Source organism: Burkholderia sp. AU44665 (assembly GCF_030504405.1).
GTDB classification, from domain to species: Bacteria; Pseudomonadota; Gammaproteobacteria; order Burkholderiales; family Burkholderiaceae; genus Burkholderia; species Burkholderia semiarida.
The window spans coordinates 57,672-284,717 of the sequence record NZ_JAUJRI010000008.1 but is presented as its reverse complement, the minus strand read 5'-3'; the positions used below and the strand labels follow the sequence as shown (position 1 = coordinate 284,717).

Below are 227,046 nucleotides of genomic sequence, written 5' to 3'. Positions count from 1 at the left end.
TCTGCCGCACGTGTGTATGTTGCGCTCGCGCGCCGATTGCGATGCGCTGATCCGCACGCTGAAAACGGCGCGCCGCTGCGTGGTGGTCGGCGCGAGCTTCATCGGGCTCGAAGCGGCCGCCGCGTTGCGCACGCGCGGGCTCGACGTGCATGTGGTCGCGCCCGATCCGCATCCGATGGGCCGCGTGCTCGGCGATGCGCTCGGCGACACGATCAAGGCGCTGCACGAAGCGCACGGCGTCGTATTCCATCTCGGCGCGACGCCCGCGCGGATCGGGCCGGACAGCGTGACGCTGTCGAACGGCGACGTGCTGCCGGCCGACGTCGTACTGGTCGGCATCGGCGTGCATCCGAACGTCGAACTCGCGCAGGACGCGGGGCTCGCCGTCGAACGCGGCGTCACGGTCGACCGCTTCCTGCAGACGAGCGCGCCGGGCATCCATGCGGCCGGCGATATCGCGCGCTGGCCCGATCCGCTGACGGGCGAGCGGATTCGCGTCGAGCACTGGGTCGTCGCCGAGCGGCAAGGCATCGTCGCCGCGCGCAACATGCTCGGCCAGCAGCGGCCGTTCGACGCGGTGCCGTTTTTCTGGAGCCAGCATTACGACGTGACGATCCGCTATGTCGGGCATGCGGCGCAATGGGATCGCGTCGAGATCGACGGCGACCTCGGCGCGCACGACTGCTCGATCGCGTACTGGCGCGGCAACACGCGGCTCGCGGTCGCGACGATAGCCCGCGATCTCGACAACCTGAAGGCCGAAGCAGCGCTCGAGCGGCAGATGGCTTCCGCATGAAAGCAGCATGACGATGCACGCCGAACCTTGAATGGAGGCGAAATGAACCCCGACGTTCGTGCCCGTTTCGAAACCGAGTTTGCGCCGCGTATCGCAACGCGCCTGCGTGGCCTGTATCAACCCGGCGAAGTGAAGGTCGACGTTCGTGCCGCACGACGGGCAGGGCAGCCCGACCTGTGTCGACGTGATCGGCCTCACGTCGACGGTCGGCCTGCCGAACCGGCTGAACGCGCGGCTCGCGTGGCGCGACGACGCGATCGCCGGTCTGCTGGCCGAGCCCGATCACAGCCGCTTCGATCGCTATCTCGCGGCGCTGCCGGTCACGATCGAGCGCTGGCAGATGGAGTTGCCGGTCGATTTCAGCACCCGGACGCAGCGCGATCGCGAGATCCTGATCGGCGACCTCGATTTCGATGCGTGACCTGCATCGTGCGATGCCGGCCGACGCTGCGCGGATGAGCCGAGTGCGGTTACCGGTCGCGCGTCCTGATTATCACGCGCCCCTGGTCGATACCGCCGCGCAGCGCTTCGTCGCATGTCAGCCATTCGGGCGTGACGAGTTCGGGCGCGGGCAGATCGACGGGCGCGCCGTCGCGGAAGATCCGCACCTGCGCGACCCACGCGCCGTTCGCGTTGCGCGTCGCGTCGACGCGAATCTCGTGACCCATGAAAGTGTCGGTGGCTTGCATCGATCGGGGCCCTCCGTCGTGATCGAACGTCGTGCGTGGATCGTATCAGCATGGCGTGCGCCGCGCATCGAAAACGAACCGGCGTGGGCGTTTCACTTGCCGCGCGAGACGGGAGCGACCCTGTGGCCTTCGACCTGACCTTTTCCGTCAAGGTGTTCGCGGCGCTGTTCGCGATCATGAACCCGATCGCGAACATCCCGGTGTTCCTGTCGCTGACCGAAGGCGCGGCGGACGGCGTGCGCCGCAAGGTCGCGCTCACGGCCGCGATCGGCGTGACGGTCGGCTGCATCGTGTCGGCCGTCGCGGGCGGCGCGATCCTGCGCGTGTTCGGTTTGACGATCGACGATTTCCGCCTCGCGGGCGGGCTGCTGGTGCTGCTGATCGCGCTGTCGATGCTGCATGGTGCGCCGAGCCGCCAGCATGCGACGGGCAGCGACGAAGGCGCCGATCCGACGGCCGCCGAAAGCGTCGCGATCTACCCGTTGACGATCCCGTTGCTGGTGGGCCCCGGCACGATCGCGACGATGATCGTGCTCGGGCACGGTGCCGTCGCGACCGGGCAGGAACTCGCGTTCGCGCTCGGGCTCGGCGCGTTTCTCGTGCTGCTGGCCGTGTCGCTGCTGTCGGCGCCGGTGATCGGCCATTACCTGTCGCCGCGCGTGACGGCCCTCACGCAGCGCCTGATGGGGATGATTCTCGCGGCCATCGCGATGCAGATGATCGTCGCGAGCCTGAAGGCTGCGTTCGGGCTGCCGCACTGAGCACGCCCATCCGATTGCATGGAGTCGCCGATGAACACGCTGATCGTGTTGTCCTATCCCGATCTCGACGCGGCCCGTCGCGCGCTGGCCGAACTCGGCACGTTGCGCGACCGGCACGTCGTCGCGCTGTCGGGTGTCGTGATCGTCGAGTGCTCGAACGACGGACAGTTGCGCACGCATGCAATCGACGCGGGCCGCGTGTCGCCCGGATCGCTGCTCGACAGCGTGGTCGCGCACATCGAATCGTCGCTCGACGCGTGGCGCGAGCGGCCGGTGGACGATGCGCTGACCGATCGGGTCGCGCGCAAGGCGCGCCCCGGCACCGTGTCGCTCGGGCTGGCCGCGACGCAGCTCGACATCGACGCGCTGAGCGCGGCGCTCGCGCCGCTGGGCGGCGACGTGACCGACACGACGCTGTCGATCGACGACGAACTGAAGCTCGTCGAAGCGATCTCGAACGCGCGTGACGTCAACAGCGGCAACAGCGGCAACAGCGGCAACAGCGGCAACAGCGGCAACAGCGGCAACAGCGGCAACAGCGGCAACAGCCCACCGACGGACTGACGCGCAGGCGCGATCCCTCCCCGAAACCGAAGCGCTTCCGCTCCGCGCATCACGGCGCCGCACGCGCTGCACAGGCGCACCCCTTGCTCGATCGGCTCGACGGTCACATTCACCGTTACCGCTTTCGACAAGGAGGGCCTGACATGAAAGCAGTCGTATTTCACGGCATCGGCGACATTCGCATCGACACGGTGCCCGATCCGGAAGTCTCCGAGGCGACCGACGCGGTCGTGCGCCTGACGGCCAGCGCGATCTGCGGCACCGATCTGCACATGGTGCGCGGCACGCTCGGCGGAATGAAGCCGGGCACGATTCTCGGCCATGAAGGTGTCGGCATCGTCGAGGCGGTCGGGCGAGACGTGCGCAACCTGCGGCGCGGCGATCGCGTGCTGATTCCGTCGACGATCGCGTGCGGCAGTTGCGCGTACTGCCGCGCGGGCTACACCGCGCAGTGCGACGTCGCGAACCCGGGCGGGCCGCGTGCGGGCACCGCGTTCTTCGGCGGGCCGGCCGATACGGGCCCGTTCGACGGGCTGCAGGCCGAATATGCGCGCACGCCGCTTGCGCACGCCAGCCTGATCCGGCTGCCCGATGCGATCGACGACGATCGCGCGATCCTGATGTCGGACATTTTCCCGACCGGCTATTTCGGCGCGCAGCTCGCGGAAGTGAAGCCGGGCGATACGGTCGCCGTGTTCGGCGCGGGGCCGGTCGGCCAGTTCGCGATCGCGAGCGCGAAGCTGATGGGCGCGGGGCGCGTGATCGCGGTCGACCGCATCGCGTCGCGGCTCGAGATGGCATGCGCGCAGGGCGCCGAGATCGTCGATTTTTCCGAGGACGATCCGGTGGACACGATATTACGGCTGACGGGCGGGATCGGCGTCGATCGCGTGATCGACGCGGTGGGCGTCGACGCGATGCGCGCGACGCACGGGCCGGCCGCGGCCGATCGCGACGCCGCGCGCGCGTTCGATGCGGAAGTCGACGCCATCGCGCCGCACCGCAAGCCGGACGGCCGCAACTGGGTGCCGGGCGACGGGCCGTCGCAGGTGCTGCAATGGGCGGTGCGCGCGGTCGCGAAGGCCGGCACGGTCTCGGTGATCGGCGTGTATCCGCCGGCCGCACGCGTGTTTCCGATCGGCGAGGCGATGAACCGCAACCTCACGATCAAGATGGGCAACTGCAATCACCGGACGGTCACGCCGCCGCTCGTCGAACTCGTGCGCAGCGGTGCGTTCGACCCGCTGTCGGTGCTCACGCGCAGCGAGCCGCTGACGAACGCGATCGATGCGTATCGCGCGTTCGACGTGCGCGAGCCGGGCTGGATGAAGGTGAAGCTGACGCCGTGACGACAGGAACCGAAACGATGCAAACCGAAACCGGGAGCACTGCTATGAACGATCAGTACGACAACTGCATGGCCGCGTGCGACGCCTGCGCGCACGCATGCGACACCTGTGCGGCCGCCTGCCTCGCGGAGCGCGACGTGCACGCGTTGGCCACGTGCATCGCGCTCGACATCGAATGCGCGCAGCTGTGCCGCTTCGCGTCGGGCGCGATGGCGCGCCGCAGCGGGCTCGCCCCGCGCATTTGCGCGCTGTGCGCGCACGCGTGCGATCTGTGTGCGGCCGAGTGTTCGCGGCATGCGCACGAGCATTGCCGCCGCTGTGCGCTCGCATGCGAGGCGTGCGCGGCGATGTGCCGCGCGATGGCCTGAGCGTGAACAGGCGCTACGGCGTGCCCTGAACCTCGCGCGCGACGCGCTGCAGCAGCGCGTCGAGGACGGCCATCTCGACGGGCTTCACGAGATGGTCGTCGAAGCCCGCGCTTTCGGTACGCTCGAGATCGGATGCGCGCGCATGGCCGGACAGCGCGACGCAGGTCGTGTCGCGCAGCGCGTCGATCGCGCGCAGTTCGCGCAGCAGCGTGAAGCCGTCGACGTCCGGCATCGTCAGGTCGAGAATCATCAGGTGCGGTGCATAGTCGCGGGCGAGCGCGAGCGCTTCGTTCCCGTTGTATGCGACGCGCGGCGCGTGCCCTTTCAGTTGCAGCAGCACCGCGAGCGTATCGGCCGAGTCGCGGTTGTCGTCGACGACGACGATGCGCAGCGGCTCGACGGCCGGCTGCGCGGGCGCGGCAGGCCCGGGCGCGGCGGCGTGCCCGCCGCGGGCCACCTGCGCGATCGGCAGCCATACCGTGAACGTCGCGCCGTGGCCGGGACCGTCGCTCTCCGCGACGATCCGCCCGCCGTGCAGTTCGACGAACGACCGGCAGATCGCGAGACCGAGCCCGAAACCGCCGGACGGGGAGCGGCCCGTCGCGCCTTCCTGTTCGAATAGATCGAAAATCGTTTCGAGCGCGCCGGGGGCGATGCCCACGCCGTGATCGACGACGCGGATCGCGACCGACGGCCCTTCGATACGCGCGACGACGTCGATCCGGCCGCCGTGCGGCGAGAATTTCGACGCGTTGTCGAGCAGGTTGTGCAACACCTGGACGAGCCGTGCGTCGTCGCCGTGCAGCACCACGGAATCGTCCGGCAGGTCGACGCGAATCCACTGTCCGCGCGCGGCCAGTTTCGGCTGGACGCTCTCGACGCCGCGGCACACGATGTCCCGCACGGTGGTGGGGCGATCGTCGAGTTCGACCTTGCCGGCCGTGATGCGCCCGACGTCGAGCAGATCGTCGACGAGCCGCGTCAGTTGCCCGACCTGGCGGTGTACGGCATCGCGGCACTGCGCGAGCATGGGCGGCGGATCGGGCAGGCTCTGCAGCACGCCGACCGAATTGCGCAGCGGCGCGAGATGATTGCGCAGCTCGTGCGCGAGCATCGCGATGAACACGCTGAGCCGGTGGGTCGACGCTTCGAGCTCCTCGAGCCGCTTGCGCTCGGTCATGTCGCGCGTGATCTTGATGAAGCCGCACAGCGCATGCGTCGCGTCGTACACCGGCGTGATCGTCACGCTCGCCCAGAACTGCGTGCCGTCCTTGCGCACGCGCCAGCCTTCGTCCTCGAAGTGGCCCTGCGCGGCGGCCCGCGCTAGCCCGTGCGCCGGCCGGCCCGCCGCGACCGCGTCGGCCGGGTAGAAACGCGAGAAATGGTGGCCGACGATCTCGGCGGCACGGTAGCCCTTGATGCGCTCAGCACCGGCGTTCCAGGTCGCGACGTTGCCGTGCGGGTCGAGCATGAACACCGCGTAGTCGGTGATCGACTCCACCACGGTCTGGAACCGGAATTCGGCGAAGCGATGCAGCAGGTCCCGCGCGCCGGGCGAGCTGGCGGGCGGTGGATGCGGGTGAAGATCGGCGTCGTCTTTCTTCATCGGGGCAGCAGGTCGGAAACGCGGTGGGCCGCACGCCGCCTGACCGCCGCCGGGCAAGCCCGTGGCGGCCATACGGTCGATTGGCACGTCCGAAAGAATAAAGGAACTCGATTCAGCTGATCAATGGGTGCGCATCGGCCGTGCCGTGCAGCGTGCCGGCGACGGCGGGGCGCCAGCGGCCGGCGCGGCATGCCGATTGCACGACCGGGGCAGTACGCCTGCCGGGCGGCGGCCATCCGGCCGGTCGCCCGGCGGCAAGCCAGGCAAGGAGGCCGACATGAACAGCACGCTGAATCCCGACAACGAACCGGCCGGCCCGGATGACGACAACGCCAGCCGCGGCCGCGACGGCCGCGCGCTCGGCCCGAGCGACTCGTCCGACAGCGGCAGCGACACGGCGGGCGCGCGGCGCCATCCGTTCGACGTCGATTCGCCGCTGGACGACCACGCGCTCGAACGCGGCGACGCGTCGCTCGACACCGACACGGACCGCGCGGGCACCGGCGAGCGTGCGTCGGCGGACGGCGACTCGACGCTCGAGGAAGGCGCCGACATCGAGCCGGACCGCACCGAGCGGTTGAGCGAGCCCGGCCGCATCGACGAATCGGACGACCCGGACGACGTGCCGTGACGCCCGGCGCGCAAAAACTGCAATCGCGTTGCAGATTGGGGCGCATGACGGTGTCCCCGCGCTGCGACGCGCAACGATCGCGGTCCGGCAACCACGCCGGCACGCGATTTGCGTCGCCCCGACCGACGCGCGCGGCGACGCGGCTTGGCGCCGTGCGCGGCGCAGGCGATCAAGGAGAGACACGATGCAACGACGATATCCCGGACGGTACGGCGAGCGTGGCGGCCCGCCCGACTGGCACGCGCGCGACGAGCGCGCGTACCGGGGCGCTGGCGAGCGCGGCATCCCGGACGATCCGGCACGATGGCCGGAAGAGGACGACGAATCGGCTTACCGCCGCTTCGCGAGCGAGGACGTGGGCCCGGAAGACTGGGGCAGCGAATGGACCGAGCGCGCGGCGCGGCCGGCCGAGCAGCGGCGCGGCGCGGCCGACGCGGACCGGCAGGGCGGCGCGCGCCCGCTGGCGCGGGACGCCGAGCGCGGCTACGGCGAACCGGGCCGCCGCGTGGAGGGCCGTGAAGGCCGCTATGGCGGCGAGCGCCCGGAATGGCGCGACCAGCACCGGATGAGCGGGTACGGCGGCGAGCGCGATGGCGGCGACCCGCGCTACGGCGGCGCCCCCGATCTGTCGCGTTTCGGCGGGGATGCCGAACGCGATGCGCTGCGCCGTCGCCGCGGGCCGAAAGGCTACACGCGCTCGGACGAGCGGATTCGCGAGGACGTATGCGAGCGGCTCGCGCATGCACTGGAGATCGACGTGAGCGACGTCACCGTGCAGGTAACCGACGGTCGCGTCGAGCTGGACGGCACGGTGCCGGTACGCTGGATGAAGCACGGCATCGAGGATCTGGCCGACGGCTGCCTCGGCGTGCGCGACGTCGAGAATCGCGTGCGCGTGCGCCGCGAAGGCGAACACGATACGGGCATGGTGCTGCATCCGCACCAGCGGACCGTCACGCCCACGCAGCCCGCCGCGCGTGATCCCGAGCCCGGCACCGTCGTCGGCGGCCGGGAGCGCGAACCGCGCCACTGACTGCCCGTGCGTGAAACGGCGCGCCCCCCGACCGCGAGCAATGCCTGCATGACGACCGGAATCGACGAGACGCCAATCAAGGACCGTGATGCGGCCGCGGGCCGCGAGCGCCGGCAGCGCCGGGACGAGCGTGGCCTGAGGCTCAGGATCGCCGTCGAACTCTGGCGCGCGATCTGGCGTTACCGTGCGCGCGTGGTGGCGGCGGTCGTCCTGCTGGTGCTCGCGAAAGCGGCGGCCGTCTCGGTGCCGCTGCTGCTCAAGGACATCGTGGACGGTTTCGGCCGCGCGGCCGCCCAGCCCGTCGCGTGGCCGGTGCTGCTGCTGTTCGCCTACGCGGTGGTGCGCTTCGCGTCGAACGCGCTGAACGAAGTGCGCGACATGACGTTCGTGCAGGTCACGCAGCATACGGTCGCGTCGTTTACCGTGCGCACGTTCGGCCACCTGCACCGGCTCGGCGCGCGCTTTCATGCGCGGCGCGAGACGGGCGCGGTCGTGCGCGATCTCGAGAAAGGCACGGCCGGCATCGGTTATCTGCTCGGCGTCGCGGTGTTTACGGTCGTGCCGACGGCCATCGAGATCGGCTCGGTGCTCGTGATCGTGATCAGCAAGTACGGCGGCGGCTTTACCGCGATCATTTTCGTCACGTTCGCCGTCTATGCCGCGTATACGGTCGTATTCACGCGCCGCCGCATGCGTTACCAGCGGCGCGTGAATGCGCTGGAAGCCGAGTCGAATTCCCGCGTGGTCGACAGCCTGCTGAACGTCGACACGGTCAAGTACTTCGCGCGCGAGGACGTCGAGCGCGACCGGCTCGACCGCGTGCTCGACGCGTGGCGCGAAGCCGGCGTGGACAACCAGTACGCGCTGTCGACGCTGCATATCGGGCAGAGCGCGTGCATCGGCGCGGGGATCGCGGCCGTGATGCTGCTCGCGGGCCAGCAGGTCGCGCGCGGTGCGCTGACGGTCGGCGATCTGGTGCTGATCAACGCGTACATCATCCAGATCAGCCTGCCGCTGAATGCGCTCGGCTTCGTGTTCCGGGAGGCGAACGACGCGATGACGAACATCGAGCGGCTGTTCGGGCTGCTCGACGCGCGCGGCAAGCCGGGCGAGGACGGCGATGCGCCCGGCGCGCAGCCGCTCGTGGTGCGCGGCGGCGCGATCGAGTTCGAGCACGTCGATTTCGGCTACGAGCCGAGCCGGCAGATCCTGTCCGACGTGTCGTTCCGCATCGAGCCCGGGCAGACGGTCGCCGTGGTCGGCGGCAGCGGCTCGGGCAAGTCGACGCTCGCGCGGCTGCTGTTCCGGCTGTATCAGCCCGATGCGGGCACGATCCGCATCGACGGCCAGGACTTGCGGCTCGTCACCGAGCGCAGCCTGCGCGATGCGCTCGGCATCGTCCCGCAGGACACCATCCTGTTCAACGACACGCTCGCGTACAACATCGCGTACGGCAAGCGCGACGCGACCCGTGGCGAAGTGATCGCGGCCGCGCGCGGCGCGCAGCTCGACGCGTTCATCGAGCGGCTGCCCGATGCGTACGACACGCGCGTTGGCGAGCGCGGCGTGCGGCTGTCGGGCGGCGAGCGGCAGCGGGTCGCGATCGCGCGCGCGTTGCTGAAGGCGCCGCCGATCGTCGTGTTCGACGAGGCGACGTCGGCGCTCGACACGCGCTCGGAGCGCGCGATCCAGCAGGAGCTGATGCGCGTCGCGCGGCATCGCACGAGCCTCATCATCGCGCACCGGCTGTCGACGATCGTCGATGCCGATCGCATCCTCGTGATGGAGCACGGCCGGCTCGTCGAGCACGGCACCCACGACGAACTGCTCGAAAGCGGCGGCGTGTATGCGCAGATGTGGTCGCTGCAGGCGAAGCAGCGCGAGCTCGAACGCACGGAGGCGAAGTTCGCGCGGCAGCCGGTGCGCATCAATCCGCTCGTGTCGCAGGTGCTCGATTCGCTGGCGGAGGCGGCCGCGCAGCGCGGCGTGCCGGTGTTCCGCCATCTGTCGGACGAGGATCTCGTCGTCGAGGCCGATCCGGCCGCGCTGCGGCGCTTCGTGTGGGAACTGTGCCGCGGTGCGGTCGACGCGAGCCGCGGCGGGCAACTCGAGGTGCGCACGGGGCGCCACGATCCGGAAGCGCGGATCACGATCGCATGCGCGGGCGTCGACGCAACCGAGCTGTCGCTGATCGATCTCGAACGATTGCAGGACGCGATCGAGGACGCCGGCGGCTACGTCGTGCGCGAACGCGACGACGTCGGCGTGAAGCTGCACCTGTCGCTGCCGATCTGCGCGGTGGCGCCGGCGTCGATACAACCCGGCGACGCCGTGCCGCGTGCGGGCGCCGGTGCGCCGGGCTCGGCGAAGCCGCTCGACGGCCTGCGCATCGCGTGCGTGGACGACCACGACGAGGCGCGCGACGCGCTCGGCGCGCTGCTGAAGGTGGCCGGCGCCGACGTGCGCGCGTATGCGTCGGGCCAGGCGTTGCTGGACGACCTGTGGCGCGCGCGCCGCGCCGACTGGCCGGCGCTGCTCGTCTGCGACATCGACCTCGGCGACGACGAGGAGGACGGCTACACGGTGATGTCGCGCGTGCGCCAGCTCGACGCCGCACGCGATCGCGACGGCCGCGCGCCGCTGGAGGCGCTGGCCCTGTCCGGCCATGCGCGCGATCACGACCGCGCGCGCGCGGTCGAAGCCGGTTTCCACGCGTACCTGACCAAGCCCGCGGTAGCGGCCGACCTGATCGCGGCGTTGCGTGCGCTCGCGTTTTCCTCCGGAGAAATCCATGCCGAACCTTCTGAATCCGACGACACCCGAAGCCCCGAACGCGGCGCGTCGCGGCGGTAGTGCGTTCGCCGACCGCCAGGCCGCGGTGGCGGCCGTCGAGCTGCTGTTGCCGACCTTGTCCGCCGCGCTGCAAAGCGATTTCGTCGGCGACAGCGGCTGCCTGCACATCGTGATCATGGACCCGGCGCTCGGGCCGCGCGACGCGGCGTTCGAGGACGCGATCCTGTATGAGTTTTCGCTGCCCGACCCGAAGGACTGGGACGCCGATTACCGCGCCTACGCGCGCGCCAAGGCGCGGCTGTCCTGGGAAACGGGCCGCGACGGGCATGTCGTGCAGGCGCTGGAGCCGTACCGGCTGCGCGCGGGCGACACGAACCTGTGGGGCGGCGTCGCGCTCGGCGGCATCGTGGTGGGTGTGTCGGGCGCGCAGCCGTGGTTCGACGAGGCGTTCGCGGGCTGCATCGCGCACTGCCTGCGCGCGCTCGCGAAGCACCGCGCGCAGGCGACGCCCGACGCGCTCGCGATCTGAGGGGGCCGCCTAGGTGGGGCCGCCGAGGTGGGGACGCCGAGATCGGGCCGCCCACGCGCGGGCGCCCGGACCCGTTTTTACAGCCGGTTATAAAAAAGCCAGCGCGCGCATGCAGTAGCCCGATGTGGCGCATGCGTGCGCAGGCCGGCACGGTTTTCGCTGTACCTCATGCACGGACGGTTGTCGCGACAAGTGTCGCCGTCAGCCGGATTGTTTTCCGACATCGACAGGAGGTGCAGGTGAACGCGACTCACGATCCAGCCAGACCGCCGCTCGCCGGCCGGACCGCACTCGTGACCGGGGGCGGCCGCGGCCTCGGCGAAGCCATTTGCGAGGAGTTGGCGCGGCACGGCGCGCATGTGGTCGTCGCCGATCTCGACGGCGACCGCGCGGCGGCCGTCGCGCAGCGGCTCGAACGGCACGGCGGGCAGGCGGTAGGCCGGCCGCTCGACGTGCGCGACGAGGCATCGGTGCTGCAGGTGATGCACGATGCGCGCGAGTCGCTCGGCGATCTCGACGTGATCGTGAACAACGCGGCGATCGACGTGACCGCGCCGATCGACGACGTGAGCGCCGACGCATGGCAGCAGGTGCTGATGACGAACCTGTTCGGCCCGTACCTGATGTGCCATGCGGCCGTGCCGATGATGAAGGCGCGCGGCAACGGGCACATCGTCAACATCGCGTCGACCGCGTCGAAGCGGGCGTGGCCGAACGCGTCCGCGTATCACGCGACGAAGTGGGGGCTGCTCGGGCTCTCGCACGCGCTGCATGCGGAACTGCGGCCGAGCGGCGTGTGCGTGTCGGCGATCGTCGCGGGCGGGATGCGCACGCCGTTCCTGCTCGACCGCTTTCCGGACATCGACGAGGACACGCTGCAGCCGCCCGAGCACGTCGCGGCCGCCGTGCGCTTCGTGCTGACGCAGCCGCCGGGCACCGTGGTGCCGGAGCTGATGGTGCTGCCGATGAAGGAGACGTCATGGCCCTGAAGCGCGAACGGCGGCTGCCCGGCGCGGTGCTGCTCGACAAGGACGGCACGCTGCTCGACGACGTGCCGTACAACGTCGATCCCGCGCGCATGCGTCTCGCGCCGGGCGCGGCGCGCGCGCTGCGCACGCTCGGCGCGACCGGCATGCCGCTGGCGGTCGTGTCGAACCAGTCGGGCGTCGCGCTCGGCCGCTTTACCGAAAACGAGCTTGGCGCGGTCCGCCAGCGTCTCGCCGAACTGTTCGAAGCGAACGGCGCGACGCTGGCGGATTTTTTTTACTGCCCGCATCACCCGCAGGGCAGCGTGCCGCGCTATAGCGTCGAGTGCATCTGCCGCAAGCCGCGCCCGGGCATGCTGCGCCGCGCGCTGGCCGCGCTCGACGCCGTGCCGGAATGGAGCTGGATGATCGGCGACATTCTCGACGACGTCGAAGCCGGCCGCACCGCGCGCTGCGGTACGATCCTCGTCGACCGCGGCCACGAGACGGAATGGCGTGTCGACGCGGCGCGCACGCCGCACCACGTCGTCGATCGCGTCGACCTGGCCGCCGACATCGTCGTGCGCGAAGCCGTGCGCCGGCACGGCGCGTGGGTGCGGCAATGAACACGGCCTGGAGCCGCGCCCGCCGCATCCTGTGCGTGCGGCTCGACAGCATCGGCGACGTACTGATGACCACGCCCGCGTTGCGTGCGCTGAAGGAGAGCGGCAGCGACCGCCGGCTGACGCTGCTGACGTCGCGCACGGGCGCCGCGCTCGCCAGGCATCTGCCGATGGTCGACGACGTGTGGAGCTACGACGCGCCGTGGGTCAAGCATCCCGACGTGCGCGGCGATCCGGTGGCCGATCTCGACATGATCGACCGGCTGCTGGCCGGCCGCTTCGACGCCGCCGTGATCTTCACCGTGTACAGCCAGAACCCGTTGCCCGCCGCGATGATGTGCTGGCTCGCCGGTATTCCGCTGCGGCTCGCGCATTGCCGCGAAAACCCCTACGAATTGCTGACCGATCGCGTGCCGGAAACCGAGCCGGAATCGCACGTGCGCCACGAGGTCGCGCGCCAGCTCGCGCTGGTGCGCGCCGTCGGCGCGAAGACGTCGGACTGGCGGATGGCGTTCGCGCCCGGCGACGCGGCGCGGCATGCGGTGCACGCGCGCTTGCAGGCCGCGTTGCAGCGCGTCGGCGGCGCGCGCGAGCCGGATGCCGGGCGCGCGCGCTGGCTGGTCGTCCATCCGGGCGCGAGCGCGGCGTCGCGGCGCTGGCCGGCCGAGCGGTTCGGTGAAGCGGCGGCCGCCGTCGCGCCGCTGTTCGACGGCATCGCGGTGACGGGCAGCGCGGACGAACGCGCGCTGGTCGACACGGTGTGCGAACGGGCGGGGCCGCGCGCCGTGCCGCTCGCCGGCGCGCTGCCGCTCGGCGAACTGGGCGCGCTGATCGAGACGGCCGACCTGCTGCTGTCGAACAACAGCGGCCCCGTGCATCTCGCGGCCGCGCTCGGCACGCCGGTGGTCGACCTGTACGCGCTGACCAACCCGCAGCACACGCCGTGGCGTGTGCCGCACCGTGTGCTGAACGTCGATGTGCCGTGCCGCAACTGCTACCGCAGCGTGTGCGACCAGCCCGGCCATCCGTGCCTGCGCGGCGTGAGCGTCGACGACGTGGTCGCGGCCGTGCATGCGCTGCTGCGCGGCAGCGCGCGCCATGCGCAACGCGCGGCCGCGCGGGCTGCCGTGCACGGCGAAGAGCCGGCCGCGGCGCACGCATCGAACGTGATTCCGTTCGCGCACGTCATCACGAGGAACTGACGCATGCCAGACCCGATCCATACGCTCGGCATCAACGCCGCCTTCCACGACAGCGCCGCGTGCATCGTGCGCGACGGCGTCGTGATCGCGGCGGCCGAGGACGAACGCTTCACGCACGTGAAGCACGCGAAGCGCCCGGTGCCGTTCTCGACCTGGGAGCTGCCTTTCCACGCGATCGACTATTGCCTCGCGGAAGCCGGCATCACGCTCGCGGATGTCGACCACGTCGCGTATTCGTACGACCCGTGGTTCGAACTCGATCGCGAAGGCACGGCGCCGGCGCTGACCCTGCCGCTGTCGCCGTCCGCGCATGCGCCGCGCGAGGACGGCGCGTCGCCGTGGCATCCGCTGTTCCTGTCGTCGATCGTCAACGCGCCGCGCCAGCTCGCGGGCGGCGCGCCGCATCATCTGCAGCGGCGTTTTCGCGGCGTCACGCACGACGGGCCGTTCCGCTGGCATTTCATCGAGCACCATCTCGCGCACGAGGCGAGCGCGTTTCTCGCGGCGCCGTTCGAGCGCTGCGCGGTGATGACGATGGACGGGCGCGGCGAGCGCGCGACGACGAGCTACGGCGTGTTCGACGGCCGCTCGTACCGGCGGCTCGGGCAGGTGAACCTGCCGCATTCGCTCGGGCTGCTGTACGAGCGCGTGACGCGCTATCTCGGCTTCCTGCACTCGTCCGACGAATACAAGGTGATGGCGCTCGCGTCGTACGGCAAGCCGGTGTTCGCCGACGAGATGCGCAAGCTCGTGCAGTATCGCGGCGAAGGGCGCTATGAAGTGGTCGACGCGGACCTGGCCGCGCTGTTCGGTGCGCCGCGCGAGCGCGGCGGCCCGATCGAGCCGCATCACTGCGACATCGCGCATGCGCTGCAACTGGTGCTCGAGGAGACGACGCTGCGGGCGGTCGACTGGCTGGCCGCCGAGACCGGCGAGCGGCAGCTCGCGATGGCGGGCGGCGTCGCGCTGAACTGCGTGATGAACGCGCGGATCCGCGATCGCGGCCCGTTCGACGACGTGTGGGTGCAGCCGGCCGCCGGCGACGCGGGCACGGCGCTCGGCGCCGCGCTGTGGACCGACTTCCGGATGCGCGGCGCGCGCGGCGACTGGCGCATGGATCACGCGTATCTCGGCCCGGCCTACGACGACGACGCGATCGAGGCGTTCCTGAAGGAGGCGCAGTTGCCGTACCGCCGGCTCGCCGACGTCGCCGCGCAGACGGCCGCGCTGCTCGCGGCGAACCGCGTGATCGGCTGGTTCCAGGGGCGCATGGAGTTCGGCCCGCGCGCGCTCGGCGCACGGTCGATCCTCGCGTCGCCGATCGACCCGGACATGCAGCGCAAGCTGAATCGGATCAAGGATCGCGAGGATTTCCGGCCGGTCGCGCCGGTCGTGCTCGAGGACCGCGCGCATCACTGGTTCAGCGGCGGCCGGCGCACGCCGCTGCGCGCGCCGTTCATGCTGTTCGTGTACGACGTCCTGCCCGAGCGCGCCGACAAGATTCCGGCGGTGCGCCACATCGACGGCACCGCGCGCGTGCAGACCGTCGATGAAACCCAGCATCCGCTGCTGCATGCACTGCTGACCGAGTTCGACGCGCTCACCGGCGTGCCGGTGCTCGTCAACACGTCGTTCAACACGCGCGGCGAACCGATCGTGTGCTCGCCGCGCGACGCGATCGAGTGCTTCTGGACCTCGCCGCTCGATGCGCTCGTGATCGGCCCGTTCCTGCTGGAGAAGCCGAGATGAACATGCGCGACACGCACGTGGCGCCGGTCGTGTCGGTCGTCGTGCCGACCTACCGGCGGCCCGATCTGCTCGAACGCTGCCTCGATGCGCTGTGCGTGCAGGCGTTCGATCCGGCCACCTACGAGATCGTCGTGGTGGACGACGATCCGGCCGGCAGCGCGCGCGCCGTCGTCGATGCGTGCCGCGCGCGCGTGACCGACGTGCCGGCGATCCGCTACATGACGGCGCCCGACACGCAGGGGCCGGCCGGCGCGCGCAACGTCGGGTGGCGCAGCGCGGACGGCGCGCTGATCGCGTTCACCGACGACGACACGATTCCCGATCCAGCCTGGCTGCGCAACGGCGCGGCCGCGCTGCTGGCCGCGCCGTCGGCGGCGGCCGCGGCCGGCCGGATCGACGTGCCGTTGCGGCCGTGCCCGACCGACTACGAACGTGACGCGGCGGGGCTCGCCCATGCGGAATTCGCGACCGCGAACTGCTTCGTGCGGCGCGCGGCGCTCGAACGCGTCGGCGGCTTCGACGAACGCTTCACGCGCGCGTGGCGCGAGGACGCCGACCTGATGTTCGCGTTGCGCGAGCACGCGGGGCCGATCGTCGAGGCCGATGCCGCGCGCATCGTGCATCCGGTGCGTCCCGCCCGCTGGGGATCGAGCATCGGCGCGCAGTCGAAGGTGTATTTCGATGCGCTGCTGTACAAGAAGCATCGCGCGACCTACCGGCGCCATATCCGGCCCGTGCCGCCGTGGCATTACTACGCGGCCGTGCTCGCCGCGCTCGGCGCGCTCGGCTGTTTCGCGGCCGGCTGGCCGGCGCCGGCCATCGTGTGCGCGGCGGTGTGGGCCGCGATTACCGCCGGGTTCTGCGCGAAGCGATTGCGCGGCACGCAGCTCACGCCGTCGCATGTGGCCGAGATGATCGTCACCTCCATCGCGATTCCGCCCGTGTCGCTGTACTGGCGCATGCGCGGCGCGCTTCACTTCCGTGTGCTTTTCCTTTGACGTCCCCCTACCTTTCCTTCCCGCCATCCATGGCGGGGTTTCCCGGAGCAGATCGTGATGAAGCTCGATCCAGACCTCGATTCCGACGGCCCGCGCGGCCCGAAACGGATCGCGGTGTTCCGCGCGCTGCAGCTCGGCGACATGCTGTGCGCGGTGCCCGCGCTGCGGGCGTTGCGGCGCGGCGAACCCGATGCGCGCATCACGCTGATCGGCCTGCCGTGGGCGCGTGAATTCGCGTCGCGCTTTTCGGACTACATCGACAGCTTCATCGCGTTCCCCGGCGCACCGGGGCTCGGCGAGCAGCCCGAACCCGACGCGGCCACGCGCGAGGCATTCATCGCCGAATGCCGCGCGCGCGACTTCGATCTCGCGATCCAGTTGCACGGCAGCGGCGCGCACACGAACGCGATCGTCGCGTCGCTCGGCGCGGCGCGCACGGCCGGCTTCGTGCCGGCCGACGGCGGCACGGCCGCGCTCGACTGCGCGCTCGTGTGGCGCGACGACGAGCCGGAGGTGACGCGCTACCTGGCGCTCACGCGCAAGCTCGGCTACGCGGACTGGGGCGACTTCCTCGAATTCCCGCTCGGCGGGCTGGACTACGCGCTGTGGCACGTGCTCTGCGACGAACATGGGCTGGATCCCGGCCGCTACGTGATCGTCCATCCCGGCGCGCGGATGGCGTCGCGCCGCTGGCCGGTCGAGCGCTTCGCGCTGGCAGCGCGGCAGCTCGCCGACGACGGCTGGCAGATCGTGCTGACCGGCACGCGCGCGGAACTGGCGCTGGCCGCCGCATTCGCCGAGCATCTCGGGCGGCCGTGCGTGAACCTGTGCGGCCGCACGCCGCTCGGCGCGCTCGCCGCGCTGATCGCCCGTGCGCGGCTGCTGTTGTGCAACGACACGGGCGTGTCGCACGTGGCGGCGGCGCTCGGCACGCCGAGCATCGTCGTCGCGTGCGGCAGCGATACGGCCCGCTGGGCGCCGCTCGACGTCGAACGCCATCGCGTACTCGCGAACTACCCGGCATGCCGGCCGTGCATGTTCGATACCTGTCCGTACGGGCACGAGTGCGCGACGGCGATCGGCGTCGGCGACGTGATCGAGCGGGCGGGCGAACTGCTCGCGGAGGAGAAGCGTCATGTCTGTTAAGCGGTTGCGCGTGCTGACCTGGCACGTGCATGGCAACTATCTGTATTACCTGTCGCAGGCGCCGCACGATTTCTACATCGTGACGAAGCCGCAGCATCCGCCCGGCTATGCGGGCCGCGTCGGGCACCTGCCGTGGGGCGACAACGTGCACGAGGTGCCGGCCGAGTGCGTGCGCGACACCGAATTCGACTGCGTGCTGTACCAGCACGTGAAGCATTACCAGCACGACCGCCTGCGGCTGCTGAGCGAAGCGCAACGTGCGCTGCCGACGCTGTTCGTCGAGCACGATCCGCCGCGCGAGCATCCGACCGACACGCTGCATCCGGTGCAGGACCCGAACGTGTTGCTGGTGCACGTGACGCCGTTCAACGCGCTGATGTGGGACAACGGCGTGACGCCGACACGCGTGATCGAGCATGGCGTGCTGGTGCCCGACGGCATCGAGTATCGCGGCACGCTGCCGAAGGGCGTGGCCGTCGTGAACAATCTCGCGCGCCGCGGCCGGCGCCTCGGCGCGGATCTGTTCGAGGTCGTGCGGCACAGCGTGCCGATCGATCTCGTCGGGATGGGGTCGGCCGAACTCGGCGGGATCGGCGAGGTGCCGAACCCCGCGCTCCCGCAGTTCCTGTCGCACTACCGGTTCTTCTTCAATCCGATCCGCTACACGAGCCTCGGGCTCGCGGTGATCGAGGCGATGATGATCGGGCTGCCGATCGTCGCGCTCGCGACGACGGAGATGGCGCAACTCGTGAGGACCGGCAGCAACGGCGTGGCCGATACGCGGCCGGGCGTGCTGATCGACGCGATGCGCATGCTGATCCGCGATCCGGACCTGGCGCGCGAGTGGGGCGCGGCGGCCAGGCGCGACGCGTGCGAGCGATTCGGCATCGAACGCTTCGCACGCGACTGGGACGCCGTGCTGCGCGACATGACGGCGTGACCCGCCGACGCGACGGCGGCGGCGTGCCCCGCCGCGCTCACGGCGTCGTCGCGGACGGCGACGCAGGAGGCCCAGCGGCGCCGCCGCCGCCGTTCGATGCATTCCCGGCCGGCGGCGCGTTGCCGCTTGCCGCGTTGCGCTCGCTTTCGGACAGCAGCGCGAGCCGGTTGTACAGCGTTTTCAGGCTGATGCCGAGCGCCTTCGCGGTGCGCGGCTTGTCGCCGTTGAAATGCCGCAGCGACGCGACGATGAAGCGCTGCTGCGTGTGCGCGAGCGTCGTGCCGATATGCAGCGTCATCGCGTTGTGGCGCACTTCCTCGCGCGGCGGCGGACGGCGCGGCAACTGCAGTTCGATCTGTTCGTCGGCGAGGATGAACGCGCGCTCGAGTGCGTTGCGCAGTTCGCGCACGTTGCCGGGCCACGTGTAGGTGCGCAGCGCCTTCATCGCCTGGGTGGAGAGCCGCTTTCTCGTGCGGTGCCGCGCGTTCAGCCGTTCGACGATCTGCACCGCGATGTCGCCGACGTCGTCCTCGCGCTGCCGGAGCGCGGGCACGTGCAACGCGATCGGCGCGATCCGGTAGAACAGGTCCTCGCGCAGCCTGCCGCTGCGCATCGCCTCGACCGGATCGTGATGCGTGGCCGCGACGATCCGCACGTCGAGCGGGATCGGCTCGTGACCGCCCACGCGCACGATCGTATTGGTTTCGAGCGTGCGCAGCAGCTTGACCTGCAATTCGAGCGGCATCTCGGCGATCTCGTCGAGAAACAGCGTGCCGCCGCGCGCGGCTTCGAACATGCCCACGTGCTGTGCGACGGCGCCCGTGAAGCTGCCTTTCTCGTGACCGAACAACTGCGACTCCGCGATGTCCTTCGGAATCGCGCCGCAATTGACGGGCACGAACGGGCCGCGACGGCGCGGGCTCATGTCGTGAATGAGCCGGGCGACGATATCCTTGCCCGCGCCGCTTTCGCCGACCACCAGCACACTCACGCGGGTGGCGGCGACGCGCGACACTTTCAGCAGCAGATCCTGAATTGTTCGCGAACGACCGAACAGTCGCGTGCCGTCATCGTCGGATTTCGACATGGAGTAGTAACCGGATTGGGAAGTTTTGACCGAATGTGTCGTGGCCAGGTAGAAACGACGTGGCACACGTCGTCTTTCAGGTACTCAGAATACCTTTTATGCCGATTCGCCGACATTGAATCTGGCAATGCGGCTTGCGTCGGCGGATAGATTTATTCGATGGGCGACGAATGCGAGACACCGTTCTTCTATACTGCTAAGCACGCGTTTTCATTGCAGGACAGCTTGTCTGCGATTCGTGTGCAGCGTGGAGGATGCCGTCGTGGGCTCTGTGACGCGCATTGCGCTGCACGTGTCGCGGCGCCGGCCGATGTACGCGCCGGCCCGCATTACAAGGAGCCTCGATGCCTTACGTCCTGATCGTCGAAGACGACGCCGATACGCGAACGATGCTCGCCACGCTCGCACGCACGCAGCAGCTCTCGTGCGATACGGCCGCGACGCTTGAAGAAGCGCGCACGCTCGTCTCGACGCATACCCCCGATCTCGTGCTGTGCGACCTCGTGCTGCCCGATGGCAACGGGATGGATCTGTTCGACGCATTGCCCAAGCGCGGGCATTGCGAAATGGTGCTGACCACCGGCCACGCGAGCCTCGAAACCGCGATCGACGCATTGCGGCGCGGCGCGAGCGACTATCTGGTGAAGCCGCTCAACATGCAGCGGCTGAACAGCATCTTCGCGCGCGTGCCGCGCACGACCGCGCTGCACGAGGAAATCGCGGAGCTGCGCTCGGAGCTGCAGCGCCTCGGCCGCTTCGGCCGCATGCTCGGCAGCTCGCCCGCGATGCAGGCCGTCTACGATGCGATCGGCCGCGTCGCGCGCACGGAAGCGTCGGTGCTGCTCACCGGCGAATCGGGCACCGGCAAGGAACTCGCCGCGCAGACGGTGCACGACCTGAGCCTGCGCCGCCGCGGGCCGTTCCTCGCGGTGAATTGCGGCGCGATCGCCGCGAACCTCGTCGAGAGCGAGATGTTCGGCCACGACCGCGGCAGCTTCACCGGCGCCGAACGCCAGCACAAGGGCTTCTTCGAACGCGCCGACGGCGGCACGCTGTTTCTCGACGAAATCACCGAGATGCCGCTCGAATCGCAGGTCAAGCTGCTGCGCGTGCTGGAAACCGGGCGCGTCACGCGGCTCGGCTCGACGCGCGAGATCGACGTCGACGTGCGCATCGTCGCCGCGACGAACCGCGACCCGGAAGCCGCGATGGCGGACGGCAAGCTGCGGCCCGACCTGTTTCACCGGATCAACGTGTTCCCGATCCCGCTGCCGTCGCTGCGCGAACGCGGCGACGACATCCCGATGCTCGCCGATGCGTTCCTGCAGCGCTACAACGAGGAGAGCGGCCGCAACCTGCGCTTCTCGCCGGCCGCGCGCGAAGCGCTGAAGACCTACGAATGGCCGGGCAACGTGCGCGAGCTGCGCAACTTCGTACAGCGCGCGAGCATCTTCACCGATGCCGACGTGATCGACACGCTGCCGCCGCCGATCATGGACGAGCTGTCGAGCATGGTCGATTCGCACGAGGATCGCGTGACGGTGCCGTTCGGCACGCCGCTCGAGGAAGTCGACCGCAAGCTGATCCTCGGCACGATCGCCCAATGCGGCGGCGTGAAGGCGCAGGCGGCCGAGGTGCTCGACGTCAGCCTGAAGACGATCTACAACCGGCTCGCGCAACTGGAAGACGAAGCGGAAAAACCCGATTCCTGATGCCGCTACGATCGCGTTCATGTTCCCGCTCATGTGCCCGTTCCGGTCTCGCGGCGCGTATCGCGCTCGAGCAGACGGCGCATGTGTTCGATCCGCGGCGGGATCGCGCGTCGTTCGCGCAGGATCCACGGCAGCCCGGCGAACGTGCGCACGATCGCACGTTCGCGGCGCAGGAGCGGCAGCATGTGCACCGTATGCAGCCACGCGGCGGCGGCCGGCCATCTGAGCCACGCGGTCCACACCGCGTTGCGGGCGGCGGTGTGCGCGCGCATCGTCCGGTCGCGCCGCGTCGACGGATGGTGATGGACGGTCAGGCCCGGCGCATACACGAGCCAGTGGCCGGCGCGATACAGATCGAGCGCGAGCAGCGCTTCCTCGCCGCCGAGGAAGTAGCGCGGATGGTAGCCGCCGGCGCGCACGAACGCGTCGCGCCGGAATGCGGTCGCACCGGCCAGCAGCCCGAGGATCGGGCGGCCGGGCAGCGCGACCGGCGCGTCGAGCGGGCTGTCGGCCATCAGCCGGCAGGTCGGGTCCTCGCGCTCGTCGGGGCCGACCAGCACGCGCGCGGTGACGGCCGCGACGTGCGGATACGCGTCGAGCAGATTCGCGGCTTCGGCGATCGAGCCGGGCGCCCACCACGTGTCGTCGTCGCAGAACGCGACGTGGCGCGTGCGGGCCGCGGCGACGCCGAGATTGCGGCCGGCGGCGCCGAGATTGCCGGGCGCGTGCACGAGCGCGACATGCGGGTAGCGCTCGCGGATCAGCGTGGCCGTCTCGGCGTCCGCCGCGTTGTCGACGACCACGATCGCCGGCCGGTCGGGCAGCGCGGAAAGGTGGTCGAGCGTGCGCGCGAGTTCGGCCGCGCGCCGGCAGGTCAGCACGATCGCGGTCACGCGCGGCTCGCGCGGCGGCAGCGCGACGCGCGCGGGCGTTACGCGGACGTGACGTCGCATTCGAGCCGCCAGATCGTTTCGGGTTCGCGGAGAGCGGCACGCATATGAGGCTCGAGCAGCGTGACCTGGCTGGCATAGGCGTCGACGGCGGCGGCTTTCGCGGCGGCGCCGTCCGTCCCGCTGCCGGCCGGCGCGGCGACCGGATGCGCGAGCCAGCCGTGCTCGCGCCAGCCGGCCACGCGGTGGGCCATCAGCCCGTCGATGCGGCGGTAGGGCGCGTCCTCGTAGAAGCGCCAGACGCGCGACGCATCGTCGTCGCGCAGCAGGCGCAGCATGGCTTCGTGCACCTGCAGATGATCGCGGTGGAACAGGCCGGCCGGCGCGAGCACGCCGAAGCCCGGGTGGGCGTCGATCGCCGCGGCCACGCGTGTCGCGATCGCGGTCGACGTAGTCGGTATGCCGTACTGATCGTCGAGGAAGTCGAGCCACACGGGGCGGGCGTCGAGCAGCGCGAGCGCGCGGCGGTCTTCGTCGCGGCGCGCGCGCATCGCTTCGTCGGCGTGGCGAAACCCCGCGCGGCGGTCCCACGGCGGCGCGGGCGTGCCGGGTGGCGGCATCCCCGCGAAGACGGTCACGACGATCGAGCCGGGCGCGTGCGCGAGCAGTTGCCCGCAACTGAAGACGGCATCGTCGAGATGCGGCGAGACGACGAGCCAGCGTGTCGGGTCGGGCATGGCGTGAAGATCTCCATCGTGAGCGGCCGGGCCGCCGGTGCGAATCGGCCAGCATGCGGGCCAGCACGCGCCGTGCCTGCCGGCGGCATCCGCGCCGGCCGCCGCCGACTGTCCCAGCGGGAGCGTGTCCGATGACCGAAATTGCACGGCCGCAGGCCGGAAATTACGCGACGGCCGTGATGCTGGTCGCGATCGCGACCGTGCTGCAGACGCTCGCGATCCGCTTCGGCGGCGTGAATCTGCCGTTCGTGTTGTATTACCCGCTGCTCGCCGGCGCCGCGTGGGTGACGTCGTTCCTGTTCGGCATCGTGTCGACGGTGGTCAGCGGGCTGCTCGTGTGGACGCTGTTCCTGTCCGATCCGGCTGCCTATACGGCGCCGCTGCCCGACCGGCTCGTGCAGCTCGGCACGTTCATGCTGATCGGGGCGCTGGTATGCGCGGTCGCGTCGATGCTGCATCGCACGCGCGTCACGAGCGATCGCGCGCGCCGCCGCGAGGCCGCCGCGCGCCGGCGGCTCGAAGCCGTGCTTCGCGCGCTGCCGCACGGCGTGATCGCGACCGATCCGACGGGGCGGCTCACCTATCTGAACGCGGCCGCGGCCGAACTCGTCGGCTGCGAGCCGGACGAGGCGATCGGGCGGCCGGTGCGCGATGTATTGCGGATCGTCGATCACGAAGGGCGCCGCGTGCAAACCACGCCGCTCGATCGCGCGCTCGGCGGGGCCGAGGCGACGTCCGACCGGCATTGGCTGCGGGCCGGCGACCACGATCCGGTGCCGATCGTCGCGGTCGCGTCGCCGATCGGCGACGCGGACGGCAACCTCGACGGCGCGGTGCTGCTGTTGCGCGATGCTGGCGCGGAGCGCGCGCGCGTGGACGCATCGCGGCTCCAGCAGGCGGTCGTCGAGGCGTCGCCGGACGCGATCGTCGGGATCGACGCCGACGGCCGCATCGCGAGCTGGAACCCGGCCGCGCGGCGGATCTTCGGCTACGACGAGGCCGACGCGCGCGGCCGCCGGCTCGACACGCTGATCGCACGGCGCTGGCTGCGGCTCAATCCGCTCGCCGAGACGTTCGACGCGATGCGCGAGCCGGTCGGGCCGGTCGAACTGCTGTGCGTGCGGCGCGACGGGCGGCGGTTTCGGGCGACGGTATCGGCGTGCCCGGTGCAGGGCGACGCGCGGGCCTGCGTCGCGCTGTCGCTGATACTGCGCGAAACCGGTGCGCAGCGCCGCCGCGACCTGCGGGCGCAGCGCTCGCTGCAAGGCGCCCGCGATGCGCTCGACCAGGCCGACACGTCGAATCGTCTGAAGGACGAACTGCTGGCCACGGTGTCGCACGAATTGCGTACGCCGCTGAACGTGATCTACGGGTGGATCGAGGTGCTGCGCAACACCGACGACCACGCGTTGCAGCATCAGGCGATCGACGCGATCGACCGCAGCGCGCGTTCGCTCACGCGGATGGTGGGCGACATCCTCGACGCGTCGTCGCTCGCGACCGGCAAACTGCGGCTCGATGCGACGCCGGTCGACGTCGTGCGGCTGTTCTCCGATCAGGTCGGCACGTTCCAGACCGCGGCGTCGTCGGCCGGCATCATGCTCGAATTCGACTGCGACGCCTCCGCGTGCATCGTGTCGGGCGACGCCGAGCGGTTGCGGCAGATGCTGTCGAATCTCATCTCGAATGCGATGAAATTCACGCCGGCCGGCGGCAGCGTGACGGTCCGGCTCGCGCGCGACGATGCGCATGCGGTTCTGACCGTCACCGATACCGGGCAGGGCATCGCGACGGAGTTCGTGCCATACGTGTTCGACATGTTCCGCCGCGCGGACGATTCGCCCGCGTCGCCGCGGCGGGGGCTCGGTCTCGGCCTGTCGATCGTGCGGCACATCGCGGAGCTGCACGGCGGCCGCGTGACCGTCGCGAGCGCGGGCCGCGATCGCGGCACGACGTTTACGGTGACGCTGCCGGCCGGGTGGCAGCCGGCCGGCGCGATGGCGTGGGGCATCGTGCAGGCGAGCGGCCGCCGCGACGCGCTCACGCTCGATACGCAGCGCATCCTGATCGTCGACGACGACGCGACCACGCGCGCGAGCCTCACGGCCGCGCTGACCACGCTCGGCGCGGCCGTCGCGATCGCGTCGTCGGGACGCGAGGCGCTCGCGATGGCGGCCGACATGCGCCCGACCGTCGTGCTGTCCGATCTCGCGATGCCCGACGGCGACGGCTTCTGGCTGCTGGAAGCGTTGCGGCGCGGCGCGCTGAACGGCGACGGCGGGCCGCCCGACGTGCGCGTGCTGGCCGTCACCGCTCACGCGGGCCTCGCCGACGAGCGCCGCGCGCTGGAGGCCGGCTTCGACGGCTACCTGTGCAAGCCGGTCGACGTGCGCGAACTGGCGCGCAAGATCGCGCACGTGACGAAGCGCGACGGCTGACGCGTTTCGTCCATCGGCGGCCGGCCGCCCGTCAGGTGGTCGGCGCCGGCCGGTTCTGCGTATGGACCTGCGCGAGCAGATGCGACGCGATTCGCGTGCTCCGCACGAGATCGCCGGGCGTATGGTGCGTGACCTGGCGTTGAATGAAGTACCGCGCGGTGTGCGCGAGCCCGTTCGCGAGGGTGGTCGTCGCGCGCCAGCCAAGCCGCTTCTGCGCGGCGGCGAGATTCGGCCGCCGCTGGCGCGGATCGTCGGCCGGCAGCGGTCGGAACTCGATCGGCACGGTCGCGCCGACGATCCGCACGACTTCCCGCGCGACGTCGATCATCGCGATCTCGACGTCGCTGCCGAGGTTGACCGGCTCGCTCGCGTCGCCCGCTTCGTCCATCAGCCGGATCAACGCGTCGACCATGTCGTCCACGTAGCAGAACGAGCGCGTCTGCTTGCCGTCGCCGTAGACGGTCAATGGCTGTTCCGCGAGCGCCTGCGTGACGAAGTTCGACACGACGCGCCCGTCGGCCGGATGCATGCGCGGGCCATACGTATTGAAGATCCGCGCGATCCGCACGTCGACGCCGTACTGGCGGTGATAGTCCGCGAACAGCGTCTCCGCGCAGCGCTTGCCTTCGTCGTAGCACGCGCGGATGCCGGTCGGATTGACGCGGCCGCAATAGTGCTCGTCCTGCGGATGCACGTCGGGGTCGCCGTACACCTCGCTCGTCGATGCCTGCAGGATGCGCGCCTTCACGCGTTTGGCGAGGCCGAGCAGGTTGATCGCGCCGTGCACGCTGGTCTTCGTCGTCTGCACCGGGTCCCGCTGGTAGTGAACGGGCGACGCCGGGCATGCGAGGTTGTAGATCTCGTCCACTTCGACGTAGAGCGGAAACGTCACGTCGTGCCGCATCAGCTCGAAGTTCGGCGCATCGAGCAGGTGCGCGATGTTGTCCTTCGTGCCCGTGTAGAAATTGTCGACGCACAGCACGTCGTGGCCCTCCGTCACGAGGCGCTCGCACAGATGCGAACCGAGAAAGCCGGCGCCGCCGGTGACGAGGACGCGTTTTCGATCGTAGCCCTTCATTACGTATTCTCCTTGCGGTGTGCGAGCACGCCTTGCGTGGTGCCGACCGGCGTGCGCCGGCCGGTGGCCGCCGACGTGCCGGCGCGCTGCGCGCGGGCGACGTCGCGGTAGATGTCGACGAGCCGGTCGGCGACGCCTTGCCAGGTGTAGAAGCGGTGTGCGCGCAGGTAGCCGGCGCGGCCGAGCGCCGCGCACAGGTCCGGTTGCGCGCGCAGTTGCACGAGGCGCGCGGCCAGCGCGGCCGGGTCGCGAGGCGGCACGAGATAGCCGGTGGCGCCGTCGTCGACGGTCGTGCGGATGCCGCCGACGTCGCTGCCGATCACCGGCGTCGCGCATGCCATCGCCTCGACCGGCGTGATGCCGAACGGCTCGTACCACGGCGTCGTCACGAACACGTCGGCCGCGCTGTAGTACAGGTGCAGCGCGTCGCGATCGCGCCGGCCGACGAAGGTCACGCGGTTCGCGATGCCGAGTGCGTGCGCGAGGGCGGCGAGCCGCGCGAGTTCCGGGTCGCGCGCGGGGTCGGGCGTGGGCTGGCTGCCGCCGACCACGTACAGGTGCGTCGGCCGTTGCGGATCGCGCGGCATGCGCGCGAGCGCGTCGATCACGGTATCGATGCCCTTGCGCGGCACGAGGCGGCCCAGTTGCAGTATGACGAATGCGTCCTGCGGCCAACCCAGGCGTGCGCGCGCATCGACGCGCGGCACCGGCCGGAATTCCCGCGCGTCGAAGCCGCACGGCACGATCTCGATACGTGCGGTGTCGGCGCGATAGTGCGTCGTCAGGTCGAGCGCGTCCTGCGGGCATTCGGCGATCAGGCGGTCCGAGCGGCGCGCGAGCGTGTCCTCGATCGCGAAGCGCGCGTCGGGGAAGCCGTCGGCCGTGCCCTGGTGCAGCCGCCGCACGCGGCCGAGCGCATGGAACGTCATGACGAGCGGGATGCCGAGCGCTTTTTTCACGCGCAGCGCGGCGTCGCCGGACATGAAGAAGTTCGCGTGCATCACGTCGACGGGGTCGGGCTCGCGCCGCATGCGCGCGATCATGTACTGCGCGAACTCGCCCATGTACGGCAGCAGCCGCTCCTTGGGCACGTCGGTCGGCGGCCCGGCCGGCACGTGGATCACGCGCATGCGCGGGCCGATCGGCACGACTTCCGGCAAGTGCGGATTGTCGCAGCGCGTGTAGACGTCGACGTCGAGGCCGCGCTCCGCGAGCTGCTTCGCGACGTTCGCGACATAGATGTTCTGGCCGCCGGCATCGACGCCGCCGATCACCCCCAGCGGCGATGCATGTTCACTGATCAACGCGATTCTTTGCATGGTCTTGCTCCCGATATCGGGGCCGCGCACACGGGCCGCCGTTACCCGTCGCTCGGCAATCGGCATGCCCGCTGCATTGCGGGGAAAACCGCTTCCCCGTGTGCCGAAAAAATTACAACGCGTTGGATGAAAGGGCGTCTGATCGCGCTGGCGTGCATGCATGCGGCGCACGCGGCGCGGCACGCGACTTGCGCGGCTCCCGTTCACCTGCCGGCGCGTCCGGCTTGACGAAAAGGAGGTCACGATGAAGGTATCCCCGCTACCAGCCCGCTCTCCGCGAATCCGCCGTCAACGCGCGCTGCGCACCGGCATGGCGGTCGCGATCGCCGCGGCCACCGCGTGCATGGTCGTCGCGCCGAACGCGGTCGCCGCCGGCGACGACGGCGCCGCATCGTCGTCGACGTCGTCGTCGCGTTCGAGCACCGGCACGAAAATCCGCGACGCGACGATCACGACCAAGGCGAAGGCCGAGCTCGTCGGCACGAGCGGCCTGTCGGCCGGCGACATCCACGTGAAGACCCGGCACGGCACCGTGACGCTCACCGGCAGCGTGCCCGACGAGCAGCAGCGCACGCAGGCCGTCGGCGTCGTGAAGCAGGTCGACGGCGTGCAGGACGTGCGCGACCAGTTGACCATCCGGCCCAAATAACCGCGCGTCGACCGTCACAGGAGTCCAGCGATGAACTGCATGCTCAAACCGGTCGGCGAACAGACGATCGTGATTACCGGCGCGACGAGCGGCATCGGTCTCGTCACCGCGCGCAAGGCGGCGCGGCGGGGCGCGAAGCTCGTGCTGTTCGCACGCAACGAGGACGCGCTGAACACGCTGTGCGAGGAAATCCGCCAGCACGGCGGCCTCGCGGTGCCGGTCGCCGGCGACGTCGGCAACATCGAGGATCTGCAGCGCGCGGCCGCGACGGCGGCCGATACGTACGGCGGCTTCGACACCTGGGTCAACAATGCCGGTGTGTCGATCTTCGGGACGGCGGCCCAGGTGCCGCTCGAGGATCAGCGCCGGCTGTTCGACACCAACTACTGGGGTGTCGTGCACGGCTCGCTCGTCGCGGCCGACCATTTCCGGCGCAAGAGCGATTTCCACGGCGGCGCGGTCATCAACATGGGCAGCGAGGCATCCGACGCGCCGGTGCCGCTGCAAAGCGCGTACGTCGCATCGAAGCACGCGGTGAAGGGCTTCACCGATTCGCTGCGACTCGAGATGGAGGCCGACCACCTGCCGGTTTCCGTCACGCTGATCAAGCCGGCCGCGATCGACACGATGTTCGTGATGCACGCGAAGAACTACATGAACGTCGAGGCGAAGCTGCCGCCGCCGATCTACGACCCCGACCTGGTGGCCGACGCGATCCTGTTCGCGGCCGCGCATCCGCGCCGCACGCTGTTCGTCGGCGGCGCCGCGAAGTTCACGTCGGCGAGCGCGTACCACGCGCCGCGCCTGTTCGATCGCGTCGCGGCCACGCTGTTCTCGCGCGGCCAGCGCACGGTGCGGCCCGCGCGGCCGCGCGACGACAACGCGCTGTACGACTCGCGCCATGCGCTGCACGAGCGCGAAGGCATGGAAGGCCCCGTGCTGCGCAGCTGTGCGTACAACACGGTGGTGCAGCGGCCGAAGGTTGCCGGCGCGGTCGCGCTCGGCGCGGCGGCGCTGATGTTTGCCGCGTTCGCGCGCGCACGCCGTCCGTCCGCGTGATTTTCGTTCATTTTCCAAGGAGGCTTTCATGACATCCCGACAACATACGGGCCACGAATACAGCCACTCGCGTGCGCACGAAGGCGAGCGCACGCAGCAGGACCACGACAAGGGCGGCCATCAGACGGGCCACGGCAAGCCGCCGAGCCCGGTCGACGTGCAGAAGGCGCTCAAGGGCATGGACTACCCGGCGAGCAAGTCGGACGTCGTGCAGTGCGCGGAACGCGCGCATGCGGACCGCGAGGTGCTCGACATGCTGCGCAAGATCCCGGAGCGCGAGTACGACACGCCCGCATCGGTATCGAAGGAACTCGGGCGGCTGATGTAAGTGCCGTCCCGTCGCGCCGCGTGCGCGAGCGCGCGGCGCACCCATCACGAGGAGCACGACCATGGCGATGATCGTCGCAGGCCGTTTCACGACGTTCGATGAAGCGGAAGGTGGGGCGCGTCACCTCTACGAGCGCGCGTTCGGGCCCGACGACGTGTCGATCTTCTTCCTGAACCCCGGCGGCCAGCACGCGCGCTTCCCGATCGGCGGCGACGTGTATGCCGACACGGCGGCGAAACCGGGCGGGCGCGGCGCGATGATCGGCGCGATTCGCGGGCTGCTGATCGGCGTCGTCGCCGGATTGATCGTGTATGCGGTCGGCCTGCGCTACTGGTTCGTGCCGGCTGCCGGCGCGCTGGCCGGCGCCTATCTCGGCGCATTCGGCGGCGCGCTCGGCCGGATGCGCGGCGAGCAGGCCGAAGGCAAGGGCACGCTCGCGCAGAGCGAAACCGGCGTGATCCTCGCCGCGCGCGTGACGCCCGACACTGCGACGGCCGCCGAAGACGTGCTGCGCGCGACCGGCGCGAAGTCGATCGAGCGCGTCGAGGGCGACTGGCAGAACGGCGAATGGCGCGATTTCGATCCGGTCCGCCGGCCCGACGAAGCGCCATCCGACGTGCCGCGCTGAATACGCCCTTTTTTCCAAGCGCTTGCAAAGCACACCGTCGAAACCCGGCCGGCGCGCGCGGGCCGGCGTGCGCCGCGCGTGGCACGCCGCTTGCGCAGCATCGACGGCATTCGTTCAAGGAGGAACACATGACCACCGCACAGACTCCACCGCCGCAGAAGCAGTCGCATCAGCCGGGCACCGAGCGCGGCATGCACCCGAAGCCGCGCGACGAGGCGGCCGAATACGTCGGCAGCGGCAAGCTCGCGGGCAAGGTCGCGCTGGTGACGGGCGGCGACAGCGGGATCGGCCGCGCCGTGGCGATCGGTTTCGCGAAGGAGGGCGCGGACGTCGCGATCGTCTACCTGAAGGAATCCGACGATGCCGCGCACACGAAGAAGCTGATCGAGCAGGCCGGCCGGCGTTGCGAGGCGATCGCATGCGACGTCGGCGATCGCCGGCAGGCGCGCGACGCGGTGGCGCGCACGGTCGAGCGGCTCGGCCGGCTCGACGTGCTCGTCAACAACGCAGGCGAGCAGCATCCGCAGCCCGGCATCGAGGACGTGTCCGAGGAACAGCTCGAACGCACGTTCCGCACGAACGTGTACGGCATGTTCTTCTGCACGCAGGCGGCGCTGCCGCACATGAAGCAGGGCGGCCGCATCGTCAACACGGCGTCGGTCACCGCGTATCACGGCAGTCCGAAGCTGCCCGACTACTCGGCGACCAAGGGCGCGATCGTCGCGTTCACGCGCTCGCTGTCGATCGAGCTGGCCGAGCGCGACATCCGCGTGAACGCGGTCGCGCCGGGGCCGATCTGGACGCCGCTGATTCCGTCGACGTTCACGCCCGAGCAGGTCGAGAAATTCGGCTCGAACGTGCCGCTCAAGCGGCCGGGCCAGCCGGACGAACTGATCGGCTGCTACGTGCTGCTCGCGTCGGAAGGCGCGAGCTACATGACCGGGCAGACGCTGCACCCGAACGGCGGCTCGATCGTCGGCGGCTGATGGCCGTTTCCACGCAAGTACCAGGAGAAAGCAGATGAGACAACCCAACTGGACGATCGCGGCGCTCGCCGCCGGCGTGCTCGCGGTGTCGGCGCTCGCCCGCGCGCAGATGCCGAGCGAGCCGCCCGCGTCGAATTCGCATGTGCCGGGCGGTGTGATCAATCCGTCGTCGGGCGCGGGCGCCGCGGGCGACCCCGGCATCGCGAAAGCGCCGAAGGGCGCCGACGCGGAATTCGTCGACAAGGCCGCGATGGCCGGCAAGGCGGAAGTGCAGGCCAGCCAGCTCGCGCTGAAGCAGGCGCAGTCGGCCGACGTGCGGGCATTCGCGAAACGGATGGTCGCGGACCACGGCAAGGCGAACGCGAAGCTCAGTGAGATCGCCGCGCGCAAGGGCATGAAGCCGCAGGTCGACACGATCTCGGACCCCGACGTGGAGGCGCTGCGCGGCAAGCGCGGGCACGACTTCGACACCGCCTATCTCGCGGCGGCCGGCCCCGATGCGCACAAGAAGGCGGTCGCGTTGTTCGAAGACGAAGCGCGCGACGGCAAGGACGCGCAACTGCGCGCGTTCGCGAAATCCACGCTGCCGACGCTCAAGCATCACCTGAGCATGGCGGAGACGGTCGCACGCAAGGTGGGCGCGCAATAACGCGCGCCCGGTTCCACCCCTGGGCCGCACGTGCGGCCCGCTTTTTCGGAGAAGCAGTCATGGCCCAACGGCAATCGAAGCACGAAGGTATCCTCGAACTGCTCTGCCAGGCATACGAGACCGAGCTTGGTGGCGCGCAGATCTACGAGGCCGCGCTCCAGTGCGCGACCGACGAGGACCTGCACAAGGAATGGGAGAAGTACCATCGGGAGACGCTGCATCACCAGGAGGTGCTGCGCAAGGTATTCGAAACGCTCGGCCTCGACCCGGATACGCAGTCGCCGGGGCGCGCCGCGGTGGCGGCGACCGGCAAGTCGCTGGTGCAGGTGATCGAGCAGGCGAAGAAGCAGGCCGACCCGGCGGTTGCGCAAGTCGTCGCGGCCGAATGCGTGGTGCTGGCCGAAACCAAGGACCACCTGAACTGGGAGCTGATCGGCTACGCGGCAGATCAACTGCCCGACAGTAACGCTGCGAAGGTGTTGAAGGCCGCGCACGATGAAGTCGAGGCCGACGAGGATCATCACCTGTATCACACGCGTGGCTGGGCGCGCGAGATGTGGATCGAGTCGATGGGCTTCAAGGCGGTGCTCCCGCCGCCGGAGGAAGTGAAGAAGGTGGAGTCCGCCGCCGATGCGGCGCGTGCCGAGCGCTCGCGCGGCAAGATGATGTAATGTCGCGGGCCAAGCGGGCGGCGCGGCCGCCCGCTTGCCGGTTCAAGCGGTTGCGCACGCAACCTCGTTCATCTCCGTTCCATCGATCACGTCAGCAGATCGACGATCATCGTCGCCACCGCCGCCGCCATCAGCACGACCGCCAGCCAGCCGAACAGTTTCGACACCGGCCCGCTGCCGGGCTGGCCGGCCGCATCGCGCTTGCGCGACAGCAGCATCACCAGCACGAGCATCGGCACCGCTGCGATGCCGTTGAGCACCGCGCTCCAGTACAACGCGCGGATCGGGTCGATCGGGCCGAAGCAGATCGCGATGCCGACGATCACGCACAGCGCCAGCACCGTGTAGAACGCGGGCGCGCGCTTCACGGGCTCGTTCAGCCCTTCGCGGAACCGCCACGCTTCCGCGCACCCGTAGGCGGCGCTGCCTGCGAACGCGGGAATCGCGAGCAGCCCGCAGCCGACGATGCCGAACGCGAATACGAGAAACGCGGCTTCGCCGGCGATCGGCCGCAATGCCTCCGCGGCCTGCGCGGTGCTGCCGATGTCGTGCCGGCCGCGCGCGAAGAAGACGGCCGAGCCGATCACCATGATGCAGAACGACACCGCGTTGGTGACGATCATGCCGGTCCACGTGTCGAACGTAATGCGCCGCTCGGTCTCGCGGCGCGTGCTGCGCTCGCCGTCCTGTTGCTCGGCCGTGGTTTCCTCGACTTCGAGCGCGGCTTGCCACACGAACAGGTACGGGCTCAGCGTCGTGCCGAGCACGGCGACCGCGGTGGTCGCATACGCATGCGTGAATGCGATCTGCGGCAGCACGATCGCATGCAGCAGGCCGGCCCAGTCGATATGCACGAAGCCGAGTTCGAGCACGTACGCGATCAGGCCGAGCGTCATCCATTTCAGCCAGCGCGCATAGCGTTCGTACGACAGCAGCACCTGCAACGCGAGCGACGCGATCCCGTAGAGCGGCGCATACCAGTAGCTGCGGCCGCCGACGACGAGCGCCGTCGCATCGCCCATCGCCGCGAGATCCGCGCCGACGTTCACGACGTTGACGATCACGACCATCACGATCAGCGTCTTCGCGACGCGATCGGAAAAATGCTCGCGGATGCCGGCCACGAGCCCTTCGCGATTGCGCCGGCCGATGAATGCCGACGCGAGCTGCACCGCGACCATCATCGGCAGCGTGACAACGATCATCCACAGCATGTTGAAACCGAACTGGCTGCCGGCCTGCGCGTAGACGGCGACGTTGCTCGGATCGGCGTCCGACGCGCCCGCGAGCAGGCCGGGGCCGAGCCGCCGGTACCACGGCTTCGCGGCGGGCGGCGGCGCTTCGGCCGCCGGCCGCGCGCCTTCGTCGAGTCCGCTCATCCGGCGTCCCCGTGCGACGGACGGCCGCCGCCGTGGCGCCGCTCGCGCGCGAGGCGCGACGCCGTGCGCAATGCGTCCACCAGTGTGCGGTAGGCGTGTTCGCGGGAATCGGCGCCGCGCGTGCGCAGCACGTACGACGGATGATAGGTGGCGACGACGAGCCGGCCGTCCTCGGTGCGCACCGGCGCGCGCGTGCGCTCGAGCGTCGCGTCGTTGTCCTGCAGCACCGCGCGCAGCGCCGTCGCGCCGAGCGCGACCACCACGCGCGGCTGTACGGCTTCGAGCTCGCGCTCGAGCCAGTAGTGGCACGCGGCCACTTCGCGCTGCGCGGGCGTCTTGTGCAGCCGCCGCTTGCCGCGCGGCTCCCATTTGAAGTGCTTGACCGCATTCGTCAGGTAGACGTGCGAGCGTTCGATCCCGGCTTCGTCGAGTGCGCGATCGAGCATGCGGCCGGCCGCGCCGACGAACGGCAGGCCCGCGCGGTCCTCCTGGTCGCCCGGCTGCTCGCCGACCAGCATGATCGGCGCGTCGACGGGCCCGGCGCCCGGCACGGGCTGCGTCGCGTGTTCCCACAGCGTGCAGCGGCGGCACGCGCCGAGCGTGGCCGGCGTATCGTCGTCGGTCGGCGGCGGCGTGGATGCCGGGCGCGCGGGCGGTTTGCGCGTCATGCGGCGCCCCTGGCCCGGGCCGGGCAAGCGGCGCGCCGCGGTTGCTTGGAACATGCCGGCACGCGAGCTGTCGCACGGGCGGAGGGAAGCAGAGCGGGCGCGGGAAGCCGCATCGTGCGCATGAAAGACTCCTGTGTCGGCGATGCGAAAGAGACAGCAACCGGCATGCCGCACTCGGTCGATATGGGCGCGCGCCTTGCTTGGCAAACCGGTCCAACGACAGGAGAAGCACGATGCAACCCGACCCCGGCGACGATCCGGCCGCCGACGACGTGCTGCTGTGGCGCGCGCCCGACAGCGTGCCGCGCCGCCCGCGCCGCGTGCTGGTCGTCGACGACTATCGCGAAGCGGCCGATGCGCTGCGCCTGCTGCTGGAGGCGCGCGGCTTCGAGTGCCGGGTCGCCGACGATCCGTTCGCGGTGTGCGACGTCGCGCGCGACTGGCAGCCGTTCGCGGTCGTGCTCGACATCGCGATGCCGGGCCTCGACGGGCTGCAACTCGCGGCGCGACTGCGCGGCGATCCGCAAACGGCCGACATGCTGCTGGTGGCGTGCAGCGGGCTCGCGTCGCGGCGGGATCAGGAACAGGCGAAGGAAGCCGGCTTCGACGCGCATTGCGCGAAGCCGCTGACGCCGCACCGGCTGCTGGGCTACCTCGAATCGGCGAGCGGCGGCGCCGCGAAGCCGGACGGGGACGTTACACGCCCCTTGTAAAAAGGCTGGCGGCGCGTGGGGTGCGGCACCTGCCGGCACGGCGCGGCGGACAAAAAACGCCCCGCGCGGAGCGGGGCGTGTTGCATCAAAGGCGCCGGCGCTGCGGCGCCACGTCGTGGCGCGCTCAGTGGCGGCCGCGCGGATCGTTCAGGTCCTCGGTCGGGTCGGTGAGCCCGAGCTCGTCGCCGGCACTCCAGTACGGTGTGCTGCCGTAGAACTCGTGCAGCGGCTCGGCCCATTGCGGATCGGCCATCGCCGGCCAATGGTCCTTGTCGAACCCCGGCGCGTTGCGGATCCGCTCGGACGACACCGACAGCAGGAAGCACTTGCGCTCGGTGTCGAGCGTCAGCGCGCTCCACGGAATGGCGTGCAGCTTGTCGCCGATGCCGAGGATGCCGCCGCTCGACAGCACCGCATACGCGATGCGGCCGGAGCGCACGTCGAGCATGATGTCCTTGATCTTGCCGACGTCGTCGCCGTCGGTCGTATAGACCTTGTCGCCTTCCAGCGTATCGGCCGCCATCACGTCGGGGCCGGGGCCGGCCGCCGTCGCGGCGCCCTTGCCGATGATGTGGGTCTGACCTTGATTGGAAGTCTGCATGGTTTCCTCCAGGCTGCGTGGGGCGCGACCGTGCCCGGGGCGGGCCCTGCGGGTCGCGCGGGGTGGGCAGGGCGAAGCGGGAATCGCTTCGTCACGTCTGCTTCGGTTGCGACACGCCTTCGAGCGTGTTCGCCACGTCGTCGCGCTCGGGGCTCGCCGTGCGCGTCGCGATGTCGGCGAGCGACAGCATGCCGACCAGTCGCTTGTCGTGATCGACGACGGGCAGCCGGCGCAGTTGCGCGTCGGCCATGTAGTGCTGGATCTCGTCCAGCGAATCGTCGTCGAAGCACCATTCGATCGGGCCGGACGCGACCTCGTGGATTCGCGTCTCCGGCGGCTTGCCAGCCGAGATCGCGCGCACCGCGAGATCGCGGTCCGTCACCATCCCGACCAGCCGGTTGTTGTCGCACACGGGCAGCGCGCCGATGTCGTAGCGCTCCATCAGTTGGGCGGCGTGACGGATCGAGTCGGTCGGCGAGATCCGCACGACGTCCTGCGACATGATTTCGTTGACGCGATGCATGCAATTCTCCTTGCGGGTAGGTGTAGCAGTGTGTAGCAATGGGCCGATGCGGCCGCCGGATTCGGCAAAGCACATGCCGTGCGCGCGGCCGCCGCGTCACGCGTCATCGCGATCGCGTTTGTCCTGCCACGGCCCGTCGTCGTGCGTGCCGGGCGGCGTGTCGGGTTCGATGCGCGTCACGCCGCCCGTCGCGGGCGCATCGCTCGCCGGAAACGTGTCCTCGAGCTGCTTGTCGATATGCCGTTCGGAATGGCGCGTGCGCGTGCGGTCCTGATCCTTCAGCGGCGGTTGCGGGTCGGGGTGCCGCTCGTGCGCCGGTGCGTTCTGGCCGGGCCGGGTCGAATCCTTCATGGCGGTGCTCCGTATCGGTGACGATGATGCGCCTGTGCCGCAACCGGCGTTCCCGGTTCGCCCCCCGGCACGCGACTTGCCGCAGCGAGGCAGACGACCATGACGACGCAGGCGCGACGGCGTGTCTGCTGCGCACACATCAAGCGGAGGCACGACGATGATTCCGAAACGACGACCAGGCGTGCGCTATGAGATCAACGTATGCGGGGGCGGATTCGATTCGGTGAAAAGCCATTTCGATACGTGGAAGCGCGAGCCGCTGATCTACCGGCCCGAGCGCCGAATGTTCGAAGGCAAGGCCGACGTGCGGCCGCTCGGCGACGAGACGTTCGGCGCGACCGAGCCCGCACGCTTCGCGCTGCAGCGGGCGTGCGAGCCGTCGGATCCGTACGCGCTCGCCGCGCGCGTGCGCGACGACGGCCGCGAGCTGTGGCTGGTGATGGCGGCCTATGACGCGTAGCGGCGCGCTTGCAAGATTTTCAGCGAACGGTGTAGCGAAGGCATGGCGCTTCGCGCCGCACCGCGCGGCTGTGTATCCGCCCGCGTATCGATTCCCGCGCGGTCCCCGTGCGATCTCCGTGTGCGGGCGGCCCGGCCGCACGGCATGCGGCTTGCGAATCCTCGCCATGCGGCTGTCGCGCCGATCCCGACCGAATCCCGCAACGATGGAATTGCCGATGAAACACGAACCCGCGCAGTGGCTGCAACGGCCCGAACCGCCGCTTCCCGACATCGAGCCGGACCCCGAGCCGCCCGACCCCGACGACGTGCCGCCGGACATGCCGGAGCCGTACCGGCAGCCGGAGGGCGATCCGCCCGGGCATGCGCCGCCGGAACGCGATCCGCCGTCGCGCGAGCCGCCGGTGCGGGCGCCGTCGGTGAGCGCGGCGTCGCGAACGACACCGGCAAGGGAGGGCCTGCGATGAGCATCCGCGTGAAACCCGGCCTGCTGCGCGACATCGCCGAAACGCTGGGCCGCCATTTCGAGGCGCGCGCGATCCCGTTCCATGTCGAGGAGCAACCGGCCGGCGCATTGCATATCGGCTTTCGCGTCGACGGCCATCCGGCGTCGCTGACCGTGACGTTCGACGGCGATGCATTCGCCGCGCTCGAACGGGCCGACGTCGAGCGGCAACGCGGCACGCTCACGCGCGTCGCGGCCGAATTCGACACGATGATGGCGCGCCGCGCACCGACCGCGTACGCGGGCGATTTCCATTTCAACCGGCTCTGAGCCGCGCCGCCACGGCGCGGCCCGCAGCCATGGGAGGAGCATTCGATGAACACGATCCAGACGATCCGCGTGGGCGCGTGTGCGTTGGCCGCCGCGTGCGCGCTGGGCGCATGCACGCAACCGGCCGGCGGCCCGTACGGCACGCGCGCGGCGCCGCCCGCGCCGCCCGACGGCCGCGGCGCGCAATCGACCACGACGATGCCGGACGCGAATACGCGCTACGACACGCGTCCGTCGCCGGGCAACACGATGCCGCCGGGCGCAACCGTCGGCGAACCGGTCGACGCACCGCCGCCCGGCCCGAACGGCACGCAGGGCGATCGGCCGCTGCCGGGCACGCCGCCGCCGATGCAGTACTGACAGGACGTTGCGGTGTGGCGCCGCGCCACGGCATGCGGCACCGCGATGCGGCCGGGGCAACGCGATGGCGAATCCGCACGAGCATCCGGCGCCATCGGCCCGGATCGTCGAGCGCTTTACTCGACCGGTCGGAGGCCGACCGCATCGATGCGAATGAGGACGGGCAGTCAGCCTAGGGCGGGGCCGCGTTTGCCCGAGCGAAATACGTGCCCCCAAACTTGCCCCGGCCTTGTAAAAAAGCAGGCTCCGGCGCGGGGCGACACGGGGTGCGAACCCCCGAGAGCCGCGCCCTGCCGCGCTTCGCGCGGCTGGCACGGATGCTGCATGACGTTCGGTAGAAGACACACCCGAACCGAACCGTCAGGAGGCTTTTGATGCCCGTCTCGCTTGCGCTGCAGATGCGACAGCATCTCGCACTCACGCCGAGGCTTCAGCAGTCGCTGCGGCTGCTGCAGTTGTCCTCGCTCGAATTTCAACAGGAATTGCGTCAGGCGCTCGACATGAACCCGTTTCTCGAAGATGGCCCGGGCGACGACGAAACCGCTGCCGCGACCCCCGAGCAACCGACCGAAGCGGCCGTGCCTGAAACGGCGCCCGAGCGCGACGAAATCCGCCCGCCGGACGGCGAGGTGCCGTTTACCGCCGCGCCCGCGCCGCGCGGTACGAGCCGCCAGGGCGACGACACCGACGGGTTGTCGCCCGGCGAATGGATGGCCGCCGAGCCGTCGCTGCATCAGCAACTGCACGATGCGCTGCGGCTCTATCCGCTCAACAAACGTGATCGCGAGGCCGCGCGCCTCGTGATCGATGCGCTCGACGACGACGGCTACCTGCGGCAGGAACTCCCTGAACTGCTGGTCGCCGCCGATCCCGCGTGGCTGCTGTCGGAGCAGGATCTGGCGGTCGCGCTGCGGCTCGTGCAGATGCTCGACCGGCCGGGTATCGCCGCGCGTTCGTTATCCGAATGCCTGGTGCTGCAACTGGACGCGATTCCGGCCGGCACGCCGGCGCTCGCGGAAGCGAAAGCGATCGCGCGCGAGCATCTGGAGCGGCTCGCGCGCCGCGAGACGGCCGAAATCCAGCGGCGCCTCGGCTGCAATCAGCAGACGCTGCAGGCCGCCTGCGCGCTGGTGCGCGGGCTCGACCCGCGCCCCGGCAATCACTACGGCAGCACGCGCGGCGACTACGTGGTGCCCGACGTGATCGTGCGTCAGGTGCGCGACGAGTGGATCGTCACGATCAATCCGGCCGTGCTGCCGCGTGCGCGGTTGCACGAGCGCTATGCGACGCTGTTCGCGCAGTCGAGCGGCGAGCGCGATTCGCCGCTCGGCCAGCAATTGCAGGAAGCGCGCTGGCTGATCCGCAACGTGCAGAAGCGCTTCGACACGATCCAGCGCGTGGGCGAATGCATCGTCGCGCGGCAGCGCGATTTCTTCCGCTACGGCGAGATCGCGATGAAGCCGCTCGTGCTGCGCGACATCGCGGAGGAACTCGACCTGCACGAATCGACCGTCTCGCGCGCGACCGGCAACAAGTACATGGCCACGCCGCACGGCACGTTCGAGTTCAAGCATTTCTTCCCGCGCAAGCTCGAGGCGGCTGGCAAGGGCGTGTGCTCGGCCTCCGCCGCGAAGGTGCTGATCCGCGACATGATCGCGGCCGAGCGGCATACCGATCCGCTATCCGACGTCGCGCTCGCCGAAAATCTCGCGGGCCGCGGCATTCTTCTTGCGCGTCGGACGGTGACCAAGTATCGCCAGGCGATGAAGATTCCGCCGGCCGACCTGCGGCGCCGCGACGCCGCGTGACGGCCTCATTGTTCCAACCATGCGCGCGCCGTCCGTCGCGTCGGCTCGCGCCAACGAGAGGAGCGCAATCATGCCAGCCAAATCCCAGGCGCAGCAGCGCGCCGCAGGGGCCGCGCTGTCGGCCAAGCGCGGTGACACGAAAATGAAGGATCTGAAGCCGCCGTCGAAATCGATGGCCAAGTCGATGAGCGAGAAAGAGCTCGAGAAAATGGCTTCCACGCCCACGCACGGCAAACCGAAACACAAGCACGATGCGTGAGCGCCGCCGACGTTTAGTGACGACCGCTGTCATCCAGGAGGGTTCCATGCTTCGATACGCCATCATCTTCTTCGTCATCGCGATCATCGCGGCGGTGTTCGGGTTCGGCGGCATTGCCGCCGGCGCGGCCGAGATCGCGAAGATCCTGTTCTACATCTTCGTCGTGATCTTCCTGGTCACGCTGTTGCTGGGGGTCGTGCGCCGATGACGGTCACGCCCGACCGGTCGCGGCGCGTCGCGGAACTCGAGCACGCGTTCGCGATCGGCTTTCCGTCGCAGTCGACCGTCGTCGTTCACGAGGACGACGCGTCGGGCCGGCTGACGATCCACGTATCGTGGGTGCGCGTGCCCTCCGACGAGGATGCGCGCGAATGGCGCTGCACGGTCGACATGCGGTTCGATGCGGACGTGATCGAGCGCTACGCGCAGCTCGACACGGCCGACCGGCTGCGCGTGCGCACGCAACTGTGCGACCGCGCGCGGCGCGCGGTGGACGAGCACAAGCCGCGCGTCGAGGATGCCGTGATCGAATGCAACGTGGCGCTCGACGTGACGGCCGTCGAATTCGACGCGGCGCTGCGCGCGCCCTGACGCCGCCGGCCCGCGGGCGCCCATCGGGCGCCGGGCCGGCTTTCCCCGCCGTTCGCACGCGCGCGCCGCGGCGCGCCGGCGTGCATGGCGGCTCCCCATTCGAATACCAAGAGGACACCTGACGATGACGAATCCCCCATCCGCCGGCAAGACGCCCCCGACGCAGCCGCACGACAGCGCGAAGTCGCGCCAGCTCGAAGCGAACCGTGCGCGGCCCGACGGCGAGGCGTTGCGCACCAACCAGGGCGTGCGGATCGCCGACAACCAGAATACGCTGCGAGGCGGCGCGCGCGGCCCGTCGCTGCTCGAAGACTTCATCATGCGTGAGAAGATCACGCATTTCGATCATGAGCGCATTCCGGAGCGCGTGGTGCACGCGCGCGGCTCGGGCGCGCACGGCGTGTTCCGCGTCTACGAGCCGATGGCCGACTACACGAAGGCCGCGTTCCTGCAGGACCCGGCCGCCGAAACGCCGGTGTACGTGCGCTTCTCGACCGTGCAGGGGCCGCGCGGGTCGGCCGACACCGTGCGCGACGTGCGCGGCTTCGCGGTGAAGTTCTATACCGAGGAAGGCAACTACGACCTCGTCGGCAACAACATGCCGGTGTTCTTCATCCAGGATGCGATCAAGTTTCCCGACTTCGTGCATGCGGTGAAGCCCGAGGCGCCGAACGAGATGCCGACCGGCGCGTCCGCGCACGACACGTTCTGGGATTTCGTGTCGCTGGTGCCGGAAACCACGCACATGGTGCTGTGGCTGATGTCGGATCGCGCGCTGCCGGCGAGCTATCGCGCGATGGACGGCTTCGGCGTGCACACGTTCCGCTTCGTGAACGCGGCCGGCGTCGAGCGTTTCGTGAAATTCCACTGGCGGCCCGTGAGCGGCGCGTATTCGCTGCTGTGGGACGAGGCGCAGCGCATCGCCGGCCACGACCCGGATTTCAACCGGCGCGACCTGTGGATGGCGATCGAGCGCGGCGACTATCCGGAGTTCGAGCTCGGCGTGCAGATGATCGATCCGGCCGATGCCGACAAATTCGACTTCGACCTGCTGGATCCGACCAAGCTCGTGCCGGAAGAACGCGTGCCCGTGCGGCCAATCGGCCGGATGACGCTGAACCGCAACCCCGACAACTTCTTCGCGGAGACCGAGCAGGTTGCGTTTCACCCGGGCCACGTGGTGCCGGGCATCGATTTCACGAACGATCCGCTGTTGCAGGGGCGGCTGTTCTCGTACACCGATACGCAACTGAGCCGGCTCGGCGGCCCGAATTTCCACGAGATTCCGATCAACCGGCCGGTGTGCCCGTTCGCGAACAACCAGCGCGACGCGATGCACCGGCAGACGATCAACGTCGGGCAGGCGTCGTACGAGCCGAACTCGACGAGCGGCGGCTGGCCGCGCGAGACGCCGCCCGCGCCGTCCGGCGGCGGGTTCGAAACCGTGCCCGAGCCGCTCGAAGGCCACAAGGTGCGCGTGCGCAGCGAATCGTTCGCCGATCATTTCTCGCAAGCCGCGCTGTTCTACCAAAGCATGACCGAGATCGAGCAGCGGCATATTCGCGACGCGTACTGCTTCGAGCTCGGCAAGGTGACGCAGCCGCACATTCGCGAGCGGGTGGTCAACGAAATCATCGCGCGCTTCGACGCGGGGCTCGCCGCGCAGGTCGCCGAACGGCTCGGGCTGCCCGCGCCGCAGGCGGCCGCGACGCCGGCCGTCCCGCGGCCCTCGCCGGCGCTGAGCCTGATCGGCCGCGCGAAGCCCGGCATCCGCTCGCGCAAGATCGCGCTGATCGCGACGCCGGGCGTGAACCCGGTGCTCGTCGAGCAGGTGCGCGACGCGTTGCAGGCCGCGCACGCGGTGCCGACGATCGTCGCGCCGACGCTCGCGCCGATCGGCGGCATCGTGCCGGAGGCGACGCTCGCCGGCATGCCGTCGGTGATGTTCGACGCGGTGTTCGTGTGCGGCGGCGACGGCGATGGCCGCGATCTCGCGCACAGCGCCGACGCCCGCCATTTCGTGCGCGAGGCGTTCAAGCACCTGAAGCCGATCGCGGCCGTCGGCTCGGGGCGGCAATTGCTCAGCGCCGCGCACTTGCCGGATCCGGCTGAAGGCGTGTGCGTCGGGCAGGCCGTCGATCTCGACAAGGTGCTGAACACGCTGTCGGATCACCTCGGCCAGCATCGCGTGTGGGCGCGCGAACAGCAGGCGGCGGAACTGCCGGCATAGGGCCGGCGGCGGTTCGTGCCGGACGGCGCGCCTGCCCTCGGGCGGGCGCGCATCGGGCAAGGAGGAACAGCATGGCACCGCGGATGATATGGAAAGGCGCGATCAGCTTCGGGCTCGTGCACGTGCCCGTGCAATTGTTTCCGGCGACGCGCACCGTGAAGCCGTCGTTCCGGATGCTCGACAAGCGCTCGATGGACCCGATCGGCTATCGGCAGATCAACAAGCGCACCGGCAAGGAGGTCACGCGCGAGGACATCGTGCGCGGCTACGAGTACGAGAAGGAGCGCTACGTCGTGCTGACCGACGACGAAATCCGCGCGGCGAACCCGGAATCGACGCAGACCGTCGACATCCTGACCTTCGTCGACGAGGACGCCGTGTCGTTCCTCTATCTCGACACGCCGTACTACCTGGTGCCGGACCGCAAGGGCGAGAAGGTCTATGCACTGCTGCGCGACGCGCTGAAGGACAGCGGCAAGATCGGCATCGCGCTCGTCGTGATGCGCGACCGCCAGCACCTGGGCGCGCTGATCCCGGTCGGGCCGATGCTCGCGCTCGATACGCTGCGCTGGCAGGAGGAACTGCGGCCGCTCGACGAGCTGTCGGTGCCGGCCGACGACGCGAAGGGCGCGGGCGTCACCGCGCGCGAACTCGCGATGGCGAAGAAGCTGATCGACGACATGTCCGGCAAATGGACGCCCGACGAATATCACGACACGTTTCGCGACGACATCCTCGAACTGGTCGAGCGCAAGGTGCGCGCGGGCAAGGTCGAGGAGATCGAGGACCGGCCCGCGCAGACGGGCCGCGCGGCGACCAACGTGGTCGATCTCACCGAGCTGCTGAAGCGCAGCCTCAAGGGCGGCGCCGGCGCGCGCGCGGCGGATCTGCGTGACGAGCGCGACGAAGCGGAAGAGGAGGCGTCATCGTCGTCATCGTCGCGCCGCAAGTCGCCCTCGAAATCCGCGTCGAAAGGCGCGGCGACGAAAACCGCGGCGAAGCGCGGCACCGCGAAACGCGCGGCGAGCGAGCCTGCGGCGAAGAAGACCGCCGCGCGACGCAAGCACGCGGCGTGATGCCGATGACGCCGACTCCGATTTCGACGAGGTGACGCGATGGCCGGCAAGCTCGATCCGTATCGCCGCAAGCGCCATTTCGGCGCGACGCCAGAGCCCGAAGGCGCGCACGGGAAGCGTCGCGCGAAGGCGGAGGTGAAAGCGGGCACGAAGGCGAAGCCCGCCGCGCGCGCCCGCCACCCGCTGCGCTTCGTGATCCAGGAGCACCACGCGCGCCGGCTGCACTACGATTTCCGGCTCGAGCTCGACGGCACGCTGAAATCGTGGGCCGTGCCGAAGGGGCCGAGCTTCGATCCGCAGGTGAAGCGGCTCGCCGTGCATGTCGAGGACCATCCGCTCGAATACGCGTCGTTCGAAGGCGAGATTCCGGCCGGGCATTACGGCGCGGGGTCGGTCGTCGTCTGGGACGAGGGCACGTGGACGCCCGACGGCGGCGTCGCGCAGGCACGCGAAGGCTATCGGGCCGGCAAGCTGACGTTCCGGCTCGACGGCGAGAAGCTGCACGGCGGCTGGGCGCTCGTACGCAGCGGGCGCCAGGAAGGGCGCCAGGAGCAGTGGCTGCTGATCAAGGAGCGCGACGACGACGCGCGCAGCGCCGATGAATTCGACGTGGTCGGCGAGCGGCCGGGCAGCGTGCATGACGGCGCGTCCGACGGCGCGGCGCACAAGCGAGCGGCGCGACGCGGCGGCTCGACCGGCGCGAACGGCGATTCACGGGCAACGCGACCTGCAAGCCGCGAAGGCAACGAAAACCTTCGCCCCACCGATCCGTCGCAAGTCGAGGGCGCGGTGCGCGCGCCTCTGCCCGAGCGCGTCGCGCCGCAACTCGCGACGCTGGTCGACGCACCGCCGACCCACGGCGGCTGGTGCTACGAACTGAAGTTCGACGGTTACCGGATCCTCGCGCGCATTGCAGGCAAGGGCGCGCGCCGGCGCGTCACGCTGATGACGCGCGAAGGCCGCGACTGGACCGCGAAGCTGCGCGCGCAGCGCGACGCGCTCGCGGCGCTCGACGTCGACGACGCGTGGCTGGACGGCGAGGCCGTCGTGCTCGGCGAAAACGGCCTGCCCGATTTCCAGGCGTTGCAGAACGCGTTCGGCACGGGCCGCTCGGATGCAATCACGTTCTTCGCGTTCGATCTGCCCTATCTCGACGGATACGACCTGCGCGACGCACCGCTCACGGCCCGTCGCGCGCTGCTCGAACCGCTGCTCGCGAACAGCGACCCGACGCGCGTGCGTTTTTCGCCCGATCTCGGCGAGGACGTCGCGTCGCTGATCGCGAGCGCCTGCGACACGGGCCTCGAAGGGCTGATCGGCAAGCGCGCGGAGTCGCGCTATCGCGCCGGCCGTTCGCCGGCGTGGATCAAGCTCAAATGCCGGCGCCGGCAGGAATTCGTGATCGGCGGCTTTACGGAACCATCGGGCAGCCGGCACGGCTTCGGCGCGCTGCTGCTCGGCGTGCACGAACCGCCGCCGGCCGGCAAGCGGCGGCGCGGGCCGGGGCCGCTGCGGTACGTCGGCCGCGTCGGCACGGGATTCGACGCGCGCATGCTCGACCGTCTCGCCGCGATCCTGCGCAAGCACGAGCGCGACACGATGCCGTTCGACGCACCGCCGCGCGAACGCACGCGCACGCGCGTGCACTGGGTCGAGCCGACGCTCGTCGCCGAATGCGAATTCGCGGAATGGACCGGCGACGGCATCGTGCGGCAGGCCGCGTTCATCGCGCTGCGCGACGACAAGCCGGCGGAGCAGATCGTCCGCGAAATGCCGAAACACACGGATACGGAGGTGACGATGGATCGACGCGAAACCACGCACGACGACAAACGCAAGCGCGCATCGCCTGCCGCTCACGAAACGGCCGCTCGCAAGCGCCCCGCACGTTCCGGCGCGGCCGCGCGCGCCGAAGGCGACGCGGCTGCGCCAGACTCGCTCGGCGGCGTGCGCATCACGCATCCCGAGCGCGTGCTCGACCCGCAAAGCGGCACGCGCAAGCTCGATCTCGCGCGGTACTGGCAATGGGTCGCGCCGTGGCTGCTGCCCGACCTGAAAGGCCGGCCCGTCTCGCTCGTGCGCGCCCCGGGCGACATCGCCGGCGAGCTGTTTTTCCAGAAACACGCGGAGCGCCGCGAGATTCCGTTCGTCACGCAGCACGAAGGGCTCGATCCCGGCCACGGGCCGCTGCTGTCGATCGACAGCGTCGACGCGCTGCTCGGCGCCGCGCAAATGGGCACGGTCGAACTGCACACGTGGAACGCGCATGCGTCGAACATCGAGCGGCCCGACCGCATCGTGTTCGACCTCGATCCCGATCCGGCGCTGCCGTGGCGCACGATGATCGACGCCGCGCAACTGGTGCGCGGCCTGCTCGACGAGCTGGGGCTCGTGTCGTTCTGCAAGACGAGCGGCGGCAAGGGGCTGCACGTCGTCGTGCCGCTCACGCGGCACGCGGGCTGGGACGACGTGAAGGATTTTTCGCGCGCGGTCGCGCAGCACGTCGCCGGCACGCTGCCCGAGCGTTTCACCGCGACGATGGGGCCGCGCCACCGGCGCGGCAAGATCTTCGTCGACTACCTGCGCAACGGGCGCGGCGCGAGCACGATCGCCGCGTATTCGGTGCGCGCGCGGCCCGGCATGGGCGTGTCGGTGCCGCTCGAGTGGGACGAGGTGCCGCAGACGACGGGCGGCGCACAATGGACGATCGACACGTTGCACGTGCGGCTGGACGCGCTGAAGCGTGACCCGTGGGAAGGCTATGCGAAGGCGCGCCAGCGCATCACCGCGGCGATGCGGGCGCGGCTCGGCGCGGACACGTGAACCGTCAGCGACGGCGCTGCTGCAACCGGTAATACCAGTTCATCAGCGGCGTCGCGGAGACCCCGTGCGCCACCACCGACGCGGACACGACGGCCAGCACGGGCGCCGCCAGCGGGCGCACGGCCTCGGACGGCCCGTGCTCGAGCGCGAACAGCAGATAGTAGAACGAGCCGATCCCGCGGATGCCGAACCACGCCATCAGCCGCCGCTGCGCATGCGTCGCCCGCGACCCGACGAGCGTGACCAGCACCGCGAGCGGGCGCACGGCGACGAACAGCACGGTGGCCAGTGCGGCGGCGCCCCACGTGAACAGCGGGCCGGGCAGCGTCGACAGCACGCTGCCGATCATCGTCATCACGATCGCCTCCGCGATCCGTTCGAGCTCGATCGTGAAGCCGAGCACCGATTCGGCCATGAACGCATGCGCCTTGTCCGGATGCTTTTCGGTCGCGACGACGTCTTCCGAATCGATCTGGCCGATCACTTCGCGCGGCGGACGGTCGCCGCTCGCACGATGCTCGACGCGCCGCATCGCGACGCCGGCCGCGAACGTCGCGATGAAGCCGAACGTGTGCGCGAGCTGTGCGGCGCCGAACGACAGCACGATCAGCGCGAGCGCGAAGAAGCCTTCGAGGCCGAGCGCCTGCGCGTGGCGCGTGCGCAGCCAGCCGATCGTCTTCGTCATGGCCCAGCCGAGCCCGCCGCCGATCGCCGTCGCACCGGCGATGCCCCACAGCGCGACCAGCGCGAACGTGCCGGACAGCGGCGGGATGCCGTGCGTCGCGCCCGGTGCGCCGCACAGCGCGAGCCCCGCGAGCGCGAACGGCAGCGCGATGCCGTCGTTCATCCCGCCTTCGCCGGACAACGCGAAGCGCACCAGATCGCGGTCGCCCGGGTCGTGCACCTGCACGTCGTGCGCGAGCACCGGATCGGTCGGTGCGAGGATCGCCGCGAGCAGCAGCGCGGGGCCCCAGCCGACGCCAAGCGCGAGCACCGTGCACGCGGCGAGCAGCGGCACGGTGACGACCATCGCGAGCAGCCCGAGGCGGCACGGCACGAGCCACAGCTTGTCGGACAGTGGCACGCGCAGCCGCAGCCCGATCGCGAACAGCGATACGAGCAGCGCGACTTCGACGATCGCGCGCAGCAGGGGGCCGTCGCGTTCGAGGTCGAGATGCAGCAGGCCGGCGCCGCTCGGGCCGAGCGCGACGCCGAGCACCAGGTAAATCATGGCCGAGCTGCAGGGCAGGTGGCGCAACGCGGACGTCACGACGCCCATGCCCAGCAGCACCGCGCCGATGATCAGGTACCAGAGGGTTTCGTGCATGTGTGATCGCAGCGGAGGGAAGACGGGCGACGCGCCAGCCGTCAGGGCTTGCGGCCGAACGCTTCGCGCAGCTTGCGCTTCGCGCGTTCGAGCGTTGCACGGCGCGTTTTCGGCAGGTTGCGGCCCGCGCGGTTCACGTAGAAGTTCAGCATCGACATCGCCGACTGGAACGGCGACGCCTTGCGGCGGCGGCTGTGTTCGGCCGAGTGCTTCAGCGACGCGGCGATCGCCGCCGGATCGTCGGACTTGAAGATGTCCGGCTCGATGTCGAGCGCATCGCTTTTTTGCGTGACTTCGCCGGACCAGCGCTTGCGGTGGTTCGGGTCGGCGCCGCGCGCGCGGCCGGGGCGGCGCGTGTGGCGCTTGCCGTGCGCGTGGGAAGCGGAAGCAGAAGCGGAAGGCATAAGGCAGAGGCTCCGTATGGGTCACGGACAAGTCGTGCGCAGCAGGGGAGCAAACCGCGTGCCGCATCGCGAACGTCGCCGGTGGCGGCATGGGCCTTGCTGAAAGACCGGAGCAGGAATTTCCATCACGCGATCGTCCATAGGGAGAAAACGCCATGAAGTCAGTATTCGAATCGAAGTTCGTCGCGCGGCACGTGCTGGGCTGCGCGGCCGTCGCGATCGCCGCGGCCGCGCCGGCCGCGTGGGCGCAGAACTCGCAGCGCTCCGACGAGGGCACCGGCGCGCCAAACCCGTCGATGGACATGTCGACGCCGGGCACCAACGGCAATACGGCCGCGCCGCCGCCGCCGGCGGGCACCCAGCGGCATGGCGCGAAGCACGGAATGCGGTCGCACAGCGGGTCGGCCGGCCATGTGAAGCCGGGCGGCGGCCCGAACGGTGCCGGCCAGGGCGGCAGCGGCTCCCCCGGCGGCGGCGTCGGCGGCGGGTCCGGTGGGGCCGGCGGCACGGGCGGCTCGGGTGGCACGAGCGGGACGGGCGCCGGCAACGGCGGGTCGGCGGGCTCGACGGGCACGGGCGGCGGCGGGGCCGGCGGGACGGGCGGCGGTTCCAGCGGTTATTGACGGTGTCGTGCCGGCGCGGCCGGCACGGCGCGATGGCGGCGCGGTTACCCGGGACGGGCGCGCCGTCACCACGCAGGAGGACATCATGCAATCGAATTCCCGGATTTTTCTGGAGCACGACGAGATCGACGACGATGCAGGCGACATGGACGATCTCGACACGACGGTGCACGTGGACGTCGAAACGGGCAGGGTCATGTTTCATGCGGCGTGGGCGAACGCGGTCGAGGCGCCACCCGAGGCGGCGCGGCATTCGGTCGTGCTCGCGCTCGAATGCTCGACGATGGAACGCTATGCGGACCTCGACGACGGGGCGCGGATGCGCGTGCATGCGATGTTGCATGACGCCGTGCAACAGACGCTCGAACAGTTGCCCGATACCGACGAGAATCTGACGCTGACGGTCGAGCTGACCGACGCGATGCTCGACGCCGCGCGTCATTTGCAGTGATCGCGGCGCATCGAACGGGCGCACGGCGTCGGCTTACATCCCGTTGAAAAGTTTGCACCGCCGACCGTGACGAACGGGGCAGGCGAGACGACGAGAGGCATACGCACGCCGGCGCGCGGGTCGTTCCCCGATTGCAGGGCAATACAAGCGCGCATGGTTGCCGCGGCGTGCCGCCTGCGGCGCCTTGAGCACGCGGCACGCCGATTGCTGCGCGACGAACACGGCACGACGTGTGCCACACCTTCCACGGAGGCATTCATGAGCGGCAGGCTGGATCATTGCAAGGTAGCGATTCTCGCGGTCGACGGCTTCGAGGAAGCCGAGCTCGTCGAACCGCAGCGCGCGCTCGCGGCAGAAGGCGCGCAGGTGGACGTGATTTCGCAGAAGGGTGGCGAGATCCAGGGCTTCAGGCATGTCGACAAGGGCGAGCGCGTGAAGGTCGATCGCACGTTCGACGAGGCGCGCGAAGGCGACTACGACGCGGTCGTGTTGCCGGGCGGCGTCATCAACGGCGACGCGATCCGGATGGTGCCCGCCGCGCGCGAATTCGTGACGGCGGCGGTGGGCGCCGGCAAGCCGGTCGCGGCGATCTGTCACGGCGGCTGGCTGCTGGTATCGGCCGGGCTGGTCGACGGCAAGACGATGACGAGCTGGCCGAGCCTGCAGGACGACATCCGCCACGCGGGCGGCAAGTGGGTGGACGAGGAAGTCGTGCGCGACGGCAACCTGATCACGAGCCGCAAGCCGGCCGACCTGCCCGCGTTCAACGGCGCGCTGGTCGAGCGCCTCGCGGCGCGGGGGGGCGTGAGCCGATGACGACAGGTTCCCCGCGCGCCGTCACGCTGACCGACGAACCGCCTGCGTTCGACGGCGCGGCGCTGCAAATGCGCTTCGTCGTCGAGGTCGGTGGCGTGCCGCATGACTGCGCGATCACCGTCGAGGCGCTCGAAGACCATTTCGGCGCGCGCTCCGCGCTGGAAGCCGACTTGCGCGATGCGTTCGAGCGCGGCCGTGCGCGGATCGAAGCCGCATGCGCGGACGTGCTGGCGAGCGGCAACCATGACGTGGTGCTGCACAGCGGGTATTTCCGTGCGCCGGCAGGCGCAGCGAGGGCCGGGCTGTTTCGCTCGCGGCGGCCCTGAATCGGGCGGGCGTCCGCTCGGCGCCTTCAGCTTGAAACTCGACAGCCGGCTGACGCTGTTTCAGCGCGGCATGAGCGAAGTTGGGCTGCTCGCCTCTCGCTACGATCATGGTGCAAAGCACGTCAATCAGACCGGTCCGATTTTGCCTGTTCCGTAGCATTTGAGAAACGTTCTCCGTTTCTCAAAAATTATTCCGAATACGGTTCATCGATCTAACAAGTACCAGCGTCAGAGCGATGAACAAAGAGACCTACCGTCTGGTGCATTCCAGGCGCCGAGGGATGGCGGTCGCAGTCGCGGAAACCGCGACCACCACGGGGAAATCAGCGAGCGGCGACGCGCGTGCGCGCCGCACATCCCGCAGGGCGTCCATCGCGACGCTGGCCGCCGCGCTCGGTGCCATGCCCGCGATCCCCTGGGCGCAAATCGCACCGACGCCAGGCACCCCGACCCACGTCATCCAGACGCCGAACGGCTTGCCGCAGGTCAACATCGCCGCGCCGAGCGGTGCCGGCGTATCGGTCAACAACTACGATCGGTTCGATGTGCACCGCAACGGCGCGCTGCTGAACAACTCGCCCGCGATGGTGCACACGCAGCAGGCGGGGATGATCAACGGCAACCCGAACTTCGGCCCCGGGCAATCGGCACGCATCATCGTCAATCAGGTCAACAGCACGGCCGCCAGCCAGATTCGAGGCTATGTGGAGGTCGCGGGCAACCGCGCGGAAGTGGTGCTCGCGAATCCGGCCGGCATCGTGGTGGACGGCGGCGGTTTCATCAATACCAGCCGCGCCACCTTGACGACCGGGCGGCCGTACTATGGTGCCGACGGCTCGCTCGCCGGCTACCACGTGAATCGCGGGTTGATCACGGTCCAAGGCGCGGGTCTGGACGCATCGAGCGTCGATCAGGTCGATCTGATCGCGCGCGCCGTGCAGGCCAATGCAGCGATCCACGCGAAAAAACTGAACGTGATCGCAGGCGCCAGTCAGGTCGATCGCGATACGCTCGCCGCGACGCCAATCGAGGGCGATGGCGCCGCGCCGGGCGTCGCCATCGACGTCAGCCAATTGGGCGGCATGTACGCCGAGCGGATCCTGCTCGTCTCGAACGAACGCGGCGTAGGGGTGGCGAACGCCGGGACGATCGCCGCGCAGTCGGGCGATCTGACGCTGCAGTCGAACGGCCAGCTCGTGCTCGGTGGCAAGACGAACGCGACCGGCAATCTCGCAATCACCGCGCAAGGCGGTATCCGGAACGACGGCACGACGTACGGGCAGCGCAACGTGTCGGTATCGACGACCGGCACGCTGTCGAATAACGGTGCCCTGGCCGCACGGCACGCACTCAACGTCTCGGCCGACAGCGTCGCGTCGACGGGCTCGTTGGGCGCGGGCGTCAATGCGGACGGCGCGGTAACCCATGACGGCGACCTGATCGTCACCGCGACCGGTCAGCTGACGGCGAACGGCCGGAACGTCGCGGGCGGCAACGTCGCATTCACGGGCAGCGGCATCGACCTGTCGGGCTCGAAGACGGCTGCGAACGCAAACGTTTCGCTGCTTGCTCACGCTGGCGGCCTGAACCTGACGAACGCGACGACCAGCGCGCAACGTGCGATCGATGCACGTGCCGCAGGCGTACTCGTCAACGACCACGGTACGCTGTCGAGCCAGGCTGGCACGACGCTCGCGGCCCGCGCGCTGTCGAATCGTGGCGGACAGCTTTCGGCAGTCGGCCCGCTTGCAATCGATACATCGGGACGGCTCGAGAACCAGGGCGGCACGCTCGTCACGGACGGGGCGTTGACGCTCAGTGCCGGCGATATCGCAAACCGTGCCGGCACGATGCAAAGCGGCGGCGCGCTGTCGGTGAAGGGCGCGTCGCTCGACAACTCGGCGGGCCGGATCGTGTCGCTCAATGGCGACGGCCTGACACTGTCGGCGACCGGCCGGCTGACGAATGCCGGCGGCACGACGGCGACCGGTGTGCAAGGTGGCGTGATCGGCGGCAACGGAGACGTGACCGTGCAGGCGGGTAGTGTCGTGAATCACGGCAGCCTGACGGCACAGCACGCACTGCAAGTCACGGCGGCCCTGGTCGACAACCGCGACGGCGCGATGGCGGCGGATCGGCTGAACGTGAAGACCACGGATCTGCACAACGCGCGCGGCACGCTCACGCAGTACGGCAGTCAGGAAACGACGGTCGACGTCAGCGGCACGCTCGACAACGCGAGCGGTACGATCCAGACCAACGGCACGAACCTCACACTGGCACCGGCGGCGCTCGACAACGCGAGCGGGATGATCGTGCACGCCGGTACCGGCACGCTGGCGCTGATGCCGGGCCTCGGTTCGGGGCTGCTGACGAACGCCGGTGGCACGATCCTGAGCCGTGGCACCATCGGGTTGTCGGCAGGCGCCTTCGACAACATCGGCGGCACGTTGGCCGCGCTCGGTTCGATCTCGGCCCACATCGGCGGCGAACTGAACAACACGGGCGGCGCGCTTGCCGCGAACGGTGACGTGACGCTCGATGCCGGTTCCATGACCAACGGACGGGGCGGCCAATTGAACGGCGCGAATGTACTGCTTCGCGCAAATAGCCTGAACAACGACGGCGGCGGAATCACCGGCGCCGGCGGCGACGTCGGCATCACGACTGCCGGCGCAGTCTCCAACGCGGGTGGCCAGATCGGCGCGATGCGCGATCTGTCGATCCGCGCGAGCACGCTCTACGGCGGTGGAGCGTATAGCGCGGCGAACGATCTGGCGTTGTACTTGCGCGGCGATTTTACGAACACGTCGGACTACCAGTTCAATGCAGGCCGCAATCTGGCGTTCACACTGCCGGGGACGTTCAACAACGACGCCGGTCTGATGAGCGTGAACGACCTGAGCGTCGATGCGGGCGACGTCGTCAACAGTGGCGCAATGGCAGCGGGCGGCCGGCTGCGCACGCAGTCGAACACGCTGATCAACACCGGCACGCTGGTGGGCGCAAGCGTGTCGCTCTCGGCTGCGTCTGCGCTGGCGAACGTCGGGCCGACCGCGCTGATCGGGGCGTCTGCCAGCGATGGGCTGCTCGAACTGCTCGCGCAAAACATCGAGAACCGCGACGACACGACGACAACCGATACCCCGGCGCTGACCGCGATCTACGGTCTTGGCCGTGTGGTGCTGGCGGGTGGCAAGGATGCAGCCGGCCAATACACGAAGGCTGCGCATATCCTGAATCAGTCAGGCCTGATCCAGTCGGACGGCGACATGGCGCTGCATGCCGATCTCGTGACGAACACGCGTCGAGACATGCAAACGGCATGGACCTCGCAAGTCGATGCCACGCTGCTCGAGCGGCTCGGGATCAGTCTGTCCGGCCGCACCGGCCAGGTCGGCGTCAAGGATCCGGACAGCATCGGCGGCGTCTACGTCGAGCCGCCGCATGGTGGCGAGTACAACAGCACGTACCAATACACGACCTATACCGGCACGCCGCTGGCGAACCTTGTCTCGAAGATCAGTCCGGCCGCGCAGATCGTGGTGGGCGGGAGTCTGAACGCGTCGTCCGTCGACACGTTCCAGAACTACTGGAGCCAGGTGACGGCGGCTGGCGATATCGAGATACCGCGCACGCTCGATCAGGATAGCTGGAGGGGACAGCTCGCGCCGCAGGTCAAGGTGACCTACACGGGCAAATATTGGTACCGAAACTACGACGGCACCAAGTTCTGGAGCTATTCGTTCTGCGACACGCCGGGCTGCAATGCGCCATCGGACATTCGCGAGTACGCGCTGCCGAGCTACGAATCGAGCTTCGTCACGAACGGCACGCTCTCCGGCACGGGCGTGAGTATCGACAACCCGGCCGGCAATGCGGGGCGCCCACCGATCGGCCTGCCGCCGGGTGTCGACGTTGGCGCGGTCGGCGGCGGCATCGACCGCGTGATCGCGAGCGCGACGGCGGTCGACGTGCTGAAGAACCTGACGATTCCGCAGGGCGGCCTGTTCCATCCGAACCCGGCGCCGAACGCGAACTACCTGATCGAGACGAACCCGGCGTTCACGAGCCGACGCGCGTTCATGTCGAGCGACTACTATCTGCAGCAGCTCGGGCTGAACCCGGAGCAGACGGCGAAGCGCGTTGGAGACGGGTTCTACGAGCAATGGCTGGTGCGCAATCAACTCACCTCCCTGACCGGCAAGGCGGTGCTCGGGCCGTACACGGACATCGAATCGATGTATCAGGCGCTGTTGTCGTCGGGTGCCGCGCTGTCGAAATCCCTCGATCTGCCGCTCGGCGCGAGCCTGTCGGCCGAACAGGTCGCGCAGCTCACGAGCAACGTGGTGCTGCTGGAGACGCGTGTCGTCGACGGGCAATCGGTGCTGGTGCCAGTCGTGTATCTCGCACAGGCGAGCCGGCAGGACATGAACGGCCCGCTGATCGCAGGCGGAAACGTCGATCTGAAGGATGTGCAGTCGTTCTCGAACAGCGGCACGCTCCGCGCCGCGGACAGCCTTTCGATCGGCGGCCGGAGCCTCGACAACCGCTTCGGTGCGCTGCAAAGCGGCGGCCGGATGACGCTGGCGACGACCGGGACAGTCGATCTGACCTCGGCAAGCGTGAAGGCCGGCGGTCTGGCGCTGGCAGCAGGCGGCGACCTGATCCTCGATACCGCGACGCACACGCGCAGCCAGGCGAGCGCAGACGGCGCGACGCGCGTGTCGACGACGCTCGGGCCGCAAGCGGGCATCGACGTGGCCGGCGACGCGGCGATCGCGACGGGCGGCAACTTCCGGCAGAACGCGGGCAATCTGAGTGTCGGCGGCGATCTCGGGATGCAGGTCGGCGGCGACTGGACGCTCGGCGCGCAGCAGGTCGGCGAGCACAAGGTAGTCGAGCGCGCGAACGGCGTGTCGGACACGGAAGTCAATCGATCCACCGGCAGTGCGGTCAAGGTCGGCGGGAAGTCGGCGATCGTCGTAGGGAGGGATCTCACCGCAAAGGGGGCGCAGATCGAACTGGGCGGTGGCGGTGCGGTCGTGGCCGGCGGCACCGTGACACTGGGCGCAGCGAGCGCGACGTCAACCGTGAACAGTACCAGCTCGGGTAGCGAGGGCAGCCGCGGCTATGCCGAGTCGCTGCACACGTCAGATCAGGCCCTGAGCGGCACGACGCTGACCGGTGGCGACAGCGTGGCGATCGTGGCGGGTAAAGACCTGAACGTGATCGGCAGCGCGATCGGTCTGGACAAGGGCAATGCGACGCTGGCGGCCGGGGGCGACGTGAACATCGGCGCGGCGACCGGCACGCACGAACTGAATGCGCACGAAACGCACAGCCGCAGCGGCGTGGTGAGCGGCACGAAGGTCGCGAGCGGGATCGACCAGACGATGACGCTGAACCAGGGCAGCCTGGTATCGGCCGATGGCGTGACGATCGCTGCTGGCCGCGATCTGATTATCCAGGGCAGCACCGTCGTCGGTACGAACGACGTCGCGCTGAGCGCGGCGCGCAACGTGACCGTCACGACGACGCAGGATGCGCTCGCGTCGTCGAGCTACTACCAGAAGAAGGAAACGGGGCTGATGTCTGGCGGCGGCCTGTCGGTGTCGGTGGGCAGCAGTTCGCTGAAGACGACGAGCCAGACGAGCGAGGTGTCGAATAATGGCAGCACGATCGGCTCGCTCAACGGCAATCTGAGCATCGTCGCCGGGAACGACCTGCGTGTGACGGGCAGCGACCTGATTGCCGCGCGGAACATCAGCGGCACGGGCGCGAACGTGACGATCGATGCGGCACAGGCCACTGGTCATCGCGCGCAGACGCAGGAAGTATCGAAGAGCGGGTTGACGCTCGCGCTGAAGGCGCCGGTGATCGACGCCGTGTCGAAGGTGGTGGGCCAGTCGCGCGCAGCCGGCAAGAGTCAGGATGGTCGTGCGGCCGCACTGCACGGGATGGCAGCCGCGAGCGGGGCAATCGATGCGGTGGGCGCAGGCGCGGCGGCATTGGCCGGAGGCGCGACACCCGAGTTCAAGGTCGAACTCAGCGTCGGCAGCAGCCACAGCAAGAGCGCGTTCAGCGAGGACAGCGTGACGAATCGCGGCTCGAATGTGAACGCCGGCGGAACGGTGGCGTTTGCGGCAACCGGCAACGGTCAGGCGGGCAGCGGCAATGTGACGATTGCCGGATCGAACGTGAACGCGAGCGACGTGATTCTGGCCGCGAAGAACGACGTCAACATCGTCAATACGACGGATACCGATTCGACGCGCAGCACGAACGAGTCGAAGAGCGCGAGCGTGGGTGTGTCGGTCGGCACGGGCGGGTTCGGTATCTCGGCGGCGATGTCGAAAGCCAACGGCGACGGTAACAGCGATCTGGCCACGCAGAACAACAGCCACGTGAATGCTGCAAACGGTGTGACGATCATGTCGGGCGGTGATACGAACATCATCGGCTCGAACGTGAAAGGCAATCAGGTGAATGCCGACGTAGGCGGAAACCTGAACATCGCCAGCGTGCAGGATACGCTGGCGAGCGCGGCGCATCAGTCGAGTTCGGGTGGCGGTTTCAGCATCAGTCAGGGTGGCGCCAGCGCGAGCTTCAGCCAGAGCAAAGGGAATGCGACGGGCAGCTATGCGGGTGTCGATGAGCAGGCCGGCATTCAGGCGGGCGATGAGGGCTTCAATATCAACGTCACCGGCAATACGGACCTGAAGGGTGGGTTGATCGCGAGTAGCGCGGATGCGTCGAAGAATTCGTTGACGACAGGTTCCCTCACCTTCTCGGACATCCAGAACCAGTCGCACTACGACGCGAGCTCGAGTGGCTTCAGCGCGGGCGCGACGACAGGCGACGGCGGGATGAACTACAGCACGCATGGAAGCGCGTCGGGCAAGAACGCGGGTGGTGCCGCGCCCATGCTTGGCCAGAACGACAGCGGAAGTGATAGCGCGACGACGAAGAGCGGTGTCAGCGCCGGAACGGTCACGATCACGGATTCGGTGAACCAGAAGCAGGATGCGGCGAGCTTGAGCCGCGATACGACGAACACGAACGGGACGGTCGCCAAACTGCCCGACGTGCAGAACCTGCTGGCCAATCAGTCGGACATGATGGCTGCAGCCAGCGCGGCCGGCGAAGCGGTGTCGCGCCGGATCGGAGACTACGCGGACAAGATGATGAAGGATGCGGCTGCCAACGGTGACCAGGCAGGTGTCGATGCGTGGAAGGAAGGCGGAGCGAATCGCGCGCTGATGCAAGGTGCTGGTGCGGCGCTGGTGACGGGCCTGGCCGGCGGCAACGCGGTTGGCGGTGCTGCCGGCGCGGCGGTCGCGTCGATTGCCGCAGGCAAGCTGAACGAACTGAGCAGCGCGATCGCAGGCAGTGATCCGACCGGCAATGCCAATATGAATCAGGCGCTGGGCAATATCGTGGCGAACGTGATCGCGACGGGGGCTGGCGCCGCTGTGGGCGGCGACGCGGGAGCGTTCTCGGGGTACAACGTCGATCGGTTTAATCGGCAGTTGCATGTTGAAGACAAGACGCTCGCGAAGCAGCTTGCCGATAAAAGCAAGGGGAAATACTCGCAAGCCCAGATCGAAGACCAGATGCGTATCATGGACGCCAATGTGAACGGGACGAACGCGTCCGGGGCGCCCACGACGCTGATTGGTCAGTTGCCCGCCGATTCGGGAGCGCGATGGGTGTCGGGCGGCACGACCAGTGATGGGAAAACGATCCTCACGCAGCTTACAGCACAGCCTAATCCAGAATTGCAGGCGTACATCGCGACGAATGCGGGATCGGTGCCGGCCGGTGACGTGCCGCGCGTTACTTACACTCCCAACGGAAACGGTGGAAGCTGGAACATAACGGGGCCGTTTACGAAGTTTGACAAATCGGATGCGAATTACGTCAAGGCGACGACGGGCGACCTGGCGTCGGCTACGTCGACAACGGCTGGATGGCTCGGAGCCGTCACTGGTGCACTAGCATCGGCACCTACGCCACTCGCCCCGACATTTGCAGGAATATCGTATGCGACCACTGTGGTTGGAGTGGGTGCCGATGCGGTGGGCCAGGCACTAAGTCCCAATGTCGGGCAATATTGGGTCACTGGTGGCGTCAATGTTCTATCCAATTACGTTTCTGGAAGATATCCGATTCTTGCGCCCGTGATTAACGCAATTGGAAACACATTTAACAACGATCAAAGCGTCGGGAAAGTTCAGGGTTGGATGAACTCATATTGGCAAGCCGTGGCAAATGGCATCTCGACCAATGGAGGAGAAGGTGCGAAAAATTAAAATCATTGAAAATGGAAATTTCACTGATTGGATTAGGTTGATTTTCATTGTTGCGGGTTTTGCGTTGATGTTCTGTGCATTTAAGTTAATTGCCCCGACCATCTTCGGTGGAATGGTGGCACTCATTGGATTCGCTCTCGCTCTGATCGGAGGATTTGCAAGTCGAGCACATATGCTGAATATTAAACCATTCGGCGGTTCGGCATGGCGTAAAGCAAAGAAGACATACCAGGAAGATAACCGTAAATGAGGCTTGTATAAATGGCTATCTTCATAGTAGCCAGTCGCAAGAATCGAATGCAACGTTTAGCCAATCCGGCGGCATCCAATTCCATCGCCATGGACTCTTCAGGGGTTTTCCAGTTGCGGGTCTGGTGAGGGCGGCCGTTCATCAGTTTGGCAATATCGTTCAGTTACGTCTGCGTGGCGCCTGATACATTCATGAGTAGGTGTGGGTTTTGGCGGACTTACACGTGCGCCAAATCTGGGTGGAGGTGGTTCCACCAGTGTTAGTTTTCCAGTTTTTACAATTCCTGGCATGCAACCTAAACGGAGATGATTGCTCGCATGACGAAGATGAAATTCGATAAACGAGCTTGGATGGTTGTTCGAGAAAAGTGGGCCAAGATGATGCATAGGCAAGAAATTGCTTACTGGGTTGCTGTAACCGCTGCCGGTGTATTTATTGGTGCACTGCTGATAAGGAAATGGTTTTTTAGGCGTTATACCTACTGACTAGATTAATAGGCGGTCGGTAAGCTAAACGAACTGAGGAGCGCGATCGCCGGCAGTGATTCGACCGGTAGTCATATCAGCAGCGCGGAACCCAACGGCGGCGACGTTACACGCCGTTGAAAACTTTGCAGCGGTTCACGATCGCCCCCAAGTGCCCTATCACGTGGCATCGGCGCGGCACGGATACCGGCCGAAGTATGCCACTTGGCACGGTCCCTGCATGCCCCTGACGTCGCCGGCGCACGATACGCGCCGCATGCCGATGCGACGCCGTCGTCGCATCGAGCGCAACCGTCAACCGGGGAAACGAGCATGCTGACCGCCCACGAATTCGCCGCACTGTTCCTCGCGCATCACGCGCCGGAGCAGATCCAGATCGATCGCGACGACGTCGTCGCGCTCGTCGAACGACGCCTGATCGTGATGGAGCACGACGACGCGTCGGGCGCGCACCGACCCGCGCTGACGGCCGACGGCCTGTCGGTGCTGCGGGGCGTGCAGCGTCATGACGACGCGGCTGCCCACGCAATCGGCCTGAACGAGGCGACCGACGGGTGATGCGCAGGGCCTCGCGCCGCGCTCACCGCGCGACCGCGACCGGCGCATTGACCTGCACGACGGGCGGCTTGCCTTCGAATGGCGGCGCGTACAGGAAGCGGTCGATCACGCCGGGCTCGAACAGCAGGCAGTAGGTCGAGCCGCCGAACTGGAAGTAACCAATCTCGTCGCCCTTGTCGACGCGCTGCCCCGGCACGACCTCGACCACGCACGACGATACGTCGCCCATCCCGACGAACACGGCCGCCACGGTGCCGATGCCCGGATCGTCGCTCGCGATCGCAATGACCGCGCGTGCGGCCACGGCCGTCATGTAGCCCTGCGAGTCGTTGAGCCCGGCCGGGTCCGGGCCTTCCGCTTCGGCGACCGAATAATAGGTGCCGTCGACTCGATACGCGTGGGTGACGACGCCGCGCACCGGCGCATGCCAGCGGTGATAGTTGTACGCGCTGAGGTAGGCCTGATAGACGTCGCCGCCGACGAAGCGCTCGGCGAGCGGCAGCCACGCGGGCGTGAAGAGGTCGCGCAGCGAATACGGCTGCGACTTGATCCAGAACGTGTCGCGCAGCTTCACGTTGGTTTCGGCGTGATAGGGCGCGGCTTCGCACGCGCTGACGATCACGTGCGGATCGTCCGGGGCCGCGACGGGCCGCGCGTCATCGCGAAAGCGCCGCGTGAAGAAGTCGTTCCACGAATCGAAGCCCCAGTGCGGCTGATCTTCACGATACTGGAACTGCGACAGCCCCAGACGCTTGCGTGCTGCGTCGCAGAACCATCCGTCGGGCGCGGACGTGTCGAGATGCACGCGCGAGTGCGGGCCGCCGAGGAAGTCGCACCAGACGTTCAGCACGCGCTTCAACTGCGCGTTCACGGCCGCGTCGCGAAACACCGCGTGGCCCGACGGCATGCACATCGGCCAGTCGAAGAACGCGTTCAGCGGGCACACGATCAGGCTTTCCTCGCTGAACGGCGGCGTGTAGGTCATCAGATGGTCGAGCACGGTCATCAGCTCGCCGATCGACGTGTAGCCGAGCCGGTATCCCGATTCGCACGCCTCGTCGATCGCGCGGGTCAGGCTCATGCGCAGCACCGCGTTGTCGTCGAACAGCCGCGCGAGGTCCTGCACGGCCGGCGTGCGCAGCCGCTCGCCGGCATGCGCGCGGGCTTCGTTCGCGATTTTTTCGCGGAACGCGGCCATGCGGGATTCCTCGGTGGCCATCCATCCGCCGAGGCGGCGGCGCGTGGCGGGCGGCGTGTTGCGATTCGTCGGCATCGTCACCTCCGGAACGGTTTCGGTCGAATCACCGGAGCAAGATGCTTGCCCGGCCGGCGGCACCGAAATTGCTGCGTTCGGGCGACCGGTTTCTTTCGATGACTCAGGAGAACGGAATGGCTACAGCTTCGAACGCACGACAGACAGACGATGCAGGCTCGACGGACGAGCGTCGCCGCGACGGGCAGCGGACCGTGACGCCGACACGTACGCGGGCTCGAGTGCGAGCGCAGGCGGCGCCGCGCGACGGCGCGCGGCGGGCCGAGCGCGGTGACCGCGGCACAAGCGGAAACGGGCCGGTGACGCCGAGCCGCGGAGAAGAGGCGGCGAAACCGCTGTGGGAAGACGACCGCGGCGAGATGCCGCCGGAGGAGTGGTCGTAAGGTCGCTGACGCAGATCGTCGGCCGAACAAACTGGCTAGCGATCGGACGTTTCGGGTGAAAGCCGATCACGCGTTTGAAAGATCGATTATTCGCGGCACGTTTTTGCACAAAATCGATCGCGGGCTGCTCCCGGGCTACCGTCAATCGGACATCGCCTTCAGTTTTCATGCCGCGCCGCGACGAGCACCGCCACAGGCAACTCGGCCAGACAGCGATCGAGCGCCAGCACGCCATCCGGCGCATCGATCGCGTCCCCGGCATTCAACGCGTCTGTCCAGGGCCCTTCGACGCCGCGCGGCAGCACGACGGCCGTATCACCCCATCGCGCCGGTTCCACGCGCGGCAATCCGGGCGCTTCGCCCAGCAACCGGCAAGCGAGCCGCGTCGCGACCACCACCACGGTCGCCGCATCGTCGCACCGCGCGAACGCCACCGCATGCCGCGCCAACTTGCCGCGCACGCGCAGCGGAACGTACACGCCATCCGCGAACGTCGTCGGCCATCGCGCCCGCAGCGCCAGCATCCGCTCGATCAGCGCGCGCTTCACGCGCGCGTCGGGCCACGTCGGCAGATACGACGTAACGGGCGCGTCGACCGCTTCGGCCGCCAGCGTCGCGAACGGCACGTCGCGCCGGTTGTCCGGATCGACGAGCGAGTGATCCCATGACTCGGTACCTTGATACAGATCGGGCACGCCGGGCGACGCGATCCGCAGCGCCGTCTGCGCGAGGCTGTTGACGACGCCGGCCGGCGCGATCCGCGCGACGAACGCATGCAGCCGATGCGGAAAATCCCCGGCGCCGCGCGGCGTCAGGATCGCGCGAACGAATGCCTCGCAGCCGCGCTCGTAGTCGGGCTCGGGCGCGAGCCAGTCGGTGTGCTGCTTCGCTTCGCGCAGCGCCTTCGTCTGCCATTGCACGACGCGCGTCGCGAGCGCGTCGAGGCCGGCCGCATCGTCGGGTGCGAGCGCGGGCGGCCAGCAGCCGACGAGCGTCTGGTACAGCATCGCCTCGGCGGCCGGCCCGGGCGTCCACGCGAGGTCGCGGTGCGCGCCGCCGCGATGCGGCAGGTTCAGCGCCGACCAGTCGAGCGATGCCGCGCGCCACGCATCGGGCGCCTCGCTGAGCACCGCGAGCCGCGCACGCGCGTCCTCGCCGCGCTTGTGGTCGTGCGTGGCCGTCGCGACGAGCCCGTGCGGCACGGTGCGCGCGCGACGCCGGTTGCGCGCATGGAACGCGCCGCGCGACAGGCTGAAGTCGCCGGCGTCGGCGCCGACCTCGTTGCGCGACAGCAGCCGGCCGTAGCGATAGTTGGCCGTATCCTCGACACCCTTCGCGGCCAGCGGCGCGGTGAGCTGCGCGAACGCGACGCGCGCCGCGACCAGCGCGTCCGCGTTCGCGCGCGGCACGCGCACGTCCGGCAAGCCGAGCCACGCGGCCACGCGCTCGAGCGCGAACCGGTCGGTCGGATCGACAGCCGCATACGCACCGTCATACGCGTGGGCGAGCACGCGCCGGTCGGTGTCGGCGAGTTCGTCGCCCGGCGCCGGATACATCCGGTACACGGGCAGCCGCACCGCGAGTTCGCCGAGCACGCGCTGGATCGCGAGCCGGCTCACGTCGCGCGTCGCGGGCGACGCCCGCGCGATCCCGTGCAGCAACCGCGCGACGCGCGCATGCTCGACGGCGAGCTGGCGCATCAGCACGCGCCGCTTGCCGTCGAGCGCTTCCTGCGCGAACGTGCGCGCCGAACCCGACACGGCCGCCCAGTGCGCGGCGAGCGGTGCGGCGCCGGCCGGGTCGTGCAGCAGCGCGCCGACGTCGTTCATGAAGTCGTAGCCGGTCGTGCCGTCGACGGCCCAGTCGCTGCGCAGCGCCTCGCCGGGCGCGAGGATCTTCTCGACCACGATGTAGGGCCGCGCGTCGCGCTGCGCGGCGAGCCGCGCGTGCAGCCGCCGGCAGTACGCGCGCGGATCGGCAAGGCCGTCGACGTGATCGACGCGCACGCCGTCGACCAGCCCGGCCGCGTGGAGGCGCAGCGGCAGCGCATGAACGGCGTCGAACACCGCGTCGTCTTCGACGCGTACGGCCGCGAGCGTCGCGATGTCGAAGAAGCGCCGCCAGTTCAGCTCGTCGGCGGCCGTGCGCCACCACGCGAGCCGGTAGTGCTGGCGTTCGAGCAATCGATGCAGGCAGGCGCGCGAGCGGGCGCGGCGCGGGTCGGCGCCGCGCAATACTGCGTCGAGCGCGTGCGGGCCGTGCGCGGCCGCATGATCGCGCAGCGCCGCATGGGCGGCGGCCAGCCGCGCGCTGCCGCGTGCCGGCGCGGCATCGAAGCGCTCGGCGAGCGCGTTCAGGTCCGCGCGGTTCGCGATGCGCAGGATTTCCGCGTAGGTGGCGGCGGCCACGGGCAGCCGCCGCCCGGGACACGCGATGTAGAAGCGGCCCGCGGCCGGATCGGCGCGCAGCGTGATGTCGCCGGCCGCGAGCGCATCGCCGTACGGCGCGCCGAGGCACGGCAGCAGCACCTTGCCGTCGAGCGCCGGGTCGGGCGGATGCCAGTCGATGTCGAAGGTGCGTGCGTACGGGCTCGCCGGCCCCCATTCGAGCACGTCGTTCCACCAGCCGTTCGACGACCCGCCGACGCCCATGTGGTTCGGCACGATGTCGATGATGATGCCGAGGCCGCGCGCGCGCAGCGCATCGACGAGCCGCAGGAAGCCGGCTTCGCCGCCGAGTTCCGCGCTGAGCGCGCCGTAGTCGACGGTGTCGTAGCCATGCAGCGAGCCGCGCTCGGCCGTCGACACCGGCGACAGGTACAGGTGGCTCACGCCGAGCCGCGCGAAGTAGTCGGCGTGCGCGGCCGCGTCGTCGAACGTGAAGCCCGCGTGCAACTGCAGGCGCAGCGTCGCGCGCGGCGTCATGAGCGGCGCCCCCGCGAACGGCGCGCATGCACGACGGCGGCGATGCGCGTGCGCACGTCGGTGTCGAACAGCGTGTCGACCGTGCGCGGCAGACGCTGCCGCCAGTTCGGATGGCCGCACGGCGGCCCCGGCAGGTTCGGCTGCGCGTCGAGCGCGAGCAGATCCTCGAGCGGCAGCAGCGCGAGCGGCGACGGGCTGCTCGCGACGTAGCCGAGGATCGCGTTCACCGGCGGCATGTCGGCCGGCGGCACCGCGGCGCCGGCCGGCGCGCACCCGGCCTGTTGCAGCGCGCGCCACAGCGCCGCGCGCTCGGTGGCGCGTTCCGCGTGGGCGGCGAGCAGCTCGGGCGGCGAAGCCGGCGGCGGCATCGGCTTGCCCGGCTCGGGGCGCTGCACGGTATCGTGTCCGAACGCCATGCGCTGCACGATCTCGTCGGAATCGTGCGCGCTCGCATCGTCCGGCGCCGGGGTGGCCACGTCGCGCGGCGGTGTGTCGTCGCGCCGTTTACCGGCTTCGGCGTCGGCGGCGACGCGTCGCCACCCGAGATCGACGCCGCGCCACCAGCCGGCCACGGTCGGCAAGTCGTGCGTCGAGGTGGTCGCGATCGCATCGCGATCCCATGCGGACGGCGGCCGGAACGCGCCGTTCGCGTCGCGCTCGAACCACAGCACGCGCATGCCCGCGACACCCTGCGCGCCGAGCCGTTCGCGCAATCCGGCCGGCACGGTGCCGAGATCCTCGCCGATCGCGATCGCGCGATGGCGGGCCGCCTCGAGCGCGACGAGCCGCACCAGATCGTCGAGCGGATAGCGCAGGTACGCGCCGCTGCGCGGCGAGCCGCCGTCCGGCACGATCCACATCCGCGCGAAGCCGAGCACGTGATCGATGCGGATGCCGCCCGCGTGCGCGAACGCGGCGCGCAGCAGCTCGATGAACGGCACGAAGCCGTCCGCGCGCAGCGCCGCGGGCGTCCACGTCGTCACGCCCCACGCCTGGCCGGCCGCATTGAACAGGTCGGGCGGCGCGCCGAGCGACACGCCGCGCAGCAGCGTCGTGCCGTGCGCCCACGCGTCGCTGCCGGCGCGATCGGAACCGACCGCGAGATCGGCGATCAGCCCGGTCGCCATGCCCGCGCCGCGCGCCGCGTGCTGCGCGTCGCCGAGCGCGCGCGACGCGCACCATTGCAGGAAGGTGTGGAACGCGATCGTGTCGGCATGCGCGTGCGCGAACGCGTCGACTTCCGCCGATCCCGGCATGCGCCATTGCGCCGGCCATTGCCGCCAATCCGCGCCGATCCCGTGCTCGATGCAGAACGCCTGCAGCGCATCGAAGCGCGCGTGCGCGTCGAGCGCCGCGCCGCCCGCCGCGCGAAACCGCTGGTACGTGTCGCGCGACGGGTCGTCGCTCGCTCGCCATGCGTCGAAGCATGCACGCAGACGGCGCAGCTTCGCCGGCAGCACGCGGGGCCAGTCGATCAGTGCGGCGTCGGCGACGGCGGCCGATGCGCGCGGCGCGGCATCGGCGCCCGGCACCGCGTCGCAGTCGAGATACGCGACGTTGTGCCAGCGCCTCGACGACGGCGAATACGGGCTGTCGTGCGCGGGGAGGGCCGGAAAGCCGGCGTGCGTCGGGCTGATCGCCACGGCCTGCGCGCCGTGGCGCGCCGCGTGCGCGGCGAGCCGCGCGAGCGTTGTGTAGTCGCCCGCGCCGTCGTCGCCGGTGCGGCGCAGGCCGTAGAGCTGCGCGGCGATGCCCCAGCGGCTGTTCGCGTCGCGTGTGCGCGCGAACGCGTCGAACGGCCGCGCGCGCGGCGGTGCGATCGCGAGCCCGATACGCTGCTCGCCGACGTCGAGCGCGTGATAGCCGGCCATCGCGAGCGGCGGCAGCGTGCCGTGTTCGCCCGTGCCGCCCACGCGCCCGTCCACGTGCCCGCCGCTTTCGAGCGAGATCCTGAAGCGCGCGCCCGGCGCCGCGACGGTCGCGGGCAGCGTCAGCGGCAGGCCGGCGTCGCCGGTCACGGTACGCGGCGGCGCCGCGTTCGCGTCGGCGAGCGCCGCCGCGCTGTCGACCCGCTGGATCGCGGTGCCGCACGGCCAGCCGAGCGCATCGACGAGCGCGACGAGCGCGTCGTCGTCCACGCGCCGCGCGACGCCGCCCGAGTCGGTCCAGTCGGGCTCCAGCCCGGCCGCACGGGCGAGCGCCGCGATCGGAACGTCGGTCGTCATGATGAACTCCGTCCGTTCGCGCGGTGATGCCGCGCATCCTGGTTGACCGCGCCGTCGCGCCACGCGATGCACGCGCGGGGCGGCACGTGCCCGCCCGGCAGCCGGTCGCGCGCGCGCGGCGGCGTCTCGAACACGATCTTGCCGACCGGCAGCGCGGGCAGCGTCGCGTCGTGCGAGCCGAGATTCAGCGCGATCGTCAGCGTGCTGCCGTCGCCGAGGCGCCAGCGCGCGGCGAGCGCGGGCGGGTCGCCGTCGCCCGCGAGCAGATCGACGCCGAGCGACCGCGCGCCGGCCAGGTGCGGCGTCACGAGCGCCGCGCGCACGGCCAGCGCGCTGCGGTAGAAGCGCCGCCACGCGGCCGCGTCGGGCCACGATTCGTCGGGCGGATGGTGCGACGACGAGCGCACGAACGTCGCGATGTCGTTCGGATCGGGAATCGCGTCGCGATGCGCGGCATCGGCGAACGCGGGAAACGCGGCGAATTCGCGGCGCCGGCCTTCGCGCACCGCGTCGGCGAGCGCGCCGCGATAGTCGGTGAAGAACTGGAACGGCTGCGTGCTGCCGTCTTCCTCGCCCATGAACAGCAGCGGAATCGACGGCGCGAGCAGCATCAACGCGGTGGCCGCGCGCACCGCGTCGTCGTTCGCGAGCGCGCGCAGCCGTTCGCCGAACGCGCGGTTGCCGATCTGGTCGTGGTTCTGCAGAAACACGACGAACGCGGTCGGCGGCAGGTGCGCGCTCGGCTCGCCGCGCGCGGCGCCGTCGTGCAGCGGCGACGGTTCGCCCTGATACGCGAAGCCTTCGCCGAGCGTGCGCGCGAAATGGCGCAGCGGCGCGTCGGCGTACGCGCGATAGTAGCCGTCGCGCTCGCCCGTCAGCAGCACGTGCGCGCTGTTGTGGAAGTCGTCGTTCCATTGCGCGTCGAAGCCGCCCGGGCCGAGCAGGCTCGCGGTATTGCGCTCGTTCTCCAGCACGAGATGCACGTGGCGCGCGTCGCCCGCGTGCGCGCGTACGCGGCGCGCGAGTTCGCGCAGCCATGCGTCGTCGCCGATCGCGTGCGCGGCGTCGATGCGCAGCCCGTCGAAACGGTACTCGTCGAACCAGTACAGCGCGTTGTCGATGAAGAACGCGCTCGTCTGCGGGCGGGAGAAGTCGATCGCCGGTCCCCACGCGGTCTGCCGGTCCGCGCGGAAGAATTCGGGCGCGTAGCGCGGCAGCAGGTTGCCGTCGGGGCCGAAGTGGTTGTAGACGACGTCGAGGAACACCTGCAGCCCGAGCCCGTGCGCGGTGTCGACCAGCGACTTCAGCTCCTCGGGCCGCCCGTACGACGCGTCGGGCGCGAACGGCAGCACGCCGTCGTAGCCCCAGTTGCGCGCGCCCGGGAACGCGTTGACGGGCATCAGCTCGACGGCGGTCACGCCGAGTTCGGCGATCGTCGGCAGCCGCCGCTCGACGGCCGCGTAGCCGCCGCACGCGCCGACATGCAGCTCGTACAGCACCGTCTCGTGCCACGGGCGGCCGCGCCATGCGTCGTGACGCCAGCGGTACGCGGTTGGATCGACGATCTGGCTCGGTCCGTGCACGTCGTACGGCTGGAAGCGCGACGCGGGATCGGGCACCGCGAGCGCGTCGTCGAGCAGGTAGCGGTACAGCGTGCCGGGGCCGCACGGCGCGACCGTCTCGAACCAGCCGTCGCCGGCCGGCGTCATCGGAATCGCGCGGCCGCCTTCGTCCTGCAGCTCGACGGCGGCCGTGCGGCTCGCGGGCGCCCACAGCCGGAAACGCGTGTGGTCGGCATCGACGCAGGTCGCGCCGAACGACGATTCGAATGCATGCGTGCCGGTTGGGCGGGCGGAACGGGATGTCATGGCGATCCTCGGGAAGGAGACTGATCGGGCGGCGGCACGGCCGCGACCGCGATCGCGGCCGCATGCGCGGCGACGTCGAGGCCCGCTTCCGGCCACGAGCGCGGGCCCGAGTCGGGCGTCGCGGTGTCGAGCAGGATCCGGTAATCGAGTACGGGCGCGGGCGGCATGAACGTGATGGTGTCGGCCGATGCGTTCAGCATCACGAGCAACGCCTCGGTGCGTCCGGTGCGGCCGGTGCCGACGCGCCGCATCGTCAGCGCGCGGCGTTCGCCGTCTTCCCACGCGGGGACGGTCAGCGCGTCGCCGCGTTCGTCGAACCATTCGATCTCGCGCATGCCCGGCGCGCCGTCGCGGTCGCCCGATGGGTAGCCCGGCGCCGACATCACCGGGTACATGCGCCGCAGCGCGGCGAGCCGCGACACGAAGCGGGTCATCTCGATGCCTTCGTCGCCGTGCGCCAAGTCCCAGTCGAGCCAGGACAGTTCGTTATCCTGGCAATACGCGTTGTTGTTGCCCTGCTGCGTGCGGCCGAATTCGTCGCCCGCCACGAGCATCGGCGTGCCGAGCGCGGTAAACAGCGTCGCGAGCATCGAGCGCGCGACGCGCCGGCGCACGTCGCGGATCGCCGCGTCGTCGGTCGGCCCTTCGGCGCCCCAGTTCGCGCTGCAGTTGTCGTCGCGGCCGTCGCGGTTGTCCTCGCCGTTCGCGTCGTTGTGCTTGCCCGCGTACGACACCAGATCGGCGAGCGTGAAGCCGTCGTGCGCGGTGACGAAATTGATCGATGCCCAGGTGCGGCGCCGCCCGTGATTGAACAGGTCGGCCGAGCCCGACAAGCGTGCCGCCAGTTCGGGGCGCTGGCCAGCGTCGCCGCGCCAGAAGCGTCGCACGGTGTCGCGAAACCGGTCGTTCCACTCGGCGAAGCCGGGCGGATGGCGGCCGAGCTGATAGCCGCCGGGGCCGAGATCCCACGGCTCGGTGATGAGCTTGCGCTGCGCGAGCACGGGGTCTTGCCGCAGCGCGTCGAAGAACCCCGCGCCGGGTTCGAAGCCGTGATCCTCGCGGCCGAGCGTCACGCCGAGATCGAAGCGGAAGCCGTCGATGTTGAACGCGGTGGCCCAGTAGCGCAGCGAATCCATCACCATCTGCACGACGCGCGGATGCGACATGTTCAGCGTGTTGCCGCACCCGGTTTCGTCGACGTGGTAGCGCGGATCGTCGGGCCGCAGCCGGTAATAGCTCGCGTTGTCGAGGCCGCGCCACGACAGCGTGGGCCCGAGCTGGTTGCCTTCGCACGTGTGGTTGTAGACGACGTCGAGCACGACCTCGATGCCGGCCGCGTGCAACTGGCGCACCGCGATGCGCATTTCGTCGAGTCGCCGCGTCGTCAGATACGACGGCTCCGGCGCGAAGAACGCCGCCGTGTCGTAGCCCCAGTAGTTGCGCAGCCCGCGTTTCACGAGCTCGCGCTGCTGCAGGAACGCGTGAATCGGCAACAGCTCGACCGTCGTCACGCCGATCGACAGCAGATGATCGATGAACGCCGGATGCGCGAGCGACGCGAACGTGCCGCGCTCCGGCGGGCGCAGCCCGGCGCGGCGCATCGACGCGCCGCGGACGTGCGTCTCGTAGATCACGGTACTGCGCCACGGCACGTTCGGGCGCCGGTCGTTGCTCCAGTCGAACGCTTCGTCGACGACCACGGCTTTCGGCATCGCGGGCGCCGAATCGCGGCGGTCCATCGACAGATCGGCCCGATTCGAATGCACGCGATAGCCGAACAGCGCGTCCGACCAGCGGAACTGGCCGACCAGCTTGCGTGCGTACGGATCGAGCAGCAGCTTGGTCGGATTGAAGCGATGGCCGTTCTGCGGCTGGTACGGGCCGTCCGCGCGAAACCCGTACACGGTGCCCGGATGCGCGTTGGGCAGGTAGCCGTGCCACACCTCGTCGGTGCATTCGGGCAGGTCGAGGCGCGCGAGTTCCTTGCGGCCGGTCGGATCGAACACGCACAGCTGAATGCGATGCGCGTGCGCGGAAAACACCGCGAAATTGGTCCCGAGACCGTCCCAGGTCGCGCCGAGCGGATAGCTGCGGCCGGATTCGAGACGGGTGGGGAGGGCGGTCGGCATGGGGCGGTTCTCCGTGTCGAGGGCGCGAGTGAGTGATCAGGCAGGGGTGAGCCACAGCGTCGCGAGCGGCGGCAGGCGCAAGGTCGCCGACCACGCCTCGCCGTGGGCCGGCACGGCTTCGGCCCACACGGCGCCGTCGTTGCCGGCGTTGGTGCCGCCGTACGGCGCGGCATCGGTGTTCATCAGTTCGCGCCAGTGGCCGGGCGCGGGCAGCCCGAGGCGGTAGCCGCTGCGCGGCACGGGCGTGAAGTTGCACACGGCGACGACGAGGTGCCCCGCATCGTCGCGGCGGGCGAACGCGAACACGCTGTTGTCGCGGTCGTCGCCGATCAGCCAGGAGAACCCGGCCGCGTGGCAGTCGAGCGCATGCAGCGCCGGTTCGGCCGCATACGTGCGGTTCAGATCTCGCACCAGCCGCTGCACGCCGCGATGCGCGGGCGCGTCGAGCAAGTCCCAGTGCGGTGTCGCATCGTGCGCGAACTCCGACCATTGCGCGAATTCGCTGCCCATGAACAGCAGCTTTTTGCCGGGATGCGCCCACATGAAACCGAAATACGCGCGCAGCGTCGCGAGCCGCTGCCACGCGTCGCCGGGCATCTTCGCGACGAGCGAGCCCTTGCCGTGCACGACCTCGTCGTGCGACAGCGGCAGCACGAAGCGCTCGGAGAACGCGTACACGAGCCCGAACGTCATCCGGTCGTGGTGATAGCGGCGGTGGATCGGGTCTTCGTGCAGGTATGCGAGCGTGTCGTGCATCCAGCCCATGTTCCATTTGAAGTCGAAGCCGAGCCCGCCGTCGGCGGTCGGCGCGGTGACGCCCGGCCATGCGGTCGATTCTTCCGCGACGGTGACGACGCCGGCCGGCGCGGACGCACCGTGCAGCGTGTCGTTCAGCCGGCGCAGGAACGCGACCGATTCGAGGTTCTCGCGGCCGCCGTACACGTTCGGCACCCACTCGCCTTCCTTGCGCGAATAGTCGCGGTACAGCATCGACGCGACCGCGTCGACGCGGATGCCGTCCACGTGATAGCGGCGCGCCCATGCGAGCGCCGACGCGACGAGGAATGCACTGACTTCGGTGCGCCCGACGTTGAACACGCACGTGTTCCAGTCGGGATGCATGCCTTCGCGCGGATCGGCATGCTCGTACAGCGCGCTGCCGTCGAATTGCGCGAGCCCGTGCGCGTCGTTCGGAAAATGCGCTGGCACCCAGTCGACGATCACGCCGATGCCGGCCGCATGCGCGCGATCGACGAACCGCGCGAAACCCTCGACCGGCCCGAAGCGCGCGGACGGCGCGAACTGCGCGAGCGGCTGGTAGCCCCACGAGCCGCCGAACGGGTATTCGGCGATCGGCATGAACTCGACGTGCGTGAAGCCCATCCCCTTCACGTATGGAATCAGCCGCTCGGCGAGTTCGTCCCACGTCGCGCTGCGGTCCATCTGTTCGGGGATGCGCTGCCACGATTCCGGATGGACCTCGTAGATCGACCACGGCACGCGATAGCGGTCGTCGTTGCGCGGCCGCGCGTGCATCCAGCCGTCGTCGTGCCATGCGAACGCGTGGAGCGCCGCGACGTCGGCGACCACCGACGCCGTGCTCGGCGGCGCCTCGGTCGCACGCGCGCACGGGTCGGCCTTGTGCGGCAGCACGCGCCCGTCGGCCGCGCGCAGCTCGTACTTGTAGCGCTCGCCCGCGCCGATGCCCGGCACGAACAGCTCCCATACGCCCGACGGCCGCCGCAGCCGCATCGGATGGCGGCGCCCGTCCCATGCATTGAAATCGCCGACCACCGATACGCGCTGCGCGTTCGGCGCCCAGACCGCGAAGCGCACGCCGTCGGTATCGTCGATGCGCACCGGTGCCGCGCCGAGGCAGTCGAGCACGGCATCGGGATCGCCGGCCGAGAAGCGCGCGAGCGCCGCTTCGTCGAGCAGCGTGCCGAATGCATACGCGTCGTCGGTGACCTGGTGCGCGTTCGGCCAGTCGATCGCGAGCAGGTAATGCGGCCAGCCGCCGTCGTGTGCGATCGTCCCCGCGAAGCAGCCGGCGCGATCGATGCAGGCGAGCGCGCCGAGTTCGGCGCCGTCCGGCGACAGCGCGCGCACGCGCTCCGCACCGGGCAGCAGCGCGCGCACGACGATCCGGTCGGCCTGCTCGTGCGGGCCGAGGCACGCAAACGGGTCGGGATGGCGGCCGGCGAGCAGCGCGTCGATATCGGCGCGTTCGAACAGCGTGTCGGTCATGGGTGTCCTCCGTCGTCGGGCAGCACGCCGTCGCCGAGCAGCCGGTCGACCAGCGCCGCGAGCCCGCCGACCGGCACGCTCAGCCAGTCGGGCCGGTTCGCGGCTTCGTAGCACAGCTCGTACGACGCCTTGTCGATCAGAAACAGCGCGAGCAGGCGGTCCGCGTAGTGCGGATCGACGAAGCGCGCGGGCGCGTGGTCCGCGGCCGCGCGATAGCATTCGACGAAGCGGTCGGCGGCGGCCTGCCCGAAGCGGTCGAACAGCGCGCGCTTGCGGCCGGCGGCCTGGGGCGGCGCTTTTTCGATCGCGAACTGCGCGGTCGCGCTGACGTATGACAGCGAGCGCAGCAGGCCGGCCACGTCGCGCAGCGGATGCGATTTCGCGCGACGCCGCTCGAGCGGGCGCGCCGGTTCGCCTTCGAAGTCGATCAGCAGTGCGTCGCCCTGCACGTCGAGCACCTGGCCCAGATGGAAATCGCCGTGAATCCGCGTGCATTGCGCGTCGAGCGTGCGCGGCACGAGCTCGCCGAGCGCCAGCACGGCCGCGTCGCGCGACGCGAGCAGCGCGTCGGCCGACGCGCGGGTGGGCGCATCGAGCACATCGAGCCGCGTGCGCAGCACGTCGAGCGCGCGCTCGAACGATGCGATCGCGTCCATGCACCAGCCGTCGATGTGATCGGGCGTCGCGCGCGCCGGCGCGAACGCGGGATCGTCGGACGGCTGCGCGAGCGCGACGTGCAACTGGCCGAGCCGCGTGCCGATGATGCCCGCGAACGCCGCGTAGCCGAGCAGCGCGTCGGGTTCCTCGTCCGTTTCGGCCGCCTCGCCTTCGTCCGCGGCCGGCAGCGCGAGTTCGTCGATCGCGCGCCGCAGGAAGTCGAACGAGCGCGTCCACGCATCGCCCTGGTTGTCGACGTAGCGCTGCAGGATCGCGACCGTATGCGGCGTGCCGTCCGGATCGACGTGCACGACTTCGCCGGCCAGCGTCGCGGTGTTCGCATAGCCGATGCGCGTCAGGTGCCGGCTCATTTCCGCTTCCGGATGAACGCCGTGCGCGACCTTGCGCACCAGCTTCAGCACGATCGCGTCGCCGATCACGAGCGAGCTGTTGCTCTGCTCGGCCGCGAGCCAGCGCACTTCCGCGTCGTCGCCCGGATCGAGCCCGGCGAGCGCGTCTTCCGGCAGAAAGGTGAGCCGGCCGCCGTCGGACGTGGGCACCGTCGCGCCGTCGCGCAGCTTGCGCAGCATCCCGCGCGCGAACGCCGGCAGCGCGAACGCGTCGGTCAGGTAGCCGACCGTATGGCCGCGCCGCACGCGCGCCAGCGCGAGTTGCGCGAACAGCGGATGGGACGTCTCGCCGCCCCACGCGGCCGCGAGCGGCACCACGTAGCGTTCGACGCCGCCGTCGCTCGCCGACACCCATGCCTCCGCATACTGGAACGGCTCGTCCGGAATCGGCGTGACGACGTTCAGCCACGCGTCGCCGATCTTGCGGTCCTTCGACGCGAACCAGCGCCGCCGCGCGAGCCATGACGCAAGCGCGTCGTGCGCGAGCGTGTGCAGTTGCGAGACGTCCGGCCGCGTGTCGCCGCGCCGCATCACGAGCGTCACGTATTCGGGCAACGGTTCCGCGTGCGGCTGCCGCCACGACGGCTCGCGGCCGTGCTCCGCGAGCACGAACCAGAGGAATCCGTACGGCGGAAAGGTGAGGAGATACGGGAGCTGGCCGATCGGCGGAAACGGCGAATCGGACGTCATCTCGATCGGCACGCGGCCCGCGAATTCGGACAGGTCGAGCTCGACCGCCTGCGATGCGCGCGACAGGTTCGCGACGCACAGCAGCGGCTCGTGGCCGTCCAGCTCGCGCAGATATGCGAGCACCTTGCGGTTGTCCGGGCGCAGGAAGCGGATCGTGCCGCGCCCGAACGCCTGCGACGCCCGGCGCGTCGCGAGGATGCGCCGCGTCCAGTTCAGCAGCGAATGCGGGTCGCGCGTCTGCGCCTCGACGTTGATCGCGTCATAGCCGTACAGCGAGCCCATCACCGGCGGCAGCACCAGCAGTTCGGGGTCGGCGCGCGAGAAGCCGCCGTTGCGGTCCGACGACCACTGCATCGGCGTGCGTACGCCGTCGCGGTCGCCGAGGTGGATGTTGTCGCCCATCCCCAGCTCGTCGCCGTAGTAGATCACCGGCGTGCCGGGCATCGACAGCAGCAGCGAATTGATCAGCTCGATGCGGCGCCGGTCGCGCTCCATCAGCGGCGCGAGCCGGCGCCGGATCCCGAGGTTCAGCCGCGCGCGCCGGTCGCTCGCATAGGTCTGCCATAGCAGGTCGCGCTCCGAATCGGTGACCATCTCGAGCGTCAGCTCGTCGTGGTTGCGCAGGAACACGGCCCACTGGTTGCTCGGCGCGAGCGCCGGCGTCTGGCGCATGATGTCGAGGATCGGGAAGCGGTCCTCGCTCGCGATCGACATGTAGATGCGCGGCATCAGCGGGAAGTGGAACGCCATGTGGCATTCGTCCTCGTTGCCGAAATATTCCTGCACGTCTTCCGGCCACTGGTTCGCTTCCGCGAGCAGCATCCGGTTCGGGTATTCGGCGTCGATCGTCGCGCGGATCCGCTTCAGGATCGCATGCGTCTCCGGCAGGTTCTCGTTGTTGGTGCCTTCGCGCTCGACGAGGTACGGCACCGCGTCGAGCCGCAGCCCGTCGATGCCGAGGTCGAGCCAGAAGCGCATCACCTGGATCACTTCGCGCACGACGGCCGGGTTGTCGAAATTCAGGTCGGGCTGGTGCGAGTAGAAGCGGTGCCAGTAATACTGGCCGGCCACCGGGTCGTGCGTCCAGTTCGACGTTTCGGTATCCAGAAAGATGATCCGCGTGCCCGCGTACTTCGTATCGGTGTCGGACCACACGTAGTAATCGCGATACGTGGAGCCCGGCTTCGCGCGGCGTGCGCGCTGGAACCACGGATGCTGGTCCGACGTGTGGTTGATCACCAGCTCGGCGATCACGCGGATGCCGCGCGCATGCGCTTCGCGGATGAAGCGCCGCACGTCGGCCAGCGTGCCGTAGTCGGGATGCACGTCGCGGTAGTCGGCGATGTCGTAGCCGTCGTCGCGTCGCGGCGACGGATAGAACGGCAGCAGCCAGATCGTGTCGACGCCGAGCTCGGCGATGTAGTCGAGCTTCGCGATCAGGCCGGGGAAATCGCCGATGCCATCGTTGTTCGAATCGTAGAACGACTTCACGTGCACCTGGTAGATGATCGCGTCCTTGTACCACAGCGGATCGTCCGCGCAGAGCGCGGGTTCGCGGCGGCGCGCGCGGCGCCGGCGCGGCGTGCCGGCCGGCGCGAGCGACGGGAATTGCGCGCGGCGCACGTCGTCGAGGGAATCTTCGCGTTTCATCATCCGTGGGCTCCCGAGGAAGGTCGGGCGTCGTCCGGCGCGGGCGTCGCCGCCCGCGCGGCGCCCGGAGGCGGCGCGAGCCGCCAGATGGCGTACGGCCGCACGTGCGGATCGAGCGACACGTACTGGCGCTGGCCGCGCCAGGTCTGCGCGTGCGCGGCGTCCTGTTCGAGCGCATCGAGCGGCTCGCCGTCGGCCAGCCCGAGGCCGCGCCACAGCGCCGCATCGAGCGTGAAGTTGGCGGCCTGCGGATGCCACGGGTCGAGGCTGATCGCGACGACCACCACGCTGTCGAACGCGGGCGTCGCCTTCATGAACACGAGCACCGAATCGTTGTCCGCGTCGACGAACGTGAGCCCGAGATGCGTCTGCAGCGCCGGGTGATCGCGCCGCGCGCGGTTCAGCCGCGCGATTTCCGCGCCGATGTGCGCGGCCTTGCTCCAGTCGCGCGCGCGCAGCTCGTATTTCTCCGCATCCGCGTATTCCTCGCTGTCCGGCAGCGGCGCCGATTCGCCGAGCTCGAAGCCCGAGTACAGGCCCCACGAGCCGGCCAGCGTCGCCGCGAGCGCCGCGCGGATCACGAACTGCGAGCGCGGCGCGTTCTGCAGGTGGCGCGGGTTGATGTCGGGTGTGTTGACGAAGAAGTTCGGCCGGAAGAATTCGCGCGCGGGGCCGGCCGTCAGCTCGGTCAGGTAATCGATGAAGTCGCGTTTCGATTCGCGCCACGTGAAATACGTGTAGGACTGCGAGAAGCCGACTTTCGCGAGGCGATACATCATCCCCGGACGCGTGAACGCCTCGGACAGGAACACGACGTCCGGATGCCGGCCGCGCACGTCGTCGATCATCCACGCCCAGAACGGCAGCGGCTTCGTGTGCGGGTTGTCGACGCGGAAGATCCGCACGCCCGCGTCGACCCAGAACAGCACCGCGTCGCGCAGCGCGAGCCACAGGTCGGGCAGCGCGTCCGGCGCGTAGAAATCGGGGTTCACGATGTCCTGGTAACGCTTCGGCGGGTTTTCGGCGAAGCGCAGCGAGCCGTCGGGCCGCCACGCGAACCAGCCCGGATGCGCGGCGAGCCACGGATGGTCGGGCGAGCACTGGATCGCGAAATCGAGCGCGATCTCGAGCCCGTGCCCGCGCGCGGCGTCGACCAGCGCGCGGAACGAATCGAGCGTGCCGAGCTGCGGATGCACGGCCGTGTGCCCGCCGTCGGGCGAGCCGATCGCATACGGGCTGCCGACGTCGTCGGGGCCCGCGGTCAGGCTGTTGTTGCGGCCCTTGCGGGCCGACATGCCGATCGGGTGGATCGGCGGGAAATACAGCACGTCGAAACCCATGTCGCGGATGCGCGGCAAATGCGCGATCACGTCGTCGAACGTGCCGTGCCGGTGCGGATCGTCGCTCGCCGAGCGCGGAAACATCTCGTACCAGCTCGAGAAGCGCGCCTTGCGGCGTTCGACGTCGACGGGGTAGGTCGTCGCGTCGTGCGTGACGAACGGGCGGTAGCGCAGCGCCGCGTACGCATCGGCGAGTTCGGGCGCGCCGATCAGTGCGAGGCGGTCGTCGGGCGACGCGTCCTTGAGCTCGGCGGCGAGCCGTTCCATCTGCTTGCGCGCGCGCGGATCGGCCGGCTCGGCGTGCTTCAGCGCGGTCGCGAGCAGCAGTTGCGCTTCGCGCACCTCCAGCGTGACGTCCTGGCCGGCCGCGCGCTTCTTTGCGATATCGGTGACGAGCGATGCCCAGTCGTCGCGCCACGCGACCACGCGGAATTCATGACGGCCGAGCCGGTCGAGCGAGACGCGCGCATGCCAGCGGTCGTTCGGCTCGGCTTCGAACGGCACTTCGCGCCAGGTATCGTCGTCGGCGGCGCGCCACTGAAGCACGGCCGCCAGATGCGCGTGGCCGTCGGTGAAGATCGACGCACCGACGACGAGCGGCTCGCCGATCACGCGCTTGATCGCGAAGCGGCCGCCGTCGGCCGACGGCTCGACGCGCTCGATCGCGATCCGGTCGGCTGCGAGCGCCGCCGACAGCACGGTGCGCTCACGCGCGGCGTCCGGGCGTGTCGTGACGGGCGGCGCCCGCCACGCGTGCAGCAGCGCATACGCGCCGGGCGCGAGCGTGAACGGTTCGAGCGCGGCAGGCGGGTGCGCGTGCGTGCCGGCCTGCGTGACGACGCGCGTGAAGCCGCCCGGCACGCCGGGCAGGATCGTCGCGGGGTCGAGCGTGGCGGGCGCGTCGAGATCGGGATTCAACGCGATCAGCAACGCCGCGTCGTCATGGTCGAGCGACGGGCCCGTACCGCGCAGCAGCGCGGTCGCGTGCGCGGCCGGCGCGCTCAGTTGCACGATTTCGCCGCGCGTCGCCGCGACCGGGGTGGCGCGGCGCCACGCGTTCGCATCGGCGAGCGCGCCCGACAGGTCGAAACGCGCGTGCTCGAATGCGGCGCGGTAACGTTCGGCATCCGCGTCGCGCGCCATCAGCGGCACCGTCACGCCGCGCTCGAATCCCATCGGCACGAGCCAGCCGGTGCCGACGGCCGCGGCCGTCCACAGCGCGCGGCGATACGCGCGGGCGACGGTGTCGTCCGACGCGTCGGGCCAGTCGTCGGCGAGACGCGGGCCGTCCGGCGCATCGGGGAACGCGATCGGCGCGCCGATCCGACGCAGCAGCCGGTGTTCGTCCGCGAACCACGGCGCGCGCAAGTCCCACCAGCGCACCGATGAAAACACCGCGTCGAACCCGGCGCCTTCGAGCTGCGCGAGCGCATCGCGCGCATGGCCGGGCACACCGGCGAGCACCGCGGCGTCCGGGCGTGCGCGGCGCAGCGCCGCGCGCCACCCCGGCCACCAGTCGGCCGGCAGATGATGCGGCGCGTCGATCAGGAAGCCGGCCGCGCCCGCGTCGGCGAACGCCGCGAGATGCGCGCACCACCATGCCGACAGCGCGTCGCGCACCGCTTCGTCGCCGGCGTTCGCATGCGCGATATCCAGCGCGTGCGCGGTGCCGCGCGGATCGATCAGCGCGTCGTCGTGCGTGTGCTCGACGTACCAGTCCGGATGCTCGGCGCGCAGCGGGTTCTCGCGTGCGATGCGATCGGGCACGACTTCGAGCAGCAGGCGCAGCCCGTGGCCTTTCGCCAGTTGCGCGAGCCGCGAGAAGGTTTCGAGCGCGCTCGCGCGCGTCTCGAACGACCGGGCCGGCCGCCGGAAATCGGCCACGTGGCGCGGAAAGCCGGCGACGCTCGCGGCCCAGAACGCGCCGACCAGCACGTGGTCGAAGCCCATCCCGGCGATATGCGCGAAGGTCTGCGGCCACGCGTCGAGCGGCCCGACGAGGCGGGCGTCGCAGAAGTAGAGGTGTGGAGCGAACGGCGGTGTGGAGTCCATGGCGTGGCGCGGGCGGATGGCGGCGAGCGGTAACGCAGCGGCATCGCAATCGGTGTGCCTGCTGCGCGATCACCGGCGGAACAGGGCGTGCACGGGAAGGCGGTTTGAAAGGGCCTGTCGTTTTTACATGACCGCCGAGGCCGCACCTGTATTACATGCGCGGGATGGACCGAATATCCGAGCTGTCGCCCGTCGCCGGATCATCGTCCGTATCCGGAATCGGCACACCGGGGTCATAGCGCACCACCTTGCCGTGCTCGATCCGGTGCGGGAACGACGGCGGCGCGTCCACGTCATCGCCGAAACGCGCACGCACGAACGCGCGCAGCAGCGCCACGCGCGTCTCGTGGCCGTGGGCGCCGCAGGTCGACGGGCCGTCGACGAAGGTGGCGTCGCATTCGACGTCGTCGCCGTGACGCGCGATCCGCAGGTCCTCCACGCGATCGAGCACCGCACCGGCGTCGGCCCACGACGCCGACGGCGCGAACGGCGCATCGAGATGCCGGAACGCGTCGCAGGCGGCCGTCACGACGACGGTCGGCGCGACGGCCGTGAAGCGCAGCGTGTCTTCATCGTCGGCGCACAACGCGCGTGCGCACCAGTAGTCGAGATCCTTTCCGTCGAGTGCGTCGGTTCGCATGGGCTGCCTCCGTCGGAGCGAGAAAAGGCTCACCGCGCAAGCGCCGTGCCCGTCGCGGGCGTCGCGCGCATCCGCGCGACCAGCGGATAGTGATCCGATGCGTGCCGCGCTCGCGCGCTGCGATGCACGACCACGTCGACCAGCAGCTCGCCCGGATGAATCCAGATCCGGTCCAGCGAGAACACCGGGCACACGGTCGGGAACGTGCGCGGCGCCGGCGCGCGCCGGAACCGGGTCACGAGCGCTTGCAGCGCGCGGCCGCGCACGAACCACTCGTTGATGTCGCCGAGCAGGATCACCGGCATCGCGCCCGTGTCGAACGCCGCAAGCAGCCGCTGCACCTGCGCGCTGCGTTCGCTCGCCGACAGCCCGAGATGGGTCGCGACGACGCGGATCGGGCCGGCGCTGCACTCGATGTCGGCGTCGAGCGCGCCGCGCGGCTCGCGCGGGTGGAACGACAGGTCGAGCGTGCGCGCCGCGCGGATCGGGCAGCGCGACAGCACCGCGTTGCCGTAGCGGCGCTCCGGCGTGTCGATCGTCGGGCCGGCCACCGCGTGCATGCCGGTTGCGTCGCGCAGATGCGCGAGCACGTCCGGCGCGCGCGTGCCGCCGAGCGGCACCTCCTGCAGCGCGATCACGTCTGCGTCGAGTTCGTCGATCACCGCCGCGATCCGGTCGGCCGCGCGCGCCGGCCACGCGCCGTAGCCGCCGCGGATGTTGTAGGTCGCGATCCGCAGGTCGCGCCCGCCCGGCGCGGCGGCAGGCGCCGCTTCGGCGGTGACGACGTGCGGCGGCGGGGCCGCGTGTTTGCTCAACGCCATCGTCGCAATATCCTCACGAGCAGGATCGACACGCCGACCAGCGCGAGGCCGATCGCCGCGAGCCACGCGAACGCGCCAGGGCCGGGATGGCTGAGCGCCGCGGTCAACTGATGCGCGAACGTGACGGTCAGCACGATGCCGGGCAGCATCCCGAGCGCGGTGCCGATCAGGAAGTCGCGCAGCCCGATGTGCGACGCGCCGGCGACGAGGTTCACGACGGTAAACGGCGCGATCGGCAGCAGCCGCAGCACGGCCATCGCGACCACGCCGCGGCGGCCGATGTGCTCGCTCAGCCGGTTCGCGCGGGGGCCGGCGAGCCGGCGCACCGCGTCGCGCCCGAGCCAGCGGCCGAGCGCGTAGGTCGCTGCGGCCGCCGCCATCGAGCCGACGCCCGCATACGCGAAGCCGGGCCATGCGCCGAACACGAGCCCCGTCGCGGCGATCAGCAGCGTGATCGGCACCGCGAAGGTCGCCGCGACCACGTAGGCCGCGAGCAGCAGCGCCGGCGCGGCCGGCAGCCGGGCGATGGCGGCCACCGCGTGCGACAGCGACGCGACGTTCAGGTGCGTGCCCAGCGGCGTGAAGCGCCACGCGAGCGCGAGCGCGGCGATCGCGAGCACGATCGCTCCGAGCACGAAAAAGCGCGCGGTGAGCGAGCGGTGCTGCTCGTGCGGCACGAATTCGCGCACGAACCGGTCCGGCTCGATCGGCTGCTCGGGATCGAGCCGCGCGCTGACCGGCACGAGCGCCTCGAATTGCGGCGACACGGCCGGATCGAGCGTGCGCAGCGTGCGGCCGGGCTTCGCGCGCAGCCGGTCGAGCACGACGTTCGGCCGCTCCCCGCCCGCGAACGCGTCGGCCACCGCGGCGGGCGTCGTGCCGAGATGTTCGGCCAGCAGCCGCTCGCGCATGCCGGCGATTGCCGCGCGAATGCGTGGATCGCCTGCCGCGACGAGCGCGATGCAGCATTCGGTGTCGAGCAGCATCGAGCGGTTGTTCAGGTTCGCGCTGCCGATCACGATGCATTCGTCGTCGACGATCGCGACCTTGCTGTGCACGTTCACGCACGCGTCGCCGAGCCCGTCGACGTGCGGATACAGCAGCCGGTAGCGGTCGAAGCGGTCGGCCGACGCGAGCGTCGCGTGCAGCCGCGCGCGCAGCACGCCCATCGTCGCTTCCTGCAGCCAGCCGCTCTGCACCCGCGGCGCGACGACCGTCACGTCCGGCCCGTGCGTATCGGCAAGGCGAGCGGACAACGCTTCGCGCACCACCGCCGCGGTGAAGTACTGGTTTTCGATATACAGGTGCCGGTGCGCGGCGCGGATCGTGTCCTCGACGAGCGCGCGCACCTGCAGCACCGGCTCGCGGCCGCCGTGGCGCGGCGCCGTATACGCGATGCCGAGCCGCACGTCGCGCACGTCGACGCGCGCATCGGGCGGCCACGGATCGTCGTCGGCCGCCCGCTCGAGATGCCGCTGCGCGCGGATCGCGATCGGGCGCCCGCACGCCTGCAGCCAGCGCGAGCGCGCCTGTTCGCCGATCGCGGCGGCCGCGTCGCCGTCGAACATCGCGTGCACGTCGTGGAACGGCGCGTACGGCATGCCGTGCTCGTCGCGGCGGCGCGGGTCGTCGGCCGCGTGGGCCGGCGTGTCCCAGCGGGCGCGCGTCAGGTCGAGGCCGCCGACGAACGCGAGCCGGTCGTCGATCACGACGAGCTTCTGGTGATGCGACGCGCCGCGCGGGTGCGCATCGTCGAGCCGGAACCGGATGCCGCGATGCGCGCGCCAGCCGGCCCGGTACACGGGCGGCCAGTCGCGCTCCAGCGCGTAGATCATCGCGAAGTCCCACGCGAGCACGTAGATGCGCAGGTTGTGGCGGGCGGACGCGAGCGCGTGCAGGAAGGCCGCGAGCGTATCGGGCAGCGTGTCGCCGGCGCCCGCGGGCGCGAGCCGCATCCGGCTGTCCACGTCCCAGCCGACGATGAACACGGTATGGCGCGCGCGCAGCAGCGCCGCGCGTAGCGTCGAGAAGTACGCGTCGCCGTCGACGAGCATCGCGAAGCGGTCCGCGCCGCGGATCGCGTCGCAGTTGCGCCCGCGTTCGAGCAGGCCGTGCCGCGGCGGGCCGTCCGCCGGCGCGGCGTCGATGCGCCGATCCTCGGCGCGGGTCACGCGGTCCGGCACGATCATCGTGCGCCGACGTCCCGGTCGCCGTCGATCCGCTGCAACAGTGCGTCGCAGCGCGCACGCAGCGCCTGCAGTTCCGGCGAATGCGCGTCGAGCCGCACGCGTTCGCCGTGCACGACCGCGATGTCGTAGATCTCCTGCGCGATCGTCGCAGACGCGTATGCGATCCTGATCCGGTCGAGCCAGTCGCATTCGGCGCGCCGGCACGCGAGCCACGCGCGCAACGCGCCGACCAGCTGGCTGGTCGTGAGCCAGGCGCCGGTGCGCATGCGCGCGGCGAGCTGGCTCGTCACGAGATAGGAGAGCAGGTCGGTCTGGGTCACACGAAACTCCTTGACGAGGTGTCGGGTTGACAGGTCCGCACGCACGCGATGTTTTGCAGCGTCTCGCAGATCGCCGCGAATTCCGGCCCGCTCGTGCGCGAGAACGAGACGGAGATGTCGTCGGTGTCCGGATCGTCGTCCGACTGCTGGACGATGAACCGTTTCACGCGCACGCGGCCGGGGCCGAGCGCTTCGTGCAGCGTGTTGAGCGTCAGGCCGCCGCGCTCGGCCACCAGCAGCAGCGTGCGTTGCTGGCGCTGCGCAATGAAACGGCGCTCGAGCGGCTTCACGCCTGCGAGGATAACGAGCACGATCGCCGTCGCGCCGACCGACGCAACGACCATGCCGCCGCCCGCGGCAAGCCCGACGCCGGCCACGGCCCACAGGCTCGCGGCCGTCGTCAACCCGCGCACCACTTCGCCGCGCAGCAGGATCGAGCCCGCGCCGAGGAAGCCGATGCCCGACACGACCTGCGCGGCGACCCGCGACGGATCGACCACGACGCCGTTCTGCCCGCGCACGTCCTCGAAGCCGAACGTCGATACCAGCATCACGAGCGCGGAGCCCACGCACACGAGCATGTGCGTGCGCAGCCCGGCGGCCCAGTTCAGACGCTCGCGTTCGAGCCCGATCACGCTGCCGAGCAGCGCGGCCAGCAGCAGGCGTCCAAGCAATTCGAGGTGACCGATCATGATGTGCATCCGTTCGGGCCCTGCGCGAGGCGGGCCCGGTAGCGCTTAGATGCGGAAAAGGGACGCAAGCAGCGTGCCGGCCGGGCACGGTCCGTGCGCGCAAGGACCGGGGTGCGCGCGGCGTGCATGCGGCGCGCATTTTTTGCATCGCCATCGCAGATAAGACAGGAGGCCACCTTGGCACATCAACAGGACGCACAGGTTCGGGACCCGTATCGCGGCCACGAGATTCTCGTGTGGGCGCGGCCCAACGAGCGCGGCGCATGGCGCGACGAGGTACAGGTATACGTCAACGGCGCGCGCATCGAGCTGGTGGTGCCGGAGGCAGCCGGCCCCGAATGGCTGACCGAGGTCGAGGCGCTGCGGGCAGGCGTCGAACGCGGCCGCTATTTGATCGATAAGCGCGTCGACGACGACTGATCGGCATGGCGCTTGCGGCGCCGCGTGCCGCGACAGTATCCCGCACCACTCCGAGAACCCATGCCGGCTGGCGCCGGGAGGAAACGATGAGCGATTCGCGCACCCTGCATATCTATCGTTACGACCCCGATCGCGACGCGCAGCCGTACCTGCAGCGCTACGAGATCGACGTGGACTCGGCCGACCGCATGCTGCTCGACGTGCTCGGCCGCGTGAAGCGCGACGACGAGACGCTCGCGTATCGCCGCTCTTGCCGGGAAGGCATCTGCGGCTCGGACGCGATGAACATCAACGGCAAGAACGGTCTCGCGTGCCTGACCAACATGCAGACGCTGCCGCGCGAGATCGTGCTGCGGCCGTTGCCGGGGCTGCCGGTGGTGCGCGACCTGATCGTCGACATGACGGATTTCTTCAATCAGTACCACTCGATTCGCCCCTACCTGATCAACGACACGACGCCGCCCGCGCGCGAGCGGCTGCAGTCGCCGGAAGAGCGCGACCAGCTCGACGGGCTGTATGAATGCATCCTGTGTGCATGCTGTTCGACGTCGTGCCCGAGCTACTGGTGGAACCCGGACAAGTTCGTCGGCCCGGCCGGGCTGCTGCAGGCGTACCGGTTCATCGCCGATTCGCGCGATCTCGCGACGGCCGAGCGGCTCGACGATCTGGAGGATCCGTACCGGCTGTTCCGCTGCCGGACGATCATGAATTGCACGGACGTGTGCCCGAAGGGGCTGAATCCGACCAAGGCGATTTCGGAGATCCGGACGATGCTGGTCAGGCGGACGGTGTAGGTACTACGGCCGCGCGGCGACCTCGTCCAGATGCCAGAGCAGATCCGCAGGATCGTCGTACACGCGCAGCGCGCCCGCCCGCTCCAGTTCGTCGCTGCCGTAGCCGCCCGACAGCAGCCCGACGCCCAGCGCGCGGCAGCGGGCGGCGGCGAGCATGTCCCAGATGCTGTCGCCGACCACCACCGTATGCTCGATCGGCACGTTCAGTTTCGCGGCGGCGGTCAGGAACAGGTCGGGGTCCGGCTTCGCATACTTCACCTGATCGCGCGTGACGACGACGTTCTTCGCCGGATCGACGCCGAGCGCCTCGAGATTGATCGCCGCGGTTTCCATTCGCCCGCTGGTCGCGATCGCCCAGCGAATGCCGGCATTCGACAGCGCGGCGAGCAACTCGCGCGCACCCGGCAGCGGCCGGACCTGCGCGCGCAGCCGCTGGTACGCGGCCGCATGCAGCCGCGCGAGCCGCTCGACGCGCTCCGCGTCGATATCACCGGCCGTCTCGCGCAGCAGCTGGTTCAGGAACAGGCCGCCGCTCATCCCGATCTTGCGATGGATGCGCCATACCGACAGTTCGATGCCTTCGGCATCGAGCGCTTCCTTCCACGCGAGCACGTGCTGATAGACGCTGTCGACGAGCGTGCCGTCGAGATCGAACAGAAATGACGTTTCAATGCGCATGTAACTCTCCTGGCCTGATGGTGGTCGGGCAAATCGTCGGTAAAACCCGATTCGTCACATTATCGGCGCGCGGCCGTGTCACCGCCATGTCCCGCGCCGCACGCGCCGCACGCGCCGCGCCCGGCGGCGGCGTGTCGAACAGCGCTGGTACAATCGCGCCGATGCGCCGGGCGGGCCGCCCGCGCGCGCCCAACCTTCGTCGAATCCCCGTATGGCAACCCCCGACGCCGTCAGTTCCGAACAATCGTGGTGGGGCGTTCTGGCCCTGGCACTCTCCGCCTTCATCTTCAATACCACCGAATTCGTGCCCGTCGCGCTGTTGAGCGCGATCGGCGACAGCCTGCAGATGCAGCCGACCGCCGTCGGCCTGATGCTGACGATCTACGCGTGGGCCGTCGCGGTCGTGTCGCTGCCGCTGACCTTCGTCACGCGGCACGTCGAGCGCCGCAAGCTGTTGAGCGTGGCGCTGCTGGTGTTCGTCGGCAGCCACGTCGTGACCGGCTTCGCGTGGAATTTCACGGTGCTGATGATCGGCCGGCTCGGCATCGCGTGCGCGCATGCGGTGTTCTGGTCGATTTCGATCCCGCTCGCGGTGCGGCTCGCGCCGAGCGACCGCAAAAGCCGCGCGCTCAGCCTGATCGCGATGGGCTCGGCGATCGCGATGGTGGCCGGCATTCCGCTCGGCCGCGTGATCGGCGAGGCGTTCGGCTGGCGCATCACGTTCCTGATCATCGCGGGCGCGGCGGGCGTCACGCTGCTGTTGCTGCGCGCCACGTTGCCGTTGCTGCCGAGCCAGGGCGCCGGGTCGCTGAGCAGCATCGGCGTGTTCCTGCGCAAGCCGGCGCTGGTCGCGCTGTACGCGATCACGGTGCTGGTCGTGTCCGCTCACTTCACGTCGTACACGTACATCGAACCGTTCGTGCAGAGCATCAACCATGCGAGCAACAGCCGGATCACGTACGTGCTGATCCTGTTCGGCGTCGCCGGCCTGCCGGCCGCGGTCTGCTTCAATCGCGTCTATCCGCACCGGCCCGACGATTTCCTGCTGGCGTCGATCGTCGCGCTGTCGGGCTGCCTGCTGATCCTGTTCCCGTGCGCGCTGAACATCGTCACGTTGTCCGTGCACACGCTGGTGTGGGGCGGCGCGATCGTCTGTTTCGGGCTGGCGATGCAGGCGTGGGTGCTGAAGCTGGCGCCCGAGGCGACCGACCTGGCCGTGTCGATCTACTCCGGGCTGTACAACGTCGGCATCGGCGCCGGCGCGTTGCTCGGCAACCATATCGCGGGCGACTTCGGGCTGCCGTGGATCGGTACCTTCGGCGGCGTGGTCGCGATCTTCGCGGCCGGGATCGCGTGGGCCGCGTTGCGGCTGCATGAGCGGCGGGCAGTGGCTTAGCGCCATCGCCACACCGCACTTCATCCCGCATGGTCAATGCGCCCCGCCGTGCCTGATCCCCGCCGCATCGCGCTGCCGCAGTTTCGCATACAGCGTCGTGCGTGAAATGCCGAGTTGCCGCGCGGCCGCCGACACGTTGCCGTCATGCTCGTCGAGCGCGCGCCGGATCGCATCGAGCGACTGTTCGCGCAGGCTGGCGTTGGCGTGAGGGCGGCCGGCCGGCGCCGCGTGGCACACGTCCTCCGCGTCGGCGAGTACGTCGGCGTGCCGCGCCGCGGTCGTGCGATCGAGCGGGGCGCGCACGGTGCGCACCCATACGTGGCTGCCATCGTCGCGCGCGATCCGCTGCGGCGTGCGCGACGGTGTCAGCAAGCGACGCTGCTGCGCGGGTGTCGCGCCGGGAAACAGTTGGCGGTGACCGACCGGCGCGACCGGCCCTTCGGGCGCGAGATCGAGCATCCGGCGCGCCAGGCGGCTCACCGCACGCACGCGGCCCGCTTCGTCGAGCGCGATGACGCCGGCGAGCGGCGTGCCGAGCCAGCGCGGATCGAATTGCACCTGCAGCAGATGGCAGTCGCGCAGCATCGCATAGAGCCGCTGCTCGGCCGACAGCGACGCATGCCGGAACGGCTCGTGCAATTGCGCGACGTTGCGCCGGCCGATCCCGGTGATATCGAGCGCGCCGATCACTTCGCCGTCGAAACCGACGAGCGGCACCGCGAGACAGAACACCCGCGAGAACTCGTCGAGATAGTGTTGCGCGCCCGCGACGACGGCCTCGGCGCCGTCGTGAATCACGCAGCTCGGCGCGGTCGTGCCGATGTTCGGTTCGACGATCCGGCGGCCGGCGACGATCGGCGTCAGCAGCGCGTCGTCGCATTGCGGGCTGCGCCGCGCATGCACGATCGTGCCGCGTGGGTTGACGCACATGATCGCCCATTCGCGGCCGCCGAACGCGGCCCACAGCGGCTCGATCTCCTGCGCGACGCAGCGATAGAGCCGCCGGTCGTCGCGGGATTCGTCGCGCTCGCGCTGCATTTCATAGCGGGCGGCTTCCCACGGCCGCAGCCCGGCCGCGCGCGAACGCAGCCACGAGCGCGCGACGCTGGCCGGCAACGCCGTTTCCGGCAGCGGCTCGCCCGCAGCGAAGCGGGCGCGAAGCCGGTGGAGGTCGACCGGCCGTGCAGGGGATTCGGGGGCTGTATTCACGCTGCGCTCCAGTTGGGGTCGAAGGTCGGGGCTGGACGTGCAGGCCCCGTGTCGCGCGAATGCGTAATATAGCCCGGCGCCCCCGGCGCGGTATTTTCGCGGCGGCTACGCTGCCGTGCGAGGCCCCCGGCGGTCGCCATGTACCGCGCGGACGGCGGCGCATCGCCGCTCAATGCGGCAACCGCAGGATCGGCTTGAGCGTGCTTCCGTTGCTGCTGTCTTCCGCCGCCTGGTTGATCTGGTCGAGCGGATAGAACTTCACCAGCCGGTCGAACGGAAACCGACCTTGCAGATACAGCTGCACGAGCTGCGGAATGAACGTCTGCGGCACGCTGTCGCCTTCGACGATGCCGCGGATCGTGTGGCCGCCGAGCAGCAGGCTGTTCACGTCGAATTCCGCCTTCGTGCCCAGCTTCGGCGCGCCGACCACGCCCATCGTGCCGCGCGAGCCGAGCGCGTCGATCCCTTGCGACAGCACGGCCGGCAGCCCGGTCGATTCGAGCGCGTAGTCGACGCCGCCGCCGGTGATCTCGCGGATCGCGTCGACGACGTCGACTTCCCGGCTGTTGATCGCATGCGTCGCGCCGAGCTCCAGCGCCAGCGCGAGCCGCGACGGCACGATGTCGACGGCGATGATCGTCGTCGCGCCGGCGATGCGCGCGGCCATCACGGCGCTCATGCCGACCGCGCCCGCGCCGAAGCTCGCGAAGCTGCTGCCCGGGCGCACCGCGAGCGAATTGATTACCGCGCCCGCGCCGGTCTGGATTCCGCAGCCGAGCGGGCCGAGCAGTTCGAGCGGCGCTTCCTTCGGCACCTTGATCGCGTTGTTCTCGCGTGCGAGCGCGTAGCTCGCGAACGACGACTGCGCGAAGAAATGATCGTGCAGCGGTTGCCCGGCCTCGTCCCGCATGGCCGTCTGGCCCTCCGAGTCGGCGCCGCCGAAATTCAGCGCGAAGAACTGCCGGCAATACGCGCCGTGACCGCCGACGCACGACGCGCAGTGGCCGCACGCGCCGTAGGTCAGCACGACGTGATCGCCGGCCGCGAGCGTCTTCACGTTCGGGCCGACCGCCTCGACCACGCCGGCGCCTTCGTGGCCGAGCACGGCCGGCAGCGGCACCGGATAGTACTGGTCGCGCACGATCAGGTCGGTATGGCACAAGCCGGTCGCGACGACGCGCACGAGCACCTCGTCGCCGCGCGGCGCGCGAATGCGGGCGGATTCAATGGAGAAGGGTGCGCCGGCCGCGCGCGCGACGGCCGCGGTGACGGCGCGTGTATCGTGTTCGGTGTACATGATCGGTCTCCTCGTCAAATCGGATACAGCGGCGCTTCACCCTTGATCGTCAGCCACTGCCACTGCGTGAATTCCTCCCAGTTTGCCGCACCGCCGATGCTCGAGCCATTGCCCGATGCGCCGACGCCGCCGAACGGGTTGATCGCTTCGTCGTTGACCGTCTGGTCGTTGATGTGCAGCAGCCCGGTGTTCAAGCGCTCGCCGATTCGCAGCGCGCGGCCGACGTCGGCCGACAGGATCGCCATCGAGAGCCCGTATTCGGTTTGATTGGCGAGTGCGATCGCGTCCTCGTCGGTATCGAACGGCACGACGATCGCGACCGGCCCGAAGATTTCCTCGTCGAATGCCGGATTGCCCGGCGCGACGCCGCTCAGCACGGTCGGCTCGAAGAACAGGCCGCGATGGCCGCCGCCCGTCTCGACACGCGCGCCCGCGCGGCGGGCCGCGTCGACCACGCTCGCCGCATGGTCGCGCTGCGCGGCGTTGATCAGCGGGCCCAGGCCGACGTCGCCGGTGGCCGGGTCGCCCACGCGCAGGCTTTGCGCCTTTTCGACGAGCTTCGCGACGAAGCGGTCATGAATCGCGCGCTGCACGAGCACGCGGCCGGTCGCCATGCAGATCTGGCCTTGATGCAGATACGCGCCCCACGCGGTGTTGGCGACCGCGCGGTCGAGGTCGGCATCGTCGAGCACGATCAGCGAATTCTTGCCGCCGAGTTCGAGCGATACCTTCTTCAGATGGCGGCCCGCCGCTTCGCCGACCTTGCGCCCGGCCGCGGTGGAACCCGTGAACTGGATCATCGCGACGTGCGGATCGGCGACCAGCGCCGCGCCGGCCGCGCCGTCGCCGGGCAGCACGTGCAGCACGCCTTCGGGCAAGCCGGCGAGCTCGAACACGCGGGCGATCGCGATGCCGCCGCACACGGCGGTGCGCGGATCGGGCTTCAGCACGACCGCGTTGCCGAGCGCGAGCGCCGGCGCGACCGCGCGTATCGCGAGGTACAGTGGGAAATTGAACGGCGAGATCACGCCGACCACGCCGCGCGGGCGGCGGCGCGCGAGCGACAGCCGGACTGCCGTCGACGGCAGCACTTCGCCGGCCGCGCGCGACGGCAGTCCGGCCGCTTCGTGCAGCGCCTTGATCGTGACCGACGTTTCGAACGACGCCTTCGCGCGGGTCGAGCCGCTTTCGCGCACGAGCCAGTCGACGATCGCGTCGAAGTGCGTTTCGGCGACGGCCGCCGCGCGGCGCAGGACCGCCGCGCGGTCGTCGTAGGGTAGGGCGAACCACGCGGGCTGTGCGCGATGTGCGGCGGCCGATGCGTCGGCGATGGCCGCGCTGTCCGCGAGACCGATGCGGCCGAGCGTGTTGCCGGTCGCCGGTTCGATCACGTCGGCCGCGTGCGGGCTCGCGTGCCAGCGTCCGGTGAAGATCCTGCCGCGCCAGATGTCGGCGTCGAAGAGGGCGGGGTTCCTGCTGCTATCCATGTGCGCTCCTGGGGAAATTCGGATCGCCGGATCGGGTGTTGCCTGGCGTCGACCGGCGTGCGCGCGAGGGTAGGCCGGTGTGGGGAAGCGGGGCTATCCGGGTTTCTTCCCACGCGCGGCGCGCGCATGGTTTGGAGAGCGTTCGCGATTCGGTGTACGGAAACTGGACAGTCGGTGGGTGGATTGTTGCGGCGTGCCGGCCGATGACGCGGCAGGTAGAGCGGGTGCGGCGCGACGTGCGCCGTATCCGAAGGCTCGGCGCGCAAAGCGGCGCCAAGGCCCATGCTCGGCTTTTCTCGAGCCAGGCCACCTCCACCAGCAACAAGGCGCCAGACTTGCGCGTGATCGTCTCAGGCGTCGAGACCGGCGCCGCCTGCCGCCGGAACCCGACGCACACCAACCGCTCCTGCCATTCCGTCAAACTGGACGAATCCGTTCTTCACCTCCGATCCACGCCAGCCGCTTCGAAGGGGGCGATGCAACCGGAGAACGGAATCCGCGTGCTCAAACCAGCATCGATTGTTGGGCGAAGATACCCGCCATCGCGCCCTGCGACGATGCCTGGGTGACCGAGGGCAAGAATGGCGTGGCGAGGTCGCCGGCGGCGTAGATACCGGGCATGCTGGTTTGGCGGCGCGCGTCGACCTCGAGGACGATGCCGGTGGGCGTATCGACCGTGGCGAGGCCCAGCGATTCATGCAGGCTTGCGGACGGCTTGTTGCGCGGCTGGGCGAACAGGATGTCGACCGCGACATGGCGGCGGGTATCGAGATTGACGGTGGTGATATGGCCATTGCGATGGGCGATCTCCACGATCCGGCCATCGACGACAGGGATGTTGCGGCGGGCCAGATCGGCCTGGATATCCGGCGCGATGTCGTGACCATCGGCGAAGACGGTCAATTTGTCGGTCCAGTCGCGGAACAGCCTGACAGACTGGTGCGACTGCGGGCCGGACCAAACGAGCCCCCAATGCTGGCCGGCGGCTTCAAAGCCGTCGCAATAGGGGCAGGGTACGATGGACGTGCCCCAGCTTTCCGCGAAGCCCGGAACATCGGGCATCTGATCGGCGACGCCATAGCTCAGGATCAGGCGGCGCGCCGTCAGGATTTCGTTATCGTCCGTGACGACACGGAAATCGTCGATCGCGCCGGACACGCTCTCCGCCCGGGCATTGACCAGCGTGATCGTCGGATAGCGCGCCAGTTGCCGTCGCGCCTCGACCAGGATGTCCAGCGGCGGCTTGTGATCGTGGCCGAGCAGGCCATGTGAATGGCCGGCAAAGCGGTTGCGCGGCCGGCCGGTATCGAGCACGGTGACCGCGCGGCGGGCCCGACCGAGCTGCAGGGCGGCGGCGAGGCCGGCAAAGCTGCCGCCGATGATGATGACGTCGTTCATGGTGATGGGCTCCGTGTCGTGGATGGAGGGGGCGGGCTGATGCGCAATATCGTCCAGCGATACGCGAAGCCGACCCCATTGGCTTGCACATTTGTGATACTGCGTGGTATCGTAATGCTGGAATTTGAATACTGTCAAGTACTGGAATTGTCGTGACCGAAAACAACCCGGGCCGCCGCGGCCGGCCGGCGAACGAAGCGCTTCGCCAAACGATAGTCGACGCCGCCTCCGAACTCTTTGTGGAATTGGGTTTTCAAGCGACGACCATGGACAAGGTCGCCCAGCGGGCGAAGATATCCAAGCTCAGCATCTATCGGCACTTCGAGAACAAGGAGGCGCTGTTCAGCGCGGCCATGGTGGCTCGTTGCGATCAATTCGCACCGCAGACCCTTTCCGAAGGCGTCGACGGTTCGGTCGAAGATCAGCTCATGGCGGTGGGATCATCGCTGCTTCGCACGCTGTTGAGCCCGGACGTCCGCAGTGTCGAAGCCATGGTTTTGGCCGACAAGACGAATCAAAGGTCGTTGAGCAAGCTTCATTACGAAGCCGGGCCGGCCCGTGTCATCGCTCAAATCGAGGCGGTGTTGCGTCAGTTGCACGCGAAAGCGATTCTGAACGTGCCCGATGCTCACCGGTCCGCCCGCTTGTTTGCCGCGCTTTTCAAAGGATCCGATCTTCTGCTTGTCGCGCGCTTCGATGAGGCGCGCGCAGAGGACGACGACGAAATCGAGTCCTATTGCCGGTCGGCCGTCGCCATGTTCATTGCCGCGCACGGTGGCATCTAGGCCGCGAACGAAGGTCGCTTTCTGGGCGATAGCGCCCGTCGGCTTCTGACAGACGACGAGGGTCGTTCAAGAACGTCGGTAATCCGCCGACCCATTTCCTTCCGATCATTCGCAGAAGCCGACATCGAAGCTGAAGACCGGATGACCAGCCGCACCCTTTTCCCATCAGGAAAACCCTGATCGCCTCGGCAGGCCACCGGTTTCAGCGGGTTTTCCGCCTGCCAAAAGCAGTAGCAGTAAGCTTTCCGCTCAAACACCACCCCGAACCCGCACGACCGCGCTCCATCAAGCCTCCCAGCCAGCATACCTATCCAAAACAGGTATGGCGCACCGCCATATTTCGCGCAGCCAGTGCGATTTCAATACCTGCCAGGTATCGAAAATCCCGCCTAAAAGTATTGGACGCCCCGTTTCCCCGCCGCGTATAAATCCGTCCCATGAACCACCCCCACGCAGCGCACCCCATGTCCTCCGCGACCATCGAACGCATCGAAACCCGCCTCGTCGATCTGCCGACGATCCGCCCGCACAAGCTGTCGGTGGCCACGATGCACGGCCAGACGCTGATGCTCGTGAAGGTGTTCTGCAGCGACGGCGTGACCGGTATCGGCGAAGGCACGACGATCGCCGGAATGGCCTACGGCCCGGAAAGCCCGGAAGCGATGAAGCTCGCGATCGACGCGTACCTCGCGCCGGCGATCGTCGGCCGTGACGCGACGCGCGTCCAGGCGCTGATGGCGCATGTCGGCAAGCTCGCGAAGGTCAATCACTTCGCGAAGAGCGCGCTCGAAACCGCGCTGCTTGACGCGCACGGCAAGCGTCTCGGCGTGCCGGTCAGCGAACTGCTCGGCGGCCGCCGCCGCGACCGCCTGCCGGTTGCATGGACGCTCGCGTCGGGCGATACGGCCGCCGACATCGCCGAAGCCGAACGCATGCTCGACCTGCGCCGCCACAACGTATTCAAGCTGAAGATCGGCGCGAGAGCGCCGGAAACGGACATCCGCCACGTGGCCGAGATCAAGCAGGCGCTCGGCGAGCGCGCGTCGGTGCGCGTCGACGTGAACATGGCGTGGAGCGAAACGCAGGCCGCGCGCGCGATCCCGGCGCTCGCCGATGCGGGCTGTGAACTGGTCGAGCAGCCTGTGGCGTCGGCCGCGGCGCTCGCGCGCCTGATGCGCCGCTTCCCGGTCGCGCTGATGGCCGACGAAATCCTGCAAGGCCCGGACAGCGCATTCGAGATCGCGAAGCATCACGGCGCCGACGTGTTCGCGATCAAGATCGAACAGAGTGGCGGCCTGTTCGCCGCGCAACGCGTCGCGGCGATCGCGGACGCGGCCGGCATCGAGCTGTACGGCGGCACGATGCTCGAAGGCGCGTTCGGCACGGTGGCGTCCGCGCACCTGTTCGCGAGCGTCGCGAACCTGCAGTGGGGCACCGAACTGTTCGGTCCGCTGTTGATCACCGAGGAAATCCTGACGCAGCCGCTGGACTACAGCGACTTCGAACTGACCGTGCCGGACGGCCCCGGTCTCGGCATCGCGCTCGACGAGGACAAGGTCAGGCGCTTCACCCGCGACGGGCTGACGAAAGTCGTGCGGTAATCGAGTCAGGCCAAGACCGTCATCCCCCAATACACATGGAGACAGCATCATGAGCGTCAAGGTTTTCGACACGAAGGAAGTGCAGGACCTGCTGAAGGCCGCATCGAACGCGAGCGGGAGCGGCGGAAACGGCTCGAAGGGCGACGCACGTACGCAGCAGATCGTGCTGCGCCTGCTCGGCGACCTGTTCAAGGCGATCGACGATCTCGACATCACGCCGGACGAAGTGTGGGCCGGCGTGAACTACCTGAACAAGCTCGGTCAGGATGGCGAAGCGGCGCTGCTCGCGGCCGGCCTCGGTCTCGAGAAGTATCTCGACATCCGGATGGATGCCGAGGACGAGGCGATCGGCCTCGACGGCGGCACGCCGCGCACGATCGAGGGGCCGCTGTACGTGGCGGGCGCTCCGGTGCGCGACGGCGTCGCGAAGATCGACCTCGACGCGGACGAAGGCGCGGGCCCGCTCGTGATCCACGGCACGGTGAAGGATCTCGACGGCAAGCCGGTGACTGGCGCGCTGGTCGAATGCTGGCATGCGAATTCGCACGGCTTCTATTCGCACTTCGATCCAACCGGCGCGCAGACCGACTTCAACCTGCGCGGCGCGGTGAGGACGGGCGCGGACGGCAAATACGAATTCCGCACGCTGATGCCGGTCGGCTACGGCTGCCCGCCGCAGGGCGCGACGCAGCAACTGCTGAACCGTCTCGGCCGTCACGGCAACCGTCCCGCGCACGTGCACTTCTTCGTGACGAGCGACGACCACCGCAAGCTCACGACGCAGTTCAACATCGACGGCGATCCGCTGATCTGGGACGACTTCGCGTATGCGACGCGCGAGGAATTGATTCCGCCCGTCACGCAGAAGACCGGCGGCACGGCGCTCGGGCTCAAGGCCGACGCGTACCAGGACATCGAATTCGACTTCGTGCTGACGCCGCTCGTACAGGGCAAGGACAACCAGATCGTCGAACGCCTGCGCGCGTCCGCCACGGCATAACCCGCCGACGGCACGGCGGCGTGCGTGCGCCGACGCTGCCGGCCGGTTCCCCGAGACTCAACCGATACCGATGCGAGCGTGCTTGCAGGACGCGGCACGCGCATGGAAGGAGCCATCATGTCCGTCACGATCGACGCTACGACCGAACTGGATCACCTGCTGGAAACCGCCGTGCAGGATGACAAGGAGGCCGGCATTTTCCGCTGCCGCCGCGACATCTTCACGAACGCGGCGCTGTACGAGCTCGAGATGAAGCATATCTTCGAGGGCAACTGGGTGTATCTGGCGCACGAAAGCCAGATTCCCGACAACAACGATTACTACACGACGTGGATCGGCCGCCAGCCGATCGTCATCACGCGCGACAAGACCGGCGAGCTGCATGCGGTGATCAATGCGTGTGCGCACAAGGGCGCGATGCTGTGCCGCCGCAAGCACGGCAACAAGGGCAGCTTCACGTGCCCGTTCCACGGCTGGACCTTCTCGAACACCGGCAAGCTGCTGAAGGTGAAGGACGAGAAGACGACCGAGTATCCGGTGCAGTTCAACACGCACGGCTCGCACGACCTGAAGAAGGTCGCGCGCTTCGCGAACTATCGCGGCTTCCTGTTCGGCAGCCTCAACGCCGACGTGCTGCCGCTCGAGGACTACCTCGGCGAAGCGCGCGTGATCATCGACCAGATCGTCGATCAGGCGCCGAACGGTCTCGAAGTGCTGCGCGGCAACTCGTCCTACATCTACGAAGGCAACTGGAAGATGCAGATGGAGAACGGCTGCGACGGCTATCACGTCAGCACCGTGCACTGGAACTATGCGGCGACGATGGGCCGCCGCAAGGAAGCGGGCACCAAGGCGGTCGACGCGAACAGCTGGAGCAAGTCGGTCGCGGGCGTGTACGGCTTCGACCACGGCCACATCCTGCTGTGGACCAAGACGATGAACCCGGAAGTGCGGCCCGTGTACCGGCACCGCGACGAGATCCGTGCGCGCGTCGGCGACGTGCAGGCCGATTTCATCGTGAACCAGACGCGCAACCTGTGCGTGTATCCGAACGTGTTCCTGATGGACCAGTTCAGCACGCAGATCCGCGTGGTGCGTCCGCTCGCGGTCGACAAGACCGAAGTCAGCATCTTCTGCTTCGCGCCGAAGGGCGAGAGCGAAGCCGACCGCACGACGCGCATCCGCCAGTACGAGGATTTCTTCAACGTGACCGGCATGGGCACGGCCGACGATCTCGAGGAATTCCGCGCGTGCCAGGCCGGCTATGCGGGCATCACGGCGATGTGGAACGACCTGTCGCGCGGTGCGCCGCTGTGGATCGACGGACCCGACGAGAACGCGAGGAAGATGGGGCTGAACCCGCGCATTTCGGGCGAGCGCAGCGAGGACGAAGGGCTGTTCGTGTGCCAGCACGAACACTGGGTGCACGTGATGCGCGATGCGCTGAAGAAGGAACGCGGGGAGGTGGCGGCATGAGCTTCGATTACCGGACGATTTGCGCGACGCTGTATCGCGAGGCGCGTCTGCTCGACGATCGCGAGTGGGACGCATGGCTGACCTGCTACACGGAGGACGTCACGTACTGGATGCCCGCGTGGGACGACGACGATCGGCCGACCGACGATCCGCAGCGCCAGATTTCGCTGATGTACTACCCGGATCGCGGCGGGCTCGAGGATCGCGTGTTCCGGATCAAGACCGAGCGCAGCGGCGCATCGACGCCCGAACCGCGTACCAGCCACAACGTGACGAACGTCGAGGTGCTGGCCGAACGCGACGGCGAGGTCGACGTGCGCTACAACTTTCATACGCTGAATCACCGCTACCGCGTCACCGACCACTTCTTCGGCACGGTGTTCGTCACGCTGCGGCAGGCGGGCGACGCGCTGCTGATCTCGCACAAGAAGATCGTGCTGAAGAACGACTACATCCGGCAGGTGCTCGACGTCTATCACGTCTGACGCCCGTTGTTTGCCATGAAAGGAAGTGGAGGTGACGCGATGTCCAGCTACAAGATTGCATTGAATTTCGAGGACGGGGTAACCCGCTTCATCGACTGCAAGGCCGGCGAGAAGGTGCTCGATGCGGCTTTCCGCGCGAAGATCAACCTGCCGATGGATTGTTCCGACGGCGTGTGCGGCACCTGCAAGTGCCGCGCCGAAAGCGGCCGCTACGACCTCGGCGACGACTACATCGACGATGCGCTCACCGAGGACGAAAAGGACGGTGGCCTCGTGCTGACGTGCCAGATGGTGCCGCAAAGCGACTGCGTGATCGCGGTGCCGACGTCGTCGGTCGCGTGCAAGACCGGGCAGAGCAGCTTCGCCGCGACGGTCACGAAGGTCGAGCAGCACAACGATGCGGCCGTCGTGCTCGAGCTCGATGTCGGCGCGAGCGCACCGGCGTTCCTGCCGGGCCAGTACGTGAACATCGGTGTGCCGGGCAGCGGCCAGCATCGCTCGTATTCGTTCTCGTCCGCGCCGGGCGATACGAAGGTCGGATTCCTGATCAAGAAGATTCCGGGCGGCGTGATGAGCACGTGGCTCGAATCGGCGAAACCCGGCGACACGCTCGAACTGAACGGGCCGCTCGGCAGCTTCTACCTGCGCGACGTGCAGCGGCCGCTGCTGTTCCTCGCCGGCGGCACGGGCCTCGCGCCGTTCCTGTCGATGCTCGACGTGCTCGCGCGCAGCGGGTCGCGGCAGAAGGTGCACCTCGTCTACGGCGTGACGCGCGATCTCGATCTCGTGCTGGTCGACGCGATCGAGGCGGTTGCGGCGAAGCTGCCGAACTTCAGCTTTGCCACCGTCGTCGCGGACGCCGCGTCGAGCCATCCGCGCAAGGGTTGGGTCACGCAGCACATCCCGGCCGACGCGCTGAACGACGGCGACGTCGACGTCTACCTGTGCGGGCCGCCGCCGATGGTCGATGCGGTGCGCCAGTACTTCGACGAAGCGGGCGTGAAGCCGGCCAGCTTCCACTACGAGAAGTTCACCCCCAACGTCACGGCAAAGGCGGCATGATCATGCAACGATTCTCCGGCAAGGTCGTCGTTGTCACGGGCGCGGCGCAGGGCATCGGCCGCGGCGTCGCGCTGCGGGCGGCGGCCGAGGGCGGCAGGGTACTGTTCGTCGATCGCGCGGATTTCGTGGCCGAGGTCGCGGCGGAAGCGGGCGGCGGCGACACAGCCGGCTTCGTCGCCGATCTCGAAACGTACGAAGGCGCGCATGCGGCGATTGCATACGGGGTGCAGACGTTCGGCGGTATCGACATCCTGATCAACGGTGTCGGCGGCGCGATTCGCATGCGGCCGTTCGCCGAGTTCGAGCCCGCGCAGATCGACGCGGAAATCCGCCGTTCGCTGATGCCGACGCTCTATACCTGCCATGCCGTGCTGCCGCACCTGATCGCGCGTGGCGGCGGCACGATCGTCAACATCTCGTCGAACGCGACGCGCGGGATTCGCCGCGTGCCGTATTCGGCCGCGAAGGGCGGTGTGAACGCGCTGACGTCGGCGCTCGCGATGGAGTACGCGGAACACAACGTCCGCGTCGTCGCCACCGCGCCGGGCGGCACCAGCGCGCCGCCGCGCCGCGTGCCGCGCAATGCGGCCGGCGACACCGAGCAGGAACAGGCGTGGATGGGGGAAGCGGTGCGGCAGGTGACCGACTCGACGTACTTCAAGCGCTACGGCACGCTCGACGAACAGATCGCGCCGATTCTGTTTCTCGCATCCGATGAAGCGAGCTATATCACCGGGACGGTGCTGCCGGTGGCGGGCGGCGATACGGGTTGAGCGGCGCGCGCACCGATCCTCACACGAACAATCGGCCGGCGCTGCGAGTCCGGCCACGGAGACACTCATGCAACAACGCGAAGCGATCGTTCCGGCCGGCATGGAAGCCGTGTACGAAAAAATCGGCTATGCGCCGGCGGTCAAGGTGGGCGATACGTTGTACGTGTCCGGCCAGATCGGCCGCGACGCGGCGATGCAACTGGTCGAAGGTCGTGAAGCACAGATCGTGCAGGCGTTCGAGAACCTGAAGCGCGTGCTCGAAGCGGGCGGTGCGTCGCTCGACGACGTCGTGGATCTCACGACCTTCCACACCGACATGCGCGACCTGCCGCTGTTCATGCAGGTGCGCGACCGCTACCTCCGCGCGCATCCGAAGCCGGCGTGGACGGCGGTCGGCGCGCACATGCTGGGCGGCGCACCCGGCTATATCGTCGAGATCAAGGCGGTGGCGGTGTTGCAGCGGTGAGTGTCGGCGTCGCGGCTTGCTTCGCATCGCCTTCGATCCCGGCGACCGTCACCGCGAGGCGCCCCGGCGTTCCGGCTACCGCCCTCAGCCGGTACGCAAGCCGGTTCCGATGATGCCGATTTCCCTGGCGGGTGCCTCGTCCACGGACGTTTCGTCGGCCGGCCGCGTCACGCGAGCCGGAATTTTTTCCGCAGGCTCGCATCGACCGGGCCGGCCGGCATGAAGCGCCGCAACCTGCGCAGCAGCGACGCCTCGCCGTTGGGCGTGCGCCGCATCCGCCATGCCCCGAGCGCCGCGTCGACGACGGTGGCGGCCACGCCCTCGGGGTGCGGCGCGGCTTTCACGCTGTCGCCGACGGCGCGCGCCGCGAGCGTGCGCTCGCGGTCGTAATCGGCGATCGGCGCGCTCGCCTGCGGCGCGTTGACGTCCAGGTTGGTCCGCGTAAACGACGGCTCGACCAGCGTCGCGCGAATGCCGAACTGGCGCAGCTCGTGATCGAGCGATTCGGTCAAACCTTCCACCGCATGTTTGGACGCCGAATAAAGCCCCATGTACGGCGCCGGCAGAAAGCCGAGCACCGAGCTGACATTGACGATCCGGCCACGCCGTTGCGCCCGCATGTGCGGAAGTACCGCACGGGTCGTACGCAGGATGCCGAATACATTGGTGTCGAACAACGCGTCGGCTTCGTCCACCGACGTCTCCTCCACCGCGCCGATCAGGCTCATGCCCGCATTGTTCACGAGCACGTCGATACGCGCGGCGCGGTCGATGATCGTCCGGATGCCGGATCGAACGGACGCGTCGTCACGCACGTCCATCTCGATCAGCTCGACGCCGGCGACGGGCGCCGTTCGCGCGATGCTGCGCACGGTGCCGAACACGCGGCAGCCCCGTTTGGCGAATCGTTCTGCGGCGACGCGCCCGATGCCCGACGACACGCCGGTCACGACGACAACGGTGGAATTCGACATGGCTGTTTCCTTCGATACGGGGAATGGGGAATATCAATCGCGCGCATCCAGCGCGGGCTGAAGTGCGGTCGTGGCAGGCGCTGCCGGTTCATGGCCGCCGTGGCGGGCGGCGGCGGAATGACCGGGCCGGATCCTGAACCAGATCGCATACATCGCCGGCAGGAACATCAGCGTGAGGATCGTCCCGGCGAACGTGCCGCCGATCAGCGTGTACGCGAGCGTGCCCCAGAACACCGAATGCGTGAGCGGTATGAACGCGAGCACGGCCGCCATCGCGGTGAGGATCACCGGGCGCGCCCGCTGCACGGTCGCCTCGACGACCGCGTGGAACGGATCCAGCCCAGCCTGTTCGTTCTGGTGAATCTGGCCGATCAGGATCAGCGTGTTGCGCATCAGGATCCCCGACAGCGCGATGAGGCCCACCAGCGCATTGATGCCGAACGGCTGCCGGAACAGGATCAGCGTCGGCACCACGCCGATCAGGCCGAGCGGGCTCGTCAGGAACACCATCACCATCGCGGAGATCGAGCGCACCTGGAAGATGATGATGATCAGCGTCACCGCCAGCATGATCGGGAACAGCGGCAGCATCGCCTTCGTGGCCTTGCCCGATTCCTCGATCGAGCCGGCTTCCTCGATTCGATAGCCGCTCGGCAGCGCGGCGACGATCGGCTGAAGCTGCTTCGTGATCGCGGCCGACACGTCCGGCGGCTGCAGGCCGTCGGCGATGTCGCCGCGCACCGTGAGCGTCGGCACGCGATCGCGCCAGCGCATGATCGGCTCTTCCATGCGCACGTCGACCTTGCCGACCTGCGACAGCGGAATGCGCTGCCCGTTCGCGCCGGCGAGCGTGAAGTCGTCGAGCCGCGCCGGGTCGAGCCGTGCATCGCCGCCCGAGCGGGCGACCACCTGCACGGTCCGGATATCCTCGCGCACCTCGGTGACGGGCACTCCGGTCAACAGAAACTGCAGCTGCTGCGCGACCGCGCTGGACGTCAACCCGACGGCCTGCAGGCGGTCCTGCTCCAACGTGAAATGCAGCGCCGGCGCGCGCGTGCCCCAATCGGCATTGACCGTGCGCATCATCGGGCTGCCGGCCATCACGCGCTCGACGTCGGCCGCGATGCCGCGCAGCGTGTCCGGATCGGGGCCCGTGACCCGATACGCGACCGGGAACGGCGAATACGGGCCGAACACGAGCTGCGTCACGCGCACGCGCGCATCGGGCGCGAGGCCGTCGGCGATCGCCTGCCGCAGGCGTGCCTTCAACGCGTCGCGCTCGTCCTGGCTGTCGGTGCGCACGACGATCTTCGCGAACGACGGATCGGGCAGCTCCGGCCCCATCGCCAGATAAAAGCGCGGCGCGCCCTGGCCGACGTACGCGGTGACGATCCTCGCTTCCTTCTGCTTCGCGAGCCACGCTTCGACCTTCGACGTGGCCGCGCTCGTTTGCGAAATCGACGTGCCGTACGGCATCTGCACCTCGACGAGGACCTCGGGGCGATCGGAGATCGGGAAGAACTGCTTCTTGACGACGGCCATGCCGAGAATGGCGAGTACGAACAGGCCGACGACGGACGCCGCAACCAGCCATTTACGCGCAATCACGCGCGTCAGCACCTGTCGGAAACGGTTGTAGCGCGGCGTGTCGTAGATCGCATCGTGACCGCCTTCGAACTTCTTGAGGTTCGGCAGCATCTTCACGCCGAGGTACGGCGTGAACGCGACGGCGACGACCCACGATGCGATCAGCGCGATCCCGACGATCCAGAACATGTTGCTCGTGTATTCGCCGGCGGTGGAGCGCGCGAAGCCGTTCGGCATGAAGCCGACCGCGGTGACCAGCGTGCCGGCCAGCATCGGCGCGGCCGTATGGCTCCACGCGTAAGCCGACGCGGCCACGCGGTCGTAGCCTTCCTCCATTTTCACGACCATCATTTCGATCGCGATGATCGCGTCGTCGACGAGCAGACCGAGCGCGAGGATCAGCGAACCGAGCGTGATGCGATCGAAGTTCTTGCCGGTGGCGGCCATCACGACGAACACCACGGCGAGCGTCAGCGGCACGGCCGCGGCGACGACGAGGCCGACGCGCCAGCCCATGCTGACGAAGCTCACCAGCATCACGACGAGCAGCGCGGCGAAGAACTTGACCATGAACTCGTCGACGGCCGAGCTGATGTTCACGGACTGGTCGGTGACCTTGGTCAGGCTCATGCCGAGCGGCAACTCCGCGTTGATCGCGCCGACTTCCCGGTCCAGCGCGCGGCCGAGGTCGAGCCCGTTCCAGCCGTCGCGCATCACGACGCCGAGCAGCAGCGCGGGTTCGCCGTTGTTGCGGATCATGAAGGTGGACGGGTCTTCGTAGCCGCGCTCGACGGTGGCGATGTCCGACAGTTTCAACGTGCGGCCCTGCGCGACGATCGGCGTGTCGCGAATCTTCTGCAGCTTGTCGAACGCGCCATCCATGCGAATGAAGATCTCCGGCCCGCGCGTCTCGACGGAGCCGGCCGGCGTCAGCGCGTTCTGGCCATTGAGCGCGGCGAATACGTCCTGCGGGCTCACGCCGAGCGTCGCGAGCCGGTCGTGCGACAGCTGCACGTAGATGCGCTCCGCCTGTTCGCCGATGATGTCGACCTTCTTCACGCCCGGCACATGCAGCAGCCGCTGGCGCTGCGTCTCCGCATCGCGAACCAGCAGGCGCTGCGGTTCGCCCTTGGCCTTCAGCGCGAACAGCGCGAACGTGACGTCCGCGTATTCGTCGTTGACCAGCGGGCCGATCACGCCGGCCGGCAGATCGTTCGCGACGTCGCCGATTTTCTTGCGCGCCTGATAGAACTGCTCCTGCACCTCGGACGGCGGCGTGCTGTCGAGCAACGTCAGCGTCGTGAACGCGAGGCCGGGGCGCGTGTAGGTTTCGGTGCGGTCGTACCAGCGTAACGCCTGCAATCGCTTTTCGATCTTTTCGGCCACCTGGTCGTGCATTTCCTGCGCGGTCGCGCCCGGCCATGCGGTGACGATGGTCATCACCTTGACGGTGAAGGCCGGGTCTTCCGCGCGCCCCAGCTTGAAGAACGATACGAGCCCCGCGAGCGAAATCAGGCAGATCAGGAACAGCGTGATCGCGCGCTCGCGCACCGCGAGCGCCGACAGGTTGAAGCGGCGTTCGCTCACGGCCGTGCTCCTTCGTGTGCGGCCGTGGCGGCCACGCGAACCGCTTCGCCGTCGCGCAGCAACTGCGCGCCGAGCGCGACGACCCGCTCGCCTTGCTTCAGTGCGCCGGACACGCGCGCGCTGTCGTCGTCCAGATGCTCGACCGTGACGGGCCGCCATCCCACCTTGGCCGGATCGCCCGCGACGACCCACACGCCGGGCCCTTTGCCTGCATCCAGCAGCGCGCCGATCGGTACCTGCAGGCCGGCTTGCGGCGTCGTGCGCGCGTCGTCCGGCATGCGGATCGTGACGGTCGCGCCCAGCGGTGCGGCGGCCAGCGCGCCCTGCAACACGTAGCGCGCTTCGAACGTGCGCGTTCGCGCATCCGCGGCGTTGGACAACTGGCGCAGCGTCGCGGGGACACTCGCGCCCGGCTTGCCGAACAGCTCTGCCTGCGCGATGGATCCGACCGCGGGGCGCAGCGTTTCCGGCAGCTGGATCACCGCTTCCCGGCTGCCGGCGTGCGCGAGCCGCACGACCGGCTGGCCGGCGCTGACGACCTGGCCGGGCTCCGCGAGCGTTTCCATCACGACGCCGTCGCCGTCCGCGACCAGTTCCGCGTAGCCGGTCGCATTGCGCGCGACGTCGGCGTCGGCCTCGGCGGCGCTCAACTGGGCTTTCGCGGCGTCGGCCGCGGCCTTGACCTGGTCATAGGCCGATGCCGATATCGCGCCGGTGCCGCGCAGGTCGCGGTAGCGCGCTTCGTCTTCGGCGGTCTGCCGCGCGCGTGCCCGTGCCGCGGCCACCGCTTCATCGCGTGCGCGCGCCGCGAGCTTCAGGTCGACGGGGTCGATGCGCATCAGCGGCTGGCCGCGGCGGACGGTTTGCCCGGTATCGACGAGCCGCTCCAGCACCTTGCCGGACACCCGGAACCCGAGGTCGCTCTGCACGCGGGCGGCGACGGTGCCGGTAAACGACCGCGATGCGGGCGCGGCTGCGTGCACGATGGCGGTACGCACGAGCGGCGCTTCCGTGCGCGGATCGGAAGGCGCTTTTCCGCTGCAGGCGGCTAGCGCGAGGGGCAGCGCGGAAGCGACTGCAAGGAGAGCGAGGCGACGCCGGACCATGAAAGACCCACTGACGAGGTGATCGGGGCTTTCATTGTGTATCTAGTGACCAAAATAGTCAATAGTCACAAACGGTGTCGGTTCATGGGGCGAGGCTGCGGAGCACCAGGCTCGACAACTGCGCGGGCGCGGCGTCGGTCGTGTCGAGGTTGTACTGCAGCAGCAGCGGATTCAGGTACGGCCGCATCACGAGGTAGATCGCCGTCGCGGTTTCGTCCAGCGGCGTCTTGCGCTCGAACTCGCCGCTTTGCCTGCCCGCCTGCAGCACCTCCTGCAGCAGCTTCTGCACACGGGCCTCATAGGCCTGCACCGACTGCCAGTTGCCGGTGGCGGCCGACGCGGCGATGTCGTACAGCTTGCGGTCGCGGAAGAACAGCCGCAGGCTCGCTTCGGTAGAAACCTTGAACATGCGCCGCAGCTTTTCGGTGGGCAGTTCCGCTTCGGCGACGGCGGCGCGCACGTCGGTCTCGATTTCATGCAGGCAGTTCGAGCAGATCATCTCGCCGATCGCCTGTTTCGACTCGAAGAACTTGTAGATATAGGCCTTCGAGAAGCCGATGGACTTCGCGAGGTCGGACACGGTCGTCTTCTCGTAGCCGTACCGGCTGAAGTGCTCGGTAGCGGCGGCCACGATCTGGTCGCGCACGTCGTGATCGGCCGGGCCGCGTGCGGGCGCGGGGGAAGCGGAGTTTTCTTTCATGGGTTGCGGCTGGCAGGGATGGACAACGAGTGACTATTTGGTATTATAGTCACCACCTGATCTTGACTGAAACCGTCATGCTACCGAAACCCATCGTTGCCGCGCTGCTCGCCGCGCTCCTGTCTGCCGGATGCGCCGTCGGTCCCGACTACGTGCGGCCGGACGTCGCCATGCCGCAGCGCTTCCAGGGCCAGAGCGCCGTGGAGCAGCGGCGCGCGGCGGCCGACGCCGAACTCGCGACGTGGTGGACGGGCTTCGGCGATCCGCAGTTGACCCGGTTCGTCACGCTCGCGCTTGCACAGAACCTCGATCTCGCGCAGGCCGCGGCCCGCGTCACGCAAGCGCGTGCCGGGCTCGGGGCGGCCAATGCGGCGCTGTTGCCGTCTGGCAATGTGACGGGCCAGGCCGCGCGCGTCTATCAGTCGGTCGAAACGCCGTTGGGGCGCGTTCTGAATTCGACGCCCGGTTTCGACCGTCACGGGAGCGCCTACGAAGCCGATTTCAACGCGAGCTGGGAACTGGATGTGTTCGGCGGGCTGCGCCGCGGGCGGCAAGCCGCGCTTGCCGATTATCAGGCATCCGAAGCGGCGGCGGTCGCCACGCGCCTGGCCGTCGCCGCGCAGACGGCCGACATCTACATCACGATTCGCGGGTTGCAGGGCCGGCTGAAGGTCGCGCGGCATCAGGTGCGGACCGAACAGGATCTGTTGTCGACGATCAACCTGCTGTACGGGAAGGGGCTCGCGGCGGAGCTTCAGGTCAGGCAGGCCGAAGGTGCGCTCGCGCAGGTTCGTGCGACGGTGCCGGTGCTCGAGGCGGCGCTGGACACGGCGATGAATGCGCTCGACGTGATGCTCGGCGCGCAGCCCGGCACGCATCGCGCGGAATTGCTCGACGGCGGCGACGTGCCGGTGGCGCCGCGGATCGCGGCGACGGGCACGCCGGGCGAATTGCTCAGGCGGCGGCCCGACCTGATGGTCGCCGAGCGACGCCTTGCGGCGTCGAACGCGCGCATCGGCGTGGCGATTGCCGAGTATTACCCGAAGTTCTCGCTGAGCGGATTGCTCGGCAGCGCGACGACGATGGGCGCGGGCAACCTGTTTGCCGGCGGCGCGAACCAGGCGGCCGGCGTGCTCGGCCTGCGCTGGCGCCTGTTCGACTTCGGCCGGATCAATGCGCAGATCGCAGACGCCAAAGGAAAGGAAGCCGAAATGCTGGCCGCGTATCGGCTCGCGGCGCTGCACGCCACCGAGGATGTCGAAAATGCGTTCTCTGCGCTCGTCAAGCGCGACGAACAGGCGGCCGTGCTGGCCAGCGGCGTGGATTCGCTCGGCCGCGCGCGGGCCGCGTCGTTCGCGGCGTACCAGAAAGGCGTCGTCAGCCTGATCGAAGTGTTGCAGGCCGACGAAAGCTTGCTGCGCGCGTCCGACGAACGCGTGCAGGCGCGAACCGAATCGGCGCGTGCGGCGGTCGCGGCGTTCAAGGCGCTCGGTGGAGGATGGCAGGCGCCGGAGGCCGAGGCCGTTGCGAGCCGGTAGCGGTAGCGCCGGAGCCTCTGATCGGCATCGTGCGGGAAGCCCTGCGCGCGGTACGCGACTACCGATGGATCGCTCGCCGCAACCGCCTCACATCCTGCTCCGACACCGGCGCCGCCCGATTCCCCCACGCGCCGCGCACGTAACTGACCACCGCCGCGATTTCTCCGCTCGTCAACGTGCCGCGCATCGCCGGCATCCGCTGCACGGGGCCGTTTTCACCCGGCGCCGGCCGAGCGCCTTCGACGACGATCCGGATCGTGCTCGTCGGATCGGCGGCCAGCACGATCGAACTGCTCGCGAGCGCCGGCCCGTGATCGCGCACGCCCGTGCCGTCCGCGCCGTGGCAACGCGCACAGAACCCCGCATACACACCGGCCCCGGGCGCTTGCTGGCCGCTTTCCGGGCGCGGGCCGGCGGGCGTCAACCGCGGCACGCCGACGCCCAGCGGATTCGTCGCGGCGGTCGGTTGCGCGGGCAACGATTTGAGGTACACGGCGATCGCCCGACGATCGTCCTCCGTCAGCAACGCAGTGCTTTCTCCGACGACCGGGGCCATCGCGCCGAACACCGAGCCGCGCGCCGCATGGCCGCTGCGCAGGAACGCGGCGATGTCGTCGGTCGACCAGCGGCCGAGGCCGTCCGGGTCCGTGCCGGTCAGGTTCGGCGCGAACCAGTGATCGTTGATACCGCCGGTCAGGAACGCGGGGCTGCGTTCGTCGTAGCCGCGTTCGTTGTAGGCCGGCCCGCGCGGCGTATGGCATGCGCCGCAATGGCCGAGCCCCTGCACGAGATAGGCGCCGCGATTCCATTGCGCTGATTGCGACGGCTGGGGCGTGAACCGGTCGCGGTTCGCGAACGCGAGGCTCCACAGCCCGAGGGCCCAGCGCTGGTTGAACGGAAACGGCAGTTGCGTGAGCTTCGCCGCGTTCGGGGACGGCGCGACGCCGCGCATGAAATACGCGTACAGCGCGCGCACGTCGTCGTCGGTCAGGTGCGCGAGCGACGGGTACGGCATCGCCGGATACAGCCGGCTGCCGTCCGCGCGCACGCCGCGCCGCAACGCGTCGTCGAACTGGCGCAGCGTGTAGTGGCCGATCCCGTGCGTCGGGTCCGGCGTGATGTTCGGCGCATAGATCGGCCCGAACGGCGAATTCACCGGCTGGCCGCCCGCGTACGGCGTATGGTCGGCCGCGTCGTGGCACGCGGCGCAATCGCCGGCCAGCGCGAGATAGCGGCCGCGCGCGATCGTCGCGGCGTCGGCGCTCGCCGCCGCCGCGGCAATGACCGGGCGGCGGGCGGTCGACGCGGAAGCGGAGTCCGGCGGCGTGGCGGAAGCGCCGGACGCTGCCGAATTGGCGACACTCGCCTCCCGCTTGCGTGAAAGCCGCGGATCCTCTCTCGCACGAGCGGACATCGACGCACCGGCATCGGCCGCCGACGCGTGAATCCGCACGAACCGCCAGCCCGACGCGGGCTCGGGCGCTTCGGCCGCCGACGCGGCGCCGGCCGTATCGCCGGCTGCCGCTGCGTTGTCGTCGGGCTGCATGTCGCACGCGCCGAGCATGACACACAGCGCGAGCGCGACACCCGCACGGCGGCCGGGCACGCAGCACGAAGCGGACGAGATCAGCGCCATGGACTGCAAGGCCCCACGAAAGCCGTGACGATTCCCGTGAACACGAGACCGATCACGAAGCCGAGCGCGGCGAGCATTCCGCAGCGCGCGAGAAAGCGCGTACTGTCGTCGCGCGTCACGGCGGGCGCATCGGCATCGCGTCGATATCGGTGCCGCCACGCCCGCGCGAGCCACGTCGCGCAGGCCGCGGCCAGTGCGAACGCGCCCGCGGCGATCAGTGCGAGCCACACGCCGACGTGCGTCCAGCGCGGCGCGGCCTGCGCGACGCCGAGCGGATAGCATGCGGTGGACGCGAGCGTTTCGGACACGAGCATCTGCGCAAACCACAGCGCGGGCGCGCCGACGAGGCCGGCCGCGATCGCGAGCAGCGGGGTCCACGCGCGTCGGGCGTCGCTCATCCCGTGCTCCTCAGCCAGAACGGCGATACGTACAGCGCGGTGAAGATGAACAGCCACACGATGTCGACGAAGTGCCAGTAGAGCCCGCCGACCGTCAGCGCGACGCGTCGCTCGCGGCTGAAGAAACCGGCGGCCGTCCACCCCGCGAGCAGCGCGAGGATCGCGAGGCCGGCCACGACGTGCGCGAGATGGAACCCGGTGATCGTGAAATAGAGGCTGCCGTACAGGTGCGCGGTCGGGCCATACGGATGGTCGCGCCATTCGTGAAGCTGGACCAGCGTGAACGCGGTGCCGAGCACCAGCGCGACGACGAGCATCGCGACCGCGCGGGCCTGCCGCTCGGCCCGCACCGCGCGCTCGGCCAGCCACACGAACACGCTGCTCGACAGCAGCACGACCGTGTTGACGGCCGCGAGCCCGATCTTCGGCATCCCTTCGGGCGGCCACGGCGCGGACCATTGCGACTGCAGGTAGAAATAGCAGAACAGCAGATAGCCGAACAGCCCGGCCTCGGTCACGATCAGCGTGAGCACGCCCCACCAGCCGCCCGCGCGTTCGCCGCAACTGCCGACAGGCAGCGGGTCGAGGCAGGCGGCCGGCGCGCCGGCCGGCACCGTGGCCGACGGCGGTTCGGCCGGGTGCGCCCCGGCGGCCGCGGCAGGTGCCTGCGTGTTCGCGCGAGCGGGCAGTCGAGCACGTTGCCCGAGCGCGCGGCGCGGCCACAGCCACACGGCGGTGGCGACCGCGCAACCGGCCGCGGCCACGCACACGAGCGTTGGCGAGCGCACGAGCATCGCCGCGAACACGGCGGTCGCCAGCAGCGCGAGCACGAACGGCACGCAACTGTCGTCGGGCATCTTCAGGATCGCGCTCGGTGCCGCGGCGAGCGGCGTGACCGCGAGCGCCTCGCGCCCGTGTGCGAGCCGGTAGCCGATCCGCAGGCTGGTGCGCGTCGGATCGTCGCGCGTTTCCCACAGCGGATGCCGCGACGCGACGAGCGGCAGCACCGCGAAGTTGTACACGGGCGTCGGCGACGCGACCGACCACTCGAGGCCCGCCGCGCCCCACGGATTGTCGCCGGCGCGCACGCCGCGCCGTGCGCTCACCAGCGCGTTGACGACGAACATCACGATGCCGATCCCGAACACGAACGAGCCGATCGTCGTCAGCAGGTTCGACGTGTCCCAGCCCATTCCAGATGGATACGTATAGATGCGGCGCGGCATTCCGAGCAACCCGGAAACGTGCATCGGGAAGAAGCCGAGGTTGAAGCCGATCAGCACGACCCAGAAGGTCCAGCGGCCGAACCGCTCGTTCATCATCCGCCCGGTGAACTTCGGGAACCAGTACGCGACGCCGCCGAGCACCGGGAACACGTTGATGCCGAGCAGCACGTAATGCAGGTGCGCGACGACGAAGTACGTATCGGTGAGCTGCCAGTCGAGCGGCACGGCCGCCGTCATCACGCCCGACACGCCGCCGATCACGAACATCAGCACGAAGCCCGCGAAATACAGGAACGGCGTGCGAAACACGGGGCGGCCGGTCCAGATCGTCGCGATCCACGCGAACACCGCGACCGCGCTCGGGATCGAGATCAGCATGCTCGCGGCGCCGAAGAACGCGAGCGCGAGCGGCGCGATACCGGTCGCGAACATGTGGTGGACCCACACCTCGAAGCCGATCAGCATCGTCGCCACCGTCGATACCGCGACGGCCTCGTACGCGACGAGCGGCCGCCGGCAGAAGGTCGGTAGCGCGTCGGATACGATCCCCATCGCCGGCAGCACGACCACGTACACCCACGGATGCGCGAACATCCAGAACAGGTGCTGCCACAACAGCGGCCGGCCGCCATGCGCGACGTCGAAGAAGTGCGTGCCCGCATTGCGGTCGAGCCACAGCAGCAGGAACGCGAGGCTCACCGACGGCACCGCCACCAGGTTCGCGACCGACGCGGTCAGCGTGCCCCACACGATGATCGGCACGCGGTCGATCGACATGCCGTGCGCGCGCATCCGCAGCAGCGTGACGACGAAGTTCGCGGCGCCGCCGGTCGTCGAGATGCCGAGCAGGATCATCCCGAGCGCATAGATGTCGATGTTCGCGCCGGCGCTGTAGTCGAGCGACGTGAGCGGCACGTAGTTGAACCAGCCGCCGTCCGGCACCGCGCCGAGCGGAAAGCTCGCGTACAGGAACAACCCGGCGAACAGGAACGACCAGTACGAGAACGCGTTCAGCCGCGGGAACGCCATGTCGCGCGAGCCGAGCATCAGCGGCCACAGGTAGTTCGCGAAGCCGGACAGCACCGGCAGCGCGTACAGGAAGATCATCGTGACGCCGTGCATCGTGAACAGCGAATCGTATTGCGCGGGCGTGAGCAGCGTCGCGTTCGGTCGTGCGAGCTGGATGCGCATCACGAGCGCCTCCACGCCGCCGAGCAGCAGGAACGCGAACGCGGTGACGATGTAGCGCAGCCCGATGCGCTTGTGATCGACGGTGCCGAGCCAGCCGCGCCAGCCGGGTTCCGATTCCCACAGCTCGGCCAGCGCGCGCTCGTGCGCGGAACCGGGCGGCGCTTCGCCGAGATCGGGTACGCGGTTGAGCGGGGCCGGCGTGTCGCGGGCAATGGCCATCGGCATCCTCGGTTCAGTGCAGCGTCGCCAGATACGCGGCGAGATCGTCGGCGTCGCGCGGCGCGAGCGCGATCGACGGCATCAGCGACTGCGGCTTGATCTGCTGCGCGTGCGCGACCCAGCGGCGCAGGTTGTCAGGTGTGTTGTCGAGCGTGCCGGCCGCGAGCAGCCGGCGCGTGCCGACGTGCGTGAGATCGGGGCCCGCGTCGCCCGCCGCGTCGGTGCCGCGCACCGCGTGGCAGCCCGCGCAGCGCGCGGCGAACACGCGCTGGCCGCGGCGTTCGGCGCTCGCCGCGGGGGCCGCGGCCGGCTGGCGCTGCGCGGCGAGCCACGCACGGAACGCGGCCGGCGGCTCGGCCACGACTTCGAACGCCATGTGCGCGTGCTGCGCGCCGCAGTATTGCGAGCACTGCCCGCGATAGACGCCCGGCCGGTCGGCCTGCAGCCATTGGCGATTGGTCTGGCCGGGTATCGTCTGCGTCTTGCCGGCGAGTTGCGGCACCCAGAACGCGTGGATCACGTCGGCGCTCTTCAGTTCGATTGCGATGGGTTCGCCCACCGGAATATGGATCTCGTTCGCCGTGACGAAGCCGGCCCCGTCAATATCGTCCGGATAACGCACGGCCCACCACCAGTCTTGCGCGGTCACGGCGATCGTCAGCGCGGGCGGACGCGGCGGCGCGGCGACGGCACCCAGCACCCGCAGCATGTAGACGAGCGCGCCGAACAGCAGCGCGATCGAGATCGCGGTGCCCACGGTCACGATCGTCAGCCCGCTGCCGTGGCCGGCGCCTGCCTGCGCGCGACGGCGAAACAGCGCGATCAGCAGCAGCACCGCGATCGCGACGCAGACGAACGTGCACAGCGCGAGCAGCGCCCAGCCGAGCACGAAGACCGGCTGCGCCGTGGGGCCGGCCGCGTGCACGACGTACGCGAGCGGCAACGGGGCGGACGGATTGCCGGGCTCGGCAGGCGCGGCGGCCGCGCGCGCGACGATCGGCACGATCGTCCACGCGACCGGTGCGATCCATGCGACATTGCGGGTTTTCAGGAACGGCGGAACGGGCAACGCGACTCCTTGCCGGGTTGGGCGGCATGACGACGGCCGTTCGCGGCGGAGCAAATTTCATGCGCGTGCGGCTCGCACGCATGCGGCCGTGGAAGGGCGGGATGACGTGCACGACGGCCGGTGCGTTACAGCCGGCTTGTAAATTGGGCGGCCATTCACGTCGCCGAACGCGCTTTTCGGCGGCCGGCTTCCGGCTCGTGCAGGTGTACCGGATACAGCGGCGCGACGACGATGCGCACGCGCTGTTCGAACGGCCACTCGGCTTCCGTGACGATGTCGGGCTGCGATCCGAGGAATACGACGTGAGGGCGCGGCGCATGTGCGGGATTTCCCGTTCACGCTCGCGCAAGTCAGGCGTCGTAAATGCGGTGCTCGGCGGTGCTCGGCGGTGCTCGCACGGCCGGGCGACGGGCGAGACGACGCCGACATCGGCCAGCATCGTCCCGCGCGCTTGCGTTACGATTCGCCTTTCCCTTCCTTGCCGCGCTTGTCGCCGTGCTCGCCGTTGCCGGGCAGCACGGCCGACAGCACCTGCCGCGCGGTCTCGACGATCACGTTCGCTTCACGCGGGTCGCCTTTCGCCAGCGTTTCGGCAAAATGCTTCGCCTGCTGCAGCGTCACGTGCGGCGGCAGCGGCGGCACCTCGGGGTCGCTCTTCACTTCGAGCACGACCGGCCGGTCGGACGCGAGCGCTTCGTCCCACGCGGCGCCGAGCTGCTCCGGATCGTCGACGTAGATGCCCTTGAGGCCGAGGAGGGTCGCGAAGCGGTAGTACGGCACGTTCGGGATCTGCTGCGACGCGTCGAACTTCGGGTCGCCCTCCATCACGCGCTGCTCCCACGTGACCTGGTTCAGGTCCTCGTTGTTCAGCACCATGCAGATCCAGCGCGGGTCGGGCCACTGGCGCCAGTACTTCGCGACCGTGATCAGCTCGGCCATGTTGTTCATCTGCATCGCGCCGTCGCCGACCATCGCGATCACCGGGCGCACCGGGTGCGCGAACTTCGCGGCGATCGCGTAAGGCACCGCGGCGCCCATCGACGCGAGGCCGCCGGACAGCGATCCCATCATCCCGCGCCGCATCATCAGGTCGCGCGCATACCAGTTCGCGCAGGATCCCGAATCGCTCGTCAGGATCACGTCGTCGGGCAGGCGCGGCGACAGCTCGGTGAACGCCCGCTGCGGATTCACACCGCGGCCCGCGCTGGCCTTCGCGGCCGCGCGGGCGGCGAGCGTCTCGCGCCAGTCGTGGTTCCATTTCGCGATCCGGTCGCGCCATGCGGTGTCGCGCCGCTCGTTCAACAGCGGCAGCAGCGCGCGCAGCGTCTCGGCGCTGTCGCCGACCAGATTGACTTCCATCGGATAGCGCAGGCTCAGCATGTCGGCCTTCAGGTCGATCTGCACGCCGCGCGCCTGGCCTTCCTTCGGCAGGAACTCCGAATACGGAAAACCGGAGCCGACGACCAGCAGCGTGTCGCATTCGGTCATCAGCTCGTAGCTGGGCTTCGTGCCGAGCAGCCCGATCGAGCCGGTGACCCATGGCAGGTCGTCCGGCAGCGCGGCCTTGCCGAGCAGCGCCTTCGCGGCGCCGGCGCCGAGCCGGTCGGCCACCGCGATGACTTCGTCGGTCGCCTTCAGCGCACCGGCGCCAACCAGCAGCGCGACTTTCGACCCTGCGTTGAGCACGTCGGCCGCGCGCCGCAGGTCGTCCGCGTACGGGACGACTTTCGGTGCCGTATAGCCGACCCCCGAATGCACGGTGCCGTGCGCGCGCTTCGGCGGCGCGTAGTCGAGCTCCTGCAGGTCGTTCGGCAGCACGAGCGCGGTGACCGTGTGCGCGCCGAGCGCGGTGCGCACCGCGCGATCGACCAGGTGCCGCACCTGGCCCGGTACCGTCGCAAGCTGAACGAATGCGCCCGCAACGTCCTTGTAAAGGGCCGGCAGATCCACTTCCTGCTGATAGTGGCCGCCGAGCGCCGCGCGCGCCTGCTGGCCGACGATCGCGAGCACGGGCATGTGGTCGAGCCGCGCGTCGTACAGGCCCGTCACGAGGTGCGTGGCGCCGGGGCCGGAGGTCGCGACGCATACGCCGAGCTCGCCTGTAAATTTTGCATGCGCGGACGCCATGAAGGCCGCCATCTCCTCGTGGCGCGCCTGGATGAATTCGATCTTCCCGTCCGCGCGGTTCAGCGCACCGAAAAAGCCGTTGATGCCGTCGCCCGGGTAGCCGTAGATGCGGCGCACGCCCCAGTCGTACAGCCGCTGGACGATGAAATCCGCCACTGTCGCCATGCCGTTTCTCCTTGGTTCGGGATGAGCCGATGCGGGGCTGCCGCGCAAGGCACGTGCCGCGCCGCGTGCGTCGGGCACGGCGGTTGCACGCGGCATCCGCGAGCAACGAGCAAGCTGACCGGAGCGCAACGATGGCCGCATTCGCACGCGCCTCGCGCCCGGCGACGCGCGTGCGCGATGGCGGTAACGCGGGTCGCGCGGCCTCAGCCGTTTCAATGCGTGCGAACGAAAGGGGGATGACGCACGCGGACCGTTCACTTTCTTGTCGAGGATTCGTCTCATGCCTGCATTCAACCGTTCATCCATACGCCGTTGTGCCGCCAGCGCGCTGCTCGCGGCTTGCGCGTCGGCGCTGCCCGCGGCCGCACAGTTGCGCCCGGCCAATCCGGTCAGCGTGCCCGACACGTCCACGCAGGCGTTCAAGCGCGCCGACCGAAAAATGATGGAAGCGATGGAAAGCGCGCCGTACACGGGCGACGCCGACCGCGATTTCGTCGCGCACATGGCGCCGCATCACCAGGGGGCGATCGACATGGCGCAGGTCGAACTCAAATACGGCAAGGACCCGACGCTGCGGCAGCTCGCGAGCCGGATCGTCGCCGCGCAGCGCGACGAGATCGCGTTGATGGAGCGCTGGCAGAAGGAGCACGGCAGCACGCCGTGAACCGCGATGCGAGACGGCGATACGCGGGCGGCCGTACCGGTGGTTCCGCACCCGGCAAGCGGCGACGTCGGACGCGCGCCGAGTCGATGGCCGCGCGTACGGGCAGGCACGACGGGAGGCGGGATGCATGGACGGTAAGCGCGAGAGCACAGGCCGCTCGATCGACAGCGTCGCCGACTACATGACCATGATCGGCGCGCAGCGGCAGACGATGGCGCTGCGGCTTTTTCGCGGCCAGTGCAATGCCGGCTGGCCGCTCGCGCCGGGCGTCGCGCGGCAGCACGCGTCGCCCGACGTCGAAGCGCGGATGCTCGACGAATTCACGCGGCGCGCGCTGCCGCATCTCGAACCCGGGCAGAACCTCGAGGCATGCGACTGGCTCGCGCTCGCGCAGCAGCACGGGATGCGCACGCGCCTGCTCGACTGGTCCGGCAACGCGCTGGCCGCGCTGTGGTTCGCGGTCAGGCGCGCGGGCGAATCGGGCGGCGACGGCGTGGTGTGGTGCCTGTCGCACGACGCCGACGACATCGCGACCGCCGCGGACCGGCGCGCGCCGCTGGAGGTCACGCGCACCAAGGTGTTCCGGCCGCGTCACGTCATGCCGAGGATCACCGCGCAGGACGGCTGGTTCACGATTCACCGTTATGACGCGCGCGGCGGGCGCTTCGTGCCGCTCGACGAGGACGCGGATCTCGCCGGCCGCCTCGTGCGCATCGCCGTGCCGGGCGCCCGGTTCGCGTCGATCCGGCAGGAGCTTGCCGGCGTCGGCGTGAGCATCGCGACGATCTTTCCGGATCTCGACGGCATCGCCCAACTGACCGACACGCGCTATTTCCCGGACGACGAGGACACGCACGCACCGCGCTAAAGCCGCGCTGCGCGGGCGTACGGGGCGGGCACGCGTGATGCTTCTCCCGACGGCGCGCACGCGGGACCGAACCCCCGAGCGGCCGCTGGCGTGCGGTTCGCGGCGGGCGGCGAGGCGGTTCATGCGCGCATTCAAACAGACTATCGATCCGGGAGGCATTCATGCGCGAACTCAACGAACCACCGAGCGACCGTCGCGACACGGCGTGCAAGCGCGGCGCCGGTTCCGGGCCGGCCGGGCACGCCGTTACCCGTGCGTTCGAACGTTTTGCGTCGCGCGTGACCACCTGGGCCGGCTCGCCGGTCGCGTTCGGCAGCGCGGTCGCGATTACCGCGATATGGCTCGTGAGCGGGCCGGTGTTTCACTACTCCGACGCGTGGCAGCTCGTGATCAATACCGGCACCACGATCATCACGTTCCTGATGGTGTTCTTGCTGCAGCGCAACCAGAATCGCGACAGCGTGGCGTTGCACCTGAAGCTCGACGAACTGCTCGCCGTCACGCGCGCGGCAAGCGACCGGCTGATCGGGATCGAGGATGCGTCCGAGGAGGAATTGCGCGCGTTGGCGCAGACCTACGTCGAAATGGCGCAGCGCGCGGCCGAGCGCGGCGACGACGAGCCGGGCGGAAAACGGGCCGAAGCGGCCGACACGAAAACGGCCGACACGCCGCCCGAATCCTGATCTCGCGATCGAGCGATGCGCGGCCCGATGATTTTTCAAACGCTTGTCGTTTCCGGCGCCGCATCGCGGCGCGACGGCTCGTTCGCGCCGCTCGCGGCGGGGAACGGCACGTGCTGCATGCCGACACGAAGCCCGGTCGTTCCGGGTATAGCCCAGGGTGCCGCCATGAACTCCAGAGTCTCGTCGAATCCGTTGTTGAATCTTGCGGTGGCCGTCGCCTGCGGGGCGGCCGCGATGTACTTCCTCGATCCTGCGTCTGGCCGGCGCCGCCGCGCGTATCTGCGCGACAAGGCGGCCGCGGGCCGGCACGACGTGGCCGATTATGCGAATACGCAGGTGAAGCGGGCGGCCGACCATGCGCGCGGTGCGATCGCCGGGCTGCGGGCCGACTGGCTCGCGGGCGACGCGAACGACGTACAGGTCGCCGAGCGCGTGCGTGCGGCGCTCGGCCGGCTCGTCGCTCGCCCGCGCGACATCGACGTGAGCGTCGAGCGCGGCAACGTGTGCCTGACCGGACAGGTCGACGAGGCCGAACGGCAGGCGCTGATCGACGGTGTCGCCGCGCTGCATGGCGTGCATCGCGTCGAGGACGCGATGGGCGCGCGCAGCGAATACAAGGCGCCGACCGACGGTCATTCGCAGTGACGCGGCCGCGGCTGCCCGCCCCGGCGGGGGCCGGTGAACGAGTACGACATGCATTCGGCGCACGCACGGCTGCCGGAACGACGGCAGCCTGGCGCCTCAACCGGAGCCACCCATGACCGAACGCCAGCCTCCCGACACGACGTCCGCGCATCCGGAGCCGGGCGCGCACGACGCGCTCGAACATCTGCTCGGCAGCCTGCATCGGCACGGCTTCCTGCGCTTCGCGAACGAGGTCGTCAGCGCGAACGCGCGGCTGGCCGACACGTTCGTCGACGCGCTCGACAGGCCCGGCATGCAGAGCGGCATGCAGAATCTCGCGATGCTCGTGACGGCGCTCTCGCGCATTCCGCCGGAACAGTTCGGTCGCGCCGCGTTCGCGGCGGCCGACGCGCTGCATCACGTCGGCGCATGGCAACCGGCGCAGCACCCGCACGTCGCGCCCGGCGTGCGCGGCGTCTACCGCTTGCTGCACGACGAGGCGCTGTGGGATGCATTGACGCCGCTGCTCGAAGGGCTGAAGGTCTTCGCGCAAGGGCTTGCGCGCGATCCGCAGCCGCCCGTCGCCGGGCTCAGCGAGGCGATGAAAGACGCGTGACCGCGCCCGGCCGCGGATCGCTCGCCACGCACAGACCCGCGAACTGACGGATGATGCGCTGCGTCGGCGCGCTCGCCGGCCAGTGCGGCACCGCGTCGATGCCGACCCAGCGGCACAGCGCGATTTCCCGGCCCGGGCAAGCGTGCGCGCCGCGCGGCAGGCTCGCGACGAACACGTGATGACGCTTCACGCTGCCGTCCACGTAGAAGAAATACGCGAGTTCGAGACCGGTGAGCCCGGTTTCCTCGCGAAGTTCGCGATGCGCGGCGTCGAGCGCCGATTCGCCGCGCCGGATCACGCCGCCGGGCAGCGTCCAGCGCGACGATCGCCCGCGGGCGACCAGCAGCACGCGCCGGTTGCGATGGCAGACGATCGTGGCGCGTTCCTTCGCCAGCGGCGCGAGCGGTACCGCGCGAACGGGGAAATCGGACGGGTCGGGTAGCGTCATGCAGGGCACGCGGCAGATGGGCGAAAGATCCATGCGCCCCCTGCCGCAACGTGCGTTCCCGCTTCGCTGTCGCATGTGCCCTCGTGCGAGTGTTTCGGGCCCGCTGGCCGGCCTTCGTCCGCGATTTTTCAACGGCTTGTCATTTCTGCCGCCGCCCGCTGCGGCCGTTTCGCGCGAGCGGGACGGCGGTATGGCGCGACGCGCGTCGATCACGCGTCGCCGCGTTCGGCAGAGGGCGTGCGACGCGGCGGCGCCCCGCTTGGCGGTGCGGCCGGCTTGCCTTCGGCCGGGTCGTGCGCGCTGCGCGGCGGTGGTGTGGCGGTGCCGCGGCGCTTGCCTTCGGGGCCGGGCGTGCTGTCGCCGCGATCTTCGTCGCGTGTGTCGGTGTCGAGCGGGGTCGAGCGTGTCATGGTTCGCGAGTCCTGTCGGGGCGGTCGAGGCGTACACGTCGCGCATCGCGCATGCCGCGGTGGACGACGCGCGTTGCCGGGCCCGCTGTTTGCTCGATCGCGCGCTTGAGGTCGGCGCGGGCAATGGCGCCCGCGGCCGCCGCCTGGAGCCCCGTTTCATGTCCGATGCGATCCTGTGCCCGTGGTCCGTTCGTGAGCGATCTTGCGTCGCGCTGCGGCGCGCGTCGACACCCGGACGGCGCGGCACCGGCGCGCCGGACGCGTTCGCGCCGGCGGTGGCCGGCGTCGTACTGTCGACGCCGCTGCCTACCCGCTGGCCTGCCGTCGTCGCCCGCGCGGGCGACGACCAGTCGGGCGGCGGCAGCGGCTCGGGAGCGGCGCCGGGCCGCAACGGCGAGCACCCGACCGACGCGCCGGGCGGCGGTGGCGGCGACGGCCATCCGCACGACGATCGCGGCGGCCGCACCGGCGGCGACGGAGACGGGGACGGCAACAACGGCGAAGGCGAACGCAAGCGGCCCAGTAAGAAAACGCTGATCATTCTCGGCGCGGTGCTGGTCGTGCTGCTCGTCGGCGGGCTCGTCTGGTGGCTCGCGACGCGCAACCAGGAAAGCACCGACGATGCGTACACCGACGGCAATGCGATCGCGGTCGCGCCGCACGTGTCCGGCTACGTGACGCGGCTCGCGGTCGACGACAACAGCTTCGTACGGCGCGGCGACCTGCTCGTCGAGATCGATCCGCGCGACTACCGCGCGCAGGTCGACGCGGCGCAGGCGCAGCTCGGTCTCGCACAGGCGCAGCTCGACGCGGCGCGCGTGCAGCTCGATATCGCGCGTGTGCAGTATCCGGCCCAGTACCGGCAGGCACGCGCGCAGATCGAATCGGCGGAAGCCGCGTACCGGCAGGCGCTCGCCGCGCAGGCGCGGCAGCGGGCGGTCGATGCGCGCGCAACTTCCCAGCAGGCGATCGATGCGGCCGACGCGCAACGTGCGACCGCCGACGCGAACGTCGCGATGGCCCAGGCGCAGGCGCGCACCGCGAGCCTCGTGCCGCAGCAGATCCGGCAGGCCGAGACGGCCGTCGAGGAGCGCCGCCAGCAGGTGCTGCAGGCGCGCGCGCAGCTCGAGACGGCCAACCTGAACCTGTCGTACTGCGAGATGCGCGCGCCGTCCGACGGCTGGGTCACGCGGCGCAACGTGCAATTGGGCTCGTTCCTGCAAGCCGGCACGTCGATCTTCTCGATCGTCACGCCGCGCGTGTGGATCACCGCGAATTTCAAGGAGTCGCAGCTCGAACGGATGCGCGTCGGCGATCGCGTCGACGTGTCGGTCGACGCGTATCCCGATCTCGACCTGCATGGCCACGTCGACAGCATCCAGCTCGGCAGCGGCTCGCGCTTCTCCGCGTTCCCGGCCGAGAACGCGACCGGCAACTTCGTGAAGATCGTGCAGCGCGTGCCGGTGAAGATCGTGCTCGACGGCCCGCTGCCGACCCGTCCGCCGCTCGGTCTCGGCCTGTCGGTCGAGCCGACCGTCCATCTGAAATGACCGGCCGCCGTGCCGCGGCCGGCGTCGACCGGAGCGATCCGATGCCCGATACCCGCATGCCGTTCCCGCCTCGCGAGGCCCGCCGATGAACCGGCCGCCCGACCGCGGCGGCGCGTCCGGCGGCGCATGGCGCCCCGCCGCGAACCCGTGGCTCATCGCGATCGTCGTCACGCTCGCCGCGTTCATGGAGGTGCTCGACACGACGATCGTCAACGTCGCGCTGCCGCACATCGCCGGCACGATGTCGGCGAGCTACGACGAGGCGACCTGGACGCTCACGTCGTACCTCGTCGCGAACGGCATCGTGCTGCCGATCTCGGGCTTCCTCGGGCGCCTGCTCGGCCGCAAGCGCTACTTCCTGCTGTGCATCGCCGCGTTCACCGTGTGCTCGTTCCTGTGCGGCGTCGCGACCAACCTCGGCGAACTGATCGTGTTCCGCGTGCTGCAGGGGTTGTTCGGCGGCGGGCTGCAGCCAAACCAGCAGTCGATCATCCTCGATACGTTCCCGCCCGAGCAGCGCAACCGCGCGTTCTCGATCTCGGCGATCGCGATCGTCGTCGCGCCGGTGCTCGGGCCGACGCTCGGCGGCTGGATCACCGACCATTTCTCGTGGCGCTGGGTGTTCCTGCTCAACGTGCCGATCGGCGCGCTGACCGTGCTTGCGGTGATGCAGCTCGTCGAGGATCCGCCGTGGCGGCGCGACGCCGAACGCGGGATCTCGATCGACTACATCGGCATCGGGTTGATCGCGATCGGCCTCGGCTGCCTGCAGGTGATGCTCGATCGCGGCGAGGACGAGGACTGGTTCGGCTCGACCTTCATCCGCGTCTTCGCGGTGCTGTCCGCGCTCGGGCTGATCGGTGCGACGCTGTGGCTGCTGCGCACGAAGAAACCGGTGGTCGACCTGTCGTGCCTGCGCGACCGCAATTTCGCGCTCGGCTGCGTGACGATCGCGACGTTCGCGGCGGTGCTGTACGGCAGCGCGGTGATCGTGCCGCAGCTCGCCCAGCAGCATCTCGGCTACACGGCGACGCTCGCGGGGCTCGTGCTGTCGCCCGGCGCGCTGCTGATCACGCTCGAGATTCCGCTCGTGAGCCGGCTGATGCCGCACGTGCAGACGCGCTATCTCGTCGGGTTCGGCTTCGTGCTGCTGTGCGGCGCGCTGATCTATTCGCGCATGCTGGTGCCGGACATCGACTACAAGCACCTCGTGATGATCCGGTGCGCGCAGTCGCTCGCGATCGGCTTCATGTTCGTGCCGATCACGACGCTCGCGTACCTGACCGTGCCGCGGCGGCTCAACGACGACGCGTCCGCGCTGTTCACGATGTTCCGCAACGTCGCGGGCTCGATCGGCATCTCGGTGTCGACCGCGCTGATCCGCGAGCGCACGCAAGCGCGCATGGCGCACCTGTCCACGCACATGTCGACGCTGTCGCAGAACTTCCAGGATGCGCTGCGGGAGAATGCGCGCGCGATCGGCGCGCTGACGGGCGCGCCGCCGCCGGCCGCGTTGCAGACCGCGACCGGCCGGCTCTACGAAACGTTCGTCTCGCAGGCGACGATCCTCGCGTATATCGACGTGTTCGCGATCCTCGCGGTGTTCTGCGCGTTCAGCATTCCGCTGACATTCCTGTTCTCGCCGGCGAAGGCCGCGCGCGGCGCGGGAGGGCATTGACATGCGCATGCGCCGCGACAATCGCAGCCACCGCCTGATTCGCCGCATCGTGTGCGGCGCGATGACGACGATCGTCGCCGGCTGCACCGTCGGCCCCGATTACCAGCCGCCGCACGCGGACGTCCCGGCCACCTGGCATGCGATGCAGGCGGACGGGCCGGCGGCGTCTCCCGCATCCGGCGTGCCCGCGCGGTCGTCGCCCACGATCGACGCCGATCCCGATCCGCGCTGGTGGCGCGCGTTCGGCGATCCGCTGCTCGACCGGCTCGTCGAGCGCGCCGCGCACGACAACCTCGACGTGCAGGCGGCCGTGCTGCGCATCGCGCAGGCACGCGCGCAGGTGCGCGCGGCCGCCGCGCAGGGCTTGCCGAACGTGCGCGCGAACGCGAGCTACCAGCGCGAGCAGCTCGGCCTGAAGGGCATCGTCGAGGAGCAGGGCATCGACCAGCGCGTCGATCGTCTCGGCGCGCCGGGCTCGCCGCTCGACCGGTTCGGGGCAGGCACCGGGGCAAGCGTGCAGCAAGGTGCGCGCGGCGCGCTCGATGCCCTCGAATCGCCGGTCAACCTGTGGCAGGCCGGGTTCGACGCATCGTGGGAACTGGACCTGTTCGGCCGCGTGCGCCGCTCGGTCGAAGCGGCCGGCGCGCAGGCGAGCGCCGCAGTCGCGAGCCGCGACGACGCGTTGCTGTCGCTCGAGGCCGAAGTCGCGCAGACCTATCTGCAACTGCGCGGCGCGCAAGCGCAGCGCGCGCTGGCCGACGACCTGCAACGCGCGCAGCGCGAATTGCTCGACCTGACGCGCGAGCAGGCCGCGCACGGTCTCGCGAGCGATCTCGACGTGCGCAGCGCCGACGCGCGGCTCGCGCAGATCCGCGCGCAACTGCCGCAGTTCGACCAGCAGATCGTGCTGCTGCGCAACGGTCTCGCCTATCTGGTCGGCGGCGCGCCGGGCGTGCTCGACGACTGGCTGGCCGCCCCGCGCGCGTTGCCCGCGGTGCCGCCGACCGTGCCGGTCGGCCTGCCGTCGACGCTCGCGCGCCGGCGCCCCGACATCCGCCGTGCGGAGGCCGAACTGCATGCGGCCACCGCCGACGTCGGCGTCGCGGTCGCGCAGTTCTATCCGGACATTTCGCTGACGGGGCAGGTCGGCCTGCGCGCGTCGCACGTGCGCGAGCTCGCGCACTGGTCGCATCTGTTCTACGCGTTCGGGCCGGCCGTGTCGCTGCCGATCTTTTCCGGCGGCGCGCTCGTGTCGAACCTGCGGCTGTCGCAGGCGCGCCAGGCCGAAGCGGCGCTCGCTTACCGGCAAGCCGTGCTCGTCGCGCTGCGCGACGTCGACAATGCGCTGGCCGTGTACCGCACCGACCAGGCGCGCGCGGCCGCGCTCGACGACGCGGTGAAGGCCGAACAGGGCGCGCTGGACCTCGCGCGCGATCGCTACCGGAAGGGCCTGTCGCCGTTCCTCGACGTGCTGGATGCCGAGCGGCAATGGTCGGAGGGCCGGCAGCAGGCCGAGCAGGGCGCGTTGCAGACGACCACCGATCTCGTCGCGCTGTACAAGGCGCTCGGCGGCGGCTGGCAGGCGGGGCCGGCCGCGAATGAGGATACCGGCACGGCGCGCGCGCAGTAGCCTCGCGCGCGCGGCGGGCATCGGTTGCCGCGCTCGCGCAACGCCGTCCGTCGGCCCGCGCGGCCTCAATCCCATGCGTGCTTGCTGAACTGATAGCCCCTGGAGCGGATGGTCTTGATCCGTTTCGGTTCGTTCGCGTCGTCGCGCAGCTTGCGGCGCAGCTTCGAGATGCGGCCGTCGATCGAACGATCGAGGCCGTCGAACGCGATGCCGCGCAGCAGCAGCGTCAGGTCTTCCCGGCTCACTACCTCGCCCGCGCGGCACACGAGGGCCCACAGCAGATCGAATTCCGTCGACGTCAGGCGCGGCATGCTGCCGTCAGGCAGATGCACGCGGCGATCGGCGCGGTCGATCGAGAACTTGCCGAACACGTATCGCTGCGGCGAAGCCTGCACGGCGTCGCCCGCCGGCGCGCGTGTGCGCCGCAACTGCGCCTTGATTCGCGCGAGCAGCAGACGCGGTTCGAGCGGCTTGCGGAGAAAATCGTCCGCGCCGAGTTCCAGCCCGAGCAATTCGTCGAACGGCTCGTCGCGGCCCGTCACCATGATCACGATGCCGTCGTACTGCATGCGCGCCGTGCGGCAGATCTCGAAGCCGTCCTTGCCCGGCAGGTTGATGTCGAGCAGCACCACGTCGGGGCGGCTCGCGACGATCGCCGCTGCCGCGCCGGCGCCGTCGCACAGCGTGTCCACCTGGTAATGATGCGTGCGCAAGTACTCGGCGATCAGCGCGGACAGCGGGACGTCGTCTTCGACGATCAGGATTCGGATGGGCATCGCTAAACGAAGGGGCAAAACGGGAAGGTGGCGAGCGGTCAGGCCCAGTCCGAGCGTGTCGTGGCCGAAGCGACGTGGATGATACTGCGCAACATTCCGATGGAATGTGGGGAAATCTGGATCGTTCGGTGAGCTTATCTGCGCGCCAATCGCCGCCATCAGAGGAAACGCGCGGGGCAAGCGACGCGGGGCCGCGCGTGAGGCTGAAACGGTTCGATGCGAGAGTCGGCGCGGCGCTCGGGACGATGCGCGCCCGCGCATCCGTCAGACGAAAACGTTTGCGCCACTTCGACGCCGCGCACCGTTCCCGCACCGCCCGACACCACGCCAGGCAAGGTTAGTCGACATATCATTACAAAATATTACCGACGTCGCCGCGTTCCGCTCCCTACAATCCACACACCTGATCCGCGCGTCGCGCATTGCGCCTGTTTCGCGATCGTATCGGCTACCGGTCTCGGCGAAGCGTCGAGTCATGTCGCTCACGTGACGAACCGGATGCGCGCGAGTCGGGTCGCCGCCGCGCCGGCTCCGATGGGCAGTCGGGCGGATGCTATCGATTACTGACGGGGGAAGCGAAATGACGCCGTTGCAAGTCGTCCAGAGTCTCGACGCACTCACGCATGCGATCGAAGCGGCGGTGGCGCGCGCCGACTGGAGCGAGGCCGTTCGGGCCGCCGAGACGCGTTCGGCGTTCATCGTTGCGCTTGCACCCGATCAACCGGACGAGGTCGTGTCGGCGCTGATGAAAGTGCAGGAGATCGATGTCCGGATTTCCACCGTCGCGCGCGACACGCTCGAGGCGCTCGTCGCGGAGGGCTGGATGGCGCTGCACGCAGCCCGCACGGCAACGAACGCGCTGAGGGCGCGGCAGCGGTCGCTCGATGCCGGCGCCGCGGCCACGCGACACTGAAATCCGTTTCATTTGGTGATGGCATGAAATTCAGAGAACGCGCCAGTCAGGTCGATGCAACACGGTGGTTCGCCGAGGGCGACCATGAACGGGTAGAGCGCCGTCACGGCCTGTGGGCGATCGCGACGCCGGAAGGCTGGCGATCCGTGAAGCCGGGCGACTGGATCGTGCGCGACGAATCCGGCAACTGCTGGCCGATGGACGACGGCCTCTTCATGCATCGCTACGAACCGGTCGCCGACTGACTTGGCCGCCGGTTCGACGCGCCTACCGGCGCTTGCGTGAAAACATCAATGAATCGGCGTCGTTGAAGCGGATGCGCCGCGGCTCGCCGTACCCGGCTTTCTCCGCGACCCGGATCGACGCGACATTCGTCGGCGCGATCAGACACACGCTGCGCTCGAACCGCTGTTGCGCGTCGAGCCATGCGAGCGCGGCCGCGAGCGCCTCGGTCGCATAGCCGTTGCCTTGCGCCCACGTCGCCAGCGCCCAGCCGGCTTCCGGCACGCCGCGGATCGGCGGGTCGATGTTGCGGTGGAAATCCGCGAAGCCGAGATCGCCGACGTAACGCCCCGACGCCTTTTCGCGAATCGCCCAGTACCCATAGCCGAGCAGCGGCCACAACCCGCGATACGCGAGCATGCGCATCCACGAGTCGCGCGGCGTGGAAGGCGTGCCGTTGAAGATGTGCGCGACGACGCCCGGTTCCGCCCACATCGTGGCGAGTGCGTCGAAGTCGCCGAGCGGGTGGCCTTCAAGGATCAGACGGGGCGTGTCGAGAACGGGCGGAGACGAGACGGGGGGCACGGCGCTGAATGTCATCGGGCGTTCCATGAGGAAGGGGCGGCGACGCAGGGCGCCGCGCTCGGGTCTCGTACGATACCGCGTAAACGGCGACGTGGACGCAATTCCCCGCCCGCATCGGGGCATGCGGGCGCATCGCGCGGACGGCGCCGGCCGGCGGTGCCCGCATGGATCGGCTCGCGTGCCGACGTCGCGGTCGGGTGCATCGCGCGGGGCGTTCGACGAATGCGTCCGTTCGTGGCCGTGTGGCAAACGCCTGTAGCGAACCCCGACCGCGGCGAGCGGTCGGCCTGCTTCCTGACGGTGGTCATCGGCACGCCCGCGTGCTGCGCGCAATGCGGGATCGCGCCCGTGCCGGATGGCGTTACTTGCGGCTTTTCAGGAACGAGCGCCCTTCGGCCGTGATCGATGCGCCGGAGCGGCCGTGCGGAGGATGGCTGACGAACCCGGCGTTGACGAGCTCCCGCGCGATCGACCAGCCGAGCGCCGGCGCATCGCGGCCGTAGCGAACATCGGCGAGGCGTTCGAGCGCCCAGATCGCGGAGGCCGACAGGTTGGGGGTGTTGGACGTGAGCGTATCGTTCATGGCTTCCTCGGGAAATGGCGTTTCGGGGTGGGCGGCACACGGCCGGACGGGAGGAGGTGCAAGCATCAGCTTGCCTGCAACAACGGCAGCAGCGCGTGCAGCGCCGCTTCCTCGTCGGGGCCGGTGGCGAGCACCTGGGCCGACGTGCCGCCGTGAACCTGCAGCGACGCGATCGCGCCGCTGTCTTTTGCGTTGCTGCCGTGCCCGTTCGCGATCAGCTGGATGTCGCTGTCGAAGCGGCGTGCCGCGTCGACGGTCGCATCGCGCGCGGCGCGGCCGCGATTGCGGTTCCATGCGGGGCCGATTTCAACGTACACAACGGTTGCCACGATGCTGGAAAGCCTCCGGACAAGTGGGCGGGGCGGCGCGCGACATGCAGGGTTACGCACGTGTAGCGGACATCGGGCGGCTGGCATGTCACGAATTCCCGCAGGGGCGCGGGTGCCGGCCGGGTGCATTGTACGCGCCATTCGGCGCGAACATGCCGACATCCGCTGCAAAGGCGTATTCAAATTCGCGGATTGTCGGAAAGTGGGGGATTATAATGCATCGGCCAGATCATGTGAATTACATTATAATGCCGTGTGCGCCGATGCCGGCCCGCGGCGTTGCCGGCGGGCGAGTCTCGGCGTAGCCGGGCGCGCAACCTGCTCGCCCGGCATCGTCGACCGACCCGAACTCCTCCCGAATGGAAGCCGCAATGAATGCCCCCGCCTGCCCGCAATGCGCGATGGAAAACACTTACCCCGACGGCGCGCTGACCGTGTGCGCGGACTGCGGCCACGAATGGTCGGCCGACGCCGGCGCCGAGGCCGGTGACGAACCGGCGGGCGACGTCGTCAAGGACGCGAACGGCAACGTGCTGTCGGACGGCGATTCGGTCGTGCTGATCAAGGACCTGCGCGTGAAGGGTTCGTCGATCACGCTGAAGATGGGCACCAAGGTCAAGAGCATCCGGCTCGTCGGCGGCGATCACGAAGTCGACTGCAAGACCGACATGGGCGGCTTCATGCTGAAGGCGTGCTACTTGAAGAAGGTCTGAGCGCACGGTCAGGCGACCGTTGCATCCGCGTTTTCAGCCGCTGTCTTTTTCATTCGACTACCCGCACATGGCCGAGGATCGCACTGCCTACGACGCGTTCGTCAGGTTCCTGGCGACGCCGCTGAACGACGGCCGGCCGTTCGTGCTGGAGACGCAGCACGCGGTCTCGCTGCACTTCGATCATTTCGGCACCCAGAGCTTCATGTCGCTGCATGATCCGGTGCGGCTCGCACTCGGTTATACGCGCGTGATGATGGGCTTCCTGCTGCTGCAGGCCGAGCCCGCACACATCTGCATGCTCGGGCTCGGCGGCGGGTCGCTCGCGAAGTACTGCTACCGCCACCTGCCCGGCACGAGGATCGATGCGGTCGAGATCAATCCCGACGTGATCGCGCTGCGCGACACGTTCAGGATTCCTGCCGACGATGCGCGCTTCACCGTGGTGTGCGCCGACGGCGCGGACCATCTGGAGCGGGCGGACGTCCGCACGGACGTGATCCTGCACGATGCGTTCGTCGCCGACGGCATGCGCGGCCGCTGTACGGGCGCTACTTTTCTCGATGCGTGCCGCGCACGCCTGAGCGAATCCGGCGTGCTCGCGATCAACTTCATGGACGACGATCCGGCGTTGCCGCAGCACCTCGAGCAGTTGCGATCGGTATTCGGTTCGTCGTATGCGCTGGTGCCGTGCGGCGACGACAACAACTTCGTTGCATTCGCATGGAAGGACGGCAGCCGGTTGCCGTCGTTGCGTATCCTGCTGGAGCGGGCGCTCGCGTGCCCGCAGGCCGGTGAACTGAAGCTGGCCGCCACCGCGAGACGCATGAAGCACGGCGAGGGCATCGATTCGCGGCGGCTGGTCTGGCGCGCGCAGTCGCACGAACGTTGGGAGATCGGCGCGTAGCCGTACCGAGGGGGCGGGCCGTGCTCGGCCTGTGCGGCCGTGCTTACTTCACGCGCTTGCCGATCGCGCTGCGGGTCTTGTACGTGACGCCGTGCCGGTCGAGATAGTCGCGGATCAACTGCCGCACGACTTGCGACGGCGTAAGGTCCTGCTCCGCACAGAGCATCTCGAAGGCTTCCTTCTTCGCGGGATCGATCAGGACGGTCAGGCGGGCGGTTTTCGTTTCCATGACGGGGCGAGGGTGGTCGATATGTTAATCAAATTATAATCGATCCGTTTTCGGCGTTACCGCGGCAAGCGCCCCACGATCAGCGTTTGCTGCGCACCAGCGCGAGCAGATCGTCGATCACCGGCACGACGGCGAGCGTGACGAGCACCGCGGCGAGCGGCACGGTCGACACGTAGCCCACGTGCTTGAAGCCGATCGCGCCGGCCAGGCCGCCGACGAAGAACGACGCGAGCATCGTCGCGTGTATCCGCAGTTTCGACCGGTTGGCGATTACCGCGTGCGCGTCGACGTCGATGGCCGAGCGGTTCCAGTAAAACAGCTTGCCGAGCTCGATGCCGAGGTCGGTCACGATGCCGGTGATGTGCGTCGTGCGGATTTCCGCGCCGGACAACTTCGTGATCGTCGCGTTCTGCAGCCCCATGATGAAGCACAGCAGCGTCACGGTCACCGGCACGAAGAACGTTTCCCACAGCGCGAGATGGCTGCCGAGCAGCCCGAACAGCAACAGCAGCGCGGCTTCGACCAGCAGCGGCAGCATGAACTGGCTGTGCAGCCCGCGGCGGCGGCCCCAGTTGACGAGGATCGCCGAACAGGCGGCGCCGATCAGGAACGACCCCAGCGAGCTGATGCCGGCGAGCGCGAGCCGCACGTCGCCGAGCGCCGTCTGGTCGGCGATCGCCGACACGATGCCGCTCATGTGCGACGTGTATTGCTTGACCGCGAGAAAGCCGCCGGCATTGGCCGCGCCGGCGACGAACGCGAGCGAAAACCCGAGCTGGCGGTTGGCGTCCGCGCTGCGGTGTTTTCCGGTCAGGTTTCGAAAGTACTGCGCTGGCATAGGGGCTTCGCTCGATCGTCGCGGATTCGCGGGTACAGGCGGAAAACCGGTGCCGGAGGGCGTGGCGGGCCCGCCGCTTGCGCCGGATGCCGGGGCTGTCGAATCATGTGATGGACATGATAATGTCATTATCATACTCTGTTGGCCGGATGGTGCATTCAGTACAATGACGGAAGGCGCCGCCGGCCGGCTGTTTCGCCGCCGCGCGGCGCCGATCACTTCTGCCCACCGCTTCATGACCCCGATCAAGTTCATCCTTCGCTACACGGCGATCCCGTTCACGGCCATCGTCGCCGTGGTGGTCTGGACCGTCATTCCATCATCGAAAGAGATCGATGCGAGACAATATGCGGCGCTGTCGCGTGCGTACGCGAGTTTCCCGCTGCCGTTCCGGCGCGAGATCTCGGACACGATGGCGCACGGCACGATCAACGACCGGCGCTACCAGGCGCTCGTGCGCGATTCGCTGGGCAACGGCGTCGCGCTGGACTGGCCGGCGTCGGGCGTCGGCGGCGTCGCCGACGAGCGGCAAAAACTGGCCGAACTGATTCAGGCCGATTCGGATCTTCAAAGGCAACGGCAATGAAAACCCTGCTGGTTTCTGTGGCATTCGCGATGATCATCGCGAGCCTGATCTTCGCGCTGTACTTCATGAATCACGATCGCGGCAAGTCCAAGCGGATGGCGTGGTCGCTCGCCGCGCGCGTCGGATTGTCGGTCACGCTGTTTCTGTCGCTGCTGATCGCGTACAAGCTCGGCTGGATCGAGCCGACGGGGTTGCCGATCGGGCGGTGAGGCGCCGTCGCGTCAGGGCGGGCGGCGTGAGCGGGCGACGTCGCGTTGCCTGACCCGGAGCGGCGTTAGCGCGTGCGCGCCGAATCCGTCGATATCGTTGGTGCGCGTGCGTTCGTCGCCGGGTTGCACCGGCAGGCAGCCGCGTCCAGTCGCGGCGATCGCCCGCCGCTCGTGATGAACTCGTTTCATTCAGTGACCGGCGAATCCGATGCCGACGTCGCGCGGCGGTTGCGCGACAAGCATGAGCGGATCGATGACGAACAGGGCAGGCTGAAGCTCGTCGACATGTCGGGCGGCGGCGTGGACCTGCGCGGCGTGGCGCTCGACCGGCCGCAGCGGGCGTTGCGGGGCGAGGCCGCGGCGGCGTGAGAGGATGACCCGCGCACCATGCGCGGGCGCTGGCCGGCGCGCGGTGCCGTGCATATCGCGCGATCAGATATCCATCGAAAAAATAACCATTTGGTACACGCGTCGGCGCGCATTACAGTCTCGCCTTCCGCCGGCTGCAACGCCGGTCGTTCCGACGTTATTCCAGATAATCGCCACATGAATCGTTCGATGCGTTCCAGGGTCCGCCGTGCCGCGGCCGCGCTGTTCGTGCTCGGCCTCGCGCCGGTTTCCCATGCGGCCCAGCCGACGTTGCGCGTCGGTATCGACGCCGAGTCATACCCGCCGTTCTTTTCGAAGGACGCCGCCGGCAAATGGAAGGGCTGGGAAGTCGACGTGCTCGATGCCGCGTGCGGGAAGCTGAACGTGCGCTGCGAGCTCACCGACATTGCGTGGGACGGCCTGATTCCGGCGTTGCAGAACCGCAAGATCGACGTGATCTGGTCGTCGATGACGATCACCGGCGAACGGCAGAAAGCGATCGATTTCAGCCGTGCGTATTACGAATCGCCGACGGTGTTCGTCGGTGCGAAAAGCGACCGGCGCCGCGTCGACTGCGCGGTGCCCGCGACCTTCAAGGGCCGCGTGATCGGCGTCGAGGCCGGCACCAACTTCTCGGCGTTCCTCGATGCCCGCTTCAAGCAGGACGCGCAGATCAAGGCGTTCGACAAGTTCGACAACGCGCTCGCCGATCTGGTGTCCGGTCGCGTCGACTACGTGCAGGAAGGCAAGGGGCTGTTCACGGCGTTCCTCGCGTCGCGCGACGGCAAGGACTTCGAGGTCAAGGCCACGTGCGCGGACGATCCGGTGCTGGGCCTCGGCATCGGCGCGGGCGTGCGCCACGGCGATGCGCTGCGCGGCAAGCTGTCGACCGCGATCGCGCAACTGCAGCAGGACGGCACGTGGGATGCGATCACCGCCCGCTATCCGAACCTGAAGGGCACGATCGAGAAAGGCCGCTGACCCGATGGCCGCGGACGATTCGCTGCTCGCGCTGCTCGCCTTCGGCGACGGCGGATATGGCCGCGTGTTCGCGAGTGCGTTCGCGCTGACGTTCGGCGTCGCGGCCGCATCGTTCTGCACCGGCGTGCTGCTCGGCATCGCCGGCGCGCTCGGCAAGCTGGCGCGATATTCAGCGCTTGTATGGCTGGCGCGGCTCTACACGATGCTCGTGCGCGCGCTGCCCGAGCTGTTGTGCCTGCTGCTGGCGTTCTACGCGGTCGCACCGGCCATCGAGAACGCGCTGCGCGGCAGCGGCATCGTGTCCGGCGACTTCGCGTTCGACCCGTTCGTCGTCGCCGCACTGTCGCTCGGCTTCATCCAGGGCGCGTATCTCACCGACATCTTCCGCGCGGCGCTCGTCAACGTGCCGGTCGGCCAGATCGAAGCCGCGCACGCGTATGGGATGACGTCCTGGCAGACGTTCGCGCGCATCCGGCTGCCGGCCGCCGCGCGGCTCGCGCTGCCGGGCGTCGGCAACGTGTGGCTGAACGCGACCAAGGACGCGTCGTTCATCAGCGTGCTCGGTTCGTTCACGGATCTGCTGAAGGCGAGCCAGCTCGCGGCCGGCGCGACGCGGCACTACGTATTCTTCTATCTGGTCACGGCCGCGCTGTTCCTGTTGCTGAGCGTCACGTCGGCGGGCATCTTTGCGGCGCTCGAGCGGCATGCGAATCGCGGCACGAGGCGTGCGACGACATGATCTTCTCGCTGCCTTTCCTGCTCGACACGGTAATGCCGAAGCTGCTCGCCGCGGTGCCGACGACGCTGGCGCTGACGCTTGTGTCGGGTGCGGCCAGCGTGCTGCTGGGCGTGCCGCTCGCGCTCGCCGCCGGCGCACGCCATACGCCGTTGCGCTGGTCCGTGCGCGGCTGGCTCATGCTGATCCGCGGCACGCCGCTGCTCGTCCAGCTCTATCTGTTGTACTACGGATTCGGGCAGATCGTCCCGCGCGAGTGGATGCGCGACAGCTGGGCGTCGCCGCTGCTGCGTGACGCGTTCTGGTACGCGATCGTCGCGTTGAGCGTGAACGAGAGCGCGTATGTCGCGACGATCCTGCGCGGCGCGATCGCCGGCGTGCCGGCTGGCGAGATCGAGGCCGGCCACGCATACGGGATGACGCGCGTGCAGGTGCTGCGCCGCATCGTCGGCCCGCGTGCGTGGCGGCTTGCGCTGCCCGCGCTCACCGGAGAGGCGATCCTGCTGCTGAAATCGACCGTCCTCGCGTCCACCGTGACCGTGTTCGACGTGATGGGCACGGCCAATACGCTGCGCTTCGAGACGTTGCGCGTGTACGAACCGCTGGCCGGTGCGGCGATCGTCTATGTCGTGCTGGTCGCGCTGCTGACCATTCCTGCCGCCCGTCTCGAGCAGCGCGTCAATCGCTACCTGACGCGCGCAGCCGACGAACGCATGCCCGCCCGGCGCCACCGCGCGTCGTCGGGCGCGTGGGCGGCGCCCAACTGATTCCTGCCCTGGTAACGAATTCCACGATGTCCGATCCTCGCCCCTTGCTGTTTTCCCTGTATGAACAAGCCAGCGTCGGCTGCGGCGGCGCGCCGAGCCTGTGGACCCATCCGGCTGATGAACGGCTGCGTGCGAATACGCTCGGGTTCTGGTCGAACCTCGCGCGCACGGCCGAACAGGCCGATCTCGACATGCTGTTCTTCGCGGACGTGCTCGGCCTGTACGACGTCTATGGCGGGTCGGCCGACGCGGCGCTGCAGTGGGCGGTCGAGGCGCCCGCGAACGATCCGATGATGCTGATCGCGGCGCTGGTCGCGCAGACGGAGCGGCTCGCGTTCGGAGTGACCGCGAGCACGACCTACGAGCACCCGTTCGCGCTCGCGCGCCGCTTCAGCACGCTCGATCATCTGAGCAACGGCCGGATCGGCTGGAACATCGTGACGTCCTATCTGACGAGCGCCGCACGCAACTTCGGGCTCGACCGGATGATCGGCCACGACGAACGCTACGCGCGCGCGGAGGAATTTCTCGACGTCGTGTACAAACTGTGGGAAGGGAGCTGGGCGGACGATGCGGTCGTCGCCGACAAGCACGCGCCGCGCTATGCGCGTGGCGACCGCGTGCGGCCGATCGCGCACGAAGGCACGCACTATCGCGTGCAGGGGCCGCACGTCTGCGCGCCGTCGCCGCAGCGCTCGCCCGTGCTGATCCAGGCCGGCTGGTCGGGGCGCGGACGCGCGTTCGCGGCGAAGCATGCGGAGGTGGTGTTCGTCGCGAAGTCGAACCCGCACGAGATTCGTGCGGGCCTCGACGAGATCCGACGACTCGCGGCCGAACGCGGCCGGGCGGCGGACGACGTGAAGTCGCTGACGGTGCTGCGGATCGTGACGGCGCGCTCGTCGAGCGACGCGAAGGAGAAATATCACACGCTGCAGCAACACTATCACCGGCACGCGCAACTCGTCAGCTATGCGGGCGACACCGGCATCGACATCGACCGCTATGCGGACGACGAGCCGCTGACGACGCACACGGAAGGGCTGACGTCCTACGTGGTGCGGCCGGACGGCAGCGGCAAGCCGCTCACGGCCGGCGACGTGCGGCGCAAGTTCGCGAGCGTCACGCGCGGCACCGACCTGATCCTCGTCGGCTCGCCCGACGAAATCGCGGACCAGCTCGCCGAGCATGCGCGGCAGTCGACGACGAGCGGCTACATGCTCAATCCGCTGATCAGCCCGGGCACGCTCGACGATTTCGCCGAACTGATCGTGCCGGAACTGAAGAAGCGCGGCCTGTACCGCACGACGCCGGCGAGCGGCACCTTCCGTTCACGGCTGGGCGGCCGCGACCGCCTGCCGGATACGGCCTACGGCGCTTCGTTCCGGTTTCCCGTGCCGGAAGCGGGCTGACGAGGCGATCGATGCCGGACGACCCTCAGCGGAGTTGCATGACATGACCGACGACGTACTGTTCCTGCTGCAACCGCGTCGTGCCGACCGGAATCTTCGGGCATGAATGGCGCGATGAACGAAACCATGGACACGACGCGGCGCGAAGATCGATCGCATCGATCGGCGTCGCCGCCCGTCCTGAGCGCCGCCGGCATCGCGAAACGCTTCGACGCGACCGTCGCGCTGGCGGCGCTCGATCTGTCGATCGGCGCCGGAGAAGTCGTCGCGCTGATGGGCGCGAATGGCGCGGGCAAGTCGACCTTCGTCAAGATCCTGAGCGGCGCGCTGCAAGCGGACGCCGGCACGCTGACGCTGCACGGCGAACCGTATCGGCCGGGTTCGCCGCACGCGGCCAAGCGGCTCGGCGTCGCGACCGTGCACCAGTCGGTGGCCGACGCCGTCGTGCCGACGCTATCGATCGCCGACAACCTGCTGCTGGACCGACTGTGCGATCCGGCCTCGCCGTGGCGCGTGCCGCCGGCCGCGCGGCGTGGCGCGGCGCGATCGCTCGCCGCGCGGGTCGGGCTCGACGTCGATCTGGCGGCGCCGCTGGCCTTGCTGTCGCTGGCCGACCAGCAGCGCGTGACCTTGGCGCGCGCGCTGGCCGGGCAGCCGTCGTTGCTGATTCTCGACGAGCCGACCGCCAGCTTGTCCGCAGCGGAGGCCGAGCGGCTGTTCGTGCTGGTGGACGCGTTGCGCCGCGATGGCGTCGCGATCCTGCTCGTGTCGCATCGGCTCGGCGATTTGCGTCGCATCGCCGATCGCGCGGCGATCGTCCGCGACGGCCGGATCGTCGCCGATCTGGCCGCGCCAATCGATTTCGACGCCGCGGTGGAAACGATGATCGGCCGGCCGCTGCCGCGTACGCGTGCCCTGGCGCCGGAGCGGGCCGCACAGGCCGAATCCGGGCCCGGCTCAGGCTTCAGCGTGCGGCAGATCCGGCTGACGCCGACCAGTACGCCGTTCGATCTCGACGTCCGGCGCGGCGAGATCGTCGCGATCGCGGGCCCGGTCGGCGGGGGCAAGTCGCGCTTCGCACGGACGATCTTCGGCGCGGTGCGCGCGGCGGCCGGCGAGATGACGCTCGACGGCCGGCCGTGGCGGCCGCGTTCGCCGGCGGACGCGATTCGCGCCGGCGTATTCCTGGCCGGCGAGGATCGCTGGCGCACGTCGCTGTTTCCCGACAGCGTGCCGTTCGCGTCGATCGCGGGCACGATCGGCTTTCCGTTCCTGTCGCGCTGGTTCGCGAGCGGCGCGGTGCGCCGAGCCCGCGAACGCACGGCGGCCGCGGCGGCGATCGCACGGTTCGGCATTCGCTGCGAGGGGCCCGACGATCGCGTCGCGCACCTGTCCGGCGGCAACCAGCAGAAGATCGTGCTCGCGCGCTGGCACGCCGAACCGGCGCGGCTGCTGCTGCTCGACGAACCGTTCCAGGGCATCGATGCGGGCGCGCGCGCCGATATCGTCGATACGCTGCGCCGTCATGCGCATGAGCGCGCGACGATCGTGTTCGTCAGCGATCTCGAGGAAGCCGCCGAGATCGCCGACCGTATCGTGCGGTTCGATCGCGCGACGCTCGATGGTCTGCCTCCGACTGCTTCCATCGTGGGTGCTTGCTCATGAAACCCGTGACTTCTTCCGATGTACGTCATGCCGCATCCGTCGAACGATCGTCGCGCGCCGGGCCGGCGCGCATCCGCGATGCGCTCGAACGAACCGGCATCCTGCTCGTGCTCGCCGCTCTCGTGGTCGTGTTCGCGATCAGGGACCCCGCGTTCCTGAACCTCGACAACCTGTTCAGCATCCTGCAGGCGGTGTCGATCGTCGCGTTGCTCGGCGTCGGCGTGACGGTCACGCTCGCGGCCGGCGGTTTCGACCTGTCGGTCGGCAGCGTGGCCGCGACCGCGCAGATGGCCGCCAGCTACGTGCTGGTCGTCTGGCACGGCAGCGCGTGGGCGGCCGTGATCGCCTGCGTCGCGCTCGGCGTGGCCGCCGGATTGTTCAACGGCGTGCTGATTACGCGGCTGCGCGTGCCCGACCAGCTCGCGACGCTCGGCACGCTGTTCCTGCTGGCCGGCCTGCAGTTGATCCCTACCGGCGGCCGTTCGCTGGCGACCGGCTCCGTGCTGCCCGACGGCACGGATGCGACGGGCGTGTTCCCCGACGCGTTTCTCGCGCTCGGCCGGCTGCGCGTGTTCGACGTCGTACCGTTGCCGGTGCTGGTGCTTGCGGCCGTGACGGTGCTGGCCTGCATCACGATGGAAGCGACGCGCTGGGGGCGCGTGATCTATGCGATCGGCGGCAACGAAACGGCCGCGCGGCTGGCCGGCGCACCGGCCGCGCGCTACCGCGTCGCCGCATATGTTGTGTCGGGTGCGATCGCGTCGCTGGGCGGCGTGCTGATCGCCGCGCGGGTCGGCCGCGGCGACGTGAGCGCGGGGCACTCGCTGCTGCTCGACGCGGTGGCCGCCGCGCTGATCGGTTACGCGGTGTGGGGCGCGAAGCGGCCCAACGTGTTCGGCACGGTCGTCGGCGCTGTATTCGTCGGCGTGCTGCTCAACGGGCTGACGATGCTGAACGCACCGTACTACATGCAGGATTTCATCAAGGGCGTGCTGCTCGTGCTGGCCCTCGCGTTTACCTTCGGCATCGGTCGCCGTGCGGACGCCCGGGCGTGATGGGTGAGGTCGCCGAGACTCGGATCAGGCATGGACGGGTTCGAAGAATCTTCAGGCTGGACCGTTTGCCATCCAAAGTAATATCGATTGCCGAATCGGTCGGTTTGAGTTTGCGTGTCGCGCTGATAGATTGAACCGATATCGTTCTATATGGAGACAGACGCGCCATGCGCTCATTGCTTCGCCGAAAGTCACGCATCGAACCGAAACTCGGCGCGCTCGCACTGGGCGTCGCGCTCGTGCTGGGTGTGCCCGCGGCGTACGCCGGCCCGCTCAAGGGCGCGCCGGCGCCATTCGACAAGGGCGGCGTGAAGATCGCGCTCGTCAACTACCTGTCGACCGGCGATTTCTTCCAGGCCTACGAAGCCGGCGCGCAGAAGCAGGCACGTGCGCTCGGCGTCGATCTGCGCATCTACGAAGGCCGGCAGGACGCGGCCGAGCAGCGCGAGCAGATTCAGCAGGCGATCAGCATCGGCGTGTCCGCGATCATCGTCAATCACGGCTTGCCGGAATCGCTGAAGGACGTCGTTCAGCGTGCGGTGGACAAAGGCATCAAGGTCGTTGCGTTCGACGTCGATCTCGCCAATCAGAAGGTGCCGCAGATCGAGCAGAACGATCGCGACCTGGCGAACCTGCTGCTCGATCAGGCCGTGAAGGACAACGGCGACGCGTTCGCGGCAGGGTACGTGTACGTGGCCGGATTCGCGCCGCTCGACCGGCGCGATGCCGCGTGGCGCGACTTCAAGCGTGCGCACCCGAAGGTGAAGGAAAAGGCGCGCTGGGGCACCGTCGACAATCCGATCGCGCAATCGGTCGCGAACCAGGCGGCGGCCGCGTATCGCGCGAATCCCGACATTCGCGTCGTATTCGCGCCGTACGACGAGTTCGCGCGCGGCGCGAAGCTCGCGGCCGACGAGGCCAGGCTGTCGTCGAAGCTGCGCATCTACAGCGCGGACGTATCGACGGCCGACATCGAGGCCATTCGCGCGCCGAACAGCGCGTGGGTCGCGACGGCCGCGACCAATCCGGCGGTCGTCGGCGCGGTGTCGGTGCGAGCGGCGGCGCTGCTGGTGGCCGGGCAAAACCCGGGCGCGCGCATCGCGGTCAAGCCGACGCTGATCACGCGCGACGATCTCGTGAAGAACGACATTCATACCGTGGCCGAACTCGGCGCGAAGTTTCCGGCGTTCCGCGCGAGCGATGCGGCGACGGCCGCGTGGATTCCGGCGGTCGACTGATCGCCCTGGCGCGCAACGAACCGATCGGTCGCCTGCGTGCCGCCTGCCCATGACTCGACCATGACGACCCTGAACGACTATCTCGTACAAAAGCGCGACGCCTGGCGAGCGAAGCAGCAGGCCGCCCGCAACGATCCCGATCTCAAGGCGACGCCGCTGAAGGCGACCGTGCGCGCGCTCGGTCGCAGCGGCGTGCGCGAGATCCGGATTCGCGACTTCCAGGTGATCAGCGACAGCCCGCCCGATTTCGCGGGATACAACCTCGGGCCTGCGTCGCCGGAACTGCAACTGGGCGTGCTCGGCAGTTGCCTCACGCACATCACGTTGATCCAGGCCGCGGAGCGGGGCCTGAAGATCGACGCGATCGAAGTCGAAGTCACCGGCGACCAGCATCCGCTCGCGCAGCAGCCGGGGTTCGAGCACGTTCCGGTATTCCCGCACAACATCCGCTATACGCTGGACATCGTGTCGCCGGAGCCGCCGGAGGTCATTCGGGCGTTGCATCAGGCGGTCGAAGCGGTGTGCCCGATCTTCAATTTGCTGAGGTTGCCGCAGCACATCGACGGGGAATTGCGGCATACGAACGGGTGATGCGCCGACGCATTGCTGCTCGGCCGAGTTTGTAAATGAAATCGGTGTATTGTGATAAGAATACTTATCCCGATGGCCGTAATTCAAGTGCCGGGCGTTGACGTTTTCGCACCACCGCGTGCCCGACGAGGGCCGTAACGACGCTAGTTGCCCGGTTCCTTCGTCACGTCATGACGATAGGCGCGCGGCGAGCAGCCCACGATGCGTTTGAACGCATGGCCGAACGCGCTATCCGAGTCGTAGCCGAGCCGCTGCGCGATCGCCGAGATCGACGCCGTGGAGTGGCGCAGTTCGCGCATCGCCAGCTGTATCCGCCACCGCAACACGTATTCGAGCGGCCCGAACCCGAGCCGCCGCTTGAAATGCAGCGCGAACGTCGAACGCGACACATGGCAGCAGGCCGCCAGCGCGTCGACGGTCCAGCGTCGCTCGGGCGCCGCGTGAATCGCGGCCAGCGCCGCGCTGACTCGCGAATCCGCGAATCCGGCCAGCCACCCGACGTCGCCGTTCGCGCCGGCGTCCACATAGCGCCGCAGGATCTGCACGAGCATCATGTGTCCGAGATGCCGAACCATCAGCGACCCGCCCGGCGACGCCGCGACGAACTCCCGTGCGAGTTGCTGCAGCGACCAGCGCAGGACCGCCGCCGGTTCGGAATCGCCGCTCACGATCACCACGGGCGGCAGGCTGCCGAGCAGCAGCGGCATCCGTTCCTCATAGGCGAAGCGGCCGCCGATCAGAAAGCAGTCGGCCGGTTCGCCATAGTGCGCGATACCGCGGTCGACATGCCGGTACACGTCGGCGGCGGGCACCGGCGCGACCGACGGATCGCTCGCCAGCGAAAATGCCCGCGGCGCGGCGAGCAGGAAGCAGTCGCCCGTGCGCAGCCGGACGGGTGGCCCTGCACCGTCGACGGTCAGCCAGCAACTGCCTTCGACCACCGCGTTGAACTTGATCCCGTCGGGCGGGGGCAGGTCGACGGCCCATGGGCCACCGGCCCGCAGGCCGGTGAAAAACGAGTCGCGCGTTTCCAGCAGCGACAGCACTTCCGATAGCGGGTCCACGCGCAATCCCGGACGATCTCGACGAAAAACCGGATTCTATTGCATTCACAGTCCGGATGCGCGGCCGGAGAATGGGCTCGTGCAGTGACGCGGCCGATGGGCGGCCACGTGCTTCGCACGCCGTTCCTGGAGCTTTCAATGACGAGCAGGCAGCAACCCCTTCATTCCGGATTCGACGCTGCATCGACGGCGAGCGACGTCCTGGCCGGTCTCGACCTGCGCGGCAAGACCGCGATCGTGACGGGCGGCCATTCGGGTCTCGGGCTCGAAACCACGCGTGCACTGGCGCAAGCCGGCGCGCGCGTCGTCGTCGGCGCGCGGAGCGTCGCGGCCGCGCGCGAGGCGACGCGCGACATCGCCGGCGTGGAGATCGCGACGCTCGATCTGGCGGACCCCGCGAGCGTGGATGCATTCGCGGCCCGGTTTGTCGACGCGCGGCGCAACGTACATATCGTGATCAACAGCGCGGGCATCATGGCCTGCCCCGAGACCCGCGTCGGCGACGGTCGGGAAGCGCAGATGGCCGTCAATCACCTCGGTCACTACGTGCTCGTCAACCGCCTATGGCCTGCGCTCGCGCACGGAGACGGCGCACGTGTGGTCGCGGTGTCGTCGCTCGGGCACCGGCTGTCGCCGATCCGTTGGGACGATATCGCGTTCACGCGCGGTTACGACAAATGGCTGGCGTACGGACAGTCGAAAACCGCCAACGCCTTGTTCGCGGTGCAGCTCGACGTGCTCGGTGCGCCATTCGGCGTTCGCGCATATTCGCTGCATCCCGGCAAGATCGCGACGCCGCTGCAGCGCCATCTGACGCGCGAGGAAATGATGGCGCAAGGTTGGGTGGACGAGCACGGTGTGCCGATCGATCCGACTTTCAAGACACCTGAGCAGGGTGCGGCAACCCAGGTATGGGTGGCGACGTCGCCGCGCCTGGCCGATCTCGGCGGTGTTTATTGCGAGGATTGCGACGTCGCGACAGTGACGCGCGGCAACGAGGAATCAGGCGTGCGGCCGCATGCGATCGATCCGGAGGAAGCGGCGCGGCTGTGGGCGTGGTCCGCGGCCGCGACGGGCGTCGATGCCTTTGCCGTGCGGCGCCCTGGCCGGGCGCCGCGCGGGCGTCCGGCGGCGGCACGACATCCGCGCGCGGCAGCCTATCCGCACGTCTACCGCAGCGCCCGCCCCATCTCCGCGATCGGCATCGCGACGATCGAATTCAGCAATCGCATTTCCCCGGCGTCCGGATGCGCGATGTGCCGCACTTCATCGAGCGCCTGAACGACGAGACGGTCGAGCGGTTCGAGAAAGCGCCGCAGTTCGCTGGCGGCCGCTTTCTCCCTGAGCCCGAGCGCCTGGCCGAACGCGACCAGTGCGTCCATGTCGATATCGGCGAACCGCGTCGCATGCCCGAGCGGCATCGTCAGCTCGCAGTGCGGCCAGTGTTCGCCGCGATGGTCGGGCCGGTGCGTCGGCGTGTGATACACGACCGTGCTGACGATGTCGTAGAACGGCGCGAGCCGGTAGCCGCGCGCGTCGACGAAGAACGACAGGTTCTTCAGGTGCGCGTCGGCATTGCCGACCACCACGTTGAACACGGTCCAGCGGAACACCGACAGGCGCGTGAGCGCTCTCGTGCTGGTGCGCTCGATCGCGCGGGCCAGTTCCTGTGCGTTCGCCCGCTGATATTTGAAACCGCGGTCGTAGTTGAGCAACTGCATCGCGTCGATCGTATGCACGCGCCCGGCCGGTTCGGACGCGACGTCGCGGTCGAACCGGTCGATCACGTAGCACGCGGACGGCGCGCGCAGGAAGTGCACGTCCGGTACGTCGAGCCCCATCTTCTTCGCGAGCCGCATGCAGAAGAACTCGTTGATCGCCGAATGCGGATAGCCGGCCGCACGCATGTCGGGTTTGAGGAGGTGCATCGACGGTTCGCTGCCGACCGGCTCGAACAGTGCGTAGTCGGGCGCGTCGCCGCGCAGCACCAGCAGCAGCTTCTGCTGCGCGCCGGCCGCCGACATGCGCTTGGGTGCCGTCGCCGTCAGCGCGCGTTCGGGCATCGCCTGGATTCGCCGTTCGAGCTCGTCGAGCGGCAGCGGCTGCAGGCCGCCGGGCGCTTCGCGTTCGCCATCGGCCAGCAGCGTCAGCGCGCCGGCCGATTCGCGGCCGAAGTACGCGAGCAGGCCCCACGCGTCGGCCGCATCGACCTTCGCCTCGCGCGCGAGCGACGTGCGCATGCCTTCCTCGGGCAGCAGGTTGTCGAAGAACCACTGCACTGGACGATCGGTCGACGTGTCGGTGAACACGCCCGCGCGCAGCGGGAACGCCGGCGACAGTGGATACGCGGCGGGTGACGCGAGCCATTGCGGGTCGTACGCGAACGACCAGATGCCTTTATCGTCGGTCAGCGTGCCCATGCGCACGCCGTTGGCGGACGCGATCAGCGTTCTAGCCGCCATGGCTGCTCCTGCGGCGTTGCGCGGCTTTCAGCGCGGTGGCTTCGGATATCTCGACCGACGACTCGGCGTACAGGCGCACGCCGAGCTCGGCCAGCAGCAGCATGACCTTGCCGATTTGCGCGGTCGGCTTGCCGGCTTCCACCTGACTGATGAATTTCGGCGACAGGCCGGTCGCGTTCGCGAGCTCGTCCCGCGTGAACCCCTGCTGGATCCGCGCGGAACGAATGAGGTGGGCGAGCGCGCCGATCGTGTCGACGGACTGGGACTCCGACATGACGTTCTCCGTGCTTCGTATCTGAGCGGGAACAGTATCGCATAACTCGCCAAGTCGGGCGGTAATTCGTATTCGTACGGGAACGAATAGATGCTTCCGACGCCGGGGGACGGCATTTCGTACCCGCTCGGGAACAGATTGTCTAGGAACGGCCGTTGGGAGCGGTTCGCGTATCTGATCGGATACGGAGCGAGGGCGCCCGGCGGATGTCCGCTGGCGGCGGGTCAGTTCTTCGCCGTCACGCGCCCGGCGTGGCGACGCACGATCATTCCGCGAACGGGCGCCGACCACCTCCGCCACGGTGGCACGGTGCGCGCCGAACCCCCTTTCTACAATTCCGTCCGACGTACTACAGGCGCCGCCGCACCCGAAAAGCAGGCCCGGTCCTTGCGCCGGGCAGGCGTCGCCGGCGGCGTTCGCGCCCCGACACATGACGATTTGCACGGGAGGCGCGCATGGAACCGATGCCGGTCGTACTGCAGTGGCACGACGTTCTCGTCAGGATCGCGCTGGCGCTCGTCGCGGGCGGGCTGATCGGCCTCGATCGCAGCGAATCCGGCAAGACGGCCGGGCTGCGGACGACGATCCTCGTCTGTCTCGCCGCATGTCTGTCGATGCTGCAGGTCAATGCGCTGCTGCTGCAGGCGGGCAAACCGGAGGGCGCGTTTTCGGTGCTGGACCTGATGCGGCTGCCGCTCGGCATCCTGACCGGAATGGGCTTCATCGGCGGCGGCGCGATCCTTCATCGCGATGGCCTCGTATCCGGCGTCACCACGGCCGCGACGCTGTGGTTCGTCACCGTCATCGGGCTGTGCGTCGGCGGCGGCCAGTTGTCACTCGGCGCGCTCGGGCTGGTGCTCGCCTTGCTCGTCGTCTGGCCGCTGCGGCTGGTCGAGCAGCGCTTGCGGCGCGTCCGGACCGCGCTGGTCACGATCGAATATCCGCCGGGCTCGGTTGCGCGCGAACAACTGATCGCGAAGCTGAGCCGGGCGGGATTCACGTGCCGGACGAAAAGCTTTTGCGAAACGGCTGCACGCGCGGTGCGCGAGGAAGAACTGTTCGTGCAGTGGCGCGAAGCGGCCAGCGCCGACGTGATGCTGAAGCAGTTGATGCGGATCGTCGAATCCGCGGGCCTGACGTCGGTCCGCTGCGCGACGGAGAACTGACGCGCGCGGCCGCTGGAACGCGCGATGCTCGTGCAGCAGGCCGCCGTGGGCGGCTTACCGAGGAGCGAAACATGACATGTGTATCGGAGGTGATGACACGCGACGCCGCGACCATCGGCCCGACGCAGAGCCTGCGCGAGGCGGCCCGGCTGATGAGCGAGCTGAACGTCGGCGCGCTGCCCGTTTGCGATGGCACGCGGCTGATCGGGATGCTGACGGACCGCGACATCGTTGTGCGCGCGGTGTCGATGGGCGTGCCGCCGAACGAGTCGATCGAGGGCGTCGTCAGCGGACCCGCGAACTGGTGTTATGAGGACGACGACATTTCAGTGGTGCAAAAGAAGATGGAAGATGCGCAGATTCGCCGCGTGCCGGTGGTCGACCGGCAGAAGCGGCTGCTCGGCATCGTCGCGCTGGGCGATCTGGCGACGGCCGCGGACGGCGCGATGTCGTCGACGCTCGGCGCGGTGTCGGCGCCGGCGCGCCCGGATCGGTGAATTGCCATGACAGACACGGAGAACGACATGAACGAAGACAGGGAAACGCAGGTCCGCGAGCGTGCGTACCGGCTGTGGCAGGCAGACGGCGCGCCGGACGGTCGGGCCGACGAATACTGGCAGCGGGCCGAGCAGCAGCTCGATGCCGAGGGCAGCAGCGCGGACGGGCGCGCCGGGCAGACGGCCGATTTGCCGGCCGAGCAGTCCGCGAAGCGCCGCATCCCGGGCGAGCCGCTGCAGGACGTCGATGCGGTGCCGACCGGCGAGCTCGCGCATGAAAGGCGGCGTACGCCGTGAAGCGCGGGTAAGGCCGAGCCGGAAGGAGGACGAAGATGACGGCGCATGCGGGCGAAAAGGCGGAAAAGACCGGTAACTTTCGATGCGAGAAATGCAATCGGTCGACGCACGTCCAGGCGGGGCACCCGATCCCGACGTGCCCGCATTGCGGCAACGACACGTACGGCGAGCGAACGCGCGAACCGGGCAACAAGCAGTAAGGTGATGCGGGCCGCGCACTTCGCTTCGCGCGACGCGCAGACCGGCAACGCGCGCCGCCGCGACACGCGTGCTAACCGTCCTCGCCCACTTCGGTCGGGTCCGGCAAGTCGGGCAGGTCGTCGTGACGGTCGTCGCGCTCCGGCGGTGGAACGTCCGGCGTGTCGGTCAAATCGTCGTCGTTCGGTGTCGCGTTTGTCGCGGGCGTCGTGATCATGATCGTCCTCCTCGGAGTCGAAAGGGCACCGGCGCGCAACCGGCATGTCGCTATCGAGCATCGCACGTGCCACGCGTATTGCCGTTCCTGCATCGGGTGATGCGTCGCTTGTAATTTCTTCAGCGGATTCATCCGCTGGCCGTGCGACGAGGCAGCCCGATAACGGCATGTCGCTTGCTGGAAGCGTTGCAGGCTGCCGCACCGCCCGTCGCCGCGTGGCGCGGCGCAGTCAGCATCCGGACAGGGAGAACGTCATGACGCAGGACACTCAACGACAGCACACCGCGTCGCCCGATGCGGCACGCGAGACGACCGACGCGCCGGACCGGCGCAAGCCGGCGCCCGGTGGCGAATCGACCGCGCGCCCCGGCCATGCGCCCGGTGGCGGCGAACTCGACACGATTCCGGACGACCAGGCGCGCAAAGTCGTGCCCGACGATCCGCGCCAGACCGAGGTGCGCGATCCGGCCGGCAAGCCGTGGCCCGACGAGCACGACGCGCCGGACGATTCGGGCAATCGGCCGCGGCCGCTGTAGCGCGCTGTAGCGGCGACGCCGGCCGAATCGTCGCGTCCCGCTCCATTCCGCCATCCACGCACCGGAGTCCACCATGTCATCAGACGAAGTTTCCGAATCCCGTCGCAAATGGGTGCAGGGCACGACGGCCGGACTGGTCGCCAGCGTCGCCCTGCCGACGATCGCGCAGACGGGCGGCGGCCCGGCCGATGCCGGGGATACGGCGCCGCGCGATCCGCGCACCCTCTATCCCCATGCGCCGTTTCCGCAGCAGCACCAGCCGTGGCCGGGCCTCGCGGGCCGCATGACGCCTCGGCCGGATCATGGCGAGCGCAGCTATCGCGGCAGCGGCCGGCTCGACGGCCGCAAGGCGCTGATCACCGGCGGCGATTCGGGCATCGGCCGCGCGGTGGCGATCGCCTGTGCCAGAGAAGGCGCGGACGTCGCGATCGTCTATCTGCCCGACGAAGAGCCCGATGCGCGCGAAGTCGTGGACCTGATCCGCAGCGCGGGGCGCAAGGCGGTGCCACTGGCGGTCGACATCCGCAGCGAAGGCGCGTGCAACGGCCTCGTCGAGCGGGCGGTCGCCGCGCTCGGCGGGCTCGACATCCTCGTGAACAACGCGGCCCGCCAGCAGAGTCACGAATCGATCCTCGACATCAGCACCGAACAGTTCGACTGGACGCTGCGCACCAACCTGTACGCGATGTTCTGGATCACGCGGGCCGCCATTGCGCACATGCCGCCCGGTTCGGCGATCGTCAACACGACGTCGGTCAATGCGTACGACCCGTCCGCGAACCTGCTGGACTATGCGATGACGAAAGCGGCGATCGCGAATTTCACGAAGGGGCTCGCGAAGCAGATGATCCAGCGCGGCATCCGCGTCAACGGTGTCGCGCCGGGGCCGTTCTGGACGCCGTTGCAGGTCAGCGGCGGACAGACGACGCACAACGTCGAGACGTTCGGCGAGCAGGTGCCGATGGGGCGGCCGGGACAACCGGCGGAAATCGCGTCGATCTACGTCGAGCTGCTGTCGTCGCGCTCGAGCTACGTGACCGGGCAGATCTATGGCGCGTCGGGTGGTGCGGGGCAGCCTTAGTCGGCTCGCGGTGCAGGCCGACGCCGAGATGAACCCGGGCGGAGTCTCCGGTCATCGGCACCGGTTGCACGACCCCCCGATCGGCGCCGTATGCGCGAGCAGCGATCTTTATCACCGCAGCAGATAAACGTATCCGAATCGCTTCGTTGACGCACGTTGGCGCGGCCTCGTAGATTCGCGTTTTGACCGAATCAGGGGCCGTGCCGTGACGACTACCGCCATCCGCGACGCTGCAACGCTTTCCGCCGGGCATCCCGCCTTGCGGCCGGACGGCGCGGCGCAGCATTTCGACATCGTGCCGTTCGACGCGCCGCTCGGCGCCGAGGTGATCGGCGTCGACCTGTCGCAACCGCTCCACGCCGACGATTTCGCGCGCATCCATCGTGCGCATCTCGATCACCACGTGCTGGTGTTTCGCGACCAGCGCATCACGCCGGACGAGCACATCGCATTCAGCCGCCGCTTCGGGCCGCTGCAGATTCACGTGCTGCACCAGTTCGCGCTGGCCGGCCACCCGGAAGTGCTGATCGTGTCGAACATCGTCGAGAACGGCAAACCGGTCGGGCTCGGCGACGCCGGCCATTTCTGGCACTCCGACCTGTCTTACAAGGAAAAGCCGAGCCTCGGCTCGCTGCTGCACGCGCAGGAATTGCCGGCGGAAGGCGGCGACACGCTGTTCGCGAACATGCACCTCGCGTGGGACACGCTGCCGGCCCACTTGCGCCGCGCGGTCGAAGGGCGGCGCGCCGAGCATACGTATCTCGCGCGCTATGCGGAGCTGCAGGCGCGCAGCCCGTGGCGTCCCAACCTGTCGCCCGAACAGATCGCGCAGGTCGCGGCAGTCGTTCATCCCGTCGTGCGCACGCATCCGGAAACCGGCCGCAAGGCGCTGTTCGTCAGCGAGCATTTCACGACGCGCATCGTCGGGCTGCCCGACGACGAAAGCCGTGCGCTGCTCGACGAATTGTTCGCGCACAGCGTGCGCGCCGAGCACCTGTATCGGCACGCGTGGCGCGACCACGATCTGGTGTTCTGGGACAACCGTTCGCTGATGCATCTGGCCGCCGGCACGCCCGACCACCTGCGCCGCAAGCTGTACCGCACGACGATCGAAGGCGACGCGCCTTTCTGAGCCGCGCGCCGCGTCCTTCATTTCCGTCCCTTCCTGACCGGAGTTCCGATGTCGTTTTCGTTCTTGCCGGCGCGCCGCGCGCTGGCGGCCACGCTCACCGCCGCGCTCGCCTTCGCGGGTGCGGTGATCCCGCAAGCCGCGCACGCGGAGGGCCGCATCCGTATCGCCGAGCAGTTCGGCGTCGTCTACCTGATGCTGAACGTCGCGCGCGACCAGCAACTGATCGAGAAGGAAGGGCGCAAGGCCGGCCTCGACATCAAGGTCGACTGGGTGCGGCTGTCGGGCGGCGCGGCCGTGAACGACGCGCTGCTGTCCGGCGCGGTGGATGTCGCGGGCGCGGGCGTCGGCCCGCTCCTGACCGTGTGGGATCGCACGCGCGGCCGGCAGAACGTGAAGGGTGTCGCGTCGCTCGGCAATTTCCCGTACTACCTCGTGAGCAGCAACCCGAACGTGAAGACGATCGCCGATCTGAGCGCGAAGGACCGCATCGCGGTGCCGGCGGTTGGCGTGTCGGTGCAGTCGCGCGTGCTGCAGTACGCAGCGGCGAAGCAGTGGGGCGACAAGCAGTTCGACAAGCTCGACGCGCTCACGCAGGCGATTCCGCATCCCGACGCGACGGCCGCGATTCTCGCGAACAGCAACGTGATCACCGGCCACTTCGGCAATCCGCCGTTCCAGGAGCAGGAGCTCGCCGGCAACCCGAACGCGCACATCGTGCTGAATTCGTATGACGTGCTCGGTGGCCCGAGCTCCGCGACAGTGCTGTACGCGACCGAGAAATTCCGCGACGACAACCCGAAGACGTATCGCGCGTTCGTCGCCGCGCTGGCCGACGCCGCACGGCAGATCGCGGCCGACCCCGAGCGCGCTGCCGATACCTACATTCGCGTGAACGGGTCGAAGATCGATCGCGCGCTGCTGCTGAAGATCCTGCGCAATCCGCAGGTGCAGTTCAAGACCGCGCCGCAGAACACGCTGCCGCTCGCGCAGTTCATGCATCGCACCGGGGCGATCCGCAACGAGCCGAAGTCGTGGCGCGACTACTTCTTCGACGATCCCGCGACGGCCGGCGGCAGTTGAACGGCGCCGATGCAGCGGCGCCGCGATCGACGCTTATGCGTCGGCGCGGTTTCGATATGCGCAATCGATGGTTGGTCCGCACGGTGTCCGGTCGTATGTTGATGCTTTTCCCGCAAGAGATTCGATCGTGAACGCCACTTCTTCCCGAACCTGGTTGCCGCCGTATGCGGCACGTGGCGGCGTGTCGCCGGCCGCGTCCGCCGTGCCCGATACACGTGTGGACGATCGCCCGGCCGCGAGCGCCGCACCGGCCGGCACGCACAGCGAACGCCTGCTGGCGATCGACCAGGTCAGCCTCGAATACCGCAGCGGCACGCGGATCGTTCGCGCGACGCATCAGGTGAGCTTCGACGTATACGGCAGCGACCGCTTCGTGCTGCTCGGCCCGTCGGGATGCGGGAAGTCGACGCTGCTGAAGGCGATCGCCGGCTTCATCGAGCCCGTGTCGGGTTCGATCGCGCTCGACGGCCGGCCCGTGCGCGGGCCGGGCCCCGACCGCATCGTCGTGTTCCAGGAATTCGACCAGTTGCCGCCGTGGAAGACGGTCGTCGAGAACGTCGCGTTTCCGTTGCGCGCCGCCGCGAAGCTGTCGCGCGCCGAGGCACGCGAGCGCGCGCTGCACTATCTCGACAAGGTCGGGCTGAGCACGTTTGCCGATGCGTATCCGCATACGCTGTCGGGCGGCATGAAACAGCGCGTCGCGATCGCGCGGGCGCTGGCGATGCAGCCGCGCGTGCTGCTGATGGACGAACCGTTCGCCGCGCTCGACGCGCTCACGCGCCGCAAGATGCAGGAGGAACTGCTGCGGCTGTGGGACGAATTCCGCTTCACGCTGCTGTTCGTCACGCACTCGATCGAGGAGGCGCTCGTGGTCGGCAACCGGATTCTGCTGCTGTCGCCGCATCCGGGCCGCGTGCGCGCGGAGCTCAACAGTCACGAACATTCGCTCGCGAACGTCGACACCGGCGACTTCCGCGACAACGTCGCGCGGATCCACCGCCTGCTGTTCGACACCGACACATCCCAGGCACCCACGACGGAGGACGCCGCATCATGAGTACGATCGATCCGGTCCTGCCGCCGCTGCCGCCCGTGCGCGCCGAATATACGCGCACGCTCGACACGCCGCCCGATGCCGAGCGTGCGGCGCCGGCGCCGCTGCTGCGCCGCATCGCCGGCGCCGCGTGGTTTCGCCGCGGCGTCATCGCGCTCGTGCTGATCGCCGTCTGGGAGATCGTCGCGCGCATCGTCGCGAACGATCTGCTCGTCCCCACCTTCGGCGCGACGCTGGCCGCGTTCGTGCAAGGCATCGAGTCGGGCGAACTGCTGGTCAAGACCGGCATCTCGATGTCCGTGCTGCTGCGCGGCTATGCGCTGGGCGTCCTGCTCGCGTTCGCGCTGACGTCGCTCGCGGTATCCACGCGCATCGGCCGCGATCTGCTGACGATGCTCACGTCGATGTTCAATCCGCTGCCGTCCATCGCGTTGCTGCCGATCGCGCTGCTGTGGTTCGGGCTCGGCACCGGCAGCCTGCTGTTCGTGCTCGTGCACGCGGTGCTGTGGCCGCTCGCGCTCAGCATGTATACCGGCTTCGCCGGCGTGCCCGCCACGCTGAAAATGGCCGGGCGCAATTACGGGCTCACGGGCCTGCGCCAGATCGCGCTGATCCTCGTGCCGGCCGCGCTGCCGTCGATCCTGTCGGGGCTGCGCGTCGGCTGGGCATTCGCGTGGCGCACGCTGATCGCGGCCGAGCTCGTGTTCGGCGCGAGCGCGGGGCAGGGCGGGCTCGGCTGGTACATCTTCCAGAACCGCAACGAGCTGTATACGGACCGCGTGTTCGCGGGGCTTGCGGCCGTCATCGTGATCGGGCTGCTGGTCGAGAACCTCGTATTCGATACGCTCGAACGCGCGACCGTGCGGCGGTGGGGCATTCAGCACTGACGCGTCCGTTCGCGATCAATCCCGGCGCGGGCATAACGTAAGGTGAAATCGGTTTTTCACGCGCAGTGGGCGCGTCTCTATACTTTGCGGACGCGTGTAACGGACGCCGTGTCGCGCGTTGCCGCGACGCTCCCCATCTCCCCAAACAAGGACCTGCCGAATGACTGCCCGTGACGCCGTCGATCCGCGTGAAGCATTGCGCGACGCGCTTGCCGCGCTGCCCGATCTCGCGACCGCGATCGGGCAGGATGCCGCACAGCGCGAGGCGCGTCGCGAGTTGCCGTTCGAAGGTTTCGCGATCTTCCGGCGCTCGGCGCTGGGCGCGCTTCGGATTCCGGTCGCGCGCGGCGGCCTGGGCGGCACGCTGGTCGACCTGTTCGATACGATCGCGACGCTGGCGGCCGCCGATTCGAATCTCGCGCACGCGCTGCGCATCCACTACGACCAGACCGAGACGCTGCGGCTGTCGCCTCGCACCGCATTCAACGACGTGCAGCTCGAGCGCGTGCTGGCCGGTGCGATCTTCGGCGGCGCGTCGACCGAGCGCGGCACGTCGCGCCCGGGCGAGAACACGACCGTGCTGCGCCGCGACGGCGATCACCATCGCGTGACGGGCCGCAAATACTATTCGACGGGCACCGCGTTCGCCGATTTCGCGCGCATCAACGTGGAGAACGAGCAGGGCGACGCGCTCGCGGTGATCATTCCCGTGGCGCGCGACGGCCTGCAGGTGCTCGACGATTGGGACGGCATGGGCCAGCGCATGACCGCGAGCGGCAGCCTGCTGCTGAACGACGTGCAGGTGTTCGCGGACGAAGTGGCTCCGCGCGATGGATCGACGCTCGTCGGCCGTCATTGCGGCGCGCTGCGGCAGCTTCATCTCGTCGCGACGGGCGCGGGCATCGTGCGCAACGTGGTGGCCGACGCGCGCCGCTATGTGCTCGCGCACGGCCGTCCCGCGCTGCACAGCCCCGCGCCGACCGCGCGCGACGATCATTTCGTCCAGCAGATCGTCGGCGAGCTGTCCGCACACAGCCACGCGATCGATGCGCTCGTGCGAGAAAACGCGCGCGCGCTCGACCGCTCCGCCGACGCAATCGAAGCGGGCGCAGCCGATGCGGATGCGCTCGTGCTCGACAGCGCGCTCGCCACTGCCCGCACGCAGTTGATCGTCAGTAAGCTCGCGCTGCATGCGGCCGAGCGGCTGTTCGAAGTGGGCGGCGCGTCGGCGACGGCGCGCACGCACAACTTCGATCGCCACTGGCGCAACCTGCGCACGATCTTCAGCCACAACCCGCTGCTACACAAGGCGCGTGTGGTCGGCGATTACGAATTGAACGGCGTGACGACGCACCTGACCGAAGGGCGCGTGTTCTGACGACGGCCACCGCCGGCTATGGCGGTGCCGGCGCGCCGCGTTTCAAATCGGGCTTCAACGCCGCAAGCCGGCCTCGCGCAGCAGCGGCAGCACACGCTCGCCGAAGAAGTCGAGATCGGGCTTGAAATCGTAGAAACTCAACTGGATACCGTCGATGCCCGCGCGGTGCAGCCGCACGATGGTATCGGCGACTTCGTCGGGCGCGCCGGTGATCGAGATGTTGCCGCCGATCGCGCGTGCGGCGGCCTGCGCACGCTGCTCGAAACCGCCGCGCCACGCGTGTGCGTCGCTGTCGAAGCGGTGGAAGCTGCCATCGTCCGCATGCGCGACGATCGCGTCGCGGTACGCGCGCGCTTCGGCCGCCGTCTCGCGGCAGATCACGAGCGGATTGAGCAGCGTGCGGATCGTGCGGCCGCGCGCGGCGGCGGCCGCCTTCACGCGAGCGGTGTGCGCGGGCAGCGCGTCGATCGCGCGTTCGGCGTCGGGGCCGGCCGGGCTCGTGACGAACACGATGTCCGAATAGCGTGCGGCGAACGCGATGCCCGCGTCGGAGCCCGTCGCGTTGATCAGCAGCGGGCGGCCATAGCGCGGCTTCGGCGTCACGAATGCGCCGCCCAGCCGCCAGCTCGACAGTTCCGGCGTGTAGCTGAAATTATCCGGTTGCGCCCACAACTGCTGGACCGCGTCGAGGAATTCCGCGGCCATCTCGTAGCGCCGGTCGTGTTCGATCCGGTTCCAGCCGAACATCTCGTGCTCGATCGCGCGGTGGCCGGTCACCACGTTGATGCCCCAGCGTCCGCGCGAGATGTGGTCGAGCGTCGCGGTGAACTTCGCGAAATGGAGCGGATGCCACGGCCCGTAGAGCACGTGGCTCGTCGCGACGAGGATGATCCGCTCGGTGCGCGCGGTCAGCGCGGCGAGCGTCATGAACGAGTCGAGCGCCTGACCGTCGAACACGCCGCCGTAGCCGCCTTTCGGCAGCCACTGCGACAGCGCGAACACGAGATCGAAGCCGAGCGCTTCGGCGCGCGCCACGAGATCGGCGTTGTAGTCGAACGTCCAGTCCGTTGTGCGTGGCAGCGTCGATGCACTCCATCCGCCGGCCTGGATCGGCAGGAACAGCCCGAGCATCAACGGCTGCGCGAGCGTGCGCGACACGGGGCTATCGGGGAAATCCGCCGGCGAACGCACGTCGACGAACGGCGACGGCGCGAGCGGGGCGGTGACGGAGGAGTCGCTCATCACGGGGTCCTTGCTGAAAGGTGCGGCGCGACGCACGCGGGTGCGCGGCTCGATGCGGCGGCAAGCGGTGCGGGACGCGTCATAGCTTGCCCGGCCTCGGATCGGGCACGAAGCCGTCGCGGTTCGGCATCCGCACGCGCGGCAGCGTGCGCGCGTCGAGCCGGGCGTCGCCGGGCACGATGCCGTTCAGGTGGAGAACATACGCGGTGACCGCATAGACGTCGTCCGCGCTCAGCGATTGCGGCGCGTTGTACGGCATCGCCCGGCGAATGTAGTCGAACAGCGTCGTCGCGTAGGGCCAGTAGCTGCCGACCGTCTTTCTGGGCTTCGCGCTCGCGAGCGAGCCGATGCCGCCGACGAGTGCATCGCCGACGCCGCCTTCGCCGCCGGCGCCGTGACACATCGCGCATTTGTCGGCGAACACATGGCCGCCGCGTACGACCGTGCCCGCGCCGGGCGGCAGGCCGCTGCCGTCCGGCGCGACGTCGATGTCCCACGCGGCGAACGCCGCGCGATCGACCGGCTGCCCGAGGCCCAAGCCGGCGCCGAACGCGCCCGACGTCATCATGCAGGCCGCCAGCAGGCAAGCGAGCGGCTTACGCATTGCGCACCTCGCCGTCCGTGTCGACACGCCAGTTCTGGATGCCGTTGTAGTGGTACTGCGAGTTCAGGCCGCGCGCGGCGACGAGCGCGTCGCGGGTCGGCTGCACGTAGCCGGTCTCGTCGGTCGCGCGGCTTTGCAGGTCGGCCGGCTCGCCGCGCCACACCCAGTCGGCCTCGAAACGCGTCAGCGCACGGTCGCGTACGTCGCCGGCGAGCCGCGCGGGGCGCCACGTGCGGCCGCCATCGGTCGACACGTCGACGGCGCGAATCCGGCCGCGGCCCGACCACGCGTAGCCGCCGATCGCGTAATAGCCGTGCGCGACGAGCCGATGGCCGGCCGACGGCCGCGTGATCACCGACTTCGCGTCCATCTCGAACACGAACTGCCGCGCGCAGCCGTCGGGCAGCAGGTTCGTGTATTTCGACGTTTCCTCGCGCGTCATCTCCGGCGCACGCACCAGCTTCAGCCGTCGCAGCCACTTGATGTTCGTGTTGCCTTCGAATCCCGGCACGATCAGCCGCACCGGGTAGCCGTTCTCCGGGCGCAGCCGTTCGCCGTTCTGCGCATAGACGACCAGCGCGCGCTCGAGGATCCGGTCGAGCGGCAGGCTGCGCGTCATCGCCGCGCCGTCCGCGCCTTCGGCGAGCAGCCAGCGTGCGTCGGGATCGATGCCCGTTTCGTCGAGCAGCGTCGACAGCCGGACGCCGGTCCATTCGCAGCACGACAGCAACCCGTGCGTGAACTGAACGGGCAACCCGCTCGGGCCGTTCCATTCGCTGCCGGTGTTGCCCGAGCATTCGAGGAAGTGGATCCGCGATTCGGACGGGAAGCGCAGCAGGTCGTCGAGCGTGAAGACGCGCGGCTCGCGCACGAGGCCGTGCACGACGACGCGATGGCGTTGCGCATCGATGTCCGGCACGCCCGCGTGATGACGCTCGTAGACGAGCCCGTTCGGCGTGATGTCGCCGAACAGGTCGGCGAGCGGCGTCATCGACGAGCCGGAACCGGGTAGCGCAGGGGGGCGGGCGCTGCGACGGATCACGTCGCGCTCGTGCTGACCCGGCACGCCGTACGGTGGCGACAGCAGCGGCGCGCCGGGCGCGCGCGTCCACGGCGGCACGTCGAGCGGCGGGCTTGCGAGCGCGCCGCCCGCAGGCAGCATCGCGGCCGCCCAGCCGCCGGCGAGCTGACGCAGCGCCGCGCGCCGGCCGCTTCGCGGTGCACGGGGAGGGAAACGGGAATCGGTCATGGTCGAACGCGTGTCGCGCGCGGGGGCCGCGCGCTGAGAAACGATCATTTTCTGCAACCGGGCGCGGCGCGGCAAACAACGATTCCCGCTTTGCTTATCGTGACGATTGCGCCGCGCCCGATGCGCATGCCGTCAGAACTTCACGCGCAGCCCGCTGACGAATGCAAGCTGACGGTTCGTCGACGATGCGCTGCCGATGTTCGAGATCGCCGCGATCTTGCGATAGCCGCCCGAGGTCGAGGTGCTCGCATCGCCGGCCGCGAGCTGGTAGATGCCCGACACGTAGATATCGGTGCGCTTCGACAGCGCATAGTCGAACCCGAGTGTGAACTGGTGCCAGCGCGGTTTCAGCGTCTGGCCGCTCGTGCCCGGCAGGCCGCTCGCGCGCCCGTCGGTAAACGTATAGACACCGATCAGCGTGGCCGCCGGCGTGAGCTGGTAGCGCGCGTTCACGTCGTAGTTGTTGAACTTGCGCGACGAGCCGTCGAGATAGTCGAGCTGCGTGTGGCTCCACGCGAAGCCGAGCGTCGCGCGGCCAAGCGCGTAGTTCGCGCCCACCGCGCCGATCTGCTGCTTCAGTACGCCGCCGTTCAGCCCGTAGAAGAACGCGCCGCTGTAGTCGTTGCCGGTGGTCGAGGTCGCACCGCCCACCGCGCCGCTCGTATTCGACGCCGCATTCGGATGATTGAACCGCACATAGCCGCCGCCGAACGACAGCGGCCCGTTCACGTAGTTCGCCGATGCGCCCCACGCGTTGTTGTTCGAGAACCCGGTGCCTGCACCGCCATTGGCCTGGTTGCTGAACGCATAGAGCAGGTCGGCCGTGAAGCCGGCGATCGTGTCGCTGCGGAACTTCACCGCGTTGTTCAGCCGGAAGCTCTGGTTCAGGTTGTCGTTGTCACCCACGTGCGTGGCCGGCGACCAGAAACCCGGCCCCGAGTACGGCGCGACGAGATCGGTGATCGGCTCGTACTGACGGCCGAACGTCAGCGTGCCGAGGCCTTTCTTGCCGAGGCCCACGTACGCGGAGCGGCCGAACAGGCGCCCGCCCTGGCCGAGTCCGCCGTCGCTCGGGCGGAACCCGCTTTCGAGCGTGAAGACCGCCTGCACGCCGCCGCCGAGATCTTCCGCGCCTTTCAGGCCCCAGCGGCTGCCGCTCAGCTTGCCGCTCGTCTGCTGGATGTTGCTCGCGCCGCCCTGGTTGTTCGTATACGCGATGCCGGCATCGACCACGCCGTACAACGTCACCGAACTCTGCGCATGCGCGCCGACCGAACCGATCGAAACCAAACCCAGTACCACCGTTTTTTTGATCATGACCATCCTCTGTTTTTATCAGTACGTTTGTGAGGATCACGATGCTATTGACGATGGACGCGCCGATGAACGGCCGATCCGTGGTTTGTAATTCGCTGCGCGGCCGATTTGTAATATGCGCTGCCGTCGGCCCGGCAGGTGCGCCGCGATCGCGTCCGGCGCGCCTGCTGCGGCGAACGCATCGCGCCGACCGCGAACGTCGCTCGCCGGAAATGCACGTATGCGGTCATATCGATCGATGAAATCATTCGATGTGCGCAATACCCGTCGTTTGCACGGCGATGCGTTTACGCAACGACCGCTAGGCGGCGACCGGACGATGCGCTATGCGCGTTCGCATATCGATTTCGCAAAACGTTGGTAGGACCGTGCAGGGCGCAACGGTAGAGTCTGGCATCCGGCCGCGGGCCAGCATGCCTCGTGAGCGGCAGGGCGCTCGGCATGCGCGCTTGCCGATTGGGCCGACCAACGACAAAGGAGCCGTTTGACATGAGTCGCGATGTACTGTTTCTGCTGGAACCGGGCTTTGCCGATCCGAAGTATCCGGGCCAGCGCTTCGTCTGTCCGCATGGACTGCCGATCGAGGGGCTGCTGGCGAGCGCGCCCGATCTCGCGGCGCGCCTCGACGTGAAGCGCGTCGGCTTCGAGCGGCCGCGGCCTGCGGTGATCGACGCGCTCGACGACGCGCACCAGGGTCTGCCGGTGCTCGTGCTGGGCCGCGACCGGCCCGCGCCGGACGATGCGCAGACGCTCGGCGACGTGCGCTTCGTCACCGACGCGCGCCGCATCCTCGAACTGCTGGCCGAGCGCCACGGCTTTCCGGCGCTGCATTGACGCGGCGGTTTCGCTTTCCATCCTATTCCATCCGATCGACAGGAGCATCCGATGTCGTCAATGTCGGCGGTACGTCGCCGCCTGCTGCTTGCCGGCGCCGCAGTCGCGGCGCATCCATTGGCCGCGTTCGCCGCGCCGGCCGCCGACGCCGATCTGGCCGGCACGACGTTGCGCGTCGCGACCTACAAGGGCGGCTGGCGCGCGCTGCTGCAGGCAGCCGGGCTCGGCGACACGCCCTACCGGATCGACTGGCGCGAGCTGAACAACGGCGTGCTGCATATCGAGGCGCTCAACGCGGACGCGCTCGATATCGGTTCGGGTAGTGAAATTCCCGCCGTGTTCGCCGCGCGCCAGAAAGCCAATGTGAGATTCATCTCGCGTGTGCGCGAAGACCTGAACAACCAGGTCACGCTCGCGCGCAAGGACACGCCGATTCGTGGCATCGCCGATCTGAAGGGCAAGCGCGTCGGCTACGTGCGCGCGACGACCTCGCACTATTTCCTGTATCGACAACTGGCCGAAGCCGGCCTGAGCTTCGACGATATCCAGCCGATCAACCTGTCTCCGACCGACGGGTTGTCCGCGTACGATCGCGGCGACATCGACGCGTGGGCGATCTATGGCTACAACGGCCAGCTCGCGCGCAATCGCTACGGCGCCCGCGTGCTGAAAACGGGGAAGGGCTATCTGTCGGGCAATTTTCCGGTGTACGCGAATCCGCGCACGCTCGACGACGCGCGCCGCCGCGCGGCAACGGGCGATCTGCTGCTGCGGTTCCGGCGTGCGTATGCGTGGGCGAACGGGCATTTCCGCGACTACGCCATCGCGCAGAATCGCGAGACGCGCGTGCCGGTTGCCGACCTCGTCACGATGTTCGACCAGCGCAGCGAGGACTACGCGCTGCTGCCGGTGACGCCCGACGTGGTCGCCCAGCACCAGCAGGTCGCGGACGTGTTTGCCCGCATCGGCGTGCTGGACGGGCTGGCCCATGTCGCGCCGTTGTGGGACACGTCGTTCAATCCGCTGGTCGCGGCGGGGTGATGCGAAACCCGCGGCGCCACCGGCCGCCTGTGCGTACAGGCGGCCGGTTGGCACGTTCCCGTCATTCACTCGAGCGCCGCGTGACGATGACCGAATCGCTTTCCTCCGAAGCAAGGCCCGCCACGCGCCGTCCGGCGATCGACGCGTTCACCCGCACGCCGTCAGTTCACCCCGACCGCGCTCCACGCGCGCGCGACCGTCGCGCTTTCGGCCGAGTTCACGCCGTACAGGTCATTCGCCGCCTGGATCGACGCACGCCGCGCGTTCGGGTAGCTCGAGTTGGCGTTCAGGTACACGGTCAGCGTCCGGTACCAGATCTTGCCGGCCTTGTCGCGGCCCAACCCGCTGAAGATCGTGTCGCCGTTGCAGACCAGTTGTGTCCTCGACAGGCCGGTGTCGGTGGACGGCACCGTCGGCCCTTCCGACAGCAGGTAGAAGAAGCGGTTGCCGACACCCGACGTGAAATGCGGATCGTGGCGAGGATTCGACCACGAGAAGCCGCCGGACGGGTAGCAACTGTACGACCGGCCGTCGAGATCCTGCTTGTACATCTTCCGCAGGCCGCCGCTCACCACGCGCGCCCCGATCACGTAGTTGCCGGGATCGTTCGGATTGTTCGCGTAGAACTTCACGAGCGTGCCGAAGATGTCGGACGTCGCCTCGTTCAGGCCGCCCGCGTCGCCCGAATAGTTCAGGTTGGCGGTGGCCTCGGTCACGCCGTGGCTCATTTCGTGCCCGGCAACGTCGACCGACACCACGGGTTTCGGCAGGCGCGTGCCCGGCTCGCCGTCGCCGTATGCCATCACGCGCGACGACAGCCATGCCGCGTTCGCGCCGGTCGTGCCGCTGCCGGTATTGAACACCACGTGGGCGTAGCTTTTCACGCCGCGGCCGTCGTTGAAGATGCCGTTGCGGTTGTGCGTGGTCTTGTAGTAGTCCCAAGTCAACGCGAGCCCGTAGTCGATGTCTGCCGCGACGGTCTGCCGGTCGGTGGTCGTATTGTTGCCCCACACGTTCGTGCTGCTCGTGAAGATCGGCAGGTCGGTCGCCTGTTCGACTTCGTCCGAGCTGAGCCCGCGGCCATCGTAGACGGAACCGCCGCCGCGGCCCGGGTCGAGCATCCGGTACGCGTTCGTGCCGGTCTGGTCCGTCGTGAGCGTCAGGTTGCCGTAGTACAGCGAGCGCCCGGTGCCGGTCGCGGCGGCGGTCTTGATCAGGTCCTGTGCGTCGAGCACGGTGCCGGTGCGCGCATCGACGTAGTACAGCACGGCGTCGCCGTGCGTGTCGGTCGCCTTGCCGTAGACGCGTACCGCATAGGCCAGCGTCGGCGTGACGTCGCGTGCGAACACGACGAGTTCCGGGTCGTCGACGCGGCGCACGTCCGAGTTGAAGCGCGCGGCCGCGATGTGCCTGGCCCGCGTCGCGCCTACGTCGGGTGCGTTGCGCACCGCGGCGCGGTTCCCGACCTTGCCGATCGTGCCGGCGAGATTGATCGGTGCGAGCTGCGTCACGCTCGCCTGCTTCAGTTGCCCGTTGCTCGAATGGACGACCACGTCGCCGCCTATCACGGGCAGGCCCGCATGGAAGCGATCGAAGCGCACGTGCTCGGTGCCGTCGGGATCGACGATCACGTCACGTACCTGGAACTGATCGCCATCGGTCGGTGCGGTTGCTTGCGGCCCCGCGAACTTCAACGTGCGTGCCGTGCCGCCGGTAGCCACACTGAAGGCGGCCGGGTTCTGCTGGATCAGTTGCAGCGCCTTGTCGACCGCGGCCGGCGGGTCGCCGGCCTGGGCAAAAGCGCTGAGACTCGCGATGGTAATCGCGGTGATGGGTAGCAGTCGAGACAGTTTCTTCATGTAATTCCCCAGGTTATGAATGGGTTTGTTCGAGGAATGCATCAAGTGATGACTTTTAAACAAGACATGTCGCGAACAGCAGGGGGATGCTAGGAGGTCGTTTTTATAATTACAAGATATTTTCTTTATTATTGATTTTTCATTTCGCTGCCGTTAATCAAGTCGGTATTTGGTGAGGAATTTTAAATGATTATGTCGGGTGCGGCGGGAATATCGGAGGCGGCCCACTGCGGTGGATAACGTCGAAACTTTGTGATATTCGGGCGAGGCAGGTGTGATCAGATGAAGTACCCGGAACCCCGCGCTGGTGGCGTTTGCGCGGTTGGCCGTCGGTGCATCAAAAACGACCTATTTAGAGAGAGGCCGGCGGGGAGGGGACTGCGATTTCCGGGCCCGGGGTCGGAGGCTCGTGCACCTGCCCCGGCCCCTAACCCGGCCCGGCCGGCCGACGTCCGCCCCCTGCCGGGCTTGCGGCCTCACAGGAATGCCCGAGACCGCCCCAACGGCCGGCGGCGCCAGCGGCCTGCTATCGCGTCGCCGGGAAGCAGGCCGAGATAGCCCATTTTGCTATCATTCACCCGTTTGGTGATATCAATTTCTGATATCGCCCACCCATGAAAACCAAACGCGCTCGCACGCTGACCGAGATCTATACGAAGCCAACCTTCGGCGGCATCGTGTGCGCGGATATCGAAGCTTTGGTTGTCGCGCTGGGCGGCAGCATTCACGCAAGCGCCGGGTCGCGCATCGCCTTCAAGCTGAACGGGGGGCGCCGATACCTGCATCGCCCGCATCCACGAGGCAAAGCGCTATCAGGTGGAAGATGCGCGCGACTGGTTCAACGAATAACGGATAAAGCCATGACAAACGCAATGACGTACAAGGGCTATTACGCTCGCGTCGATTTCGACGGCCGCGACAATATTTTTGTCGGGCACGTGCTCGGCGTCGACGACAAGATCAGTTTTCACGGTGAGACGGTCGCCGAGCTGACGCAGGATTTTCATGCGGCCGTCGACCACTATCTCGAAGAATGCGCACGCATGGGGCGATCGCCGCAAAAGCCTGCGTCTGGAAAGCTGATGCTGCGACTCAATCCTGAGACACACGCGGCCGTCGGTGTCGCGGCGGCCGTTGCAGGCGAGAGCGTGAATCAATGGTCGGAAGAGGTATTGGGGCGCGCCGCGCGCGAAGTGCTCGAACGTGCTGCACACGTCTGATAGAGGTTGGAAATATGACCCAAGATGTTCAATCGCGATGGCTGACTTGGCCGAAACGGGGGCTATACACGCTGACTAATGCTGGCCTCTTTGTCGCCGGAGCCGCGAACCTCTACGTTGGCACTCTCTCCGCTATCGAGACTAACGTCGCTGGTGCGGCGACGTCCCGCACTGCTGGCTTAGTATTGCTGTTTGCAGCAACGATCGATCGTTCCGAATCATTGAAGGGACTAGGTGTCGAGGCAAAAACCCGTCAGCTAGATGAAAAAATCAACGAAGCCGATGATGCTCGTGACAGACTTCGTGAGCTAACCGAATTGACCGGAGCGGCCATCGCTAATATTGGCATCAAGATGGGGCGTTGGGATTCGGTCCTCCCTCCACAAGAAGCATATCAAATCGCGCAGGGCGTTTGCGGCAAACACTGATGCGCATGGCCAGGCTCCTCGCCATCAAGACGCTCGATGACCTTTGCTACTGCCGACTTCGTTCTGCAAGCGAACACCATTTCCCGGGCGGGCCGGCGCATTCCTGCATACTGAGTGGTTGCCGATGGCGCCGGCCGCTGGGGGCGAGGAACGGGCACGTACTCGTTACAAAGATCGTTTGGCCCCACTGGGAGTTGGGTCGACGAGGAAAGCGTTCGCGATCGGTGCCTGCGAACGAGCGATATTGAGCGCAGGGCTGGCAATCGGTAAACAATCGTTAAACGGTCACGACGAACGAACGTGCTCTGCTGCGACGCCGACAAGTTTCGAGTGCGTGCCCACCGTTTTTGCTCGCTTGGCGATGGGCAACCGGACCTCCCGAAGCCCAGAGGGCTGTCACGAGGGCCATAGTGGCGACCCGCGCTTCATAAAATTGGCGGTCCTCATGGCTTGCGTATTTCGAGCATTCTGATTTGTTCGCCCCCGACTCGATAAATTCGAGATAAGCGTGCGCGGCGCCCGGTTAGAATCGCCGCGTCTACCTATGAGCACGGTACCGATTGACAGATCGGTGTGACCGTCTGAAAAGCGTATGGCCATCGAACCCGAGGATCTTCTACCGCATTTTGAGCGTGAGTTGGGTCTGCTGCGCCGCTCGACGCGCGCATTTGCCGAGCTTTACCCCAAAATCGCAGCTCGCCTTGCAATGTCCGGTGAGCACTCGGATGATCCACATGTCGAACGGCTGCTGCAATCGTTCGCGTTGATGTGCGCTCGGCACGACATCCGACTCGAAGATGAGGTGCCGGAGTTTACTCACGCGTTGATTGACTCAATCCACGGAGCGTTCCTGCGGCCGTTTCCGTCTTGTGCAATGGCCCAATTCCACGTGGATCGAGCCAGCAAGCAAGCCGAGCCGTGGCTTGTTCCACGCGGCACGCAACTGGTGGCGCCGAATAGCCGTCAGGTGTTCCGCACCGCCGCCGACGTCACGTTGGTGCCGTTGACGGTCTCCGGTGTACGTTACGCGACGTCGACCGTCGCGCCGATGCAAACCACACTGCCGCCCGACACGACGGGGATTTTGTCTTTCACCCTTGAGCTCACATCGCCGTCAACCCAGTTCTCGGATGCTCCGGACATGCTGCGGCTGCACTTGGCGGGGGAGAGGGAGGTGGTGGCCGCGCTCGCCGACGGCGTGCTGTTGCACGCCACGCGTGCCTTTGTTGAATTGGACGGCAACGGGCGCTGGCGTCGGATGGACATGCCGCTGACGGCCGCAGGTTTCGACGATGCCGACGCGCTGCTTCCGCCCCCTCGCGACAACACGATTGCTCCGTTTCATCTGCTGATGGAGTACGGCGCGTTTCCCGCTCGATTTGACAACCTCGATCTGAATTTGGCGCGGTTGAAACGGTTGGCGGTTGGCGCGCGCCGGATCACTTTGCATTTGGCCCTTGCCGGCATCCATCCGGACTCACGTCGCGCTCGACGGTTGGGCGCGGCGTCGACCGACAATCTCCGGCTTTTTTGCACACCAGTAGTCAACTTGTTCTCGAGCAATGCGGAGCCGATCGAAACGAAGGCCGGGCAAGCGTACTATCCGCTGAAACCGTTTTCGCTCAAGACCGCAGCCACGAGCGAGGTGTGGTCAGTTGATCAGGTTCGCATAGCGACCGCCCGGGGCACCGCGATTTTGCCGCCTTTCGAATCTCTGCAGCACGCGTTTGACGCAGCGCCAGGCCTGTATTGGGTTGTTTTGCGCGACGAAGCCCGGCGCGCGCCGAGGCAGCCGTCCGAGCCCGCCAAGCCGGGACAGGAAGCGCTGCGCGGACAGGCAACTGGAGCGCGCGCAGACGGGTTGCGTGGCTTGGAACTCGCACTTGTGAATGCTCGCGGCGAGCCCGTTGATCCGGCCGCTCAGCGCCAACTCGACATCGTGCTGTCTTGCACAAATGGCAACCTGGCGGACATACGCGAACGCCAGTTGGCCGTGCGTGACGGGGACTCCGGCGACGAAATCGAGCTATTGGCGCAGCCCAGCGCAAGTCCCGCGCCGATGCTTCGCCGCGGCGAGCTGTGGGAATTGCTGTCGTGGCTGGTTCCGCAGGCAGTGCGGCTGAACGCCGAAGGCCTCAATGAATTCAAGCAGCTGTGCACCCGCTTCGGCAAGTTTGCCCCCGACGCCGGGCGGCGTTTCGACGCGCTCGTATCCCTGTCGACTGAGCGGGTGCGGCGCTGGTTGCCGGGCAAGCCGGCTTCAGCGTTTGTCCAAGGATTGGAGATCCGGCTCGTGATCGACGAGCAGCGTTTCGTCCAGTTCAGTCTCGCCGGATTGGGACGCGTAATGGATCGACTATTTTCCCCGTACGCTCCTGTCACCAGCTTCGTGCAAATCGTCTTGGTCTCGGCGGAGACCGGTGCGGTATTGCGACGCGGCGAACCCTGCGCCGGCACCCAACCACTTATTTGATTGGCGGGTGGAAAGGGTATCAGCAGGGAAATTGCAAAGGAATTTCAGGTATCTTTCGCTGGCAAACGTTTTGTCCTACAGTAGCGAGGCCTCAAGTTGGCGATCAAATTGGGGACAGAACCTGAGACGAAAATAAAGGGAATTCAAATGAGTTTCGCCCCGAATGGCGGTATTCCGGCTGGTTCCGGCGGGAATCTATTCGGCTCGCTGAGTGCGCTCGGCGGCCTTGCCGGGCCGGTTGCGTCCACGGTAGCAGGCCAGATTGGCCCGCTCGCCGGCGTCGCAAGTCATATCGACACCGTGCAACGCGCCGTCCAGCTCGCGCAGACCGGTTTCTCGCTGATGAACAAGACGCCGGCCGCGATTGCGGACGCGCTCAACAATGCGGCCGGTGGCGTTGCTCGACTGACTCAGCTAAATCGATACGTGACCATCGACTCGCCGCTCGGTCCGGACGTGCTGCTGGTCAGCACCGCGGTTATCGACGAACACGTCAATCGATTGCCGGAGATCCACCTGGATTTGCTGTCACACCAGCATGATCTGGTGCCCGATCAATTGATCGGGCAACCGATCAAGATCCGATTCGACCAGAGCGCACGGCAATCCACGCTTGAGCGCATCGTGTCGTCAGGCGGGGCCGACAGCATCCGTTACTTCGACGGCTACGTCACGTCGTTCGATCGGGCGGGCAACCCGGGCAAGGTGACGCAATATCAAATGACGGTGGCGCCGTGGTTCTGGTTTCTGACGCGCTCGACCGACTGCCGGATTTTCCAGAACAAGACCGCGCAGGATATCCTCACCGAGATTTTCCAGGATCACGGGTTCACCGATTTCGAATTCGACATCCGGACTGCGCAAAAGCCGCTCGAATATATCGTGATGTATCAGGAGTCGTATTACAACTTCTGCGCGCGGCTGATGGAGCAGGAAGGCCTGATCTGGACGCACCGCTACGAAAAGGAAAAGCACTTCCTTGTCATTGGCGATACGAATTTCGTTTTCCGTCCGATCGACGGGCTGGCCAATTTGCCGTATGCCGCCACTGCGGCGAGTGAAGACAACGGCATCGACCAGTTGCATGAAGGTCGGCGCTTCGGCGTCGGCAAGATCGCCTTTCGTGACTTCAATCACCAGAACCCGTCGTCGCCGCTGATGCTGGTGCAGGCCGAGCCGGAGAATCTCCGGCATGCGGGGCTCGAGACAACGGAGCGTTTCGAACACCAGTCGTTGTTCGATCACGGCGATGACGGCGACCGTTACGCTCGCATTGCGATGCAAGCAGAAGAAGCAAGCGCGCATCGGTATACGGGCAGCGGCTATGCGTGGCGGATGACCACTGCAGGCAGCGTGACGGTGATGAACCATCCAGTCATGGCCAACAATCAGGAATACGCCATCCTGCATGTTCGTCACGAGGCCGTGAACGATTACACGGAACACAACGCAAAGCTGCCGTACCGCAATACATTTTCTCTGCTCCCGAAGAAGTTTCCGTATCGTTCACCCAGAAATACGCCCAAGCCCGTCATTCACGGCACGCAGTCGGCAATCGTGGTCGGCCCAAAGGGCGAAGAAATTCACACGAACGGCAGTGCCGTGAAGGTGCACTTCCTGTGGGATCGCCGCGGCAAGTCGGACGGCTCGGATTCGATGTGGATCCGCGTGTCCCAACCGTGGGCGGGCGACGGGTGGGGGGCGGCCGCCATCCCACGGATCAATCAGGAGGTCTTGGTCGCGTTTAATCAAGGGGACCCCGACAATCCGGTCATTGTGGGCCGCGTCTACAACGGCCAGCAGGGTAACCCTTATCACGGTGCTGCCGGACAGACGATGGGGATCAAGAGCCAGACCCACAAGGGCGCAGGCTCAAACGAATTGCGATTCTCCGACGTGAACGGCGCGCAAGAAGTCTTTCTGCACGCGCAGAAGGATATGAACACGGTCATCAAGGATTCGGAAACGCACACGGTCGAAGCCGGCGGCCGGACGGTGTCGCTGCTCAAGGGCAGCGAGACGAAGCAGATCGCGCAGGGCGGATTGAAGGAAACCATCGCGCTGACGCGCGACACCACGGCGAACGTGATCAATACGAAGGCCATCGCGAGCAAGGCCGGGCCCGGCATGCAAAGCCACCAGGCGAGCGACGGCATCGAGCATCGTGTCGGCGATGGCGTCGTGACGATGACGCCGGACAGCATCAAGCTGACCTTCGGTCCGTCAACGATCGTCATCAACGCGAACGGCATCTATCTCGACGGGCCTGTCATCCATCTGAATCGCGGCAGTGCGCAATCCGCGGAACAGGCGCTCGCGCTTGAGTGGGCAGCAGAGCAGGCGACGATCGCGAAGGGGCTGGCGAGCCCCGATCCGGCGACGCGCGCGGCGGCGGCCAAGCTGGCGAGCTCGCTGAAGGCGCAGCAACTGGCGAAGCTTGCAGATCACGTGTATCACCCGAACGATCCGCCGCCGACCGGGTGGAAGATGGCGACCAACGATCCGGAAGCGTTGAAGGCTTTCGGGCTCAAGCCGAGCGATTTCGAGAAAAGCGGTAGCAACTTCGGGTCGCAGATGTATATCCCGGATCCGAATGTCTTCGGCGACAGCATGAAGCCGACGATCGCGTTCAAGGGTACCCAGCAGCTCTTCGGCGAAGACATGAGCAACAACATGGCGCAAGGGCTCGGCGCCGATGCGCCGTACTACCGCAATGCGGTCACGATCGGCAAGAACATCGAGACCACGGGCGCGTCGGCCGGCGTCGATTTCACCGGGCATTCGCTCGGCGGTGGCCTGGCGTCCGCTGCAGCCGAGGCCAGCGGCGGTTCGGCTGTGACCTTCAATGCTGCAGGCCTCAATCCGGAGACGGTCGCGCAATACGGCGGAACAGCCCAGCCGGCCAACATCACGGCCTATCGCGTCGACGGCGATATCCTGACCGGCCTGCAGGAAGGCCGACTCGGGCCGATCAGCGACGGTACGGCGGCACTGATGCCCAAGGCTGTCGGTAGCCCCGTCACGCTCGATGGTGAGAGCGTGACCACGGTCGGCCGTCACCTGATGGGTGACGTGACGAACGGGATCAACCAGCAGGTCGCGAAGGATCAGCTCGACCTGCTCTCCCAACTGAATTCATCTCACTGATGCGATACAAGAAAGCGATAACCGCCGGCGCGATTGCCGCACTCGTTGGAGTGTCCTCGCCGCTGTGGTGGCCCACTCAAGCCCAAGGGACGAACATGACTGGCTTCAAGCGTTACGCACCGGAAGATTTCTTTTCGGGGCAGCAACTCACGTTGGCTCAGGCCATTCATGACGGCGATCTCACCCGCGTTCAGCAGCTCGCGCCCAAGACCGATCTGAATGCGCCGGGCGCGAAGAATACGACGCTGCTGTCGTATGCAGTTCAGGAAATCGTTCCGGTCAAGAACGACGCGTCTAATCCGCGCTACCAGATCATTTCGGTGCTCGTGAAGAACGGCGCAGATCCCAAGGCGCCGGTCGGTGCCAGCGGCGGATCGGTAGTCGACGTCGCATTGCGGGCCGATACGCCCAACCTCCTGCGCGTGTTGTTGAACAGCGGGCTCGATCCCAACTGGCAATACAACGGCGACACGCCGATGATTTTTGCAGTTGCAGAGAACCGGCTGCTGCCCCAGCTGAAGCTGCTGGTTGAGCACAAGGCGAACGTGAATGCTCGTGATTCGCTCGGAAAGACGGCACTCTTCGAGGCGACGATGATTCAGCAGTGGGATGTCGTCGATTACCTGCTCGCGCACGGCGCGGATCCGAAGATTGCCAGCCAGCTCGGCGTGTCGTACGGATGGGTGCTGCAGAACGAGTTGAAGAACCATACGTCTGCGGACTCGCCGGCGCGTACGCGTATCGAAGAGATTCGTCGCAAGATCGTTACGGCCGGCGCGCCCTGGCCGCCGCTCGATCCGAAGGCGCAACGCTCAGCGATGCGCGCACGCGGCGAGAAGGTCGTGACACCTGCCGGCCAGACAGATTGAACGCATGCGCGACCGTTGAAGTGTCGTGCAATGGATTCGGGAGATGACGAACGTTCTTGATTCGACGCCGCGTGTCAGGCGAGAGGTGGTCCTCGGCGTATCCGGGGCGCTGTACGCTCTCTCGCTGACGATGCCGGCGATGCATTTCGAGAAAGAAGCGTCGCTCAGCGGGCTGTCGGTTCTCGCTCAGGGCTGGTGGGGACTGTTCATGCTCAATCCGGCATGGCTCGCCAATCCGCTCTACGTCGTTGCGGCTGTCCAGCTCGCCCGGAGCCGATATAACCGCGCGAGTCAGCTTTCGGCCGCTGGGCTCGCGTGTGCGCTCTGTTCATTGTTCACGACAAAGTGGTACTTCAACGAAGCAGACGCGACGCCGATATCCGGCTACGGCGTCGCGTTTTACGTGTGGCTCGTCGCGCATATCGTATTGCTCGCGGGCAGTTTGCGCTTGCGCCGGGAAAGCATCGTCGCGTTGCAGGGAAAATGAGCGTCGGCGCGTGTGCGCGCCGATTTCGACCTATTCGAACAACTACACATCACGAGAGAACTAGCATGACGGATTCCGAAAACCGTATCCGGATTCACGAAGGCAGCATCGTTCTGCCGGACGGTTTCGAGGATCGCACGACGAACCTCTTCGTGCCGGCCGATACGGCTGCGCAACCGAACCTCAGTGTCGCACGCGACTGGCTCAAGGACGGAGAGACCCTTGCGCCGTATATCGATCGGCAGATCGCGCTGCTCAAATCGAGGTTGCAGGGACACCGGGTGCTTTCGCGTCAGGCTGAACGGCTTGGGCCTGAAACCGATGGAATGCCTGGGGAGCGCATCGACGCTGCCTATCGGAACGGTCCCAAGACCGTTTTTCAACGGCAAGGCGCATTCATCGTTGCCCCAGGACGCGTGCTGATCTTTACCGCGTCGAGCGCGAAGAGCTTCGGCGAAGCGCTCGACGCATTGTGGCGCAACTGGCTCGACGGTTACCGCCCGGCAGAACAAGAGTCGGCATAACAACAGCAAAGGACAATCATCGTGTACGAAGCCGCACGAGTCACTGACCCGATCGATCACACCAGCGCGCTCGCGGGCTTTCTGGTCGGCGCCGTGCTGGGCATTGCCCTGATCGCCGCGGTTGCCTTCGCCACATTCACATGCGGATTCGGCGTGGCGTTGCTGGCCGGCATGATGGCCGGTATCGGAGCGCAGGCTCTCCTATCAATAGGGGAGTCGATCGGGAAGATGTTCAGCTCGCAATCCGGCAACATCATTACAGGTTCGCCGGACGTCTACGTCAACTCGCTCTCGGCGGCCTATGCGACGCTGAGCGGCGTGGCTTGCAGCAAGCACAATCCCATTCCGCTTGTCGCGCAAGGATCGACGAACATCTTCATCAACGGGCGGCCAGCGGCGCGGAAGGACGACAAGATCAAGTGCGGCGCGACGATCTCCGGCGGTTCGCCCGACACCTTCTTTCACGGCGGCACGCAGACTTACCTGCCGGTCGACGACGAAGTGCCGCCTTGGCTGCGAACAACGACGGAATGGGCGTTCGTGCTGGCGGGGCTGGTCGGCGGCTTAGGTGGGTTGTTGAAGCAGGCTGGTGGGCTGTCGCGCGCGGTCCTTCCTTGCGCTGCGAAGTTCATCGGCGGGTACGTGCTCGGTGAGGCGTTCGGGCGGTACGTTGCCGGGCCCGCGATCAACAAGGCGCTCGGCGGGATGTTCGGCAACCCAGTCGACATCACGACCGGAAGAAAGATCCTGTTGGCCGAATCGGAAACAGACTTCGTGATCCCGAGCCCGATGCCGGTTGCGATCAAGCGGTTTTATTCGAGCAGCATCGACTATGCGGGGACGCTCGGGCGCGGCTGGGTCGCCCCGTGGGAGCTTCGTTTGCACGCTCGCGACGGACGCCTTTGGTACACCGACGCGCAAGGGCGCGAGAGCGGATTTCCGTTGCTGCGTGCCGGGCAAGCCGCGTTCAGCGAGGCCGAGCAACGGTATCTGACCTGTACGCCCGACGGCCGCTACATCCTGCATGACATTGGCGAGACGTATTACGACTTCGGCCGATATGAGCCGGACTCCGGCCGCATTGCTTGGGTGCGCCGCATCGAGGATCAGGCGGGACAGTGGTGCCAGTTCGAGCGCGATAGCCGCGGCCGCGTCACCGAGATTCTGACGTGCGGCGGATTGAATGCCGTGCTCGATTACGAGCAGGAACACGGACGGCTTAGCGCGGTCACGCTCGTTCATGGCAATGAGCGCCGGCTGGCCGTCGCTTACGGATACGATGAGAACGGCCAACTGGCGTCGGTGACGGACGCAAATGGGGCGGTCGTGCGGCGGTTCGCATATACCAACGGCCTGATGGCGAGCCACGTCAACGCACTGGGTTTCACGTCGAGTTACGTCTGGTCGACGATCGAAGGGCAGCCGCGGGTTGTCGCGACAAGCACCAGTGAAGGTGAGGACTGGTCGTTCGAATACGACGTAGACGGCCGGCAGACGCGCGTCCGGCACGCCGATGGTCGCACCGCGCACTGGCGCTTCGACGCACAGTTTCAGATTGTCGAGTACACCGATCTCGACGGCGGCTTTTACAAAATCAAATACAACGACGCCGGCATGCCCGTGATGCTGATGCTACCGGGTGAGCGCACGGCCGAGTTCGAGTACGACGACGCAGGCCGGATCGTTGCCGAGACTGATCCGCTTGGCCGCACGACACGCACTCGTTACGACGGCAACAGCATGCGGCCCGTGGAGATTGTCGGGCCTGACGGTGGTGCCTGGCGTGCAGAATATGATCCGCAGGGGCGACTTCTGTTGAGTCAGGATCCGCTTGGCCGCGAAAACCGTTACGAGTATCCGAAAGGGCTGACCTCGCTCCCGCTTGCACACATTGATGCACTGGGGGGACGTAAGACTCTTGAGTGGAACAGGCTCGGCGAGCTCGTCGCGCGTACTGACTGTTCCGGCAAAGCGACGCGAACCACTTTTGATCCGTTCGGTCTGCCGGTTATGCGTGAGAACGCGCTTGGCCAGCGCATCACGTACGATGTGCGTCCGACCGGCGAGCCGCTGCGTATCACCTATCCCGACGGAAGTTCGGAGGCCTTCGAATACGATGCAGCCGGGCTTGTGGTTCGGCATGTTGGGCTCGGCGGAAGGGTCCGACAGTCGCTGCGCAATGCGCGTGGCCAGGTTGTCGAGATAAGCGATCCAGCAGGGCGCTGGACCCGTTATCGGTACGATGCCGAGGGGCGCCTTCGAGAGCTACTCCGGGACCGCGCACGCTATGCGTTCACGTACAGTGCCGGCGGCCGACTCTTGACCGAGACGCGACCCGACGGCGTGCAACGGCGGTTCGGGTATGGGGACGCTGGCGAATTGCTCACGCTTGATATCGTAGGGGCGCCGGTCAATGGCGCTATTGCAAATCGCCCGATTCGCACCATTCGCTTTGAGCGCGACCGGATGGGCAATCTGAAGGTTCAGCATACGCCGACCGAGGTAACCCGCTTTGAGCGCGACAAAGGCGACCGGACGGTGAAGGTTGAGCGTACGCCAACGCCAGCCGGTATTGCGCTTGGCATCACTCCGGACGTCGTGAGCTTCGAATACGACAAAGCCGGTCGCCTTATGGCCGAGCACGGCGTGAACGGCACAGTCGAATATGTGCTCGATAAGCTCGACAACGTGACAACGCTCGCGATGCCGAACGACCAGACCTTGCAGATCCTGCGGTATGGTTCAGGCCACGTTCACCAGATCCGTTGTGGCGATCAGGTGGTGAGTGACTTCGAGCGTGACGATTTACATCGTGAGGTAATGCGCACACAGGGGCGGTTGACTCAGCGTTCTGCATACGATCCGCTTGGTCGGAAAGTCTGGCAGTCGGCAGGATTCCAACCCGAAGCGCTGGGTCGTGGGCGCGGGCACTTGTGGCGGAATTACGGGTACGACGCCGCTGGCGAGCTCATCGAGATGAGCGACGGCCTCCGTGGCAGTACGCAGTACAACTACGATCCTGCCGGCCAGCTCACCCAGCGGGTGAACACGATGGATCGGCAGGTCGAAGAATTTGCGTGGGACGGCGCCGGCAACCTGCTTGACGATGCGCAGCGCAGCAGCCGGGGCTACGTCGAGGGCAATCGTCTGCTCATGTGGCAAGATCTCCGTTTCGAGTACGATCCGTTTGGCAATCTGACGACGAAGCTGCGCGGAGCGAACCAGACGCAGCGGTTCGCCTACGACGGGCAGAACCGACTTATCGCGGTACGAACGGACGACGCGCGTGGCACGGTCGAATCTCGGTTCGAATACGACCCGATCGGGAGGCGGATTGCGAAGACGGATACCAGTTACGACCTGCGTGGCGTAAAACTGCGCAGCGAGACGAAGCGGTTCGTATGGGAGGGGCTACGGCTCGCACAAGAGGTGCGCGAGACTGGCGTGAGCAGCTACATTTACAGTCCAGATGCGCCGTACTCTCCAGTGGCACGCGTTGATGCGGTTATCGCGAACGCACTGGCGGTGGCAGCGATCGACACGGCGAAGCGGGCGTCGCGGATATACCACTTCCATACGGATCTGGTGGGTGCCCCATTGGAAGTTACAGACGAAGCTGGAGAGCTAGCGTGGGCGGGGCAATATACAGCGTGGGGCAAGGTCAAGCCGAACAGTCGAGAACTGACTTCGGCACGCACGGATCAGCCGCTCCGCTATGCCGGACAATATGCCGATGAAAACACGGGCCTTCATTACAATACTTTCAGGTTCTACGACCCCGATGTAGGCCGATTCATTAACCACGATCCGATCGGGCTGCTGGGTGGCGACAATTTGTATGCGTATGCCCCCAATCCGACAGGATGGATCGATCCGTGGGGCTGGTTTGGGGAGAAGCCGTTGAACTCTCCGGATGTAACGAAATGGCTCGAAAAAGGTGGTACCGTTCACGTCGAGGTGGAGTCGGGGACGTGGGTATATACCAACGCAAAAGGTACGGTTGTCCGTTATCCAAATGGTTATCCTGATTTCAAGCCGTATGAGGTCAGATCTGTAGACGTTGAGGGGCTGAAAGGAAATCATAGTAGGGCGCCAACAGGGGACTTTGGATTGGCAGATGCGAAGGCAGGAAGCCCTGCCGACTACACGAAAAATACTTGGCACCACCACGAGAACATGGTAACGATGCAGGAAATTCCGAAGGATATTCACAGTGAGTTCACCCATAGGGGTGGTGTCTCTAATTTGAAGAATCAACCATCGTGTTAAGGAGGTAAAGTGCCAGTCCTGTATGGAGCAAAACCTGCACAGCCGCTCCTCGCCAAATTGGAGTCGGAACTCGGATTCGTTCTTCCGACGGATTACAAGGATTTTCTGAAGAAGTGGAACGGAATATTCATTGGTGGCGCCGACTATCTCGATTTCGATTTTCCTGGTGTCGATAATGGAATGATTTCGTTTGCATCGCTTTTTGGAATCGGAGCGAGTAACGAAAATTTTGATTTAATCGAACAAAACGAACGCGTCAGAGATGAGATCGATTTTCTAAGCGATTTTTTTGTGATTGGAGATGATCCGGGGGGCAATTACTACGCGCTGGCACGATTTGATAACGTCCAAAAGGTTCTGTATTGGGATAGAACGCATCTGCATGCGGGTGACATAGCGAAGCCGGATATTGCAGAGGTATCGGAATGTGGCAACCTCTACAATGTAGCCGATGGATTCTCAGCATTTCTGGATATGATTGTCGCCGGAACAAAACAAATGCAGTTCGTCGCAGTCGACGACTGGCCAGGCTAAAATCTGGATGTCACTATCGCTGGAGTCTCGCCCTATGGCGGTATTTTCAATGATTAAAGGTTGAGGGCGATGAACGACGATTTTGAACACGTGCGAACGGTATTGCGATCGTTCATGCTGGAAATGAACCATTGGGAAAAGGATTTTTACAAGAAAAAACATAGTGCTCTGGAAAGTGGTGGCGATGTTTCTGAAATTGATGGTCGCGCACGGAAAGATCTTTCGGCTATTTTAGAGAAATTGGCGTTCCAAGAAAAACAAATCAAGGTCGCTTGATTGACTTGGGTTGTTCGGATCCGCCGACGTACGATCCTGAAACGGATGTCGAAGATAGCGCGGAATCCACCGACGGAGAGGTGGTTTTCATCATCCGTCAGACATTGGGAATGTTGACGATATCCCGATTCACGATGAAGGAAAAGGCGGGTAAGTGGATGGTGAAGAAAAAAGAGTTCCTTAATTTTAAGGATAAATGGCAGCGTTCAGTTCTCTAACACGGTCGCTCGACCTGTTGGCTTGGAGTGATTGACTTGTGAGAGTCATTAGTCGGGGCCTGTCGGTTTCCAGTCCCATATGCGCGAGTAGGCCGACGAAAGGAATTTAGCGGAGCAGCAACGTTGTCACTCGATCAGTTGAAGCGAATGCGAGAGGCACTTCGTCCATACGGACTGAAGTTGCTGGAATCAGAATGGAAAGGTTGGCACGCGCAATATCGATTTCGATGTCGCAAGGGACACGAATCCAGCCGATGCGGCTCCTACCTGTTCTACACGATGGTCCAGTGCCCGGCATGTCGCGTTGATGGGGTACTTCGTCAGATCCATCAACTCGCGCGGCAGGCCGGCGGCCGCTGTCTTTCGGAGCAGTATGCGGGCCGCGGCACACCACTCCAGTTTGTATGTAGGGCAGGGCACGTTTTCGAGAAGACCGCCGAGAATCTGCGAAAGGGCTCTTGGTGCGTGCTCTGCGCGAGGGCGCAACATTCGAAACGCATGGCCGATCCGGACGGGATGACGCGCATGCGAGGGGCTGCAAACGCGAGAGGCGGCAAGTGTTTGTCGACCGGCTACACGAAACTGACAGAGCGCTATCGTTTCCGGTGTGCTGCAGGACATGAATGGGAGACTTCCGGTAGTGAGATCGTGCGGGGCGCCTGGTGCCGCATTTGCGCGGACCGAGAGAAGGTACACGCATATCGTCACAAGGACGGCCTGGCAAGGTTGCGTGAACGAGCGAGGAGCCATGGTGGAGTCTGTCTCTCGAAGGTCTACGAGGGCAGCAAGGCCTACTATAGGTTCCGATGTGGTGCAGACCACGAGTGGGAGACGCAAGGCGCGAGAATCTTTCGTGGCGCTTGGTGCCCGGAGTGTCAGCGGGAGGCAATGCGCTTTGGGATCGAGCGCATGCGCCTGTGGGCGAGGGAACTCGGCGGGCGGTGCTTGTCCGAAACATACCGAAACGCGGCGACGCGCCTGAAATGGGAGTGCGAACACGGGCATCGCTGGGAGGCCGCTCCTGGGGCTGTTGTTCGCGGGCATTGGTGCCCAGTGTGCAGCCGCGACGGGTCCAGGCTCGGGCTCGAGCTGATGAAAAGCATTGCGCTTGAGCGCGGTGGGAAGTGTGTCTCAGCGACCTATGTGAATAGCGCAACCAGACTTGAGTGGGAATGTGCCCGAGGACATCGATGGCTCGCCACACCGAATACGATTCGACGTGGCCACTGGTGTGCTCGGTGTTATTTCATCAGTATCACGACAACCGAAAGGACTCGCCGCAAGCGGCGACATGAAGCGGTCGGGAGGTGAGCTATTCAACCAGATGTGCGGCGCGCCGGCGCGTTTCAGCTCAGTGAGGACGTCTTTGGCGAGCAATGACGCGATAGGATATGGGCCGTTGCTCAATCGCTCATGACGTCCTGTTTTGTTATGCTCTGGTGTGATCGTATGGAATCAGAGACGAACGATGCTCATTCGAGAACAAGGGCGCCTCATCAAGTTGCTTCGGGCCGAGCCTCCGAAGCGGCCTTCCATCAGGGCGCGGGCGCGCGAATGCGTCATCGGTACGTTTCGTGTCGATGAACCTGTCCCGACTGGGCTGCTTGACACTCTGTCCCGCGACGAGCGCAAGCTGCTCGATCGATGGCTTAAAGCATATCGGGAAAGCAAGGCGCGCGATCAAGTGCGCCCCGTGCTGGCCGGCGCACCCGAACAGCTCGAGAGGCTCGTTGGTGCGCTCGAAGTGGCGGCCGACACTTTGTCGGGGTAATCGTCCTTTTCGTGCAAAATCTGTATTAGCCGGGACTCGATCTGACAGGTAGTCGGACCGACAGGGCATGAGCCATCAATGGGGGGATGAGTTTCTCCTTAGCGAGATCGAGCGAATCGAGGAAAGTGCGCATATGGTTTTGTGCAGCCGTTCGACGATCCCGTTGGTTTGCGGCGACTTGGCCTTTGTCCGGGTATGGTCGATGTCCTCCAAGGCCAGATACAGCTCGTATATCGAAGTTAGGATTTAATTTTACATAATGCTGTCCGCCGTGACCCCATTTTCTTGTGCAGGTGCGGGTTGCGCAGGGGTAGGCGTCACTAATTTTGTGACAGCGGCGTCTGCCTCGTTAGGCGTCGTCGAATAGATCGCCAGTCCAAGGGTCACGGTCGCGGCTACCCCGGCCGCGCGCAGGTTTCCCAGGGCTCGTGCCCATACCGAAGCGTTCTTCTCGTCGAGTTGCTGCTCGACCTGCGCGAGCGTTTCGAAGGGCGGGAGTTCCGCCATCTCGGCAAGCATCATGATTTGGCTGGCGTTGGGCTTTTCTCGTCCGGATCGCCAGTTGGATAGGTTGGACTGGTGGAACCCGAAACGCTGCGCGATCACACCCAGCGATCCCTGTTTGCGCTTCGCTGCGTCCAGAAGTTCGGCAATCGTCATATCAAATCCCCTTGACTTTTTTGGTTATCACCAAAATAATCCACTCATGTGTTTGGCTTTTACCAAAAAGTTTTGGTGATAGCCCATAAGCGCGCAGTCTAGCAGTTTCGGCGGAAAGGTAAACCGCCGGGTTTCGTTGGTCGAGCCGTGCGGCCATCGCCTCGGAGCACGGCTGTTTTTGGACGGGCTTGGTCAGCCGTCCGTCCTTTTTATACGGGGTAGAAGAATGACAAGCGAGCATGACCGTCTGAGTTACGCCCTAGCAAACCAAGTGCCGGCGATGGGCCGGGGTTTCAGGATCAGCACGAGCTACGGCGACATTGAAATCGGCGCGGACGATGCGGACAAGGTTGCCGCCGTCGTTCGAATGGTGTTGGAGCGTCAGTTGCGTTCGTTGACTCGAGCCCGGGTTCAGCAAGGGGGCGAATGATGCCGCGCTTCGAAGTCCATGCCTATACGCCGCACGCGCATGCCCGCGTTGCGACGATCGAAGTCCGCGCTCGTGATGGCGAGAGCGCGCGTCAGAAAGCCCGTGCCGAGTTGTGTCGGCAGGGCCGTCAACCGAATTTCCTAACGCTCGTGCCCGTTGAAGTCGGTGCGACGTTCAATCCCTTCCGAGTGTGAGCCGTGGCGAAGAGCCCGACCGATTACGTCACGCCTGATCTGTTCGACGGTCGTACGTCGATGCCGCCGCGTCGGATGCCGATGGACGTGCGGCGTCGCAATGTGCGGACGGTCCCGGTGGAGGTCGCGGATGAGATTTGCGGCTGGTGCGGTGTTGACCGTGTTGGTGGTTGTGGTGCCTGTAGTGATCTGAGAGTCGTTGAGCGCTGAGAGCGTATTTTGTCGCCCGACATGGGCTTATTTCGTGTGATTAGTGATCCTAATGGAGAAAGATATGAACAAGCAAAAGCTGTCCATTCTGCAAGTCATCAAGCGCGACGGCGTGTCCCAGAAAACGGGGCGGCCGTGGGCGATTCATTCGGCGCAATGCGTTCTGGAGCAGGACGTCGATGGTCAAAAGCAATTGCTCGTTGGCACGATCAACTTGCCGGATCACCTCAAGGCCGTGGAGCCGGGTGAGTACTTGGCTGACTTTGGGTTCTTCCAGTCGATGGAGGGCCGGCTTGAGCCGCGTATCACGTCGCTGGTGCCGTTCGGCATGCCTGTTGCGAAACCCAAGCCGGCTGCGGGCGTGGGAGCGACGGCGTAAGGCCGTGGTGGCTCGATGCGGCTGCTCGGCGTGCACATGGGTGTACCTATGGCGCGCTCGGTTGCTTGACGCGCTGTCGGCAGGCGATCACGGGTTGGCGGCGTCGAGCCTTGCGATGCTCGGCGGGCTGTGTGGAGTGTGGTGAATGGAGAGTCTTCCGATAGATGCGTTGGACCGGATCGCATTGCAGTTGGCGTTGCTGAACGTACTTCTGTGTGTGTATCTCGTCTGCAAGGGTGTCGGGTACGCGTCGGCGGTCATCGGCCGGCGCGATCCGCCGAAGAAGTTGAATCGTTCGAAGCTGGCCCAATCGAACGGTTCCTAATCGGTGGGCTGAATCAGGGAGAAAGCAATGTTTCAAATCAAGAAAGTGATGGCTGGTTCGAAGCGTGCGGCTGTCGGCGTGGTGGCTGCGGTCGCTTCGGTGGGCGCGTTTGCGCAGTCGAGCGGTGGCACGACGGGTTCGTCGTTCGACGTTACGCCGATCGTCAACTCGATCAACTCGGTCGTGCCTGCCGTGGTTTCCGTTGGTGGCGCGGTGTTGGGCGTCGTCGCGGTGGCATGGGGTATCAAGATGGTGCGCTCGTTCGTCGGTCGCTGATCGGGGGCGGGTGGTGTTGGGGCGGCGTTCTGGTGTCCGGGGCGTCGCCCTTTTTGTTGGCGAGGGCGTGAGCATGGGCGGATCGATGAGGGCGGGTTTCGGTGTGCGGCGGTGGTATGCGGGTGCGTGGCGCGTGCTGGCCGTGCTCGTCGTTGCTCTCGTCGCTTCGGGCGCACGCGGTCAATCCTCGGCGCTGGCGGCAAACATTGTTGTCTGCGGTCCGCAAGGCTTGGCGGGTGTCACGTATGTGAGTGCGGCAGGTCAGTCGGTGTCGTGCGGTACGGATGCGAACGGTAATGCACTGGTTCTGCAGATGAGTACGCAATTGATCGCCTTGAACGCGAACGATACGACCGATGACGGTGGCGTTGTGGTCGGTTCGGCGATAGGCGCTGCGGTCCTTGGCGTGCTGGCGGTGGCGTACGGGTTTCGCGTGGTGCGTAATTGGATCAATTCATCGTCCGAGGGGTAAGCGATGCATATCGGCTTCTGGTTCGAAGTGGCGCTCATCGTTGGAACGTGCTGGTCGGTCGGTTTGATTCTCTTTCTTTGAAGCGATACGTGGGGGCGTCATGCGGTTTTCTCACTTCGTTTCGTCGTGCGCTGTTCTGCTGTACGGCATCTTTGCGACGATGCCGCACGACGTGGCTTATGCGCAGGTTTCGCCGGATTCGACGTCGGTGCCGCGTGCGATTGCGCAGTTGATTGCAAACAAGGCGGGGCAACTTGGGTACACCGGCACGGCGTTGGATGAGATTGTCGTGGCGACGGAACAGGCGATGTCGGCTGCTGCGCAGGCTGAGGCAGCCGTGGCGACAGGTGCATCGTGGCTGTTGGTTGGGCTACATGCCGTTGTAGGGGCGGGGCTAATGGCGATCCCTACATCGTTGGGTAACGATACGTTGACGACGTGGCAAATCAATAAGGACGGGACGGTGACGCTTGCGCACGGATCGGGGGCAACGGTTTCAAGTCCTTATCCGCCGTTGAATCCGGGGGTTGCCGTGTGGTGCTACTACTCGTGGTGCGGTTCCTCTGGCGAGGCCGCTGTACAGTCTTTTTCGCAGTACAACTCGGGTGTCCTTGCTTCACAAGGGCAGTCTGAGCACGTGGTGAGTTGTTCCGCCGGTTCGAGTAGTAATTCAGTAACATGCACTGTTGAAGTCGATCGAGCGTCCGATGGTTTCAGCTATACGCAGGACGGCTTGCTCGCAAACAGAAATGGCACGTATGGCGGCGGGGCATGTGCGAGCGGGATGCTCGATAAGGCCGGCACTTGTACAGCTTACGTGCCGCCGAAGACAACGACGCCGGCCCCGGTGACGGAGTCCTTGCCTCAGGCTATTAGCGGTTTGTCGAGCGACGAATTGAGTCAACCGCTCAACCCTGAGGTTCTCGCGGACATTGTTGATGCGCTTTGGCAGGATGCGTCGCAACAGTCGGGATATCAGGGCATTCCGTATCCGGTTGATAACCCCGTTACTTCATCGGATGCGGGCGCGGTTCAGCAGTCGAATCCTTCGGCATGGCCGACAGTCGGCAGCAGTGCGGCACCGGTTGCCGCACCTTCGGGCGGTGGTAATCCATACGGGATTTCGAGTCCGTCGACGGGTACCGGTACCGGTACCGGGACAGGTACGGGCACCGGCACCGGGACGGGTACGGGCACAGGAACCGGCACCGGAACGGGTACAGGCACCGGTACTGGGACGAGTCCGGGAACAGGAACAGGGACCGGCACCGGCACTGACCCGGGGTCCGGAGGTTCGTCCGGATCGTCCGACACGTCGGACCTGTGTCGATTGAACCCGTCAATTGTCGCGTGTCAGCAGTTGGGCTCTGCGTCGGCTCCGACGTTGCCGTCGAGCAGCGCATCGGTTTCGTTGTCGCCCGTCTCGGTGGGTGGTCCGTCGAATCCGGTCTGTCCCGCACCGGTCAGCGTCGATGTGTTCGGGAGCCAATTGCTGATTCAGTATCAACCCGAGTGCGATTTCATGGTCCGCGTTAGGCCATTTATCGTGGCGATGTGCGGGATCGTCGCGGCGGGGATTTTTGTTGCGGGGCTTCGATCATGACGATTGCCGCGTGGTTAATGTCTTTGGTCGGGCCGATGCTGATTCAGGCGCTGATTGCGCTCGGCGTCGGCGTCTTGACCGTCGCTGGAACCGATGTGGCGTTGAATCAGGCCATCGGATGGATTACGAGCGGCGTCGGTGGGCTGCCGAGCGACATGGCGAATGTGCTGGCGCTCGGCGGCGTTTTTCAAGGCGTCTCGTACATCGTCGGGGCCTTTACTGCGCGCGTGACGATGTTTGGCCTGTCGGCTGCTAAACGGTTCTTCCTGAAATGATTACGCTCATAACGGGGGTGCCCGGTAGCGGCAAGTCGTTGCGGGCCGTGTTCGAAATGTCGCGCGAGGTTAAGGCCGGTCGGCGGCTCATGGTCGATGGCATCAAAGACTTGGCGCTCGATCATGTCATGGTCGATGAGCCGTGGTTGCGCAAGTGGTTCGAGCACGCGCAGGCGCAGGACCTAATCGTCGTCGATGAGGCTCAGCGGATTTGGCCGCCTACGTCCGTGAGCGTGAAGCCGGGCGAGGATATCGAAAAGCTGCATGTGCATCGCCATATGGGCGTCGATTTCATCCTGATCACGCAACACCCACAGCGAATCAATAAGACCGTGCGCGATCTGGTCGGCCGGCATGTGCACGTGCGCAAGCTGTTCGGGCTCAATCGGGCGATGCTTTACGAGTGGGACCATTGCCATAACGTCGCGAGCCTTAAGGACGCGGTAAAGACGGTGTGGGCATATCCGCGCGAGGTGTTCAGGCTATACACAAGCGCCGAGGTCCATACCAAACCAAAGGCGGTCATTCCAAAGTCGCTGTTTCTGATTCCGATTGCTGCTGTCGTCGCGGTCGTCGCGGGATACGCCGGTTTGAAGTCGATTCATAGCGGCTTCGGTGCGACCAATAAATCGGGCGGTCAAGCATCGGCCACCGCCCCGGCACCATTGCCCGCCGCAGGGATACCGAGCGTTTCGTCAGCATCGGATAGTGCCTCGGAAAGTTGGCGAGTGGTCGGCCGCTATGCGTTGGGTAGCCGCGCGTTCGTAGTCCTCGCGAATGAACGCGGTGCGCTGCGGGTCGAGGATTCCGCGCATTTCGTGGGCGAAGGGTTGGCGACGGTCGGGACCGTTGACGGGCAACGCGTCGGGATGTGGTCGGGCAAGCTACGGGGAGCAGAAAAATGATGCGTGCGTTAGGCGTTGCGCTGTTGATGGTTTGCGGTCCTGTTTGGGCGGACGTGCCGGGTTTGCCTCCGTTGCCGCCGTCGCTCGCGTCTGCGCCTATGTCTGCGGTCGCGTTGAAGCCGCTGCCGCCCGTTCGCAATGGAGCGTTCGACCTGCGATTCGTGAACGTCGGTCAAGTGGTCGATCTCGTATATGGCGACGCGCTCAAGGTGCCGCACGTGATTTCGTCGGACGTGCTCGAAGATACCCGGCTCGTGTCGTTTCAGTTCGATAGCAGCAAGGGCGATTTGCACGAGTTCTTTAAGGCGTTCCTCGATTCGCAAGGGTTCGAAGTGGTGACGCGTAACGGCGTGGATTTCGTCGGGAAGAAGCGTGACGCGAGTCCGGCCGAACGCGAGACCTTCGTCTATACGCCGCGCCATCGCAGCGCGGGCTACCTGCTGAAACTCGTGCAGCCGCTTTTCGGGAGTCGGCTTGCGAGTGTCGCGCAAGTACCGCCGTTGCAGTCGGTCGCCGCGGCTGTACCCGTTTCGGCGTCCGGCGTTCCCGCGGCTGTGCCGAGCGCGGCCATGCCGAGTAATGACGGGCCGATGGCAGCGGCCGGTGATCAGCTCGTTTTCGTCGGTGCGCCAAGCGACGTGAAGCAAGTCAAGGCGCTGTTGCCCGAACTGGATACGGTGGTGGGCGAGGTCGTCGTACGGGGATGGGCGTATGAGGTTGACGATACGGACGGGGGGAATACGGGTTTTAGCATCGTCTCCCGGCTGCTCGGCGTGGGGGTGCAAGTCGGCGGGGGTTCGACGGCTATCGATACAACGGCTCTGCAATTCGGCGCGGGCCGACTGAGTTTCGCGATATCGGCGCTGAGTACCGATTCCCGCTTTCATGAGGTGTCGTCGCCGAACGTGCGGTGCGTGTCGGGGCAACAGGTCAAGCTCAATGTCGGACAACGTGTGCCCACAGTGTCAAGCATCAGTTACCAAGGGACGAGCGGCACGCCTGTGCAGTCCATTGAATACCAGGATGCCGGCGTTATCTTCAACGTGACGCCGACCGTGCTTCAAGACACGATCCAGTTGAGCATCGATGAAGAAATTTCCAGCTTTGCGGCGACGACGACGGGCGTGAACGGCTCGCCGACGAAAAGCACCAGGTCACTGCAAACCGTCGCGGCGCTCAAGGATGGCGAGGTGATCGTGCTCGGCGGGCTGATTCAGGATCAAGACAGCGAAACCCATAGCGGGCAGCGTTGGTTGCCGTCGTTCCTGCACGGGCATACGCGTTCGAAGGGACGAACCGAAGTTGTGCTCGTGCTGCAAGTGCAAAAGGTGTAAGTGCCGGCGTGCGGGCGGGGCGTCTAGCGTTAGGAGTGTCCCGCCGTGTTCGAAGCGACGTACCGCCTCGGCGGTTGTGCGAAGTCGGGGCGGCTGCGGCCTCTCAAGGCCCCTCGCGGGACCGAGTAGCGGGTATCGGCGCAGGCCGTGAACGTAGGCAGTGCGGCAATGCCGGGGCACCCCTCATTGCCAAGCCGATTTTCCGGGGCCTCTATCGAGCTATAGGGGCCGGCGTAGGGCGCTCTCGCGAGCCGGCCGATGGTTGTGTAGGGGAACATGCTGGCGGGGCGCGCGCGGGCCTCCCGCGAGCCGCAGGCCGCGAAGGCCGGCGCGCGCAGCGCGCCTAAACTTGTACCTCTAACACTTAACGGAAACGGCCTACGGCAGGGCGCTGGCAGCAAGGCGGAGACAGGCGGCAGTAAAAGAAAAACCCGGCGATCGCGGCAACGATCCCGGGCGGTGGCAAACATCGGATAAAGGGCTATCCAACGTGAGCAACGATATTGTAGTCGATGGTGGGCGTGAGTACGGCGATGGCTTGATGCAGTTTTCGCCGTTCAACGATGAGTACATTGTTCGCACGCGACGCTTCGCGGACGGTCAGCAAGAGGTCGTGTCGTTTGCTGCACGCATCCGACGGCACTTCCAAGAGATCCGGTTACGCCCGAGGGCAGCGCGGGGCAAGCGCGAGAAAGCCGACGGTGAGACTGACGAGCAGGTCACGGTGCGGGCGTCGAAGTCGTTGCAAACGTCGATTGAGCGGTCAAAGCGCATGGTGCGGTTGAGGTGCAAGGCGATCGGCGCCGACCGCATGCTGACGCTCTCAACGCGTGAGAACGAGACGCGCGTCGAGGTTTGGGCGAAGTGGTGGGATGAGTTTCGGCGCCGGTTGAACCGCATCCACGATTTCCATTACGTCGCGGTGCTCGAGCGACAGCAGCGTGGCGCGTGGCATATCCACGTGGCCGTGAGCGGCCGGCAAAACTGGAAACTGCTGCGCTCGATCTGGCTGTCGGTCATCAGCAAGGCGGGCACTGATGGCGCGGTCAATGACAGCACCGGCAACAAGAAATGGCGTGCGCTGGTGCGTCGGATGGGCGGCAAGGGGCGTGCGATGCGCCATCGGATCGCGACGTATATCGCGAAATACATTGGTAAGGACGCGGACGCATCGACGTTCAACAAGAAACGGTATTGGACGAGCCGGGGCATTGTGGTGCCCGAGGTCGAGCCGTATGCGCACCTGGGGCCGGAGTTTGGCGCGAAGGATGCCATTGTCGAGGCGCATCGCGCTGTGCTATCGGCCGGCTCCTCGTGCGATGGGGCGCAGTTTTACTGGAATCAGGGGATAGGTGTTTTCTGGATGGCGACGGGCAACGGGACGTAATGATTTTGAATGCGTCGGTAATGCATTCGAAGTCAACGTAACAGATTGCAACAGTTTGTTGGTAGTGTTTGCTTAAATGGCGGACATTCGTGTTTTTTGTCGGGGTGGGTATGCACGGATTGCTTCCGATTTTAGTGGTCGGTCTGGTTGCGCTTCTTTTTATGGCTGGTGGCGCTAAGAAAGGTGCCAGCGGTCCTAGACGCGACGGTTCTGTGCGTTACATTCGTCGTCGGCTCATGACGGCTCGGGAGTTTCAATTTTTCGGCGCGTTACGGGCGGCGCTTCCTGATGCGGTGATTCATTCGCAGGTGGCTATGGCTGCGCTTATTGATGTTGAGGGGGCGAACCGCTCGGCGCGAAATTCGTTCGACCGAAAGATTTTCGATTTCGTGGTATGTCGCGCGGACGGGGACGTACTGTACGTAATCGAGTTGGATGACAAGTCGCATGCGTCGGGGAGCGCACGTCGTCGTGACTCTGTTAAAGACGATATTGCGGCCGCTGCTGGTTTGCGTGTGGTGCGATATCGGAGTGTTGGCACGGACGCGGCCGTTTTGCGACGTGATTTCGAGTCGCTGGATGCGTTGGCGACGGGTAGCGCGAGGCGTGTCGCCTAGCTATGGTTCAATTGGAATTGTGGGAACGTGAGCCGTTGTCGGGATCTCAGTTGGCGGCGGTGGTCGGCGAGATACGGAATCTGTACTGGCATATTCGCAACACGCGTCGAGGGCTGCATGATGCACGTCGTCGGCGCGTGTATCGTCAAATCGCGGTTCAAAAAAAACGCCTGCTTGAGGCAGGCGTTTCGAGGCGTGAGGTGTTGGACCTGCTAGCTTGTTGCAGGTCGAGGAAATGCCGCGCGAAAGGCTGCCTTGGCTGCACGGATCGCGCGCCCAAGCATAGCCAGAATACTTGACATAATGCTGTTTATCAATTTAAAAGGGTCGAATCCCAAACAAGCCATAGACCTCATCCCCGTCGAGAAGGTATGCATATTGCACCGCAGCCTCGTCTTTCCCGACCAAGACAGGAGAACCGATGAGCGATCCCACCGCAAACTCCGGGACGGCTGCAAAAGCAGTACCGTCCCCACGAGACCCCCATCTTCGCGCGTTGGCGAACTGTATCCGCTTCCTCACCATGGACGCAGTACAGAAAGCCAACAGCGGCCATCCTGGTGCGCCGATGGGGCTGGCCGACGTCGCGACGGTCCTGTTCAAGGAGTTCATGCAATTCGATGCATCGGCGCCCCACTGGATCGATCGCGACCGGTTGATCCTTTCAAACGGGCACGCGTCGATGCTGCTCTACAGCCTTCTCTATCTCACCGGCTATGCCGACATGACCATTGACGAGCTGAAGCGGTTCCGGCAAGTCGGCAGCAAAACGCCGGGGCATCCGGAGTACTCGCACGCCGACGGAATCGAACTGACTACCGGTCCCCTCGGACAAGGCATCGCGGAATCCGTCGGCATGGCGTTGGCCGAGCGCGTGATGAATGCGCACTTCGGCGACGATCTCGTCGATCACTACACATACGTATTTCTCGGTGACGGTTGCCTGATGGAAGGCATCAGCCACGAGGCCATTTCGTTGGCCGGCCACCTCCGGCTGGGCAGACTGATCGCGTTTTGGGACAACAATTCGATTTCGATCGACGGCGCCGCCCGGCTCGCGGTCTCGGACAACGAGATCGAGCGCTTTCACTCGGCGGGATGGCACGTCCTGGAAATCGACGGTCACGACACGGATGCGATCCGGAACGCTATCGCGACCGCCCGCGCAACGCCTGACCGACCGACCCTGATCGCATGCAAGACGATCATCGGGTTCGGCTTTCCGACGAAGGCTGGAACCGAGAAAGCCCATAGCGATGCGCCGGGCGAGGATGAAATCGCGGGCGCACGCCAGGCCCTCGATTGGCATTCGCCGCCGTTTGAAATCCCGGATGACTTGCTGAAAGCATGGCGGCAGATCGGCGCGCGCGGCCGCAAGACGAGACTCGCGTGGGACGAGCGTGTCCGCGCGGCGCCGCAGGCGCTACGCACCGAATTCGACCGGCGCAATGCCGGAAAGCTTCCGGATAACTGGCAGGCGGCGATCGCGGCGGCACGGCAGGCATTTATTGCCAGTGGCAGTGCAATGGCCACCCGCAAGGCCAGCGGTGCGGTGCTCGATCATCTCGTCGACGCGATTCCGGAATTGCTGGGCGGCTCCGCGGATCTGACGCAGTCCAACAATACGAGGACGAAGAACCAGATCGCGATCGAGCCCGGCCGGTTCATAGGTTCATACCTCCACTACGGCGTGCGCGAACACGGCATGGCCGCGGCCATGAACGGCATCGCGCTTCATGGAGGCCTCATTCCGTACGGTGGCACCTTCCTGTGTTTTTCGGACTACTGCCGTCCGGCGATCCGGTTGAGCGCGATGATGCGGGTGCGATCCATCTTCGTGATGACGCACGATTCCATCGGTCTCGGAGAAGATGGCCCGACTCATCAACCCGTCGAACACCTTGCCGCCCTTCGGGCCATTCCCCAACTCGCCGTCTACCGGCCGGCCGATCCGGTCGAAACGGCAGAGTGTTGGGAGCTGATTCTCGAACAGCCCCGCCGGGCTGCACTACTCGCATTGTCGCGCCAGCCGGTGCCGCTTCTGCGCAACGAGCCTGGAAACGAAAACAAGTCGGCGCGGGGCGCCTATATCTTGCGGGAGGCCGATGGCGGGCCGCGCCGACTCACGCTGCTCGCGACAGGTTCGGAGGTCGACCTCGCCGTCCAGGCCCGCGACATCCTGCAACAGGAAGGAGTGCCGACAGCCGTTGTATCGATGCCGTGCCGCCTGCTCTTCGAGGAACAGCCACGCGATTATCAACGGGCCGTGCTCGGCACGTCCCCTGCGAGAGTCGCGGTCGAGGCGGCCGTCGAACTGGGATGGGAGCGGTACATCGGTCCGCAAGGCCGGTTCGTCGGAATGCACAGCTTTGGCGAGTCCGGGAAAATCAAGGACGTGTACGACAAGTTCGACATTACGGTCGACGCGGTTGTTCGCGCGGCGCATCAGACGTTATCCGAAGCGTGACATTGCCGCGATCCGCCTGAGATGCGATGACTTCGCAGGGCGCGTAGACATGCCTGGAGAAGTGGGCGGCCTCCATTTTCGGTGGATTCTCGCGTAGCGTTAGAATAGCGCCCCTTCTCATGGGAGACGACAATGTCCTGGTTCGTTTATGAAGTTCCCGAGTACCACGAAGACGCCGCGCGCATCGAACCCTTCAGCGACCTGCGTAGCCGCGTGCTGAAAGTCGGCGGCCCGGCCATGGCAGACGACCTGGAAAGCGTTCGCGAAAACGCCGCGGCGACGGCGGACACGCCGGAGCGCCCGCTGCGTACGCCGGAAAATCCGCAGGTCTTTCCGATTCCTTACGCCGACTCGATGATCCTGGTCGGATTTATCTTCGATCTGAAACGCGAATTCCGGCAACTGGTCGTGTCGCCCGTGGAAATGCCCTGGCTGAAAGACGCGTAAAGCGTGGCTCGGGCGTGATGTCGTACACGGCGATTCGTTCACGGATCGTCGTGACGATACTGTCCGGATCGGCACGCGCGCAGGCCGGTGCGCGCCGTTCGTACGCTAGAAGCGATGCCGCAGCCCTGCCAGCACCGCGATCTGACTGCCGCGTCCACGTACGAGCTTTATCTGCACTGGCATCCGCGCTTTCATCACGAGCCGGCCAACCGCTGGATCCGCGACGCGATGAGCGAACTCGTCAAGGGGCCGATGCAGCACGCGCCGTTGCCGAATACGAAGCGGATGCGGACGACGGGGGCGCAATAGCCCGCGCGGTGGCGGCGTGCCAGGGTGATCGCCGTGCGGCTCGCGCCGCGTGGCCGGAAAGGAGCAGGCGCGACCCGACCTCCACGATGGACGTAATCGCCGGCAGCAGTCCCTGGCCCAGCGGCGTCAATTTTCGGCGACAACGAATGGGGCCGTACCGCTCGGGTCGGGATCCGCATGCGCGTGGCCCGCGCCTTGCTCACTGCTAGGTGCGCAACATTCCCCGTTGCGACAAGGAGCGCAAAATGACACGTCAACAGCAACAGCCGGACAAACAGGACGGCGACGCGAAACCTGCCCAGAAACCCGACGACGGGCAGTCGACCTTCGAAACCGATATTTCCGAAACCGGCGACGACGGTACCACGGTGCGTCAGGCCGAGGTTCGCGAGGACGACCTCTCCGAAGTGAAGCCGCCGTCGGGCCCGGCGCGTTGAGCGCACGAAACCGGCGCGACGGCGTAGCCACGCCGCCGCGTCCATTCGCATGCGTTGCAAATTCCGCCTTTTCTTCCTCTCCGTGCCCGCTCTCTCCACCAGCCGCCAATGCGCGGCAGCGAGCCGGCTACGCGCCACGTGACCGACTACATGCGGATCGCGTGCGCTTACCTCTTGAAATTCGCGCGACGCATCCTATTTTAGGTATCGCTCAAGGCAGTCGCGGTTTACGCGCTGCGTGTTTCGATTTGTTAGTCAGCGACCCTCATCGCGGATGGACGAACTGGAGCGCGTGGTCCGGTTCATCCCCCGCAGGGGTACAACAGGAGCGAGTCATGAGCGATATCTTCTTCCCCTCCGATCTGCTGGCGGAATTCGACCGCCTGCAACGGCAGATGGCCGGCATGTTCACGGGTTTTCCGGCCAGCCTGCGCGCCCCGCGGCCCGGTGCGTTTCCACCGGTCAATATCGGCAGCACCGACGATACGGTCGAGATCGTCGCGTTCGCGCCGGGTCTCGACCCCGCGAAGATCGACATCTCGGTCGATCGCCGGCTGCTGACGATCAGCGGCGAGCGCACGCCCCCGGACGGCGCCACGGCCGACGACGAGCGGCGCGTCTACGCGAACGAGCGGTTCATGGGCGCGTTCCGCCGCGTGGTCGAACTCCCGCCGCATGCGGACCCCGACAAGATCGAGGCCCGCTATACGAACGGCTGCCTGACGATCACCGTCGGCAAGTCGGAAGCATCGAAGCCGCGGGCGATTACCGTCCAGTAAACAACAGCGCAACGTCACGAACGCATGACGGAGGACATCATGAGTGACACCAACACGACTGAATTGACGACCCGTTCGGCCGATACCGGGACGGCCGTGGCGAGCCGCGAACCGGCTCGGCGCGACACGCCGCGCACGCGGATTGCGCCAGCCGTCGACATCGTCGAGGATACGCACGGCATCACGTTGTACGCTGACTTGCCGGGCGTGCCGCGCGAAAAGCTCGACGTCCGCGTGCATGACGGCAGCCTTGCGATCGAAGCGGAGGCCGTCATTCCGACGCCACCGGGGCTGCGCCTGCAGCACGGCGAAGTGCAGCATCCGCACTTCTCGCGCGCCTTTACGCTCAGCCCGGACTTCGACGTGTCGCGCATCGACGCGCAACTGCGCGACGGCGTGCTGAAACTGAGCATCCCGCGGCGCGAAGAAGCGAAGCCGCGGCGCATCCAGGTGACGGCGGCATAAGCGGACGCGCCGGCCGCGTTTCATCGACCGGCGCGACCCGCGACGCTTGCCGGCATCCCGCGCTTGCGCTTGCGGCATGAAGTGCTGGCGCCCCGCTTTCGCGGCGGCGCCAGCGCGTCGTCACACCTGTCGAATTTTCCTGCAGGAGGCACCCGATGCATACCAACAGGACGCTCGAACATGGCGGATATGAGGTCCGGGCCGTGGTGACCGACACGGAGACGGGCCGCTACTCGGCGGCGGCGATCCTCACGGATCGCGACGGGGAAACCCGGACGCTCGGCGTCGACGGCGACTTCGCCGATACCCGCGAAGCATGCGACCAGGCGCTCGAACTCGCGGTCGCGTGGATCCAGCGACGGTCCGTCGTGTCGGACCGGTATGTCAGACGTAATCGAGCCGGGTCAAGCAGCGATTCGGATCGCGAACGGCGCACGCGACGCCAGGACGGTCGGCCCATCATCCGAGCCACGACCTGATAGTCGCTCGCATCGCGCCGACCGAGATCCCGTACCGCTCGTGCAACGTCGGCAACGCGCCCGCCGCGAGATACGCATCCGGCAGGGCGATCTGCCGAAACGGCACTGTAACGCCGGCCCCGAGCAGCGTGGTCGCCACCGCTTCGCCAAGCCCGCCGATCGCCGTATGGTTCTCCGCGACGATGACCATGCGCCCTTTGCGCGCGGCCTCGCGGAGGATGGTCGCCGTGTCGAGCGGCTTGATCGTCGGTACGTGCAGCACGGCGACGTCGACGCGGTCGGCTTCGAGCGCCTTCGCGACCTCGAGCGCACGCATCGTCATGATGCCGGACGAGATCATCAGAACGTCGTTGCCGTCGCGCAGCAGCTTGGCCTTGCCGAGTTCGAAACGGTAATCGTATTCGTCGAGCACGGCCGGCACGTTGCCGCGCAGCAGACGGGCATACACCGGCCCGTTGTGCGCGGCGATGGCCGGCACCATCTGCTCGATGTCCAGCGCGTCGCACGGATCGATCACGGTCATGTTCGGCATCGCGCGCATCAGCGCGAGATCCTCGGCGGCCTGGTGGCTCGGCCCGTAGCCGGTCGTGAGCCCCGGCAGCGCGCAGACGAGCTTCACATCGAGATTGTCCTCGGCAATCGCCTGATGAATGAAGTCGTACGCGCGGCGCGTTGCAAACACCGCATAGGTCGTGACGAACGGCTGCGCGCCTTCGTGCGCAAATCCCGCCGCGGCGCCCATCAGCAATTGCTCCGCCATGCCCATCTGGTAGTAACGCTCGGGAAATGCCTTCGCGAAGACGTGCAGGTCGGTGTACTTGCCGAGATCGGCCGTCATGCCGATCACGTTGCCGTTCGTGCGTGCGAGTTCGGTCAGCGCATGGCCGAACGGCGCGGCGCGGGTCGCCTGCCCTTCCGCCGCGATGGAGGCGATCATCGCCGAGGTCTTCAGGCGCGGCTTGTTGTCGACGGTGCTCATGCGTGTCTCCCTGCTTCGAGTGCATCGAGCGCGAGTTGCCACTCGTGCGCATCGACCCGGATGAAATGGCTCTTCTCGCGTGCTTCGAGGAACGGCACGCCGCACCCCATCCTCGTGTCGCAGACGATGATGCGCGGCTGCGGCGCGTGATGCCGGCGCGCGTGGCCGAACGCGCGCTTGACCGCATCGATGTCGTTGCCGTCCACGCGTTGCACGTACCAGCCGAACGCCTCCAGCTTGTCGACCAGCGGCTCGAACGCCATGACCTGGGTCGACGGGCCGTCGGCCTGCTGGTTGTTCACGTCGACGATCGCGATCAGGTTGTCGAGCTTCCAGTGCGCGGCCGACATCAGCCCTTCCCAGATCGCGCCTTCGTCGAGCTCGCCGTCCGAGAACAACGTATAGACGAACGCATCCGAGCCGTTGCGCTTCAGGCCGAGACAACGGCCGACCGCGATCGTCAGCCCCTGCCCGAGCGAGCCGCCGGACATTTCCATGCCGGGCGTGTAGCTCGCCATGCCGGACATCGGCAGGCGACTGTCGTCGCTGCCATAGGTTTCGAGTTCAGCGGCCGGCAGGATGCCAGCTTCGAACAGCGCCGCGTACAGCGCGATCGCGTAGTGCCCGTTCGACAGCAGGAAGCGGTCGCGCCCTTCCCATTCGGGATCGTCGGCGCGATAGCGCATCGCGCCGAAATACGCGACGGCCAGCACGTCGGCGATGTCGAGCGCCTGGCCGACATAGCCCTGCCCCTGCACTTCGCCCATCAGCACGGCATTTCTTCGGATGCGGTACGCGCGCTCGGCGAGCGTGACCGGTTCATGAATGGTTTCGGTATCCATCGATATCTCCATGTGGGAAGGAATACGAATCGAATCAGCGGTTGACGGATCGGGGCACGAGGAACACCAGCAGCGCGCCGGCCGTGATCGCGATGGAGATGAACACGAGTCCCGCGGTCGACTTGCCGGTCAGGTCGTTCAGCCAGCCGACGATCGCCGGCGAGAAGAAACCCGCGAGGTTGGCAAAGCAGTTGACCGCGGCGATGCCGGCTGCCGCCGACATCCCGCCCAGCAATGCGGTGGGCAGCGACCAGAACTGCGACGACGACGCGAGGATGCCGGCGGACGCGATACTCAGGCATACGATCGACGCGCCGACGCTACCGAGCATCGGCAACGTCGCAAAGCCCGCCGCCGCGACCAGCATCGGCACCGCGAGGTGGAAACGGCGCTCGCGGCGGCGATCCGCGCTGATGCCGATCAGCGGCAGCGCGACGATCGCGCAGGCATACGGAATCGCGGTCAGCAGGCCGACCCACAGCGGATCAGCCACGCCGGCCTTGCGGATGATCGTCGGCAGCCAGAACGTGAGGCCGTATTGCCCGAGCACGACGCAGAAGTAGATCGCCGCCATCAGCCAGAGGCGACGGTCCGCGACGAACGTACGGATCGATGCATGGGCGGTGGTGTGCGCGGCGTCGGCCGATACGTTGCGTGCGAGCAAGGCCTTTTCGGCGTCGGTCAGCCATGTCGCGCCGGCGATGCCGTCGTCGAGATACAGCAGGATCGCGAAGCCCAGCACGAACGACGGCAGTGCCTCGAGCAGGAACAACCACTTCCAGCCGGCCAGCGACATCGCGCCGTGCAGCGCATGCATGATCGCGCCCGACAGCGGCCCGCCGACGATCCCGGCGAGCGGAATCGCCATGAAGAACAGCGACAGCGCCTTCGCGCGCCGCGCGGACGGGAACCAGTACGTGAGGTACAGGATCACGCCCGGCGCAAAGCCCGCTTCGGCGACGCCGAGCAGAAACCGCAGCGCGTAGAACGCGGTGGGCGACTTGACGAACACGAAGCTCGCCGAGATCACCGCCCACGTCAGCATGATGCGCGCGAGCCAGCGGCGCGCGCCGACGCGATGCAGGATCAGGTTGCTCGGCACCTCGAACACGAAATAGCCGAGGAAGAAGATGCCCGCGCCCATGCCGTAGACGGCCTCGCTGAAACGCAGGTCGTTGAGCATCTGCAGTTTCGCGAACCCGACGTTGACGCGGTCGAGATACGCGCCGAGGTAGCACAACATCAGGAACGGGATCAGCCTGCGCGCCACCTTCGCGTACGTGGCGGTCTCGAAGGTCTGCGCGTCGTCCCGTTGCAGCGTCTCGCCCTGAACCGGCGGCGCGGGGTACTTTGCTCTCATGTCTGTCTCCTGCCATGGCCCCGGGTTGTCCCGGGTGCATGATGGTCGGCGCCGCTTATCGGGCGACGCCGTTCTCAGTGAATCAGCATCCCGCCATTGACGTCGAGCGTGACGCCCGTCAGGTAGCTCGACAGGTCGCTCAGCAGGAACAGGCACGCATTGGCGACATCGGCGGCATCGCCGAGCCGGCCGAGCGGAATGCCCTTGATGATGTCCTCGCGCATGTCGGGCGTCAGCTTGTCGCCGGTGATGTCGGTCTGGATCAGGCCGGGCGCGATCGAATTGACGCGGATCCGGTCGGCGCCGAATTCGCGCGCCATCGCCTTCGCGAGGCCGAGCACGCCGGCCTTGGCGGCGCTGTAGTGCGGCCCGCCGAAAATGCCGCCGCCGCGTTGCGCGGAGACCGACGACATGCAGACGATGCTGCCGCCGCGCTGCGCCTTCATCGCGGGCAGCACCGCTTGCGACATGTACAGCGTGCCGCGCAGGTTCACGTCGACGATCGCATCGAAGTCGCGCGCCGAGATATCCAGCGTGCGCACGGGCTGCGTGATGCCGGCGTTGTTCACGAGGCCGTCGATGCGGCCGAAGTGCTCCAGCGCCGCGGTGGCGGCCGCCACGCATGCGTCGCGGTCGGTGACGTCGCATGCGAGGCCGAGATGGTCGCGGCCGAGTTCGGCGGCGGCCGCTTCCGCGTCTTCGCGGCGAAGGTCGAGGATCGCCACGCGTGCGCCCTGCGCGGCCAGCGCGCGGGCCGTGGCCTTGCCGATACCGCGTGGCGACGCGGCGCCGGTCACGATGATGGCCTGGTTGTCGAGCAACATCGCTTGTCTCCTGTGTTGATGTGTTGTCCGGAGTGTCGGCTCACCGGGCACCCGCATCAACGCGGAAACGTTCAGCCATAGTTGAGAAAATTTCAGATATCGGCCGGCTGCCGGTGCTGCACCGCAATATCGGGGGCGGGCCGCCGGACGTGTCGTTCAATCCGCCCGCTCGTGAGCGGCGACCTCCCGCTCGATCCAGGCGAGGAAGCGCTTCACGCGCGGCAGTTCCGCGTTCTGCCGCGGGTACACGAGATGATGCGCGCCGACTTCGACCGCGTGGGCCGCGCCGAAGACCGGCACCAGCAGCCCTTCGCGGATCTTCACCGACGCGAGCATCAGGCTTTCGAGCGCGATGCCGAGGCCGAGCGCGGCGGTTTCGAGCGACATGTATGAACGGTCGAACGAAAAATCGAAGGTCTTCTGGGCCGCAAGCGGGACGCCGGTCCGCCCGAACCACTGTTTCCACTGGACCAGCGGCGTTTCGGAATAGATCAGACGATGCGCGAGCAGGTCTTCCGGCGCGTTCACCGAATGCCGTTCGAGATAGCGCGGCGACGCGAGCGGCGCGATGAATTCGCCGCGCACGGTCCGGACCTCGAGATTGTCCCAGTTGCCGTAGCCGTGCCGGACGTCGATGTCGTAGAAGCCATTCGAGAACGACACGTTTTCGTATGAGCACGCGAGGTTCAGCTGGATATCGCCGTTCGCCTCCTGGAACGACGACAGTCGCGGCAGCAGCCACATCAGCCCGAAGCTCGGGCTCGAATGCACGCGCAGGATATCGACTTCCGTGCGGCTCGACGCGCGCTCGGTCGCGCGGCTCAGGTCGGCCAGCGAGCCGGTGACGTCGGCCAGATAGCGCTCGCCGGTCGGCGTGAGGACGAGGCCGCGCCCGGCGCGCTGAAACAGCGGCTGACCGATCTGCGATTCGAGGTTGCTGAGCTGATGGCTCACGGCGGACGCGGTCAGGCCGAGCTCTTCCGCCGCGCGGTTGACGCTTTTGGTCCGGGCGACGCTTTCGAACGCGATGATGGCCTTGAGCGGTGGAATGCGCATGCTGGAATCCGTTGAAGAGAGCGGCTCGCCCGAGTGGCCGGCGCCGCGCCGAAGCATTGCCCGGCCAAAAGCGATACGGTACATCAGGAAGCGGCGCGGAACGATCGATTCGCGGCGCGGCCCTCGGCATCGTGGCCGGCCCGGCGGCACCCCACGCCGCGCGATCGCCGCCGCACGGGCGACGCCGCACGCATGATGCCGGCGGAATCATGCAAAATGCTGCGCATCCTGAGTGGCGGAGATTCACCCGTGAGCATCAACTTCGATTTGACGGACTTGCAGGCGTTTCGCGCGGTGGTGGAAACGGGCAGTTTCCGCAAGGCCGCCGATACGGTCAACCTTTCCCAGCCTGCGTTGAGCCGCCGGATCGACAAGCTCGAAGACGCGCTCGGCGTGCGACTCTTCGAGCGCACCACGCGCCGCGTCGCGCTCACCACCGTCGGCCGCGTGTTCGCGCAGAGCGCCGAACAACTGCTCGACGATCTCGACGCCGCGCTGCTCGGCATCCGCGACGTGTCGTCGAGCCGCCTGGGCCATGTGACGATCGCCTGCGTGCCGTCGGTCGCCTACTACTTCCTGCCGCCCATCATCGCCCGCTATCATCAGCGCTTTCCGCGCATCCGGGTGAAACTGCTCGACGCCGGCGCGAACGACGTGCTCGGCGCCGTCATCAGCGGCGAGGCGGATTTCGGCGTGAGCTTCCTCGGCAGCCAGGAGGCCGAGATCGAGTTCAAGGTGTTGCTCCAGGAACGGTTCGTCGCCGCCTGTCGTCGCGACCACCCGCTCGCGCGCCGGAAGCGCGTGACCTGGAGCGAACTCTACGAGCACGATTACGTGTCGGTGGACAAGACTTCCGGTAACCGCCTGCTGCTCGACCAGGCGCTGGCGGCCGTCGCGCCGCGTAAGCCGAGCGTGTGCGAGGCGCGCCACGTCACGACCCTGCTCGGCCTGATCGAGGCGGGGCTCGGTGTCGCCGCGGTGCCGTCGATGGCGATGCCGGGGCATGACCACCCTGTCCTCACGAGCGTGCCGCTCGTCGAGCCGGCCGTGAAACGGCGCGTGGGCATCGTCAAACGGCGCGGGCGCTCGCTGACGCCGGCCGCCGAGGCGTTTCACCGGATGATCGTCGACGCGAAGCGCGCCGCCGCCGCCGGCAACGGCACATCGGCATGACGACGACGGCACGCAAACGAAGGAAGACGGCATCGTGAGGTGGGCCCTGCTGTTCAAATCGCTCTACGTGCAGGTCCTGCTCGCGATGATGCTCGGCATCGGCATCGGTCACGCGTGGCCGGCCGCAGGCGCGATGTTCAAGCCGCTCAGCGACGCGTTCGTCGCGCTCGTGAAGATGACCATCGCCCCGATCGTCTTTTGCACGATCGTGTCGGGCATCACGTCGTTGTCGGACGGGCGGGCCATCGGCCGCACGATCGTGCGGGCGCTCGCCCTCTTCTATCTGTTGACGGCCGCCGCGCTCGCGTTCGGGCTCGCCGCCGCGTACGTGCTGCAACCGGGCGCCGGCATGCACATCGACGTTCATCATCTGGATGCGAGCATCCTGGCGCCGTATGCGAGGCATGCGGAGCCACGCAGCCTCGTGGCGTTCGCGCTCGGCGTGATTCCGGACACGATGCTCGGCGCATTCGCGACCGGCGAAGTGTTGCCGGTGCTGCTGCTGTCGCTGTTGTTCGGTTTCTCGCTGAATGCGCACCCGCGCGCCGGCCGGCCCGTTCTTGCGCTGATCGACGGCATCGCCCAGGTCGTCTTTCGCGTGCTGGCGATGATCATGCGGCTCGCGCCGCTCGGCGCATTCGGCGCGATGGCGTTCACGGTGGGCCGCTTCGGCATCGGCTCCGTCGGCTCGCTCGCGAAGCTGATGGTGTGCTTCTACGTGGCTTGCGTGCTGTTCGTCGCGCTGGTGCTCGCGCCGCTCGCGCGGCTGCACGGCTTCGCGCTGTGGCGGCTCCTGCGCTACCTGCGCGAGGAGTTGCTGATCGTCCTCGCGACCTCGTCCACGGAGCCGGTCCTGCCGCGCCTGATCGTCAAGCTGGAAGCGCTCGGCTGCGACAAGGGCGTGGTGGGACTCGTGCTGCCGGCCGGCTATTCGTTCAATCTGGACGGTACCGCGATCTATCTGACGCTCGCGGCATTGTTCATCGCGCAGGCGTGCGACATCCCGCTTTCCGCGCCGCAGATCGCGACGATGCTCGCGATCATGCTGCTCACGTCCAAGGGAGCGGCCGGCGTGTCCGGCAGCGGGCTCGTGGCGCTGGTCGCGACGCTTGCCATGATGCCCGACCTGCCCGTCGCCGGCGTCGCGCTGCTGGTCGGCATCGATCGCTTCATGTCGGAGGCGCGCGCGCTGACCAGCGTGATCAGCAATGCGTGCGCGGTGATTTTCGTGTCGTCGTGGGAAGGCGCGTGTGATCGTACGCGGCTGGTGCGGCGGCTCGCCGTGGCCGGGCCGGCGTCGGCGGACGCGGCCGATGAAGACGCTGCCGCCGCGAACGGCGGCGGTGACGGGAAGGCGGTCTGACGCCAGGCCTTCCGTCGATCGGGCTCAATGTGCGGAAACGGAATCCAGGCCGGTCGCTTTCACGTCGGCCTGCACGTCGGGCGACGCAAGATAGTCGAGCAGCGCCTTCGCTTCCCGCGGGTGCTGCGCGCCGACCGGGATGCCTGCGGCGAAGCGCGTGACGGACTGCAGCGATTCGGGAATCTTGCCGACGAAGGTCGCGCCCTTGACGGGCAGCAGCTCGCTGACCTGCTGGAAGCCGATTTCGTAGTCGCCGTTCGCGACGACCGACGCCACCGGAATCCGCGGAATCATCTTCGCCTTCGACTTCACCTGCTCCTCGATGCCGAGCTTCCTGAACAGCTCGCGCTCGACGTACACGCCGCTCGCGCTGTCCGAATAGGCGATCGATTTCGCGTGCAGCAGCACCTGCTTGAGGCCTTCGGCGGTGCTGATGTCGGGTTTCGCCGCGCCGTCGCGCACGACCATGCCGATGCGCGAATCGGCGAGCTCGACGCGGGATTCGGGGATGACCTTGCCTTGCTTGATCAGATCGTCCAGCGCGTAGCCGACCATGATGACGGCGTCGGCGGGCTCGCCGCGCGCGAGCCGGTTCGGAATCGCTTCGGGCGACTTGCCCATCGACGGGCCGAGCGCGGTCGCGAGCGTGTTGCCCGACGTGGACGCGAACCGCGGGCCGAGCACCTTGTAGGCGGCGGTGAAGCCGCCCGAGCTCATCACGTGCAGTTCGGCGGCCTGTACGTTGTGGACGTTGGCCGCCACCGCCGCGGTGGCGACGAGCGCGGTCGCGCAGAATTTCAGAAACGGATTTCTCATGGTCGTGGTCGTGCGGATTCGTGGGTACGAGTGAACGTTCCGGAGGAGCGGGACATCAATGCGCGGGCGTCAACGTCGCCGCGCGGCGACGATAGAGCGCGAACGTCGCGAGCAGCGCGCACACCGCGGCGAAGCTCATCCAGTAGCCCGGTGCGGCCTTGTCGCCCGTCATGTGAATGAGCCCGGTCGAAATGGCCGGCGTGAAGCCGCCGAACACGGCCGTCGCGAGGCTGTACGCGAGCGAGAAGCCCGCGACGCGCACCTGCACCGGCATCACTTCGGTGAGCGCGACGACCATCGCACCGTTATAGATGCCGTACATGAACGACAGCCAGAGCAGGACGAGCAGCATGTTCGCGAACGACGGCGCGTGAGCGAGGAACGACAGCGCCGGGTAGGCGGTCACGACGGCGAGCATCGTCATGCCGACCAGCAGCGGCCGGCGGCCGATCCGGTCGGACAGCGCCCCGCCGATCGGCAGCCACACGAAGTTCGACACGCCGACGCAGAGCGTCACGAGCAGGCTGTCGGCGGTGCTCAAATGCAGCACCGTCTTGCCGAAGGTCGGTGCATAGACGGTGATCAGGTAGAAGCTCGTGGTGGTCATCGCGACCAGCATCATGCCGGCGATCACGACGCCCCAGTTCTGGACCAGCGTGCCGAACACTTCCTTCATGCCCGGGCGATGCTTGCGCGCCTTGAATTCCCGGGTTTCCTCCAGGTTGCGGCGCAGCATGAAGATGAACGGCACGATCATGCAGCCGACGAAGAACGGCGCGCGCCATCCCCAGGTGGCGATCTGCGCCGCGCTCAGCCACTGATTGAGCGCGAAGCCGAGGCCCGCGGCAACGACGATCGCCACCTGCTGGCTCGCCGATTGCCAGCTCGTGAAGAAGCCCTTGCGGCCCGGCGTCGCCAGCTCGGCGAGATAGACCGATACGCCGCCGAGTTCGGCGCCCGCGGAGAAGCCCTGCAGCAGCCGGCCGATCAGCACGAGCACGGGCGCGAGCAGCCCGATCGTCGCGTAGCCCGGCACGAACGCGATCAGGATGGTGCCGCTCGCCATGATGGACAGCGTGACGATCAGGCCCTTGCGGCGGCCGACCTCGTCGATGTACGCGCCCAGCACGATGGCGCCCAGCGGCCGCATCAGGAAGCCGGCGCCGAACACGGCGAAGGTCATCATCAACGACGCGAATTCGCTTTGCGCGGGAAAGAAGACGTTGGCGATCTGCGTGGCGTAGAAGCCGAACAGGAAGAAGTCGAACTGCTCGAGAAAATTGCCGGCCGTGACGCGAAAGATCGCGGCGGCCTTCGAACGTTCGGCCGGAAGGCTGGACGAGGGATGCATCGGGGTGTCTCCTGAAAATCCTGGAATACGCGGGAGGGGCGGGTCGATTGTCGTTTTCCGGCATGTTGGCGCGGTATTGATGAAACGATAAGTGCGATTTTCGGAATGATTGATGCGATATGGTTATCAATCGACCGGAATCTCCACCGCTCCGGGAGTGGCCGCACGCGCCGCCGCGTCTCGCGATGCCGCGGCCGTCCACCGGCGGCCATGTCGGCCTCGATTTTCCGTTACCCGTGCCGTTAACCCGGATTTGCCCGGCGCAATTGCAGCCGGCATCGGAAACCGCACGCGAGCATGCCCGCCTTCACTTCGATCGAGAAAATCGCCGACTGGGCCGGACGCCACCCGCTCGTCGTCGGAGCGCTGGGCACGCTGATGTCGCTCGCGGCGCTCGGGATCAGCGCGGTGACGCTGTGGGCCGCGCGCAGCGAAGTCGTCGTGCACGCGCACGAGACGTCGCGCAACGTCGCGGCCGTGCTCGCGAGCCAGATCGCGCGGACGGTCGAAACGTCGAACAACGCGCTGATCGCGCTGGCTGCCAATCTCGGCCAACCGGCCGTGCAGCGCATGGACGCGGGGTTGCGGCACGACCTGCTGTTCGAGCGCACCGCGGCGCAATACGTGACCGGCATGGGCGTGACCGACAGGCGCGGCCGGCTGATCGACGGGTGCTGCGGCGCGACCCGGCAGTGGGACTTCGGCGATCGCGACTACTTCAAGGTTCATCGCGATGCGGACAACGTCGGGCTCTACGTGTCCCAGCCCTATCGCGCACGCTCGCGCGACGGCAAGGAATCCATCGCGCTGTCGCGGCGCATCGAGCGGCCCGATCATGCGTTCGACGGGATCGCGGTCGTCGCCATCGATCTCGCTTACTTCGAGCAGCTCCTGTCCCGGCTCGACGTCGGCCCGAACGGCGTCAGCGCGATCGTGCGCGCGGACGGCACGATCCTCGCGAGAAACCCGTCATTGAACGACGGCCAGATGAATCTCCTGCGTCGCTCGAAATCGTTCAAGCGGATGGTGAACAGCGAATCGGGCTTCTATCCCGCGCATTCGAGCATCGACGGCGTCGTGCGCCTGTATACATACCAGCGGATACCGGGCACGCCGCTGATCGCGGTCGTCGCGCCGGCCGAACACGACGTGCTGGCCGGCATCCGTCGCCTGTCGTGGACGGTCGGCGTGTCGGCCATCGTGATCAGCACGCTGTTCTGCGCGGTGGTCTGGCTGCTGGCGTTCGCATTGCGCGACAACCTTCGCAAGCAGACGCTGCTGACCGAGCTCACTCGAACCGACCCGCTCACGGGCCTGCACAATCGCCGCGCGCTCGATACCGCGCTGGCCGACGAATGGGAGCGGCTGCAACGGGGCGGCGACGGCAGTCTCTCGCTGCTCTTCATCGACGCGGATCACTTCAAGCAGTACAACGACCGGCATGGGCACGCAGTGGGCGACACCGCGCTGCGCTTTCTCGCCGAATGCATCCGCGCGCATACGCGGCGGCGCGGCGACCTGGCCGCGCGCTACGGCGGCGAGGAATTCGTCGCGGTGTTGCCCGATACGGACGAAACCGGCGCCGCGCAGGTCGCGGAGGCGATTCGCCGCGAGGTGGAACGCAACCGGCTCGACGGGTTTGCGGAAGCGGTGCCGCCCTTTACCGTCAGCATCGGCTGTGCGACTGGGCGGCGCGCGCGGCACGCTTCCGTGCACGCGCTGTCGCATCAGGCGGACATGGCGCTCTATCGCGCGAAGCGCGAAGGCAGGAATCGTGTGTGCCGTGCGCAGGCGGAGCCGGTCGCGCAGCCGGCGTGAAAGCGCCGGTTCGATTCCGAAAGGGCGCCGGCATCCGGCTCACGACATCGCGACGCGCGTGCGCTGCCGCGACCGCGGCCGTTTCACTGCCCGGGTTCGATATACGCAGCCAGTTCTTCCGGCTTGCCTGAAGGAAACGCCTCCTTCAGGTGATCGAGAAACGCGGAAACGCGCGCGCTCAATAATCGCCTGGACGGATACAACGCCCACAGCGCGATATCGGGCCCCGGCACGTCGCCCCAACTGACGAGTGTGCCGGCCGCCAGGTCGCGGCTCACGAGCGACACCGGCAGGCACGCGGCGCCCAGGCCGAGGCGGACCGTATCGCGCACCATGCTCAGCGACGACAGCCGCGCCACGGGCTCGACCGGTATGCGCGCCGTACCGTCCGGGCCCGCGACCTCCCATGCCGCAGGGCCGTCGCTTGTGCCGCGAACCACGGCCGGTGCGGGCGCGTCGCCGCTCGGCCGCGCCAGCTCGGGCCGCGCGACGACGACCAGCCGGTCGCGCAGGAACACGCGCCCGATCAGGCTTTCGTCAGCGGCCGGGTTCACGCGGATCACGAGGTCGTAGCCCTCCTCGATCATGTCGACGGGCCGGTCTTCGGTCGTCACCTCCAGCCGGACGTCAGGGTATTTCAGCGCGAACGTCGCCACGAGCCGCCCCATCGCGAACTGGGAAAAGACCATCGGTGCGCTGATGCGCAGCCGGCCACGCGGCCGTTCGCTTCCCGCTGCAATGGCCGACGCGCTGTCGGCGAGTTCCGCGAGCAGCGCGCCTGTCCGCTCGTAGAGCGCGCGCCCTTCCTGCGTGAGCTTCACGCCGCGCGAGCCGCGCTCGAACAGACGCAGCGACAGACTGTTCTCCAGTTCCGCGACGCGGCGCGACAGCGTCGCTTTCGGGCGATCGGCCACCCGCGCGGCCTCCCCGAAGCTGCCATGGCGGGCGACGAGATTGAAATCGGCGAGTGCGAGCAGGTCCATGTGTTCCACCAGTGAGACGATACGTCTATTTATCACATCTTCCGGATCGCATGTGGATCACTTAACTTACGTGGGCAGTCAACCCTATCGTTATCTCAGGAGCGAACATCATGACCATTCTCGTTACCGGCGCCACCGGCCGCGTGGGCCGCCAGGTCGTCCATCAACTCGTCGATCGCGGCGCCGACGTGCGCGTGCTGGTGCGCGATCCGGCCAAGGCCGATTTTCCGGCGGCCGTGACCGTCATGCAGGGCGACATGCTCGACGTCGACGCGCTTCGTACGGCGCTCTCCGGCGTCCGCACGCTGTTCCTGCTCAACGGCGTGGCGGGCGACGAATTCACGCAGGCGCTGATCGCGCTGAACCTCGCCCGCGAAGCGGGTATCGAGCGCGTCGTCTATCTGTCGGTGCTCCACGCCGACCGCTTCGTGAACGTGCCGCACTTCGCGGTGAAGTCCGGCGCGGAGCGGATGATCGAGCGAATGGGCTTCAGCGCGACGATCCTGCGGCCTGCGTATTTCATGGACAACGAATCGATGGTCAAGGACGTGATCGTCGGCCACGGCGTCTACCCGATGCCGATCGGCGGCAAGGGCGTCGCGATGGTCGACGTGCGCGACATCGCGGAAGTCGCGGCGATCGAGCTGATCCGCCGCAACGACGCGCCGGGCAAGCTGCCGCTCGAGACCATCAACCTCGTCGGGCCCGACACGCTGACGGGCGAACAACTGGCATCGATCTGGTCGGACACGCTGGGCCGCGCCGTTGCCTATGGCGGCGACGATCCGACACCGTTCGAACGCAATCTGGCGCAGTTCATGCCGAAATGGATGGCGTACGAAATGCGGCTGATGGCCGAACGCTACGTCAGCGACGGGATGGTGCCGGAGGCCGGCGACGTCGAGCGGCTGACCGCGATCCTCGGCCGCCCGCTGCGGACGTATCGCGCCTTCGCGGCCGCGCTGCTGCGTTGAACGCGATGCCGCGCCTTCATGCTCCGTGCGGGAGTGCAGGCGGTCGCCAGGCGGTTGAACCGGCATCGCGCGCGACCGGTTCGCCGCGATCGCCGTGCCGCCGCCGGCGACGGCGATCGCGCAGCGGCAGCGCGGAACACGTACCGGATGGCCCGGCATTCGGATGTCGGGCAGCGAAGCGGCGGCGTCGATACAATCGGTTGTTCCCGCCTGCCGCCACGATCGCCTATCCGGCCGATGGCCTACAACATCGCCTGACTGACGAGCCCGTACAGTCCGTAAATCGGGTCGGCCGCGCCCTCGTGCGCCGCGGCCGGCGCGTTGCGAACCATCTTCGAACAGGTATCCACCTGTTTCAGTCCCTGTTCGCTCAACCAGTCCGGCAAACTGCTCCCGTCAGGCACATCGATACGAACGAATTCACCGTCTCGTTTCGTCAGCCAATAGCCGATCAGCGCCTTCGCACGCGCATCGTCGCTCGAACGCGGCGCGACCACCGGACCGATCACGTCACCGCGACCGAAGCGCCGCAGCACCGAAAACCCGACGACCTCGCCGTCACGTTCGAGCACGACGCTTTCTCCCCGCTTCTGCAATGCGGACAACAGCGCCTCGCGCTCAAGGCCGGACGCACGCGTGGCGAGTTCGACCAGGCGCGGCCAGTCGGCCGGCGATCCGGCACGCAGCCGCTCGCCGTCGGGCACGACAACGGCGGCAGGCCGATCGACGTTCCCCTGATATTGGCCCAGCGACCCGCACACGGTGAACCCCAGTTTCTCGTAGAGCGGCCGACCGGCCGGCGTCGCGTGCAGAAACGTGATGCGCGGCCCCAGTTCGTCGAGCAGCGTTTCCATCAGTTTGCGGCCGATGCCTCGGCCCTGATGCGCGTCGGAGACGATCACATGCCCGATCGCCGCGCGATCCGCACCGTACTTCCAGCACATCGCCGTGCCGATGACCTCGCCGTTTTCCTCGGCCGCGAACGCGACCGACGTTTCCGCGGAAAACTGCCAGTCTTCCGCCCGGAACGGCCAGCGAAGCGCCATGGAAAGAGCATGGGCGGCGGGGACGTCCGCCGCTGTGAATCTGCGGTAGCGAAGCGCCGACGTCGCGCCGTGCTCCTTCACTTCATGTTCGTGGTTCATTCAGCAATCCTTTCAAATAGTGTCGCTGTGCGACACGGCACATCATATAAATGCACGGCGATGACATCGAAGCGGCTAAAAATTGCACGGCGCTCCCCGGCTGGCATGAGTGCACGACGATCAGGAAGCACGCCGTTCCCGGACTGACGCCCGATCGACCCAAACTCAGCCGGTGTCAACGCCACTCCGACGCATCACGGCGATCGCGTGAAATAATGCTGCGCCAGCGCGACCCAGTACCGGACGCCGGCCGGAATGATGTCATCGTTGAAGTCGTATTTCGGATGATGCAGCGCCGGTGCGCTCGTGCCGTCCTGCGCATTGCCGATCAACACGTAAGCGCCCGGCCGCTCCTCCAGCATGAAGCCGAAGTCTTCGGACGTCATGTTCGGCGGCACGTTGGCGGACAGGCGTTCGTCGCCGAACGTAGCGCGAATCACCGCTTCGCACAGCGCCGTCTCGGCCGGCGTGTTGACCGTCGCCGGGTAGTACTGGAAAAACTCCACGTCGACCTGCGCGCCGTAGGCGCCCGCGAGCCCTTCGCACGCGAGCCGGACGTCGTGCTGCAGCTTCTGCTGCAATGCCGACGACAGCGTGCGGATCGTGCCGCGCAGCTCGGCGGTGTCGGGAATCACGTTGTCCGTCGTGCCCGCATGGAACATGCAGACGGAAATGACCGCCGGGTCGACGGGATCCTTGTGCCGCGCGGCGATGGTCTGACACTGCAGCACCATCGAGCATGCGAGCGGCACCGGATCGATGCCCAGATGCGGCTGCGCCGCGTGCGCGCCCTTGCCCGTCACCGTGATCCTGAAGCGCGAGCCCGCGGCCATGATCGGGCCCGTGCGCAACCCGAAATGCCCGGCCGGCAACCCCGGCCAGTTGTGCATGCCGAATACCGCTTCCGTCGGGTATTGCTCGAACAGGCCGTCGTCGATCATCCTGCGCGCGCCCGCGCCGCCCTCTTCGCCCGGCTGAAACACGAAATGGACGGTGCCGGGCAACCGCGGCAGCGTCTTCAGCACGCGTGCGGCGCCGAGCAACATCACGGTATGACCGTCATGGCCGCACGCATGCATGATCCCGTGCGTGCACGACGCATGCGCGAAGTCGTTGGCTTCGTGAATCGGCAATGCGTCCAGATCGGCGCGCAGCACGATGCCGCGGCGCGGGTCCGCACCGGGCAGGCTCGCGACCACGCCCGTGCCGCCCAGCCCGCGCGATACCGCATAGCCGAGCGCCTCGAGCTCGCGGGCGACGACGTCGGCCGTCCGATGTTCTTCGAATCGCAACTCGGGATGCGCATGCAGGTCGCGGCGCAGCTTCGCCCAGTGCGCGTGATGCGTTTGCAGCGATGAGTCGGAGATGACGGGGTTGTCCAATTTCGGCACCTTCGGAATGTAACGGGCTTCCCACTGTACTGCCGGCGCGAATCGCGCGCAGCGGCTGCGTCAATCGTAAAAGCCGACGATCGACTTGACTTCCATATACTCCTCCATCCCTTCGATCCCGTACTCGCGGCCGTTGCCGGACTGCTTGTATCCGCCGAACGGTGCTTGAGGATCCCATGCCGGATAGTTCAGGTGCACCTGCCCCGCACGGATCCGTCCGGCCACCGCGCGCACCCGCTCCATGTCGGTGCCCTGCACGTGCGCGCCGAGCCCGTACACGGTGTCGTTCGCGATGGCGATCGCTTCGTCGACGGTGTCGTAAGGCAGGATCGCGAGGACCGGCCCGAAGATCTCCTGCTGCGCGATCGCCATGTCGGTGCGCACGTCGGAGAAAATCGTCGGCCGCGCATAGAAGCCCTTGTCGAAACCCGCGGGCCGGCCGGGGCCGCCGGCGATCAGCTTCGCGCGTTCGTCGATGCCCACGTCGATCATCTGCGCGACCCGTCGGAATTGCGCGCGATTGGCGAGCGGCCCGTGCGTCGTCGCCTCGTCGAACGGATCGCCGACGACGAGCGTTTGCGCGGTCGCGACGGCCAGCGCCTCGACCTCGCCGAGCGCGTCGCGCGGCACGATCATGCGGGTCGGCGCGCTGCACGACTGGCCCATGTTCCGGAACGCGGCGGCGACGCCCGGCGGCACCGCGCGCTGCAAATCGGCATCCGGCAACACGAGGTTCGGCGACTTGCCGCCCAGCTCCTGCGCGACGCGCTTGACGGTCGGCGCGGCCGCCTGCGCGACGAGCACGCCGGCGCGCGTCGAACCGGTGATCGACACCATATCGACTTCCGGATGCGACGAAAGCGCGGCGCCCACCGTTTCGCCGCTGCCGCTCACGAGGTTGAATACGCCGGCGGGCACGCCCGCGTCGGCAATCACTTCCGCGAACAGCAGCGCGCTGAGCGGCGACAGCTCGCTCGGTTTCAGCACCACCGTGCAGCCTGCGGCGAGCGCCGGCCCGACCTTCGCGGTGACCTGGTAGATCGGCCAGTTCCACGGCGTGATCAACGCGCACACGCCGATCGGCTCGCGCGCGACCGCGGTCGTCCCGCGCCGCTCGACGAACGGGTAGCGCGCGAGGTTGTCGCGTGCGACGCGGATATGTTCGGCCGCGAGCGGCACATGCGCGCCGCGTGCGTAGCCGATCGGCGCGCCCATCTCCAGCGCGAGCGCCGTGGCGAACAGCTCGGCGCGCGCCAGCATCAACGCATGGATACGATCGAGCAGCGCCGCGCGTTCCTGCGGTGACGTCGCGGACCAGCGTTCGAACGCGCGGCGCGCGGCCTGCACCGCGCGGTCGGCGTCGCGCGCGCTGCCGAGCGGAATCTCGCACAGCGTGTCTTCAGTCGACGGGCTGACGACCGCGAACCGGTCGCCGCCGTCGGGCTGCACCCAATCGCCGTCGATGAAAAAGCGATCGAGCCTGCCGGCTTGCATCAGGTGAACAACTGGGGAATTCATTGCAGAGTGTCCTTGAGTCGATACCACGCGCCGACGAACGGCAAGAACCACGGTTTGCCGAAGTGGCCCGGAATCGCGGGCCAGTCGAAACCCTTCCACGGGTTCAGCTCCGCGCGTCCGTCCATGATCTCCGCCATCAGCGTGCCCATCAGCGTGGCCATGTGCGTGCCGTGGCCGCTATAGCCCATCGAGTAGTAAAGGCCGTCGCGCTCGCCCGCGCGCGGCAGCCGGTTGGCCGTCATGTCGACCATTCCGCCCCAGCAGTAGTCGATGCGCACGTCGGCCAATTCGGGAAACACGGCGGCCATCTGCTGCCGCAGGATCGCCCCGCTCTTTGCGTCGGAATGCGGGTTCGACGCGGCAAACCGCGCGCGCCCGCCGAACAGGATCCGGTTGTCGGGCGTGACACGAAAGAAATTGACGAAGTTCTTCGTGTCGGTCACCATCCGGCGCGTCGGCAGCAACCGGTCGAGCAGATCCTTCGGCAACGGCTCGGTGACGATGATGAACGCACCGACCGGCACGATCCTGCGGCGAATCCACCCGAACGGCCCGACCTGCGAAATGCCGCTCGCGAGCAGCACCTGGCGCGCGCGGATCTCGCCGAGCGGCGTGTGCACCGCGTAAGCGCCGCCTGCTTGCCGCTTCAGGCCGAGCACCGGCGCGTGCTCGAGAATATGCGCGCCGCGGGTTTGCGCGGCGCTCGCCAGCCCGCGCACGTAACGGCCGACATGCATCCCGGCACTCTTGCCGAAAAGCAGCCCGCCGTGATAACGGTTCGAACCGATCTCGTCGCGCAGTTCGGCCTTCGTGACCATGCGCGTGTCGGGGTCCACGCTCGCCGCGAGCAGCGCCTGGCTGCGCACGAGCTTGTCGTAGTGCTCGGGTTTCGCCGCGAGCTTCAGCTTGCCGCGGCGCGCGAAATCGCAATCGATCGACTCCTCCCTGACCAGCCGTTCGACCGTGTCGACGCCCGCGTCGAACGCGAGATAGAGCCGGTTGGCGAGCTCCGTGCCGATGCGCTGCGACAGCGACGCGTAATCCTGCGCGAAGCCGTTGTTGCACATGCCGCCGTTGCGTCCCGATGCCGCCTGCCCGACGGTGCCCGCCTCGCAGACGATCACGCGCGCGCCCTTTTTGGCCAGCGCCAGCGCGGCGGCCGAACCGGTGATGCCGCCGCCCACCACCACCACGTCGCAACTTCCGCCGGGCAACGCCGGCGTGTGGCTCACGAATGGCTCCGACGTATCGAGCCAGTAGGAACTGAAACGCATCTGGAACTCCCAAGCTGTCGCATCGCATCACACGCGCGCTGACGAGCCGGCGAACGCTCGCCGCCCCGACCCGGTCGCGCGTGCGATCCGGACCGGCGCGACGGCCTTGTACTAGAAATCCGCGACCTTGCCCCACGCGGACTCGCTGAACCGCCCGGGCCGGTACGGCGTCGGGTCCACGAACGGCTGCGCGCCGGATGCGAGATCGGCGATCAGGTGCCCGGCGCCCGGCCCGATCCCGAAGCCGTGCCCCGAAAAGCCCGCCGCGAGGATCAGCCCCGGCACGCCCGGCACTTCGCCGATGCCCGGCACGCCGTCCGGCGTGCTGTCGACGAAGCCGGCCCATGCATGCGTGATCGTCGCTTCGCGCAGTTCGGGCAGCAGTTCGGCCGCGCGGCGGTAGGTTTCGGCGACCGTCGGCATGTCGGGCTTCGGATCGAGAATGCGCACCGCTTCCATCGGCGTCGGCGCATCGAGGCGCCAGCGCTTCAACGTTTCATGGCCGCCGCGCACGCCTTCGAGGCCGCCCGGCAGCAGGTTGCGCCAGCGCTTCGCGAACATCGGCACGAATTGCGGCGCGAAACGCAGGAACTGCGGCGTCGGGTCCACGCGCGCGCGGCCGCTGATCGCCAGCGCGTAGCGTCCGTCGCTGCGGCGCGTCACCGACACGCCGGACGTGTACATCGCATCCGGCAGCGGCGTTTCGACGGGCGACACGCTCAGGATCGACTGACGGATCGACGCCTGCGGAAACCGGATGCCGAGCTGGCGGCAGAACGACGACGCCCATGCGCCGCCGGCCATCACGGCCGTCCTCGTCCTGATGACGCCGGCCTCGGTGACGACGCCGGCCACGCGGCCGCCCTCGAGCTCGATGCCGCGCGCCGCGCAGTACTGATGGACACTGCCGCCCAGCTTCATCAGCGCGGCGGCCACGGCCGGCGCGGCCTTGCCCGGGTCGGCCGTGCCGTCGGTCGGCGAGAACACGCCGCCCTTCCACTGCCGCCCGGTCGCCCGTCCGCGCTCGGCGGCCTGCTTGCTGTCGAGCATGTACGTGGTCACACCCGCAGTCTTCGCGAATTCGCCCCAACTGGCCCAGCGGGACAGCTCGGCCTCGTCGTTGCTGAGATACAGCAGCCCGCAGCGATGAAAGCCCGTGTCTTCTCCGGATTCGGCGGCGAACCGTTCCCACAGATCGATGCTCTTGCTCGCCATCGGCAACTCGCGCGCATCGCGGTTCTGCTGCCGGCACCAGCCCCAGTTGCGGCTCGATTGTTCGGCGCCGATGCGCCCTTTCTCGACGAGCGCGACCGACAGCCCGCGGCGGGCCAGATAGTAGGCGGTGAAGACGCCGATGATGCCGCCGCCGATCACGACGACGTCGGCCGCGGCCGGCGGCGTGGACAAGGTTTCGATATGGCGCAGCGGAGGGGACATGCTCAGTCTCGTTCGGTGGAGGGTTTGACGTTCTGCATCACGTAGAACTTCGCCACGCGTTCGCTGCTTTCCCACCCGATCGACGCGCCGCGCGGCACGAACAGCGCATCGCCGGCGCCGAGCGACAGCACGCTGCCGTCGGGCGCCGCGAACCGTACGCCGCCGTCCAGCAGGAACATGAACTCGTTCGCGCGATGCGGCCGCACGATCCGGTGATAGGGCGTCGAATCCCACGTGCCCGCGCAGTATTCGGCGCCGTCGTCGGTGAACACGTTGTCGCTGCGGCATTGCGGCGCGGGGCTCAGCAGCACCTCGGCCGGCAGCGTGGCGGACGGCTTGAAGTCCGCGTCGGCGCGCAACTCGAAGAGGCCGCGTTTCGTCGGTGTCTCGCACGCTGCCGCGCAGAACGTCAGCAGCACCGGCGATTGCGCGGCGATGCGCAGCGCCGTGCCGCCGCCGATGACGGCGCCTTGCCCCGGGCCGAGCACCAGCGGAGCCGCCCCGGCCGCTTCGAGCGTCAGCTCGCCCTGGACGACGACGAGGGTTTCGATGTGCGGAAAGATCGACACGTCCAGCTCGCCAACGAAGCCGATGCGTCCCGCAGCCATCGCGTCGGGGCCTTCCCACGCGATCTCGCGATGCGACGCGAACGGATCGTTCGCGCCGAACGCCTGCCGGCGAAACGCGGTGGAAGAAGGTGCGCCGTCGGCACGGTGCAACACGAAAGCTGCGGTCATTTCTGCTCCTGTGCAATGCGTGGCGGTCTGGTTCAACGCCGTCACGCGATATCGGAAATCGTCGTTCGCCGGCTCTTCTGCCGGAAAATCCTCAGCCAGGCATGTCGTCCATGCCGGGGCTTACGCCGCGTGACACGACGCATCGCGGCGTTCGCTGCGCAGGCGCGCCGATGGCGTTCGCATCGGCGCGCCGCCCATTCGGGCGACCACGTAATCGCGCGGCGTGATCCCGAGCACGCGCCGGAAATGCCGGCACAGATGGCTCTGGTCGAAGAAGCCGACGTCGGTCGCGACGACCGACGGCGCGAGACCGGCGCGCAACAGGTCCTGCGCCCGGCGTACCCGCACGAGACACAGATACCGGTGCGGCGACAGCCCGGTTTCGCTGCGAAAGCGCGCGGTGAAACGCGATACGCTCAACCCGGCCACGGCCGCGAGCGTGTCCAGGTTCAGCGGCTGCGCGAACGACGCGTCGATCGTGCGCAGCACGTCGTCGATCGCCGGCGAGACCGGCCGGGCGACACGAGGCGAGCCAATGAATTGCACTGTCATATCGGATTCTCCGGGGCGCTCGCTTCAATGCAGGAAATCCTGCATCCGGTAATACGCGCCGACGAGCGGCAGAAACCACGCGTGCCCGAAATGGCCGGGTATCGCCGGCCATTCGAGCTCGCGCCACGGGTTCGAGGCGGCCGCGCCATACAGCACGTCGGCCATCACACGGCCCATGTGCACCGACATCTGCACGCCGTGGCCGCTGTAGCCCATCGAGTAATAGAGCCCGTCGTGCTGGCCCGCGCGCGGCAGCCGGTCGGCGGTGATGTCGACGAGGCCGCCCCAGCAGTAGTCGAGCCGCACGCCGGCCAGTTCGGGGAAATAGCCCGCCATGCCGGCGCGCAGGACGTCGCCGCTCTTCGCATCGGAGCGCGGGCTCGACATCGCGAAACGCGCGCGGCCGCCGAACAGCAGCCGGTTGTCGGGCGTCACGCGGAAGTAGTTGCCGATCTGGCGCGACGTCACGTACGCGCGGCGGTGGGGAAACAGCCGGTTCAACTGCGCGTCGGGTAGCGGCTCGGTCACGACGATGAAGCTGCCGACCGGCGCGATGCGGCGCCGGAACCACGCGAACGGCCCATGTTGCGACGCGCCGGTCGCGACCAGCACGCGGTCGGCGACGATCGTGCCGCGCGTGCACGTGATCGTGTGGCGCTCGCCGTCGAGCCGCTCGATCTGCGTGACGGCCGCGTGCTCGTACACGCGTGCGCCCGCCCGCACGGCCGCCTGCGCGAGGCCGACGCCGAACTTGCCCATGTGCATCTGCGCGCCGTTGCGCTGCAGGAGCCCGCCGTAGAAACCGTCGGACGCGATTTCATCGCGGATCCGCGACGGCTCGATCAGTTCGATGTCCGGATCGACGTCGCGCCGCAACGCATCGAACGTCTTCGCGAGCCCAGCAAAGTGCTGCGGTTTCGCGGCGAGCTTCAGCTTGCCCGCGCGCCGGAAATCGCAGTCGATCGCATGGTCGGTCACGATCGTCTCGACGCTCTTCACCGCGCTTTCGTACGCGAGATAAAACTGCTTCGCCTGCGCGGCGCCGATGCGCGCGGCCAGCGACGCGTAATCCTGCGCGACGCCCGTATTGCACTGGCCGCCGTTGCGGCCGGATGCTTCGCCGGCGACCTGCGCGGCTTCGAGCACAACCACCGAGACGCCGCGCTGCGCGAGCGCGAGCGCTGCCGACAGGCCGGTGAAACCGCCGCCGATCACGACGACGTCGGCCCGCCCCTCGACGGGGCCAACGCTTGCGTCGCGAAACGCGGGGCGGGTATCCAGCCAGTACGATTCCAGTTTCATCGGATCCTTCTTGTGCATGCCGGCAACGACGATCGGCGACCGTTCAATGAGAATCATTTAATCACCGTCAAAAACCGCAGTTGCCGCGTATTCGCGCACGGCACGCGTATAAATTGCCGTTTTGCACGACCGCCGCGGCAGACTATGCGGCGGGCCGTTCACCGCACCGCGCGATGAACGGTTCGCGCGCCACGCACTACAACTGCACCGGCGTGACACCTGCGGGAATCGGCTCTGCCTGGAAGCGCGCGAGATCTTCCTCGCTGCGATGGCACAGCACCTGCGCGCCGTTGCCGAGCGTGCGCAGCGACGGCGCCGTCCGGTTGCACACGCCGTCCACGCGCATCGCGCAGCGCGACAGGAACGGACACAGCTCGGCCTCGTTCTCGCGCTCGCCGATCGACACCAGCGGCCGGTGGCAACGCTCGGCCGCATCGTCGAGCCAGCCCGCGCGCAGCTCCGGCGCGGACGACACCAGCAAGTGCGAATACGGGTGATAAGGCGGCGCGCACAGCGCGTCGCGGCTGCCCGTCTCCACGCGGTGGCCCGCATACAGCACGACGATGTCGTCGCTGATCGCGCGCACCTTCGCGATGTCGTGCGTGATGAACACGTACGACACGCCGAGCTTCGCCTGCAGGTCGCGCAACAAATCGATGATCGCGGCGCCGACGACGGTGTCGAGCGCCGACGTGACCTCGTCGCACAGGATCAGATCGGGCTCGGCCGCGAGCGCGCGCGCGAGGTTCACGCGCTGCTTCTGCCCGCCCGACAGTTCGCCGGTACGCCGCGAGGCGACCGCCGGCGGCAGCCGCACGAGCTCGAGCAGCTCCGCGACGCGCTGGCGTGCACGCGCGCCCTTGATCCCGTGATAGAACGCGAGCGGCCGCGCGAGCGTGCGCTCGACGGTATGCACCGGGTTGAGCGCGGTATCGGCGTTCTGGAACACGATCTGCACGCGGCGATGCTGCTCCTTCGTCCGTTTGCCGATATCGCGGGCGAGCGGCTCGCCGTCGAGCAGGATCTCGCCGCCGGTCGCCGGCACGAGGCCCGCGATCACCTTCGCGAGCGTCGTCTTGCCGGAACCCGATTCGCCGATCACGCCGACCGTCTGCCCGCGCCCGATGCGCAGGTCGACTTCATGCAGGATCACCTTCGCGGGCCAGCCGTTCGCGGCGCGGCCGCCGTAGCCGGCGATCGCGCCGCGCACGTCGAGCAGCGGCGCCGGCTCGGCCGGCGCTTGCGCCTGCGCCTGCGCATCGCGTCCGGCATCGTTCGGCGTGACCGCCGCGATCAGGCTCTGCGTGTACGGGTGCGCCGGCGCATGCAGGATCTGTTCGGTCGCGCCCGCCTCGCGGATCACGCCATCGCTCAGCACGACGATCCGGTCGGCCATCTGTGCGACCACGGCCAGGTCGTGCGACACGTACACCGCACTCATCCCGTAGCGCCGGATCACGTTCTTGAACGCCTGCAGCACGTCGATCTGCGTGGTCACGTCGAGCGCGGTGGTCGGCTCGTCGAGGATCACCAGCTCCGGATCCGTGATCAGCGCCATCGCGGCCATCAGCCGCTGCAACTGCCCGCCCGATACCTGGTGCGGATAGCGCTTGCCGATCGTCTCCGGCTCCGGCAGCGCGAGCGCGCGAAACAGCTCGATCGCCTTCGCCTGCGCGTCGCGCTTCGTCATCGTCCCGTGGATCAGCGCGCTCTCGATCACCTGATCGAGAATCGTGCGCGACGGGTTGAACGCGGCGGCCGCGCTCTGCGCGATATACGCGACCTTGCGGCCGCGCAGCGCGGTCAGCGCCGGTCCGGAAAGCGTGCACACGTCGGTGCCGTCGAGCTTGACCGAGCCGCCGGCGATCCGGCATCCGGCGCGCGCATGGCCCATCAGCGACAGCGCGATCGTCGTCTTGCCGGAGCCCGATTCGCCGATCAGCGCGAGCACCTCGCCGCGCCCGATGTCGAAATCGACGCCGTGGACGATCGTCGTTTCCTCGCCGCCCGGCCGGCCGCCGACCACGCGCAGCCCGCGCACCTCGACGAGCGGGTTCGATTCGTGTCGCATCAGTGTCCTCCGGCGGCGCCGGCCGCGCCCTTGCGGCGGCCGCGATGCGGCAGGCCGTCGATCAACAGGTTGACGCCCACCGTCAGGATCGCGATCGCGACCGCGGGCATGATCGCGACGGCCGAGCCGTCGCCGAGGCTCGCGATGTTCTCGCGCACGAGCGAGCCCAGGTCCGCATACGGCGGCTGCACGCCGAGCCCGAGAAAGCTCAGGCCGCTCAGCAGCAGCACGACGAACGTGAAACGCAGCCCGGTGTCCGCCAGCATCGGGTGGATCATGTTCGGCAGCATCTCCACGCACGCGATGTACAGCGCGCTTTCGCCGCGCGCCCTGGCCACCTGCACGAATTCGAGCGTGCTGATGTTGACGGCGAGCGCGCGCGCGATCCGGTACGAGCCCGGCATGTAGCTGACCGCGGCGGTAAGGATCAGCAGCGGCAGCGACGAGCCGAACGCGGCGACGAACATCAGCGCGAACATCTTCGACGGAATCGACGTGAGCGCGTCGAGCAGCCGGCTCATCGTCTCGTCGACCGCGCGGCCCGACACGGTCGCGAGCAGCCCGAGCGTCGTGCCGGTCACCGCGGCGAGCAGCACCGCGGCCAGCGCGAGCAGCACGGTCAGCCGCGTGCCGTACAGGATCCGGCTCAGCATGTCGCGGCCGAGGAAGTCGGAGCCGAACGGCAGCTTCGCGCTGAACGGCGCGAACACGTCGGGCGTGACGATCGCGCCGACGTCATGCGGCGCAATCAGCGGCGCGAACAGCGCGACGAACAGCATCAGGCCGGCCATCGACAAGCCGACGCGGCCGCCGGTCGTCAGGGCGATGCGCGCGGCGCGGCGCTTGCGCGGCTGGTCGGGGGCAGGCGCGGCAGGCGGCAGGCCGCCCCGCCCCAGGGGCGGATCGCCGGATGGCGGCAGCGCGCTGCTGCGTTGAACGGGTTCGATCGGTTGCATGGGCGGCATCTCGGAAGGAAGACGAAACACTCAGGTGCGCAGTCGCGGGTTCGACACGATCGAGCACAGGTCGGCGAACAGCACGAGCGTCAGGTAAGCGACGCAGAAGATCAGCGTGCACGCCTGGACCAACGGGAAATCGCGGTTGCTGACGGCGTCGACCATCAGGCTCGCGAGGCCCGGATAGTTGAAGATCGTCTCGACGACGATCACGCCGCCGAGCAGATACGACAGGCTCAGCGCGATCGCATTGGCGATCGGGCCGATCGCGTTCGGCAGCGCATGGCGCAGCACGACGCGCGCGGGACTCGCGCCTTTCAACACGGCCATCTCGACATACGACGCGCTCAGTTGCTCGATCACCGCGGCGCGCGTCATCCGCGCCATCTGCGCGATCACGACCGCGCACAGCGTGAGCACCGGCATCGCATACGCACGCAGGAAATCGTGCAGGCTTTCGATCGGGCCGCTGTACGACAGCGCGGACAGCCAGTGCAGCTTCACCGCGAACACGAGCACGGCGACCGTCGCGATCAGGAATTCCGGCGTCGCGACGAGCGACAGCGTGCCGAGGCTGATCACGCGGTCGACCATCGACTCGCGCTTGACGGCCGCGAGGATGCCGAGCAGCAGCGCGATCGGCACCGACACGGCGGTCGTGATCGCCGCCAGCGTGAGCGACTTCGGCAGGCGCCCGCCGATCAGCTCCGACACCGGCATGTCGCCGGACAGCGACCGGCCGAAGTCGCCGTGCGCGAGCCCCGCGAGCCAGTGCGCGTAACGTACGTGCGCCGGCATGTCGAGACCGAACTGCTGGCGCAGCGCGGCGACCGTCTCCGGCGTCGCCGACTGGCCGAGCGCGGCCTGCGCGGCGTCGCCCGGCAGCAGGTTCGTGATCGTGAAGATGATCGCGGACACGATCAGCAGCGTCAGCGCGGTGACCGCGATGCGCCGGCCGATCAGCCCGATGAGGATTCGGTTCATGGTGCAGCACTCCCGAAAAAACCACGCGTGGCCGGCGCGGTGGCCCGCACCGGCCGCGCGACGGCGGCCAGCCACAACGTCATGCGTTCCACCACACGTTCTCGGCGAACGTGAAGCCCATCATCGGCCCGGTAGGGATCGAACCGAGGCCCGCGAGCCGCTTGTCGTAGCCGTCGAGGAAGCTGATGAACGCCGGAATGCCGACCCGGCCCTGCTGCGACACGATCACCTGCATGTCGCCGTACATCTGCTTGCGCTTCGCGTCGTCGGTTTCCGAGCGCGCGGCGAGCAGCAGCTGGTCGAACTTCGCGTTCTTCCAGCCCGACTCGTTCCACGGCGCATCCGACTTGAAGAATTGCGTGAACAGCACGTCGGCGCTCGAGCGCGGATTGATGTTGCCGAACGTGAGCGGGTGCTTCATCCAGTGGTTCGACCAGTAGCCGTCGGGCGACGCGCGGTTGACCTGCAGGTTCAGACCGATCTTCTGGCCGACCTGCTGCAGCAGCACGGCCATTTCGATCGACCCGTTCGCGTCGGACGTCGCATAGATCGGCGGCAGCGTCGCGCCGAGCGCGCCCGCCTTCCGGAGCAGGAATTTCGCCTTGTCCGGATCGTGCGGCCGCTGCGGCAGCGACGCGTTGAAGTAGCGGTGCCCCGGCGGAATCGGCTGATCGTTGCCGATCACCGAGTAGCCGCGAAACACCGCCGAGCGGATCTGCTCGCGATCGAACAGGTACTTCATCCCTTCGACGAAATCGGGGTTCGCGACGATCGGGTTGTCGCTGCGCATGATCAGGTCGGTGTAGAGGCCCGACTTGGTTTCCTTCAGCGCGTAGCCCGGCGTCGACGCGACCCGCTGCGTCGAGCGCGGATCGATCGCGTTGATCAGGTGCACGTCGCCCGACAGCAGCGCGTTCAGGCGCGCGGCGCTGTCGCTGATGCCGATCATCTCGATCTCGTCGAGATACGGCTTGCCCGGCTTGAAGTAGCTGTCGTTGCGCACGCCGACGGTCGACACGCCCGGCTTGAACGACTTCAGCTTGTACGGGCCGCAGCCGATACCGGTCGAGAAATCGGTCGTGCCGTCCTTGACGATCACGAGCTGCGGCGTCGCGAGGATCACCGGCAGATCGGCGTTCGCGCTCGCGAGCGTCAACGTGACTTCGTCGGGGCCGGTCGCCTTCGCATCCGCGAATTGTTCGGCGAGCGTCTTGACCTTCGATGCGGTGGCCGGATTCTTGTGGCGCATCAGCGAAAACACCACGTCGGCCGGGCCGACCGGCTTGCCGTCGTGGAACGTGACGCCCTTGCGCAGCTTGATGATCCAGGTCTTCGCGTCGGTCGTCTGCAGCGATTCGGCGAGATTCATTTGCGGCGTCAGGCTCTGGTCGAGCTGCGTGAGGCCGCTGTAGAACATGAAGAAGCGGGTGTAGTCCGCGCCCGTCGAGCCCTTGGCCGGGTCGAGCGTATCGGCCGTCGAGCCGGATTCGTTCGCGACCCGGATCTTGCCGCCGCGCTTCGGCGCGGGCGCGGCGAACGCCGGCTGCGCATCCACCAGCAGCCCGCCGCCGACGGCCATCATGCCGCTCGCCGCCATGACCTTCATCATGTCGCGGCGCGTGAAGCCGCCCTTGCCGTCATTGTCGATATCGTCGCTCATCCGAACTGCTCCTGACTGTGGGAAGTGGGTCCAAGGGTCCAGCGTGGTTGTTCAATCCCGCTACGTCCGCTTGCTGGTGGCGGGCGCGACGTCGTACACATGCAATTCATTTAAGCATCGCCAAAATGCGGTTTGTCGCGATTCGGGCCGCCCGCACGATACGAATCGACCGTTTTGGGCCACCCGCGCAGCATGAATTGCTGCGTGCGCGCACGTGTCGCCGTTGGCCCGGCGGCGTGTCGCGGCGGTTGCCGAACCCGTGTCGATGCAGGAAATCGTAAGGCCGCGGCCGCCGCAGATTGCGCCGACAAAATTGCTCATTCGGCATCCGGCGCGCGTTTGGCTCACCCAAACCGCACGTTTGTGTCGAACGGGCGTGCGCGTGCCGAGCGCGGTCGAAATGCGCGGCACGTTGCGGCAGATCGCCGCATGCACGGGCGTCGGCGGTGGCGGTCGCGACGGTACGTCGCGCAGGAAAGTTCAGAAGAATGCCGCGCGATCTGAACGGCGCTGGGAGAGGACGGGAAGATGACGGGACTGCCCGGGAACCGGGTCCGTGCAGCCGTCAGGCGCCGCGCCCGCGTGCCGCGGCGCGTGCGTCACCGGCATGTCGGCGCGCACGCCGGCGCGGCGCACGAGAGGCGGGAGATGCGCCGGCTACCCGCGGACGGCGCGAAGCCGTCAGGCCGCCAGCCGGAATACCGATACGGCGGCCCGCAGGCGCGCGGCCTGCTCGTCCAGCGACGAGGCGGCGGCCGCCGCCTGCTCGACGAGCGCGGCGTTCTGCTGCGTGACTTCGTCCATTTGCGCGACCGCCAGCCCGATCTGTTCGATGCCGGTGCTTTGCTCGGCCGATGCCGCCGAAATCTCGCCCATGATGTCGGCCACCCGGTCGATCGAGCGGACGATCTCCGTCATGCGCTCACCGGCCGTCTCGACGAGCCGGCTGCCGCTGCCGGCCCGCTCGACCGACGCGTCGATCAATCCCTTGATGTCCTTCGCGGCCGCGGCGCTGCGTTGCGCGAGCGAGCGGACTTCCGATGCGACGACGGCGAACCCGCGCCCCTCCTCGCCGGCCCGCGCGGCTTCCACCGCGGCGTTGAGCGCGAGAATGTTGGTCTGGAATGCGATGCTTTCGATGACGACGGTAATGTCGGCGATCCGTACCGATCCGTCCGAAATCTGCCGCATCGTTTCGACGACCGCCTGCACGGCGGCGCCGCCGAGTTCGGTCGCATCCTTCGCCTGGGCCACGAGCGCATTCGCCTGGCGTGCGTTGTCGGCATTCTGTTTGACCGTGGACGTGATCTGCTCCATGCTCGCGGCCGTTTCCTGCAGCGACGCGGCCTGCTGCTCCGTGCGCTGCGACAGATCCAGGTTGCCTTGCGCGATCTCGCCGGTGCCGGTGGCGATCGAGTGGGTCGTGGTCTGGATTTCGGCGATGGTCTCGGTCAGCCGCGCCTTCATGTCGCCGAGCGCGACGAGCAGGCTGCCGGGCGCGGCGTGCGCCGTATCGAACTGCACGTCCAGCTCGCCGGCGGCGATGCGGGCGGCGATCTGCGTCGCATGCGCGGGCTCGCCGCCGAGCGTACGTCTGACGCTGCGCAGCACGCCCCATGCGATGGCCGCGAGCGCCGCGGCGATGACGAGCGCGACGGCGCCCAGCACCATCGCGAGCCGGGTAAACGCCGCATTGATGTCGTCGTAGAAAAATCCCGTGCCGATCCACCAGTTCCAGTCCGGAATCGCGACCACGCCCTGGAGTTTCGGCTCCAGGTCCGCATCGGGGCTGCGCTTGACCAGCACGTCGACGAGCGCGAAATGCGCCTGCGCCATGCCCGCGCGGTACGCCTCGCTGTCGGTCAGGCCGCTGGTCGTGCGGTTGCCTTTCGCGCGCGTGCCGATGAATTTCGCGTTCGGGTGCACGAGGTTGACGCCGTCGGACGTCGTGACCCAGAAGTAGCTCTTCGAATTCGCGTTGAGCGCCGACAATGCGGCCTTGGCCTGCTGCTGCGCCTGCTCCTGCGTGAGCGTGCCGTTCGTCTGCATCGCGCGATACGAATCGACCAGATGCTCGGCCTTGGTCAGCAGAATGACGACCTCTTCGCGGCGGCTGTCGATCAGCGCGTCGCGCAGCGTATGCAGCGACAACGCGGCGAGCAGAACGACGCCGAGCAGCGCCGCGACGACGAGCATCAGCAGTTTCGTGGACAACTTCATGCGGGGCCTCGCAATATTAACCGTTCGGTACATATATCGGCCCGGGCGGGCCGGCCTTGAACGATTCAATATCGGTAATTACCCTCGCTTCGTGCGCTGAACGAACGCGCGACGAGACGCGACGGGCCTCGGCGGCATCGCGGCCGCGTGCCGTCGCGCGTTCGATGGATCTGCCGGCGCCGGCGGCTTACAGCCCGAGCTGCGTCGCGAGATGGCCGATGTCCGACACTTCGTAATAGTTGTAGAACGGCGTGCCCGGCTCGTGGCCGCGGTTCACGAACGCCTTGTGCTTGATCCCGAGATCCTCGGCCGTCATCAGGTCGTAGCGCAGGCTCGACGACACGTGCAGCACGTCCTCCGGCTTGCAGCCGAGCTTGTCGAACATGTATTCGAAGCCCTGCATCCGCGGCTTGTACGATTGCGCCTGCTGCGCGGTGAACACGGCATGGAACGGTGCGCCGAGCTTGTCGACGTTGCTCATGATCTGCTCGTCCATCGCGTTCGACAGGATCACGAGCTTGTACTTCGACGCCAGCCGCGACAGCCCGGCCGGCACGTCCGGGTGCGGGCCCCACGTCGGCACCGCCAGATAGAAGCGCTCGGCCTCGGCTTCGTCGAACTTCACGCCGATCCGCGCGCAGGTGCGGCGGACCGCGTTGACGACGACGTCGCGGTACGGCTTCCACGCGCCGAGCACCTCGTCGAGCCGATAGGCGGCGAACGCGCGCACGAATGCCTCCATCGCGGCCGGCGTCAGCCGGTCCGCATAGATTTCGCGCGCCGTCTCGGCCATCCGGAAATGGGTCAGCGTGCCGTAGCAGTCGAAGGTGATGTACTTCGGTTCAAACTGGATCATGGTGACGTCCTGTCGGTGTGAAGCCCCGGCAGGGCCGGGGGCGGGCTGGGTTGTACGAAATTGAATCAGGGCAAAAAGTCGTTCGCGCGTCGTTCGGCGCCGCTCAAAACGCAGAATCGCCGCGTGTTGCGCGGCACATGCAGCACGATCTGCGGTGCGATCCGGCGGACGCCGCGGAGCCGGCCGATGGGCGCCGCGCCACCGCGGCCGGCTCGCCTGCCGGTGAGACCCTTCGGCAGGCGGCACTGCCGCCGTGTATTCATCGTAGCGGCATTCCCACAGCACGAATGGTCGGATCGACCGGCCGCGCCGGCACGATCCGCGCGTTCGTGCGCGCCGATCGCGCGGGTTTGCGTCGATCGTGCGGCAGCGCCCGCCGGCGCCGGAAAACAGGCGAATCGTCCTATCCGCGCCGCCACCGCGCTGGCAGAGTGAACGAGTCATTTCCACCCATCCGGAGTCCGGCGTGTCCGACCTCAATCCTTCCCGCACGCTTACCTATCGCCCGTTCGCCGAAACGGACCTGCCAGCCGCGCATCGTCTGTCGGAGGCCGTCAAGTGGCCGCACCGGCTCGACGACTGGCGCTTCGTGTTCCAGCTCGGCGGCGGCTTCGTCGCCGAAGACGAAACCGGCGTCGTCGGCACCGCGCTCGGCTGGCGCTTCGGCGAATCGCACGCGTCGCTCGGCATGGTCATCGTGTCCCCCGAGCGCCAGGGCCGCGGCATCGGGCGCGAGTTGATGACCCGCGTGGTCGACAGCCTCGACACGCGAACCATCTTTCTGCATGCGACGCCGGCGGGCGAGCCGCTGTACGCGAAATTCGGATTCGACGTGATCGATACGATCGATCAGCACCAGGGCGCCGCGTTCCAGCCTCCGCTGATCTCGCTGCCGC

209 protein-coding genes and 2 pseudogenes (2 of these 211 running past the window's edge) are annotated in these 227,046 nt (G+C 67.8%); 130 read left to right on the top strand and 81 right to left on the bottom strand.

Annotation, left to right across the window (positions count from 1 at the left end; translation table 11 throughout):
• Together QZM15_RS19265 and QZM15_RS19260 are read left to right on the top strand one after the other, a co-directional pair.
• Positions 1–796, top strand: the 3' portion of a protein-coding gene (locus QZM15_RS19265) for an FAD-dependent oxidoreductase (protein ID WP_302107052.1). Its footprint begins 734 nt before the window's first position; 796 of the gene's 1,530 nt are visible here — the last part of the coding sequence; its start codon lies beyond the left edge, outside the window; it ends in the stop codon at positions 794–796.
• A gap of 145 nt (positions 797–941) precedes the next feature.
• The gene (locus tag QZM15_RS19260; RefSeq protein ID WP_302107051.1) at positions 942–1,217 is read left to right on the top strand and encodes a DUF5594 family protein; all 276 of its coding nucleotides are present in this window, start codon (positions 942–944) and stop codon (positions 1,215–1,217) included.
• A 49-nt stretch (positions 1,218–1,266) separates the two neighbouring features.
• On the opposite strand, the gene QZM15_RS19255 is transcribed toward QZM15_RS19260, so the two are convergent.
• Positions 1,267–1,485 carry a DUF6566 family protein gene (locus QZM15_RS19255; RefSeq protein WP_006481288.1) on the bottom strand — a complete coding sequence of 73 codons (219 nt, stop codon included), beginning with the start codon at positions 1,483–1,485 and terminating at the stop codon, positions 1,267–1,269.
• Positions 1,486–1,607: 122 nt separating this feature from the next.
• Between QZM15_RS19255 and QZM15_RS19250 the strand changes: the two genes are divergently transcribed.
• From QZM15_RS19250 to QZM15_RS19235, 4 genes are all read left to right on the top strand, one after another.
• The gene (locus QZM15_RS19250; protein ID WP_302107050.1) at positions 1,608–2,246 is read left to right on the top strand and encodes a MarC family protein; all 639 of its coding nucleotides are present in this window, start codon (positions 1,608–1,610) and stop codon (positions 2,244–2,246) included.
• A 30-nt stretch (positions 2,247–2,276) separates the two neighbouring features.
• Positions 2,277–2,810, top strand: a complete 534-nt coding sequence (locus QZM15_RS19245; RefSeq protein ID WP_302107049.1) for a hypothetical protein — start codon at positions 2,277–2,279, stop codon at positions 2,808–2,810.
• Positions 2,811–2,953: 143 nt separating this feature from the next.
• Complete coding sequence (locus QZM15_RS19240) at positions 2,954–4,159, top strand: zinc-dependent alcohol dehydrogenase (protein WP_302107048.1); 1,206 nt, start codon at positions 2,954–2,956, stop codon at positions 4,157–4,159.
• A 44-nt stretch (positions 4,160–4,203) separates the two neighbouring features.
• Positions 4,204–4,527 carry a four-helix bundle copper-binding protein gene (locus tag QZM15_RS19235; protein ID WP_185716505.1) on the top strand — a complete coding sequence of 108 codons (324 nt, stop codon included), beginning with the start codon at positions 4,204–4,206 and terminating at the stop codon, positions 4,525–4,527.
• 13 nt (positions 4,528–4,540) lie between these two features.
• On the opposite strand, the gene QZM15_RS19230 is transcribed toward QZM15_RS19235, so the two are convergent.
• On the bottom strand, positions 4,541–6,133 hold the full coding sequence (locus QZM15_RS19230; RefSeq protein ID WP_099318417.1) for an ATP-binding protein: 1,593 nt from the start codon (positions 6,131–6,133) through the stop codon (positions 4,541–4,543).
• Positions 6,134–6,410: 277 nt separating this feature from the next.
• Between QZM15_RS19230 and QZM15_RS19225 the strand changes: the two genes are divergently transcribed.
• The 11 genes from QZM15_RS19225 (at position 6,411) to QZM15_RS19175 (ending at position 18,742) form a co-directional block, all read left to right on the top strand.
• Positions 6,411–6,764: a hypothetical protein gene (locus QZM15_RS19225; RefSeq protein WP_059637110.1), complete on the top strand. Its 354-nt coding sequence runs from the start codon at positions 6,411–6,413 to the stop codon at positions 6,762–6,764.
• A 184-nt stretch (positions 6,765–6,948) separates the two neighbouring features.
• Complete coding sequence (locus QZM15_RS19220; RefSeq protein ID WP_124657407.1) at positions 6,949–7,797, top strand: BON domain-containing protein; 849 nt, start codon at positions 6,949–6,951, stop codon at positions 7,795–7,797.
• A 48-nt stretch (positions 7,798–7,845) separates the two neighbouring features.
• Positions 7,846–10,650 (top strand): ABC transporter transmembrane domain-containing protein, encoded by a 2,805-nt coding sequence (locus tag QZM15_RS19215; RefSeq protein WP_226226007.1) that lies wholly within the window; start codon positions 7,846–7,848, stop codon positions 10,648–10,650.
• A complete protein-coding gene (locus tag QZM15_RS19210) occupies positions 10,589–11,119 on the top strand; it encodes a hypothetical protein (RefSeq protein ID WP_060967411.1) in 531 nt (176 codons plus the stop codon). Before QZM15_RS19215 ends, QZM15_RS19210 begins: the two co-directional genes overlap by 62 nt.
• Before the next feature lie 239 nt (positions 11,120–11,358).
• Positions 11,359–12,108, top strand: coding sequence for an SDR family oxidoreductase (locus QZM15_RS19205; protein WP_302107047.1), 750 nt, complete (start codon positions 11,359–11,361; stop codon positions 12,106–12,108).
• Positions 12,099–12,710 (top strand): HAD-IIIA family hydrolase, encoded by a 612-nt coding sequence (locus tag QZM15_RS19200; RefSeq protein ID WP_059575000.1) that lies wholly within the window; start codon positions 12,099–12,101, stop codon positions 12,708–12,710. Before QZM15_RS19205 ends, QZM15_RS19200 begins: the two co-directional genes overlap by 10 nt.
• Positions 12,707–13,909, top strand: coding sequence for a glycosyltransferase family 9 protein (locus QZM15_RS19195; protein WP_060011143.1), 1,203 nt, complete (start codon positions 12,707–12,709; stop codon positions 13,907–13,909). The genes QZM15_RS19200 and QZM15_RS19195 overlap by 4 nt, the downstream gene beginning before the upstream one ends.
• Positions 13,910–13,912: 3 nt before the next feature.
• Positions 13,913–15,658 carry a carbamoyltransferase C-terminal domain-containing protein gene (locus QZM15_RS19190; RefSeq protein ID WP_089466123.1) on the top strand — a complete coding sequence of 582 codons (1,746 nt, stop codon included), beginning with the start codon at positions 13,913–13,915 and terminating at the stop codon, positions 15,656–15,658.
• Entirely contained in the window at positions 15,655–16,656 is a 1,002-nt protein-coding gene (locus QZM15_RS19185) for a glycosyltransferase family 2 protein (RefSeq protein WP_059575004.1), read from the top strand. The genes QZM15_RS19190 and QZM15_RS19185 overlap by 4 nt, the downstream gene beginning before the upstream one ends.
• Positions 16,657–16,713: 57 nt before the next feature.
• Complete coding sequence (locus tag QZM15_RS19180; RefSeq protein WP_060967415.1) at positions 16,714–17,802, top strand: glycosyltransferase family 9 protein; 1,089 nt, start codon at positions 16,714–16,716, stop codon at positions 17,800–17,802.
• Complete coding sequence (locus tag QZM15_RS19175) at positions 17,792–18,742, top strand: glycosyltransferase family 4 protein (protein ID WP_302107046.1); 951 nt, start codon at positions 17,792–17,794, stop codon at positions 18,740–18,742. Before QZM15_RS19180 ends, QZM15_RS19175 begins: the two co-directional genes overlap by 11 nt.
• A 37-nt stretch (positions 18,743–18,779) precedes the next feature.
• On the opposite strand, the gene QZM15_RS19170 is transcribed toward QZM15_RS19175, so the two are convergent.
• On the bottom strand, positions 18,780–19,829 hold the full coding sequence (locus QZM15_RS19170) for a sigma-54-dependent Fis family transcriptional regulator (RefSeq protein WP_302107045.1): 1,050 nt from the start codon (positions 19,827–19,829) through the stop codon (positions 18,780–18,782).
• A 344-nt stretch (positions 19,830–20,173) separates the two neighbouring features.
• Between QZM15_RS19170 and QZM15_RS19165 the strand changes: the two genes are divergently transcribed.
• Positions 20,174–21,541 carry a sigma-54 dependent transcriptional regulator gene (locus tag QZM15_RS19165; protein WP_059575013.1) on the top strand — a complete coding sequence of 456 codons (1,368 nt, stop codon included), beginning with the start codon at positions 20,174–20,176 and terminating at the stop codon, positions 21,539–21,541.
• A gap of 29 nt (positions 21,542–21,570) precedes the next feature.
• Here QZM15_RS19165 and QZM15_RS19160 read toward each other — a convergent pair whose 3' ends face one another.
• Positions 21,571–22,494, bottom strand: coding sequence for a glycosyltransferase family 2 protein (locus QZM15_RS19160; protein ID WP_302107044.1), 924 nt, complete (start codon positions 22,492–22,494; stop codon positions 21,571–21,573).
• Positions 22,473–23,168, bottom strand: a complete 696-nt coding sequence (locus QZM15_RS19155) for a PIG-L family deacetylase (RefSeq protein WP_302107043.1) — start codon at positions 23,166–23,168, stop codon at positions 22,473–22,475. The genes QZM15_RS19160 and QZM15_RS19155 overlap by 22 nt, the downstream gene beginning before the upstream one ends.
• 131 nt (positions 23,169–23,299) lie before the next feature.
• On the opposite strand from QZM15_RS19155, the gene QZM15_RS19150 reads away from it, so the two are divergent.
• A complete protein-coding gene (locus QZM15_RS19150; RefSeq protein ID WP_302107042.1) occupies positions 23,300–25,606 on the top strand; it encodes an ATP-binding protein in 2,307 nt (768 codons plus the stop codon).
• Between the two features lie 31 nt (positions 25,607–25,637).
• Here the strand turns inward: QZM15_RS19150 and QZM15_RS19145 are convergent, their stop codons facing one another.
• Positions 25,638–26,684, bottom strand: a complete 1,047-nt coding sequence (locus QZM15_RS19145) for a UDP-glucuronic acid decarboxylase family protein (protein ID WP_226225999.1) — start codon at positions 26,682–26,684, stop codon at positions 25,638–25,640.
• The gene (locus QZM15_RS19140) at positions 26,684–28,003 is read right to left on the bottom strand and encodes a glycosyltransferase family 1 protein (RefSeq protein WP_226225998.1); all 1,320 of its coding nucleotides are present in this window, start codon (positions 28,001–28,003) and stop codon (positions 26,684–26,686) included. The genes QZM15_RS19145 and QZM15_RS19140 overlap by 1 nt, the downstream gene beginning before the upstream one ends.
• A gap of 244 nt (positions 28,004–28,247) precedes the next feature.
• Here QZM15_RS19140 and QZM15_RS19135 point away from each other — a divergent pair, with 244 nt between their 5' ends.
• The 7 genes from QZM15_RS19135 (at position 28,248) to QZM15_RS19105 (ending at position 32,973) form a co-directional block, all read left to right on the top strand.
• On the top strand, positions 28,248–28,652 hold the full coding sequence (locus QZM15_RS19135; protein WP_059575206.1) for a BON domain-containing protein: 405 nt from the start codon (positions 28,248–28,250) through the stop codon (positions 28,650–28,652).
• Positions 28,653–28,682: 30 nt separating this feature from the next.
• Positions 28,683–29,711, top strand: coding sequence for an SDR family oxidoreductase (locus tag QZM15_RS19130; RefSeq protein WP_104013359.1), 1,029 nt, complete (start codon positions 28,683–28,685; stop codon positions 29,709–29,711).
• 28 nt (positions 29,712–29,739) lie between these two features.
• Positions 29,740–30,039: a DUF2795 domain-containing protein gene (locus tag QZM15_RS19125; protein ID WP_034209262.1), complete on the top strand. Its 300-nt coding sequence runs from the start codon at positions 29,740–29,742 to the stop codon at positions 30,037–30,039.
• Between the two features lie 61 nt (positions 30,040–30,100).
• Entirely contained in the window at positions 30,101–30,667 is a 567-nt protein-coding gene (locus QZM15_RS19120) for a hypothetical protein (RefSeq protein WP_059575020.1), read from the top strand.
• A gap of 128 nt (positions 30,668–30,795) precedes the next feature.
• A complete protein-coding gene (locus QZM15_RS19115; protein WP_302107041.1) occupies positions 30,796–31,653 on the top strand; it encodes an SDR family oxidoreductase in 858 nt (285 codons plus the stop codon).
• A 34-nt stretch (positions 31,654–31,687) separates the two neighbouring features.
• On the top strand, positions 31,688–32,302 hold the full coding sequence (locus QZM15_RS19110) for a DUF4142 domain-containing protein (protein ID WP_060310438.1): 615 nt from the start codon (positions 31,688–31,690) through the stop codon (positions 32,300–32,302).
• A gap of 59 nt (positions 32,303–32,361) precedes the next feature.
• Positions 32,362–32,973, top strand: a complete 612-nt coding sequence (locus QZM15_RS19105; protein ID WP_059575023.1) for a DUF892 family protein — start codon at positions 32,362–32,364, stop codon at positions 32,971–32,973.
• Positions 32,974–33,059: 86 nt separating this feature from the next.
• Here the strand turns inward: QZM15_RS19105 and QZM15_RS19100 are convergent, their stop codons facing one another.
• A complete protein-coding gene (locus QZM15_RS19100; protein WP_226225991.1) occupies positions 33,060–34,352 on the bottom strand; it encodes an Nramp family divalent metal transporter in 1,293 nt (430 codons plus the stop codon).
• A complete protein-coding gene (locus tag QZM15_RS19095) occupies positions 34,349–35,020 on the bottom strand; it encodes a UdgX family uracil-DNA binding protein (RefSeq protein ID WP_104013388.1) in 672 nt (223 codons plus the stop codon). Before QZM15_RS19095 ends, QZM15_RS19100 begins: the two co-directional genes overlap by 4 nt.
• A gap of 233 nt (positions 35,021–35,253) precedes the next feature.
• On the opposite strand from QZM15_RS19095, the gene QZM15_RS19090 reads away from it, so the two are divergent.
• Positions 35,254–35,733: a response regulator gene (locus QZM15_RS19090; protein WP_059575025.1), complete on the top strand. Its 480-nt coding sequence runs from the start codon at positions 35,254–35,256 to the stop codon at positions 35,731–35,733.
• Between the two features lie 124 nt (positions 35,734–35,857).
• On the opposite strand, the gene QZM15_RS19085 is transcribed toward QZM15_RS19090, so the two are convergent.
• From QZM15_RS19085 to QZM15_RS19075, 3 genes are all read right to left on the bottom strand, one after another.
• Positions 35,858–36,334 carry a PRC-barrel domain-containing protein gene (locus QZM15_RS19085; RefSeq protein ID WP_302107040.1) on the bottom strand — a complete coding sequence of 159 codons (477 nt, stop codon included), beginning with the start codon at positions 36,332–36,334 and terminating at the stop codon, positions 35,858–35,860.
• A 91-nt stretch (positions 36,335–36,425) separates the two neighbouring features.
• A complete protein-coding gene (locus tag QZM15_RS19080; RefSeq protein WP_059575027.1) occupies positions 36,426–36,857 on the bottom strand; it encodes a CBS domain-containing protein in 432 nt (143 codons plus the stop codon).
• 96 nt (positions 36,858–36,953) lie between these two features.
• On the bottom strand, positions 36,954–37,208 hold the full coding sequence (locus QZM15_RS19075) for a hypothetical protein (RefSeq protein WP_302107039.1): 255 nt from the start codon (positions 37,206–37,208) through the stop codon (positions 36,954–36,956).
• A gap of 157 nt (positions 37,209–37,365) precedes the next feature.
• On the opposite strand from QZM15_RS19075, the gene QZM15_RS19070 reads away from it, so the two are divergent.
• The 11 genes from QZM15_RS19070 to ligD all read left to right on the top strand — a co-directional run bounded on the left by QZM15_RS19070 (position 37,366) and on the right by ligD (position 47,589).
• Positions 37,366–37,668 carry a hypothetical protein gene (locus tag QZM15_RS19070; protein WP_059575029.1) on the top strand — a complete coding sequence of 101 codons (303 nt, stop codon included), beginning with the start codon at positions 37,366–37,368 and terminating at the stop codon, positions 37,666–37,668.
• A 217-nt stretch (positions 37,669–37,885) separates the two neighbouring features.
• The gene (locus QZM15_RS19065) at positions 37,886–38,134 is read left to right on the top strand and encodes a hypothetical protein (protein WP_302107038.1); all 249 of its coding nucleotides are present in this window, start codon (positions 37,886–37,888) and stop codon (positions 38,132–38,134) included.
• Entirely contained in the window at positions 38,131–38,442 is a 312-nt protein-coding gene (locus QZM15_RS19060) for a hypothetical protein (RefSeq protein WP_302107037.1), read from the top strand. Before QZM15_RS19065 ends, QZM15_RS19060 begins: the two co-directional genes overlap by 4 nt.
• Positions 38,443–38,487: 45 nt before the next feature.
• Entirely contained in the window at positions 38,488–38,802 is a 315-nt protein-coding gene (locus QZM15_RS19055; RefSeq protein WP_059575031.1) for a hypothetical protein, read from the top strand.
• 374 nt (positions 38,803–39,176) lie between these two features.
• Entirely contained in the window at positions 39,177–40,610 is a 1,434-nt protein-coding gene (locus tag QZM15_RS19050; RefSeq protein ID WP_226225986.1) for an RNA polymerase factor sigma-54, read from the top strand.
• Between the two features lie 70 nt (positions 40,611–40,680).
• Positions 40,681–40,869 carry a DUF3008 family protein gene (locus QZM15_RS19045; protein WP_006498333.1) on the top strand — a complete coding sequence of 63 codons (189 nt, stop codon included), beginning with the start codon at positions 40,681–40,683 and terminating at the stop codon, positions 40,867–40,869.
• Positions 40,870–40,915: 46 nt separating this feature from the next.
• Entirely contained in the window at positions 40,916–41,077 is a 162-nt protein-coding gene (locus tag QZM15_RS19040; protein WP_006498332.1) for a DUF1328 family protein, read from the top strand.
• Positions 41,074–41,460, top strand: a complete 387-nt coding sequence (locus QZM15_RS19035) for a DUF3022 domain-containing protein (RefSeq protein ID WP_302107036.1) — start codon at positions 41,074–41,076, stop codon at positions 41,458–41,460. Before QZM15_RS19040 ends, QZM15_RS19035 begins: the two co-directional genes overlap by 4 nt.
• A gap of 124 nt (positions 41,461–41,584) precedes the next feature.
• Positions 41,585–43,690 carry a catalase HPII gene (gene katE, locus QZM15_RS19030; RefSeq protein ID WP_302107035.1) on the top strand — a complete coding sequence of 702 codons (2,106 nt, stop codon included), beginning with the start codon at positions 41,585–41,587 and terminating at the stop codon, positions 43,688–43,690.
• Between the two features lie 71 nt (positions 43,691–43,761).
• Positions 43,762–44,766: a Ku protein gene (locus tag QZM15_RS19025; protein ID WP_059575035.1), complete on the top strand. Its 1,005-nt coding sequence runs from the start codon at positions 43,762–43,764 to the stop codon at positions 44,764–44,766.
• A 39-nt stretch (positions 44,767–44,805) separates the two neighbouring features.
• Positions 44,806–47,589, top strand: coding sequence for a DNA ligase D (ligD, locus tag QZM15_RS19020; RefSeq protein WP_302107034.1), 2,784 nt, complete (start codon positions 44,806–44,808; stop codon positions 47,587–47,589).
• A gap of 4 nt (positions 47,590–47,593) precedes the next feature.
• On the opposite strand, the gene QZM15_RS19015 is transcribed toward ligD, so the two are convergent.
• Together QZM15_RS19015 and QZM15_RS19010 are read right to left on the bottom strand one after the other, a co-directional pair.
• Positions 47,594–48,916 (bottom strand): sodium:proton antiporter, encoded by a 1,323-nt coding sequence (locus tag QZM15_RS19015; protein ID WP_060310429.1) that lies wholly within the window; start codon positions 48,914–48,916, stop codon positions 47,594–47,596.
• Positions 48,917–48,957: 41 nt separating this feature from the next.
• Positions 48,958–49,320, bottom strand: a complete 363-nt coding sequence (locus tag QZM15_RS19010; RefSeq protein ID WP_060967428.1) for a DUF3175 domain-containing protein — start codon at positions 49,318–49,320, stop codon at positions 48,958–48,960.
• Between the two features lie 155 nt (positions 49,321–49,475).
• Between QZM15_RS19010 and QZM15_RS19005 the strand changes: the two genes are divergently transcribed.
• From QZM15_RS19005 to QZM15_RS18965, 9 genes are all read left to right on the top strand, one after another.
• Positions 49,476–49,943, top strand: coding sequence for a hypothetical protein (locus QZM15_RS19005; RefSeq protein WP_275920434.1), 468 nt, complete (start codon positions 49,476–49,478; stop codon positions 49,941–49,943).
• Positions 49,944–50,028: 85 nt separating this feature from the next.
• Positions 50,029–50,394 carry a DUF3022 domain-containing protein gene (locus QZM15_RS19000; RefSeq protein ID WP_059575213.1) on the top strand — a complete coding sequence of 122 codons (366 nt, stop codon included), beginning with the start codon at positions 50,029–50,031 and terminating at the stop codon, positions 50,392–50,394.
• Positions 50,395–50,652: 258 nt separating this feature from the next.
• A complete protein-coding gene (locus QZM15_RS18995; protein ID WP_302107033.1) occupies positions 50,653–51,210 on the top strand; it encodes a type 1 glutamine amidotransferase domain-containing protein in 558 nt (185 codons plus the stop codon).
• Entirely contained in the window at positions 51,207–51,536 is a 330-nt protein-coding gene (locus tag QZM15_RS18990) for a DUF1488 domain-containing protein (RefSeq protein WP_226225980.1), read from the top strand. The genes QZM15_RS18995 and QZM15_RS18990 overlap by 4 nt, the downstream gene beginning before the upstream one ends.
• A 31-nt stretch (positions 51,537–51,567) precedes the next feature.
• Entirely contained in the window at positions 51,568–51,693 is a 126-nt protein-coding gene (locus QZM15_RS18985; protein WP_256940252.1) for a hypothetical protein, read from the top strand.
• A 79-nt stretch (positions 51,694–51,772) separates the two neighbouring features.
• Complete coding sequence (locus QZM15_RS18980) at positions 51,773–59,851, top strand: hemagglutinin repeat-containing protein (RefSeq protein ID WP_302107032.1); 8,079 nt, start codon at positions 51,773–51,775, stop codon at positions 59,849–59,851.
• On the top strand, positions 59,838–60,101 hold the full coding sequence (locus tag QZM15_RS18975) for a hypothetical protein (protein WP_302107031.1): 264 nt from the start codon (positions 59,838–59,840) through the stop codon (positions 60,099–60,101). The genes QZM15_RS18980 and QZM15_RS18975 overlap by 14 nt, the downstream gene beginning before the upstream one ends.
• Before the next feature lie 317 nt (positions 60,102–60,418).
• The gene (locus QZM15_RS18970) at positions 60,419–60,586 is read left to right on the top strand and encodes a hypothetical protein (protein ID WP_302107030.1); all 168 of its coding nucleotides are present in this window, start codon (positions 60,419–60,421) and stop codon (positions 60,584–60,586) included.
• 312 nt (positions 60,587–60,898) lie between these two features.
• Entirely contained in the window at positions 60,899–61,144 is a 246-nt protein-coding gene (locus tag QZM15_RS18965; RefSeq protein WP_302107029.1) for a hypothetical protein, read from the top strand.
• 22 nt (positions 61,145–61,166) lie between these two features.
• On the opposite strand, the gene QZM15_RS18960 is transcribed toward QZM15_RS18965, so the two are convergent.
• The 13 genes from QZM15_RS18960 to QZM15_RS18900 form a co-directional block, all read right to left on the bottom strand.
• Positions 61,167–62,417, bottom strand: coding sequence for a phosphatidylserine decarboxylase family protein (locus QZM15_RS18960; protein WP_302107028.1), 1,251 nt, complete (start codon positions 62,415–62,417; stop codon positions 61,167–61,169).
• A 541-nt stretch (positions 62,418–62,958) separates the two neighbouring features.
• Entirely contained in the window at positions 62,959–65,724 is a 2,766-nt protein-coding gene (gene treY / locus QZM15_RS18955) for a malto-oligosyltrehalose synthase (RefSeq protein ID WP_302107027.1), read from the bottom strand.
• Complete coding sequence (gene malQ / locus QZM15_RS18950) at positions 65,721–67,949, bottom strand: 4-alpha-glucanotransferase (protein ID WP_302107026.1); 2,229 nt, start codon at positions 67,947–67,949, stop codon at positions 65,721–65,723. Before malQ ends, treY begins: the two co-directional genes overlap by 4 nt.
• Positions 67,946–69,817, bottom strand: a complete 1,872-nt coding sequence (gene treZ, locus QZM15_RS18945; protein WP_302107025.1) for a malto-oligosyltrehalose trehalohydrolase — start codon at positions 69,815–69,817, stop codon at positions 67,946–67,948. Before treZ ends, malQ begins: the two co-directional genes overlap by 4 nt.
• Entirely contained in the window at positions 69,814–71,946 is a 2,133-nt protein-coding gene (gene glgX, locus QZM15_RS18940; protein ID WP_089466138.1) for a glycogen debranching protein GlgX, read from the bottom strand. Before glgX ends, treZ begins: the two co-directional genes overlap by 4 nt.
• Before the next feature lie 36 nt (positions 71,947–71,982).
• Positions 71,983–74,193 (bottom strand): 1,4-alpha-glucan branching protein GlgB, encoded by a 2,211-nt coding sequence (gene glgB, locus QZM15_RS18935; RefSeq protein ID WP_302107024.1) that lies wholly within the window; start codon positions 74,191–74,193, stop codon positions 71,983–71,985.
• Entirely contained in the window at positions 74,190–77,600 is a 3,411-nt protein-coding gene (treS, locus tag QZM15_RS18930; RefSeq protein ID WP_302107068.1) for a maltose alpha-D-glucosyltransferase, read from the bottom strand. The genes glgB and treS overlap by 4 nt, the downstream gene beginning before the upstream one ends.
• A complete protein-coding gene (locus tag QZM15_RS18925) occupies positions 77,600–80,992 on the bottom strand; it encodes a maltotransferase domain-containing protein (protein WP_302107023.1) in 3,393 nt (1,130 codons plus the stop codon). Before QZM15_RS18925 ends, treS begins: the two co-directional genes overlap by 1 nt.
• A gap of 151 nt (positions 80,993–81,143) precedes the next feature.
• Positions 81,144–81,632, bottom strand: coding sequence for a phage protein NinX family protein (locus tag QZM15_RS18920; protein ID WP_302107022.1), 489 nt, complete (start codon positions 81,630–81,632; stop codon positions 81,144–81,146).
• 29 nt (positions 81,633–81,661) lie between these two features.
• A complete protein-coding gene (locus tag QZM15_RS18915; RefSeq protein WP_226225623.1) occupies positions 81,662–82,453 on the bottom strand; it encodes an endonuclease/exonuclease/phosphatase family protein in 792 nt (263 codons plus the stop codon).
• Positions 82,444–84,642: a VTT domain-containing protein gene (locus QZM15_RS18910; protein WP_302107021.1), complete on the bottom strand. Its 2,199-nt coding sequence runs from the start codon at positions 84,640–84,642 to the stop codon at positions 82,444–82,446. The genes QZM15_RS18915 and QZM15_RS18910 overlap by 10 nt, the downstream gene beginning before the upstream one ends.
• The gene (locus tag QZM15_RS18905; RefSeq protein WP_059575052.1) at positions 84,639–84,962 is read right to left on the bottom strand and encodes a hypothetical protein; all 324 of its coding nucleotides are present in this window, start codon (positions 84,960–84,962) and stop codon (positions 84,639–84,641) included. The genes QZM15_RS18910 and QZM15_RS18905 overlap by 4 nt, the downstream gene beginning before the upstream one ends.
• Entirely contained in the window at positions 84,959–85,654 is a 696-nt protein-coding gene (locus QZM15_RS18900) for an MgtC/SapB family protein (protein ID WP_059575219.1), read from the bottom strand. The genes QZM15_RS18905 and QZM15_RS18900 overlap by 4 nt, the downstream gene beginning before the upstream one ends.
• A 177-nt stretch (positions 85,655–85,831) precedes the next feature.
• On the opposite strand from QZM15_RS18900, the gene QZM15_RS18895 reads away from it, so the two are divergent.
• Positions 85,832–86,074: a DUF6566 family protein gene (locus QZM15_RS18895; RefSeq protein ID WP_059637224.1), complete on the top strand. Its 243-nt coding sequence runs from the start codon at positions 85,832–85,834 to the stop codon at positions 86,072–86,074.
• Between the two features lie 86 nt (positions 86,075–86,160).
• Positions 86,161–86,868, top strand: a complete 708-nt coding sequence (locus QZM15_RS18890; protein WP_302107020.1) for a succinate dehydrogenase/fumarate reductase iron-sulfur subunit — start codon at positions 86,161–86,163, stop codon at positions 86,866–86,868.
• A gap of 3 nt (positions 86,869–86,871) precedes the next feature.
• Here the strand turns inward: QZM15_RS18890 and QZM15_RS18885 are convergent, their stop codons facing one another.
• A complete protein-coding gene (locus tag QZM15_RS18885) occupies positions 86,872–87,546 on the bottom strand; it encodes an HAD family hydrolase (RefSeq protein ID WP_027785977.1) in 675 nt (224 codons plus the stop codon).
• A 211-nt stretch (positions 87,547–87,757) separates the two neighbouring features.
• Here QZM15_RS18885 and QZM15_RS18880 point away from each other — a divergent pair, with 211 nt between their 5' ends.
• Complete coding sequence (locus QZM15_RS18880) at positions 87,758–88,942, top strand: sugar transporter (RefSeq protein ID WP_124860405.1); 1,185 nt, start codon at positions 87,758–87,760, stop codon at positions 88,940–88,942.
• Between the two features lie 33 nt (positions 88,943–88,975).
• Here the strand turns inward: QZM15_RS18880 and QZM15_RS18875 are convergent, their stop codons facing one another.
• The 4 genes from QZM15_RS18875 to QZM15_RS18860 all read right to left on the bottom strand — a co-directional run bounded on the left by QZM15_RS18875 (position 88,976) and on the right by QZM15_RS18860 (position 94,333).
• Complete coding sequence (locus QZM15_RS18875; RefSeq protein WP_302107019.1) at positions 88,976–90,151, bottom strand: helix-turn-helix domain-containing protein; 1,176 nt, start codon at positions 90,149–90,151, stop codon at positions 88,976–88,978.
• A 169-nt stretch (positions 90,152–90,320) separates the two neighbouring features.
• The gene (locus QZM15_RS18870; RefSeq protein ID WP_302107018.1) at positions 90,321–91,448 is read right to left on the bottom strand and encodes an NAD(P)-dependent alcohol dehydrogenase; all 1,128 of its coding nucleotides are present in this window, start codon (positions 91,446–91,448) and stop codon (positions 90,321–90,323) included.
• Positions 91,449–91,462: 14 nt separating this feature from the next.
• The gene (locus QZM15_RS18865) at positions 91,463–92,935 is read right to left on the bottom strand and encodes a benzaldehyde dehydrogenase (protein WP_302107017.1); all 1,473 of its coding nucleotides are present in this window, start codon (positions 92,933–92,935) and stop codon (positions 91,463–91,465) included.
• Between the two features lie 504 nt (positions 92,936–93,439).
• Positions 93,440–94,333 (bottom strand): NAD(P)/FAD-dependent oxidoreductase, encoded by an 894-nt coding sequence (locus QZM15_RS18860; RefSeq protein WP_302107016.1) that lies wholly within the window; start codon positions 94,331–94,333, stop codon positions 93,440–93,442.
• Between the two features lie 152 nt (positions 94,334–94,485).
• On the opposite strand from QZM15_RS18860, the gene QZM15_RS18855 reads away from it, so the two are divergent.
• From QZM15_RS18855 to QZM15_RS18820, 8 genes are all read left to right on the top strand, one after another.
• On the top strand, positions 94,486–95,118 hold the full coding sequence (locus QZM15_RS18855; RefSeq protein WP_059575062.1) for a TetR/AcrR family transcriptional regulator: 633 nt from the start codon (positions 94,486–94,488) through the stop codon (positions 95,116–95,118).
• A 464-nt stretch (positions 95,119–95,582) separates the two neighbouring features.
• Positions 95,583–96,719, top strand: a complete 1,137-nt coding sequence (locus QZM15_RS18850) for a muconate/chloromuconate family cycloisomerase (RefSeq protein WP_059575063.1) — start codon at positions 95,583–95,585, stop codon at positions 96,717–96,719.
• A 49-nt stretch (positions 96,720–96,768) separates the two neighbouring features.
• A complete protein-coding gene (catA, locus tag QZM15_RS18845) occupies positions 96,769–97,719 on the top strand; it encodes a catechol 1,2-dioxygenase (protein ID WP_302107015.1) in 951 nt (316 codons plus the stop codon).
• 117 nt (positions 97,720–97,836) lie between these two features.
• On the top strand, positions 97,837–99,195 hold the full coding sequence (locus QZM15_RS18840) for a Rieske 2Fe-2S domain-containing protein (protein ID WP_302107014.1): 1,359 nt from the start codon (positions 97,837–97,839) through the stop codon (positions 99,193–99,195).
• The gene (gene benB, locus QZM15_RS18835; protein WP_059637266.1) at positions 99,192–99,680 is read left to right on the top strand and encodes a benzoate 1,2-dioxygenase small subunit; all 489 of its coding nucleotides are present in this window, start codon (positions 99,192–99,194) and stop codon (positions 99,678–99,680) included. The genes QZM15_RS18840 and benB overlap by 4 nt, the downstream gene beginning before the upstream one ends.
• A gap of 39 nt (positions 99,681–99,719) precedes the next feature.
• Entirely contained in the window at positions 99,720–100,742 is a 1,023-nt protein-coding gene (gene benC / locus QZM15_RS18830; protein ID WP_104013344.1) for a benzoate 1,2-dioxygenase electron transfer component BenC, read from the top strand.
• Positions 100,739–101,515 carry a benzoate diol dehydrogenase BenD gene (gene benD, locus QZM15_RS18825; protein WP_302107013.1) on the top strand — a complete coding sequence of 259 codons (777 nt, stop codon included), beginning with the start codon at positions 100,739–100,741 and terminating at the stop codon, positions 101,513–101,515. Before benC ends, benD begins: the two co-directional genes overlap by 4 nt.
• 67 nt (positions 101,516–101,582) lie before the next feature.
• Entirely contained in the window at positions 101,583–101,981 is a 399-nt protein-coding gene (locus tag QZM15_RS18820; protein WP_226289182.1) for a RidA family protein, read from the top strand.
• 167 nt (positions 101,982–102,148) lie between these two features.
• Here the strand turns inward: QZM15_RS18820 and QZM15_RS18815 are convergent, their stop codons facing one another.
• The 4 genes from QZM15_RS18815 to QZM15_RS18800 form a co-directional block, all read right to left on the bottom strand.
• Positions 102,149–102,955 carry an oxidoreductase gene (locus QZM15_RS18815; protein ID WP_104013341.1) on the bottom strand — a complete coding sequence of 269 codons (807 nt, stop codon included), beginning with the start codon at positions 102,953–102,955 and terminating at the stop codon, positions 102,149–102,151.
• Positions 102,956–102,988: 33 nt separating this feature from the next.
• The gene (locus QZM15_RS18810) at positions 102,989–106,129 is read right to left on the bottom strand and encodes an efflux RND transporter permease subunit (protein WP_302107012.1); all 3,141 of its coding nucleotides are present in this window, start codon (positions 106,127–106,129) and stop codon (positions 102,989–102,991) included.
• Positions 106,126–107,235 (bottom strand): efflux RND transporter periplasmic adaptor subunit, encoded by a 1,110-nt coding sequence (locus QZM15_RS18805; RefSeq protein WP_059575080.1) that lies wholly within the window; start codon positions 107,233–107,235, stop codon positions 106,126–106,128. Before QZM15_RS18805 ends, QZM15_RS18810 begins: the two co-directional genes overlap by 4 nt.
• Before the next feature lie 82 nt (positions 107,236–107,317).
• Positions 107,318–107,935 carry a TetR/AcrR family transcriptional regulator gene (locus tag QZM15_RS18800; protein ID WP_302107011.1) on the bottom strand — a complete coding sequence of 206 codons (618 nt, stop codon included), beginning with the start codon at positions 107,933–107,935 and terminating at the stop codon, positions 107,318–107,320.
• A gap of 77 nt (positions 107,936–108,012) precedes the next feature.
• On the opposite strand from QZM15_RS18800, the gene QZM15_RS18795 reads away from it, so the two are divergent.
• The gene (locus tag QZM15_RS18795; RefSeq protein ID WP_302107010.1) at positions 108,013–109,473 is read left to right on the top strand and encodes an efflux transporter outer membrane subunit; all 1,461 of its coding nucleotides are present in this window, start codon (positions 108,013–108,015) and stop codon (positions 109,471–109,473) included.
• 58 nt (positions 109,474–109,531) lie between these two features.
• Here QZM15_RS18795 and QZM15_RS18790 read toward each other — a convergent pair whose 3' ends face one another.
• The 5 genes from QZM15_RS18790 to QZM15_RS18770 form a co-directional block, all read right to left on the bottom strand.
• Entirely contained in the window at positions 109,532–111,109 is a 1,578-nt protein-coding gene (locus QZM15_RS18790; RefSeq protein ID WP_302107009.1) for a cytochrome c, read from the bottom strand.
• Entirely contained in the window at positions 111,100–111,507 is a 408-nt protein-coding gene (locus QZM15_RS18785) for a hypothetical protein (RefSeq protein ID WP_059575088.1), read from the bottom strand. The genes QZM15_RS18790 and QZM15_RS18785 overlap by 10 nt, the downstream gene beginning before the upstream one ends.
• Entirely contained in the window at positions 111,504–114,143 is a 2,640-nt protein-coding gene (ctaD, locus tag QZM15_RS18780; RefSeq protein WP_302107008.1) for a cytochrome c oxidase subunit I, read from the bottom strand. Before ctaD ends, QZM15_RS18785 begins: the two co-directional genes overlap by 4 nt.
• Before the next feature lie 13 nt (positions 114,144–114,156).
• Positions 114,157–115,212 carry a cytochrome c oxidase subunit II gene (gene coxB, locus QZM15_RS18775; protein ID WP_302107007.1) on the bottom strand — a complete coding sequence of 352 codons (1,056 nt, stop codon included), beginning with the start codon at positions 115,210–115,212 and terminating at the stop codon, positions 114,157–114,159.
• Between the two features lie 456 nt (positions 115,213–115,668).
• A complete protein-coding gene (locus tag QZM15_RS18770) occupies positions 115,669–117,504 on the bottom strand; it encodes a thiamine pyrophosphate-requiring protein (protein WP_302107006.1) in 1,836 nt (611 codons plus the stop codon).
• A gap of 280 nt (positions 117,505–117,784) precedes the next feature.
• On the opposite strand from QZM15_RS18770, the gene QZM15_RS18765 reads away from it, so the two are divergent.
• From QZM15_RS18765 to QZM15_RS18745, 5 genes are all read left to right on the top strand, one after another.
• Positions 117,785–118,168: a DUF305 domain-containing protein gene (locus QZM15_RS18765; protein WP_060310393.1), complete on the top strand. Its 384-nt coding sequence runs from the start codon at positions 117,785–117,787 to the stop codon at positions 118,166–118,168.
• A gap of 127 nt (positions 118,169–118,295) precedes the next feature.
• Positions 118,296–119,036: an FRG domain-containing protein gene (locus QZM15_RS18760; RefSeq protein WP_302107005.1), complete on the top strand. Its 741-nt coding sequence runs from the start codon at positions 118,296–118,298 to the stop codon at positions 119,034–119,036.
• 161 nt (positions 119,037–119,197) lie between these two features.
• Positions 119,198–119,719, top strand: coding sequence for a low affinity iron permease family protein (locus QZM15_RS18755; protein ID WP_059637311.1), 522 nt, complete (start codon positions 119,198–119,200; stop codon positions 119,717–119,719).
• Positions 119,720–119,884: 165 nt separating this feature from the next.
• Positions 119,885–120,364 carry a BON domain-containing protein gene (locus tag QZM15_RS18750; protein ID WP_226225665.1) on the top strand — a complete coding sequence of 160 codons (480 nt, stop codon included), beginning with the start codon at positions 119,885–119,887 and terminating at the stop codon, positions 120,362–120,364.
• Positions 120,365–120,476: 112 nt separating this feature from the next.
• Complete coding sequence (locus QZM15_RS18745) at positions 120,477–120,959, top strand: DUF1641 domain-containing protein (RefSeq protein ID WP_302107004.1); 483 nt, start codon at positions 120,477–120,479, stop codon at positions 120,957–120,959.
• Here the strand turns inward: QZM15_RS18745 and QZM15_RS18740 are convergent.
• Both QZM15_RS18740 and QZM15_RS18735 read right to left on the bottom strand, forming a co-directional pair.
• Positions 120,934–121,407: an NUDIX hydrolase gene (locus QZM15_RS18740; RefSeq protein ID WP_060011112.1), complete on the bottom strand. Its 474-nt coding sequence runs from the start codon at positions 121,405–121,407 to the stop codon at positions 120,934–120,936. The genes QZM15_RS18745 and QZM15_RS18740 overlap by 26 nt on opposite strands.
• A 209-nt stretch (positions 121,408–121,616) precedes the next feature.
• Positions 121,617–121,817: a hypothetical protein gene (locus QZM15_RS18735; protein WP_059575106.1), complete on the bottom strand. Its 201-nt coding sequence runs from the start codon at positions 121,815–121,817 to the stop codon at positions 121,617–121,619.
• 158 nt (positions 121,818–121,975) lie between these two features.
• Between QZM15_RS18735 and QZM15_RS18730 the strand changes: the two genes are divergently transcribed.
• From QZM15_RS18730 to QZM15_RS18720, 3 genes are all read left to right on the top strand, one after another.
• On the top strand, positions 121,976–123,367 hold the full coding sequence (locus QZM15_RS18730; RefSeq protein ID WP_302107003.1) for an HlyD family secretion protein: 1,392 nt from the start codon (positions 121,976–121,978) through the stop codon (positions 123,365–123,367).
• 85 nt (positions 123,368–123,452) lie between these two features.
• The gene (locus QZM15_RS18725) at positions 123,453–125,045 is read left to right on the top strand and encodes a DHA2 family efflux MFS transporter permease subunit (RefSeq protein ID WP_089466163.1); all 1,593 of its coding nucleotides are present in this window, start codon (positions 123,453–123,455) and stop codon (positions 125,043–125,045) included.
• A gap of 61 nt (positions 125,046–125,106) precedes the next feature.
• A complete protein-coding gene (locus tag QZM15_RS18720) occupies positions 125,107–126,675 on the top strand; it encodes an efflux transporter outer membrane subunit (protein WP_230971910.1) in 1,569 nt (522 codons plus the stop codon).
• Positions 126,676–126,740: 65 nt separating this feature from the next.
• Here QZM15_RS18720 and QZM15_RS18715 read toward each other — a convergent pair whose 3' ends face one another.
• Complete coding sequence (locus QZM15_RS18715) at positions 126,741–127,451, bottom strand: response regulator (protein ID WP_302107067.1); 711 nt, start codon at positions 127,449–127,451, stop codon at positions 126,741–126,743.
• A gap of 580 nt (positions 127,452–128,031) precedes the next feature.
• Between QZM15_RS18715 and QZM15_RS18710 the strand changes: the two genes are divergently transcribed.
• On the top strand, positions 128,032–128,364 hold the full coding sequence (locus QZM15_RS18710) for a hypothetical protein (RefSeq protein ID WP_089466166.1): 333 nt from the start codon (positions 128,032–128,034) through the stop codon (positions 128,362–128,364).
• Positions 128,365–128,387: 23 nt separating this feature from the next.
• Positions 128,388–128,609, top strand: coding sequence for a hypothetical protein (locus QZM15_RS18705; protein ID WP_059575116.1), 222 nt, complete (start codon positions 128,388–128,390; stop codon positions 128,607–128,609).
• 22 nt (positions 128,610–128,631) lie between these two features.
• Here QZM15_RS18705 and QZM15_RS18700 read toward each other — a convergent pair whose 3' ends face one another.
• The 3 genes from QZM15_RS18700 to QZM15_RS18690 form a co-directional block, all read right to left on the bottom strand.
• Positions 128,632–129,198 (bottom strand): GNAT family N-acetyltransferase, encoded by a 567-nt coding sequence (locus QZM15_RS18700; RefSeq protein ID WP_059575118.1) that lies wholly within the window; start codon positions 129,196–129,198, stop codon positions 128,632–128,634.
• 334 nt (positions 129,199–129,532) lie between these two features.
• Entirely contained in the window at positions 129,533–129,754 is a 222-nt protein-coding gene (locus QZM15_RS18695) for a hypothetical protein (protein ID WP_059575120.1), read from the bottom strand.
• 65 nt (positions 129,755–129,819) lie between these two features.
• Positions 129,820–130,083 carry an HPr family phosphocarrier protein gene (locus tag QZM15_RS18690; RefSeq protein ID WP_059575122.1) on the bottom strand — a complete coding sequence of 88 codons (264 nt, stop codon included), beginning with the start codon at positions 130,081–130,083 and terminating at the stop codon, positions 129,820–129,822.
• A gap of 371 nt (positions 130,084–130,454) precedes the next feature.
• Between QZM15_RS18690 and QZM15_RS18685 the strand changes: the two genes are divergently transcribed.
• Together QZM15_RS18685 and QZM15_RS18680 are read left to right on the top strand one after the other, a co-directional pair.
• Positions 130,455–130,796: a zinc ribbon domain-containing protein YjdM gene (locus QZM15_RS18685; protein WP_006489167.1), complete on the top strand. Its 342-nt coding sequence runs from the start codon at positions 130,455–130,457 to the stop codon at positions 130,794–130,796.
• A 67-nt stretch (positions 130,797–130,863) separates the two neighbouring features.
• Entirely contained in the window at positions 130,864–131,700 is an 837-nt protein-coding gene (locus QZM15_RS18680) for a spermidine synthase (RefSeq protein WP_059575124.1), read from the top strand.
• Positions 131,701–131,743: 43 nt separating this feature from the next.
• On the opposite strand, the gene QZM15_RS18675 is transcribed toward QZM15_RS18680, so the two are convergent.
• Entirely contained in the window at positions 131,744–131,929 is a 186-nt protein-coding gene (locus tag QZM15_RS18675; protein WP_059575126.1) for a ribbon-helix-helix protein, CopG family, read from the bottom strand.
• Between the two features lie 79 nt (positions 131,930–132,008).
• Entirely contained in the window at positions 132,009–132,767 is a 759-nt protein-coding gene (locus QZM15_RS18670) for a YoaK family protein (RefSeq protein ID WP_059575128.1), read from the bottom strand.
• A 235-nt stretch (positions 132,768–133,002) separates the two neighbouring features.
• Here QZM15_RS18670 and QZM15_RS18665 point away from each other — a divergent pair, with 235 nt between their 5' ends.
• The 11 genes from QZM15_RS18665 to QZM15_RS18615 all read left to right on the top strand — a co-directional run bounded on the left by QZM15_RS18665 (position 133,003) and on the right by QZM15_RS18615 (position 142,373).
• Positions 133,003–133,353, top strand: coding sequence for a hypothetical protein (locus QZM15_RS18665; RefSeq protein WP_059575235.1), 351 nt, complete (start codon positions 133,003–133,005; stop codon positions 133,351–133,353).
• Positions 133,350–133,562 (top strand): twin transmembrane helix small protein, encoded by a 213-nt coding sequence (locus QZM15_RS18660; RefSeq protein ID WP_006489184.1) that lies wholly within the window; start codon positions 133,350–133,352, stop codon positions 133,560–133,562. The genes QZM15_RS18665 and QZM15_RS18660 overlap by 4 nt, the downstream gene beginning before the upstream one ends.
• Before the next feature lie 192 nt (positions 133,563–133,754).
• The gene (locus QZM15_RS18655; protein WP_302107001.1) at positions 133,755–133,931 is read left to right on the top strand and encodes a hypothetical protein; all 177 of its coding nucleotides are present in this window, start codon (positions 133,755–133,757) and stop codon (positions 133,929–133,931) included.
• 177 nt (positions 133,932–134,108) lie between these two features.
• Positions 134,109–134,912, top strand: coding sequence for a transporter substrate-binding domain-containing protein (locus QZM15_RS18650; RefSeq protein WP_059637348.1), 804 nt, complete (start codon positions 134,109–134,111; stop codon positions 134,910–134,912).
• 4 nt (positions 134,913–134,916) lie between these two features.
• Positions 134,917–135,651, top strand: coding sequence for an ABC transporter permease (locus QZM15_RS18645; RefSeq protein WP_302107000.1), 735 nt, complete (start codon positions 134,917–134,919; stop codon positions 135,649–135,651).
• Positions 135,648–136,415: an ABC transporter permease gene (locus QZM15_RS18640; protein ID WP_302106999.1), complete on the top strand. Its 768-nt coding sequence runs from the start codon at positions 135,648–135,650 to the stop codon at positions 136,413–136,415. Before QZM15_RS18645 ends, QZM15_RS18640 begins: the two co-directional genes overlap by 4 nt.
• 26 nt (positions 136,416–136,441) lie before the next feature.
• Positions 136,442–137,824 carry an LLM class flavin-dependent oxidoreductase gene (locus tag QZM15_RS18635; protein ID WP_089466172.1) on the top strand — a complete coding sequence of 461 codons (1,383 nt, stop codon included), beginning with the start codon at positions 136,442–136,444 and terminating at the stop codon, positions 137,822–137,824.
• 102 nt (positions 137,825–137,926) lie between these two features.
• Complete coding sequence (locus QZM15_RS18630) at positions 137,927–139,489, top strand: sugar ABC transporter ATP-binding protein (protein ID WP_302106998.1); 1,563 nt, start codon at positions 137,927–137,929, stop codon at positions 139,487–139,489.
• Positions 139,486–140,544, top strand: coding sequence for an ABC transporter permease (locus QZM15_RS18625; RefSeq protein WP_302106997.1), 1,059 nt, complete (start codon positions 139,486–139,488; stop codon positions 140,542–140,544). The genes QZM15_RS18630 and QZM15_RS18625 overlap by 4 nt, the downstream gene beginning before the upstream one ends.
• Before the next feature lie 167 nt (positions 140,545–140,711).
• Positions 140,712–141,782, top strand: a complete 1,071-nt coding sequence (locus tag QZM15_RS18620) for a substrate-binding domain-containing protein (protein ID WP_302106996.1) — start codon at positions 140,712–140,714, stop codon at positions 141,780–141,782.
• Between the two features lie 60 nt (positions 141,783–141,842).
• Entirely contained in the window at positions 141,843–142,373 is a 531-nt protein-coding gene (locus QZM15_RS18615) for an OsmC family protein (RefSeq protein ID WP_275905354.1), read from the top strand.
• Between the two features lie 143 nt (positions 142,374–142,516).
• Here the strand turns inward: QZM15_RS18615 and QZM15_RS18610 are convergent, their stop codons facing one another.
• Positions 142,517–143,437, bottom strand: coding sequence for an AraC family transcriptional regulator (locus QZM15_RS18610; protein ID WP_226289153.1), 921 nt, complete (start codon positions 143,435–143,437; stop codon positions 142,517–142,519).
• 138 nt (positions 143,438–143,575) lie between these two features.
• Here QZM15_RS18610 and QZM15_RS18605 point away from each other — a divergent pair.
• Positions 143,576–144,532 (top strand): annotated as a pseudogene (locus QZM15_RS18605) (SDR family NAD(P)-dependent oxidoreductase); the annotation flags it as partial.
• A gap of 74 nt (positions 144,533–144,606) precedes the next feature.
• Here QZM15_RS18605 and QZM15_RS18600 read toward each other — a convergent pair.
• The gene (locus QZM15_RS18600; protein ID WP_302106995.1) at positions 144,607–145,899 is read right to left on the bottom strand and encodes a HipA domain-containing protein; all 1,293 of its coding nucleotides are present in this window, start codon (positions 145,897–145,899) and stop codon (positions 144,607–144,609) included.
• Positions 145,889–146,173 (bottom strand): helix-turn-helix transcriptional regulator, encoded by a 285-nt coding sequence (locus QZM15_RS18595; RefSeq protein WP_059575146.1) that lies wholly within the window; start codon positions 146,171–146,173, stop codon positions 145,889–145,891. The genes QZM15_RS18600 and QZM15_RS18595 overlap by 11 nt, the downstream gene beginning before the upstream one ends.
• Positions 146,174–146,628: 455 nt before the next feature.
• Here QZM15_RS18595 and QZM15_RS18590 point away from each other — a divergent pair, with 455 nt between their 5' ends.
• The 4 genes from QZM15_RS18590 to QZM15_RS18575 all read left to right on the top strand — a co-directional run bounded on the left by QZM15_RS18590 (position 146,629) and on the right by QZM15_RS18575 (position 148,333).
• A complete protein-coding gene (locus tag QZM15_RS18590) occupies positions 146,629–147,339 on the top strand; it encodes an MgtC/SapB family protein (protein ID WP_302106994.1) in 711 nt (236 codons plus the stop codon).
• Between the two features lie 71 nt (positions 147,340–147,410).
• Positions 147,411–147,836, top strand: a complete 426-nt coding sequence (locus QZM15_RS18585; protein WP_302106993.1) for a CBS domain-containing protein — start codon at positions 147,411–147,413, stop codon at positions 147,834–147,836.
• Positions 147,837–147,863: 27 nt separating this feature from the next.
• On the top strand, positions 147,864–148,133 hold the full coding sequence (locus tag QZM15_RS18580) for a DUF2934 domain-containing protein (protein WP_302106992.1): 270 nt from the start codon (positions 147,864–147,866) through the stop codon (positions 148,131–148,133).
• A gap of 35 nt (positions 148,134–148,168) precedes the next feature.
• On the top strand, positions 148,169–148,333 hold the full coding sequence (locus QZM15_RS18575) for an alpha helical protein (protein ID WP_060967007.1): 165 nt from the start codon (positions 148,169–148,171) through the stop codon (positions 148,331–148,333).
• Between the two features lie 71 nt (positions 148,334–148,404).
• Here the strand turns inward: QZM15_RS18575 and QZM15_RS18570 are convergent, their stop codons facing one another.
• Positions 148,405–148,548 carry a hypothetical protein gene (locus tag QZM15_RS18570; RefSeq protein ID WP_302106991.1) on the bottom strand — a complete coding sequence of 48 codons (144 nt, stop codon included), beginning with the start codon at positions 148,546–148,548 and terminating at the stop codon, positions 148,405–148,407.
• A 254-nt stretch (positions 148,549–148,802) separates the two neighbouring features.
• Between QZM15_RS18570 and QZM15_RS18565 the strand changes: the two genes are divergently transcribed.
• From QZM15_RS18565 to QZM15_RS18535, 7 genes are all read left to right on the top strand, one after another.
• Positions 148,803–149,084 carry a hypothetical protein gene (locus QZM15_RS18565; protein ID WP_302106990.1) on the top strand — a complete coding sequence of 94 codons (282 nt, stop codon included), beginning with the start codon at positions 148,803–148,805 and terminating at the stop codon, positions 149,082–149,084.
• A 73-nt stretch (positions 149,085–149,157) separates the two neighbouring features.
• The gene (locus tag QZM15_RS18560) at positions 149,158–150,165 is read left to right on the top strand and encodes an SDR family oxidoreductase (protein WP_060011077.1); all 1,008 of its coding nucleotides are present in this window, start codon (positions 149,158–149,160) and stop codon (positions 150,163–150,165) included.
• Between the two features lie 205 nt (positions 150,166–150,370).
• Entirely contained in the window at positions 150,371–151,297 is a 927-nt protein-coding gene (locus QZM15_RS18555; RefSeq protein WP_124860473.1) for a TauD/TfdA family dioxygenase, read from the top strand.
• Positions 151,298–151,345: 48 nt separating this feature from the next.
• Complete coding sequence (locus tag QZM15_RS18550; RefSeq protein WP_059575161.1) at positions 151,346–152,377, top strand: ABC transporter substrate-binding protein; 1,032 nt, start codon at positions 151,346–151,348, stop codon at positions 152,375–152,377.
• 67 nt (positions 152,378–152,444) lie between these two features.
• A complete protein-coding gene (locus tag QZM15_RS18545; protein ID WP_302106989.1) occupies positions 152,445–153,434 on the top strand; it encodes an ABC transporter ATP-binding protein in 990 nt (329 codons plus the stop codon).
• Positions 153,431–154,318 (top strand): ABC transporter permease, encoded by an 888-nt coding sequence (locus tag QZM15_RS18540; RefSeq protein ID WP_124860477.1) that lies wholly within the window; start codon positions 153,431–153,433, stop codon positions 154,316–154,318. The genes QZM15_RS18545 and QZM15_RS18540 overlap by 4 nt, the downstream gene beginning before the upstream one ends.
• Before the next feature lie 160 nt (positions 154,319–154,478).
• Positions 154,479–155,696, top strand: a complete 1,218-nt coding sequence (locus QZM15_RS18535) for an acyl-CoA dehydrogenase family protein (protein WP_124860479.1) — start codon at positions 154,479–154,481, stop codon at positions 155,694–155,696.
• A 54-nt stretch (positions 155,697–155,750) separates the two neighbouring features.
• Here QZM15_RS18535 and QZM15_RS18530 read toward each other — a convergent pair whose 3' ends face one another.
• The 4 genes from QZM15_RS18530 to QZM15_RS18515 form a co-directional block, all read right to left on the bottom strand.
• Positions 155,751–156,938, bottom strand: coding sequence for an LLM class flavin-dependent oxidoreductase (locus tag QZM15_RS18530; RefSeq protein WP_302106988.1), 1,188 nt, complete (start codon positions 156,936–156,938; stop codon positions 155,751–155,753).
• 79 nt (positions 156,939–157,017) lie between these two features.
• Positions 157,018–157,542 carry a c-type cytochrome gene (locus QZM15_RS18525; protein ID WP_226224328.1) on the bottom strand — a complete coding sequence of 175 codons (525 nt, stop codon included), beginning with the start codon at positions 157,540–157,542 and terminating at the stop codon, positions 157,018–157,020.
• Positions 157,535–158,791 carry a sulfite dehydrogenase gene (gene soxC / locus QZM15_RS18520; RefSeq protein WP_302106987.1) on the bottom strand — a complete coding sequence of 419 codons (1,257 nt, stop codon included), beginning with the start codon at positions 158,789–158,791 and terminating at the stop codon, positions 157,535–157,537. The genes QZM15_RS18525 and soxC overlap by 8 nt, the downstream gene beginning before the upstream one ends.
• A gap of 132 nt (positions 158,792–158,923) precedes the next feature.
• Complete coding sequence (locus QZM15_RS18515) at positions 158,924–160,108, bottom strand: porin (RefSeq protein WP_059575242.1); 1,185 nt, start codon at positions 160,106–160,108, stop codon at positions 158,924–158,926.
• A gap of 489 nt (positions 160,109–160,597) precedes the next feature.
• On the opposite strand from QZM15_RS18515, the gene QZM15_RS18510 reads away from it, so the two are divergent.
• Both QZM15_RS18510 and QZM15_RS18505 read left to right on the top strand, forming a co-directional pair.
• A complete protein-coding gene (locus QZM15_RS18510; protein ID WP_124657440.1) occupies positions 160,598–160,942 on the top strand; it encodes a DUF3088 domain-containing protein in 345 nt (114 codons plus the stop codon).
• A 51-nt stretch (positions 160,943–160,993) separates the two neighbouring features.
• Complete coding sequence (locus tag QZM15_RS18505) at positions 160,994–161,983, top strand: ABC transporter substrate-binding protein (RefSeq protein ID WP_302106986.1); 990 nt, start codon at positions 160,994–160,996, stop codon at positions 161,981–161,983.
• 161 nt (positions 161,984–162,144) lie between these two features.
• On the opposite strand, the gene QZM15_RS18500 is transcribed toward QZM15_RS18505, so the two are convergent.
• Positions 162,145–163,842, bottom strand: a complete 1,698-nt coding sequence (locus QZM15_RS18500) for a M4 family metallopeptidase (protein WP_302106985.1) — start codon at positions 163,840–163,842, stop codon at positions 162,145–162,147.
• Positions 163,843–164,702: 860 nt separating this feature from the next.
• Between QZM15_RS18500 and QZM15_RS34010 the strand changes: the two genes are divergently transcribed.
• The 12 genes from QZM15_RS34010 (at position 164,703) to QZM15_RS18445 (ending at position 180,058) form a co-directional block, all read left to right on the top strand.
• A complete protein-coding gene (locus QZM15_RS34010; protein ID WP_367034189.1) occupies positions 164,703–165,062 on the top strand; it encodes a type II toxin-antitoxin system HicB family antitoxin in 360 nt (119 codons plus the stop codon).
• Positions 165,063–165,076: 14 nt separating this feature from the next.
• Entirely contained in the window at positions 165,077–165,490 is a 414-nt protein-coding gene (locus QZM15_RS18490) for a hypothetical protein (RefSeq protein WP_302106983.1), read from the top strand.
• Between the two features lie 592 nt (positions 165,491–166,082).
• Entirely contained in the window at positions 166,083–167,963 is a 1,881-nt protein-coding gene (tssF, locus tag QZM15_RS18485; protein WP_302106982.1) for a type VI secretion system baseplate subunit TssF, read from the top strand.
• 147 nt (positions 167,964–168,110) lie between these two features.
• Positions 168,111–171,110 carry a type VI secretion system Vgr family protein gene (locus QZM15_RS18480; protein ID WP_302106981.1) on the top strand — a complete coding sequence of 1,000 codons (3,000 nt, stop codon included), beginning with the start codon at positions 168,111–168,113 and terminating at the stop codon, positions 171,108–171,110.
• On the top strand, positions 171,110–171,979 hold the full coding sequence (locus QZM15_RS18475; protein WP_085538565.1) for an ankyrin repeat domain-containing protein: 870 nt from the start codon (positions 171,110–171,112) through the stop codon (positions 171,977–171,979). The genes QZM15_RS18480 and QZM15_RS18475 overlap by 1 nt, the downstream gene beginning before the upstream one ends.
• Before the next feature lie 43 nt (positions 171,980–172,022).
• A complete protein-coding gene (locus tag QZM15_RS18470; protein WP_226224316.1) occupies positions 172,023–172,466 on the top strand; it encodes a hypothetical protein in 444 nt (147 codons plus the stop codon).
• Positions 172,467–172,531: 65 nt separating this feature from the next.
• A complete protein-coding gene (locus tag QZM15_RS18465; protein ID WP_226224315.1) occupies positions 172,532–172,990 on the top strand; it encodes a DUF1795 domain-containing protein in 459 nt (152 codons plus the stop codon).
• Between the two features lie 21 nt (positions 172,991–173,011).
• Positions 173,012–177,259 (top strand): RHS repeat-associated core domain-containing protein, encoded by a 4,248-nt coding sequence (locus QZM15_RS18460; RefSeq protein ID WP_302106980.1) that lies wholly within the window; start codon positions 173,012–173,014, stop codon positions 177,257–177,259.
• A gap of 9 nt (positions 177,260–177,268) precedes the next feature.
• Positions 177,269–177,793, top strand: coding sequence for an SMI1/KNR4 family protein (locus QZM15_RS18455; RefSeq protein WP_302106979.1), 525 nt, complete (start codon positions 177,269–177,271; stop codon positions 177,791–177,793).
• A gap of 69 nt (positions 177,794–177,862) precedes the next feature.
• The gene (locus QZM15_RS18450) at positions 177,863–178,069 is read left to right on the top strand and encodes a hypothetical protein (protein ID WP_302106978.1); all 207 of its coding nucleotides are present in this window, start codon (positions 177,863–177,865) and stop codon (positions 178,067–178,069) included.
• Entirely contained in the window at positions 178,066–178,287 is a 222-nt protein-coding gene (locus QZM15_RS34005) for an NTF2 fold immunity protein (RefSeq protein WP_367033879.1), read from the top strand. Before QZM15_RS18450 ends, QZM15_RS34005 begins: the two co-directional genes overlap by 4 nt.
• A 1,468-nt stretch (positions 178,288–179,755) precedes the next feature.
• The gene (locus QZM15_RS18445; protein ID WP_302106977.1) at positions 179,756–180,058 is read left to right on the top strand and encodes a hypothetical protein; all 303 of its coding nucleotides are present in this window, start codon (positions 179,756–179,758) and stop codon (positions 180,056–180,058) included.
• 252 nt (positions 180,059–180,310) lie between these two features.
• Here the strand turns inward: QZM15_RS18445 and QZM15_RS18440 are convergent, their stop codons facing one another.
• Positions 180,311–180,718 (bottom strand): hypothetical protein, encoded by a 408-nt coding sequence (locus QZM15_RS18440; RefSeq protein WP_059608831.1) that lies wholly within the window; start codon positions 180,716–180,718, stop codon positions 180,311–180,313.
• Positions 180,719–181,616: 898 nt separating this feature from the next.
• Between QZM15_RS18440 and QZM15_RS18435 the strand changes: the two genes are divergently transcribed.
• The 17 genes and pseudogenes from QZM15_RS18435 to QZM15_RS18355 all read left to right on the top strand — a co-directional run.
• On the top strand, positions 181,617–181,931 hold the full coding sequence (locus tag QZM15_RS18435; RefSeq protein ID WP_059608890.1) for a hypothetical protein: 315 nt from the start codon (positions 181,617–181,619) through the stop codon (positions 181,929–181,931).
• A 145-nt stretch (positions 181,932–182,076) separates the two neighbouring features.
• A complete protein-coding gene (locus QZM15_RS18430) occupies positions 182,077–182,256 on the top strand; it encodes a hypothetical protein (RefSeq protein ID WP_059608833.1) in 180 nt (59 codons plus the stop codon).
• A 27-nt stretch (positions 182,257–182,283) separates the two neighbouring features.
• Complete coding sequence (locus tag QZM15_RS18425) at positions 182,284–182,532, top strand: major capsid protein (protein ID WP_230955184.1); 249 nt, start codon at positions 182,284–182,286, stop codon at positions 182,530–182,532.
• A 133-nt stretch (positions 182,533–182,665) separates the two neighbouring features.
• Positions 182,666–183,004, top strand: a complete 339-nt coding sequence (locus tag QZM15_RS18420; protein ID WP_302106976.1) for a hypothetical protein — start codon at positions 182,666–182,668, stop codon at positions 183,002–183,004.
• A gap of 100 nt (positions 183,005–183,104) precedes the next feature.
• Complete coding sequence (locus QZM15_RS18415) at positions 183,105–184,607, top strand: virulence factor TspB C-terminal domain-related protein (protein WP_302106975.1); 1,503 nt, start codon at positions 183,105–183,107, stop codon at positions 184,605–184,607.
• The gene (locus QZM15_RS18410) at positions 184,604–184,882 is read left to right on the top strand and encodes a DUF2523 family protein (protein WP_059608835.1); all 279 of its coding nucleotides are present in this window, start codon (positions 184,604–184,606) and stop codon (positions 184,880–184,882) included. The genes QZM15_RS18415 and QZM15_RS18410 overlap by 4 nt, the downstream gene beginning before the upstream one ends.
• Complete coding sequence (locus tag QZM15_RS18405) at positions 184,879–185,787, top strand: zonular occludens toxin domain-containing protein (RefSeq protein ID WP_059608836.1); 909 nt, start codon at positions 184,879–184,881, stop codon at positions 185,785–185,787. The genes QZM15_RS18410 and QZM15_RS18405 overlap by 4 nt, the downstream gene beginning before the upstream one ends.
• Complete coding sequence (locus tag QZM15_RS18400) at positions 185,784–187,121, top strand: type II secretion system protein GspD (RefSeq protein WP_155751264.1); 1,338 nt, start codon at positions 185,784–185,786, stop codon at positions 187,119–187,121. Before QZM15_RS18405 ends, QZM15_RS18400 begins: the two co-directional genes overlap by 4 nt.
• Positions 187,122–187,662: 541 nt before the next feature.
• Positions 187,663–188,508 carry a hypothetical protein gene (locus QZM15_RS18395; RefSeq protein WP_302107066.1) on the top strand — a complete coding sequence of 282 codons (846 nt, stop codon included), beginning with the start codon at positions 187,663–187,665 and terminating at the stop codon, positions 188,506–188,508.
• A gap of 110 nt (positions 188,509–188,618) precedes the next feature.
• Positions 188,619–189,125, top strand: a complete 507-nt coding sequence (locus tag QZM15_RS18390) for a DUF2726 domain-containing protein (protein WP_302106974.1) — start codon at positions 188,619–188,621, stop codon at positions 189,123–189,125.
• Between the two features lie 421 nt (positions 189,126–189,546).
• Entirely contained in the window at positions 189,547–191,592 is a 2,046-nt protein-coding gene (gene tkt, locus QZM15_RS18385; RefSeq protein ID WP_302106973.1) for a transketolase, read from the top strand.
• Positions 191,593–191,724: 132 nt separating this feature from the next.
• Complete coding sequence (locus QZM15_RS18380; RefSeq protein ID WP_060967021.1) at positions 191,725–192,039, top strand: hypothetical protein; 315 nt, start codon at positions 191,725–191,727, stop codon at positions 192,037–192,039.
• Positions 192,040–192,153: 114 nt separating this feature from the next.
• A complete protein-coding gene (locus tag QZM15_RS18375; RefSeq protein WP_302106972.1) occupies positions 192,154–192,348 on the top strand; it encodes a hypothetical protein in 195 nt (64 codons plus the stop codon).
• A 245-nt stretch (positions 192,349–192,593) separates the two neighbouring features.
• Positions 192,594–192,785, top strand: a complete 192-nt coding sequence (locus QZM15_RS18370) for a hypothetical protein (RefSeq protein WP_059637432.1) — start codon at positions 192,594–192,596, stop codon at positions 192,783–192,785.
• 335 nt (positions 192,786–193,120) lie between these two features.
• Complete coding sequence (locus QZM15_RS18365; protein WP_059577984.1) at positions 193,121–193,564, top strand: Hsp20/alpha crystallin family protein; 444 nt, start codon at positions 193,121–193,123, stop codon at positions 193,562–193,564.
• A 39-nt stretch (positions 193,565–193,603) separates the two neighbouring features.
• The gene (locus tag QZM15_RS18360; RefSeq protein ID WP_226289135.1) at positions 193,604–194,029 is read left to right on the top strand and encodes an Hsp20/alpha crystallin family protein; all 426 of its coding nucleotides are present in this window, start codon (positions 193,604–193,606) and stop codon (positions 194,027–194,029) included.
• Positions 194,030–194,184: 155 nt separating this feature from the next.
• Positions 194,185–194,421 (top strand): annotated as a pseudogene (locus QZM15_RS18355) (hypothetical protein); the annotation flags it as partial.
• Positions 194,422–194,488: 67 nt separating this feature from the next.
• Here QZM15_RS18355 and QZM15_RS18350 read toward each other — a convergent pair.
• The 5 genes from QZM15_RS18350 to QZM15_RS18330 all read right to left on the bottom strand — a co-directional run bounded on the left by QZM15_RS18350 (position 194,489) and on the right by QZM15_RS18330 (position 199,569).
• The gene (locus QZM15_RS18350; protein WP_302106971.1) at positions 194,489–195,487 is read right to left on the bottom strand and encodes a transketolase family protein; all 999 of its coding nucleotides are present in this window, start codon (positions 195,485–195,487) and stop codon (positions 194,489–194,491) included.
• Positions 195,484–196,329: a transketolase gene (locus QZM15_RS18345; RefSeq protein ID WP_302106970.1), complete on the bottom strand. Its 846-nt coding sequence runs from the start codon at positions 196,327–196,329 to the stop codon at positions 195,484–195,486. Before QZM15_RS18345 ends, QZM15_RS18350 begins: the two co-directional genes overlap by 4 nt.
• 34 nt (positions 196,330–196,363) lie before the next feature.
• Positions 196,364–197,689 carry an MFS transporter gene (locus QZM15_RS18340; protein WP_302106969.1) on the bottom strand — a complete coding sequence of 442 codons (1,326 nt, stop codon included), beginning with the start codon at positions 197,687–197,689 and terminating at the stop codon, positions 196,364–196,366.
• A gap of 74 nt (positions 197,690–197,763) precedes the next feature.
• Entirely contained in the window at positions 197,764–198,513 is a 750-nt protein-coding gene (locus QZM15_RS18335; protein WP_302106968.1) for an SDR family NAD(P)-dependent oxidoreductase, read from the bottom strand.
• Between the two features lie 156 nt (positions 198,514–198,669).
• The gene (locus QZM15_RS18330) at positions 198,670–199,569 is read right to left on the bottom strand and encodes a LysR substrate-binding domain-containing protein (protein WP_104013333.1); all 900 of its coding nucleotides are present in this window, start codon (positions 199,567–199,569) and stop codon (positions 198,670–198,672) included.
• 249 nt (positions 199,570–199,818) lie between these two features.
• On the opposite strand from QZM15_RS18330, the gene QZM15_RS18325 reads away from it, so the two are divergent.
• Positions 199,819–200,742, top strand: coding sequence for a LysR family transcriptional regulator (locus tag QZM15_RS18325; protein ID WP_302107065.1), 924 nt, complete (start codon positions 199,819–199,821; stop codon positions 200,740–200,742).
• A gap of 34 nt (positions 200,743–200,776) precedes the next feature.
• Positions 200,777–202,105: a C4-dicarboxylate transporter DctA gene (dctA, locus tag QZM15_RS18320; RefSeq protein ID WP_302106967.1), complete on the top strand. Its 1,329-nt coding sequence runs from the start codon at positions 200,777–200,779 to the stop codon at positions 202,103–202,105.
• A gap of 24 nt (positions 202,106–202,129) precedes the next feature.
• On the opposite strand, the gene QZM15_RS18315 is transcribed toward dctA, so the two are convergent.
• Together QZM15_RS18315 and QZM15_RS18310 are read right to left on the bottom strand one after the other, a co-directional pair.
• Positions 202,130–202,921 carry a substrate-binding domain-containing protein gene (locus QZM15_RS18315; RefSeq protein ID WP_060011045.1) on the bottom strand — a complete coding sequence of 264 codons (792 nt, stop codon included), beginning with the start codon at positions 202,919–202,921 and terminating at the stop codon, positions 202,130–202,132.
• 55 nt (positions 202,922–202,976) lie between these two features.
• A complete protein-coding gene (locus QZM15_RS18310) occupies positions 202,977–204,272 on the bottom strand; it encodes an MFS transporter (RefSeq protein WP_060310357.1) in 1,296 nt (431 codons plus the stop codon).
• Between the two features lie 297 nt (positions 204,273–204,569).
• On the opposite strand from QZM15_RS18310, the gene QZM15_RS18305 reads away from it, so the two are divergent.
• On the top strand, positions 204,570–206,090 hold the full coding sequence (locus tag QZM15_RS18305) for a diguanylate cyclase (protein WP_302106966.1): 1,521 nt from the start codon (positions 204,570–204,572) through the stop codon (positions 206,088–206,090).
• A gap of 83 nt (positions 206,091–206,173) precedes the next feature.
• On the opposite strand, the gene QZM15_RS18300 is transcribed toward QZM15_RS18305, so the two are convergent.
• Positions 206,174–207,073: a LysR family transcriptional regulator gene (locus tag QZM15_RS18300; RefSeq protein ID WP_060967027.1), complete on the bottom strand. Its 900-nt coding sequence runs from the start codon at positions 207,071–207,073 to the stop codon at positions 206,174–206,176.
• Positions 207,074–207,183: 110 nt separating this feature from the next.
• Between QZM15_RS18300 and QZM15_RS18295 the strand changes: the two genes are divergently transcribed.
• Complete coding sequence (locus QZM15_RS18295) at positions 207,184–208,047, top strand: SDR family oxidoreductase (protein ID WP_302106965.1); 864 nt, start codon at positions 207,184–207,186, stop codon at positions 208,045–208,047.
• A 242-nt stretch (positions 208,048–208,289) separates the two neighbouring features.
• Here QZM15_RS18295 and QZM15_RS18290 read toward each other — a convergent pair whose 3' ends face one another.
• From QZM15_RS18290 to QZM15_RS18225, 14 genes are all read right to left on the bottom strand, one after another.
• Positions 208,290–209,192 (bottom strand): GNAT family N-acetyltransferase, encoded by a 903-nt coding sequence (locus QZM15_RS18290; RefSeq protein ID WP_060310353.1) that lies wholly within the window; start codon positions 209,190–209,192, stop codon positions 208,290–208,292.
• 194 nt (positions 209,193–209,386) lie between these two features.
• Positions 209,387–210,574, bottom strand: a complete 1,188-nt coding sequence (locus tag QZM15_RS18285) for a M20 aminoacylase family protein (RefSeq protein WP_302106964.1) — start codon at positions 210,572–210,574, stop codon at positions 209,387–209,389.
• A 69-nt stretch (positions 210,575–210,643) separates the two neighbouring features.
• Positions 210,644–212,101, bottom strand: a complete 1,458-nt coding sequence (locus tag QZM15_RS18280) for an aldehyde dehydrogenase family protein (protein WP_302106963.1) — start codon at positions 212,099–212,101, stop codon at positions 210,644–210,646.
• Positions 212,098–213,375: an FAD-binding oxidoreductase gene (locus QZM15_RS18275; RefSeq protein ID WP_302106962.1), complete on the bottom strand. Its 1,278-nt coding sequence runs from the start codon at positions 213,373–213,375 to the stop codon at positions 212,098–212,100. The genes QZM15_RS18280 and QZM15_RS18275 overlap by 4 nt, the downstream gene beginning before the upstream one ends.
• Positions 213,376–213,486: 111 nt before the next feature.
• Positions 213,487–214,812 carry an FAD-binding oxidoreductase gene (locus QZM15_RS18270; RefSeq protein ID WP_059577943.1) on the bottom strand — a complete coding sequence of 442 codons (1,326 nt, stop codon included), beginning with the start codon at positions 214,810–214,812 and terminating at the stop codon, positions 213,487–213,489.
• Positions 214,813–214,814: 2 nt separating this feature from the next.
• Positions 214,815–215,549: a cupin domain-containing protein gene (locus QZM15_RS18265; protein WP_124657450.1), complete on the bottom strand. Its 735-nt coding sequence runs from the start codon at positions 215,547–215,549 to the stop codon at positions 214,815–214,817.
• Between the two features lie 120 nt (positions 215,550–215,669).
• The gene (locus tag QZM15_RS18260; protein WP_060310348.1) at positions 215,670–216,101 is read right to left on the bottom strand and encodes a helix-turn-helix domain-containing protein; all 432 of its coding nucleotides are present in this window, start codon (positions 216,099–216,101) and stop codon (positions 215,670–215,672) included.
• Between the two features lie 24 nt (positions 216,102–216,125).
• On the bottom strand, positions 216,126–217,460 hold the full coding sequence (locus tag QZM15_RS18255; RefSeq protein WP_089466187.1) for an FAD-binding oxidoreductase: 1,335 nt from the start codon (positions 217,458–217,460) through the stop codon (positions 216,126–216,128).
• 139 nt (positions 217,461–217,599) lie between these two features.
• Positions 217,600–219,474, bottom strand: coding sequence for an ABC transporter ATP-binding protein (locus tag QZM15_RS18250; RefSeq protein WP_060011035.1), 1,875 nt, complete (start codon positions 219,472–219,474; stop codon positions 217,600–217,602).
• Entirely contained in the window at positions 219,474–220,430 is a 957-nt protein-coding gene (locus QZM15_RS18245) for an ABC transporter permease (RefSeq protein WP_059637497.1), read from the bottom strand. Before QZM15_RS18245 ends, QZM15_RS18250 begins: the two co-directional genes overlap by 1 nt.
• A 30-nt stretch (positions 220,431–220,460) precedes the next feature.
• Entirely contained in the window at positions 220,461–221,414 is a 954-nt protein-coding gene (locus tag QZM15_RS18240; protein ID WP_302106961.1) for an ABC transporter permease, read from the bottom strand.
• A 79-nt stretch (positions 221,415–221,493) separates the two neighbouring features.
• Positions 221,494–223,074: an ABC transporter substrate-binding protein gene (locus QZM15_RS18235; RefSeq protein WP_059577926.1), complete on the bottom strand. Its 1,581-nt coding sequence runs from the start codon at positions 223,072–223,074 to the stop codon at positions 221,494–221,496.
• 681 nt (positions 223,075–223,755) lie between these two features.
• Entirely contained in the window at positions 223,756–225,294 is a 1,539-nt protein-coding gene (locus tag QZM15_RS18230) for a methyl-accepting chemotaxis protein (RefSeq protein ID WP_059577918.1), read from the bottom strand.
• A 187-nt stretch (positions 225,295–225,481) separates the two neighbouring features.
• Positions 225,482–226,150, bottom strand: a complete 669-nt coding sequence (locus tag QZM15_RS18225) for a haloacid dehalogenase type II (RefSeq protein WP_059577915.1) — start codon at positions 226,148–226,150, stop codon at positions 225,482–225,484.
• Positions 226,151–226,616: 466 nt separating this feature from the next.
• Here QZM15_RS18225 and QZM15_RS18220 point away from each other — a divergent pair, with 466 nt between their 5' ends.
• A protein-coding gene (locus QZM15_RS18220; protein WP_099318485.1) for a GNAT family N-acetyltransferase crosses the window boundary here: on the top strand, positions 226,617–227,046 show its start. The gene runs 431 nt beyond the window's last position; 430 of the gene's 861 nt are visible here — the first part of the coding sequence; it begins with the start codon at positions 226,617–226,619; its stop codon lies off the right edge, out of view.

What these genes read in the sequence shown, in the direction of transcription:
- QZM15_RS19255 (WP_006481288.1), bottom strand. Translation starts at nt 1,485, where the DNA reads ATGCAAGCCACCGACACTTTCATGGGTCACGAGATTCGCGTCGACGCG.
- QZM15_RS19245 (WP_302107049.1), top strand. Translation starts at nt 2,277, where the DNA reads ATGAACACGCTGATCGTGTTGTCCTATCCCGATCTCGACGCGGCCCGT.
- QZM15_RS19240 (WP_302107048.1), top strand. Translation starts at nt 2,954, where the DNA reads ATGAAAGCAGTCGTATTTCACGGCATCGGCGACATTCGCATCGACACG.
- QZM15_RS19235 (WP_185716505.1), top strand. Translation starts at nt 4,204, where the DNA reads ATGAACGATCAGTACGACAACTGCATGGCCGCGTGCGACGCCTGCGCG.
- QZM15_RS19230 (WP_099318417.1), bottom strand. Translation starts at nt 6,133, where the DNA reads ATGAAGAAAGACGACGCCGATCTTCACCCGCATCCACCGCCCGCCAGC.
- QZM15_RS19225 (WP_059637110.1), top strand. Translation starts at nt 6,411, where the DNA reads ATGAACAGCACGCTGAATCCCGACAACGAACCGGCCGGCCCGGATGAC.
- QZM15_RS19220 (WP_124657407.1), top strand. Translation starts at nt 6,949, where the DNA reads ATGCAACGACGATATCCCGGACGGTACGGCGAGCGTGGCGGCCCGCCC.
- QZM15_RS19215 (WP_226226007.1), top strand. Translation starts at nt 7,846, where the DNA reads ATGACGACCGGAATCGACGAGACGCCAATCAAGGACCGTGATGCGGCC.
- QZM15_RS19210 (WP_060967411.1), top strand. Translation starts at nt 10,589, where the DNA reads ATGCCGAACCTTCTGAATCCGACGACACCCGAAGCCCCGAACGCGGCG.
- QZM15_RS19200 (WP_059575000.1), top strand. Translation starts at nt 12,099, where the DNA reads ATGGCCCTGAAGCGCGAACGGCGGCTGCCCGGCGCGGTGCTGCTCGAC.
- QZM15_RS19195 (WP_060011143.1), top strand. Translation starts at nt 12,707, where the DNA reads ATGAACACGGCCTGGAGCCGCGCCCGCCGCATCCTGTGCGTGCGGCTC.
- QZM15_RS19190 (WP_089466123.1), top strand. Translation starts at nt 13,913, where the DNA reads ATGCCAGACCCGATCCATACGCTCGGCATCAACGCCGCCTTCCACGAC.
- QZM15_RS19185 (WP_059575004.1), top strand. Translation starts at nt 15,655, where the DNA reads ATGAACATGCGCGACACGCACGTGGCGCCGGTCGTGTCGGTCGTCGTG.
- QZM15_RS19180 (WP_060967415.1), top strand. Translation starts at nt 16,714, where the DNA reads ATGAAGCTCGATCCAGACCTCGATTCCGACGGCCCGCGCGGCCCGAAA.
- QZM15_RS19175 (WP_302107046.1), top strand. Translation starts at nt 17,792, where the DNA reads ATGTCTGTTAAGCGGTTGCGCGTGCTGACCTGGCACGTGCATGGCAAC.
- QZM15_RS19170 (WP_302107045.1), bottom strand. Translation starts at nt 19,829, where the DNA reads ATGTCGAAATCCGACGATGACGGCACGCGACTGTTCGGTCGTTCGCGA.
- QZM15_RS19165 (WP_059575013.1), top strand. Translation starts at nt 20,174, where the DNA reads ATGCCTTACGTCCTGATCGTCGAAGACGACGCCGATACGCGAACGATG.
- QZM15_RS19160 (WP_302107044.1), bottom strand. Translation starts at nt 22,494, where the DNA reads ATGCGACGTCACGTCCGCGTAACGCCCGCGCGCGTCGCGCTGCCGCCG.
- QZM15_RS19155 (WP_302107043.1), bottom strand. Translation starts at nt 23,168, where the DNA reads ATGCCCGACCCGACACGCTGGCTCGTCGTCTCGCCGCATCTCGACGAT.
- QZM15_RS19150 (WP_302107042.1), top strand. Translation starts at nt 23,300, where the DNA reads ATGACCGAAATTGCACGGCCGCAGGCCGGAAATTACGCGACGGCCGTG.
- QZM15_RS19145 (WP_226225999.1), bottom strand. Translation starts at nt 26,684, where the DNA reads ATGAAGGGCTACGATCGAAAACGCGTCCTCGTCACCGGCGGCGCCGGC.
- QZM15_RS19140 (WP_226225998.1), bottom strand. Translation starts at nt 28,003, where the DNA reads ATGCAAAGAATCGCGTTGATCAGTGAACATGCATCGCCGCTGGGGGTG.
- QZM15_RS19135 (WP_059575206.1), top strand. Translation starts at nt 28,248, where the DNA reads ATGAAGGTATCCCCGCTACCAGCCCGCTCTCCGCGAATCCGCCGTCAA.
- QZM15_RS19130 (WP_104013359.1), top strand. Translation starts at nt 28,683, where the DNA reads ATGAACTGCATGCTCAAACCGGTCGGCGAACAGACGATCGTGATTACC.
- QZM15_RS19125 (WP_034209262.1), top strand. Translation starts at nt 29,740, where the DNA reads ATGACATCCCGACAACATACGGGCCACGAATACAGCCACTCGCGTGCG.
- QZM15_RS19120 (WP_059575020.1), top strand. Translation starts at nt 30,101, where the DNA reads ATGGCGATGATCGTCGCAGGCCGTTTCACGACGTTCGATGAAGCGGAA.
- QZM15_RS19115 (WP_302107041.1), top strand. Translation starts at nt 30,796, where the DNA reads ATGACCACCGCACAGACTCCACCGCCGCAGAAGCAGTCGCATCAGCCG.
- QZM15_RS19110 (WP_060310438.1), top strand. Translation starts at nt 31,688, where the DNA reads ATGAGACAACCCAACTGGACGATCGCGGCGCTCGCCGCCGGCGTGCTC.
- QZM15_RS19105 (WP_059575023.1), top strand. Translation starts at nt 32,362, where the DNA reads ATGGCCCAACGGCAATCGAAGCACGAAGGTATCCTCGAACTGCTCTGC.
- QZM15_RS19100 (WP_226225991.1), bottom strand. Translation starts at nt 34,352, where the DNA reads ATGAGCGGACTCGACGAAGGCGCGCGGCCGGCGGCCGAAGCGCCGCCG.
- QZM15_RS19095 (WP_104013388.1), bottom strand. Translation starts at nt 35,020, where the DNA reads ATGACGCGCAAACCGCCCGCGCGCCCGGCATCCACGCCGCCGCCGACC.
- QZM15_RS19090 (WP_059575025.1), top strand. Translation starts at nt 35,254, where the DNA reads ATGCAACCCGACCCCGGCGACGATCCGGCCGCCGACGACGTGCTGCTG.
- QZM15_RS19085 (WP_302107040.1), bottom strand. Translation starts at nt 36,334, where the DNA reads ATGCAGACTTCCAATCAAGGTCAGACCCACATCATCGGCAAGGGCGCC.
- QZM15_RS19080 (WP_059575027.1), bottom strand. Translation starts at nt 36,857, where the DNA reads ATGCATCGCGTCAACGAAATCATGTCGCAGGACGTCGTGCGGATCTCG.
- QZM15_RS19075 (WP_302107039.1), bottom strand. Translation starts at nt 37,208, where the DNA reads ATGAAGGATTCGACCCGGCCCGGCCAGAACGCACCGGCGCACGAGCGG.
- QZM15_RS19070 (WP_059575029.1), top strand. Translation starts at nt 37,366, where the DNA reads ATGATTCCGAAACGACGACCAGGCGTGCGCTATGAGATCAACGTATGC.
- QZM15_RS19065 (WP_302107038.1), top strand. Translation starts at nt 37,886, where the DNA reads ATGAAACACGAACCCGCGCAGTGGCTGCAACGGCCCGAACCGCCGCTT.
- QZM15_RS19060 (WP_302107037.1), top strand. Translation starts at nt 38,131, where the DNA reads ATGAGCATCCGCGTGAAACCCGGCCTGCTGCGCGACATCGCCGAAACG.
- QZM15_RS19055 (WP_059575031.1), top strand. Translation starts at nt 38,488, where the DNA reads ATGAACACGATCCAGACGATCCGCGTGGGCGCGTGTGCGTTGGCCGCC.
- QZM15_RS19050 (WP_226225986.1), top strand. Translation starts at nt 39,177, where the DNA reads ATGCCCGTCTCGCTTGCGCTGCAGATGCGACAGCATCTCGCACTCACG.
- QZM15_RS19045 (WP_006498333.1), top strand. Translation starts at nt 40,681, where the DNA reads ATGCCAGCCAAATCCCAGGCGCAGCAGCGCGCCGCAGGGGCCGCGCTG.
- QZM15_RS19040 (WP_006498332.1), top strand. Translation starts at nt 40,916, where the DNA reads ATGCTTCGATACGCCATCATCTTCTTCGTCATCGCGATCATCGCGGCG.
- QZM15_RS19035 (WP_302107036.1), top strand. Translation starts at nt 41,074, where the DNA reads ATGACGGTCACGCCCGACCGGTCGCGGCGCGTCGCGGAACTCGAGCAC.
- katE (WP_302107035.1), top strand. Translation starts at nt 41,585, where the DNA reads ATGACGAATCCCCCATCCGCCGGCAAGACGCCCCCGACGCAGCCGCAC.
- QZM15_RS19025 (WP_059575035.1), top strand. Translation starts at nt 43,762, where the DNA reads ATGGCACCGCGGATGATATGGAAAGGCGCGATCAGCTTCGGGCTCGTG.
- ligD (WP_302107034.1), top strand. Translation starts at nt 44,806, where the DNA reads ATGGCCGGCAAGCTCGATCCGTATCGCCGCAAGCGCCATTTCGGCGCG.
- QZM15_RS19015 (WP_060310429.1), bottom strand. Translation starts at nt 48,916, where the DNA reads ATGCACGAAACCCTCTGGTACCTGATCATCGGCGCGGTGCTGCTGGGC.
- QZM15_RS19010 (WP_060967428.1), bottom strand. Translation starts at nt 49,320, where the DNA reads ATGCCTTCCGCTTCTGCTTCCGCTTCCCACGCGCACGGCAAGCGCCAC.
- QZM15_RS19005 (WP_275920434.1), top strand. Translation starts at nt 49,476, where the DNA reads ATGAAGTCAGTATTCGAATCGAAGTTCGTCGCGCGGCACGTGCTGGGC.
- QZM15_RS19000 (WP_059575213.1), top strand. Translation starts at nt 50,029, where the DNA reads ATGCAATCGAATTCCCGGATTTTTCTGGAGCACGACGAGATCGACGAC.
- QZM15_RS18995 (WP_302107033.1), top strand. Translation starts at nt 50,653, where the DNA reads ATGAGCGGCAGGCTGGATCATTGCAAGGTAGCGATTCTCGCGGTCGAC.
- QZM15_RS18990 (WP_226225980.1), top strand. Translation starts at nt 51,207, where the DNA reads ATGACGACAGGTTCCCCGCGCGCCGTCACGCTGACCGACGAACCGCCT.
- QZM15_RS18980 (WP_302107032.1), top strand. Translation starts at nt 51,773, where the DNA reads ATGAACAAAGAGACCTACCGTCTGGTGCATTCCAGGCGCCGAGGGATG.
- QZM15_RS18970 (WP_302107030.1), top strand. Translation starts at nt 60,419, where the DNA reads ATGACGAAGATGAAATTCGATAAACGAGCTTGGATGGTTGTTCGAGAA.
- QZM15_RS18965 (WP_302107029.1), top strand. Translation starts at nt 60,899, where the DNA reads ATGCTGACCGCCCACGAATTCGCCGCACTGTTCCTCGCGCATCACGCG.
- QZM15_RS18960 (WP_302107028.1), bottom strand. Translation starts at nt 62,417, where the DNA reads ATGCCGACGAATCGCAACACGCCGCCCGCCACGCGCCGCCGCCTCGGC.
- treY (WP_302107027.1), bottom strand. Translation starts at nt 65,724, where the DNA reads ATGACGCCGCGCGCGACGCTGCGCCTGCAGTTGCACGCGGGCTTCACG.
- malQ (WP_302107026.1), bottom strand. Translation starts at nt 67,949, where the DNA reads ATGACGACCGACGTTCCGATCGCGGCGCTCGCCCGTGCGGCCGGGCTG.
- treZ (WP_302107025.1), bottom strand. Translation starts at nt 69,817, where the DNA reads ATGACATCCCGTTCCGCCCGCCCAACCGGCACGCATGCATTCGAATCG.
- glgX (WP_089466138.1), bottom strand. Translation starts at nt 71,946, where the DNA reads ATGCCGACCGCCCTCCCCACCCGTCTCGAATCCGGCCGCAGCTATCCG.
- glgB (WP_302107024.1), bottom strand. Translation starts at nt 74,193, where the DNA reads ATGACCGACACGCTGTTCGAACGCGCCGATATCGACGCGCTGCTCGCC.
- treS (WP_302107068.1), bottom strand. Translation starts at nt 77,600, where the DNA reads ATGAAACGCGAAGATTCCCTCGACGACGTGCGCCGCGCGCAATTCCCG.
- QZM15_RS18925 (WP_302107023.1), bottom strand. Translation starts at nt 80,992, where the DNA reads ATGGACTCCACACCGCCGTTCGCTCCACACCTCTACTTCTGCGACGCC.
- QZM15_RS18920 (WP_302107022.1), bottom strand. Translation starts at nt 81,632, where the DNA reads ATGCGAACCGACGCACTCGACGGAAAGGATCTCGACTACTGGTGCGCA.
- QZM15_RS18915 (WP_226225623.1), bottom strand. Translation starts at nt 82,453, where the DNA reads ATGGCGTTGAGCAAACACGCGGCCCCGCCGCCGCACGTCGTCACCGCC.
- QZM15_RS18910 (WP_302107021.1), bottom strand. Translation starts at nt 84,642, where the DNA reads ATGATCGTGCCGGACCGCGTGACCCGCGCCGAGGATCGGCGCATCGAC.
- QZM15_RS18900 (WP_059575219.1), bottom strand. Translation starts at nt 85,654, where the DNA reads ATGATCGGTCACCTCGAATTGCTTGGACGCCTGCTGCTGGCCGCGCTG.
- QZM15_RS18890 (WP_302107020.1), top strand. Translation starts at nt 86,161, where the DNA reads ATGAGCGATTCGCGCACCCTGCATATCTATCGTTACGACCCCGATCGC.
- QZM15_RS18885 (WP_027785977.1), bottom strand. Translation starts at nt 87,546, where the DNA reads ATGCGCATTGAAACGTCATTTCTGTTCGATCTCGACGGCACGCTCGTC.
- QZM15_RS18880 (WP_124860405.1), top strand. Translation starts at nt 87,758, where the DNA reads ATGGCAACCCCCGACGCCGTCAGTTCCGAACAATCGTGGTGGGGCGTT.
- QZM15_RS18870 (WP_302107018.1), bottom strand. Translation starts at nt 91,448, where the DNA reads ATGTACACCGAACACGATACACGCGCCGTCACCGCGGCCGTCGCGCGC.
- QZM15_RS18865 (WP_302107017.1), bottom strand. Translation starts at nt 92,935, where the DNA reads ATGGATAGCAGCAGGAACCCCGCCCTCTTCGACGCCGACATCTGGCGC.
- QZM15_RS18860 (WP_302107016.1), bottom strand. Translation starts at nt 94,333, where the DNA reads ATGAACGACGTCATCATCATCGGCGGCAGCTTTGCCGGCCTCGCCGCC.
- QZM15_RS18850 (WP_059575063.1), top strand. Translation starts at nt 95,583, where the DNA reads ATGTCCTCCGCGACCATCGAACGCATCGAAACCCGCCTCGTCGATCTG.
- catA (WP_302107015.1), top strand. Translation starts at nt 96,769, where the DNA reads ATGAGCGTCAAGGTTTTCGACACGAAGGAAGTGCAGGACCTGCTGAAG.
- QZM15_RS18840 (WP_302107014.1), top strand. Translation starts at nt 97,837, where the DNA reads ATGTCCGTCACGATCGACGCTACGACCGAACTGGATCACCTGCTGGAA.
- benB (WP_059637266.1), top strand. Translation starts at nt 99,192, where the DNA reads ATGAGCTTCGATTACCGGACGATTTGCGCGACGCTGTATCGCGAGGCG.
- benC (WP_104013344.1), top strand. Translation starts at nt 99,720, where the DNA reads ATGTCCAGCTACAAGATTGCATTGAATTTCGAGGACGGGGTAACCCGC.
- benD (WP_302107013.1), top strand. Translation starts at nt 100,739, where the DNA reads ATGATCATGCAACGATTCTCCGGCAAGGTCGTCGTTGTCACGGGCGCG.
- QZM15_RS18820 (WP_226289182.1), top strand. Translation starts at nt 101,583, where the DNA reads ATGCAACAACGCGAAGCGATCGTTCCGGCCGGCATGGAAGCCGTGTAC.
- QZM15_RS18815 (WP_104013341.1), bottom strand. Translation starts at nt 102,955, where the DNA reads ATGTCGAATTCCACCGTTGTCGTCGTGACCGGCGTGTCGTCGGGCATC.
- QZM15_RS18805 (WP_059575080.1), bottom strand. Translation starts at nt 107,235, where the DNA reads ATGGTCCGGCGTCGCCTCGCTCTCCTTGCAGTCGCTTCCGCGCTGCCC.
- QZM15_RS18800 (WP_302107011.1), bottom strand. Translation starts at nt 107,935, where the DNA reads ATGAAAGAAAACTCCGCTTCCCCCGCGCCCGCACGCGGCCCGGCCGAT.
- QZM15_RS18795 (WP_302107010.1), top strand. Translation starts at nt 108,013, where the DNA reads ATGCTACCGAAACCCATCGTTGCCGCGCTGCTCGCCGCGCTCCTGTCT.
- QZM15_RS18790 (WP_302107009.1), bottom strand. Translation starts at nt 111,109, where the DNA reads ATGGCGCTGATCTCGTCCGCTTCGTGCTGCGTGCCCGGCCGCCGTGCG.
- QZM15_RS18785 (WP_059575088.1), bottom strand. Translation starts at nt 111,507, where the DNA reads ATGAGCGACGCCCGACGCGCGTGGACCCCGCTGCTCGCGATCGCGGCC.
- ctaD (WP_302107008.1), bottom strand. Translation starts at nt 114,143, where the DNA reads ATGGCCATTGCCCGCGACACGCCGGCCCCGCTCAACCGCGTACCCGAT.
- QZM15_RS18770 (WP_302107006.1), bottom strand. Translation starts at nt 117,504, where the DNA reads ATGGCGACAGTGGCGGATTTCATCGTCCAGCGGCTGTACGACTGGGGC.
- QZM15_RS18765 (WP_060310393.1), top strand. Translation starts at nt 117,785, where the DNA reads ATGCCTGCATTCAACCGTTCATCCATACGCCGTTGTGCCGCCAGCGCG.
- QZM15_RS18760 (WP_302107005.1), top strand. Translation starts at nt 118,296, where the DNA reads ATGGACGGTAAGCGCGAGAGCACAGGCCGCTCGATCGACAGCGTCGCC.
- QZM15_RS18755 (WP_059637311.1), top strand. Translation starts at nt 119,198, where the DNA reads ATGCGCGAACTCAACGAACCACCGAGCGACCGTCGCGACACGGCGTGC.
- QZM15_RS18750 (WP_226225665.1), top strand. Translation starts at nt 119,885, where the DNA reads ATGAACTCCAGAGTCTCGTCGAATCCGTTGTTGAATCTTGCGGTGGCC.
- QZM15_RS18745 (WP_302107004.1), top strand. Translation starts at nt 120,477, where the DNA reads ATGACCGAACGCCAGCCTCCCGACACGACGTCCGCGCATCCGGAGCCG.
- QZM15_RS18740 (WP_060011112.1), bottom strand. Translation starts at nt 121,407, where the DNA reads ATGACGCTACCCGACCCGTCCGATTTCCCCGTTCGCGCGGTACCGCTC.
- QZM15_RS18735 (WP_059575106.1), bottom strand. Translation starts at nt 121,817, where the DNA reads ATGACACGCTCGACCCCGCTCGACACCGACACACGCGACGAAGATCGC.
- QZM15_RS18730 (WP_302107003.1), top strand. Translation starts at nt 121,976, where the DNA reads ATGTCCGATGCGATCCTGTGCCCGTGGTCCGTTCGTGAGCGATCTTGC.
- QZM15_RS18725 (WP_089466163.1), top strand. Translation starts at nt 123,453, where the DNA reads ATGAACCGGCCGCCCGACCGCGGCGGCGCGTCCGGCGGCGCATGGCGC.
- QZM15_RS18720 (WP_230971910.1), top strand. Translation starts at nt 125,107, where the DNA reads ATGACGACGATCGTCGCCGGCTGCACCGTCGGCCCCGATTACCAGCCG.
- QZM15_RS18715 (WP_302107067.1), bottom strand. Translation starts at nt 127,451, where the DNA reads ATGCCCATCCGAATCCTGATCGTCGAAGACGACGTCCCGCTGTCCGCG.
- QZM15_RS18710 (WP_089466166.1), top strand. Translation starts at nt 128,032, where the DNA reads ATGACGCCGTTGCAAGTCGTCCAGAGTCTCGACGCACTCACGCATGCG.
- QZM15_RS18705 (WP_059575116.1), top strand. Translation starts at nt 128,388, where the DNA reads ATGAAATTCAGAGAACGCGCCAGTCAGGTCGATGCAACACGGTGGTTC.
- QZM15_RS18700 (WP_059575118.1), bottom strand. Translation starts at nt 129,198, where the DNA reads ATGGAACGCCCGATGACATTCAGCGCCGTGCCCCCCGTCTCGTCTCCG.
- QZM15_RS18695 (WP_059575120.1), bottom strand. Translation starts at nt 129,754, where the DNA reads ATGAACGATACGCTCACGTCCAACACCCCCAACCTGTCGGCCTCCGCG.
- QZM15_RS18685 (WP_006489167.1), top strand. Translation starts at nt 130,455, where the DNA reads ATGAATGCCCCCGCCTGCCCGCAATGCGCGATGGAAAACACTTACCCC.
- QZM15_RS18680 (WP_059575124.1), top strand. Translation starts at nt 130,864, where the DNA reads ATGGCCGAGGATCGCACTGCCTACGACGCGTTCGTCAGGTTCCTGGCG.
- QZM15_RS18675 (WP_059575126.1), bottom strand. Translation starts at nt 131,929, where the DNA reads ATGGAAACGAAAACCGCCCGCCTGACCGTCCTGATCGATCCCGCGAAG.
- QZM15_RS18670 (WP_059575128.1), bottom strand. Translation starts at nt 132,767, where the DNA reads ATGCCAGCGCAGTACTTTCGAAACCTGACCGGAAAACACCGCAGCGCG.
- QZM15_RS18665 (WP_059575235.1), top strand. Translation starts at nt 133,003, where the DNA reads ATGACCCCGATCAAGTTCATCCTTCGCTACACGGCGATCCCGTTCACG.
- QZM15_RS18660 (WP_006489184.1), top strand. Translation starts at nt 133,350, where the DNA reads ATGAAAACCCTGCTGGTTTCTGTGGCATTCGCGATGATCATCGCGAGC.
- QZM15_RS18650 (WP_059637348.1), top strand. Translation starts at nt 134,109, where the DNA reads ATGAATCGTTCGATGCGTTCCAGGGTCCGCCGTGCCGCGGCCGCGCTG.
- QZM15_RS18645 (WP_302107000.1), top strand. Translation starts at nt 134,917, where the DNA reads ATGGCCGCGGACGATTCGCTGCTCGCGCTGCTCGCCTTCGGCGACGGC.
- QZM15_RS18640 (WP_302106999.1), top strand. Translation starts at nt 135,648, where the DNA reads ATGATCTTCTCGCTGCCTTTCCTGCTCGACACGGTAATGCCGAAGCTG.
- QZM15_RS18635 (WP_089466172.1), top strand. Translation starts at nt 136,442, where the DNA reads ATGTCCGATCCTCGCCCCTTGCTGTTTTCCCTGTATGAACAAGCCAGC.
- QZM15_RS18630 (WP_302106998.1), top strand. Translation starts at nt 137,927, where the DNA reads ATGAATGGCGCGATGAACGAAACCATGGACACGACGCGGCGCGAAGAT.
- QZM15_RS18625 (WP_302106997.1), top strand. Translation starts at nt 139,486, where the DNA reads ATGAAACCCGTGACTTCTTCCGATGTACGTCATGCCGCATCCGTCGAA.
- QZM15_RS18620 (WP_302106996.1), top strand. Translation starts at nt 140,712, where the DNA reads ATGCGCTCATTGCTTCGCCGAAAGTCACGCATCGAACCGAAACTCGGC.
- QZM15_RS18615 (WP_275905354.1), top strand. Translation starts at nt 141,843, where the DNA reads ATGACGACCCTGAACGACTATCTCGTACAAAAGCGCGACGCCTGGCGA.
- QZM15_RS18600 (WP_302106995.1), bottom strand. Translation starts at nt 145,899, where the DNA reads ATGGCGGCTAGAACGCTGATCGCGTCCGCCAACGGCGTGCGCATGGGC.
- QZM15_RS18595 (WP_059575146.1), bottom strand. Translation starts at nt 146,173, where the DNA reads ATGTCGGAGTCCCAGTCCGTCGACACGATCGGCGCGCTCGCCCACCTC.
- QZM15_RS18590 (WP_302106994.1), top strand. Translation starts at nt 146,629, where the DNA reads ATGGAACCGATGCCGGTCGTACTGCAGTGGCACGACGTTCTCGTCAGG.
- QZM15_RS18585 (WP_302106993.1), top strand. Translation starts at nt 147,411, where the DNA reads ATGACATGTGTATCGGAGGTGATGACACGCGACGCCGCGACCATCGGC.
- QZM15_RS18580 (WP_302106992.1), top strand. Translation starts at nt 147,864, where the DNA reads ATGAACGAAGACAGGGAAACGCAGGTCCGCGAGCGTGCGTACCGGCTG.
- QZM15_RS18575 (WP_060967007.1), top strand. Translation starts at nt 148,169, where the DNA reads ATGACGGCGCATGCGGGCGAAAAGGCGGAAAAGACCGGTAACTTTCGA.
- QZM15_RS18570 (WP_302106991.1), bottom strand. Translation starts at nt 148,548, where the DNA reads ATGATCACGACGCCCGCGACAAACGCGACACCGAACGACGACGATTTG.
- QZM15_RS18565 (WP_302106990.1), top strand. Translation starts at nt 148,803, where the DNA reads ATGACGCAGGACACTCAACGACAGCACACCGCGTCGCCCGATGCGGCA.
- QZM15_RS18560 (WP_060011077.1), top strand. Translation starts at nt 149,158, where the DNA reads ATGTCATCAGACGAAGTTTCCGAATCCCGTCGCAAATGGGTGCAGGGC.
- QZM15_RS18550 (WP_059575161.1), top strand. Translation starts at nt 151,346, where the DNA reads ATGTCGTTTTCGTTCTTGCCGGCGCGCCGCGCGCTGGCGGCCACGCTC.
- QZM15_RS18545 (WP_302106989.1), top strand. Translation starts at nt 152,445, where the DNA reads ATGGTTGGTCCGCACGGTGTCCGGTCGTATGTTGATGCTTTTCCCGCA.
- QZM15_RS18540 (WP_124860477.1), top strand. Translation starts at nt 153,431, where the DNA reads ATGAGTACGATCGATCCGGTCCTGCCGCCGCTGCCGCCCGTGCGCGCC.
- QZM15_RS18535 (WP_124860479.1), top strand. Translation starts at nt 154,479, where the DNA reads ATGACTGCCCGTGACGCCGTCGATCCGCGTGAAGCATTGCGCGACGCG.
- QZM15_RS18530 (WP_302106988.1), bottom strand. Translation starts at nt 156,938, where the DNA reads ATGAGCGACTCCTCCGTCACCGCCCCGCTCGCGCCGTCGCCGTTCGTC.
- QZM15_RS18525 (WP_226224328.1), bottom strand. Translation starts at nt 157,542, where the DNA reads ATGCGTAAGCCGCTCGCTTGCCTGCTGGCGGCCTGCATGATGACGTCG.
- soxC (WP_302106987.1), bottom strand. Translation starts at nt 158,791, where the DNA reads ATGACCGATTCCCGTTTCCCTCCCCGTGCACCGCGAAGCGGCCGGCGC.
- QZM15_RS18515 (WP_059575242.1), bottom strand. Translation starts at nt 160,108, where the DNA reads ATGATCAAAAAAACGGTGGTACTGGGTTTGGTTTCGATCGGTTCGGTC.
- QZM15_RS18510 (WP_124657440.1), top strand. Translation starts at nt 160,598, where the DNA reads ATGAGTCGCGATGTACTGTTTCTGCTGGAACCGGGCTTTGCCGATCCG.
- QZM15_RS18505 (WP_302106986.1), top strand. Translation starts at nt 160,994, where the DNA reads ATGTCGTCAATGTCGGCGGTACGTCGCCGCCTGCTGCTTGCCGGCGCC.
- QZM15_RS18500 (WP_302106985.1), bottom strand. Translation starts at nt 163,842, where the DNA reads ATGAAGAAACTGTCTCGACTGCTACCCATCACCGCGATTACCATCGCG.
- QZM15_RS34010 (WP_367034189.1), top strand. Translation starts at nt 164,703, where the DNA reads ATGACAAACGCAATGACGTACAAGGGCTATTACGCTCGCGTCGATTTC.
- QZM15_RS18490 (WP_302106983.1), top strand. Translation starts at nt 165,077, where the DNA reads ATGACCCAAGATGTTCAATCGCGATGGCTGACTTGGCCGAAACGGGGG.
- tssF (WP_302106982.1), top strand. Translation starts at nt 166,083, where the DNA reads ATGGCCATCGAACCCGAGGATCTTCTACCGCATTTTGAGCGTGAGTTG.
- QZM15_RS18480 (WP_302106981.1), top strand. Translation starts at nt 168,111, where the DNA reads ATGAGTTTCGCCCCGAATGGCGGTATTCCGGCTGGTTCCGGCGGGAAT.
- QZM15_RS18475 (WP_085538565.1), top strand. Translation starts at nt 171,110, where the DNA reads ATGCGATACAAGAAAGCGATAACCGCCGGCGCGATTGCCGCACTCGTT.
- QZM15_RS18470 (WP_226224316.1), top strand. Translation starts at nt 172,023, where the DNA reads ATGACGAACGTTCTTGATTCGACGCCGCGTGTCAGGCGAGAGGTGGTC.
- QZM15_RS18465 (WP_226224315.1), top strand. Translation starts at nt 172,532, where the DNA reads ATGACGGATTCCGAAAACCGTATCCGGATTCACGAAGGCAGCATCGTT.
- QZM15_RS18450 (WP_302106978.1), top strand. Translation starts at nt 177,863, where the DNA reads ATGAACGACGATTTTGAACACGTGCGAACGGTATTGCGATCGTTCATG.
- QZM15_RS18445 (WP_302106977.1), top strand. Translation starts at nt 179,756, where the DNA reads ATGCTCATTCGAGAACAAGGGCGCCTCATCAAGTTGCTTCGGGCCGAG.
- QZM15_RS18440 (WP_059608831.1), bottom strand. Translation starts at nt 180,718, where the DNA reads ATGACGATTGCCGAACTTCTGGACGCAGCGAAGCGCAAACAGGGATCG.
- QZM15_RS18435 (WP_059608890.1), top strand. Translation starts at nt 181,617, where the DNA reads ATGAACAAGCAAAAGCTGTCCATTCTGCAAGTCATCAAGCGCGACGGC.
- QZM15_RS18430 (WP_059608833.1), top strand. Translation starts at nt 182,077, where the DNA reads ATGGAGAGTCTTCCGATAGATGCGTTGGACCGGATCGCATTGCAGTTG.
- QZM15_RS18425 (WP_230955184.1), top strand. Translation starts at nt 182,284, where the DNA reads ATGTTTCAAATCAAGAAAGTGATGGCTGGTTCGAAGCGTGCGGCTGTC.
- QZM15_RS18415 (WP_302106975.1), top strand. Translation starts at nt 183,105, where the DNA reads ATGCGGTTTTCTCACTTCGTTTCGTCGTGCGCTGTTCTGCTGTACGGC.
- QZM15_RS18410 (WP_059608835.1), top strand. Translation starts at nt 184,604, where the DNA reads ATGACGATTGCCGCGTGGTTAATGTCTTTGGTCGGGCCGATGCTGATT.
- QZM15_RS18405 (WP_059608836.1), top strand. Translation starts at nt 184,879, where the DNA reads ATGATTACGCTCATAACGGGGGTGCCCGGTAGCGGCAAGTCGTTGCGG.
- QZM15_RS18400 (WP_155751264.1), top strand. Translation starts at nt 185,784, where the DNA reads ATGATGCGTGCGTTAGGCGTTGCGCTGTTGATGGTTTGCGGTCCTGTT.
- QZM15_RS18395 (WP_302107066.1), top strand. Translation starts at nt 187,663, where the DNA reads ATGCAGTTTTCGCCGTTCAACGATGAGTACATTGTTCGCACGCGACGC.
- QZM15_RS18390 (WP_302106974.1), top strand. Translation starts at nt 188,619, where the DNA reads ATGCACGGATTGCTTCCGATTTTAGTGGTCGGTCTGGTTGCGCTTCTT.
- tkt (WP_302106973.1), top strand. Translation starts at nt 189,547, where the DNA reads ATGAGCGATCCCACCGCAAACTCCGGGACGGCTGCAAAAGCAGTACCG.
- QZM15_RS18380 (WP_060967021.1), top strand. Translation starts at nt 191,725, where the DNA reads ATGTCCTGGTTCGTTTATGAAGTTCCCGAGTACCACGAAGACGCCGCG.
- QZM15_RS18375 (WP_302106972.1), top strand. Translation starts at nt 192,154, where the DNA reads ATGCCGCAGCCCTGCCAGCACCGCGATCTGACTGCCGCGTCCACGTAC.
- QZM15_RS18370 (WP_059637432.1), top strand. Translation starts at nt 192,594, where the DNA reads ATGACACGTCAACAGCAACAGCCGGACAAACAGGACGGCGACGCGAAA.
- QZM15_RS18365 (WP_059577984.1), top strand. Translation starts at nt 193,121, where the DNA reads ATGAGCGATATCTTCTTCCCCTCCGATCTGCTGGCGGAATTCGACCGC.
- QZM15_RS18360 (WP_226289135.1), top strand. Translation starts at nt 193,604, where the DNA reads ATGAGTGACACCAACACGACTGAATTGACGACCCGTTCGGCCGATACC.
- QZM15_RS18350 (WP_302106971.1), bottom strand. Translation starts at nt 195,487, where the DNA reads ATGAGCACCGTCGACAACAAGCCGCGCCTGAAGACCTCGGCGATGATC.
- QZM15_RS18345 (WP_302106970.1), bottom strand. Translation starts at nt 196,329, where the DNA reads ATGGATACCGAAACCATTCATGAACCGGTCACGCTCGCCGAGCGCGCG.
- QZM15_RS18340 (WP_302106969.1), bottom strand. Translation starts at nt 197,689, where the DNA reads ATGAGAGCAAAGTACCCCGCGCCGCCGGTTCAGGGCGAGACGCTGCAA.
- QZM15_RS18335 (WP_302106968.1), bottom strand. Translation starts at nt 198,513, where the DNA reads ATGTTGCTCGACAACCAGGCCATCATCGTGACCGGCGCCGCGTCGCCA.
- QZM15_RS18330 (WP_104013333.1), bottom strand. Translation starts at nt 199,569, where the DNA reads ATGCGCATTCCACCGCTCAAGGCCATCATCGCGTTCGAAAGCGTCGCC.
- QZM15_RS18315 (WP_060011045.1), bottom strand. Translation starts at nt 202,921, where the DNA reads ATGAGAAATCCGTTTCTGAAATTCTGCGCGACCGCGCTCGTCGCCACC.
- QZM15_RS18310 (WP_060310357.1), bottom strand. Translation starts at nt 204,272, where the DNA reads ATGCATCCCTCGTCCAGCCTTCCGGCCGAACGTTCGAAGGCCGCCGCG.
- QZM15_RS18305 (WP_302106966.1), top strand. Translation starts at nt 204,570, where the DNA reads ATGCCCGCCTTCACTTCGATCGAGAAAATCGCCGACTGGGCCGGACGC.
- QZM15_RS18300 (WP_060967027.1), bottom strand. Translation starts at nt 207,073, where the DNA reads ATGGACCTGCTCGCACTCGCCGATTTCAATCTCGTCGCCCGCCATGGC.
- QZM15_RS18295 (WP_302106965.1), top strand. Translation starts at nt 207,184, where the DNA reads ATGACCATTCTCGTTACCGGCGCCACCGGCCGCGTGGGCCGCCAGGTC.
- QZM15_RS18290 (WP_060310353.1), bottom strand. Translation starts at nt 209,192, where the DNA reads ATGAACCACGAACATGAAGTGAAGGAGCACGGCGCGACGTCGGCGCTT.
- QZM15_RS18280 (WP_302106963.1), bottom strand. Translation starts at nt 212,101, where the DNA reads ATGAATTCCCCAGTTGTTCACCTGATGCAAGCCGGCAGGCTCGATCGC.
- QZM15_RS18275 (WP_302106962.1), bottom strand. Translation starts at nt 213,375, where the DNA reads ATGCGTTTCAGTTCCTACTGGCTCGATACGTCGGAGCCATTCGTGAGC.
- QZM15_RS18270 (WP_059577943.1), bottom strand. Translation starts at nt 214,812, where the DNA reads ATGTCCCCTCCGCTGCGCCATATCGAAACCTTGTCCACGCCGCCGGCC.
- QZM15_RS18265 (WP_124657450.1), bottom strand. Translation starts at nt 215,549, where the DNA reads ATGACCGCAGCTTTCGTGTTGCACCGTGCCGACGGCGCACCTTCTTCC.
- QZM15_RS18260 (WP_060310348.1), bottom strand. Translation starts at nt 216,101, where the DNA reads ATGACAGTGCAATTCATTGGCTCGCCTCGTGTCGCCCGGCCGGTCTCG.
- QZM15_RS18255 (WP_089466187.1), bottom strand. Translation starts at nt 217,460, where the DNA reads ATGATTCTCATTGAACGGTCGCCGATCGTCGTTGCCGGCATGCACAAG.
- QZM15_RS18250 (WP_060011035.1), bottom strand. Translation starts at nt 219,474, where the DNA reads ATGCGACACGAATCGAACCCGCTCGTCGAGGTGCGCGGGCTGCGCGTG.
- QZM15_RS18245 (WP_059637497.1), bottom strand. Translation starts at nt 220,430, where the DNA reads ATGCAACCGATCGAACCCGTTCAACGCAGCAGCGCGCTGCCGCCATCC.
- QZM15_RS18240 (WP_302106961.1), bottom strand. Translation starts at nt 221,414, where the DNA reads ATGAACCGAATCCTCATCGGGCTGATCGGCCGGCGCATCGCGGTCACC.
- QZM15_RS18235 (WP_059577926.1), bottom strand. Translation starts at nt 223,074, where the DNA reads ATGAGCGACGATATCGACAATGACGGCAAGGGCGGCTTCACGCGCCGC.
- QZM15_RS18230 (WP_059577918.1), bottom strand. Translation starts at nt 225,294, where the DNA reads ATGAAGTTGTCCACGAAACTGCTGATGCTCGTCGTCGCGGCGCTGCTC.
- QZM15_RS18225 (WP_059577915.1), bottom strand. Translation starts at nt 226,150, where the DNA reads ATGATCCAGTTTGAACCGAAGTACATCACCTTCGACTGCTACGGCACG.